Origin of the sequence: Acinetobacter sp. AC1-2 (assembly GCF_016124155.1) — a bacterium.
GTDB classification, from domain to species: domain Bacteria; phylum Pseudomonadota; class Gammaproteobacteria; order Pseudomonadales; family Moraxellaceae; genus Acinetobacter; species Acinetobacter calcoaceticus.
In genome coordinates, this window is the sequence record NZ_JABFFO010000001.1 from 230,686 (window position 1) to 461,371 (window position 230,686).

Here is a 230,686-nt window from a genome sequence, read left to right on the forward strand (position 1 = left end):
TGTAGTGCGAACTTGAGAGAAAGGTGGAAAAATTGCAGCAGTATGCTATTGGTCAACGTTGGCTATCAGACACAGAGACTGAGCTCGGTTTAGGTGTACTTATTGATGTAGATGAAAGATCTGTCAGCATTTTATTCCCCAAAAGTGATGAGACACGTGTATATGCACGTAATAACGCTCCACTATCTCGTATCATCTTTAACACAAATGATGAAGTTCAAGATCAAGAAGGCAAGAAGTGGATTGTTGAATCTGTTGAAGACCGACATGGCGTTTTGCGTTACAACGTTGTTCGTACATTAGAAAATGGTGAACAAGATCGTAAAGCGCTGAATGAAACACGTATCGGTGCGCAAATTCAGTTGTCGAAACCTCTAGATCGTTTGCTTGCAAGTCAGGTTGATTATAAAGAGTGGTATGACCTGCGTATTGAAGCGATGCTTATGCAAGCACAAATGCAGAATAGCCCTCTACGTGGCATGGTTGGAGCGCGTGTTGGTTTAATTCCACATCAGCTTTATATCGCACACGAAGTTGGTAAGCGTTTTGCACCTCGTGTTTTACTTGCCGATGAAGTGGGCTTGGGTAAAACAATTGAAGCTGGCTTAATTATCCACCAACAGCTTAAAACCGGTCGCTCAGAACGAATTCTTATTTTAGTCCCTGATTCTCTACAGTATCAGTGGATGATTGAAATGCGCCGTCGTTTTAACTTGCAATTCTCTCTGTTTGATTTAACACGTACCGCATCTATTAAAGAACATGATCCAGAACTTAACCCGTTCTTGACTGAGCAATGCATTATTGCCAGCGTTGATTTAATGGTTGACCATGATGATTTGCGTGAGCAAGCCATCGAAGCTGGGTTTGATTTGCTCGTGGTCGATGAAGCACATCATTTGATGTGGAGCGAAGAAGAAGGCGGTAATGATCGCTACGATTTAATTGAAGAGCTCGCTGAAAATACGGCTGGGGTATTGTTGCTTACTGCAACACCTGAACAGCTTGGTGTGGAAAGTCATTTCGCACGTTTACGTTTACTTGATCCGCAGCGTTTTAGCAGTTTAGAGCGCTTCTTAGATGAAGAAACTCAGTACCAGCAGACTGCAAAAATTGCTGAAGTGCTCATGTCTGATCAACCTTTAGCTCCTGAGCATTTATCTGCTTTAGAGGGCTTGTTAGGGCATAGTATTGAAGACCAGCCTGAACAGCGCTTTAGAGCAATTCACGAATTATTAGACCGTCACGGTACGGGTCGTATTTTATTCCGTAATACGCGTGAAGCAATTCAAGGCTTCCCAGGGCGTGATTGTCAGCCAGCACCATTACCAGCACCAGAAGATTGGTCAAAAGATGGAAAACTGCGTGAGCAGATGTGGCCTGAAGAAGCACATCTTGATGGTTCATGGATGCAAAATGACCCACGCGTGCTATGGGTAATGGAAGTTCTGCGCAAAGATCTTAAGCATAAAAAAGTGCTTTTAATTGCGCGTAGTGGGCCAGTTGTTGAAGCTTTAGAAAATGTGTTGCGTTTGCATGCAGGCATCCGTACTGCCATGTTCCATGAAGGCATGAGCTTACTTGAACGTGACCAAGCGGCTGCTTATTTTGCTGAAGAAAGCTATGGTGCACAAATTCTACTGTGTTCGGAAATTGGTTCGGAAGGCCGTAATTTCCAATTCGCCAGTGATCTAATTTTATTTGATCTACCAGCTAACCCTGATGTTTTAGAGCAACGTATCGGGCGTCTAGACCGTATTGGTCAAGAAAACCGTATTCAGATTCATGTGCCATATCTTGTGGGAACAGCTCAAGAGCGTATGTTCCGTTGGTACAACGAAGCACTTAATATTTTCAGCAATATTTCGCCAACAGCACAAACGTTGCAAGAAAACTTTATTGTTGAATTAAAAGACTGTTTGCTTGCAGACCAAGGTCAAACATTTGAAGATTTGCTTGAAGAAGTGAATGTTCAACGTCAAGCTTTAGAAGCGGAACTTCAAGCAGGCCGAGATCGTTTACTTGAATATAACTCATGTCGTCCAATCGTGGCGCAAGAGATTGTTCAGGCCTTAGAAGATTATGATGACAATACGACGCTCCCAATGTTTGTGAAGCGTTTCATGTCATCAACCAATATCGACTTTGATGAGCAAAGTAACGGTACTGTGATTATTCGTCCAACAGATCAGATGCAAGTGCAAGGTTTGGCGTTAGACGAAGAAGGCATGACGGCAACGTTCTATCGCGATCAAGCACAGCTTCGTGAAGATGCTCAATATTTAACTTTGGAACATCCATTCATTGAAAGTGTAATGGAAATGATCCGTACACAATCATTTGGTAGTACCAATGTTGCTGTACTCAAATCTAATGCGTTAAAGCAGGGTTCAGTATTAATTGAAGTGTGGTTTAAAGTCGATGTGGTGGCGCCTAAGGCGTTGAATCTACCATCGAGCTTACCTAAGCAATTAATTCGTGTGCTATTAAGCGAAAATGGTCAAGATTTGTCTGAGAAAATTGATCCGACTATCTTAAAACCATATTTACACCATTTAGATGGCAATAGCTGTCGTCAGGTGGTTAAAGCTCGCCGTGATATCATTGAGGAACGTTATAAACAAGCGTTAGATATCGCGAAAGTTGATTTGCCACAGCTTCAGCAGCAAGCAAAAGAACACTATGGTAATAAATGGCAATATGAAATTGACCGTTTAACTTATCTAAAACAGTTCAACCCAAGTATTCGTCAAGATGAAATTGAACGCTTACAAAAGTTGCAAAAAGAAGGCTTGAGCTTGCTTGATGGTTTAACTGTTACACCAGAAGCAATTCAAGTATTAGTTGTGGTTAAGCCATAATTAACTCAAAGTAAAAAAAGCGCCTAGAGGGCGCTTTTTTTATAGATCGATTTTGAATTAGATGAGACCAGCATCTTTTAGTTCTAATTTTAAATATGCATAAAAAATTGGAGCCGCGATTAAACCGCCTAAGCCAAAAATTGACTCAAATACCAGCATTGCCAATAAAATCTCCCATGCATTTGCATTGATTTTATGCCCAATAATTTTAGCATTAATAAAATATTCAAGTTTATGAACGAGAACGAGATAAAGTAATGCTGCACCTGCTAGTCCGAGTGAAACAGTAAGAGCGGCAATGAACGTTAATGTGTTGGAAATAAGATTACCTAAAATTGGAATCAGTCCAAACATGAAGGTCAAAATAGTAAGAGTTTTGGCAAAAGGAAGGTGGACTCCCCAAAGCGGTAACAAAATAAAAGCGAATAAAATAAAGAGCAGGGTATTAATTGCTGAAATTTTTATTTGTGCAAAAACAACGTTTTTAAATGAAATTGATAATTTTTGAATGCGTTGAATCAGAAGAGATTTAAAAACAGGCTGGGGCCTACGGTGGTGAAAACCATGTATAGCCACCAAAATACCGATAATGAGGCCCATAACCATAGTCACGAAGTTATGCAAAATATCGGAACTGGTATTTTTTAATATGGTCACGTTATCTTTCATAAACGCAAAGATTTCGTCTTTTAGTTCTGTCACGCTATCGGGAATATAGCCCGGAAGATATTTGCTAATTTCAGCTTGTAAATGTAGTAGAGTTTGATCGACTTTGCTGTTGATATTATGGATGCCAACACCTTTTAAATCATGAACTACAAAGCTAATCAGACTCGTAATGAAAAAACCAATAAGTGAAATAGTGACAATACTTAATAAAATACTAATAAAAATGCGGGCTCTTTGACCATCAATATAACGTTCTACAACGGAGCTTAAGCTAATAATAATTTCATAAATAAGAAAGCCTGCAAAAAAACTTGCTAATAGGTGTAATGGGATAACCGAAAGCAAAAAGATGCCCATAAGAATGTAGCTTGCAATCAGACTTTGACGATTATTCAAATTTTGCATGTTGATCCCTGAGATCGTTGGGAATATAGGAGAAAGAGCAAATGGAATAATTATTTATACTCTCGCAAGCTATTCGCTTCAATCGATGAATTATATTTTTATTGGAAAATAGAGGAGTTAGATGTAAAAATGGCCTGTTCATCAACAAGCCATTCTTTAGATAATTTTAACGAATTTTTGCTTCATCCAAATGACGTGCACCCTCTAAAATCATTCGAATCATGATCATGGTCTGTTCGGCAAGTTCTGACCTTTGCTCAATAGGAAGGTCAATCGCTTTTGCGCCCATGTGAAACACAAGTTGAGTAATTGCTTTTGCAACAAGTTCAGGATGGTAGAGGTGATTGTTATTTAAGCGCTCCAACCGAATTAAATCTTCTTGTAGCTCTTGTTGAAAGAAGTTTAATTGACGTTCAACTGCGGCTTTATAAGAGGCAGAGCCTGTAAAGCCTTCGCGTAGTAATAAACTTAAGTTACCCTCATCAGCATCGAGCTGCTGAAGAAAAATATCGACAGAACTACGAATAATACTTTCTTGTAAGGATGCGCGTAGGCGAGCGTGGCGAATAATTTTACGTAAGACAATACCAGCACGGTCAATTAAAGAAATCGCTAACTCATCAATATCTTTAAAATGGCGATAGAAACTATTTGGCGCAATGCCAGCTTCGCGTGCTACTTCACGTAAACTTAATGAAGCAATACTCTTTTGTGGGCCAATCAGATTTAGAGCAGCCTGAAAAAGTTCTTCTTTAGTAATTGTCGCTTTTCTTCCCACAGAACGCGTAGCTGTTTTAATTTCAATGACATCTTGTTGTCGAGGCGTGTCATTCAGGTTCTGAGAAAGTGAAGATTGGGTCATGCTGTTCAATATATTTGTAAACTGTCAGGATTATAGCCTTAAGAAGGTGAACTTGTGAAATTGTAATTAAAAGTACAGGTGTATATACAAATATATATACATGTGTATAATAATTAAAAAAGAGCGACAGAGCCTCCAGCTATGCAAGTAATCGAAAAGAGAAATTCTCTATTCAATTCATTGACACAAGCCATCTTTGATAGAGATACGGCTAACTTCTGGCTACAAAAAGTTAATCCTTTATGGTCTGTAAAACATGGGCTTGTTCAAATTGTAAAAAAAGAATTTGTCGCTCATGACATGGTGAGTCTTACACTAAAATGTAACCGTTTAGTGAAAATAGGTGTTGCTGGTCAACATCATCCTGTCATTGTTGAAATTGCTGGTCGTCGTTATGAACGTACGTATAGCTTGACGCAAATTGACGAACAACATTTACGTTTAACGATTAAAAAAGTGGCTGATGGTATCGTCAGTAACTGGTTTATGACTGAAAGCCAAATTGGTGATGTTTTTGAGCTTGGTCAACCTTATGGTGACATGCAACAAAATATCAAAACACCAAAATTAATTATGCTGGCTGCGGGTAGTGGTATTACCCCAATGTTGAGCTTAATCACTGCAATTAAACAGAGTCAGCAGTTAGATAAAGTTCAAGTACAACTTTTATATTGGGTAAAGCAACGCTCAGATGCAGCTTTTATTGAATATTTTGAACAAGTTGCACAGCAATTTCCAAATTTTAGTTATCAGATTTTTTATACACAAGAAACACCAAATGATGAGCGTTTAAATGCAGAGCATTTGGCATTAGTAGACGATTTAGAAAACAGCACCGTATATGCTTGTGGGCCTTCAGGTTTTGTTTCGACAGTGGAACAACTTTTTGAAAAAGCGCCCGCTGTATTAACAGAAGCTTTTAGCTTAACTCAAGATAGTACGGCTGAAGTTGGTTATGTAAATGTCACATTAACCCAGTCTAATAAGGTCATTGCAATTCCAAAAGGCCAATCAATTTTGGTCAGTCTTGAACATGAAGGCCTTAAGCCAACACATGGCTGCCGTATGGGAATTTGTAATAAGTGTGTTTGTAGCAAAGCTCAAGGTTTTACTCGTAACTTACTCAATGGTAGTGAAAATACAGAGCCAAGCCAATTACTCAAAATTTGTGTGAACTCAGCACAATCCGATCTAGTTATTGATCTTTAAGAGAGAACTCTTATGAATATGCCAGTGAAAGTCGAATATTTTAAAAATCCTAAAAATCGAGATTTGACGCCTGCAGAACTTGACGCATTTGCAAAAGAGCTCGATCAGATCAAACAAGAAGTATTGGATGATTTAGGTGAGAAAGATGCTAAATATATCCGCCGTGTCTATGCTGCAATTCGTTACAGTAGCTTTTTAGGCCGAGCATGTTTGTTTGCAGGTTGGTTCCCACCAGCATGGGTTTTAGGAACAGGTCTGTTAGGCTTTTCTAAAATTATGGAAAACATGGAACTTGGTCATAACGTTATGCATGGCCAATACGACTGGATGAACGATCCTAAATTTAATGGTCAAACTTACGAATGGGATACCGTTGGTACTTCTGATAACTGGCGTCAAACTCATAATTATAAACATCACACTTATACCAACATTAAAGGTATAGATGATGATATTGGTTATGGTTTGCTTCGCTTATTCCCAGAGCAACGTTGGAAACCAGGTTTCTTGCTTCAACCGGTTTATAGCATTCCATTTTGCTTATTGTTCCAATGGGGCGTAGCCATTCAGAACCTTGAAATTGGACGTGTCCTTTATAAACGTAAAAGCATGGCAAAATTCTTGGAAGAGTTAAAACCTGTTAATAAAAAGATTGGTACTCAGCTCTTCAAAGATTACGTTTTTTTCCCATTAATTGCAGGCCCAGCAGCTTTACCTGTATTTACGGGAAATCTGGTTGCGAATGGCCTTCGTAATATTTGGACATTTACGATTATTTTCTGTGGTCACTTTACTAAAGATGCAGAAGTATTTCCAAAGTCTGTTTTACAGGACGAAAGCCGTGGCCATTGGTATATGCGCCAGATTCGTGGTTCTTCAAACTTAAAAGGTTCAGAAGCACTACATATCTTAAGTGGACATTTGAGCCATCAGATTGAGCATCATTTATATCCTGATGTTCCGGCACGCCGTTATCGCCAAATGGCTCCAAAAGTTGAAGCTGTATGTAAAAAATATGGTCTGAACTATAACAACGCAAGTTTGACCAAACAGTTTGGTCAGGTGGTTGGTCGTATCTTGAAATATGCCTTACCATTTAAAAAATAAATAAAAAAGCCCTGATCTGTTCAGGGCTTTTTTTATTACTTCTTTTTAGAAATCCACATGGTAATCGTAGCTTGGAAGACTTTCTCTTTCTGAGAATCAAAGACTTCTACATTCACTAAATATTCTCCAGCTTTATCCCAGTCATAATTTTTTTCTACAGGCGTTGCAACTGCAATTAAGCCTGTTTCTGCCTTTTTTAAATATTCGACAGTCATACCTTTGGGAATCCAGCGATGTGTGGAAGGCACAGTAACTTCTGTCATTGTGCCACCTGCAAGCTCAGCCATATTACACATCGCAATCGCATGAACTGTTCCAATATGGTTGAGAACAGAACGCTTTTTCTTAATCGCTATTTCACAATAATTAGGTTTTAACTCGATAAAGAGCGGTGAAATACTGCCGAAATAAGGTGCTTTTAAACATAGCATGCGTGAGAAAGTCCATTTTCCCTTAGGAAAAGCAGAGACTTTGTTCCAAAGTTCTAAAGTAGTTGCCATGGTTTAAAGCTCCATATTAATAAAAACAGAATTTTGTTCTGTTAAAGAATATAATTCTGTTTACAAAAGCGAGTCAAGTCATTCAGAATATCTCCGATAACTGGTTAGGGAACAAACAATGCAATCTGCACAAGAGCTATTAGAACGGTTATATCCAAGCAGAAGGGCTGCTTTAAAAAGACAAATTTTATTAGATGCCTTGTCTTGTTTCTTGGAAAATGGAATTGAAACCACAAGCATTGAAATGATTCGTTCGAAATCTGACAGCAGTGTAGGGGGTATTTATCATCACTTTAAAAATAAAGAAGGGATTGTTGCGACTCTATTCTTTGCAGCTTTAGATGACCAAGCGGCAAGAAGAGATGACTATCTGGAGGGCACAGAATCCCTTCAAGAGGTTTTATATGCTTTTATTCATAGTTACATTGATTGGGTAAGTGAACAGCCAGAGTTTGCTAAATTTTTAATATCTGCTCGTTTTAATGTGATGCAAGGTGAAGACCAAGAACGTCTTGTTCAGAAAAATAAATTAAGAAATCAAAAGATCTTTAGCGAAATTTCAAATTATGCAGATTCTGAGTTTTTAAAATCTATACCTCATGAGCTATTACTCTCATTAGTGATTGGATCTACAGAAAATTACTGCCGTGCATGGTTATCACAACGTGTTTCTTCCAACCCTAAAATTTATAAAGATATTTTGGCGAAAGCTGCTTGGGATTCTTTGCAAAATTTGAGTTGAATATTTTGATCAGTAATAAAAAAAGCCGCATCTTTCATGCGGCTTTTTTAGATCAAGAAATTATTTAAATTGAATTGAACCGTTTGCATTTACAGTAATTTTAGATTCACCAGCCGCCATGTCTTGAGCAGGAGCCGCTTCGGCCATAGCAAACTTAGCCATGCTTGCACGCATTACAGGCTGCGGGAAATAGTTGTTAGTGTTTAAGTTTAAGTTAACGAGCGTGTATTGGCTTTTATTCCATGCTTGAGTCAACATTTGAGCACGTTGTTGAAAGTTTTTGGACGCTTCGACCATCAAATCATTTTCAACTTTTTTACGTTGCTCATCTGAAACCGTAAAATTAATGGATTGAGTTTGGAAGCTTTGCTGCAATTCATTGATTAACTGGCTTGCTGCTTTAAAGTCTTTACTTTCAAGACGAATTTCAGCGCGACCACGCCATTCTTTTAGCTTATTACTATCGTTATCGTAAATTGGGTAAGTGCTTTGAGCACCAGTTTCCACTTTTACTTGCTGATATTTACGAGAAACGGCAAGTGCCTGATTCATCAGTTGATTAATTTGATTTGAAAGCTCGGCTGGTTGTTTGTTACTTTTTTCAATATATAAAGTTGCATGCATTTCATCATTAGAAACTTGACGAGAAGCTTCAGCTTGTACATTCACAATATTATAGTTCAGAGCATTATCATCCTGAGCAAAAACCAAAGGGCTAAGGAGAGAACCTAAAAGAAGGGTTGAGACAGCTAAAGTACGCATAAATTTTTCCTTTAAAAATTAATATGAATTTAATTTTTTTCATTAAGAAATGTTAAACATAACTTGTGCATAACTTTTGCAGATTTTGTGGCGTATTTGTAATATTTAGATCAGGTTTTTTAAATTTTGGTAAATATAAATTCTTCTAAAAATAACCACTTAAAATTAAAGTGTTTCAATGTAACTTAAAAAATCAAAGTAATATAAAAAAAGAATATTTTCTTTAGGTTGTCACATAGTATGATGATAATTCATCTTAACTATTGGGATGATACATTTTTTCAATAAGATTAGATGAGTAAAGTACATAAAAGACGTTTTTTTTCTTGTAAAATTAGGTATCATCGCGCTCCTAGTTACAAGATATAAAATAAGTGTCTTTACTAGTTCTATAAAGCACCGAGTCAAAGGACCCATCGTCACCAGACTTATTTCTTTCTACCCCTATCAGAGATGGTAATCCGATATGAGCGTTACTTCCGTTAACCCTGCCACTAATGCTACTAACGAATATTATTTGACTCGCCAAAGTCAAATGGAATCAAATGTTCGTAGCTATCCACGTAAATTACCGTTAGCGATAGCGAAAGCACAAGGATGCTGGGTTACTGATGTTGAAGGTACACAGTACCTTGATTGTTTAGCTGGGGCAGGTACATTGGCTTTAGGTCATAATCATCCTGCGGTGATTCAAAGTATTCAAGATACATTGGCAAGTGGTTTGCCATTGCATACTTTAGACTTAACCACACCTTTAAAAGATGCATTCACTGAAGCATTGTTAGCATATTTACCTGGTGGTAAAGAAGAATATTGCTTGCAGTTCTGTGGTCCTGCTGGTGCAGACGCAACTGAAGCAGCAATTAAACTTGCTAAGACTTACACTGGCCGTAGTTCAGTGATCAGTTTCTCTGGCGGTTATCATGGTATGACCCATGGTGCACTCGCTATGACTGGTAATTTAAGTGCGAAAAATGCAGTTAACGGTTTAATGCCAGGCGTACAATTCATGCCATATCCGCATGAATACCGCTGCCCACTTGGTTTAGGTGGTGAAGCTGGTGTTGACGCTTTAACTTACTACTTCGAAAACTTTATTGAAGATGTTGAAAGCGGTGTAACAAAACCGGCTGCTGTTATTCTTGAAGCGATTCAAGGTGAAGGCGGCGTAGTTACAGCTCCAGTAAAATGGTTGCAAAAAATCCGTGAAGTGACTGAAAAGCACAACATCGTTTTGATTTTAGACGAAGTTCAAGCTGGCTTTGCACGTTCAGGCAAAATGTTTGCATTTGAACATGCAGGTATTGAACCTGATGTTGTTGTAATGTCTAAAGCAGTAGGTGGTGGTTTACCACTTGCAGTATTAGGTATTAAACGTAAATTTGATGCTTGGCAGCCTGCAGGTCACACGGGTACTTTCCGTGGTAACCAACTTGCTATGGGTACAGGCCTTGTCGTATTAAAAACGATTACTGAACAAAATCTTGCTCAAAATGCGCAAGAACGTGGTGACTATCTACAAGCTGAATTTAAAAAATTAGCTCAAGAATTCCCATGTATCGGTAACGTACGTGGTCGCGGTTTAATGATCGGTGTTGAGATTGTTGACGAGCGTAAACAAGCTGACCGTATTGGTTCGCTTCCTGCGGATTCACAATTAGCTGCTGCAATTCAAACTGCTTGTTTCAACAATAAACTATTGCTTGAAAAAGGTGGTCGTAACGGTACAGTAATTCGTTTACTTTGCCCGCTTATCATCACTCAAGAAGAGTGTGTTGAGGTAATTGCTCGCTTTAAGAAAGCAATTGCAGAAGCATTGGTTGCAGTACGAGGCGCATAAGTATGGTGGATTTTGCAGAACATCGTAAAGCGTTACTCTGCAATGATGCACAATCCATTGCTGACTATGAGTCAGCAATGGGCGAAGCGGTAAAAGCCGTTTCAGCATGGTTGCAAAACGAAAAAATGTACACAGGCGGTAGCATTAAAGAATTGCGTTCAGCAATTTCTTTCCAACCTTCAAAAGAAGGTATGGGTGTACAAGAATCACTTCAACGTATGATTGAGCTTTTCTTAAATAAAAGCTTAAAAGTACATCATCCGCATTCATTAGCACATTTACACTGTCCAACGATGGTAATGAGCCAGATTGCGGAAGTACTTATCAATGCAACTAACCAGTCTATGGACTCATGGGATCAAAGCCCAGCCGGTTCATTAATGGAAGTTCAGCTCATTGATTGGTTACGCCAAAAAGTAGGTTATGGTTCTGGTCAGGCGGGTGTTTTCACCTCTGGCGGTACTCAATCTAACTTAATGGGTGTATTGCTTGCTCGTGACTGGTGCATTTCGAAAAACTGGAAAGACGAAAACGGTAATCCGTGGTCTGTACAGCGCGATGGTATTCCAGCTGATGCAATGAAAAACGTCAAAGTCATTTGTTCTGAAAATGCGCATTTCTCTGTGCAAAAGAACATGGCAATGATGGGCATGGGCTTCCAGTCAGTTGTTACTGTTCCTGTGAATGAAAATGCACAGATGGATGTAGATGCGCTTGAAAAAACAATGGCACATTTGCAATCAGAAGGCAAAGTAGTTGCTTGTGTCGTTGCGACAGCAGGTACAACTGATGCTGGTGCAATTGATCCATTGAAGAAAATCCGTGAAATTACCAATAAATATGGTTCATGGATGCATATCGATGCGGCATGGGGCGGTGCACTAATTCTGTCAACAGACTATCGTGCAATGCTTGATGGTATTGAGTTGTCTGACTCGATTACCCTCGACTTCCATAAGCACTATTTCCAAAGCATTAGCTGTGGCGCATTCTTGTTAAAAGACGAAGCGAACTATCGCTTTATGCACTACGAAGCTGAATATTTGAACTCTGCTTATGACGAAGAACATGGTGTACCAAACCTTGTTTCTAAGTCATTACAAACGACTCGTCGTTTTGATGCATTGAAATTGTGGATGACAATCGAATCACTTGGTGAAGACCTATATGGTTCAATGATTGATCATGGTGTAAAACTTACTCGTGAAGTTGCAGATTACATCAAGGCAACTGAAGGCTTACAGCTTTTAGTTGAACCACAATTTGCTTCGGTATTGTTCCGTGTTGTACCACAAGGCTATCCAGCTGAGTTGATCGATAGCTTAAACCAAAACGTAGCAGATGAATTGTTTGCTCGTGGTGAAGCAAATATCGGTGTAACAAAAGTTGGTAATGTACAGTCATTGAAAATGACAACATTAAGCCCGGTTGTAACATTCGAAAACGTTAAAAACCTTTTAGGTCAAGTATTGGCTGAAGCTGACCGCATTAAAGATGCGATTGCTTCTGGTAACTATGTACCACCAATCGACTAATTGAGTTGATAACAAAAAAAGCCCGGTTTATTGCCGGGCTTTTTTATTACATATTATTTTTATTAAAATTGTGTATCAGAAGAGTTATATATGCACAAACCATGCATATTTTCAAAAAACAAAAATAATTATGCATGATTTATGGGGAGCAAATTTCTTATTGTATTGGTATGTTCCCGATATTTTGGTCGCATTGATATATCTATATCGTACTTACTTTAAATAATCCTGCTTTAACTGAAAATAAAGTAAGTGGCTGTAATTACAATTAAGACAAGGAAGAAGAAATGCAACAAGCAAATATGCTCAATGAATTTAAGCTCATTATTGGCGGTCAACTTTGTTCAGGTGAGCAAGGTGAACTAGAAATTATTAACCCTGCTACTGGCTTAACGGCTGCACATTGTGCAAAAGCATCGGTTGAGCAAGTGAATCAAGCAGTGAGTGCTGCTAAACAGGCATCTAAAGCATGGCAAATGGTGTCGCACGATGAACGTAAATCAATTTTAAACAAGATAGCTGACGGTATTGAAAAGCACGCTGAAATGCTCGCAGAGCTGGTTGTGCTTGAACAGGGTAAGCCATTGGCACTCGCGCAAATGGAAGTGCAGGGCGCAATTGGTTGGACTCGTTATGCAGCTGCTATGGATTTACCTGTTGAAATTATCGAAGACAGTGAAGCCAAACGTATTGAACGTCATCGTCAACCATTAGGTGTAGTGGCTTCAATTACCCCTTGGAACTGGCCACTCATGATTGCGGTCTGGCATATCATGCCTGCATTACGCGCCGGTAACGTTGTCATTAGCAAACCTTCTGAATACACACCACTATCAACTTTGCGTTTATGTGAAATCATTCAGCAAGAAGTTCCGGCTGGTGTTATTTCAATTGTGGTGGGTGCTGGTGAGATTGGCGAAGCACTATCTTCCCATCCTGATGTACAAAAAGTTGTGTTTACGGGTTCAACAAGAACTGGCCAGCACATCATGACAGGTGCAGCTCAACAACTAAAACATTTAACTTTAGAGCTGGGTGGTAATGATGCGGGTATTGTATTACCTGATGCAAATATAGATGAAATTGCAGCTAAGATTTTCAATACTGCATTTTTAAATGCGGGTCAAACGTGCGCCGCGTTAAAACGTTTATATGTGCATGAAAGTCAATACGATGCTTTGTCGCAAAAGTTAGCTGACATTGCCAACGCTCAAGTTGTGGGTGATGGTATGGAGTCTTCTACAACATTTGGTCCAGTACAAAACCAAATGCAATATAACAAGGTGAAAGCTCTTATTGCAGAAGCAATTGAACAAGGTGCAAAAGCACTTTCAGGTCAACAGCAATTACCAGAGCAGGGCTACTTTATTGCGCCAATTATTTTGACTGAAGTTTCTGAATCTTGCCGTGTGGTCCAAGAAGAGCAATTTGGCCCAGTGTTACCTATTTTAAAATATACAGATATCAACGATGCAATTGCTCGCGCCAATGATAGTGAATTTGGTTTAGGTGGATCCATTTGGTCTTCTGACATTAAAGCTGCTCAGGTTTATGCTACTCAGCTTCAATGCGGTACGGTTTGGGTCAATACACATGCGGAAGTTCTGCCTCATGCACCTTTCGGTGGCTGGAAAATGTCAGGCTTAGGTGCTGAGTTTGGTTTGGAAGGCTTGCTTGAAAACACGATTGGTCAAACACTACATATTAGTAAAGTCTAAATATTAATTTTAAGGCGGATGATAGATCCGCCTTTTTATTCTAAATTATTTTATTAAAAACTAATTTGCTTAAGTCGTGTGATGGTAGCCGTGACTTTTAGGTTTGATCAAAAAATGATTCTGTTCTTTGATTTTTTTGAGAACAATGTAAGACTTTATGTGGCCAATAAAATTATAAGAAAGCAATCTTTCAGTCACAAATTGAGAAAGCTGTTCTAAATTCTCTGCAACTACTTTTAAAATAAAATCAGCATCGCCACTAATTGAAAATGCATCTTGAATGTTGTCTTCAGCTTCAATTAACTCTTGAAAAGCCTGCTGCGATTTAGCTTCGTGTGTTCTTAAATTAATATGAATCATCGCTGTGACTTCCAGTCCTAGCGCTTGTTGCTGAATGCGGGCGGTGTAACCTAAAATTATGCCTTTTTGCTCAAGTAGCTGTCTTCTTCTAGAACATTGGGAAGCAGATAAACCGATTAAATCTCCAACTTCCTGATTGGTGAGCCGTCCATTCTTTTGTAATGCCTGAATGATTTGCCAGTCGAACTTATCCATTGCATAAAATCCTTTTATGATACACAAATCATGTATTTTTATTAAAATGCGTTTTCATTATGCACGAAATCTAAAAGGTAGATGAAATATTATTTTTCTATGGAATAAAAATTGGTCTCAAAGGATATAGAGCAATGTTCATAGAAATCGGTGACTTTTTAAATCTTCGTCTAAAACAAATGGGTATCCAACATCTCTTTGGTGTACCTGGTGATTTTAACCTCTCATATCTAGAACAAGTTGAAGCAGATCCAGAACTCGAATTTATTGGAAATTGTAATGAATTAAATGCTGCCTATGCAGCAGATGGTTATGCACGAATTAACGGTTTTTCTGCCTTGGCAACCACATATGGTGTAGGTGACTTAAGCGCGATTAATGGCATTGCAGGTGCATATGCAGAAAATGTACCTCTTATTCATATTTCAGGTATTCCGCCTTTACATGCAGTTCAAAAAGGTACTTTGATTCACCATACATTGGTTGATGGTAACTACGACAATATTATGAACTGTATGAAAGAGTTCACAGTTGCTCAAACACGTTTAACTCCGGCAAATGCAGCCTTTGAAATTGACCGTGTATTACGTCAGTGTTTTCTTGATCGCCGCCCTGTACACATTCAATTACCTGGAGATATTACTCACGTTAAAATTGAAGTGTCTGAGCGTCCGCTCGACCTAAGTTATCCAGCTGTTGAACCTGAATTATTGCAAACTGTGGTGAGCAAACTCTGTGACATTATTGCGAATGCTCAAAGCCCAGCGCTTCTTATTGATAATGAAGCTTCAGTTTTTGGTGTAACTTCACTTTTAAATGATTTATCTCAAAAGTGCTCAATTCCATTTGCCGGTATGAATACTGCAAAAAATATTATGGATGAGGGTTCACCGCGTTACATCGGTACTTATGTGGGTGGGGCAAGCCAGCCACATGTTAAAAATATCATTGAACAATCTGACTGCCTAATTGGTATTGGCGCACGTTTTACCGACGTAGGTTCAGCTGTGTTTACTCATCAAATTGCGACTAAGAACTATATCGAAATTAAATCTTATGGCCTGAATATTTTTGGTCAGGATTTTCCAGGCATTGAGATTGGACAATTACTTGTTGAGTTAAATAAAAAAGTTGCACCGCGTAAAGCAACTAAACCTGTTCTTGAAAAACAACCTCAAAAAGCCTTTGAAGCCCCAGCACAACAAAAGCTAAGCCAAGATGTACTTTGGAACTATATTGCAGGTTTCTTAAAAGAAGATGATGTGATTATTGGAGAGGTGGGAACTTCAAACTCAGCTTTGTCTGGTTTAAAACTTCCTGCTACAGCTAAATATATTGCTCAGCCACTTTGGGGTTCAATCGGTTATACCTTACCGGCTTTACTTGGTAGTTTGCTGGCTGCTCCCGAACGACGTCAAATTCTATTTATTGGTGATGGTTCATTCCAGCTTACGGTACAAGAGCTCTCTACAATTATTCGTCATGGTTTAAAACCCATTATTTTCTTGCTAAACAATGGCGGTTACACCATTGAGCGATTAATCATGGGCGAAAACGCTGCCTATAACGATGTACAAAACTGGAAATATACTGAAATTCCAGCCGTATTTAACGGTAAAAAAGGCCATACCACCTATGTGGTTGAAACTGCTGGACAGCTAAAGAGTGTTTTAGACAATGTTCATCAGAATGATCAATTAACATTTATTGAATTAAAACTACCAGCAATGGATGCGCCGGTGAGTTTGAAAAAATTTGCTTCTGTGATTGCCCGTTTTGACTACGGTGATCGCGGTTATGAAATTTTAAAGGAGCGTTCCCAGCCTATTAAATGTAAGGATGCAAGCTCGTTTTAAATAGAAGACAGGACAAGTCTTCTCAAAAATTAAATGGACTCATATTAAAGCAAACTTATGTCCGAAGGTCGGTTTCTGACCTTCGGATATGGTGCTGAATAAAGGTGTACAGGAAGTGACACCAACATTGGAGATAATGTTATGGATGCAAACAATAAGCACGAGTTAAAACAAGGCTTATCCAATCGGCATATTCAACTCATCGCACTCGGAGGGGCGATCGGAACAGGGTTATTCTTAGGTCTTTCTCAAACGATTAAACTGGCAGGTCCTTCAATTTTATTGGGATATGCAATTGCTGGAATTATCGCTTTCTTGATTATGCGTCATTTAGGTGAAATGGTTGTTGAAGAACCAGTAAGCGGTTCATTCAGTTATTTTGCCAATAAGTACTGGGGCAAAATGGCTGGTTTTATGTCTGGCTGGAACTACTGGGTGTTGTATGTACTGGTAAGCATGGCTGAACTCAGTGCAATTGGAACCTTCATTCAGTTTTGGTGGCCTGAAATTCCCACTTGGCTGACTGCTTTATTTTTCTTTATTTTAATTAATGGCATTAACTTGGTAAATGTCCGCTTTTTTGGGGAATCCGAATTCTTATTTTCCTGCATTAAGATTGTTGCAATTTTAAGCATGATCGGTTTTGGTACCTATCTCTTATTTACAGGTTCTGCTGGTCCGCAAGCAGGTATTGCAAATTTATGGCAACACGGTGGTTTCTTCCCGCACGGAATTCACGGTTTTGTCATGGCTTTGGCTGTCATTATGTTTGCATTTGGTGGCTTAGAATTAATTGGTATTGCTGCGGCTGAAACTAAAAAACCTGAAACGACTATTCCAAAAGCGGTGAACCAGATTGTTTACCGTATTTTAATTTTCTATATCGGTGCGATTGGGATTTTACTATGCCTTTACCCTTGGAATATGGTTGCAGAAGGCGGTAGCCCATTTGTAATGATTTTCCAGTCATTAAATAGTAATGGCGTTGCGAACGTTTTAAACTTTGTGGTCTTAATTGCTGCCATTTCAGTTTATAACAGCTGTATTTACTGTAATAGCCGCATGTTGCATGGTTTAGCAGAGCAGGGTAATGCCCCAGCTATCTTGAAAAAAGTAAACAGTCGAGGTATTCCAGTTCCAGCAGCAGTGGTATCTGCATCGATTACAGCAATATGTGTGGTCGTAAATTACCTAATTCCAGGTCAAGCTTTTCAGCTCTTTATGATGCTTGTTGTGGCTGCACTTGTCATTAACTGGCTCATGATTTCAGTGACTCATTTGAAATTCACTAAAGCAATGAAATTGCAAAAACGTCAAACCAAATTCCAAAGCATTCTTAGCCCATGGAGTAATTATTTAACCATTAGCTTTGTATGTTTTATTCTTATTATTATGGCAATGACGCCAGATATGAGACTTGCCGTTATTTTAGGTCCAATTTGGTTGGCTGTTTTAGCACTTACGTATTTCTTAAAATATCGTAAAAAAATGGTTGCGATGCCAGAAGTACAATCGAGTTGATCGTTTAAATTGACAATGATATTGCGGTTACCTGACGTAAAACAGGTAACCCTTTATCTTTTGTCATATTATTTTCATGTTACAAAGAAATTATTATTTTTAGAAATATTTTAATAAAAACTTCCTTAATCAAAAAATATTTTAATCATTAAACTAAAGATAACTAAATTATCGTTTTTTAAAATATTTATAACATCTTTATTTTTTATATTTTATAAATACAAAAATCTTATATTTTTAACGAGTGTAATAATACAGACTAATATACAAGGTAAAATACATACTAGGATTGAATTAAATATTTGATAATAGATAAAAAATAATAATGTGACAATTAACAATATCGAAATCATTAAAGCGTCATCATACTGTAACTTAATTGTCATATTTTCTATTCACAATGCAGCTATCGAAGAGCGTACAAGCACTCAACAAAAAGTGACGTACAACCTATTGCATTAATGAGAGAGAACAGAATGCGCTTAAATCCACGTCAAATCGCAATTGCGTTAGCAGTAACTGGGGCAGCTGTAACAACGACTGCAAATGCAGCTCGTGATACGATTCAAATTGCTGGTTCTTCAACTGTATTACCATTTGCCAGCGTTGTAGCTGAAGAGTTTGGTAATACTTTCCCTCAATTTAAAACTCCTGTAGTTGGTTCTGGCGGTTCTTCTGCTGGTTTAAAACAATTCTGTCAAGGCGTTGGCGATAACACAATCGACGTTGCAAATGCTTCTCGTAAAATTAAAAGCACTGAAATCGAAGCTTGTAACAAAGCTGGTGTAAAACAAATTCAAGAAATCAAAATTGGTTACGACGGTATTGTATTCGCGTCTAACTCAAACAAAGCAGCTTATAAATTAAAACCTTACCATGTGTTTGCTGCTTTAGCTGCACAGTTACCTTCAAAAGGTAAATTGGTTCCAAACCCATATACAAACTGGAACCAGATTGATAAATCTCTTCCAAATGAACCAATTACACTTGTAATTCCTGCATCTAACCACGGTACTCGTGAAGTTTTCCAAGAGAAAATGGTTGAAGCTGGCTGTGAATCTTATGAATACTTCAAGAATCTAGATAAAGATGCTCAGAAGAAAGCATGTTCTACTTTCCGTAAAGATGGTCGTGTAATTGAAATTGCTGGTGACTACACAGAAACATTAGCTCGCTTAAAGACTTCTCCAAGTGCAGTAGGTGTGTTTGGTTTAAGTTTCTATGATATGAACCGTGACAAGTTACGTGTAGCGACAGTAAACAATGTTCTTCCATCTGAGAAAACTGTATTGAACGGTACATACCCTGTATCTCGTCCATTGTTCTTCTACGTAAAAGGCGAACATTTAAAATCAGTTAAAGGCTTACCACAATATGTAGAATATTTCGTAAGCAAAAAAGCAACAGGTAAAGGTTCTAAAGCTGAGCGTGATGGCTTAATCGCAATGTCTGATGCTGAACGTGCAAAAGTTTTGGCTGACTTTAAAGCAGGTAAAACTGTTAAATAAGTTAGTTTGAATGAGGGCTGGTGATCTTGAGAGTTCATCAGCCTTTTTGTCTAACTTGTTTTTTCCAAATTATGACAATTGAGAAAACAGTGGAGAGTACATGAATCTGCTACTTATCGGTGTGTTGTTAGCCCTTGTGGCAATCGCATATCAACTTGGGCTAAGAAAGAGCCGTAGCCTAGCAGGTAAGGGAAGCAACTCGGCGACGTTACATTCTCGTCCTGGTTATTATGGTGCACTGGTTGGACTTTGGTGCGGTATCCCTGCTTTTTTAATTCTGATCATTTGGAGCTTGGTTGAACCAAGTATTTTAAACCATATTATTTTTAATAATATTCCTGCGTCTATAAGTGCTTCACTTGATGAGGCTGGCAGAAGTGTATTAGTTGACCGTGTTCAAGCCATTGCTTCAGGTTTTGGGGTAAGTGATAAACCGGCAGCCTATGAATTAGCGGCTGCTCAACAGTTTGCAAAATTTCAAACCATTGGCTCTTTTGCCAAATTTGCTGTTGTCGTTTGTGCAGCTTTATTGGGATTAGTTTGGGCAAAGAAAAAAATTAATCAACAATATCGTGCGCGTAACCAAGTTGAACGCGCCATTAATGTTGCTTTGATTTTATGTTCTGGCGTTGCGATTTTAACAACCATCGGTATTGTGATGTCGATGTTTGGCGAAGCAATGCACTTCTTCCGTTTTGTAAGCCCACTTGATTTCTTCTTTGGGACAGAGTGGAACCCAGGCTTTAGTACTTCAGGTAATGTTGAAGGTAGTTATGGTTTACTGCCATTACTTTGGGGCACACTCATGGTCAGCGGCATCGCCTTATTGGTTGCTGTACCTGTAGGACTCATGATTGCTATTTATTTAGCTGAATATGCTTCGCCATGGTTACGCTCATGGGCAAAACCAACAATTGAAGTTTTAGCGGGTATTCCAACAATTGTTTATGGTGTTTTTGCCATGATGGTTATTGGACCATTTTTCAAGACAGCTGGTGCTTATGTGGGTCTTGAAATTAACGCGACCAGTGCTTTAACTGCTGGTTTCGTGATGGGGATTATGATTATTCCGTTTGTTTCTTCTTTATCAGACGACATTATTACCCAAGTACCTCGTGCATTACGTGACGGTTCTTTAGGGCTTGGAGCAACTAAGTCTGAAACAATTCGTCAAGTCGTTTTACCCGCTGCGTTACCAGGTATTACGGGCGCCTTTTTATTAGCTGTCTCTCGTGCCGTAGGGGAAACCATGATCGTGGTTTTGGCTGCAGGGAACAGTCCACTTTTACATGCAAATCCATTTGAAGCTGTTTCGACAGTGACCGTTACGATCGTAAAACAGTTAACTGGTGATACTGACTTTGCCAGCCCACAAGCTTTGGTTGCATTCGCGTTAGGTCTAACACTCTTTGTGATTACCTTATGTTTAAACATTGTTGCACTGTACATTGTGCGTAAATACCGTGAGCAATACGAATGAGTACATCAAATACATCGTCTCCTATGGATCAGAACGTATTTGATCCAAAAGTTGCTGCTGAATTAAGTGAACGACGTAAACAAGTCATCGAAAAATCTTTGGCTAAACGTCATCGTAAAGAAAAAGCTTTTCGTTATGCTGGGTTCTCGGCAGTCGTAATTGGACTTGCATTCGTTGCACTATTGTTTAGCAGTATTTTGGCAAAAGGTTTACCTGCTTTTTGGCAAACGAGTATGACTGTTCCAATTTACTTTGATCCGAAAGTGATTGATGCAGGTCCGGTACCTGTTCGTGGGCAGGGGGAAACACCTGCACATTATCAAGAGCGTTATATCGACTGGCAAACCAAAATGGGTATGGTCGATTGGGATGGCATTATTGTAAATGGCATGATTGCCAAAGACCCTGCGCTTGCTAGCCAGCGTGATTACTTAAGTAGTCTTTATGCAAGTTCAGAGGCTTATCGTTTACGTGATATGGTTTTTGCGGACCCATCACTCATTGGTAAAAAAGAAAATCTTAATTTCTTGGGCGATGCCAATGTCGATGTCTGGTTAAAAGGTAATATTGACCGTTCATTACCAGATGATCAGCAGCAGCTTGATCCGGAAGTGCGTAAACTTGCAGATGAGCTAAAAGCAAAAGGTGTTCTTGAAAATACGTTCAATTTGAACTTGTTTAAGAATCCAGACTCGCGTAGTTCACCAGCAATTAGTGGTCTTGCAGGTGCATTCATGGGTTCATTATTCATGATGCTGATTGTGATCATTATTGCAATTCCAATTGGTGTTGCCAGCGCAATCTATCTTGAAGAATTTGCTCCAAAGAATTTTATTACAGACATTATTGAAGTCAACATCAATAACCTTGCTGCTGTTCCTTCAATTGTGTTTGGTTTACTCGGTGCAGCAATTTTTATTGGCTGGATGCATTTGCCTTTATCTGCTCCGTTAGTGGGTGGTTTAGTTCTAAGTTTAATGACATTACCAACAGTCATTATTACTACTCGTGCTTCATTAAAAGCAGTACCACCTTCTATTCGACAAGCTGCACTTGGTTTGGGAGCTTCTAAATTTCAGACCATTTTCCACCACGTTTTACCATTAGCTTTGCCAGGCATTATGACCGGCGCAATTATTGGCGTTGCTCACGCACTTGGTGAAACAGCACCTTTACTTTTAATCGGAATGAGTGCATTCGTTGCAAGTATTCCAACAACCCCATTTGATCAAGCAACAGCGTTACCTGTCCAAGTTTACTTATGGCAAGGTAATGAGTTGCGTAACTTCTTCGAAGGCCGTACTGCCGCTGCGATTATCGTACTCCTTGCATTAATGATTGGTTTAAACAGTCTTGCAATTTGGTTACGTAAAAAGTTCGAAGTGCGTTGGTAATAGAGGATAAATCATGAATACTATTGATATTACGAATTCCTTAGAAAAGGATAAGTTAGTGAACACTGAACAATCTCAATTTACAGATAAATCGCAAAATCATGGCACTTCGTATGTTTCGCATTTTGAACCACATACTTCAAAAAAGCAGAACTCAACCGAAATCAAAATTAGTGCACAAGATGCCCATGTTTATTATGGTGATTTTGAAGCGATTAAGGGTATTGACCTCGATATTTACCAAAACGAAGTTATTGCCTTTATTGGACCGTCAGGTTGTGGTAAATCTACCTTTCTTCGTACGATAAACCGCATGAATGACACCATTGATGGTTGTCGTGTAACCGGTAAGATTACACTTGATAACCACAATATTTATGACCCAAACCTTGATGTCGTATTATTGCGTGCTCAGGTTGGTATGGTGTTCCAGAAGCCAAACCCGTTCCCTAAAACTATTTTTGATAACGTGGCTTATGGTCCTAAACTTCATGGTCTAGCACGTGATAAATATGATCTTGAAGAAATTGTTGAAAATAGCTTGCGTAAAGCGGGTTTATGGGACGAAGTAAAAGATCGTTTGAATCAACCGGGTACTGGTTTGTCAGGTGGTCAGCAGCAACGTTTATGTATTGCACGTACGATTGCAGTAAGTCCAGAAGTCATTTTAATGGATGAGCCATGTTCTGCGCTTGACCCAATTGCCACAGCAAAAATTGAAGAATTAATTTCTGAATTGTCGAATCAATATACAATTGTAATTGTGACTCACTCTATGCAACAAGCAGCACGTGTTTCAGATCGTACTGCCTATTTCCATTTAGGTGATTTGATTGAAGTCAACTCAACTGAAAAAGTCTTTACTCAACCTGACCATCAGTTGACGGAAGCCTATATTACTGGACGCTTCGGTTAATTAATAATTGATATAAGAAAAAGAGCCATGTGCTCTTTTTTTTATTTTATAAATGAAAATGACTCTATTTTGCAAAATCGCTATTGAATTTTAATCAAAAGGACCACATCTTAAGGCTATAAAAGATAACTTATGAGCTTAGAATTTTATGTTATTCCATTTGCCTAAACTCCCTGCAGAAATACGTGTTAGTCATTTAAATGCACGTGTAAATGAACAGAGAAAAAAAATTGCACAAACTACTGCAAGCCGTTTAGAACTTTTACAATTGGCTCAACAACTTGCTAAAGAAGCTAAAATCCGCCGTAAAAATAATCAGAAAATCTTTGTATTGGATTTTAAAGGTGATATTCAAGCTTCAGCAGTTGAAAACATACGAGAAGAAATTACTCTCATTTTAGCAACTGCTAAAGCAGGGCGTGACCGCGTTGTAGTTCGCCTTGAAAGTCCAGGAGGCATGGTACATGGTTATGGTCTAGCAGCAGCTCAATTGGTGCGCTTACGCGATGCAGGGTTCCATCTGACCATCTGTGTAGACAAAGTGGCAGCGAGTGGCGGCTATATGATGGCATGTATCGCAAATGAAATTATTACTGCACCATTTGCTATTGTGGGTTCAATTGGTGTTGTTGCTCAAGTTCCAAACTTTAATCGCCTTTTAAAACAACATAATGTTGATTTTGAGCTTTACACAGCAGGGCAATATAAGCGTACTGTGACTATGTTTGGCGAAAACACCCCAGAAGGTAAAGCAAAGTTTGAAGAAGAGCTTCAACAGACTCATGTGTTATTTAAGCACTTTGTAGAAAAGTATCGACCACAGCTTAATGTTGATAAAGTCGCTACAGGTGAACATTGGTATGGTGAAGATGCGCTTAATCTTAACCTTGTTGATAAATTACAAACATCTGATGAATATCTATTAGCTTTATTAGCACAGCATGATGTCTATGTGATTAACACTCGTAGAAAAGCGACCTTAGGTGAAAAGTTGGGTTTGCAAGCGGCACAAATGGCAGATAGTTTGATTCCAGCTGTAATGAATAAAGTGGTAGATAGCTTGGCGAAAGCTAATTCAACTTTAGTTCAACTACGCGATAGTAGATTTTAATTAAGCTAAATTTTTTGAAATAGAGAGTACCTGCATGGGTGCTCTTTTTTTTATGTGAGTGATGAAAGAAATTTGATTAATATTTGTTTAAGTTTCAATTGTAAAAGTTATAGTTAACTTTTCACTTTTGAGCTTTTGTGATGTCAAAAACATGGTCACACATTGATATTCTAATACGCATTTTACATATAATTATTATGCTTGGCTTTATTGGTGCTTATTTTACAGGAGATAATGAAGATCTACACCAAGTCCACATGATGTTTGGTTACATACTTCTGATTAGTATTACCGCACGAGTGATCTGGCATTTTGTGAGTCCACGTATTTCAAGTACCACACCGTTTGGTATTAAAAAGCGGAGTAATGTGGCAACGAATGCAATCAAAAAATCTTTGAGTCATGCAAATTTAAAGAGTATTTTTTCTAAAAATTCAATTCATTCAATCAGTGTTGCACTTTTTCAAGTTTCAATTGTACTTATTTTTCTTGTGATTCCCATTGTGGTAGGACTAGGGTATGCAACTGAGCATGTTAATTTTTCTTTGAAAGACCTACACGAATTTTTTGCAAACTTATTTTTAGCTCTGGTCTTGTTGCATGTTTCAACTCTTATTCTAAATAGCATTTTTGCAAAACGTTTTCAGGGCTGGAGTATGCTAAAAATGACCCTGTCTGATGCGAAAATAACTAAATTTGCCGCTTTGTGTATTTTGATTCTGATAGGCACTTTTAGCTTTTTTTACTTAAGAATGTAAGATAACGGTCTTAATATATATGAAATTTAGTAAATACGAGAACAGGTAGTATTTAAGGTTTATATGAATTTTATGAGAAATAGATATTTTAATTAAAAGTCAAAAATAATTATTGATAAATATACTTTTTGAATTGTGATAAACACATGGTTTTGATATTTTAAACAGCAATAAAATAGCTTTTAGATGAATCATTTAAAAAGTTAAACATTTAAAAAATATAACTGAAACTCAGGGTAGGAAATAATGACAAGAATAATTGTGGCATCCAAAGAGGGTTTGGACGTTCTGCAAGATGGTCAGTTCAATAAGGTAGTTTTAAGCAAACCTACTATTATTCAAATTGGTGTAAGTCAAAAAGATATAGCATCGATGGAAAAGCAAGGTGGGAGTCTTATCATCCATTTAAAAAATGGAGAGACCATTGTCTTAGAAAATTTCTTTAATGAAGCAACGAATACAACAGACCATTCACTTGTTTTTCCAACTGAACATGGAAAATTTGTTGAAGCACAATTTGATGCACAAGGTAAGGTTATAGATTATACCGGTCTAAACCATGTCACAGATTTAGCCTATACTAGTACTAGCCAGCCAGCCTCAACAATGGCGGTTGATGATTCTCCAACTTTTTCGATGGGTAATGTTCTTAAAGCAGGCTTAGCAGTTTTAGCTGCTGAAGGTTTATACCTTTGGGCTTTTGATAAAGATGACAAAGATGATTCTTCAGGACCTGTAGATATCTTGGCACCTGCTGCACCGACTGCTACTGTTGCCGATGATACCGTTACGGTTACTGGTAAAGCAGAAGCAAATGCAAAAATTTATATTAAAGATGCTGCTGGTAATACGGTCGCAACTGGTGTTGCAGATGCAAGTGGTAATTTTATAATTAAACTCGATAAGCCTTTAGCAAATGGAAATAAATTAAATATTTTAGCTGAGGATGCTGCGGGTAATATTTCTAAACCAGGTCTTGTAACTGGTACTAAAGACACAATTGCGCCAGATGCTCCTCAGGCTCAATTAAATGAAGATGGTTCGATCTTAGATGGTAAAACTGAAGCGAATGCTACTGTAAATGTTTATGATGCTAGCGGAAAATTATTAGGAACTGTAAAAGCAAATTCAGATGGAATCTTTTCTTTAAAGCTAACTCCACCTTTAACTAGTGAAGCTGGTGGTAAAGTGATTGCTCAGGATGCTGCTGAGAATAAATCTGAAGCCACTCTTATTTTTGCAGGTAAAGATACTATTCCTCCAGAGGCTCCTTTAGTTGAAGTAAACAAAGAAGGAACAGTGGTTGAAGGAAAAACAGAGGCTAATGCAAAAGTTCAGATAAAAGATGCTGATGGTAAGGTAATTGGAACTGGTACAGCAAATGCGCAAGGTGAATTTCAAATTACACTTTCTTCTGCCTTAAAAGAGTCACAAAAGGCGACAATAAGTGTTGAAGATGCAGCGGGTAATAAATCTAAGCCTTTAGAGGTTACCTCTGGCTATGACACCGTAGCCCCAGATAAACCTACAGCTCAAGTGAATGCAGAAGGAACTTCTGTTACGGGTACAGCTGAAGCTAATGCAAAAATAGAAATCAAAAACTCAGCAGATAAGGTTATTGGTACTGGAACAGCAGATGCGAATGGAAAATTTACAATCGCGATTTCTCCTGCTTTAACCGATAGCTTGAAAGGTTCTGTAGTAGCAACAGACAGTTCAGGAAATAAATCTGCTGCGCTGGAAATTGTTGGTAGTGATAAAGATACGATTCCACCAGCTAAGCCTGTTTTAAAAAGTTTAGATGATGATGTAGGGGCTTTAAAAGGAGCAATTACAGCTGGTTCTGAAACCGATGATGCTAAACCAAAATTTACTGTCCAAGTTGAACCCAACGCAACCTTAACTATTTATGATAACGGTGTAGCAATTGCGATTATGAAAGTTGGTCAAGTAGATGCAAATAAATATTGGTCATTTATGCTTGATAAAGATTTAGCCCTCGGAAAACATACAATTACTTTAATTCAAACAGATGTTGCAGGTCTTACGAGTGAAGTGAGTTCGCCATTTACCTTTTATGTCGTCGCGCCAAAAACGGCGAATGTAAGTGATACAGCAGTTGATACTGCTCATATAGAAACTGCATCTGTTGCTGATAGTGTTGGGTTAAATACATTAAAGTTAGTACAAAGCACAACGAATGAAACAGATAGTCAGCAGCAAAAATCTGTGCAATTAGATGAGTTGTTAAAAAGTTCTTCAACTAATGAATCAGACCCGATCGCAAAACTTTTATCTGCAACAGAGTCTAAACCAGTAGTGAATGAGCAGAGTGATGTAAATAACACAGCTAGTGATGTTACAACCAGTCTTGATCAACTTTTACCAAATACAGCTTCTTCAGTTTTACAAAATCTTTTAGATCAAACTTATCCAGTAGTCTAAATATTCTTAAAAAAAAGCGCTTATTAAGCGCTTTTTTTATTTATGAATTATTTATTTTAGGTGCTTTTATAAGAGCTGCAAGTCCATAAATTATTGCCCCAATAGTCGCTAATAGCATATCCTTATGGGCATCCCACATGTCGCCTTGTTGACCATTATAATTCTCAGCTTCTTCTGGAGATAAACCAATTGCAATCGCCCATTCAATGAGTTCATAAAAAACGCTAGATGCCATCACGAACTGGATCACAAGTAAAAACAGAGTAAAAGGCCTTGCTGTAGGCAACCAAGCTTGAAAAACTCGATAAATAAGAGGGTAGAGTAAAACACCATATGCAAGATGAACTAAACGATCATACATATTACGGGACCACCCCATGTATTGATCTAGATTAAAATGGAACACCTGTTGAATCCAGTCATTGTAAGGAACATATGAATATAGATAATGTGCACCGATAATGTGAATCAGTAAAAATAGTAAGTAGAGAGTAAAACTTAAAAAATCGAGACCAATCTTTTTAAAAATAATAAATAGTAGAACTAACATAAAAACAGTCCCTACCTGATGAAGTAAATAAGCTTCAAATTCAAGGGGGTGAATGCTTGATAGTAAGATGGCAATAAATATGAGGACTAGAGCAACATAGTGTTTAAGTTTGAATTGTTTTTCGATCATTTTATAAATAGGACTTTATTGTGCTTTATATCAGTGTAATAAAAAAGCGAAGCCGAAGCTTCGCTTTTTTTAACTTTTCAATTAGATTTTGCTAATTAAGTCATTGATCTGTTTTGCTTGTTCAGCAGCATTACCTGTGTAAGTTGCAGGAGTAAGCTCTGCTAAACGTGCACGCTCTTCGCTTGGCACTTGAAGAAGTTCCTCACCATTTACGAAATTAACCATCATGTCGCGAGTCATTGCTTGACCACGAGTTAATGCTTTTAACTTTTCATATGGTTTTTCAACGTTATAACGGCGCATAACAGTTTGAATTGGCTCTGCTAAAACTTCTTGAGCTTGGTCAAGATCTTCAAGTAAACGAGCTGCATTGAGCTCAAGTTTACCAACACCTTTTAAACACGCATCAAAAGCAATTAAACTTTGCGCAAAACCAACACCCATATTACGAAGTACAGTCGAGTCAGTTAAGTCACGCTGCCAGCGAGAAATTGGTAATTTTTCGCCTAAGTGCGCTAATACCGCATTCGCAATACCTAAGTTACCTTCAGAGTTTTCAAAGTCAATTGGGTTAACTTTGTGTGGCATAGTTGAAGAACCAACTTCACCATCTTTTAATCTTTGTTTGAAGTAACCTAAAGAGATGTAACCCCATACGTCACGGTTAAAGTCGATTAAAATCGTGTTGAAGCGACGTAACGCATCAAACAACTCTGCCATGTAGTCATGTGGCTCGATTTGTGTTGTGTACGGGTTGAATGCTAAACCTAAAGATTCCACAAAAGCTTGAGCATGCGCAGCCCAGTCAACATCTGGATAAGCAGAAAGGTGAGCATTGTAGTTACCTACAGCGCCGTTGATTTTGCCTAGTAGCTCAACATTTTCAAATTGTTTGATTTGGCGAGCTAAACGGTATGCAACGTTTGCCATTTCTTTACCCAAAGTTGTTGGGCTTGCAGTTTGACCGTGTGTACGAGACAACATTGGTTGTTCAGCGTGAGCTGTTGCTAAAGTAGAGATCGCATTTAAAATTTGCTTCATGCTTGATACTAAAACTTCGCGGCCGTTTTTAAGCATAAGTGCATGAGACAAGTTATTGATGTCTTCTGAAGTACATGCAAAGTGAATGAATTCACCTGCATTTTGTAATTCAGCGATACCTGCGATTTTCTCTTTTAAGAAATATTCAACAGCTTTTACATCATGGTTCGTTGTGCGCTCAATTTCTTTAATGCGGTTAGCATCTTCTTCAGAAAAGTTGCTAACAATTGCATCTAAAGCTGCATTTGTTTCATTTGAAAAAGGAGCAACTTCAACAATTTCTGGACGGTTAGAAAGCGCTTGTAACCAACGCACTTCTACAGTGACACGAGCATGAATTAAACCAAACTCAGAAAGAAAAGGGCGTAGCGCATCACATTTGCTGGCATAACGTCCATCTAATGGTGATAGTGCGGTTAAAGCGTTCATAACGATTCCTTAATGTTGGAATAAACATAAAACAAAAAATAATCTCTTTACAGCCTTAGATGACTTGGTACTGTAAACGAGCAAGTGCCTGAATATCCTGTAGCAATTTACGTTTGCTAAAAATCATGTTCCACGAACTACCACCGAGTTGTCGCCATAAATGGGCCATTTGCAAGCCAGTAAAAAGACAAGCACGGATGCGGTTAGTATGGTTGGTATCTTTAAATGCTTCTGCATTACCACGAACAAGAATGCGAGGGTTAATCTGCCCAGCAGTATCGACATAAGTTTGAGCCAAATTGGCTAAAATGCTTGGGTGTAAGTAGTTATTATCAAAAAAAGAAAGCTGTTTTAAAATCTTTTGCTGAGCTTTTTCAATGATTGCGACGTATTCAGGATTGCTATAGACCTTCTTTTCTAATTGCAAAAGGGACATCGCATATGACATTGGCAGCTTGGCAGTGCCCATTTTTGGAAGGCGAGATTTGGGCATATTTGTAAAAGGTTGAGTAATACAATTTTCGAGGGTTTTAAGCCCTAAAGAAATATCTGCCAACTGATTAAAAAAATCTAATGTTTGAACACCATTATTGACTGTAGGGCGAATATTTAAACTCGCTTTGATTAACAGCTCAAAATAGAAGTTACCACTTTCACCAATACTCTGCTGACCCGTTAGGGCTGTCATATGCGTGAGCTGGGTGGCCTGAAATACCCCAGCCAAGGCAAGGGCACGGTTTTGGCGAACATTCAAGGCTTGTGATTGTTGAAATGGTAACTCCACCATGCCATTCATTCCCTTAAATAAAATTTGGTGTAGGGGCATTTGTATGGTGAATGACACCCCCGCCTAAGCAAACTTCATCTGAATAAAATACAACGCTTTGACCCGGTGTAACAGCACGCTGAGGTTCATCAAACTCAACTCGTACACCGTGTTCACTATTTTCATCATTAAAAACTGTACATGCCTGATCAGGTTGGCGATAGCGTGTTTTAGCTGTACAGCGTAAACCTTCAGCTGGAATATTCTGTTCGCCCGCCACCCAGTCAATTGACTCACTCCAAAGCTGTGTGCTTTGCATGAGTGGGTGTTCATGTCCCTGACCAATAACTAGGCGGTTATTGGCAATATCTTTGTGTAGTACGAACCATGCACCTTCAGCTGCACCTTTCAAACCACCTAGACCAATTCCACCACGTTGACCGAGCGTATAGTACATCAGACCGTGATGTTCACCAACTTCTTTACCTGTATCAAGTACAATTTTTCCAGGTTGAGCGGGCAAATATTGTTTAAGAAAGTCATTAAATCGGCGTTCGCCAATAAAACAGATCCCAGTAGAGTCTTTTTTCTTGGCTGTAGCAAGATCAAGTTCTTCAGCAATTCTCCGGACTTCTGGCTTTTCTATCTCACCTACCGGAAATAGGGTTTTGTTAATTTCTTTACCATGAACAGCATGTAAGAAATAAGTTTGATCTTTGTTATTGTCTACACCACGTAATAGCGGTGCGTATGCTTCGCCTTTCGAGTTATATGCAGTTTCACCACGGCGAGCATAATGACCAGTTGCGATAAAGTCTGCACCTAAAGTCATGGCATGATCTAAAAATGCACGGAACTTAATTTCTTTATTACATAAAATATCTGGGTTCGGGGTGCGTCCAGCTGCATATTCAGCTAAGAAAAGTTCAAATACGCGGTCCCAATATTCCATAGCAAAGTTTGCTGTATGGAGCTTAATGCCTATTTTATCGGCTACTGCTTGAGCATCAGCTAAATCTTCCATTGCCGTACAGTATTCCGTGCCATCGTCTTCCTCCCAGTTCTTCATGAAAAGACCTTCAACTTGATATCCTTGTTGAAGTAAAAGTGCTGCAGAAACAGAAGAGTCTACACCACCAGACATACCGACGATGACACGTTGTTGCATAGGACTAGGCATCCAAATGAGAAGTTAATGAGGGAGAAAAAGGGTGCTCATAAATAAGCGATAGAGGATAATGGTGGCCTTTCATGGCATCTTCAACTGCTTTAAGTACGAGTGGACTACGAGCACGAGCAGATTCTTTGAGCTCATCTGGTGTCATCCACACAGCCGCTACAATATCTGTATCGAGTTGAGGATTGCTTTCAACCTGAGTCACATGCGCTAGAAAACAGAAGCGGTAATAGGTACGATCCGGAAACATGGGCGGGGTATAAGTATAAATACCGAGCAAGGCATCAATTTCAACATGATGACCCGTTTCTTCAAGTGTTTCACGAATGGCTGCTTGTGTTAATGACTCACCACATTCCACATGACCAGCAGGTTGGTTAAATACGGTGTGTACAAAACCTTCGCTATGCTCTTCAACAAATAGATAGCGTCCGTCTTTTTCTACGACTGTAGCAACAGTGACATGAGGAGTCCATGCGGCCATAAAAAAGCACCATGATTTAAAAGACGTATAATACGAAATTTAGGGGTTTTTGGCTACGGTGATCTGCTAAACGATATGAGCAATACTACAAAACCATATCGTTTAAAAAATCAGAATTTTATTACTCACAAACAAGATAGATAATTAATCTTGATTCGCTTGTGCAGCTTTATGATTATTTTGTACTTTTACATAATGTCTTGCCGAATAAGGAAGGAACGCTAATTCTTTTTCGGTAAGAGGGCGCACTTGTTGTACAGGGCTTCCTACATATAGATAACCACTTTTTAAGACTTTACGCGGTGGAACCAAACTTCCCGCGCCAATCATCACATCATCCTCAATAATCACATCATCTAGAACAACGGTATTAATCCCGATTAAAACACGGTTACCGATGGTGCAGCCATGCAAAGTGACATGATGTCCAACAGTCACATCTTCACCAATAATAAGAGGTGAGCCATTAGGTTTTGCATCATTTTTGTGGCTAACGTGCAACATACAATGGTCTTGTACGTTACTATTTTTACCAATTTGAATACTATTTACGTCGCCGCGAATCACTGCAAAAGGCCAGACAGAAACATTTTCAGCTAAGCTCACTTCACCGACTACAACAGCCATGTCATCGATATAGCATGTTGTATCAACTTGAGGGCGGTGTTCAAGATAAGGACGGATGTTCTTTGCCATGAGAGGTATCAACATAGAATTTAGACGAATTATAAAATAAAAAAGCACTCAGGCTAAATAGCATGAGTGCTTAATTCAACTATTCAAAAATTAAAATAAGTTGCTGAAGAACTGTTTAACATGGTCGATTAAGCGTGCAAAGAAACCTGCTTCTTCAACGGGCTTTAATGCAACTAATGGCTTTTCAGCAATTACTTTGCCGTCTAGGCTGGCAACGAGTTTACCCACAACTTGGCCCTTTTGAAGTGGCGCATTTAAGTTAGGTTGAACCACTAACTGAGTTTTAATGCCGTCAGCTTTACCTTTAGGCATAGTCACACTAAAGTTTTCAGCTAAACCTACTTGAACTTCATCTTCTTTACCAAACCAGACTTTCGCTTTTGCAAGAACTTGATTTGCTGGCTGAACATTTGCAGTTTCAAAGTTTGCAAAGCCCCAAGCCAATAATGTACGAGTTTGGTCTGCACGTTCAGACATGCTTGGAGTGCCAAAGATTACTGAAATTAAGCGCATTGGGCCGCGTTTACTTGAAGTAGTTAAGCAGTAACCAGCTTCATCTGTGTGGCCTGTTTTTAAACCATCTACACTTGGGTCTGTGTAAAGTAAGGCATTACGGTTGCCTTGTTTAATACCATTAAAGGTAAATTCTTTTTCAGAGTAGATTGGGTAATATTTTGAGCTATCTTTAATAATATGCTGCGCTAAAACTGCCATATCTTTTGCAGTTGAATAGTGGCCTTCAGCTGGCATACCAGTCGAGTTAACAAACTGGGTATTTACCATGCCGATACGTTTTGCTTCCTGATTCATCATATGAGCAAAAGTGCCTTCATTTCCGGCAATATGTTCAGCCATTGCTTTTGATGCATCATTACCCGACTGGATAATAATACCGCGAAGCATTTCTAGAACAGTTGCTGTACCATTTAAAGGGACATACATACATGATTCAGAGCTACTTCCTTTACACCATGCAGACTCGTTCATACGAACCTGCTCATTTTCAGTCAGATCACCTTTTAATAATTTTTGTTCAATGATGTAACTAGTCATCATTTTAGTCATAGAAGCAGGTGCAAGCTTTTCGTTTTCATTTTTAGAAGCAAGAATTTGTCCTGTCTCGTAATCCATTAATACATAAGACTTATTATTTAATTCTGGCGGAGCTGATAAGACAGTTGCTGCATAAGAAAAGCTTGGCAAGAGGAGTAGTGCAGCAATAGCGCTTTTTCGAGTCATTCTATGTAATTCCAATATCTTGTATGAAGCAGAAGAGCCTAGCATTTTAGGATAAAGCAAAGCCGACTTCTATGGGGGAAATCGGCTTTTTCAAACAGTATTGTAACTCAAGAGTTTTTTGCTAATTTAGTTTTGCGATTGATACGCTTTCACGTCTTGGCAAACTAATGTGTTTTGCTCATCGCCTGCGGCTTTCGCATCTTTACGCGCTTCTTTTAAGTATTTTTTGAAGCCTTTGTCTTTGCTACGTTTTTCTAACGCAGAGACAGCATCAGTTTCATTTGGTAGATAATCTTTAACTAAACGTTCATAACCTTGAGCAAAATCAGCATCTTTTTTGCCAATAAGGTCTGGGCAAATTTCAGAAAGTACTTGAATCGCAGCTAATTCTTCAGGGGTTATACCTTGTTGTGGAGTGACTTCAACAACATTTTCATTTTCGGTTTTCTTTTCAGTTGTTTTCTTCTTATCAGCAGCAAAACCAACTGTTGCCATGCTCATAAGTAAAACCAAAGAGAGCGATTGAACTAAGCTTTTCTTCATAAACATCGATAACCCGAAATAAAAATTTTAAATATCTCGATAGCTTAACCAATTTGTAGATTAAGAAAATGGAAAAAATGTATTGTTATGTTGGTTTTCTGCTTAATGCCAAACAGAAAACCAAAATTAATAAATCTCTATTCTAAAAAGATTAAGATCTATTCCTTATAATTAACCATCTCTTCACAGAGCTCATGCTGTTCATGATGGTCCATTTGTTTTGCAGCCTGACGTGCTTCATTTAATAAAGTTTTAAATTCTGTGTCATTTTGCAGATTTGCTAAGGACATTGATTTATTTGAATAACCGTTTAGATACATCGCAATAATTTTTTGAGTATTTGACTCAAGTTTTTTATTTGTTCCCACAAAAGCTGGGCAGATTTCCTGCAAAACTTGCGTTGCGGCAATGTCATCTTTAATTAAGCTATCAGCTTCTTGTGTTGAGATATCCTCATCTGCAAAAACTGCTTGCGTACACAATGTGATACTGATCCCCAATACTTGAAAAAAAGGAGCGAAAGTTTTCATTTTTTCACAATTTTATAATGCTATGGAGGCATAAATATATATAATTCAACAAATAATTCAATTGTGAAAACCTTTAGGTTTATTTGTCGAGAAAGATTTTAGTGAATATTTTAATTGCGAATGATGACGGTGTTTTTGCGCCAGGTATACAGGCTTTAGCTGAAGCATTAAGACCACTTGGACGCGTGGTTGTAGTTGCACCAGAAAGCGAAAGAAGTGGTTTTTCAAGTGCATTGACATTGGATCGACCATTACGCCCAATTCAAATTGCCGAAGATGTTTGGGCAGTGAATGGTACGCCAGCAGATTGTGTTTATTTATCAATGAATGGTTTGTTCGATTTTGAATTTGACTTGGTCGTGAGTGGAATCAATAGCGGAGCAAACTTAGGTGATGATGTTTTATATTCTGGAACAGTAGGCGCAGCATTTGAAGGCCGTTTGATGAAGCAACCCGCAATTGCTGTGTCTTTAGCTGGTTCTGATGTACGCGCTTATAACAATAAAGAAGATTATGCTCAGGCTGCTCAGTGGGTTCATGATTTTATTGCAAGTGGACTGCCATCTTTGCCTCCAAGACATATCTTGAATATTAATATTCCAGACGTGCCACAATTAAAAGGAGCACAAATTACTTATCAGGGACGCCGTGCCCAATCTAAGCCAATTACCAGTCATGTCGACCCACGAGGGCGTCAAGTTTACTGGATTGGACTAGCAGGTGAGGCTGTGACAGATCCGCAGCGTGATCTAAGCCAGATTCAGTCTGACTTTTTTGCAGTGGCCAATGGATATGTAAGTGTTACCCCAATTCAGATGGACGCAACAAATTATGCTGTTTTAGAAGACCTGCAGCTAAGTTTGAGCCAATAATTTGCCTCGAATGTTATAACTTTGTGAATAAAGAAAAAGAGGAACGTGTTTCCTCTTACTTTTTTGGTACTCTTAGCCGAAATGATTTGTAGCATTTAGTGAGGGAGATCAATGCATTTAATTGGGCAACAAAGCAGAGTGAATATCCAAAAAGACAAAATAATGAAAATTATGCTGTTGTCTGTAGCTGTAGGTTTTACTGTGGCTATGGCTGGATGTGCTTCTAAACCGCAAATTAATAATAGTTCTCGCTATGCAATGGCTCCTAACTATTACACAGTTCGTTCAGGTGATACTTTAAGTGGTATCGCAATGCGTTATGGTCTGGATTATGTCAGTATTGCCGAAATGAATGATATTCCCGCACCATATCGTATTTATGTTAATCAATCGTTGCGTTTGAAGAAAGGTTCTTCACCAAGAACAGTTTCTACGCAAGTCATGGCGCAACCTGAACAAATTAAGCGTCAAACCATTGCTTTACCAACAACACAGCCTGTTACTCCAGTAACTCAGCCAGCAACTAGCGTACCATCAACAAATACGACAGTAGCTTCGGTTGCACCAAATTCGAGCTTACGTTGGATAAAACCGACCAATGGCCCAGTAATTCAAGGGTTTAATTTGGCAAATAATGTCAAGGGAATCCGTTATGGTGGAAATCAGGGTGACCCTATTTATGCCGCAGCCGATGGTCAAGTTGTCTATGCAGCCGATGGCTTAAAAGAATACGGAAATCTGGTTTTAGTTAAGCATATTGACGGTTACATCAGTGCGTATGCCCACAATAGCAAGATGTTGGTGAAAAGCGGTGATAATATAACTGCTGGACAAAAAATTGCCGAAATGGGATCTACTGGCGCATCTCAGGTCATGCTTGAGTTCCAGATTCGTTTGGATGGAAAACCGATTAATCCTATAAATCTTTTACCAAAATAGCTAATGCAAAAAACTTAGGTTTCCTCGTATAATGTAATTGGTTGCTTTCATTACAACAATAAGCATTTTTTATAAATTTAAAATTAGATTTGAGGAAACCTATGTTAGATCAGCTTCGTGCGATGGGTGTTTTTGCTTGTGTGGTCGAAAAAAGTTCATTCAGTGGTGCGGCACGTGAATTGGGAATTACAACAAGTGCGGTGAGCCAACAGATTCGCTCTCTTGAGAATGAAATGGATGTAATTTTATTACATCGCTCCACTCGTAAACTTAGTTTAACAGAAGCCGGACAGGCTTTTTTTTCAAGCTGTCAAGAGATGTTGGCGGCTGCTGAAAGGGGAAAAATCAGAATTAATGAATTGAGGGATGATTTAATCGGGGATTTGCGTATTGCAACAACTCCTGATTTAGCAGTTCAACACCTCATTCCTGCATTATCTCACTGGATGTCAGCTCATCGCGGTTTATCTGTGCATTTCGAAGTTGGGCATCGCTATATCGATTTAATTGAAGAGCGAATTGATATCGCAGTACGCATGAGTTCCACTCCGGTAGAAGAGAGTAGCTCTATCATTCCGATGGCTTTTGTAGATCAAATTTTGGTAGCTTCTCCCAGTTATCTGAACCAATCTAGTCCAATTGTGCATCCTAATGATTTAAGAGATCATGAATTGTTGTCGATTAATGTCATGAATGACTCGCGCCATTTCAATTTTCAACATGTAAAAACAGGTGAAACGCTTAATATTGAAATGCAAAGCCGTTTGCAGAGCAATAATTTACAAGTTGCAAAAGCGTTATGTCAGCAAGGGCATGGTATTGCACGAATTTTATATTTGGACGCTCAAAAAGAATTAAAAAATGGTTCTTTGATTGAACTCATGCCAGATTGGAAATTACCAACTTTTACATTGTATGCAGAGGTTGCCAAACATGATCAACAACCAATGAAAATTCAACGTTGTGTTGAAGCACTTAAACAATATTTTAGCCAGTTAGCAGGAGGACGAGCGATTCAGATCGTCCGCTAATCCTGTAAGTTTAAGCACTTTTAGTCTAAACAATAGAAAAGGGCCTGTATTTTACAGGCCCTTTTTTTATTACTTCTGTTTTAATGTGGCAACTTCTTCTGCATTTTCTTGTGGCAGATCGTTAGCAGTAAGTTCTTCATGCTTCTTAATTTTTTTCTTATTTTTCTTTTTCTTTTTTGGCTCTTCTTCAATTTCAGCACCATCTTCAATGGCTTGCCAATATTCAAGTTGTTCCATTACTGCTGCATAAATTGAATTTTTGCTGTATTTACCCTTTTTATCGAGTGCACCGACTGGACGAGCCATTAAAATTTCAAGTGCCTGATCAATCGTATCAATCGCATGGATATGGAATTGACCGCTGCGAACAGCATCAATAACATCCTGACGTATCATTAAATGCTGCATGTTTTGACGAGGAATAATGACACCTTGCTTACCTGTGAAACCTTGTAATTTACATGCATCATAAAAGCCTTCAATTTTTGCATTTACGCCACCAATTGGCTGGACTTGTCCTAATTGGTTCATAGAGCCAGTAATTGCCCATGATTGATCAATTGGTATTTGGCTAATAGCAGAAATTAATGCTGAAAGCTCAGCAACAGTGGCACTATCGCCATCGACTTGACCATAGCTCTGTTCAAATGCAAGCGCAGCGGAAAAATGTAAAATCTGTTCGCGACCAAAGTGAGCTTTCAAGAAGCTCGACATCAGCAACACGCCTTTGGCATGAAGTGAACCACCAAGTTCTACACTACGTTCAATATCAAGAATATCACCGCCACCTTGATAAACAGACGCTGTCAAACGTGAAGGCAAACCAAACTCAACATCTGCATAATGAATAACGGAAAGGGCATTGATCTGGCCTAAACGGTATCCCGATGTTTCGATTAATTGTGTACCACGTGAAAGATCTTGCCAGTAAAGCTCTCTTAAATAGCCTAAACGGTATTGTCGATGTTGTAGAGCTAAGTTGATATGCTGTTCAGTGACGATCTTGTCCTCAGCTTTAAACGCATGGTGGTGCGCTTCCCGAATGAGGTCACCTAAAGTCGACGCATGTAATGATAACGAGCTTTGATCTTCTGCTTGGCGGCTCGAATCAGTTAATAAAGCTGCTAAAGCGCTACGATCAAATGGTAGTAATTTATCGGCTTGTACATAGTCAGCAATGAGCTGCATATAAGCTTGTTCATTTGTTTCATTACGTTGCAGAGTATCGGTAAAATCTGCACGAATTTTAAAGACGCTGCCAAGCTCTGGTTCAATCTCTAAAATTTCATAATAAATTTCAGGCTCAGCCATTAAGATCACTTTAATGTCGAGCGGAATTGCAGCAGGTTCAATCGAAATGCTGCCAGTTAAAGTCAGCATATGTTCAAGTGAAGACAATTTAAGCTGCCCAGATTTAAGCGCGCGTTTTAAGCCTTGCCAAGCATATGGTTGTTCTAGTAACTGCTCAGCTTCAAGCATTAAAAAGCCACCATTGGCTTGATGCAATGAACCAGGACGAATTAAGGTGAAATCTGTGATAATTGTGCCGTTATGGGTGAGCTGTTCAACGTGACCAAGTAAATTATAGTGTGTTGGAAAGTCTTCAAAAATAACAGGAGCACCGCTATTTGGTTTGTTAGCCACAATAACATTAGCTTGATAACGTGCAGGAACACGGTTGAACATTGATGGAGCATAATCATCTTCATCTTGTTCTAAAATCAGTTCTACATTATCAATAATATCTTGGGCATATTGTTTTAAGTAATCTTCGAGACCTTTAACCTGACCATATTTATTTAAAATAAGGTCCATTCTTGGCATAACGACTTGCGTTGCAATATCTCGATTTAACACAGACACTTTGTCACGTGCATCATCTTCTAAATCACCTAAATGTAAACCAAGGCGATCCAGCTTTTTATCCATATAGCGAATATTGGCCGCAATTTCAGCGCGTTGTTTACTATTTAAAGCATCAATATCGTTTTGGGTAAGTTCTTGAACTTGATCATCTTTAACTTGTACTGGTACAAAACCATGTTTCTCATTACGAGAAATGAGTTTTAAGTCGAGTTCTTCACCTTCTTTGGTCAGTTCAACAAGTGCTTGCTGTTGTACATCGCCTGTTTCCTGACGGATGCGCTCAATACGGTTATGATAAGTCTCTGCACTAAAACGGCGTTCAAGTTGTTTTAAAATTATTTGCCAAGTTTGTTCATGTGCTTGTTGAAACTTAGTGCCTTGACCTGCTGGGAAACGTAGGGCAATAGGTTGACGTGCTTGTTTGAAATTATAGACATACACCCAGTCATCAGGCGTTGGCATTGTTTTGGCGTGCTGCTGTAACAAACGTTTAATCATGGTACGTTTGCCTAAACCAGCAGTTCCTACAGCAAAAATGTTGTAGCCTGAGTAGGGCAAAGAAATTCCTGCCTCTACAGATGCTTTGGCACGATCTTGACCTAAAAAGTTATTAAGCGGTTTGATGCGTTTGGTTGAAGCTGGAATTTTTTCAAAATCTGGGATATGTGTAAGTTGTTCAGGTTTTAAAACGGTCTTGTCTAAGGTCATTTTTATATCAGGTTGCTCAAAAGCTGAAGGAAATGCATTTACTGTGACGTTTGTGGTGGTTGTTTTAGCGAGTGATAAAGTTGAAATAGTCACTTGATCAAGTTTTTGTGTCACTGTTGATATCCAGCAAAAGAAAACGAAGGTTGAAGGCTAAAGGTATACAGGTTTAGCATAAAATATCAAGCAAACTTGCGGTTTTTATCGCCAAATCCAAAATGTTTGCATAAAGAATCTTGAAAGCAATTGTAAGAAGGGTTTGAATAGGCACATTTATAATTTATGGAAAATAAAAAACGAATGACCACACAAGCTTCGGGTTGGGTCTCGGCTTTTAAAGCATTTTTAGATCGCCGTGCATTAATTATGCTGTTTCTTGGTTTTTCTGCCGGAATTCCAATTTTATTAATTTTCTCTAGTCTCTCTTTATGGCTTGGAGAGGCAGGCATTGATAAAAGTGCAGTCACTTTTTTTAGTTGGGCGGCTCTAGGTTACTCTTTTAAGTTTGTTTGGGCTCCTCTCATTGATGAGTTACCTGTACCTGTTTTAACCAAAATGTTAGGCCGAAGACGTGCTTGGTTGTTAATTGCACAGTGTTTGATTGTCCTTGCTATTTGTATTATGGCTTTTTCTGATCCTGCTTTAGGTCCGAGTTATCTTGTTCAAATGGCAGTAGGTGCGGTGTTGCTTGGTTTTTCAGCAGCAACACAAGATATTGTGATTGATGCCTACCGTATTGAATTAGCAGAAACAGAAATGCAAACAGTGTTGGCATCTACTTATAATGCTGGTTATCGAATCGGAATGATTGTGGCTGGAGCGGGGGCATTATTTCTAGCTGCATATTTGGGAACTGCTAAAGGTAATTACATTTACGAAGCTTGGAAAATGACTTACTTAACCATGGCAGCGGTTATGTTGGTCGGCATTGTAACGACTTTGCTCGTTCGTGAACCTCAGGTAAATCGTGTTTATAAAAACTACAAGAGTAGTGATTATTACCGTTTGGTGTTCGTGTTTTTTGTTGCCGTTATTTCATTTGTAGTCACCTATATTTATTCTGGACAGATAACAGAAGCAATCTCGCAAGCTGGAAGTATAAAAGACAACGCAGCATTATTTGGTTTAGAAGCTTTAAGATTTTTAACGGCGACAGCTTGTGCCATTTTTGTGGGCTATTTACTGGTTAAATTTGGTGTAGTTAACCAACAAATGGCTAAAGAGACATGGATTGCACCAATCTTAGATTTCTTTAAACGTTATGGTGTCAAACTTGCATTAGTCTTATTACTCCTCATTGGTTTCTTCCGTATTTCAGACATTATTGCGGGTGTTATTTCCAATGTTTTTTATCAGGATCTCAACTTTAGCAAAGAACAAATTGCCGAAGCAGTCAAAATCTATGGGGTGATATTTAGTTTAATAGGTGGCTTCTTAGGTGGCCTTTTAGCACAGCGTATAAACATTATGAAGCTTATGTTTGTCGGTGCAGTTTTGGCAAGTTCTACCAATTTAATTTTTATTGGACTGGTAAAATCTGGACAGCCATTAGATGTAGTTGATGTAAAAGTTGGTGAGCAAAACTATAAAGTTCAGCCCGATGAAGTAGGTTTGTGGAAGCTAGCGGTACCAAGTTCTAGCTTTAATGGAGTGAAACAAATTGAGGTGAAAGCTGCTTATGCCACACAAAATGGTGTAGCACCTGTGACTCGTACTCAGCCATTACTCACTACTGAATTAGCCAAATCACCTCTACAAATTTTACCAATCATGGGTAATGATCAAATCTATTTGAAAGAGGGAGAAAGGAGTATTGTGATTCGAGGGCAATACTTCGGGCAAGCTTTAACCCCTACGCAAAAAATCATAATTAGTCTTGATGGACAAAATTTTGATGCAAAAATGTCAGATGAAAAAGGTATTTTTAGTGCAGCAATTGATGCGAAAAAATTAGCTTCATCGGCAAGTAAAGAACTCAATGTAGCTGTAGTAGACGGTGAACGGAAAATACTTTCTGCATCTCATCCATATGCTGTTAGCTCAAATCTAAAAGCAGCAAGTGAATTAGATGTAAATATTGAACCCTTAGCTTACGTTGACCCGCTTTCAGGTCAATCAGTTGAAATCAGCGGTAAGGTGATTAAACCGTATAGTTCTTTATGGCTTTATTTTGCCATTATTGTCGACAACTTGGCTTCTGGCTTGGCTGGTGCAGCATTTATCGCCTTCCTTTCAAGTTTAACGAGTGTGTCGTTCACAGCTGTTCAATATGCGATCTTTAGTTCACTCATGACGCTTACACCAAAACTTTTGGGTGGATATTCAGGTACCATTGTCAGTAATATTGGATATCCAAAATTCTTTTTGATGACCACTCTTATTGGTATTCCAATCTTGATTTTAGTGGTTTGGGTTGGAAAACTGCTAAAAGATCATCAAACACATGAATCAGAAAAGGCAGGTGAATAAACATGCGAATGCTTCATACAATGTTGCGAGTAGGCAATTTAGAACAATCTTTAAAGTTCTATACCGAAGTATTAGGAATGAAGTTACTTCGTAAGCGTGATTATGAAGAAGGGCGCTTTACACTGGCATTTGTTGGTTATGGTGATGAAGAAACCAATACTGTGCTTGAACTCACTCATAACTGGGATACTTCAAGTTATGATTTAGGCAATGCATACGGCCATATTGCCATTGGCGTTGATGATGCTTATAAAGCATGTGAAGAAATTAAAGCACGTGGTGGTAAAGTCGTGCGTGAAGCTGGCCCAATGAAAGGCGGCGTAACGGTTATTGCATTTGTTGAAGATCCAGATGGTTATAAAATCGAGTTGATTCAACAAGATGCTGATGCCAGAAATAACTAAATAAATGACTTAGGTGATTTAAGATTTAGGTCTTAAAAGTCTAGCTTTATTTTTAGAGCCCAGTATGATGAATATCCGACCGAATGGTCAATTTATCAACTGGGTTTTTTATTTATCTAAAATAATCATAGGATGTGGCTATGTTGAAGTTATTGGCACTTGATCGATTTACAATTTTGTTGGTTGGAATGGTACTACTAGCAACATTTTTTCCAGTCAGTGGTCAAGCAGCGCAATATTTCAATACACTCACCACAGTCGCGATTGCAATATTATTTTTTTTGCATGGTGCGAAGCTGTCTCGTGAGGCTGTAATTGAAGGCATTTTGCATTGGAAAATGCATTTACTTGTATTCGCATTTACTTTTTTTGTTTTCCCAGTGATTGGTTTGTTGGCTAAGCCGATTCTGTTACCTCTACTAGGTCAGCAGCTGTACTGGGGTTTTTTGTTTATGTGCTTTTTACCCTCTACGGTTCAATCTTCTATTGCATTTACATCAGTTGCAAAAGGGAATGTGGCGGGAGCGGTCTGTAGTGCATCTTTTTCAAATTTGATTGGTATGTTTATTACACCAGTGTTGGTTAGCTTTTTTATTTTAGGCCAAAGCCAACATGGGTTCGATCCGACTGCTTCAATTATACAAATTACATTGTTACTGTTAGTGCCATTTATTCTAGGACAAATATTACGTCCTTATATTTTTCCCTATATGGCAAAAGTTCCAAGTATTGTTAAAGCTTTCGATCAAGGCTCAATTTTGATGGTGGTCTATGGTGCATTCAGTGGGGCAGTGGTCGCAGGGCTTTGGCATCAGGTGAGTTGGAAAACCTTACTTATTCTAACGGTTGCTTGTTCAGTTCTTTTAACCATCATTATGCTATTAGCACTTTATCTACCACGTGCTTTTGGATTTAACCGAGCAGATCAAGTCACGGTTTTCTTTTGTAGCTCAAAAAAGACGCTGGCAAGTGGTGTGCCAATGGCGCAAATCTTATTTATTGGTCAGCCTTTAGGCATGATTGTGTTACCTATTATGATCTTTCACCAAATCCAATTAATGGTTTGTGGGGTAATTGCAAATTACTGGGCTAAATCTAAAGATTAATTCGCAAATAAAAATTATTTGACGTATAATCTTGTCCACTTGTTGTGCTTAGCTCTAACCCTAGAGGTTTCGGTGGGCCAAAAGAATGGTCTGTTGTGGTGTTGATCTGCTCATTTGAGCCTGTCCTCAACTTAGTTGAGAGTGATCAATTGCGATGGCAGCTTAAGCCTTTCTAAATTAGGAGTAATCGACGATGCGCGCCGATATTCACCCAAAATATGCAACATTAGTAGCAACTTGTTCTTGCGGTAACGTAATCGAAACTCGTTCTGCTTTAGGTAAAGACACTATCTACCTTGACGTATGTTCAGCTTGCCACCCATTCTATACTGGTAAGCAAAAGAATGTAGACACTGGTGGTCGTATCGACAAATTCAAACAACGTTTTTCTGGTATGTCTCGCTCTATCAAGCGTTAATACTGCAAAACGAAACAAAAAACGGGCTTTATGCCCGTTTTTTGTTTATGGACGACAAGACCATTATTGGTCTTGTACGTCTGTTAATCGATCAAGTTTTTTCTGGAAATAACGACCTTGTAAGAAACGTGCTTCCACATTCCAAGCGTTAGCAAATAAGTTCATATCATCAAGATCGGCAAGTAAAATCCCTACAGGTTTTACAGTCAAATAGTTCAAAACCTTTTCTTGTAATTGCGCTAAACCAGCATCTGAGTTTAATAGCTCGGTCTTCTTCGATTGCAATTTTAAATATTGAACATCAAGTTGTTGCAATATCGATTCACTATAAATAGAAGATGTGAAATCCCGAATTGAAATTTCTGCGCCGTGTTGACGTAGGCGAGCTATTTGTTGCTGCACAATTGTAAGATGTGGCTGAATCGCTTGTTCTGAAAATTGTAGAACCAATGGGCTTTCTTGCTTACTACCAATAATGGTGAGTAATTTCGAAATCAGCTCAGGGAATGATTTATCTTTGAGTAAGATATCAATATTCAAGTTAATAATCAGTTTAGCTTTCGGATACTGCGCAATAAAATTATGTAGCTGCTTGCTAGCCTCAACCAAGATCCAACGGTCTAATTGAATAGAAAGTTCGCTATCATCTCTTAATGTGGCTAAATCGTTTAAGTCGTGCCACTGTTCATCTGCAATAAAACCGCTAGTAACTTCATAGTTATGGGTTTCTTGATCATGCTTATCATAAATCTGCTGATATTTTAAATGGATTTCACCCCGTGCTAACTGTTGCTTTAATTGTTGCAATAGAGAGGATTGCACAGGAGCATCAACATTCTGAAGGTTTAGATCAAGTGAGATAGAAGAACTCGTAGGCTCAGGAGAGATAATATCGATAGTTGGCACTAACTCAATTTCTGACTTCGCTTTAGGTAGCTCTTGCTGATTGGTTTGATCGAGTAGCTTTGCAAAATTAGCTTCATCTAAAGGTTCAGTAATTTGCGCATAACTCAGCTTAAACTGGATCGAGTAGTTAAGCTCATTAATCGGTAATAAATGCTCTTTTTGCAAACTTTGCAGACTAGCCAATTGGGAGTTAAGGACTGTACTGTTTTCGGTTTGCAAAACGCCAAGATATGCCCCAAGTTCAAGATTGAAAATCGGCATTTGTGCTTGTTCTTTCAGAAAACTTTGCAGCTGATTAAAATATTGTCCAGGAGTTTGCCAATCGAGTTGAAATACACGTTCTGGGCACTGACTTAATTTAAATAAAACCAATGCATTCGCTTGAGCAGGGTGGGTTGATAGCTGTCGATTAATCTGTTGCCAAGGCGTAATTAACCCATAGCTCTTTTCAGAAAAGACTGTATTTGCGGGTGTTTGTAAATCCAGTTGATAGTCAATGGTTAACTGTACGGCGTCTTCTTCCTGACTGGGAATAAATTCAAGTTTTAAAGCATTATTGCCTGAAATTGCTGCATGTTGACTCTGGATTTCAAAACGCGCCTGATCAAATTGACCTAATGAAATCTTCTTAAATCTTTGTTTAAAAATATTTAAATCATTGGGTTGTAAAACATCTAATATCGGCAGGCCAATAATCTCTTCTTCTTGCTTAAAGCCAAAAAGGTTGAGGTATTCTGTATTTGCTTTAACGTGCATGCCTTCTTGAAAAAGGGCAACTGCTTTATGGCTGTTATTGACCAATGTTTGTGTATGAGAGTGAATAGTCTCTAGTTCACTCGTCAGGCGTTGCTCAGTTTGCAATAAATGGCTATACGACAAGGTTCGAATAAGCGTGATATAAAAATAATCTAATGGTTCTAATGGAACTACATCATAAATACCTTTATGAATATAAGCCTGATATTGCTGAGGTTGATAGTCTTCAGGTTGCAATAACAAAACAGGTAAATGTGGCTGCTCAGATGCTTGAATAAGGGAGAGGGTTTGTTCAATTTTTAGGTCATAAGCACGACCAAAAATAATAGCATCCCAAGGCGTATTTAACTGTTTTTCAAAACTTTTTAGGTCATCAAGCAATAATGCCTGAACTTGATAATCATTCCCCAATAATAAATTTAAAATCTGGTTATAACGTAGCTGGTTGTCATCAATAATGAGTAAACGTGTTTCAATACGTTTTAACTTTTTAGATAATAAAGAGTTTCTCACTTTAGTGCTTCCCATAAATCTTGACTGCTAGAGTTGCTATTCTTTTTCATCATGAACTGATCAAGCAGATTTTGTTGCTGCTCATTCAGAAGTTCGAAATGAAATTGAATAAAACTTTGAGTAATGAGTTGTGCTTTGAGTAGATACACTTTGATTTCTTCTGTCCCCAATCGTAAATGAATTGTTTGTTGCTCTCTAAAAATTTGTGACCCCGGTAAAATCAGCGTATTTTGTATTTCTTCTAGGTTTTGTGTTTGTAGTAATAGTGCAGGATGATAATTGCGCGTATGACGCTCAGCTTGAATATGCACTGCACAAGGGAACATGGCCTGTGACAAAATCTCTAAACCTAACTCTAGGCTTTTTTCTGTCGACTGCTTAATCCAGCGGATTACTCCGCCACGCCATTGCCCATGCAAGGTTTCTTTAACTAAAATATATTCACCGGTTCTTAGATTTTTCGGTGCTTCCCCAGACCATTTAATACGATATCCATTGACACTAATATCGAGAACAGTGGTTTGATAAATGGTTTTGCTTTCACGACTTAAGCGTTGATAGGATGTCGTTTGTTGTTCTTTTTTCTCTAAATTGGATAGAACTTTAGATTCACTTTGTAAGTTGTAGTTATTGTTCAGTTGTAGCGTTTCTTCGAAGTTTTTTGCTTTCGAGAGATAGAAATGAGCCGTGCTTAAACCAAAACAAATTTGTAGCTCTGCATTGTATTCATAACGTTCATGACGACGTTGAGCCGTAGTACCTAAAATAGTTTGAACATGAAACTTTAAAGCTGGGCTTAAATAAAACTTTTCATTTTTGGAAATATATTGCGCATTTTTATGCATGGTTGCAGTGACATGCTCAAGTAAAGCCTGTGTGCCTATAAAAATGTTTGGGCTAAAGTTAGAGCTGCGTTTGGTGTTATAAACCGGCGGATGATCTTTATTTGGGTCGACCACATATTTCGTTAATGCTGTGTCTTTCGGCAAAATATGAATCATTCTTGCCCAGTCAAAGCTACATTGAAATAATGCCTGAATTTCTGACTGACGAATTTGGTTCGTATTTAAAATATCGAGCAAAATCAGCTGAGCATAAGCTTGAGTAATATTTGCTAGAGGGTGATGTACACCCTGAATATGGTTAATATTTACCAGATGATATTTATGCTGAACAGCAGTTTCATAAAGTTGATGTGCAATTAACCATTGTCCTTTGACCGGCTCACTATAGAGCATATGCTGCTGATATAAGAGACTGGTTAATTGTTGCAGCGCATGGAAAGTCGATAAAGTACGTGCCGTTTGCAAATTCTTTTTTTGTTTATAGGCAAACAGTGAAAATTTTTGATGTTGTAATTGCTCATGGCTATTTTTAGCAATATTTAAATAAATACTGGCAAAATAGCAACGTAGCAACATCGCTAATTCAATAATGTGTTCATTACGGTCTGTGCTAATAACGCCTTGGTTAAAAAAGTTTTTTTCTAGGCTTGCAAGAACGTTATTAATGGTGGGATGAAGCGTTTGTATGAGATCGAAACGTAAGGTCTCACTACATTTTAATTCATTGAGCTCTAAAATAGCGGTGAATAATGCCTTTGACGTATCGCCGAGTTGCATAATAGAAAGGGTAGTGACCCATTCATTAAGATCTTTAATATTGGCTTCACAAAAGCTTAACCGCTCACGAGTGAGTGCGGTTTGATTGTGAAAAATGTCCGATAGTGCATTATTCATCATCACTTATTATATAACTCAAAATGTTGTAGCCCCAAAAAGCGGTGTTTTATTCTTTTCGCCCGCAATTTCCCTGACGAGTTTAGGAACCAAATACCCCGGTAGGTTCGCTAACACATCACGATATATATCATCTATCTCAGATGGTATTAAATCAAAATGTTGTGCACCTTTTACTTTATCTAAAACATGTAAGTAATAAGGCATAACGCGAGCTTCAAATAAACGATAACTTAAATCAATTAATGTCTGTGCAGAATCATTAACGCCTTTAAGCAATACTGCCTGATTAAGTACAGTAATGTGCTCGGCAGATAACTGCAACAATTTTGAACAGGTAAAGTCATCGAGTTCAGAAGCGTGGTTTGAGTGTACCACCAGAATAATACGCAGCCTACTGTTTTTTAATAAAGAAATAAGCTCTTCGTCGATACGGTTTGGAATAACAATTGGAACCCGTGAATGAATTCTCAGAATCTTAATTTGTTTGAGAGATGATAAGCGTTCTAGCCAAAGTGCTAATTTACGATTAGAAAGCGTAAGGGGGTCTCCACCACTCAAAATGATTTCATTAATGTGCGGATTCGCTTCAATATAGTTTTTTATATTTGGCCAATCGTCATTTTTCGGTAAATTTTCTTGATAGGGGAAATGACGACGGAAACAATAACGGCAATGTACCGCACAAGCACCCGTCAAAGTCAGTAAAAAACGTGATTGATATTTATGTAATACACCGGGTAATTGATTTGCTGCTTCTTCGCCTAAAGGGTCAGTTACAAATTCAGGATGTTCCTCAAGTTCTAAATGATGAGGTAAAACCTGTAGTAAAAGCGGGTCAAAAGGGTTTTTAACGTTCATTTTTCCGACGAACGCGCGAGGAACCCGTAATTTAAACTGTTCAGAAGCCAGAATCGCACCTGATAATAGCTGATCGGTGGATAACTCGAGTAGGTTTAGCAACTCCAAAGGATCTGTAATAAGGTCACTCAGTTGCGATTGCCAGTTTTGCTCTTGGTATAAATAGTTTATCATTTGACACGATTAAGATAATGCAACAACGCATTATATCGCATAGTTGACTTGTTAAGTTTGGAGTGTGCCAGTCATGGCCAATTATTCTACAAATGATTTCAAGCCGGGCCTTAAGGTCATGCTTGACAGTAACCCATGTTCAATCATGGAAAATGAATACGTAAAACCAGGTAAAGGTCAAGCGTTCAACCGCGTAAAATTACGTAACCTTAGAACTGGTAAAGTTTTAGAAAAAACTTTTAAGTCTGGCGATACTGTAGAAGCGGCTGACATCGTAGAAGTAGAAATGGACTACTTATACAATGATGGCGAGCTTTGGAACTTCATGGATCCTGTAACTTTTGAGCAAATCGCTGCAGACAAAACTGCAATGGGCGATGCAGCTAAATGGTTAAAAGACGATTCAAATGAAAAATGTACTATTATGTTGTTCAACGGTGTGCCTTTAACTGTAAGTGCGCCGAACTTCGTAGTATTAAAAATTGTTGAAACTGATCCAGGTGTACGCGGTGATACATCTGGCGGTGGCGGTAAACCAGCTAAGCTTGAAACAGGTGCGGTTGTTCGTGTTCCGTTATTTGTTCAGCAAGAAGATAGCGTTCGTGTAGATACTCGTACTGGCGATTATTTAGAGCGTGCATAATAGTTAAAAAATAAACTATTATCGAAGGGATGATGTAAATCATCCCTTTTTTTATGCGAAAGTATAAGAGGAAAAAAATTAAAGGAGGAGTACAGTCACAAGGATTTGATAGAACAGTACATAACAATATAAAAATGCTGTAGTTATTTATTGAGAGGTTAAGAATGGACACAATGCAAGCGAAATCTACGCTTCCCTCCAAGCTGGTCTGGAGCCTAGTGGCAATTATAGGTGCAATTTCTTTTGGGATGCTGGCACTCAGTCGTGGTGAACATGTCAATGCGGTTTGGCTTGTACTTGCTGCAGCATGTGTATATAGCATCGCATATCGATTTTATAGTCTATTTATTGCAACTAAAGTATTTGAATTAAACCCAAGACGTTTAACCCCAGCACATCGTTTAGCCGATGGTCTGGATTATGTTCCAACCAATAAATACGTACTTTTTGGTCATCACTTTGCGGCAATTGCCGGAGCGGGACCATTAGTCGGGCCAATTTTGGCTGCACAAATGGGTTTTTTACCAGGGACAATCTGGCTACTGGTCGGTGTGGTTGTCGCGGGTGCAGTACAAGACTTCTTAGTTTTATTTATTTCAACGCGTCGAGACGGTCGTTCGCTTGGTGAAATGGCAAAACAGGAACTAGGTTCTTTTGCTGGTATCGTTGTAATGCTTGGCGCGCTTGGGGTAATGATTATTATCCTTGCGGTATTGGCCTTAGTTGTGGTTAAAGCACTTGCCCATAGTCCATGGGGTGTTTTTACTATTGCAGCAACTATTCCCATTGCATTATTTATGGGCGTTTACATGCGATTTATTCGCCCGGGACGTATTGCTGAAGTTTCTATTATTGGCTTCGTGTTAATGATGCTTGCCATTGTTTATGGTGGGCATGTTGCAGCAGATCCATACTGGGGTGAGTTTTTCACTTTAACTGGAACACAGCTCACATGGTGCTTAATCATTTATGGCTTTATTGCTTCAGTATTACCTGTCTGGTTATTACTAGCGCCACGTGATTATCTATCAACTTTCCTTAAAATTGGTGTCATTCTCGGTTTAGCAGTCGGTATTATCATTGCATTACCTGAATTGAAAATGCCAGCAGTAACCCATTTTATTGACGGTACTGGTCCTGTTTTCTCAGGTAGTTTATTTCCATTCCTATTTATTACTATTGCCTGTGGTGCCATTTCTGGTTTCCATGCGCTTGTATCAAGTGGTACTACACCAAAACTCATTGATAACGAAGCAGATATTCGCGTGATTGGTTATGGCGGCATGCTCATGGAGTCTTTCGTCGGTATTATGGCGATGATCTGTGCAACTGTCTTAGACCCAGGCGTGTACTTTGCAATTAATGCACCCGCGGCTGTACTTGGTACAACTGTAGAATCAGCGGCAGAAGCGGTTCGTAATTTAGGATTTGTTGTTACTCCTGAAATGTTAACAGTGTTGGCACAGGAAGTAGGTGAAAGCTCGATTCTTTCACGTACAGGTGGCGCCCCTACCTTTGCAATTGGTATGGCACATATCATTTCGGAAATTTTCAATAGCCGTTCAATGATGGCATTTTGGTACCACTTTGCCATTTTGTTTGAAGCATTATTCATTTTAACTGCTGTAGATGCCGGAACTCGTGCTTGTCGTTTTATGGTGCAAGATACAGTGGGTATTGTTATTCCTGCGGTTAAATCTTCTGGTTCATTCGTGGGTAACTTAGTGGGTACAGCAGTTGCAGTAGGTGGATGGGGATTCTTCGTCTATCAAGGTGTGATTGACCCATTAGGTGGCGTTAACTCCTTATGGCCTCTGTTTGGTGTTGGTAACCAAATGCTGGCTTCAATGGCACTCATTTTGGGTACAGTCATTCTGTTTAAAATGAAAAAAGAAAAATATGTATGGGTGACGATCATTCCAACAATTTTCTTATTCGTGACCTGTATGACTGCGGGTTGGCAAAAGATTTTCCACGAAAATCCAAAAATTGGTTTCTTAGCGCAAGCAAATAGATTTTCAGATGCAATCGCTCGTGGTGAAATTCTTAAACCAGCCAAAACTATTGCTGAGATGCAAAACATTGTGATGTCTAATCAGATTAATGCTGCGCTTTGTGGCTTCTTTATGATTGTATCGATTGTCATGATTATTGCTTCAATTGGTATTGTACGCCGTGCTTTAGCAAGCCCAACACCGACTGTAAATGAATCCCCAGCTGTATATGCTGATCCTGAAGTGGTCACCACACGAGGAGAGTAATGATGAATTTTAAATTTGCAAAGAATGGAACTGTCATTATTGCGAAAATCATCAAAATGACGGTGCTCTCACAAAAAGAGCTGTTGCTTTCTCCAAAGAACTGGTCACGCATTGCAACACTGTGGCAGCGTTTGCAGCAAAGCTTTCGCTTGATGGTTGGAGTGCCAGATTATCAAACTTATCTGGAACACATGAAGCTTCATCATTCTGATTTAACACCAATGGATGCTAAAACTTTCTATCGCTATTGTGTCGATGCGCGTTATCCATCGGCTGGCGGTACTTTAAAGAAATGTCCATGTTAAGTTGAGAGTTAAATTCAGCTAAACAAAACGGTATGTGGTTAAACCATGTACCGTTTTTCTTTTTGGGAAATGAAAAAGAGTTTGCTTAAAGTCTGCTCATTTGTATTTTTTTCAATTGAAAATCACTTGTTTTGCTTTTGAAAAATGAATATTATGCTTTCCATCTTAGGTGTATAGCTCAGTTGGTTAGAGCGCTACGTTGACATCGTAGAGGTCTCCAGTTCGAGTCTGGATATACCTACCAAGACATTACGTCATATAAACTCGAATAGCTTTATATGACTTAGAAAAGCCCTAAACTATAATGGTTTAGGGCTTTTTTATTGGTTTGTATAATTTAATTTCACTTATCTATAATAAAGCTTCTATTCAACGTGCAATTTTTTTCAATATTCTAATAGCCAAAATTAAATTATCTTAGATATGAAAAAATTAGATAAACAAGCAAGGAATAAAGCCTAAGGGCTGGTGATTAAGCATGATTCATGAGAAGCTAAAAAGCGCATCAATAGTAGATTTATTGACGATTATTACTCCTTTCATAATTATTATGGGGCTAATGCACAAAATAGGTATATACACGTCAGAACAGATCAATGCTAGTTGGTTTATTTCTATATTTACTCCACTAGATTTTATGATTTCAGATCTAACAATCTATTTTTATTTTGCTACTTCTATTATGTATTTAGAAAAAGTAATTTTTACTTCTGAAAGAGCACCAAAAGTAGAGCTATTTTGGGCAAACTTAATGTTGATATCTGGTTATGCTGGTATATTTTTAATGCTTTTCCTGACGCATAAGCCATATGATTCAATTTTGAAATTTTACATATATATAGCATGTAGTTTAAATGGATTTGGTTTATTACTTTTAAGTAAAAATGTAGGCAAGCTTTTAGGGGCTGGTCTTATTTTACTTGTTCCTTATCACTCTGGTCTTGAACATGCAAAAAAAATAGATGATAAAAGCTTACCTATAATTGAATTAAACGATAAAAAAACTTGGCATTTACTTGATAAGCATTCCGATCAAATAATTCTGATTAACAGTTCGAAGTCTAAAAATGAATTCAAAATTGTTGAAATGAAAGAAGTTAATTTGCTTAAATAAATACTGAAATTTCACTTATATTAATTGATGGTATCCGATTAAGAAGAGAACAATATATAGATACCGTTCTCTTTTTTTTATTATTCTATTTTTGAGATTTCATCTTTTCCTTCAGGTGGAATATAGCATTTCACCTTATGTGGAAGCTCTCCACCTAGATCATTTTTTGAATCATATAATATAGATACAACAATATTGCCATTACCTTGTGCTTTAAGTGTATCAATATTTCCATATTTAATTGATAAGGGATGCGTTTCATTAACTCTAATTAGTTGTTTACATCGGCTTATAGCTTCATCTACATCTACTGATTTCTGCGCCTGAGACAGTATCTGTTTATCTTCTTTTAATTCCTTTTCTGAGACATAAAAACGTTCACCATTTGCACAATTAACATAAATAACAATTTCTTTTTTAGGTATACTTCGCGTTGTAGAGATACCGGCTTCTTCAATTGAATCACAAGTATTTTCGCTATTAGCGACTTTTTGTACTACTGCTTTTTCTACGTTAGTAATTTTCTTAACCCATTTACTTCCCCATTCAGCATAAAGCTTAGGGAATTGATCTTTTGTATAGTCATTATATGCATATTCACTAATAGCTTTTGCTGAAGATATATTGCTTTTATCTCCGATTTTATTATTTGAGTTTGTCTCTGAGCCAATATTAGCGAAGAGCACTATTGGAATACCTAAGATGATAACCCATAGTAAAAGATTAAAAAGTTTAGTACGTACCTTTGAGTTTTGAGACGAAGATATTTCTTGTGAGCTGCTGGAAAGGTTGTTCTTATTACTTAACATATCAGGCAAAGGCGGAGGCGTTGTTCTTGCTGCATTTGTTTTAAGAAATGGGTTTCTAAGATTTTCTATAGGAAAACCGCAGTGAGGACAACTTTTAGCTTGATCACTAATTTCTTTCTTACATTCTGGGCATGATATTAAAGCCATTTTTCCCCCTTTAATAAATTAAATATAAATTTGTTTTTGATGTTTAATATTTAAAACTTAAGCACACTAGTTGATGGAGTGGACAAATATTTAAACCTATAATACCTAAGAACTATATATAAAACACAAAAAAGATCAGATGCTGAAAGACGAAATCACATTTCAACCTTTTCATAATCCCCCCTTTATAAACCCCTCTTTAATAATCACTTATTCATTATTTATCCTTACTTTTTAATGATCTAATTTAAAACAAATGTCATTTTGTGTGCTTGACTGCAATAAATGTGAAGCTTATCCTTTGCCTGCTGGCCACATTGCCAGCCGGCTTTGACAGGCTGTTTCACTCACACATCAGAGCTATTCCATCTGAGGAACAGTTTTGTGTGTACTCTCGTTCCCTCCCGTAGCGGTAGGACGGGAGAGGGACACCTATGGTGTGCTAGTTGAGTGACTAGTCTGTCAACCCTCTTTCGTTCTGCCACCATAATTCTTAATTAATGCTCTGGCAGAACTCCCAATAAAAAGGAGTTGGCTTTGCACATTCTTAATTTCTTGGCAGCCTTTGCCAAAAGCTATAACGACACGACTTAAATCATATTTATCAGCTTGATTACCTTTAGGGTTTTCAGGCTTTAAATCATTTCGTCTAAAAACTTAATCAACAATAAAACTTGAGATGTGCCACGCACAGTCTTTACAGGCTTTGCTATGTATTTTTTTCTCCCAAGAAGAGCAGTGGCTTTTATATCTCATTTATATACAACAAAAATTTAATTTATAACGGTAAAACTATGCCACATTCAGATCTCTCATTTCGTGCTTTAAGCGTGCTTCATACCTCTCGCTATCTTTTTAATAAATATGGTTTTCATAAAGTCGGGGTGGACCGAATTATTGAATCTTCAAAAACACCTAAAGCAACTTTTTATAATTATTTTCACTCAAAAGAACGCCTCATTGAAATGAGTCTCACTTTTCAAAAAGATGGACTTAAACATGAGGTGCTTTCCATTATTAATGTTCAAAAAGATTTAACCGTAATTGAAAAATTTCGCAAAATTTATTACTTACACGCCGACTTAGATGGACTCTACCATTTACCTTTCAAAGCTATTTTTGAAATTGCGAAAACACATCCAAAGGCGTATCAGGTGGTCGTTGAATATCGAAACTGGCTTATTAATGAAATCTATCATTTGCTTTTAACCACCAATGCCAATGCTGCAAAACAAGATGCACACATGTTCTTATTTGTGATTGATGGGGCGATGGTTCAACTTTTAGACCCCAACAAACCAGATGAAAGGGATAGGTTACTTGAGTATTTTTTGCTGGGGTTTATTTAATCCAAATAAAAAGTTTATAGCCTGCATGGGTAGGCTATAAACGGCCTACATTGGGAAGGGATTATTCAAATGAGAAAAACTCATGGATGGAATACTTTTACTCACTTTTTATTAAAATATATTTATGAGATTTTATGGGCTTTACAGACAGGAACGTTAACCCTATATAGGTAGGCCCTATACATTAGGAAAAGTCATGGTTTATTTAATATTGCCATGTTCAAAAACTGAATTTCGTAGTAAATAGCTTGGTAAAAGAACTCGAATTGGAAAAGAGTTTCTACGGAAATGGGACAAATTAGGAGTGTCCATGAAGATTAAGCCATTACCCCCAATGAATAGCTTGATTGTGTTTGAGGCAGCCGCACGCCACCTTAGTTTTACACAAGCAGCAAATGAATTAAATGTTACTCAAGGAGCGATAAGTCGCCAAATTCGACAATTGGAAGAGTATCTTGGTAAAGAGTTATTTATTCGAGCAAATCGCAATATTTCTTTAACGCCCATGGGCTTGCAATATTACCAAACGATTTATAGTGCTTTATTAAATGTTGCACAAGCAACGGCTGAAATTAAGAAATGGCAAGGTGAACATCAAATAACTGTTGCTACGACTAATGCTATGGCTGCTCTTTGGTTATTACCTAAAGTGGCTACTTTTCAGCAAAATAATGAAGGTGTAGATCTAAGAATATTAACGACAGAAAATATCTTGGATTTACAGAAAATGGACTTTGATTTGGCACTTTTTTATTGCCGAACTCCTCCATTGGGAATGAAAGTCACCACATTATTCCCAGAAGAAGTATTTCCTGTTTGTAGTCCAAATTATCTTGCTCAATTTAAGGAGGGTACTCCTCCAGAGGAAATATTTGGTAAAGCATTACTTTATCTAGATGATTCTCAAAAGGATTGGATTACATGGGCCGAATGGTTTGAAGCGGTCAACTATCCTATGGTGAAACCTAAAAATAGAGTCAATATTAATAACTATCCAATGCTGCTCCAAGCTGCAATTAATGGTCAGGGAGTGGCATTAGCATGGGGGTCTTTAATTGATGATTATTTGGAAAATGGTTCTCTTGTTCGCCCAGTCGAAACTGTATTACGTACCGAAGCAAATTTTAGTATGTTGGAACCTTCAGATCGGGGAGTTATTCCATCGAGTGTAAAGCATTTCCGTAGCTGGTTATTAGAGCAATTGCCAGGGCAAGTAGGGCAAAAGGGATTAAATTAGTACTGTTAAAATAATAAAAAAGGGCTCAATTTAGAGCCCTTTTTTTGAATTAAGTTTAGTTATCTGTAATGAGTTGAGCCTTTGTCTCATCAACAGGCTTTTCAGATTTGGTTTTACAGAAATCTGGACGAACATGTTCAGGCATCATGACCCATGCTTGTGGATCTTGACGAAGGCTTTTCATTAAAGAAATACACATAATCGCAAGTAATATGGAGATTGGAAAACCCGCAATTACACAGGCTGTCTTAATAGCAGATAGACCACCAGCTAAAAGTAAGCCTCCACTAATAAGCGGAATAATTACAGCCCAGACCAGACGAATTCCTACTGATGGATTAGTGGAACCATTAGTATCTAGAAAACATAGGACCAAAGCACCTGAGTTCGCAATGGTGATGATATGGATGGATAACAATAAACATAAAAGTGCGCTTAAGAAAATCGTAACAGTATGATTTTCTGAAATATGATCGAAGAACACAAACACAGCACGGGCAGGGTCTTCTTTAGTCGCTTCAGCGATTGTAACTTCATGAGGTTTGACTTTCTCTGCTTGAACAATCGCAGTATTACTCAAAACAACTTGATGAGTTGGTGGTTGATGGTTCGCTTTTTCAATTTTAAGAGCAGCGCCACCAAAAGCTGCAATCCAAATAAAGGTGAGTAAAGTAGGTGCGGCAAGTGAGCCTAGAATAACTTCACGAATCGTACGTCCGCGTGAAATGCGAGCAATAAATAAACCTACAAAAGGTGCCCAAGTCATCCACCACGGCCAGTAGTAAGCAGTCCACCAACTTTGCCAACCTGAATCTTTTTGAGCATCACTCCATAAACTCATCCCTACAATATTTTGTAAGTAATCCCCAAGTCCTTCAAAAAAAGTATTAAAAATATAACGAGTTGAACCAATCACGATGACTGCAATGACAAGAACATACGATAAAATCATGTTCCCTTCAGCAATAATTTTAAAGCCTTTACCAATTGCGGATAATAAAGATAGGGTTGCTAAAACACCTAGAACAAGAACGAGAACCAACTGAATTTTAACGTCAATATTGATACCAAATGTATGATTTAGACCAACATTCAGTTCAAGAATTCCCATGCTAATGGCTTGAGAAACCCCAAATGCTGTTAAAACGATCGTGACAATATCAACGAAGTTACCGATAGGACCATAAATTTTGTCACCAATTAAAGGATGTAATACTGATCGGCATGCCAAAGGTAAACCTTTACGATAAGAAAAATATCCTAGAGCAACAGCTGATAAGCAAAATAGGCCCCATGGGTGAAGTCCCCAATGAAAAAAGGTGAGTTGCATTGCCATTCGCGCTGATTCATCTGAAAGACCTTGCGTAAACGGATTACTTGCATAGTGAGTGATTGGTTCTGCAACAGACCAGAACATCAATCCAATTCCCATACCACAAGAGAAAAGCATGCAAATCCATGCAATATTACTATATTCGGGCTTTTCATCGTCTTTTCCGAGTCTAATATGTCCATATCGACTCATGCATAAATAAATCAAAAAACCTAATAAAAAAGTAGCTAAAAATAGGAGATACCATTTTGCATTTTGCAATAAAACATCTGAGATAATTTGAAAGTATTCACCAGCCTGTTTTTCTTTAAAAATACAAAACGCAATAAAAATAAAAAGTAATAACTTCGAGACAATCATCACTGTTGGGTTGAGTCCAGTATGGGCTCCTGATGTATTGCGCATAAATCCTCCTTGGATGCGTAGCAGTTAACTACCTGTTAACCGTTGTATGCGAATAGCAAAAGAGTAGTGATGAGCATAAAGATTGCTCAACCGATTTATTCTCATCTATAGGTGAGTTTTAGTCATAGGTCATTCCTTGTACCTAATACATTTAAAAATTATCGAAGGGAAAGCAAGTTTTAGGATGCATGATAAAAACTCATCAATACCCCTCTAAAAAGTCGTTTGTCTGTCGCCATTAGGTTTTACACAATCTGTAAAGAAATCGCAGAGAGTGCAAATCATCTCAACGCAGGGAGTTCTGCGTTAGTTTTAAATATATGGAGATCATCAGATGAATAGTCGAGTTAGCCAGCAATTAATTACAGTTCAGCAAGTCGATAATGTTTTAAACCCAATTACTGAATCAAATGGTATGCCAAATTTAGCATACACCAGTAGCGAATATTTTAATTTTGAACGCGACAATATTTTAAGTAAAACTTGGGTGTGTGTTGGCTTTGCTTCTGATTTACCTAAAAAGAGCTATGTAAAGCCTGTTAATTTCATGGGCATGCCTTTGGTCATGATGCGCAACCGTGAAGGGGAAATCCAAGTTTTCCATAACGTTTGTAGTCATCGCGGTATGATTTTGGTGCAACAAGAAGGCACTATTGAAGGTGTGATTCGTTGCCAATACCACTCTTGGAGTTATGATTTAAACGGTAACTTAAAGGGTACTCCACATATTGGTGGAATTAACCAGCATAAAGATGAACGCTTTAAATGTGAAAAACATGGCTTAAAAGCACTTCGTTCAGAGATCTGGATGGATATGGTTTTCGTCAATATCTCTGGTGATGCGCCAACGTTTGAAGAGCACATTGCACCACTAGTTGAACGTTGGAAGCCTTTCTTGGGCGAAAACGGTCTAGAGCTTATTCGTAATAGCAAAGTAGGTTCAACTTTTGAGTTACCTGTAAATAGTAACTGGAAACTTACAGTTGAAAACTATTGCGAAGCCTATCACTTACCTTGGGTACATCCAGCGCTAAATACATATTCAAAACTTGAAGATCATTACAACATTATGTTCGAAGATCGCTTTGCTGGTCAGGGCAGTTATAAATATAACTTGTCAGCTACGGCGGGTACGCATTTACCAAAATTCCCAAGCTGGCCAGAAGATCAACTTCGTCATGCTGAATATGTTGCAGTGTTCCCGAACGTATTGTTAGGTATTCAAGCGGATCATGCATTTGCAATGATGATTGATCCAATCGCTCCAGAACAAACAATTGAAAAACTACGCTTGTATTACGTTGGTGATGAATCACTAGACGCTAAATATGATGCATGCCGTGAAGCGACTTTAGAATCATGGAAAGTTGTATTTGCTGAAGATGTATTTGCCGTTGAAACCATGCAAAAGGGTCGTCACTCACCTGGTTTTGGTGGAGGGGTTTTCTCACCAGAGATGGATTTACCAACTCACTTCTTCCAGAAATGGTTAGCAACCCAAGCTAAAACGGCATTGGAGGCATAATATGCAACATTACTTCAACTATGTTGATGGCCAATGGCGAGATGCTTCTCGCCAATTGGAAGTTATCAACCCGGCAACCGATAAAGCTTTTGCAACAGTTGCGCGTGCAAGCGTTGAAGATGCAGATGCCGCGATGGCAGCAGCTCGACGTTGTGTGAATAGCGGTGCTTTGACTGATGTGCGTCCTGCAAAACGTACAGCTTGGATGTTAAAAGCCGCAGAAGCAATTCGTAAAATTGCTGAAGAGGGTGCATTAATCCTGTGCCGTGAAAATGGCAAAAATGTTGATACAGCACGTGAAGAGTTTGATGAAGCGGCTCGCTATTTTGAATACTACGCGGGTATGGCAGATAAAATTGAAGGCATTTCAGTACCTTTAGGTAAAGATTATGTGGATTTCACCTCATATATTCCAATGGGTGTATCGGTTCAAATCGTACCTTGGAACTTTCCTGTCTCGATCTGTGCACGCTCATTAGCGCCTGCTTTAGCGGCTGGTAATGCGGTTGTAATTAAGTCACCTGAAGTTTCACCTTTAGGAATGGTTTTACTCATCAAAGCTATTGAGAAAGCTGGTTTTCCTCAAGGTGCAGTGAACTTACTTTGTGGTAAAGGTTCAGAAGTTGGTACTCATCTGGTTAAACATCAAGATACGAACCAGATTGTATTTACCGGTTCAGTGTCAACAGGCCAACGCATTTTGAAAGATGCGGCTGAACGTGCAACACCTTCAGTAATGGAATTAGGTGGTAAGTCAGCGGCAATTGCTTTTGCTGATGTTGATCTTGAGCAATTACTACGTAGCGTTAAAGTTGGAATTTTCTATAACTCTGGTCAAGTTTGCTCAGCGATGTCTCGCTTATTGGTGCACTGCAGCCGCTATGAAGAAGTTAAAGCAGCTGTTGTGAATCTTGCAGAGAGCTTAACTGTAGGTATTGGCGAAAGTAATGCCGAACTTACCCCAGTTGTATCTAAAGATCAGCAACAACAGATTCTTGCCATGATTGATAAAGCACGTGAAGAAGGTGCCAACGTCTTAACAGGTGGGAAAGCTGCGGATCTAGAAGGTTACTTCGTCCTGCCAACAATTATTGAAGCAAAAGATGACATGTCGATTGCTCAAGAAGAAGTTTTTGGTCCTGTAATGGTGATCATGCCTTTTGATGACGAAGACCAAGCAGTTGCAATCGCAAATGGTACGGACTTTGGACTTGTTGCAGGTGTATTTGGTGAAAATCTGAATCAAACACTTCGAGTAGCAAACCGACTTATTGCTGGTCAAGTCTTTATTAACGAATGGTTTGCTGGCGGTATCGAAACACCATTTGGTGGTGTGGGCTTATCTGGTTTTGGTCGCGAAAAAGGGCAGGAAGCCATCTACAGTTATGTTCAAACTCGCAATATCGGTATCCGTTTGAAACATAACGTGTAATTTGTAAGAAATAAGGGAAATAGACAAGATGAGAAAGTGGTTATGTATTGTCTGTGGCTGGATCTATGATGAAGCTAAAGGCTGGCCTGATGACGGGATAGCTCCAGGAACAAAATGGGAAGATATTCCAGATGACTGGATGTGCCCAGAGTGTCAGGTTGGTAAAGCCGACTTCGAAATGCTCGATATTACTGATGTTGAAATCGAGGAAATTCCGGTAGTAGCTGCAGCTCCAGTGATTGAACCTGTCGTTATTATTGGCAGTGGCCATGCTGGCTACCAAGTGGCTTCAACTTTACGTGCACAATCTCCAGACTTGTCTATTACCGTATTTACTGCTGATGATGGTGCTTTATATAGCAAACCAGCTTTATCTAATGCTTTAGCCTTAGGTAAAGACGGCGATAGTTTAGTTCGTGAGTCTGCTCTTAGTTGGGAACAACGTTTAAATATCCGCGTTTATCCACATACGAAAGTAACTCATATTGACCGTGCCAATAAAAAGCTTCAAACCACTATTGGTGATTATCCTTACGGTAGACTCGTACTCGCTACTGGGGCAACACCAGTTGTCATTCCAATTGATGGTGATTCGACGGCAACACTAAGCGTAAATGATCTAGCGGATTATCGCCGTTTCCGTCAGCAATTATCTAATAAAAAGCATGTCACAATTCTTGGTGATGGTCTGATCGGCTGTGAATTTGCCAATGATTTAGCTGCACATGGTATCAACGTTACAGTTGTTGGTCTTGGCAAATGGGCAATGTCACGTCTTATTCCAGAACCTTTAGGTCATGCTCTACAAAATGCTCTAGGCCAGTTAGGCGTAGAGTGGAAATTACAAAATAGTATCCGTTCTATTCAATCTGAAAACGGCCGTTACCAGTTAACACTCCAAGATGGTCAATCATTTGAAACTGACTTGGTATTAAGTGCAGTTGGCCTGAGACCAAATATTGCACTTGCTCAAGCAGCTGGTCTAGAAACAGCACGCGGTATTTGTACTGGACTTGATCACCGTAGTAGTGATCCTGCAATTTTTGCTTTAGGTGATTGTGCAGAAGTGAATGGCCAGTGGGCACCTTATATCAATCCAATCACGCAAGCATTACCAGCTTTGGTTAATAACCTTTTAGGTCAGTCAACTGCTGCGGATTTGAAATCAACACCAGTTTTAGTAAAAACACCAATTTTGCCGCTTTCTGTCTTGCCAGCAACGGGAACAGGTGAGTGGAAAGTGGAACAACATGACGGCGAGTTAGCTGCTGGTTTTTACAATGAACAAGGCAAATTAACAGGCTTTGCCTTACTTGGTCGCCAATTACAGCACCATCGTAGCGAGTGGCTTGAAAAACTAAATTCGTGTCCATCCACAGTTTAAGTTAAGGGAATAACAAAATGATTGCTTTACCAAATGATGATAGTACCTGTGGTTGGTATGCGGCATTGCCTCCAGCGGGTCCTGTTAAAAAGTTAATCGGTCCACAAAAAGCTGACTATGCCATTATCGGAGCAGGCTTTGCAGGATTAGCAGCAGCTCGAAGATTAGCTGAACTTAAACCGAACGCGCGCATTATTTTAGTGGATGCACAGCGTGTAGCTGAAGGCGCTTCAGGGCGTAACTCAGGGTTTGTAATTGATTTACCGCATAAATTTGCTTTATCACATCCGGACCCTTCGCATAAACAAAAGTTATTGAGTCTGAACCGATCGGCAATTTCTCAATTACAAGGTTTGGTAGAACGCCATAACATTGATTGCCAATGGTCTGCGGCGGGTAAATATCAAGGTGCTGTAGGTGAGCGTGGTGAAGCGCATCTCAATCATTTTGAGCACCTAATGAAAGATTTAGGTGAACCATATCGTTGGGTCGAAAAAGCAGAACTTCAAAAAGTATTGGGTACAGATTTTTATAGCCGTGCGATTTTTACTCCTGGTTCATATTTGATGCAACCAGCAGCTTTAGTACGTGGTATGGGTGACCATTTACCAGACAGCGTTGAGTTATTAGAGCAATCTCCAATTCGTAGTTTGCAAAAAAGTAATAACCAATGGCTTTTACAAGGCGATGAAGGGTCAATCACAACTCCTAAAGTATTACTTGCGACGAGTATTTTTACGCGTGAATTTGGGTACTTGAAGAACCGTTTATTACCAGTCATGACTTTTGCGAGCTGGACACGTCCATTAACTGATCAGGAAATGAAAGTTTATCGTGGTGAGTTAGATTGGGGACTTACTCCAGCCGACCATGCGGGAACAACCTTAAGAATGACCGCTGATCGCCGTATCCTAATCCGTAATACTTATAAACATGTACCTAAATACGGTGCAAACATTAACGATGATAATCGTCGCTGGATACAAGAAGATCATCGCAAAGCATTTTTAGATCGTTATCCAGATTTGGCGAATGTTCCGTTTACCCATACATGGGGTGGTGTTTACGCTATTTCTCGTAACTTCACTAACTTCTTTGGTGAGTTAGAAGACGGCGTTTATGCGAGTGCTTGTGACAATGGTGTAGGAGCAGCATGGGGCACAATTTCTGGAACGCTATTGGCTGATCTCGTTGTCGGTTCAGATTCTCAAGCTTTAAAAGATATTCAGTATGTAACAGGTATGCCTAGCTTAAATCCACCAGAACCGTTCTTAGGTTTAGGTGTCAGAACACGTATTAGATTTGAAAAATGGCGCAGTCGTAGTGAATTGTAAGCGGGAGAAATAGATGAAAGAAGTAAAGTTAGTTGACAGCGCTCAACTTGATTTTAATTTACGTGGCGAAACACCAGACGGCACTGCTTATGTGGCAAGAGCATTAGGAGCTGATGTTTCCCCAAACATGGGTATTGGTTTTGCGCGTTGGGAAGGCGCGGAAGTAAGTTGGAAATTACTTTATGACGAAGTCATTTTTGTAATCGAAGGCTGTTTTGAACTCACTGCTAATGGTCATAAATATGAAGTTCGTCCGGGACAAATGTTGTGGATTCCTGAAGGCACCGAACTCATTTATGGTGGACATGCGGTATTTGGTTACGTAGTACATCCGGGTAACTGGAAAGAATTGCACGGGATTGCATAAAAGAAACGACCCATATTGTTCAGGAAAAGAATAATTTGGGTCTTTTTTATTCTTATGAGTACTAGCCCTTAATGAGGGCTAAGGCGAATTAACGAAAATTTTAAATTTCAGGAGCTTCTCCTGAACAGGGAAGTGTTGTCTGAAAAAAATAAGCAGAGAACAGGAAAGGTTTTCTGCAAATCTTCATTTGAACAAGGATTTGTAAATGAGCAAAGTCTATTTAACACTTGGGTTTGGGTTAATTTCAGTTGGAATGGCATTACCTGCTTTTGCCGGAGTAACTTTTGGAGATCCTAAAAGTGATACGGGTGCTTTAACAATTTCAGGTGCTTTACGTGGGAATTATCAAGATAAGGATTACGGCGAGTCTGCGTCAGACCAGAAAATAAAATTTGATGCAGCTATTTTAAGACTAGGTTACGAGTCACCCGACTGGTTTGGAAAAATCGAATATCGTTGTTATCAATACGATAAATTCTGTGATTTCTCTACTCTAGTTTATGGCTATGCGGGTTACCATTTAAATACAACTGATCATATTACTGTAGGTGTGCAACCCATTCCTTTTGGACCAGGTCGTTTTTGGGATAGCAGCTTTTATGCTGGTATTAACAACACTATGGGTTTGCAGGATGCTTCTAATTTAGGCGCAAACTATCACTTTGAATTACCGTCTGCTACTAAAGTGGATTTGGCTTATTTCGCAACTGATGGTGGTAACTATCACGGGACCAGCAAAGATTCAGCTCGTTATACGGCTAATGTTGTTACCTCATCTGATCCACTCAAAACCGACCTAAATGAAAAAAACATGTGGATGGCACGTGTAGATCAAGATCTTAAGTTTTTAAGTACAGATGATCTCAAGGTATCGTTGGGTGGAAGTTATTGGTATTCAGACATTGAAAATAAAAAAACGTCTGCTGATGGAAACCGAAATACATGGGCTCTATTTAACCGCATTAACTATAAAAATCTGAATGTCGTGCTTACTGGAGGGCGGCAGTCGATTAGTAATAAAGATTCATTGAGTCCAGCTAGCTCAACTTTTGGTTCTTTTGACGGCGAATACGACATTGCTAACAAGGGCTATTTCTATACTGTTGATACCAGCTATGTCTTTAAGAACGTTAAAGATTCGCTCAATGTTACGCCGTATGTCGTTTTTAGTGGATTTAACAAGAAAGAAAAGGGATTTGATGATTCACAGCGCAACATTGTTGGCGTGGCTTGGGACTATAAAAATGTTTCTTTATATACCGAATATGTGATGAGTAAAAACGATCCATTTGTTGGTGGAACGGGCAGCTCGCTTGCAGCAGGCGATGATGGGAAATGGAACAAACTCTTAAATCTCATGTTGATTTATAGCTTCTAAAAGTTTGCACAGCCTTTTTCATTTATCAATATTTTCAGGAAGTTTAAAAGCTTCCTGAAGTCGTTTAGGGATCATAAAAATGTCATCACCCTTTATTAGTACATTTATTTTGTTTTTCTCACTACTTAATCCATTCCTCATGAGTATCTATATGATCGGACTAATTCGTCATACAGATACTAAAGTATTTAATAAGGCTTTGATTCAAGGAGGTCTCATTGCATATGTGGTTTTTCTCTTATTTGCATGGGGTGGAGAAGCAATTTTTAATCGGTATTTAAATGTAAGATTTGAATCATTTCTGATTTTTGGTGGTCTGATTTTTCTAGTGATTGGATATCGATATGTATTTCAAGGAGCTGATACGATTGGTGAAATGCGAGGAGCACCTGAACATTTGGCTGGGACGGTCGCTATGCCTTTTATGATTGGTCCAGGAACAATTAGTGCAGCTGTAGTGACAGGCATGAGCATGTCTCTTGTAGAGGCTGCTATAGTGATTGCCTTAGTACTATTTCTGACTTGTAGTGTTTTGATAGCAATGAAGTTTTCTCATGATCACTTACGCTATAAACATGCCAAATATATTGATCGTTATTTTGATATTGTAGGGCGGTTAGCGGCACTATTAATTGGAACAATTGCAGTTGATATGATCGTAAATGGCGTTACACGGTTGATTGATAAAGTTTGAGAAAATAACAAGTCACAGCCAAAGTATTTTTTGGCTGTGACTAATAAATCTAAGAAGCTAATTTTGCTTGATTCTGTGGGATATGATTTTTTCGAATTGAGAACCAGCAGATCAATGATCCGAAGGTAACCGTTAATGCACCATACCAAAAATTGATTGTTAAATCGGAGTTCAAAACAAAAGCTGAAAATGCCGATGAGAAAATTGGAGAAAAATAAGAAAGCATAATTAAAACGGGCATATTGCCTTTGATAATACCAATATTCCACGCTAGATAACCCATCGAGAAAAAAACAGCATTGATAAAGACAAACAGGTAGCCGTTAATTCCATGTACATGAGGTAGGTGGAAACCTTGAGTAGAGAGAGTAAGGATCCATAAGGCTATAGCAGTTAAGATAAAATAAAGCGAAACAGCGTTAGTTCCATTACTTTGCTTTTTGGTGTAGATACAATAGACCGCCCAAAGAATAGATGCTAAAAAAATGAGTAGGTAACTAATCGGATTTTTTAAAAAGTTATCAATAAAGTTTAGGTTTGGATGATAGTTAATTATAACTATGCCTGCAAAACTTATGATCACTCCTAATATTGTCATTAAATTTACTTTTTCTTCTTTTAATACTGCCAACATAATAATAATTAGAGTTGGCCACATATTAAAAATAATATTCATCTCAATCGATTTCTCTGATGAATTTGCTAGAGTAATTGAAAAGGCAAAACATAATTCAAAAACAACGAAAAGCAAGCTAGATAGAATAAGAAACTTCTTTGAAACCTTTTTTAAATCGGGTAGGCCATATGTTAAGAACAAAATAATAGCACTGATGGTGTATACGTAAGTCACTGTATAGATAGGACCAAAACTTTCTGTAGAAAGCCTGAGTAAGCCAACTAAAGTGGACCAAAGTAACAAAGCAGAAACACCGATTAAGGTTGAGATTTGGCGGCTCATACGATAGACCCGATTAAAAAATTAATCATAATTTTTAAATGGGCACTTTAATAGTTAGTCGAGCACGATAAATAATCATGAGTTAATGACTTTTTATCATCATTAAAAATAGATAATAAAAATACTTAAAATATATTTTTTATAATTTAATTATTAGTTTTATTTTCTTTTAAGTGTAATAAGCATCACACCAAAAATATTAAGAAAACAACCTAGCCATTGGATTGTATTTAAATGCTCGCCTAAAAGGAAGACTGAAAACAGAATAGTAACAATGGGGCTAATGGATGAAATAATAGCGGACTGTGTTGCTCCTACGTATTCTATACTCAATATCAATAGGAGCGTAGGTAGAACAGTAACGAATAAACCTAAACAGATTCCGTACCAAATAACTTGTATAGGTAAAGCTGTAAGTAGTTGTATAGGATGACTAGTTACAACCAGAAAATGTATTAGAGTACCTATACAAGCTGCTGATAAAGATAGTCCCGTTAAGTTCCACGAACCAAATTTTTTAATTAATGGTGGTGTAAGCAAGAGATAGCAAGCAAAAGATAGCAAGCAAAAGCAACAGCACTGGCAAACACTAAGCTTGCTCCAAACCAGAAGTTATGTTGGTCTGGAAGCATTTTCTGCTCTTGGAGCATAACTATGACTGTTCCACCGTAACTTAAGATCAGTGCAAATATTGTTTTTGAACTTAGTTTTTGCTTGAGGATAAAACTCGATGCTAAAACGGCCATAGTCGGATATAAGAATAAAATTATTCGCTCTAGTGACGCCGTAATAAACATGAGGCCATAGAAATCGAGCCAACTAGAAATGTAATAGCCTAATAAGCCGACAGAAAGTAAATATAGAATATCTCTTAGCCTGATATTGCGATTTTGATGGCGACAAAACCAACAGATTACTAAAAAGAAGGGTAGAGCAATTCCCATACGGATAGCCATTAGAGTAATGGCATCTAATGACGAAGTAAGGCTATATGCCTGTTTAATAAAAATGGCTTTACTGCTAAATAGAAATGCAGAGATAAATGCAAACAAGGAACCAAGTTGAATTAAAGAAATATTGAGCTTCATGGAACCTTGCTGCATGAATAAAGAGTATTTTTGGAGAGGGTTTAAGCTTCTGAATTTTCTTTTGATGTTGAGATTTTATAGTAAGCAACATCATAGACAGCTTGTTTGTAAGCTTCATAAGACGCTTTGCTAATAACAACTGCGGATTCTCGGCCTCTGCGAGTAATTTCTACAGGATGCCCAGCGATAGCTTGCTCCATAATCATGGTAAGTTGTGCTCTGGCATTTGAATAATTCCACTGATTCATTTGTAGTTCTCCCTGACTAAATCATTTTCACGATAGGGGAAATGTACAACTCTCTTCAACGGATTTATTCTCAAGGATGAATGAATTTTTATCATGGGTGGATGTGGCTTTATGAAGTGTTTCTCGATATAGATTTAAGTTTTTTATGAAATTGATTTGTAACCTCAGAAATCTGTAACCTTTTTACTTTTTTAAAAGGTTACGCCCTGAAAGCCTTGCCCCCATAAGGCTGTAACCTCAGTAACCTTTGTAACCTCTAAAATTTAGCTGTTTCTTAAATTAAAGTGAGAAGATAGGTATTGATATAAAGCTATAGAAAAAACAGTAGAAGTATTTTTGTATCATGGCTTGTATCATTAGTATGACTTATTTTTTAAAATATTTAATTATCAATATTTTATGAATTTGTTTGGTATTGGATATACCTACCAAGACATTAAAGTCATATAAACTCGAATAGCTTTATATGACTTAAAAAGCCCTAAACTATAATGGTTTAGGGCTTTTTTTATTGCTTTACATAAATTCATACAGCTGATTAATACTTAAGCAGAAAATAATTAAAAATTTCTTTTGAAGACCAAGATAGGAGCGGCTCAAAACAATGATGTCTAAGCGTTTGGATATAATTTTTATTTGAATACATTGAAATAAAGCTTAATAAAATAGTTTAAACAAAAGATGTTTAGATAAGTTTGTGAATAATAATTACGTGAATAGTGTTTTATTTTTTTTATGCTATGAAATTTTAAAAATACCAATTGGTAAATGTAACATATCAATTTTAATCAATAAATTTACTTATTTTTTTAATTGTTATATTATACTCCCTCATTTTGGTAAGCCAAAATGGCTTATTAGAGTGATTTTTTAAATTTATAAAATTGGAAACTTCATGTTAAATATAACTAAATATATAATAGCTTTAGCTTCAGTATTCATAGTAACAACTAGCCATGCTGCTAGTGCTTTGGATGTATCACCAATTTGTAAAAAAGTTGGAAAAGATCTAGATAGCTATATAAACAGAGGGGCGCATTGTTTAGAGTCCGAACCATTTGAAATTCCATTGACTGATGCAAAAGGATTAAATGTAGGTACTGCGAAAGTGGTTGCATATGTTTATTCTGATAATCCAAAAAATGCATTAACTTGGACTTTTAAATATAAACTGCGCACACAAATTATAGGGCAACTTGGCGATTCTCTAAAAGTACGACCTGAGTTGTACTGTTATAATTGCACAGCAAAGACTGTCTATGGCAATCCAATTAATTTAGTAAATGGGTTATCTTTAGAATCTACAACAACTTTCACGCCGTCTAATACAGAGTTAGCTTCTTCAAACCCATTATCATTATCTCCTAGTGTGTCTTTTCAAGTCGTTAAAGCAAACGCGTCATTTAATGATGCTGCAAGTTATGATCCAGGTATTTATAGTCCTGGTGTACGTTGTGATATAGGTAAAGCTAAGGCAAATACGAAAGGATGTGTATATTCAGATGTACCACCTGTCCTTACTACAATTAAAGTCACTAATCCCGATGTAGATGAATCTGCAAAGCACATTAAAGAAGCATTTGCAGCTGGACAACCTGGTAAGTTTATAGCTGGAGCACCTAACTCAGTTTTTCCGAGTTCAAGTGCAAGTCCTTTAACTCGTTTACGCGATGCTCAAACTCGTAAAGATAATCGAGCTGAATCTGTGAAAATGTGCAAAGTTAAATATGGTCCAACTGTTGGTTCAAAATGCTTCTTTACTGGCGATTCAGATGAAGTCGCGACTGACTGTGATTGTGATGAATTTCCATTTGCAGCTACCCACCAAGGTGGTACAGGGGCTTCGGTGAAAAAAATTGATGCTTCTGACAACCGTAGAGCAGGTAGTTTTTTAGGATCTTTCTTCAATGCTGAACGCGTTTTAGATGGCGATAAGTTCTTTATTAATGTTGATTAATAATTAAAATTAGCGAAGTACCTCCTATTTGAGGTACTTCCAGGAATTATATTTATGCAAAAAAAACTTCCAGTACCAGATAACTTACCAAATCATTTAACGGACATTTTTTATCACATCAATATAAATTTGCCAAAAGGCGATTTAAAAGAAACTGTAGAGCTGGATGACGCAATAAATCAAGTTAATGCAAGTGATGTGTATGCTTTACAGGACTATCCTCTACATAATTTATCAGGATATGCAGGATGGGCTATTAATTCAGAAATAACTCAAACTGCAAGTAAAGAAAGCCCTTTATTAATTACTCATTGGTACTATTGGGGACAACAGCTTTATAGATCAATTAATCCCTATAAATTAGACCTAAAAGCTCCAAGTTTGTTAGAGATTCCTGCCTATACAAAATTACCAGAGTCTTTAGATGCAGTCATTGCTGAACAAGATGAAAGATTAGATCTTTCTGATACCGATGCTAAAAAGATTACTGGTTCTATTCTAGCCATGCATGGTGTTATTCCGAAGGGCAGTATATTTAAACAAGGCGATGTGATTTTAAAACAAGATGAGAAAATTACTCCTGAAAAATTAATTGCCTTAAGACGGGCTGGAATCAAAGAATTATCTATATATAAGAATCCCAAAATTCTCATTGTAAGTATGCATTCTTTTGATGAAGATGAAATGAGCGAGGAAAGTCTCTATGTTAAAGATGTCTTGAAAACATGGGGATATGAACACGTAGAAATAAAATTACTTAAACCTGAACGTTTCGATGCAGCATTTAATAATCTTAAAAAAGATAATGACCCAGCTTTAGATGACTCATTAACGACAAGCAGAGACGAATATATAAAGTTCTTTGAAGAACACACCTCAAATTTTGATGTCATTATTTGCTGCACATATCAAAATAACCGTTCTTCTTTATTTCAGCTTGAAAAACTTCCAATCTTTGATCAAAGCAGCATGTCATCGGCCTTAAATACACGTTGTATACCAGCGAATGAAATTAAAATTCTAAAAGGCAAAGATAGGACTCCACCTAGTCGTGAGACAGTGCAGATATATGATGAAAGCGGTAATCATAAAGGTATGCGAGTAGTTGTTACAGAAGATAAAGCGACTATTATTAATTTACCGGGTGATATCCAAGATATTGCAATTCTGATGCATGCTTTTGTGAAATATATTTTGAATAAGCATATCTCAGACTTTTTTGATCATGCTTACTTTAAAGGTAAAGCTGACATAGAGATTGTTCCTGATACGACAAACAGAAAATTGTTATGGGGAAGTTATAAGGCTCAAGAAAATGGTGAATATTTATTAGAAATTATTGAGCAACAACAGCCATATCAAATTGAACCGTTTTTTAAAGCGAACTGTATTGTGATGGTTCCGTTTCAAGAGCAGGTCATTGCAAAAGGCACCGATTTATATTTTATGAAAATAGATTAAGTCTAATTTCTATTTATAACTTAATTGGGCGGTGTAACCTCAGAATTTTGCAACCTTTGTACTTTCTAAAAAGGTTACACCCTCAAAACTTTGCTCTATAAAGCTGTAACTCTCAAAACTCCCCACCTTTATAAACCCCACTTAAACAATCACTTATTCATTATTTATCCTTACTTTTTAATGATCTAATTTAAAGCAAATGTCATTTGCTTGACTGCAAAAGGGTAGAGCACAGTCCTTTGCCTGCCCGCATTGAGCGCAAATCCCTTATAAACACTCAGAATCCAGAACTTCAACTTTTTATAAATAAAATAAATATATATATTAGAAAACTTGATTAATTTTATTTTTCGTATACAATGAACATAACTAGAAAAAGTCATGTTTGGTAAATCTTCTCTAAGTACCGCAGTATTAGTCATAATCCTTCGTTTTTTTCAGATTTTCAGCTCCATTCTTTATTATTTCGATGTTACTCATAACCAATAAAATGGTTTAAATTTTTAAAAAAACTAGGATGTATTATGTCTAATTCAAATATCATGAAAGGTACTGTTAAGTGGTTTAACGAAGCTAAAGGTTTCGGTTTTATCCAACCAGAATCAGGACCAGACGTTTTTGCTCATTTTAGCGAAATCGCTAACTCAGGTTTCAGAACTCTTGCTGAAGGCCAACGTGTTGAATTCAGTGTTGCACAAGGCCAAAAAGGCCCAAATGCTGTAAATATTGTTGCTCTATAAATAATTATAAGCAGTCATAAATGAAAAGCACTAATGAGTGCTTTTCACTTTAAATTAATTTTAAAATTATTTTAAGATTATAAGTAAATTTTAATTTAGGATATAAATTGTTAAAAATAAATGATTTAATTGCAAAATCTAAAAATGGTACAGAAATTTTAGTGTCTTTAATTCCTCTAAATAGAATACAAAATACACGTGAAGGTTTTAAAACTGTTGAAGTTGGTAAAAGAGTTCTTCTTTCCTCTGGAATTGAAGTTGATTTAAATTTAGATGGTCGCACCTTTTATGCGTCTATAAATCAACTATTTAAATTAGATTATAGAGTTAGTTAAAACTCAGTTTGCTATTGGATATTTAGGCGGGTCCATTATTTCTGCCATAATTTTATTAGGATATCGTTATGCTTAAACAAAATATCAGTGTCAAAGACCAGTTTGGAATTAAATACGTCATTCAGGCAACAGTAGATAATTATTTCGCTAATACTCAATGTTTTTCTAATTTAAAATACATTACAGTTGAAGGTGAAGATATACGACCGGGTTTTGAAATGTTTTTTCAAAGTACCCTAAGTGGTAAAATTTTTAAAATTGATAAAATAAATTAATCTATCAACGTAGTACATTTAACGTTGCAGGATAGAGTTCTTAAAAATAGAAAACCTCATAGCTTTAGGGCACATTGCAAATACTCAATTACACAATAACTTTAATAATAAAGCGCAGGTGGCGGAAGCCGCACTAGCGCATTTCTAGTTTCCTAAACCCCTATATCTCAAAATTCCGCAACTTTATAAACCCTAATTTAACAATAACTTATTTATTATTTAACCTTACTTTTTAATGATCTAATTTAAAGCAAATGTCATTTTGTGTGCTTGACTGCAACAAATGTGAAGCTTATCCTTTGCCTGCTGGCCACATTGCCAGTCGGCTTTGACAGGCTGAATAATAACTCCCGCATCAGAGCTTTTCCTTCTGAGGAATAGCCTTGTGTGGTGTACCACTCGTTCCCTCCCGTAGCGGTAGGACGGGAGAGGGACACTTTCGGGTGTGCTAGTTTGAGTTATTACTAGTCTGTCAACCTTCTTCCGTTCTGCCACCATAATTCTTATTAATGTCTGGCAGAACTCCCAATAAAAAGGAGTTGGCTTTGCACATTCTTAATTTCTTGGCAGCCTTTGCCAAAAGCTATAACGACACCACTTAATTCATCTTTAAACAGTTTGAAGGCTCATCGGCTTTTCAGACTTTAAGTCATTACGGCTAAAAACTTATTTCAACAATAAAACTTGAGATGTGCCAAGCACAGTCTTTATGGCTTTGCTATGCCTTTTTTTCTCCCAAAAAAGGTGGCGGATTTTGTATCTCATTTATATACAACAAAAATTTAATTTATAACGGTAAAAATATGCCACATTCAGATCTTCCATTTCGTGCTTTAAGCGTGCTTCATACCTCTCGATATCTTTTTAATAAATATGGCTTTCATAAAGTCGGGGTGGATCGAATTATTGAATCGTCGAAAACTCCGAAAGCAACTTTTTATAATTACTTCCACTCAAAAGAACGTCTCATTGAAATGAGCCTAAATTTTCAAAAAGATGGGCTGAAACAAGAGGTGATTTCAATTATTTATGTTCAAAAAGACTTAACCCTGCTTGAAAAATTTCGCAAAATTTATTTCTTACATGCGAACTTAGATGGCCTTTATCATTTGCCCTTTAAAGCCATTTTTGAAATTGCGAAAACACATCCCAAGGCGTATCAGGTGGTAATTGACTATCGAAGCTGGCTTATTAATGAAATTTATAATTTGCTTTTAACAACCAATGCAAATGCTTCAAAGCAAGATGCACACATGTTCTTGTTTGTGATTGATGGGGCAATGGTTCAACTTTTAGACCCAAATAAGGCTGGGGAAAGGGAACGCTTGTTGGATTATTTTTTAATGCAGTTTATTTAATGCAAATGAAAAGAAATACCTTATCATTTAACTGCATCAGCCTGAATGATGCAGTTAAATGATAAATATTAAGAAATTTCTAAAATTTTTTGGGCGATATATAAATCTTGTATAGATAACCCTGAACTATCATAAATTGTGATTTGTTCCTGAGATTGCCTTCCTTGAGCGTTTGCTGAAAGTACATCACCGATATTGATTAAAATTGCAGATTCAGACGCATGTTGGAATTCACCAATAACTTTAGACTGGGAATTCAGATCACAAAATAAACCACTCTGTGAAAATAATTCTGGTGGAAGTTCTTGTTTACCTTTTTTATCGGAACCCATCGATGAAATATGAGTACCGGCTTTTATCCATTCTGCTTTAAAAAGCGGAATCTTCGAAGAAGTCGCTGTCACAATAATATCCGCTTGCTCACAAGCTTCTTTTGCCTTGGTAATTTTAATCTCAATCCCTAACTTTTTTAGGTCTTCTGCCATTTTTTCAGCTTTACTTTGGTCGCGTCCTACTATCAAAATCTGATCGAAGTTTCTAATTCTCGCTAATGCCTCGCATTCATATTTGGCCTGATTTCCTGTACCAAATATGGCTAATACTTTTGAATCTTTTCTTGCCAGTACATGGGTTGCAACTGCATTAGAAGCTGCTGTACGGAATGCATTCACTTTGCCTGCTTCGATGGCTGCCGCCATTTTTCCATTCGCTTGATTAAATAATAAAATGAGCGCGTTATGGCGAGGTAAACCATTTTTAGGATTATCTTCCCAAAACGAACCGACTTTAAGACCAGCTAAGTGCTGATTAGCAGACGATTTAATACTAAACGTATTTTTTGTATCGGATGCTTGACCATGAACCACAGGAAAACTTTTAGTGTCGGGTTGAGTTGCAGCAATTAAAGCTTCGTAAATGGCATCGTAAGCGAGGTCATGATTGATTAGAGCAGAAGATTCAGACTCAGAAATAAATCTCATAGCCATCTCCAAAAGTGAATATTTAAATTAAGACGCGACCAAGTCGAGAGGCATGTGCATATTGAATGTCTATCTATGATGCTTTAACTGACATCATAGATAGACATCGACTTTTATTAAGCTGATAAAAACTCTACATATTTAGAAATATCGACATTCCCACCACTAATAATGATGCCTATACGTTTGCCTTTTAACTCATGTTTCAAATTACGGGCAGCTGCAAATCCAAGGCATCCTGTCGGTTCAACCACCATCTTCATTCTTTCAGCAAGAAACTTCATAACGGTAACGAGTTCTTCGTCTGTTACAGTCAAAATGTCATCTACATTCTGTTGAATAATAGGAAATGTTAATTTGCCTAAACTTTGAATTTGAGCACCATCGGCAATTGTTTTAGGTATATCAATATGAACAATTTCTCCTTTTCTAAAGGACATTTGCCCATCATTTCCTAGGGCAGGTTCAACACCATATATTTTACAGTTGGGAGAGAGTTGACGGGCAGATAAGGAAGACCCCGCCAATAAACCACCGCCACCTAAACCTACAAAGAGGTAATCCAACTCACCAACCTCTTCAAATAGCTCTTTTGCAGCGGTTCCTTGACCTGCAATAACATGCGGATGATCATAGGATGGAATTAATGTTAGACCATTTTTTTCGGCGATCTCTTTTCCAATTTGTTCCCGATTTTCTGTATAGCGGTCATATTCAACAATATTGCCTCCGTATTCTCGCGTCGCTGCCATTTTTGCAGCAGGAGCATCTTTGGGCATGATAATTGTTGCTGGAATACCAAGGATTTTTGCTGACAGCGCAATCGCTTGAGCATGATTTCCCGAAGAGAAAGCAACCACACCAGCTTTTTTTTGAGCCTCATCGAACTGTGAAAGCGCATTCATTGCACCACGAAATTTGAAAGCGCCAACACGCTGAAAATTCTCACATTTAAAGAATACTTCTGCTTCAAATTCATTGTTAACAGTACGTGAAGTTAAAACAGGGGTTTTATTTGCAAAACCTTTAATACGTTCAGCAGCGGCTGCGACATCTTCATAAGTTGGAAGGGTTAAATTTTTCATAATTAAACCTAATTCTATTCAATGTTTTCGGATGCAAGATTTCGTATTGCGAAAGCAACGCACAATATATTGACCTTGTTTAGATAAAATATATATATTTAGATAAAATGTCTAATTTTATTTTCTGATGTGATAACAATGAGATATAAGATTTTGATTTACATTAAGTTTAAAATTAGATAAAAAGTCTAAATTACTATTACATACTTCACGCTAGGGTTTTAAATAGTAAGCAAGTCATTTGGAGGAAATACATTGGGAAATCGTGATAAACATTTACTCACTCAACTAGATACAATCGCGAAAGGGTTAAGTGAAACTCTATTCCCATTTTGCGAAGTTGTTGTCCATGACTTAACAAATCCTGAGCATGCCATACTCTCAATACACAATAATTTATCTGGTCGAAAAATTGGAGATCCTGCAACAGAGTTAGGGCTGGCAAGAATTATGTCTCCAGAATTTCCAAATATTATTTCAAACTATGCAAACCAGTTTGCTGATGGTCGTTCCGCAAAAAGTACTTCTATTGGTATTAAAGATGAAGAGGGCGAATATGTGGCCGCTTTATGTATGAATATTGATTTAACCCTGTTTAGGGGCATGCAAAGCGCTTTAGAGCAGTTTACTAAAATTGAAACTGACAACATTATTGAAAATTTGGAACCGAATGGGTCTGAAGCAATTCGAAGATATATCGATCAATTTGCATCAAAACATGCGACTACACCGCGTATGTTAAAACTCAATGAGCGAAAACAATTAATACATGAGTTAAAGAATAATGGTTTATTAGACATTAAAAAGGCTGTAGAGACGGTTGCACAACATTTAGGTATATCAAGAGCGAGTGCCTATTTGTATGTGAAAGAAACTTAAAATAGTTTATTTTAATGTGTATTTAGCTTGATCAAGGAGGTCGTTATTTGAAGTTATTTATTATTGTATTTATTGCAATTTTTTCCAGTATTGGTCTGATTTGTTTAATTGCACTGCTTAGAAATTTAAAAAAATCTTCGTCATCTGGCGAGCATGATCATTCATCTTCTTCAACCCATCATTTTCACGATAATAGCCCTAGTCATCATAGTTCTAGTTATTCAAATGACTGTTCATCATCATCTTCAGATTCAGGAGGATGTGATGGGGGCGGTGGTGGTGGAGATTAAAAAAGCCCTTTTGTTCAAAGGGCTTTTGATTAACTTAAGGTAAATCGAACCAGATAAATTGACTATCTTCATTTGCCTGAATCGTCGCTTTATCCTCAAACACGAAAGCATCACCTGCTTTAACTTCTTGATCACCGATACGAATTACGCCTGAAATAACGTGGATATAATTCACTTTTTTAACCGGATCAACACTTAGCTCATGTCCTTTTTCCAATACGGCAGATTTTATCTCTGCATTTTGACGAATATGCATCGGTGCATTTGCATCAGGTCCTGCAATTAAATGCCATTTGTTTGGATCATTACGTGGGTCAAGACTAATTTGCTGGTAATTTGGCTCTGCATCTCTTACATCTGGAATAATCCAGATCTGTAATAAATGTACAGGCGTATCAGTGTTGTTAACTTCACTGTGGGCAACACCTGTACCAGCGCTCATTAACTGCCATTCGCCTGCTTTAATTTGGCCTTCATTTCCCATCGTGTCACGGTGCGAAATTGCACCATCTAACACACAGGTTAAGATTTCCATATTGTCATGCGAGTGCGTACCGAAACCATTATGCGCATCAATTCTGTCGTCATTAATGACTCGTAAAGCACTGACACCCATATATTTAGGGTTGTACCAGCTACCAAATGAGAAGCTATGATATGACTCTAACCAACCCGCTTTAACGTGTCCACGATCTTCACCACGATGTACGTAAGCATTCATGATCTAATCTCCCAAATTTTTATTTATCTATTGAGAAATATATTAATGCTATATCGGGAGTGAAAAAATAGAATAACTGCAACATGTCGTTTCATAATTGATATGATGTTGAGTTTTTTGTCTTTTTGTTGCATTTTTTTGCAATAAAAAACCTGCCATAAAGACAGGTTTTTTTATGAAAATATTTAATTATTCGAGGAACTTAACAGTTACGCCAGAGCGTACTTTACTTCCTAAATCGTTTGCATCCCAGTTAGTCAAACGGATACAACCGTGCGATGCTGTTTTAGAAATTAAAGATGGATTTGGTGTTCCATGAATACCAAAAGATTTTTTACTTAAACCAATCCAGATATTACCAACAGGGGCATTTGGGCCAGGTGGTAAAGAAAGAGGTTTTAAGTTTTTACCTTGTACGAAGTTCGAAGGTGAATAGCTGTACCATGGGTTACGAGCCACACCAACTACCTTGTAAGTACCGGCCGGAGAAGGCGTATCAGTACTGCCAATTGTTGCAGGAAATGAGGCAATCATTTGGTTCCGGCTATTGAAGAGATACAATTGTTTTGCGCCTTTATGGGCAATAATCAAATGAATATCTTCTGGTAAATCATTGCGCACGTTTGGAACAATGATTTTTTCACCCGCTTTTTTGAATGTCGCAGTTGGGTTTAATTTCTTTAAGAAACCTTCATCAATATGAAACTTCTCGCCCAACATTTCGGTCACACGAGTGTAGTACAAACCTTTCATTTTGGCTTGTAATGCGTAGTCAGAAGGAATCGACTCAGCATATGGGCCTTTTAAGTCAGCATCAGAAATGGTGTATTCAATAAATGCTGGCTTGTTTTGTTTCGCAACCAATGCATCCCAAGTTTCTTTGGTAAGTTCACCAGTAGGCGATAAACCATTCATTTGCTGGAATGAAGAAATTGCTTTTAAGGTATTTTTACCGCTCATGCCGTCAATTGCACCTGGTGATGCATGTGCATTATTAAGCATCACATGGGCACGTGCATAAACTGGAAGTTGACCCTTACCAATATTTTCAGACCATTCTGCCGAATTTAAGCCATCTAATGTCCATGAAGCAGCTGACACTGGTGCAGCCTTAGACGCTGTTGTGCTTTTAGCTACTGCTGGTGTAGATGCAGCAATACCAGACTCAGCATTTGGGTCTTCTGTTTTCTGCAAGTTTTGTAATGTTGTTGACGCTCGATTTAAGTCATTTTGTTCTTGAGCAGTAATTTGTGTTGGAGCTTGAGCTTGTACAGTTGAAGCTGCATCTACTGCTAAAGGATCAATCGGATCTTCTACAGGAGCTGATACCTTTTTAGGGTTCAGGGGTTGCTCAGTTGTTGAAGCAGCAAAAGCAACATTAGCAATAATACAACTTAAACTCATAGCGAGTAATGAGCGAACAAACATGTAATTCAACCTTAAGAATTTTCATATAAGCAATAGGAGGATTGATGTGATCTTAAAGTGCATAAAATTACCAATAACTCATTTCTATGAGCCCAAGATTGGCAATTTAGTGATTAAAAGAATATCAATGACCCCAATGTAACATGTTGCAAGTATTGCAGAAAACCCCACAGCTTGCAGTAGAGTTTTGTGTAAATATGCATTTTTTAGTAGATTGACGAGTTTTTTGTGTGAAATTGAAATTATAAAAATGTCTCTGTTTTTGATATGATGCTGCCACATAAAGAAGATAGAGATTGGTAATGACGACTTTGAAAAATGATCGTTTCCTCCGTGCTTTGTTACGCGAACCTGTAGATACCACTCCGGTATGGATGATGCGTCAAGCAGGGCGTTATTTGCCTGAATATCGTGAAACACGTTCAAAAGCAGGTGACTTTCTATCCTTATGTAAAAATACAGATTTTGCCTGTGAAGTGACTTTACAACCTTTGCGTCGCTATGATTTAGATGCAGCAATTTTATTTTCAGATATTTTAACAATTCCAGATGCACTGGGTTTAGGTCTTTATTTTGAAACAGGTGAAGGACCAAAGTTCCATAAAACAGTGCGTACTGAACAAGATGTGGCGAATTTACCAAAGCTGAATGCAAAATCAGACCTTGATTATGTCATGAACGCTGTAAGCACCATTCGCTCTGCTTTGGGTGGTCAAGTTCCACTGATTGGTTTTTCGGGTAGCCCTTGGACTTTAGCAACTTATATGGTTGAAGGTGGTTCAAGTAAAGAATTCCGTTTTACCAAGCAAATGATGTATGCCCAACCAGAAGTTTTGCATGCTTTGCTTGATCATTTAGCAGACTCTGTAATTGACTATTTAAATGCTCAAATTGATGCAGGTGCTCAGGCGATCCAGATTTTTGATAGCTGGGGCGGGGCATTGGCACATCGTGAATATGTCGAATTTTCTTTAAACTACATGAATAAAATCATTGCTGGTTTGCAACGTGAAAAAGACGGTCGACGTATTCCTATCATTGTGTTCACTAAAGGTGGTGGCCAATGGTTGGAACCAATGATTAGCACAGGTGCAGATGCATTAGGTTTAGATTGGACTACGCGATTAGATACAGCTCGAACTACGGTGGCTGGACGCGTAGCTTTACAAGGAAATCTTGATCCGGCTGTTTTATATGGTTCGGCTGCTTCAATTGAAAAAGCAGTGAAAGCCATGTTGGATGATGCCTACGCAAATGGTGAAAAGACGGGTTACATCGCTAATTTAGGCCATGGGATTACCCAGTGGGTGGACCCTGCACAACCAAAAATCTTTGTAGATACAGTGCATGAGTATAGTGCTAAATATCTAGGATAGTTTTTGTGCAATATCTAACTTTACCGTTTCAATTTATCGGCAAGGCTGTTTCGGCAGCCTTGTTTGGTATTTTGCTTTTAATTGCTTTTGCTTTAACAGCACCGATGGGAAGCCATGAATATATGGGTTTTTATCGTTATGATTATTTACTCATCTATGCTGTGCTGATCCAGATCTGTTTACTCTATTTAAAACTGGAGTCATGGGCAGAGGCTAAAGTCATTGCTTTATTTCACGTCATGGCGATGGTCATGGAAATATTCCTAACGCATCCTGCAATTGCTTCATGGCAATATCCGCAGCCCGCCGTATTTAAAATTTTAACAGTGCCTCTATTTGCAGGCTTCATGTATTCGGCTGTAGGTAGTTTCTTTGCACGGTCAATACGACTGTTTCAGGTTTCTTTTGAAAAGCTTCCAAGTTTTGGAACTATGCTTTTACTGGCATTTTTCTCATATATAAATTTTATGAGTAAATTTTTTGTTCCTGATATTCGCTATATTTTATTTGCGATTAGTATTTTTATTTTCTGGAAAACGAAACTTTATTTTCAAATAAATGAACATAAATTTAAAATCCCGATGTTACCGATATTATTAACGCTCGCGTTTATCATCTGGGTTGCTGAAAATATAAGTACATTTTATAAAATTTGGCTCTATCCAAGTCAGGTCGATGCTTGGCATATGGTGGGATGGGGCAAGCTAGGATCGTGGTATTTATTATTAATTTTAAGTCTAGTACTTGTGCTTAAAATATTAGGCAATCGAGATAATCAAGGTAACTGGAATTTAAGGTAAATTTTTCTTTAGCACTTTTCATCATATTGTTTATTTTTTAATTGCTAAATCGTAGCCTTCTCGCTATCTTTAATATCGTGTAATAAAAATTACACATAACAATACAAGACATAAGAAACAATCAATAATGATTTTTGGAGATATACATCTATGTTAAAAAAAATAGCTTTAGCTGCATTGTTAGCAGCTGGTTCAAGTGTTGCAATGGCTGACAACGATGTGGGTTGTGGTGCGGGTACACAAGTATGGGCTGGCAAAAAAGGAGTAGCGCCTAAAATTCTTGCTGCAACAACAAACGGTATTTTTACTAACCAATTATTAGGGATCACTTTCGGTACTTTAGGCTGCCGTCAAGGCGGGACAGTAACAGCGCAAGTTGTAACATTCACAAATGAAAATGCAGAAGCTTTAGCACGTGATATGGCAGTAGGCCAAGGTGAAAGCCTGAACGTACTTGCTGAGTTAATGCAAATTAAACCTCAAGATAAAGACCGTTTCTTTAAAGTTTCAAAAGCAAACTTTGGTGAAATCTATTCAGCAAATAATCAAAATACCCTTCAAGTTTTAGCATCATTACAAACTGTAATGGCTAAAGACGACGTTTTAAAAGCTTACGTATAAGTTTGAAATTGAAAACCCTGTCGTATGGCAGGGTTTTTCTTATATTTAATGATAAAAATTGATGAGCTTAATGAAGTCAGTTGTTTTGGTTTTTGCCTCTTTGGCAGTTAATATTGCGTATTCAGCAGAAATAAATCCATCTATTCAAAAATATTGGTCCTTTGCAGAACAACAAAATCTAGATCAAGACATTACATGGCAAAGGCTCATGTATGCAAATAAAAACCATAAAAGTGACGTCACTTATTCTGGTTATTTCATGTCAGAAAATGGGAAAAATAATTTAAAAGAAGAACTGAAAGCTGACATCTCGGCATTATTTATGCCTGCTCAAGATAATCAGTCGATTCGCTGTAAATTTCCGGCTCGAAGCCAATGGCTCATGCAAAAAGTAGGTATTCAAGAAAATGAATTGCCTCAAATAAAATGTTCAGAATTTGAAAACTGGATTGGACAGATTAAGCCTTATAAAGCCACATTAATTTATGCGACAGATTTTATGGGCAATCCTAGCTCGATGTTTGGTCATACTTTATTGCGTTTAGACCCCAAAGATCAGCAGCAATTAAATTTAGTCTCTTACGCCGTAAATTATGCAGCAACTGTGGCGGGGAACGACAACTGGTCATATGCATGGAAAGGTTTAACAGGGCAATATCCGGGTGAATATTCACTCATGCCTTATTATCGTAAGGTAAAAGAGTATGGTGATTTCGAAAGCCGTGATTTATGGGAATATGAGCTGAAACTTTCCCCTGAAGAAACGCGGTTTTTAGTAAGCCATATTTGGGAAATGCAGCATGTAAGTTTCCCTTATTATTTCGTGAGTGATAACTGCGCCTATAGGTTATTAGGCTTGGTCGATTTAGTAAAACCTGAGTCTAACTTACAAGAAAAGTTTACTTATGCATCTATTCCGATGGAAACCATTAAATCGATGCAACAGCAAGGGTTCACCAAAGCTCCTGTATATCGGCCTGCTTTAGAAACTCAGCTATTGGCCCAAGCTCATCAGCATGGTGCTTCTTTAGCGAAGGTTGCACATCAAATTGCGATGATGCCAATTAAGCAGTCTTCTGAGGTTTTAAAATCCTTTAGTGAGCAAGATCAGGCCAAAATTCTAGAGATGGCTTACGATGATTTATATCTTCAATTTACCAGCCGTCAAATAGAAGAAAGCGTTGCTCAGCCACAGTTACGTCAGCTTTTGGCTTTAAGAAGCCAGATTGATTTAGACAAACAGCGTCAAGAACCTAAACGACCAGAAAAAGAGCCAACTCAAGGCCATAATGCACGTAATATTTCAGTGAAAGCTGGTGAAGTCCAAGGTGATAAGTTTATCGAAATTGGTCATCGACAAGCCTATCACGACTTAATAGATCCTCAAGGGGGATACCGCGCGGGGACTCAATTACTATTTTTAAATGGTAATGCACAGTGGCGAGACGATCATTTAAAACTAGAACGTCTTGATCTGTTAGAAGTAAATTCCTATAACCCGATTCAACCTTTTAAAGCACCTCTGAGTTGGGGATTTAACTTAGGCTGGCGTCAAGAAGCAATTCATGATGGAAACTTTAGTGAAGAAAAACAGCACGGTGTAGCGAATTTTAACGCTCAGGTTGGTTACAGTCTTGCAGACTATGAGCGCAAACATATTTGCTATGGGCAACTACAAACCTATGTTCAAACAGGCTCAAATCTAGATAAAGGGTGGCGTGTGGGAATGGGCCCAACTTTAGGTTGTATGAACCAATGGTTTGATCGATTTAACTCTGTGGTGCAAATTGAATTGCCATATTGGGAAGACCAAAATCAATGGAATTTGAGAGTAAATACCCAATGGCAATATGTGATTAATAGTAATAATGCCGTTCGATTAAACTGGGATTATGAACAACGAAATCATCAAGACTGGATGAAATCTAGTTTAGGCTACGTTTGGTTCTTTTAAGCAGTATTACCAAGAAAAAAGAGAAATGAGATTATTCATTTCTCTTTTTTGTTTTTCAGAAAAGACAATTATTTCTTAATCGCGTTTAGTACAGCATAAGCCGCTTTAATACGTTCTTCATTTGGAATGCGTTTATTGGTTAACATGACTAAACCAATATTTTCTTTGGGAATAAACACGACATAGGTTCCAAATCCGTTAGTTGAACCAGTTTTATGGAACATCTTGATTGAAGGTTCTTTGGAAATAGCAGTCACTTTATTAGGTTTCATCACGATTCGTTCAGAATTACTGTCTAATAAAGTCTGTAAAGGAGCTGGATAAGAAAACTCTTCCCAACCAAGCGCCTGATACATCGTACCGACTTGATAGAAACCTTTATGAGTCTCGTCAATTGCGCGTCGAATATCTGCCGGATATTTTTGTGGATTTAGATTGGCATCAATAAAGCTAAGCATGTCTGGTAATGTAGATTTAACCCCGTAGGCAGGGGCATCTAGTGGGCCTGGGGTCACACGAATCGGCTGATTTTCTTGGTTATAGCCAAATGCATAGTTTTGCATCTGAGTTTTAGGAACATTCACATAGCTATGTTTTAAGTGAAGAGACGGAAAAATTGTCTTTTCTAAAACCTGACTAAAAGGTTGGTTCATCGATAAGCCTACAACTTTTCCAAATAGGCCAATACTAGGGTTTGAATATTGTCTATATTCACCAATTTGGTTTTTAGGTTTCCAGCCTTTGAAAAAAGTTAAAACTTGTTGGTCTGTTTGTACTTCATCTGGGAATTGTAAGCCAAGGTTGCCACTCGTATACGTCGCAAGTTGAAGTAGGTTCACTCGGTCAATCGGTGTATTTTTTAGCTCTTTCCAGTATTTTCCTGGGGTGTCGTCAAAAGAGATTTTCCCTTTCGTTTTGGCATATCCACCTGCCGTGGCAGTAAATAATTTACTGACTGAACCTAGCTCAAAAATGGTATTGCTATTTACGGATTTTTTATCTTGAACCGATTGTAGGCCATAATACATTTCGTACTTTTTATTGTTTTGGATGACACCAACCGCCATACCGGGAACATTGTATTTTTCTAATAATGGTTTAAAGTTCTGATCAACAACCTTCTTGATATCTTGTTCTTTTGATGTGTTACCTGCATAAATTGAGGTATTAAAAATAAAAAGAGAAGGTAGAATTAAGTAAGAAATTTTTTTGAATCGCATTATCAACTCATCAAACATTTTAAAGTGAAGGGACGTACTTTTATAACAAAAATCACATAATTTAATTGTTATGTTTTATAGAATAAACGCTGTATTTAGATATAAAAAAACCCAACTAAGTTGGGCTTTTAAATTTATCACTAAAAAGAATTTAGTAACTTTCTGGTACTGCACTCAAGAACTCACGTCGTGATTCTTTATCGGTTTTAAAGTCTCCGATAAATGAAACTGTACGAGTGGTTGACTCTTGTTTGCCTACACCACGCATCATCATGCACATATGTGCTGAATCGATGACGACAGCAACACCTCGAGCCCCAGTCACTTCAGCCACAGCTTCAGCGATTTGCTGAGTCAAGTTTTCCTGAATTTGCAAACGGCGTGCAAACATTTCAGTAATACGTGCAAATTTAGATAAGCCAAGAACCTTGCCTTCCGGTAGATAGGCAATATGAACACGGCCATAGAACGGGAGGAGATGATGTTCGCAAAGCGAATAGAATTCAATATTCTTCACCAATACCATTTCATGGTTATCTGATGGGAAAACAGCATTATTGGTGACTTCTTCTAAAGTTTTACTATAGCCAGAAGTTAAATATGAAAAAGCTTTAGCCGCACGCACAGGCGTATCTTTAAGGCCGGGACGATTAAGATCTTCACCGACGGCAGTCAGAATATTTGCGTACGATTGCTGCATTGACATAAGACGTATAAATTTACTCTATTAGACAAGCTCGGCATTGTATCAGAAACATAACCAGATGTTCATAACTCGACGCACTATATTTATTTTGGTTTTGCGCGCGTTTAATAAAAGATGAATAAATTTCATGTTTTTTATCGTTAATAGTCAAGAGTTTGAACATGAAATATGCATTTAATATTGGTAAGTTCTAAATGATCGCCTAGTGGCATCATATTTGCACAGATGCAGTGTTATAGAGCATAAGGATAAAACATGTCAGAACGTCCAATCACCTTTTTTTTCCGTGGTGGTCAGCAGCAAGTGGAAAATGTATTACCTACCATGACGGTTTTACAATTTCTGCGAGAATATACCCAAACTGGTAAGACTAGGCAGACCGGTACAAAAGAGGGCTGTGCTGAGGGCGATTGTGGTGCATGTACAGTCGTGATTGGTGAGTTGGTCAATGACAGCTTGCAATTGCGGAGTGTGAATGCCTGTATTCAGTTTTTACCGACTTTAGATGGTAAGGCCTTATTTACAGTAGAAGATCTTCATAAGTTATTGCCTACTCAGGATGGAACGCTTCATCCGGTACAACAGGCGATGGTCGATTTGCACGGTTCACAATGCGGTTTTTGTACACCCGGTTTTATCATGTCGTTATGGTCAATGTATGAAAATGAACAACATTCACCAAGCAAAGATCAAATCAGTGATTATCTTTCTGGAAACTTGTGTCGATGTACAGGCTATCGACCTATTTTAGATGCAGCACAAAAAGCTTATGACTATCCACGTGTTGTATTAGAACGCCAAAAGGTACTTGATGTATTAAAAGAGATCAAAGCATTACCTGCATTGCATTTGAATGATCATGGTCAGCAATTTTTTGCACCAAAGACTTTGCAGGATTTTGCCGCTTTACGTTTGCAATTGCCGCAAGCACGTATTGTCGCTGGTAGCACAGATGTCGGTTTGTGGGTAACCAAGCAAGGCCGTGATTTAGGCGATATGCTTTATATCGGTCAGGTTGAAGAGCTGAAAAAGATTGTAGTTACCGACCACGCTTTAACGATTGGGGCAAATGTAAGTTTGAGTGATGCACTCATAAAAATTTCAGATTTTTATCCTGACTTTCAAGAATTACAGCGCCGTTTTGCTTCCATGCCCATTAAAAATGCTGGAACCCTAGGTGGAAATATTGCCAATGGTTCGCCTATTGGTGACTCAATGCCGGCATTAATTACGCTAGGTACACGATTGATTTTGCGTGTAGGTGAACAGACCCGTGCAATCGCCTTGGAAGACTTTTATCAAGATTATCAAAAAACAGCATTACAGCTTGGTGAGTTTGTTGAAGCGATTGTTATTCCACTTCGTGAAGGGCAGACGCGCTTTAAATTTGCCAGCTATAAAATTGCCAAACGTTTTGAGCAAGATATTTCTGCGGTATGTGCGGCTATTTCATGCGAGTTAGATACTCATTATGTTGCTCACAATGTGAGAATTGCTTTTGGTGGCATGGCTGCTATTCCCAAACGTGCAAAATATGCAGAAGCCATATTGGAAGGTCGGCAACTTTCAGCGGAATTGATGGTTCAGGCACAGCAAGTGTTGTCGCAAGACTATCAACCTCTAGATGATGGACGGGCTAGCTCGGCATATCGTTTACAAGTCGCGAAAAACTGTTTACAGCGGTTTTATGTAGAAAAAATCCTGTCTCAAACGATCACTCGTGTGAATGACTTGATTGCTATGGTGGAGATCTAACATGAACCAAACCATTGACTTAAGTGTTTCTAAAAAATCTGCTAAAGCAGGCGACTCCATTCCACACGAAAGTGCACATTTACATGTGACTGGGCAGGCAACTTATATTGACGATTTACCCGAGCTTGAAAATACATTACATCTAGCAGTCGGATTATCGAGTTGTGCCAAAGGTAAAATCAGTAAGTTTGATTTGGATGCAGTACGTCAGGCCAATGGCGTCCATGCAGTTTTTTCAGCAAAAGATATTGAGGTTGAAAACAATTGGGGACCAATTGTTAAAGATGACCCGATTTTTGCCGAGGAGCAGGTCGAATTTTATGGACAAGCCTTGTTTGTGGTTGTTGCCGAGAGTTATCAGCAAGCCCGTCAGGCAGTTCGTTTGGCAAAAATTGAGTATGTGCCCGAGACTCCGATTTTAACGATTCAAGATGCGATTGAAAAAGAATCTTGGGTATTGCCACCTGTTGAATTTAGCCATGGTGAAGTTGAACAGGCATTTCAAAATGCAGCACATCAACTTTCAGGTGCTATTGAGCTAGGTGGGCAAGAGCATTTTTATCTTGAAGGACAGATTTCCTATGCTATCCCACAAGAAAATCAAGGCCTAAAAGTCTATTGCTCAACACAACATCCAACAGAAATGCAGCTACTGATTTGTCATGCATTAGGCATGAATATGCATCAGGTGAGTGTGGAAAGCCGCCGTATGGGTGGTGGTTTTGGTGGCAAAGAGTCGCAGTCTGCACAATGGGCATGCATTGCATCTTTGGCAGCACAAAAAACAGGCCGTCCGTGTAAATTACGTTTAGACCGTGATGATGATATGAGCGCCACAGGCAAACGTCACGGTTTTGCTTATGAATGGTCTGTGGCTTTTGATGACCGTGGTGTTCTGCAAGGCTTAAAAGTGCAGTTGGCTTCAAACTGCGGTTTTTCAGCTGATCTTTCTGGGCCAGTGAATGAACGCGCTATTTGTCATATTGGCAATGCCTATTATTTAAATACGGTTCAGTTGCGTAACTTACGCTGTAAAACCAATACTGTTTCCAATACTGCATATCGTGGTTTTGGCGGACCGCAAGGCATGTTTGTCATTGAAAATATTATTGATGATATTGCTCGTTATTTAGGTTGTGATCCAGTTGAAATTCGTCAGCGTAATTTCTTTGCCGAGCAGCCCGGTGCCGGACGTGATCGTATGCATTATGGGGCAGAAGTCCGTGATAATGTTGCTCCTCGACTGGTGGCCGAATTGTTGCAAAGTAGTGATTATGCGAAACGTAAACAAACCATTTATACCTTTAATCAGAACAATGACATCATTAAGCGTGGTATTGCATTAACACCATTAATGTTCGGTATTTCATTTAATGCAGTGCATTACAATCAGGCAGGTGCATTGGTCTATGTGTATATGGATGGTACTGTCTCTATTACGCATGGCGGTACAGAAATGGGACAGGGGCTATATACCAAAGTACGGCAGGTTGCTGCGCATGAGTTGGGTTTACCAATCGATAGTGTTCGCTTAATTGCAACCGATACTTCTCGTGTGCCAAATACATCGGCAACCGCAGCATCGAGTGGAGCGGATCTAAATGGTAAAGCTGTGCAAAATGCCTGTATTAAAATTCGTGAGCGTCTGGCAAAACTTGCAGCAGAAATAAGTCAAAGTGATGCTGAGCAAATCCAGTTTGAAGATAGTATGGTTTCAACAGTGAATGGACATTCATGGACATTTCCTGACTTAGTTCAACGGGCATATATGGCACGTGTGCAACTATGGGACAGTGGTTTTTATAAAACACCAGAAATTCACTACGATCAGGTCAACCATTTAGGGCGTCCATTTTTCTATTATGCCTATGGTGCAGCAGTCAGTGAGGTCGCAATAGATACCTTAACTGGGGAAATGAAAGTATTACGTGCTGACATTTTGCATGACGTCGGGAGGTCCATTAACCCTGCAATTGATATTGGGCAAATTGAAGGTGGTTTTGTTCAAGGGATGGGGTGGCTAACGACAGAAGAGCTGTATTGGCAGCCTCAAGGACCACACGCAGGACGCTTGTTTACGCATGCACCTTCAACTTATAAAATCCCGACTAGTTTTGATATTCCTCATATTTTTAACGTCAAACTATTTAATAACCAAAATCAGGCAGACACCATCTATCGCTCCAAAGCGGTAGGTGAACCTCCATTTATGTTGGCATTATCTGTTTTCTCTGCAATTCGTCAGGCGGTACAGGCGGCTATTCCAGAAAATGCACCGCTCGTACTTAATGCTCCGGCAACTGCCGAAGAAATTTTACGTGCAATTGCTATTGGGCGTGGACAAGCTTTGGCTGACCGCCCACAAGCTAAAATATAGAAGATTATGCAACATTTACAATGGTGGACTGATTTTGTGGCGTGGCAAACCGATGCTCTGCCTATGGTATTGGTAACAGTAGTGCGCGCTGATGGTTCAACACCACGAGAAGTTGGTGCAACAATGTTATTGCGGCTTAATTTGCAACAACAATGGCAGCAGTCGGATACGATCGGGGGCGGGCATCTAGAGTTTCAGGCTATTGATATTGCGAAAGCAATGTTAAGAGAAACGGAAGCTTGTGTGAGGCGTGTTGAGCGATTTAACCTCAGTGCTCGGTTGGGACAGTGTTGTGGCGGAGTGATGTGGTTATTGTTTGAAAAAATATCACCCGCTGTAATTACCTCAGATTTATCCCATTATTTGCAAGCATGGCGAGCCGGACAGCGTATATGGCGTACAGTCTCACATCAACATACATCTACTTGGCAAACTGTGGGTATGAATATGAAACAGCAACCATGTTTCGATGTTCAGCCTGCCAGCAGTGACCAATGGCAATTTGACCAGCAGATTCAACCTTATGCCATGCGAGTGCTGGTTTGTGGCGCGGGGCATGTGGGTGAAGCAATTGTCCGTTGTTTATTGCCTATTGGTGTTAGTGTGAAATGGATTGATCCGCGTGATGATATTTTCCCATCGGATTTACTAGAACAGGTGCAATGTTTAACGACAGATACGCCAGAAGTTGAGATTGAACATTTTGATCGTTCAGGTGCAATTTTAATTTTGACCCATGATCATCAACTAGATCTGCAACTGTGTTTTGCAGCCTTAAAACCTGCGCCCAATCCATTTGCTTATGTTGGGATGATTGGCTCAAAAAGTAAAAGGGCTATTTTTGAGAAACGTATGCTGACGCGTGGTTATACTTCAGAAGCATTACAACGTTTGGTTTGCCCGATCGGGATAGAAGGGATTTCATCGAAACAACCTGCAACGATTGCCGTTGCAGTGGTTGCTCAATTATTGCAGGTGTTTGATGTGAAGAAATGATCTTTTGGGATCATTTCTTTTGTTCGAACTTTGGATTTTTTTCTGCACGTTTAAGTAGTACGAGAACGGCACCTGTGCCGCCTTGATTTTCAGGTGCACTTACAAAAGCTAAAACATCGCGGTGCTGACGTAGCCATCCGTTGACATAGGTTTTTAAAACAGCTTCAGGGCCTTTACCATGTACAATCTTGACAACATTTTGATTTTCATCTTTTGCCATCTGGATAACTTGTAAAACTGCGTCACGTGCTTGCTCAATCGTACATCCGTGTAAATCTACAGCTTCAAACCAGCGCATTCTTCCAGCTTTTAAGTCTTCGAAAACTTTATGCTGAAGTGTGGCAATGCGATAGCTTAGCGTTGCTTGACTTGCTACAGGGTTTAGAGCGGCTTGAGTGTCTGATAACTCGGCATGTTCAGTTTCACGACCACCTTCGGCAGCTGCACGTTTAGCGAGTGTTTGAGCATCAATTTTTTTTGTGCGAGGCGTTCTTACATCAGCAATATTACTATTGTTGATGGGCTTAACACCTGCTAGAGCACTTTGAAACAGGTTTGCATCTTCCAATTCTTCAGACTCAGCCTGAGGTTTTGGGGCCTCAGACTGACTTGCGATTTTGCTTGAATGAGGATTGGAGATTTGCTTTTTAAATTGCTTCAGTAACTTTTGTTGCTCTTTAGAAAGCGATGAATCTTTATTACTCATATATCTTCTATTAAACCGTTTGGGGTTGTCCAAAAAGGGCTGTAAAGGCTTGATCTGGTCTTGGTTGTTTCATAAAACTTTCGCCAACCAAGAAGGTGTGAATATCATTTTCTTGCATCATACGAACATCATCTGGAGTGGCAATACCACTTTCAGTCACAAGTAAACGTGATGATGGAAGCAAGTTCTTCAAACGAATTGAGGTATTTAAATCTACATCAAAAGTTTTTAAATTACGGTTATTCACACCTAATAAACATTGCTCAGACAACTTTAAAGCACGTTCCAGTTCTTCTTCGTCATGAACTTCAACCAATACATCAAGCTGATGTTCAAACGCAGTTTTAGACATTTCTTCAAGTTGTTGATCTGACAAAGATGCAACAATCAATAAAATACAGTCAGCATGTAATGCACGTGCTTCAACTACATTATATGGATCAATCAGAAAGTCTTTACGTAAAGCAGGTAAAGCACAGTGGCTTCGTGCAATGGCAATATTCTCATCCGCACCCTGAAAAAAATCAACATCAGTTAAAACGGATAAACATGCTGCTCCAGCTTGTTCGTACTGCTTAGCAATTTCAGCAGGATTAAAATCTACACGAATAATGCCTTTTGACGGAGAAGCTTTTTTAATTTCAGCAATTACGGCAGGGCGTTTGTGCTGTAAAGCTTTTGCAAAGCCTCGTACCGGAGTTGCAGCTTTTGCTAGTTCTTCAACATCTTGCAAATTACGTTGTTTTAAACGTGCAGCAAGTTCCTCATGTTTACGGTCAACAATTTTACCTAAAATGGTATTTTGAATATTAATCATGAGAAGTCCTTAATCTGCCTGACATTGTTTTAATGTTTTGGTAAATTCAGCCAAAACACTCATTTTCTCTAATGCTTGTCCGCCATAGATAATATCTTGAGCGAATGAAACAGCTTGAGCATAGGTTTTGGTAATGCCTGAGACATAAATACCTGCACCTGCATTAAGCGCAATCATATTTGCTGCTTTTTCACCAATGTCAGATTTATTTTTACCTAATGCATCTTTAATCAGCTTTAAGCTTGCTGCGGCATCTGCTACCACTAAACCATTTAAGGTTTGTGATTCAATCCCGACATCTTCTGGATTAAGCGTCCATTCGGTAATTTCGCCATCTTTAAGTTCAGCAATAGCGGTAGGAGCAGCAAGGCTAATTTCATCAAGTCCATCTCTTGAATGAACCACCATGACATGCTCAGCGCCAAGTTGCTTCATAACCTCGGCAATCGGACGGCAAAGTTCATCTGAAAATACACCAATTACAAAGCGTTTTACGCCGGCTGGATTCGTAAGCGGGCCGAGTAAATTGAAAATGCTGCGAACACCAAGCTCACGACGTGGGCCAACAGCATACTTCATTGCTTTGTGATGATTTGGAGCGAATAAAAAGCCTACACCCATCTCACGAATGCAGCGCTCAGTTTGTTCCATATCTAAATCAAGGTTAATACCTGCTTGTTCAAGTAGATCAGACGAACCTGATTTACTTGAAACACCTCGGTTACCATGCTTTGCAATGGTTGCACCAGCTGCTGCAATCACAAAGCTTGAGGCTGTAGAGACGTTAAATAAGTTTTGTCCATCACCACCAGTACCGACAATATCAACTAAATATTTGATATCGCTGACATCAATTTTAATAGCGAATTCACGCATAACACGTGCGGCAGCAGTAATTTCGTCAATACTTTCACCTTTCATGCGAAGGCCCATCATCAAAGCACCAATTTGTGCTTCGGTTGCCTCACCTTGCATGATGCTGCGCATAATGTCTTCCATTTGAGGCTGAGTCAGGTGAATATTTTTTGTAATATGGTTAAGTGCTTGTTGAATGTTCATAAATATCACTTATGCATAAATATCTAAAAAGTTTTTAAAGATTTGATGACCATGTTGGCTCAAGATTGATTCTGGATGGAACTGCACACCTTCAACAGGCAATGTCTTATGTTTAACACCCATGATTTCTTCCATTGAGCCATCTGCTTCATTGGTCCAGCACGTTACTTCAAGGCAATCAGGCAGTGTTTGCTGATCGATCACCAATGAGTGATAACGGGTTGCTGAGAATGGGCTAGGGAGATTACTGAAAATACCTTTATTGCTATGGTACATATCAGATAAACGTCCGTGCATCACCGTTTTGGCTCTTACAATGTTTCCGCCAAAAGCTTGCCCAATACTTTGATGCCCTAAACACACGCCAAGCAAAGGAATTTTTCCGGCAAAGTGGTTAATTGCCGGAATTGAAATACCTGCTTCACTTGGAGAGCATGGGCCAGGACCAATAACCAGATATTTAGGTTGCCATCGTTCAATATCCTCTAATGTGACTTGATCATTGCGAACAACTTTTACTTCCTGATCCAACTCGCCAAAGTACTGGACGATGTTGTAGGTAAAAGAGTCGTAATTGTCGATCATTAGAAGCATTTTGAGTCTAACCTCTTGATATATGATATTTATTTAAATAGCTATTTAAATTTTTACCTGTTTAATTACCCGTTTTGATTATCACACCAAAATCGTAGGCAAAAATAAAGCCGCTATCTAAGCGGCTAATATAACAAAAAATGAAGTGACCAGTTTAACTATTTCATTCGTTAGAAATTTGCTAAAAAAGTCAGCTTTAAATTGATATTAGATCTGTTAAGAAACAGAGATATGTGCAACTAGGGCAGAATCGGCTTTTTCATTAGAACTAAAAAGTATTCTGCCTTAGTTAGAAAAGCAGATTAAATCGCACGAGTGTTGTAAATCAGCCAGTCTAAAACCTCTCCAGATAAATGTTCAGCTAGTCTTTCTTGAACCATTTGGTGATAGGTATTTAGCCAGTCTTTCTCTTCATTGTTAAGCATATCAACAACGATACAATCTAAATGGATTGGACAAAGCGTAAGTGTTTCAAACTCCAAAAATTCCCCATAAGTTTTGTCAAACCCAGAGTGAAGACGGTTTGCAACCAGATTTTCAATGCGAATACCGTATTGTCCCTCATGGTATAAGCCCGGTTCATTGGAAAGGATCATTCCCGCGCGTAGTTTGCTGTAAGCATGCACAGGAGCATAATAAGAAAGTACTTGCGGTCCTTCATGAACGTTAAGAGCAAAGCCTACACCGTGACCTGTTCCGTGGCGATAATCTAAACCATGTTGCCATAAGGTATGGCGACAAATTGAATCAAGTAGCGGTGCAGCTAAACCTTCTGGATAAATCGTTTTTGCCAAAGCAATATGACACTTTAAAACCAAGGTATAGTCACGTTTTTGTGGTTGCGTTGGCGTGCCTACAGGCACTACACGAGTAATATCCGTTGTTCCATTTACATATTGCCCACCTGAGTCAATCAGCAATAATCCATCGCCTTCAATAAATGAATAGTGCTCCTCAGTTGCGCGGTAGTGAGGTAAAGCACCATTGGCATTAAAGCCAGCAATCGTTGAAAAACTTGGCCCTATAAATCCATCTTGCTGCGCACGGAAAGCTGTAATCTTTTCATCAATAGTGAGTTCTGAAATGCTTTCACCATGATGAAGGGCTTTCTCTAACCAGTGGAAAAAGTGGCAAAGCGCGACTCCATCTTTAACCATTGCATGGCGAATATGAACTATCTCACTTTCATGTTTACGCGATTTAAAAAGTGTACTTGGATTGATGTCGTAGACAACCCGAATATCTTTTGCTATGGCTTGTTCATGAAAAATCGAGACTTTGGCTGGATCTAAAAGTACTGAGGCATCAGAAATATTTGCTAAAAACTGAGCTGTATCTTGGTAGTTACGAATTTCAATACCATCGGCTGCCAAAGCTTGTTGAATGGTTACATCAACTTTTTCAGCATCAATAAAAAGAATAGTTTGTTTTGCACTGACATATAAATGTGAAAGGAACACAGGGTTATATTCTACATCTTGTCCACGTGCATTTAGGACCCAGGCAATATCGTCTAAAGATGAAATGAAATGACCCGCAATATTCTTGCTAGCTAATGTCTCACGAATAGCCTGAATTTTTTCTTTACGAGATAGGGCATTTAGCCCTTCAGGCATGAAATGAATTTTCTTTGATGGAAGTTCTGGGCGGTTTAACCAAATCTCTCCGACTAAATCTTGCTGGGTTTCGAGTTTATAATTATTAACTCGTGCAGTATGTTCGAGTGCCTTAAATTGCTGAATTGATAAAGTATGTCCATTTACCACAATGACTGATTCTGGTTGTAGATTTTTTTCAATCCAAGCGAGATGTGTTGAAGATTCATCACTTGTTAATTTTTGAAGTTCAAATCCAGTTCCGAAAAGCTGTTGCTCGGCTTGTACCCAATAGCGTCCATCTGCCCATAGTCCTGCAAAGTTTTGAGTGACTACAAGTGTTCCAACAGAACCGCTAAAGCCACTAAGCCATTGTCTTGCTTTCCAGTAATCTGGTAAATATTCTGACATATGCGGATCGGCACTCATCACAATCAAGGCATCAACATGCTGGTTAAGCATGAGTTCACGAAGTTTCTCTAGCTTTTCTTGAACAGTTAAATTGGTCATATGGTTTCCAAGTCAGGTTGAACTTTACTAGTACTTTTATTCATTAATCTATAAATAGGTTTCTTTAATAAAAATAACACGATTGCACCAATTACTAGTGCCAAAACACATCTCATAAAGAGGGTAGGCAAGTGATTAATGCCATCTGCCGATACATGTCCTCCAATCAACCCTGCTATGAGATTACCTAAAGCTGAGCCAGTAAACCACAGACCCATAATTTGACCGCGTATAACATCGGGGGCAAGTTTAGTCATGGTAGATAAACCAATTGGGCTTAAGCAAAGTTCGCCTAGGGTAAGCAGAAATATAGTACCTACTAACCAAAATGGCGAAACTAATCCACCAGCAATGGCGAAACGGCTTGCAAATGACATTAATAAGAAACCACCTGCTGCTAGTAAAAGTGCAATAATAAATTTAGTGATATAACTTGGGTCTTTATTTGACTTACCTAGTCTCGCCCAAAGCCATGCTGCAATTGGGGCAAAAATAATAATAAAAAGCGCATTAATTGATTGAAACCATACTCCCGGAATTTCAAATCCGAAAACATTACGGTCCGTATAATCTTGAGCAAACAGATTAAAAGATGTTGGTTTTTGCTCAAAGGCAGACCAAAATAGAGCAGAGGTTGCTAATAAGACAAAACAGATAATAATTTTAAATTTTTCATGTTGTTCTAAACCAAGGAAAAATAACAAATATGCAAAATAAGCGATAATGCCAATACCTATTCCCACTGTTAAGTAAGTTGCTACCGCAACTGGGTTGATATGAATTACGCCAAAGAAGGTAAGAGCAATAACCACTGCAACGCTTAATAAAAATGAGAAAGCAATTTTTGGGGCATTTTTATTTTCTATTACAGGTTTATTCCAATTATCAGCTTGTTGGCGCAATTGATTGAAAGACTGTAGCTGTGGAATCGCTAATGCACGGAAAATGAGTAAAGCAACCAACATTCCGAGACCGCCAATCCCAAAACCCAAATGCCAGCCATGATCACGAGCCAATATACCTGTAATAAGTGGGGCAATAAACGACCCCATATTAATTCCCATATAAAAAATGGAGAAGCCGGCATCACGTCTATTATCTTGGGCTTTATATAATGTTCCGACAATTACTGAAATACAGGTTTTAAATAACCCCGACCCAATAACAATAAGGACTAAACCGAAATAAAAAAAGAATTGATCAAAGATAGGAGTAAGTGCAATCGATAAATGACCTAATGCAATAATGATGGAACCATACCAGACAGATCTTGCTTGGCCTAACCAGTTATCGGCAATCCAACCGCCTAAAACGGTCATTAAATACATAGAGCCGGCAAATAACCCTACAATTGCAGCTGCGGTAGGGCGATCAAGCCCTAAACCACCATCATTGACCATCGCAACCATGTAAAGAACCAATAAGGGCCGAATGCCATAATAAGAAAACCTTTCCCACAGTTCAGTAAAAAATAAAGTTTTTAAGGGTTTTGGATGGCCGAAAAAAGCTGTGTCGCATTGTTTGAGTTCATGCTTCATTTCAAATCCTTTGAACATATTTGTAGTTAAATAAACCAAACTTTTAGTTTGTTTAATTATAAAAAAAAGTTATGTTTTATTTTTTAGTTTTTTTTAAATTGAAAAGCAAGTTGGTCATGTATAAAAAAGGTATATAACAAATGGTAAAAAATGAAAAAGTGAAAATTATATTGTGAAAAGCTAAGCTATCAGATTATTACGCACCAAAGCTGATCAAAACTTGCGTCACAGCAGAGAACTCTATAAGGAAAATAAGGATTAAGCTGTTTTTAACGAGTCTTAAAATAGAAGTGCTGTAAAAAAGAAAAATAATTTCAGAAAACCTCAGTATTTTAATGGGTGAGTTATAACGCAAAAGAGGACTTTTTAAATTTTTTTGAAAATTACTTTTCAAGGCAATATTTACATTAAAACCTTTTTGGCAAAGGCATGAGTAGATGTAGAGTTCTCATCTAAGAGTTAGAATTTCATAAGTCATCGTTTATTATTTTTTTATTCATTGTAATAAGAATGCCAGCTTGCTATATAAGAAAGTATTATGATCATGAATTACTGTTAGATATTGATACGATGATTCATATTAGCGCAACAATTTTGCACTAAATTAGGGCGATTGTGAGCTATTCTTGTATGCCATAATTTGAAAATGTCTGAATATGGTGCATTTCACTATGCAAACAGTATAATGGGTTCAGGACAAGGGGCCTAAATCATGGATAGTTATAAGCAATTCAATGTTTTAGGTAAGTCTTATAAAGTTGGTATGAGATTTGCTTTATAAATACCAGCAATTAACACGCACTTAACAAGTGCAACAAAATTTCATTGGAGCAAAATGAGCATGGCGAACAAGGTCCTTCAACTCATACAAGAAAGTGGCGCAAAATGGGTCGATTTTCGCTTTACTGATACTAAGGGTAAAGAACAGCACGTAACTTACCCAGCTGATTCTATTGATGAAGATACTTTTGAAGACGGTAAAATGTTTGATGGTTCTTCAATCGCTGGTTGGAAAGGCATTGAAGCATCTGACATGATTTTACGTCCAGATGCAGAAACTGGTTTTGTTGACCCGTTCTTTGCTGAACCAACTGTAGTTGTGACTTGTGACGTTATTGAACCTTCAACTGGTCAAGGTTATGAGCGTGACCCACGTTCGATTGCTCGCCGTGCAGAAGAATACTTAAAATCTACAGGTATCGGTGATACTGCATTCTTTGGTCCAGAACCAGAATTCTTTGTATTTGATGAAGTGAAGTGGGACATCGATATGTCTGGCGCTCGTCATACATTGATCGCTGAAGAAGCTGCTTGGTCTACTGGTAAAGATTACGAGTCTGGTAACTCAGGTCACCGTCCACGTGTTAAAGGCGGTTACTTCCCAGTTCCTCCAGTTGATTCTTCACAAGATATGCGTGCAGAAATGTGTGCGAAAATCGAAGACATCATGGGCCCTGGTCGTGTAGAAGTACACCACCACGAAGTTGCTTCTTGCCAATTAGAAATTGGTGTGAGCTTCAATACACTTGTACGTAAAGCTGACGAAGTTCAACAATTCAAATATGCTGTTTGGAACGTTGCGCACCAATATGCAAAAACTGCAACCTTTATGCCTAAACCAATGGTAGGTGATAATGGTTCAGGTATGCACGTTCATATGTCTATCTCTAAAGATGGCAAGAACTTGTTTGCTGGTGATGAATATGCAGGTCTTTCTGAAATGGCATTGTACTTCATCGGTGGTGTTATCAAGCACGCTCGTGCATTGAATGCAATCACAAACCCATCTACAAACTCATACAAGCGTTTGGTTCCTCACTTCGAAGCACCAATCATGCTTGCTTACTCAGCGCGTAACCGCTCTGCGTCTATCCGTATTCCATACGTTTCTAGCCCTAAAGGTAAGCGTATCGAAGCTCGTTTCCCAGATCCAATGATGAACCCGTACTTAGGTTTCGCTGCATTGTTAATGGCTGGTATCGACGGTATCCAAAACAAGATCCATCCGGGCGAAGCTGCTGATAAGAACTTGTATGATCTTCCTCCAGAAGAAGAAGCAAAAATCCCAACAGTTGCTCATAGCTTAGATATGGCTCTTGAAGCACTTCAAGCAGATCACGAATTCTTGTTAAAAGGCGGCGTGTTCACTAAAGAAATGCTTGATGCATACATCGAACTTAAAACTGAAGATGTACGTCGTCTTAACACGACTACTCACCCAGTTGAGTTTGATATGTACTACAGCTTGTAATACGTATTTTTATAAAAAAGCCTGCTTATGCAGGCTTTTTTATTGCTTGGAATGTTGATTGAATTCTCTACGTTTTTTATCAAAAAATTGGGTTAAACTAAGTGCGAGTTTTCATGTGAGCAGATTATGCGTAAACGGCAACCAGTACTTAAACAGGACAAGACTTTAAATCCTGAGTTGAAAAAATGGTTGTATGCGTCCGGTTCTCTGACTCAACAATTGACTGATCTTGGTGGTGGTCAGTTCAGTGTAAAACCTTTTAAAGAACACTTTCAGCGTTTAACTTTTGCAGATAGCCAATGGATGAATATGCCTCATACTCACACCTCATGGGTGCGTGAGACTTATTTATATGGCAGTGAAGCAGAGCCATGGGTTAAAGCAAAAAGTATTTTTCCTATTTTAAGCCTACAAAAAAAAGCCCGCATATTTCAGCATATTGGTTCTACACCGATTGGATTTTTTCTATTTCAAAGAACGACACCACTTTGTGACCGCCGTGTCATTCGTTTGCCAGAAGGGTGGACGCGACAAAGTTGCTATACTTGGCATGGGTGTAAATTTATAGTCCAAGAAACATTCTTACCAGCTTTTGAAGCTTTTCTACATCAGCAGCACGACAAGGAACTACTATGACGACTGTAACAGATACCACATGGCGTCAGCGTTTAGAAGCATACTATTATCTATGTCGATTTGATAAGCCAGTTGGAACAGAACTGGTTTTTTGGCCAACCATGTGGGCACTTTGGGTTGCGGCAGAAGGAAGGCCACCATTGCATATTCTTTTGGCAATGGTCTTAGGCACAATTTTTATGCGTGCTGCTGGTTGTGCCATTAATGACTTTGCGGACCGTAAAGTAGATGCACATGTTGAACGCACTAAAACACGTCCATTAGCAACTGGGATAATTCGTCCGAGAGAAGCAATATATGTATTTTTAGCGCTAGTATTTGCTAGCGCTTGTACTTTGTTCTTTTTACCTATAGCGACATTTTATTGTGCACTAGCTGGATTAGTTTTAGCATTTATATATCCCTTCATGAAAAGATATACCCATTTACCACAAGTGGTTTTAGGTATGGCATTTTCTTGGGGAATTCCAATGTCATTTACTGCGATGGGTAAGCCTTTAGATATAACTTGCTGGCTTCTTTATTTTGGTAATCTAGCTTGGACAGTCGCTTATGACACTCAATATGCGATTACTGACCGTGAATATGATTTAAAGATTGGTGTGAAATCTACCGCTATTCTTTTTGGTCGATATGACATCCAGATTATTGCGCTTTTACAAGCGACCAGTCTTGTTTTGATTGGTGCTGCACTGTATTTAGAAAATATTTTATTTCCATGGGCGATCATTGCTTTGATTGTTGTTGCATTCGATTTTGTATATCAAACAATTAAAACCAAAGACCGCAACCCTCAAGTCTGTTTTTGGGCATTCCGTCACAATCGCTGGGTTGGATTAATCATTTTTCTGGGAATATTTTTAAATTTCATATAGTAAAAATGACCGTAAGGTTGAAAAGTGTTCTATGCAGAGCACTTTTTTTATGTCTTAATATTTGTGCATAAAAATATGCGGAATAAATAACACATAACATAAAAAGGATATTTTATGAAACGGTCAAAAATTGCTTTAGCTATAACATTATCGGTTTCAGCATTATTTCTTACAGCATGTAATGACGATGATGACTATATTAGTGTGAACCCTGATAAAACCTATCTATCTGAAAGTAATTACGCTATAGATCAAGTTGATAATGCTTCAACGATTAAAGTAATGACTTATAACATGGCAAATGTTCAAGGAAAAACAGCAACTGCCACAGCAATGGTATTGTTCCCCAAAGCAACACAACCAAAAGATGGTTATCGCGTGGTCGTGTGGGAGCATGGAACTGTTGGGGTAGGTGATGGTTGTGCGCCAAGTAAGAATACAATTAATCCACGATTTAAAATCCTAGCTGAGACTTTATTGGCGGCTGGTTATGTGATTGTGGCACCAGATTATGAGGGTTTAGGTACACCAGGGGTACATCCGTACTTAAACTTATCTAGCGAAGCAAAATCAGCGCTAGCTGCAGTAAAAGCAGTAAAAGAACATTATGGTGCCCAGTTAAAAGGTGATTGGATGTCGATTGGCCAGTCACAAGGTGGACATGCGTCATTGGGTACTGCCGAATTTGCCAATACAGATGTAAGTTATAAAGGTGCTGTAGCAGGAGCACCTGCATCAAGCTTAGGGACAATCATTCAAATTTATATTGACCCTGCAATGAATCAAGACAGTGGTTATAAGCTTAGTAAATTAGATCAGGCAATTACAGCACGTAGACAGATTGATGCAGCGATTGCTGCAGGTCAAATGTCTCCAAATGATCCACTAGCACTTGCTGTACCTACAATTGATAAAACAGCAGAGGGTTATGCTGAGTTGTTAGCATATGCAGCATTCGCAAGTGCAGGGATTAAAGCACAGCAACCAAACTATGATTTTAAGACAATTTTTACATCAGGAGCGGCTGACATTGCAGAATTGGCTTATGGACGTACAGGTGATGATGGCGCATGTTTAAGTTATCCTGCACCTGATAGTGCAAATGGCTTGCAAGAGAAATTTAAAGCAGGAATTTTAACTTTCTTAGCTGATCCTACACATCAAATTACACAGTATGGTATTGATCTGAATAAATTCAAGGCGGATCAAGTTGTTCAAAGCTTCTTGACAGCAACCCAACCTGCGACTAATGCCACGGTCGAGAAAGTCATTAAAACGCCTGTATTTATTATTCAAGGCGAAAAAGATCAAGCTGTGTTGCCTGTAGTAACACAAGGCTTATTCGCAAATATGAAAGCGAATGCTGTGAAGTACTTCCCACAAGCAGCCTACGATAAAGGCTATAAGCTAACTATTGTACCGAATGCAACTCATACACAAGCAATCATATGTCAAAATGCAAATGCTGTAGATTTTATTCAAACTAATATGACAGCTGGTACAGGTATTGTTCTAACTGATGCACAGAAGGATGCTAGCCAAAGTCCTCACTGCACAGGTAAGTTCTAAGATTTATTTATTTAATTAGAAATTAGCTTAAAAAAAGAGCCACTTTATAGCGGCTCTTTTTTGTTATATTGTTACACATCTTAGAATTAATACCGTTTGAGTTTGAAGTAGTTATGAGCCAGCAATCTGTTGAAAAAAAATCTGTTCCTTGGTTATTAATGGGATTAGGTTTGCTTATTCCTTTCCTGATTATTGGAATACTTTTCTTGGCTGCAAAGAGTGATGCTAAGACTAAAAAACAATATGAGCAGCAACGTTTAGAAATGGAAAAAAGAATAGCTGAAAAAGAAGCAGCAAGTTCTGAAAAGAAATAACAGCGGTTTTTTAATGAATATCTTTTTGTAGCTGTCGTACACTTGGGATGTTTGTATAACGTTTTACTATATAACCTGCTTCTGTGAGCATTTGATCACGCATACGATCTTCTTCCGCTTTTTCAAGATGAGAAGGGTCATCTAATTCAATAATGGCAATTACGTCCATCTTGTCGTTAAGCACAACAAAGTCGGTAACTTTTCGGTTGAACTGACTACGAATTTTATAGTCCTTACTGGTAATTAAAGCGCTAAAAGCCACTTGTGCGAAAACATGATAACTTGGAAAACTTTGTTTTAAACGGATAAACATTTGAGTTTCAAAGTTGGTAATAACAGGGCGAGCAAAGAATTTTTGTTTTGGAAATAAATATGGGCGTAAACAAACAGCAAGAAAAATGCAGGTGCTGATGCAACCTAAAACAATAAAAAATAAGTGACTCGATTCGAACATGTGAAGGCATCATACAAATAAAAACCCACTCATGATGAGTGGGTTTTTAAGAATCTTGGCTCTCCAACCTGGGCTCGAACCAGGGACCTGCGGATTAACAGTCCGTCGCTCTACCGACTGAGCTATTGGAGAATCTGGAAAAGGATTTTAGGCAGGAAAGGGGGCGGGGTCAAGTCTTAATAACGGAATTAGTGAGAATATCTAATCGTTTGGTTTAAAAATATTCGAAACATTGATTTTATTAACAATAATAGAAAATTATTAAATGATTGGATAAGAAAAAGCCCGCAATAAATGCGGGCTTTTAGAATCTTGGCTCTCCCACCTGGGCTCGAACCAGGGACCTGCGGATTAACAGTCCGTCGCTCTACCGACTGAGCTATGGGAGATTAGTAGATGGCTCTCCAACCTGGGCTCGAACCAGGGACCTGCGGATTAACAGTCCGTCGCTCTACCGACTGAGCTATTGGAGAATCTGATGCGCATTTTATGGATGAAATCTAAAAGCGTCAATAAGAATATTAAAGAAAATGAATCGTTTGCTTGATTAATATGCTTTTAAGGTACTAAAAATAAAAAAACCACCCAAAATAGGGTGGTTTTTTATAAAGAAATAAAATTATTTCTCTACACCAGCTGGTTGACCTGCAAGTTTTGCATTCGCATAGTCCCAGTTCACAAGGCTTTCTAAGAAAGTTGCGATGTATTTAGGACGTAAGTTACGGAAATCGATATAGTAAGCATGTTCCCATACGTCAATTGTTAATACAGCAATTTGACCATGTGCAAGTGGAGTGTCTGCATTAGAAGTTTTAGTAATAGATAATTTACCGTTTACTTCATCAGCAACTAACCAAGCCCAGCCTGAGCCGAATTGAGTTGTTGCAGCAGCAGCAAATTCTTCTGCAAATTTTTCGTAGCTACCAAAAGCTTCTTCAATTTTAGCAGCGATTGCACCAGTAGGCTTACCACCACCATTTGGCTTCATAGAATTCCAATAGAATGTATGGTTCCAAACTTGAGCAGCGTTATTGAAAATACCAGCTTTAGATGCATCACCAGCAGTTGCTTTGATGATTTCTTCTAAAGTTTTACCTTCAAGGTCAGTCCCTTTGATTAAGTTGTTTAAGTTAACAACATAGGTATTGTGGTGTTTATCGTGATGGTATTCTAAAGTTTCTTTACTAATATGTGGCGCTAAATCATCATAGCCATATGGAAGTGCAGGTAAAGTAATGGTTGTCATGTTCCTATTCCTTGCATTTGCTGGGTTATACAATTAAGTGGCTCTATTGTAAATGATTCTGTTCACAATAGGGCATCGTTTTAAAGAACTATACACAATAAAGATCTAATTAATACGCATAACACAGATTGAAAAAAAGACTTAATTAAATCGGATTATTCAATTCAAAATATTCGGCTTCAATCGCAAACTGCTTTGAAATTGCTTGGGCTAAACGTTGAACTCCATAACGTTCGGTTGCATGATGACCACACGCAAAATAGTGAACGCCTAATTCTTTTGCTTCATAGAAAGTTCGTTCACTGACTTCGCCTGAAATATAAGCATCGCAATTTTGCAAAGCCGCTTTAGCAATAAAATCTTGAGCACCGCCAGTACAGAAACCTACTTTTTGAATAGTTTTTTTCTCGGCTGGTAAGTGAATTACTTTAAAATCAAAGCTATCTTGTAATTTTGCTTTAAACTCTTCAACAGAAACAGCTTGCTCTAAATAACCAATATTTCCAATTGGATGTTTTTCGGCTAAATCGAGTGGTTCTAAATGGTGTAAGCCCAATTTTTCTGCAATGGCTACATTGTTACCCAAACTTGGATGTGCATCTAAAGGTAGGTGGTAAGCCACGAGTGAAATATTATTTTGAATTAATTTTTTAATTCGGTTACCGCGCATTCCTGTAATTGGGTACGGTTCGCCTTTCCAAAAATAACCATGATGTACGAGTAATAGATCGGCATCCTGAGCAATAGCTGCATCAATCGCATCTTCGGAAGCAGTAACGGCACAAACGATACGTTTTACTTCAGTTGAACCTTCAATTTGCAGGCCATTTGGTGCGTAATCTTTAAATTCTGCTGCTTTTAAGGTTTGGTCGCACCACTGAATAATTTCATGCAAATTCGCCATGATATTTCCTGAATTGAGTAGTAAATAATTGCTAAAGCTATAGAAACATATTTTGTTGTGTAACTAAAGCTAGACAAATCTTTTTTGAGTTTTTTATGTATATCGACATATTTAATTTAAAATGCTTAACTGAAAACTCTTTTTGTTCAATATATTAATTTAATTAAAAGCTTCTTTGCGTAGAGGATATGAACGTGCGCCGCACCTTTACATGGTTACCTTGGGTGTTACTTATTATTGTAATTGCCAGTTTTATTGCATGGCAAAAATACCATCAGCCGAAACCAACTGTTGCAGTTGATGGGGTGCAAATGCCTGCCGAAAAAGTTGAACCACTGGTTGATACTTCACGAGCGGGCGGGGTGGTGTCTTATAGTGCTGCGGTAAAAGTTGCAGCGCCGGCAGTTGTTAATATTTTTACGACCCAGAAAGTTAAACAAAATCATCCATTGTTAAGTGATCCAGTATTCCGCGAATTTTTTGGAAATCAGGTTCCTGAACAACAACAGCAAAATGAAAATAGTTTAGGCTCTGGGGTTATTGTTCGTGCTGATGGTTATATTCTTACGAATAATCATGTGATTGCTCAGGCCGACCAAATTGTAGTTGCATTACGTGACGGACGTCGTGCAGAGGCAACTATTGTTGGAACAGATCCTGATACGGATTTAGCCGTAATTAAAATCGATTTAGATAAATTACCCGTGTTGCCATTTAAGCTCAGCGGTAATGAAGTGGGTGATGTTGTCTTAGCGATTGGTAATCCATTTGGCGTAGGGCAAACGGTAACTCAAGGTATTATTTCTGCCACTGAGCGTTCTGATTTAGGCATCAATACCTATGAAGACTTTATTCAAACAGATGCTGCAATTAACCCAGGTAACTCAGGTGGAGCTTTAATTGATGTCGCTGGTAACCTAATTGGGGTAAATACCGCTATTTTCTCGCAGTCGGGCGGCTCTTTAGGCATTGGTTTCGCAATTCCAGCTAAAATTTGCCAACAAGTATTAAACTCGATTTTGAAAGATGGTCGCGTTGTACGTGGATGGTTAGGCATTAGTTTAGTGCCGCCTACACAAGACGATGTATTGGCGCCGAAACAACAAATTGGTGTTGTTGTTGCTGACGTTCTGAAAAATGGGCCAGCAGCTTCAGCCGGTATTAAAGTTGGTGATAAGATTGTTCAGGTAAATAATGAACCAATTACCTCAGCTTCTCATTTAATTAATTATGTGGCATTACAAGCGCCTAATAGTGAAATTAATGTGGTGGTTGAGCGAGCTGGGAAGCAAGAAAACTTTGTGGTAACAGTTGGAGAAAGAAAAAACCAAAATACTCAATCTCAATATATACCACTACCTAAACAGTAAAATAAAAAAGCCTCGTAAAGAGGCTTTTTTATTGGCTTAAATTAAGAATGTGTGGGTGTTTGATGTTGATGTTTGAACTCAGTTAATGCATCAATGCGACATTGAATTAACATTTCACCAATTTCAGCACCCTTAATGTTCTCGGGTAAATCCTGAACTTTAATAGAGCGAACCACTTGCATTGCATCTAACATATACTGAGCTTGAGGATAGGGGCGATCTTCTAAACCTAGTCTTCCTCTAGCATCACACTCACACGCCTGTACAAAAGCTTCCACTCTCTCAGGACGACGTAATACATCTAAACGCTGTAATAAGCGCCATACCGTTCCGGGTTTTAACGACATAATCTGATGGCATTTTAAATGCTCTTTACACACCGATAATGCTAACTGTCGAGTTTGAGTCGGAACTTTTAAACGTTCGCATAATTCGGTAACGGGTTTCACTCCGCGTTCTTCATGCATGATATGGCGAGGGAGCTCGTTAACAGGCGTTAATGCTTTACCCAAATCATGTACTAAAACAGCAAACCGAACATCAAGCGAGTAGTTTGACTTACATGCTTGCTGTAAAGACATTAGGGTATGTATGCCGCAGTCTACTTCTGGGTGATATTCTGGACGCTGTGGTACACCAAACAATGCGTCAATTTCAGGAAAAAGATGTTTTAAGGCACCGCAATCACGTAGTGTCTGAAAATAAATATCTGCATGGTCTTCTAAAAGCGCACGCGAAGTCTCTTTCCACACACGTTCTGGTGTTAATGCATCGAGTTCACCTGATTCAGCCATTGTTTGCATCAATTGTAAGGTTTCAGATGCAATATGAAAGCCATATGAAGAATATCGAGCTGCAAAGCGTGCCACACGTAAAACACGTAAAGGATCTTCAGCAAAAGCTTCTGAAACATGTCGTAAGGTTTTATTTTCTAAATCAGTCTGACCACCATAGGGGTCATATATTTTGCCATCTTGATCCATTGCTATGGCATTGATGGTTAAATCACGGCGAATTAAATCTTCTTCTAAACTTACTGTGGTATCAGTAAAAAACTGAAAACCGTGATAACCCTTACCGGACTTTCGCTCAGTACGTGCAAGTGCATATTCTTCTTTAGTTTTAGGATGAAGAAACACAGGAAAATCTTTGCCTACAGGTTGAAAACCTTGGGCGAGCATATGTTCAGGCGTTGCTCCGACCACAACATAATCTTTTTCTTGATAGGGATGCCCAAGTAGAGAATCTCGGACGGCACCGCCTACTAAATACACTTGCATGAAAAAACCTCTATTCTTCAAGCAATCATGCTACAGAATAGAGGTTTTCTCAAGTCATTAGACAGGCTTTTCGTAAAAAGCTCTTTCTAAATTACTTTTCTTGTTGTTGGATTTCCGCAACAGTTAAAGCAGTCATATTGATAAGACGACGAGTCGTTGCTGTCGGTGTCAAAATATGAACAGGTTTTGCTGCGCCAAGCAAAATTGGACCAATAGTAACGTTGTTACCAGAAGTCGCTTTCAACAAGTTAAATGAAATATTTGCTGCATCTAGGTTTGGCATAATGAGCAAGTTTGCAGAACCTTTAAAACGTGAACCAGGGAATGCAAATTGACGAATATTTTCGTCTAATGCTGCATCACCATGCATTTCACCTTCAACTTCAAGCTCAGGAGCTTGTTCAGATAAAATACGATAAACTTCACGCATTTTTTGAGCACTTGAATCAGTTTGGTCGCTACCAAAGCTTGAATGAGAAAGCAGTGCTACACGTGGAGTAATACCAAAACGACGTACTTCTTCAGCTGCCAAAATAGTCATTTCAGCAAGTTGTTCAGCAGTCGGATTCGTGTTTACATAGGTATCTGCGATAAACAAGTTGCGATCTTCAAGCATTAATGCATTTAACGTGAAGAAGTTATTCATGCCTTCTTTAAGACCGATAACATTGCGTACAAAGTCAAGGTGAATGTTATAGCTACTGTAAGTACCACATAACATACCGTCTGCTTTACCAAATTTAACCAGTAGAGATGCAATTAAAGTTGAACGGCGACGAGCTTCACGTTGAGCATATTCAACAGTGATGCCTTTGCGTTGCATTGTTTGATAGTAATCTTTCCAAAACTCTTCATACATCGGGTTTTGTTCTTGATCTACAATCTCAATATTTACGCCATGTTGTAAACGTAGGCCTAATTTTTTGATATTTGCTTCAATTACAGCAGTACGACCTACTAAAATTGGTTTAGCTAAGTCTTCATCAACAGCAATTTGTACTGCACGTAATACGCGCTCGTCTTCACCTTCCGCATATGCAATGCGCTTTGGATCAGCTTTTGCTTGAGCAAAAATTGGTTTCATCAAGAATGCAGAGTTATATACAAACTCAGACAATTTTTGACGATACACAGCGAAATCTTCGATAGGACGAGTTGCTACACCTGAGTCCATTGCAGCTTTAGCCACAGCTGGTGCAATTTCTAAAATTAAACGTTGATCAAGTGGGCGTGGAATTAAATAGTCACGACCAAATGAAGCAGATTTTTCACCATAAGTTGCTGCATCAGCTTCTACATGAGCCATACGCGCAATTGCATGTACACATGCAATTTTCATGTCTTCATTAATCGTAGTTGCACCAACATCAAGCGCACCACGGAAAATGTATGGGAAACATAATGCGTTGTTTACTTGGTTTGGATAGTCAGAACGACCAGTTGCCATAATGACGTCAGAGCGTACTTCATGTGCATGTTCAGGTAAAATTTCTGGATCTGGGTTTGCCAAAGCAAAAATAATAGGGTTCTCAGCCATCTGTTTCACCATTTCTTTGGTGAGAATACCAGCAGCAGAAAGACCCAAGAACATATCAGCGCCAGTCATTACTTCATGAAGCTGAGATGCTGTAATATCTTGAACATAACGTTTTTTAGATTCGTCTAAGCCTTCGCGAGAAGTCGTTAATAGACCACGAGAATCGGCAACAATAATATTTTCTTTTTTAGCACCAAGCGCACAAAGCAAGTCTAAACATGAAAGTGCTGCTGCACCTGCACCTGAAGCTACGATTTTGATTTCATCAATTTTCTTATTTACAAGTTGCAATGCATTGAGCAAAGCTGAACCTACAATAATACTTGTACCATGTTGATCGTCATGGAATACAGGAATTTTCATGCGTTCACGAAGTTTCTTTTCGATATAGAAACATTCTGGCGCTTTAATGTCTTCGAGGTTGATACCACCGAAAGTTGGCTCAAGAGAGGCAACAATATCTACGATTTTATCTGGATCGTTTTCTGCAATTTCGATGTCAAATACGTCAACACCAGCAAACTTCTTGAAGAGAACGCCTTTACCTTCCATTACAGGTTTAGAAGCCAATGGGCCAATATTACCTAAACCAAGAACAGCAGTACCGTTAGTGACTACAGCAACCAAGTTTCCGCGCGCTGTATATTTAGCAGCAGTTGAAGGATCACGTTCAATCTCTAAACATGGCGCAGCAACTCCGGGTGAGTAGGCTAGAGCCAAATCTCGTTGGTTGACAAGTTGCTTACTTGGGGTGACGCTGATTTTCCCTGGGTTTGGATATTCATGGTAATTTAAAGCGGCCTGTTTTAAAGATTGATCGTCCATCTGAGTCTCTATTTGATACAAAAAAGCAAACTAGTCAAATCACTCATTCAGGGGAAGGCAACTCGGTTCTTTTACTATGCTTTAATTTTTATCAATTAAGAGAATAGTAGACGAATTGCCAATAGCCCTGTAGTGAGCTAAATGCTAAAGAATATAACACTACTTCTTTATTTCTCACAGTCAAAAACGCTCATTTTTGGAAAAAGCAGCATATGTAAAAATAGTCTGTGAGAACCATTAAGAAATAGGCGGATCTGTTTGTAGATAAGGGATAATCTGCTCAGCTGGGATAGGACGACTAAAGAAATAGCCTTGTAAAAAATCACATTGCTGTTTTTGTAGATAGGCAACTTGTTCCTCTGTTTCTACACCTTCGGCAACCAGTTTAAGCCCCATACTTTTACCCATCGCAATCATGGCATTTACAATGGCTTCTTGTTTGTGATCACCAATTTTAGAAATAAATGCACGGTCAATTTTTAATACATCAATTGGGTATTCTGTCAGATACGCTAAAGATGAATAGCCTGTACCAAAGTCATCTAGAGCAATTGAAATATCTCGTTGTTTTATTGCATGTAATAACGTTTTTACGTTATCGGTATTGTCCAAGAGGGCTGACTCAGTAATCTCAAGTTCAAGATCTGAACCTTGTATATTATATTTCTGCAAAATTTCATCAATATCATTGAGTAATAAGCCTCGATGTATTTGCTGAGCAACAATATTTACAGAGACTTGAATGTTTGTGTAGCCTTGGCTTTTCCATTCTTGTAATTGTTTTCCAACTTTATCTAAAACGACTTTGCCAATATCTGAAATCAGGCTACTACGCTCAGCAAAAGGTATAAACATATTTGGCATGACTAATCCTTTTTCGGGATGTTGCCAGCGAATTAATGCTTCAAAACCTATAATTGATTGATCTTGTAGATTAATTTTTGGCTGGTAATAAATGACAAATTCATCATTTTGAATGGCTTTACGTAACTCTTGTTCTAAGTCAGCAGTTTTATATGGATGCTCTGCTTTATTGCAATAGTAAGAAATGGTATTGCCTCCTAAGCGTTTTGCTTCTGAAAGTGCTTGTTCTGCATGGTTGTTAAGATGATCAATTTGTCGGCCATGCTCAGGAAAGCATGCCACACCGATAGATGCCGTAATAAAATATTCGTGATTATCAATATAAAAAGGTGCGTTGAGCGCTTGCAAGATGTTTTGGCAATATTGCTCAATATTTGGATGAATTGGAGAAATTTCATAAATGATTGCAAAATCGTCACTATTTAAATAAGCAACCAAAATTGCATTAATATTGATTAAGCGTAATCGTTGTGCAAACTGTTTAAGAAGTTCATCACCACTATCATTATTTAAAAATTCATTAAAAGCGCGAAAACGGTCAATATTTACTCGTATCAATGCTAAGTTTTTAATGTTATATGAAGGGTTTACAAGATATTGATGTAGTTGATTGTAATAGTAAAGGCGATTAGGCAAGTGGGTGAGACTATCGTAATTTTTTAAATAGGATAGATGCTGTTCCTGACGTTTTTGCTCAGTGAGATCACGTGCAAAGCCAATATAATTTGTGATTTGATTGAACTCATCTTTGACCACATTGATGTGTAACCACAAATATACGCTTTTGCCAGAACTAAACTTTTCGTCAAATTGGCCCATATATTCTCCAGTTTCGAGGAGCTGTTGGGTAATTGAGCTATGAAATTGTTGTTGTAGTTCTTTTTGATTAATCGTAATGCTAAATAATTCTTTATTTAGGAGTTCTGATTTAGAAAATCCGGTTAATTTTTCGTAGTAAGGGTTAATATCAATATAGTTCAGGTGTTCATCTAAAATAAATATGCCTTCTGCAGCTTGCTCAAGCACAATTGCCGATAGTCTTAAGTGTTCTTGATCTTTTTTCTCTTGATGTATATCTCGCGTCATACCGACCATACGAAGCGCTTTTTTTGTTTTAGGATCTCTTGTAATGACACGGCCTACATCATGAATCCATCGCCAAGAACCATCACGGCGTAAAATTCGAAAATTGACATTAAAATGATCTGTAATTCCTTCCAAATGTTGTTTCAAACGTTCGTCAAAAAGCTTTTTATCACTTGGATGTAAACGATCTAAAATGGTATTGAGATGAATAACGGTCGTCTGAGTTTGTTTTTGTTGATCGAAAAATGTAATTTCTAATTTTTGATTTTCAATATCCCAGTCCCATGGCCGAATGCCAGCCGTTTCATGTGCAAAAGCTAAATTGTAATGATGGCTTTCGAGTTGCTCATTCATTTTGGTGAGATCATAAGTTCGTTCACGTACCTTTTGCTCAAGTAAATGGTTATTAAATTGGAGCTGGGCTTCAATATCTTTCGATTTATTCACTTCTTGTTGAAGTTGCACACATAATTCTTCAGCCCACTGAGTGTGTTGATCTGAAATTTGAACAAGCTGTTTATTTTTTAATAATAGTTTAGAAATTTTTTGATAGTTACGTTGAGTTGCGTATGCGCAGAGTACTGTAGCCACGAAAGCTATATTGTAGGCGAAATAAAAAGGTAGCTGAGTAATGGGTGTATGTGTAAATTGAGCGATTAATAGGGGGAGTGTGCTGGGAATGAATAAAAGATAAAAGTATCGAGGTTGTTGTGTTAAAAAAGTCAGGCCAATGATATGTGCCGAAGTGATAAACAAAGCAATTAAAATATGAGCATCTGGTAGCGAAACTAACTCTTGAGGAAGATAGAAGTGAATAACTGTAACGGTTATCCCTAATAAAATTCCTGAAATAAAACAAATACTTTGTAATATAAGGTCAGTTTTTTTAATAAAATTAATAGTACGATAGTGGGTTAAAATATTTGGAACAAATAATAGGCAAGTAAAAGATGCAATAGTGAGGCCGATAGACCAGTTAAATATGGTTATTGAAGATGAAAAATAATAAGAAAAAATAGCATATGAGATCAGACATAACAGTATTAAGCTAATCAAATACCAGCGTATATATTGAATTGAAAGTTTTAGCTGCTCAATTTTTGTTTGATGCTGTAAATATTCTTCCTGAAGCCCGGACATAAGATTTTTCTATCCTATTTTTTTTACATATATACAGAAAGAATCTGATTTATCAGTGATAAAGAATTTGAAATTTTATTCATACAATAAAAGTAAATTAACTTTAAATAACGATTTAATCAATGTTCAATGAACTTAGGTTGATAAAAATCGATAATTTAAAATAGATAAGGCAACGACAGGCGCAGTTTCTGTGCGTAGGACACGGTCACCAATACACCAATTCATAAAACCAGCTTGATTGGCTTGAGTAATTTCATTTTCACTTAAACCGCCTTCTGGGCCAATCAATAAGGCAAGTTCAGGTTGTATGCCTGCTAATACATCTTTTTGTTCTTTTTCTGGTGCTAAAACAAATTTTGAAGCGGGAAGCTGAGTAGAGCTAAACCATTCACTTAGAGAAATGGGCGCTAACACTTCTGGAACGATATTAAGACCACATTGTTCACAAGCAGCAATTGCAACAGCTTGCCAGTGATCTAATTTTTTGTGATCTCGGTCGTATTTTAAGCGCATTTCACAGCGCTCACTTGTAAGCAACTGAATTTGACTTACTCCAAGTTCAGTGGCTTTCTGAATGGCATAATCCATTCGGTCACCTTTACTCATGACCTGACCCAGAACAGCTTTAAATGGGGCACTACGGTTAGTAGGGTTAAAACTCTCAATCGTGACAAATGCATTTTTTTTATTAATTTCGGTCAGTGTCGCGAGATATTCGCCACCTTGACCATTAAAGAGAGTAGCTTGTTCTTGTAATTGTGCACGTAAAACACGCACCCAATGATGAAATACTGTTTCTGTCAGTTGAATTGTTGAGCCAACTGTAAGTTCAGTTTCGATAAAAAAACGATTCATTGGGTACGCCTTACAAAATTAATTTAAACCAAGATCAACGACGAGTTGACGAGTTGGTTCGACTTGATTCATTGAATAAAAATGTAAGCTTGGTGCACCACCTGCGATCAAGCGTTCACATAGCTTAACAACAACTTCATGACCAAAAGCTTTAATACTCTCACTGTCATCGCCATAGGCTTGTAATTGCTTACGGATCCAGCGAGGAATTTCTGCACCAGTACCATCAGCAAAGCGAATTAAGTTGCTGGCATTGGTAATCGGCATGATGCCAGGAGCTACCGGAATATTAACTCCAGCTTTTTCTAAGCGCTCAATAAAATAAAAGTATGAGTCTGGATTAAAGAAGAATTGAGTAATTCCTGCATTAGCACCAGCTTGTACTTTTTCGATAAAACGTTGGATATCTGAATCAAGGTTCTCAGCTTGAGGGTGCATTTCTGGATAAGCTGCAACTTCAATATGAAAATGATCACCTGAATGCTGACGAATGAAACGTACTAAATCTTGAGCATAAGGAAGTTCGCCAAGTCCGACTTGACCAGACGGTAAATCACCCCGTAAAGCGACAATACGGTTAATGCCTTGAGCTTTATATAAATCTAGTAACTCAGCAATACGCGCTTTATCATCACCAATACAAGAAAGGTGAGGTGCAACTGGTGTACCTTTGCCATTGAAATCATCAATAGCAGCAAGAGTACGTTCGCGAGTAGAACCACCAGCGCCATAAGTAATCGAGAAGAAATCTGGATTTAATGGTTGTAATTCTTGATGAACAATACGAAGTTTTTCAGCACCAGCATCAGTTTTTGGTGGGAAAAATTCAAAAGAAATGGGTATACGTTTAGTCATGTCAAATCCTTGTAAACAGCGAAACAATATTTTTAGAAAAAAGGGCAGTCGGTTCACAGTCTGCCCTTAAGTTCTTAGTATTTGTAAGCGTCAGACTTGAATGGTCCCTCAACAGCAACACCTAAATAGCCAGCTTGCTCTTGAGTTAATTGAGTAAGTACACCACCGAAACCTGCAACCATTGCCGCAGCAACTTCTTCGTCAAGTTTCTTAGGAAGAACTTCTACACGAATTTTTGCAGTTTTTTCGTTTGCAGGAAGGTCAGCAAATTTCTCTTGGAATAAGTGAATTTGACCTAACACTTGGTTAGCAAAAGAACCGTCCATCACACGTGATGGGTGACCAGTTGCATTACCAAGGTTTACAAGGCGACCTTCAGAAAGAAGAATGAGGTAGTTATTTTCATCTTCAGAACGATAAACTTGGTGAACTTGTGGCTTAACTTCTACCCACTTGTAACCACGTAAATAAGCAGTATCAATTTCTGTGTCGAAGTGACCGATGTTACATACAACTGCACCAGCTTTTAAGCTATCTAACATTGCAGCATCACATACGTGGTAGTTACCAGTAGTAGTTACAACAAGGTCAGTGTTGCCAAGTAAGTCTTGGTTAATATCTTCTTTTTTGCCTGTTTGTACGCCGTTTTTGTATGGAGATACAACTTCATAGCCGTCCATACATGCTTGCATTGCACAAATTGGGTCAACTTCAGTTACACGAACGATCATGCCTTCTTGACGTAAAGATTGAGCTGAACCTTTACCAACGTCACCATAACCGATCACAAGCGCACGGCGGCCAGACAAAAGCATGTCAGTTGCGCGTTTGATTGCATCATTTAATGAGTGACGGCAACCATATTTGTTGTCGTTTTTAGACTTAGTAACAGAGTCATTTACGTTGATTGCAGGTACTTTCAAAGAACCGTCTTTCCACATTTCGATAAGACGTTGAACACCTGTTGTGGTTTCTTCGGTAATACCGTGAATACGTTCTAAAAGAGCAGGGTATTTGTCATGAACAAGAGCAGTTAAGTCACCGCCATCATCCAAGATCATGTTGGCATCCCAAGGTTGACCATTAACATTAACTTGTTGTTCTAAACACCAAACATATTCTTCTTCAGTTTCACCTTTCCAAGCGAAAACTGGAATGCCACGAGCAGCAATTGCAGCAGCAGCATGGTCTTGAGTCGAGAAAATGTTACATGATGTCCAACGAACTTCAGCACCTAATTCAACAAGCGTTTCAATAAGAACCGCTGTTTGAATGGTCATGTGGATACAACCAAGAATTTTTGCGCCAGCAAGTGGTTTAGAAGTTGCATAACGTTTACGTAAACCAATTAGAGCTGGCATTTCTGCTTCAGCAAGTTTGATTTCTTTACGACCGTAGTCAGCAAGTGAGATGTCAGCAACTTTATAATCTGTAAATGAAGCATTAACCGCGTTCATCAGGATCTCCTAGGGAAAAAATAGTATGGATCGTTCTGTTCGCGGATGCCGTTGTTGGTTAAAAACGAGCGTTTAACCGATTGTCGAGCCTGGCAAATTGATCTTTAGTGCCGATCACTTGTCGCAGCATCCCTCGACTAGCGAAACATTGTACTTGGAAAAGCTTTTAGTGCCAATCCAGTTTTGTTTATTATCTGCTTAATTACGACTTTAGATTTAAATTATGGCCTTAAATATTCCCGAATCTTTGGCAAACCTCGAAGCGAATAGCGGTGTTTTTGCGGTTTGGATGGTACTTCGGCATCATGGGGTTCAAATTGATATTTCCGAGCTGATTCAAATTTGTCGATATGATGAAGACGGCACCTATACAATTGCCTTGGCTGTTGCTTTAAAGAAATTTGGGTTTGAGGTGTCATTTCATTCGGATAAAGACCCAAATATTAGCCCAAGCGAACGCATGAGTTATAAAGAAGCAAATGTATTAAAAATACCAACGGGCCCAGCGTTAAGCTATCAGGATATTCAAGCTGTAATTCAAAATGGAAAAATGGCGATTGTGTATTACGACACTTTAGAGGGTATCGGAAATCAGTCACTCATTTATTCTATAGATCAAAATGAAATCTGCTTCTTTGATAGTTTTGAACCGATGTCAGCGGCAGTCTTTGAAAAGCAACGTCAAGTAGAAGGGATTTGTAGTCAGGCTATCGTGATTGATGATCGTAATTTTCAAATGCATTCAATCAAATTGAATTAGATAAAAAAGAGCCAGTAGAGTGCTGGCTCATATTAAAGTTATTTTTGTTGATATTCTTGAATCACTTCTAAAGCCGCTCGAAAGGCTTCTTGTGTAGCAGGCGCACCGCAATATGGCAGACTATGCAATAACGTTTCTTGAATTTCTTCAACTGTACAACCATTGTTGAGAGCACCACGAACATGGCCTTTGAGTTCCGTTGGTGACTTAAGTGCAGTTAACATTGCCAAAGTAATTAATGAACGATATTTGCGCGGCAGCACACCTTCACGCTGCCAAGTAGATCCCCATGCATGTTCATTAATCCAGTCTTGCAATGGCTGAGTAAATGGTACGGTATTCTCTTGGGCACGTTTTACAAAAGCTTCTCCCATCACTTCTGTGCGAACTTTTAATCCATTTTCGTAATCTTGCTTAGACATTAATTTCTCCTAAAAATAAAAGCGTCGATTGACGCTTTTATGGCTGTTTATTAATTAATGCGAATCAAAAGTGATTGCAATAGTGAATTAGTGGAGGCATCAGTCACTAAATTTGATGAGGGTTCGATAAAGGAAGATCTTTATTTAAGTGTTCATCAAAAATATCTGTAAGCATGCTGTCGAATCGAATTGCGTTGTATTGCAATAATTGTTGAGCTTCGCTTTCAGAAATAAAACCTTCTTTTGTAGCATGTTCGATATTCTCTTCGAAAGTCAGTCCTTTAAATTTCCCTTTAGATTCAGCCTTTTTAAACTTATCCCAAAGTGGTTCAAGAGTTCGTAAAATTTGGAATGTATGTTCTAAACGACCAGTCACATCATCGGCTTTAGTTGAATAAAATACATGATGTTTAAGCTGCTCTCTGAAAGGATGCTCTTGCATCATAAGTTCAGCGACTTGTTGTTTTAACTCATCATCGGGTTTCGAAATGACGCGACCAAGGGGGAAACAGATCCATTTTACAAATGCTGCTGGAAGTTTAGCTGGAAAGTTTTCAAATAATCCCCAAAACGCTTCCTGAATATTCAAGAAAGCTTTTTGTAGAGCTAATTTAGCGTGAAGTTGTTCGGCTTCAGTTTTTTGTCCAGCTTCATAAAATTTTAAAATCGCAGTAGAAATAAAGAGGTGCGCATGAATATCTGCCAAGCGTCCTGATAACATTTCTTTGCGTTTCAAGTCTCCTGCAAGTAAGCCAAGCGCCATATCTGCAACTAAAGCAAAGTTGGCACTAAAACGGTTAATCGTCTTATAGTAACTGGCAGTAAATTGATCTACTGATTGAGGAGCATCGCTTGAACCACCTGTCCAACCGTAAGCAAAGGATTTTGCTCCGCGGTTAAAGGTATAGGCTAAATGTTTAAATAACAGATCATCGAATTTTTTGACTGAAGTGCTTTTATCTTCAGACTGAAGTAGTTGCAACTCTTCAAAAAGGTAAGGGTGACAACGCATTGAACCTTGTCCAAAAATCATCAATGAACGAGTTAAAATATTTGCGCCTTCGACTGTAATTGCAATTGGAATTGCTTGATAGGTGAGTGCAAGAAAGTTGCGTGGCCCAAGTTGAATTGCACGTCCTCCGGCAATATCCATTCCGTGATTAACCACTTTGCGCATCGTTTCAGTGGCATAGTATTTTGCCATGGCGGTCATCACGGCGGGTGTTCCACCTTGATTTAGACCACACGTAACTAAATAACGGAATGCTTCAAGCATGTAGGCATCGCTGGCAATTTCACTGGTTGCCTCTTGTACGCCTTCAAATTTACCTACTGAAATATTAAATTGCTGGCGAATTTTTGCAAAAGCACCAACGGTTAAATAGCTCATTTCACCGGCAGCGGTTGCTAGGGCTGGAAGTGAAATACCACGACCAACTCCTAAGCATTCCATCAGCATGCGCCAGCCTTTACCGGCATTTTCTTGCCCACCAATAATCCAGTCAATTGGAATAAAAACATCTTCTCCTTCTACTGTTCCATTCATAAATGGAGAACCTGGAAAATGACGTGCTCCTATTTTTACGCCTGCATGACTTGCAGGAATTAATGCACAGGTAATACCGTATTCTGTTTTATTTTTATCGCCAAGTAGACCTTCTGGATCATAAAGTTTAAATGCGAGGCCAACAACGGTGGCAATCGGAGCAAGTGTAATCCAGCGTTTAGAGAAATTCATGCGAAGGCCAAGTACTTGAGAACCTTCATATTCGCCGTAACAGACAACCCCTGAATCTGGAATTGCACCTGCATCTGATCCAGCTTCTGGACTGGTTAAACCAAAACATGGAATCTCTTCACCTTTGGCAAGACCGGGTAAGTATTGTTGTTTTTGAGCATCGGTACCGTAGTGCATGAGTAGCTCACCCGGTCCTAATGAGTTTGGAACCATACAACTCACCGCGGTGGTGAGTGAGCGTGAAGCAATTTTGCTCATAATACGACTTTGTGCGAATGAGCTAAATTCTTTACCACCAAAAGACTTTGGAATAATGAGGCCTAAAAAACCTTTATCTTTAATAAATTGCCAAACTTCAGGAGGAAGATCTTTTAAGTGATGATGAATTTCCCATTCATTGAGCATGCTACAAAGTAGTTCAACTTCATTGTCTATAAAGCTTTGCTCTTCTTCTGACAACGTTGGGTAGGGATACTTTTCAAATTGAGACCAATCAGGTGCTCCCATGAATAACTCTTTTTCCCACCAACTGGTACCAGCCTCTAAAGCCTCTTGTTCTGTGGTACTAATGCTCGGCATTGAATTCGCTAAAGTCTTATAGGCTGGCTTGGTAATCAGGTTAAATCGTAATGGCTCAACTAAAATAATGATGCTGAGCGCAATAATTGGAATACCTAAAAGCAGAGACCATGGTGTTAGCAAGAATGCCGAAAGTATGGCAATAATAATGGCCACACCGCTACCAAGAACTTTATTTAAGTTAAAAAAGAAAATTGCCCATACTGCAATAAGCTGAATAATAATACTTAATATAAAGAGTAGGAAAATCATACTTGCTCCTTTCTAGCTAAGCCCTCAAGTGGGTGAAGTTACAAAAGCGAGGAGATATTTAAGGCTTAACTAGCTATTTTGTTGCTGTTTAAATTTGAGTTTTTATGTCGCAAATATTGATGTATATGCTAGAGCAGGGATATATCGTACTTTTAGGTATAAGATATTTTTGAGTGAAAGTGTAAGGGGTTATTTTATTGATTTGTCAAGAAATGTTATTGATTTTCTTATACAAATAAAAAGCCCTCTAATACAGAGGGCCTTTTATAGATATTTAATTTATTAAGCTTCGACGACCTGAACAGCAATTTTCTTAGCAGGGTCTACTTTACGACGAACTTCTGGTACTGGTTCACCATGGTATTGACGATCAGCAAAGTAACTTGAACGAACCATTGGTGCAGACCAAATATTTCTAAAACCAAGTTTGCGGCCATGCTCTGCATAACGTTCAAACTCTTCTGGTGTTACAAAGCGGTCAATTGGTGCGTGTTGTTTAGAAGGCTGTAAATATTGACCAATAGTGACATAGTCAACATCGTGAGCGCGTAAGTCATCAAGTAATGCAATGACTTCTTCTTCAGTTTCACCAATACCCACCATCAAACCACATTTTGTTGGGATGTCAGGGCAATATTCTTTAAACATTTTGAGTAAGGTTAAAGAATGTTGATAATCTGAACCTGGACGCATTGCTTTATATAGACGAGGTACAGTCTCAATGTTGTGGTTAAATACGTCTGGCGGACATTCAGTCATAATGCGTAAAGCAATATCCATACGTCCACGGAAGTCAGGTACTAAAATCTCAAGCAATGTAGTTGGACTAAGCGCACGAGCTTCTTTAATACAGTCCACAAAGTGTTGTGCACCGCCGTCAAGCAAGTCATCACGGTCAACAGAAGTAATTACTGCGTACTTGAGTTTCAGATTGGAAATGGTTTCTGCCATGTGACGAGGTTCGTCAGCATCTAACGCATTTGGACGACCATGTGCAACATCACAGAAAGGGCAACGGCGTGTACAAATATCACCCATGATCATGAATGTTGCCGTACCGCCACCAAAACATTCTGGGAGGTTAGGACAAGCTGCTTCTTCACAAACGGTATGGAGTTTTTGAGCACGTAAAGTCGTTTTAATACGCTGAACTTCTTCTGGTGCCGTCATCTTGACACGAATCCAGTCAGGTTTACGCGGCACTTCAACCGTAGGTACAACTTTTACAGGAATTCTTGCGACTTTTTCTGCGCCACGAAGTTTTACACCCTGTTCAGGTTTACGGTGTTCTGACATATTTAACTTTTCCACTCGTTTATAGAGACATTGACATTGTATTATAGCGAAGTTCTTCAGTTAATAGCGGAAAATAACTATTCATATAATAAATGTGGTTATTCAGAAATATAGGGTTGAGAAATACATAAATTCACCGCATATTAGTCATAATCTATTATAAAATATGGTCATTCAAGAGAGGAAGGAGCTTTCAATGCCACGTAAAAAAGAGGTCGTTAGTGGGAATTTCGTTAAATACGATGCGGTAGTTCTCGGTTCTGGACCTGCAGGTGAAGGCGCGGCAATGAAGCTTGCAAAAGCTGGTAAGCGTGTTGCAATTGTAGATGTGCGTGATCAACTCGGTGGTAACTGTGCACATGTAGGAACAATTCCAAGTAAAGCATTACGTCAAACAGTTTCTAGTATTATCCGCTATCAGCGTGATCCAATGTTTCAAAAAGTAGGTGAATGGAAACAGTTCACCATGAAACAGGTTTTGCGTAATGCACATAAAGTGATTCAACAACAGGTTGATACACATACACGTTTTTATGATCGTAACAAGATCGGTGTATTCCACGGGCGTGCATATATTCAAGATAAAAATACAGTTTTAGTTTTTAGCCATGAAGGCATTAAAGAAACAATTATTTGTAAACAAGTTGTGATTGCTACAGGTAGTCGTCCTTATCATCCGCAAGGTCTCGACTTTGATCATCCTCGCGTATTTGATTCAGATAAAATTCTTGATCTTGATTACTCAATTCAAAAGATCATTATTTACGGCGCAGGTGTTATTGGCTGTGAATATGCCTCAATCTTTATTGGTTTAGACCATAAAGTTGACTTGATTAACACTCAGCAAAAACTACTAAGCTATTTAGATGATGAAATTGCTGATGCTTTGTCTTATCACTTGCGTGAACAAGGTGTATTGATTCGTCACAATGAACAAATGGATCATCTTGAAACGTTTGATGACCACGTTGTTCTACATTTACAAAGTGGTAAAAAGATTAAAGCCGATGCCATTCTTTGGTGTAATGGCCGTTCAGGTAATACAGAAGGCTTAGGCCTTGAGAATGTTGGGTTAGTACCAAATAGCCGTGGTCAACTTTCAGTAAATGATCAGTACCAAACTGAAGTTGAAAATATCTATGCTGCTGGTGACGTGATTGGTTGGCCTTCATTAGCTTCGGCTGCTTATGACCAAGGGCGCTGTGCTGGCGCAAACATGAGTGGTGAAGATGCTAAACCGGTACGAGACATCCCAACTGGTATCTATACCATTCCGGAAATCTCATCAATTGGTAAAAATGAGCAGGAATTAACGGAAGAAAAAATTCCGTATGAAGTGGGCCAAGCATCTTTCCGTCATTTAGCTCGTGCACAAATTACGGGTGATACAGTGGGTGAGTTAAAAATTCTTTTCCACCGCGACACTATGGAAATTTTAGGTATTCACTGTTTCGGTAATAACGCTGCTGAAATTATCCACATTGGGCAAGCAGTTATGCACAGCCCAAATAATACCTTGAAATATTTTGTTGAAACGACATTTAACTATCCAACAATGGCTGAAGCATATCGCGTAGCTGCGCTCAATGGTATGAATCGCTTGTTTTGATTTTAAATAGGTTTTCAATAAAAAAGCCCGCAAATCTGCGGGCTTTTTTATTTGCATTAGATCATACGATTTTTATATTTTTATGACAGTTCTGAAAAGTGATTTACGTGCTTTATATTTTAGTGGGCACAAAACGCTTGGTTAAAATATTCAAATAAATCTGGTGTTTGTTTCCATAAAATTATAGAAAGCACCAAAAGCGCAGCTATGATTAAAGTCATAATTGTTTTCAAAAGTAAGGCATTATGCGTCATGAATAACTGCCTCCTCATTAACAAAGAAGTGTACGATTACCCCTAGTATACTTAAGGCTATAGAACATAGCCAAATCGCATTGTAATTACCTGTTAAGTCATGGTTAACGCCGCCAAGCCATCCACCAAAGAAAGAACCGACTTGGTGGGTGAAAAACACAATACCACTCAGCATCGATAGATATTTTACCCCAAACATATTTGCCACAATGCCATTTGTGAGCGGAACTGTAGAGAGCCATAAAAGGCCCATAATGACGCCAAAAGCATATACTGTATAAGTGCTTAAAGGTAATAGTAAAAAGGCAATGATCGCGATGCCACGGCTGCCGTAAAGTGCCATTAATAATTTAGGCTTTGAGAAACGATCTCCTAACCAACCGGCACCGTAAGTTCCTACTACGTTAAATAGCCCCACCAATGCCAGAAATACAGTGCCAGTAGCCGCGTCAAATCCGTGATCGATTAAATAACCTGGCAAGTGAACGCCTAAGAAGACAACTTGGAATCCACAAACTAAAAAGCCTAAAGCTAACCACCAGAAGGGCTTATGTTTTCTGGCAATGTTAAGCACTTGTTTAAATGTGAGTTGAGGCTGAGCAATTGCTTTTGGTGTTTGATTGCTTGACCCTTTTAACATAAGCGCTAGCGGAATAATAAAAGCAATTAATAGCGCACTCACCATTAGGGCTGCTGACCATCCCACTGTTTTAAGTAAGAGCAGGGTAGATGGCAACATAATGAACTGACCAAAAGATCCGGCAGCACTCGCAATACCCATTGCCATGCTTCTTTTTTCTGGTGGAGCAGCTCGACCTACTGCACTGAGTAAAACCGTAAATGAGGTTGCTGATAAAGCTAAACCAATGATAAGACCTAGACTTAAATTTAAGATTAATACGCTTGAACTAAAAGCCATTAAGAGTAAGCCGAGGGTATAAAGTAGCCCACCAATAGCGACCACAATTTTACTACCATATTTGTCTGCGATTGCGCCGGTAAAAGGTTGAACGACTCCCCAGATCAGGTTTTGCATAGCAATAGCAAGGCTAAAAACATGTTGCCCCCAACCAAACTCATGACTCATCGGTACTAGATAGAGTCCGAAACCATGTCTGACTCCTAGAGAAAGAGCTAGAATAATTGCACTGCCAATCAACATATAGATGAGGGGCTGAGAAAATTGATTGCCAGTTTTAGTCATGATTAATGGAAAATTATAATAATGTGATGATTTATTGTAGAAGATATATCGAGTAATATCGATATGTTTAGAGAGAATATTTAAGGTGGGCTAAAGAGCTAGTAAGGTTGTATTGCTTTGTGAAAAAAAGAGAAGAAGCAGAGCCTATTTGATCTCTGCTTCTTATAAACAATAAAATTAAGCTGCGGAATTGCGTTCAAGTAATGCTTGTTCAAAAAGAACTTGTTCTTTTTCTTTATGTTCGGTGGTGAAGCGAATTAAAATTACGCTACAGCCTGCGACCATAACCAGACCACCTAAAATAAACAGGCAAGTTTGAACATCAAGCAATCCTTTGAGTAAGAAACCAGCTGCGACAGCACCCACGTTACCACCTGCACCAATAATTCCTGCAACGCCGCCTAATGCATTACGGTCAATAAATGGTACGAGTGCATAAGTTGCACCACAAGCCATATGCGTAAACAGTGCAAAAATGGTCATAGAAATGATTGCGAGAGCAACAGCATTCATTTGTGAGAAGAGTATTAAGAATAAACCTTCACCTAAGATCATGAGTACGAGCACTTTTGTACGACCATCTAATCCTTTTTTGAGCGCTACTTTATCGGAGATGATCCCGCCAAGTGCACGAGCAAATAATGCCAGCAAACCAAAGATTCCTGCAGTTAAACCTGCGGTTTTCAAATCCATTTTGAACTGATCAACATAGTACATTGCTGCAACGTTATGAATAAAAATCTCAATACCGAAACTTGCGCCATACGCTAAAAATAAAATCCAGACACGATAGTTACGAGCGGCTTGCATTAAAATTGCCGTACCACCTTTTTTACCACTACCCACCTCAATACCTTGTGCGCGGACTTCTTTAAAGTTTCCTTGAGGACAATCTTGAGTTAATTTCCAGTAAAGGATGCCAACAATAACCATCATTACGCCAGGTACAATTAATGCCACACGCCATCCCATGGCTTGCTCAACACCAAACATCACAATTGCACCGAGCAATAAAGGCATTAAGGCTTGCGTTGCACCACCGCCAGCATTTCCCCAACCAGCCGCCGCTGCATTTGCTGTGCCTACAATGTTAGGAGCAAACATAATGCTTGTATGGTATTGGGTAATTACGAAGCTTGCGCCAATTGCGCCAATGAGTAAGCGAAAGAACAGAAAAGATTCATAACTATTGGCAGCAGCTACACCAAATACTGGAATACTGCCAACTAATAGGAGGGTGGTGTACGTAATGCGTGGACCATATTTATCGCAGAGTGGTCCGACAATAAGCCGAACTAAAATCGTAATGGCAACAGCAGCAATATTAATATTGGCAATTTGGTCTTTTGTTAATCCAAACTCACCTTTAATAACGGGCATTAATGGTGCACACGCAAACCATGCGAAGAAACATACAAAGAAAGCGAGCCATGTCATGTGGAAGGCACGCATTGCTGGAGTTGAAAAACTGAATAATTTAATCTCAGTTGCTTTTTTTGCATCTAGATTTACATTTGAAGACATACGCCGTCCCCCTGAACTGAACGAAATTTAATTTGCATGGCAATAAGTTGCCTATCTGCAGACCGATCAGAGCGGACATCGTTGGCCGTCTTGGTTTATTCATTGAATCAGCGTTGATTCATCATGCAGTGAATAAAGCAAAGGGCGTGCCAAAAAATGAATTTTACTAAAAAGGAAAAATTACTTTCTAATTTTATTAAGTTAGTTTGTGAAGATAAAAATAATTAAAAAAAGAAGATCGAAACGAGGGGAGGGCTATAAGAGTATAGGGAGTTAGTTTTATCTGTTGTGTTTATAAAAAATGCTCATTTTTTTAGCATTTTGATTTAAAAAGAAGCAATTTTTAGGCGGAATAGATTGAAAGAAAGCTATAAAAACGTGCGTAAGTTTTTATAGCTTTACATAAAACAAAAGTTAGAAGCGGTAACCAATACCGGCATAACCTAAAATCGGGTTAATTTCGATATCTGCTTTTGCATTAATTAATTCACCATATTTGGCGTCGCTCACTGTAATGGTCGTATCTGTTTTTAAGTGAGCATAAGAGACAGAACCTACAGCGTACCATTTGTCATTAAAGTCATAAGTAAAGCCTGCGGTTGCAACAGGTGCAATTGCATCAGAAGCTTCAAGCTTTACTTCAGGGTTACCAGAGCTTTTTAAATGATCAAGAGCTGCACCTGCTTTACCATCTTTAATATTGACAATCATATGACCAGCATTGACTAAATCTTTCTCAATCTCCGGGTTCATTTCTAATTCGCTAAAATAGGCATACATCACACCTAGACCTACATAAGGTCTAAATTTATTTACGCCAGTTTTGCCGAAATGGTATTGAAACTCAAAGGCTGGTGTCCAAGCGCGTGCTGAAGCGGCGCTGCCATGTCCTTCAAGGTCTGTAATAAAAATTTGTTTTTCTAAATCAATTGAAGGTAAGCCAATTCCTCCAATTACAGGAAGTTCAATTGATGGATGAGCTTGAGCTTTTAGTGGAGCATAAATTTTACCTTTACCCTGTAAGTCTACTTTTGGAGGTACTCCTGCCTTTATTTCTAATGAAAAATTATCTGTAAAGAAATAATTGGTCATAATCCCTAAAGTTGTAACATCATCCGCTTCCAAGCCCGTACCTGGATTATCCCATTGGTCTAAACCATAAATATTCGCATTACCACTTAATTCAGCAGGTAATGTTTTTTTTCCAAGTTTATCTAAAAAGTCTATAAAGAATGTAGATAGGTTTGGATCCATATCCTTAGACATACTGTCTTTAACAGTTTTAATTGAAACATCGCCAACTTTTGCTTGTTCACCTTTTTTAACTGAGGTATTAACAAAAAAAGGTTGAGCTTTTCCTGTAGGCTTGACATATAAGGGACCAGCAGAGACTGAAAAACGTTTGAAGCCATCACCATCTTTTAAACTAAAATATGGAGAAGCGGCTGAGGTGACTGTTGGCAGAGCAAAAAAGGCAGCTGTCATACAAAATAATGACTTTTTCATCATAAAAGGACTCCATGTCCGGCATTTGTTTACTGATTTTTATTGAGCCAACCATACCGTGTTTTATAAAAATGATTGTTTATTAAAAATTAATAATTGTAATTTTATTGAAATAATTGTTTATATTTAGCAATATTTATTAATTAAAAATACATAATAAATAATAAAAGGCTACATAAAGTAGCCTTTTATTAAATGTAGTTAAATGATTAGTTGAAGCGAGATAAGTCTTCTTCAGGGCGTGCAGTTAAAACTTCAATGCCCGTTTGAGTCACTAAAATAGTATGTTCATATTGAGCTGAAAGTTTATGGTCTTTCGTTACAACAGTCCATTTGTCGCCTAACAGTTTAGTTTGCCATACGCCTGCATTTACCATAGGTTCAATGGTAAAAGTCATACCTGCTTCCAGACGCATACCGGTACCGGCTTGACCATAATGTAATACTTGAGGTTCATCATGGAAAACAGTTCCAATACCGTGACCACAATATTCACGCACTACACTAAAACGTTCTGATTCGACATATTTCTGGATTGCATGGCCAATATCACCTAAATATGAACCATCTTTAACAGTTGCCATACCTCGGTACATGGCTTCTTGAGCAACCTTGCATAGACGGTTAGCTAAAATAGAAGTTTCGCCACCAATGACATACATCATATTGGTATCACCGTGATAGCCATCTTTAATAACAGTTACGTCAATATTCAGGATGTCACCATTTTTTAAGATTTTATTTTCAGAGGGAATACCATGGCAGACAATATGGTTAACCGAAGTACAAATAGAGTGCTGAAAAGCAGGGCGTCCAGGAGCGCCACCATAGCCGACACAGGCAGGAATAGCATGCTGTACATTTTCAATGTGGTTACGGCAAATGGTATCAAGTTCAAGTGTACTTACACCTGCCTTAATATAGGGCTTGATCATCTCTAGAACTTCAGCCGCCAGTCGTCCTGCAATGCGCATTTTTTCAATTTCATCTGGAGTTTTAATTAATCGACGTGGAGCTGTATAAGTACTGTTCATGATCTCTAAAAACTTTTGGTAATTTACAAGTGTCTATGGTATAAATAGCCGCCCATTTTATCAAATGCTTTTCGTGAATATCTTTTACGAACAATTTTGATAGATGGGGTAAAAAATCCGCACATATATCGTCACATTACTCTGGGTGCCTGTAAAAGGGTGGAGAATGCGGATATATGGAGGCCTAACCCAAAATTTAAGGTAAAGAAAATGGCAGATTACAACGTAAGCATGCGCGACCTTCTTCAAGCAGGCGCGCACTTTGGTCACCAAACTCGTTTCTGGAACCCAAAAATGCGTCAATACATTTTTGGCGCGCGCAACAAAATTCACATCATCAACCTTGAGCACACAGTTCCTGCGTTAAATGATGCTTTGAACTTCGCTAACCAATTAGCAAGCAAAAAGAACAAAGTTTTGTTCGTTGGTACAAAACGTGCTGCTTCTAACATCATCCGTGAACAAGCGCAACGTGCGGGTCAACCATATGTTGATCACCGTTGGTTAGGTGGTATGTTGACGAACTGGAAAACTCTTCGCCAATCTATCAACCGTTTAAAAGATCTTCAAACTCAATCTCAAGATGGTACTTTTGCTAAGCTTACTAAACGTGAAGCTTTAGAGCGTACTCGTGAGATGGAAAAACTTGAACGTGCTTTAGGCGGCGTTAAAAACATGGGTGGTTTACCTGACGCATTATTCGTAATTGACGTAGATCACGAATCAATTGCGATTAAAGAAGCTAAAAACCTTGGTATTCCAGTAATCGGTATCGTTGATACAAACTCTAACCCAGACAACGTAGACTACGTTATTCCTGGTAATGACGATGCAATCCGTGCGGTTACACTTTATGCTTCTGCTATGGCTGATGCGATTCTTGCTGGTAAAGAATATGCTCAATCACAAGCAAATGCACAAGCTAAAGGCGAAGAAGCTGCTAAAGAAGCTCCAGAGGCTTAATGCGTTTTGACGCAGGCTTGTCATTTTTGCGACATGTAATGGTGGCAAATTAAGCGTCGAGAGTGCAAACGGCCCAGAGTTTCTTTGGGCCGTTTTTGTTGAAAAGATTTATTTTTCTACCGTATTTAGGAGAACAACATGACTGCAGTTACTGCGAGCATGGTAAAAGAATTACGTGACCGTACTGGTCTTGCAATGATGGAATGCAAAAAAGCATTAACAGAATCTAATGGTGATGTTGAATTAGCGATTGATAACCTTCGTAAATCAGGTCAAGCAAAAGCTGCTAAAAAAGCAGGTAACATTGCTGCTGACGGTGCAATCACAATCGTTCAAGAAGGCAATAAAGCGATTCTTTTAGAAGTAAACTGTCAAACTGACTTCGTTGCTAAAGACGAAAACTTTGCTGGTTTCTCTGCTAAAGTTGCTGCTGCTGCACTTGCTGCAAATGAAACTGATGCGACTAAAATTGCTGAATTGAAACTTGAAGATGGTGCTACTGTTGAAGAAGCACGTATTGCTCTTGTTCAAAAAATCGGTGAAAACATCCAAGTTCGTCGCGCGAAAATCGTTGAAGGCGAAAGCTTGGCTATCTACAAACACGGTTTAAAAATCGGTGTTGTAGTTTCTTATACAGGTGATGCTGATACTGGTAAAGGTATTGCAATGCACGTTGCTGCATTCAACCCAGTTGCTGTAAATGCTGAAGCTGTTCCTGCTGACCTTATCGCTAAAGAAAAAGAAATTGCTGAAGCGAAAGCGTTAGAATCTGGCAAACCAGCTAATATCGTTGAAAAAATGGTAACTGGTTCTGTTGATAAATATTTGAACGAAGTTGCTCTTGATCGTCAAATGTATGTAATCGACAACGACAAAAAAGTTGCTGATGTATTAAAAGCAACTGGTACTACTGTTGCTAACTTCGTACGTTTCGAAGTTGGTGAAGGTATCGAGAAGAAAGTAGAACTTAGCTTTGCTGAAGAAGTTGCTGCTGCTCAAGCTGCTGCGAAGTAATTCGTATCACGATAAAAAAAGCCCCTTTGGGGCTTTTTTTATCTCGACTAAAATGAGGGCTTAGAATGATAAATAAAAAAAATCTTAGTATTGGCAGTGTCATTATTTTATTGGTTGCTGGATATTTTGGTCTGGATTTATCTGGGCATAAGCAAAATCAATCGCCATCATCAACCATACCCGAAGCTCGGCATACAGAAACTACATTACCAAGTAATGGAGTCGATAACATAAAAGCTGCTCATGAGCAGAGACAAAGTAATGTTCAAGTGCAGGGAAGTGGTCGGGTCAAAGCAATTTTAAGAGATGATAATGATGGGTCGAGACACCAGAAATTTATTCTTGTTTTAAAAAATGGCCTTTCAATTTTGGTCGCACATAATATTGATTTAGCCCCTAAAATTCCTAATTTAAAAAAAGGTGATGTGATAGAGTTTTATGGCGAATATGAATACAACCCTAAAGGTGGTGTATTACACTGGACTCATCGTGATCCACAAAGTCGTCATGAAAGCGGTTGGCTCAAACATGATGGGCAAATCTATCAATAAAGCCGAATAAACAAATAAAGAGATTGTTTTTATAGAGCAATTTTATTCTATTCAGTTTCTTAAAACATGCTATGGTTTTTTTATTGAATAGATGAGACGTATTTATGCAGCGGGAGCAAGCCGATTATCTGCATGTGCGAGAGCTGGGCGGTTTAGAGTTATTAAAAGCACATTATCACCAAACGCAATTTTCGAAGCATACTCATGAAGGGTATTGTATTGGTGTGATTGAAGAGGGCGCACAGTCTTTTTTTAGGACAGGTCAGCTACATGTAGCTCCCAAAGGCGATATTATTTTAGTAAATGCTGACGAAATTCATACGGGTTCATCTGCTGTTGAGTCGGGTTGGCGATATCGGGCGATTTATCCCACACCTGAAATGTTGGCAGAAGTCAGTCAAGATTTTTTTGAAAATCCGCATGGTGCTCCATGGTTTCCTCAAGCTGTGATTCGTGACCTAGGTTTAGCGCAACAACTTTGTTTACTCTTTGATTTATTAGAACAAAAAGATAATTTCTTACTCAAAGAAACGATGTATTTATCGACTTTAGCCTGTCTAATGAAGCGACATAGTAAATCAAATCAGACTTTTTGTGAGTTGCCAGAGGCATATTCAAAAATATTAAGAGTTAAAGAGTTGTTGGTAGAAATGCCTGAAACGAATTTTTCTTTGCAAGATCTGGCTGACATGGTGGGCTTGAGTGCATGGCATTTCTTAAGACAATTTAAAAAATATGTGGGCTTGCCACCTCATGCTTGGCTTGTTCAAGCGCGCTTACAAAAAGCAAGACAATTATTAAAACAGGGTGACCAAATTGCGATGGTGGCACAGCAGTGTGGCTTTTCTGATCAAAGCCATTTTAATCGCCACTTTAAAAAAGCAATGGGAGTGACACCAACTCAATATGTAGCTAGTCTAAATAACTAAATTATTAAAAATTTATTTACAGCAATTTTATTCAATATAAGTCGGCTCTCATCAAGCATTTTATAGAGATGCTTCTTATATTGGATTCTATATATGAATATTCAGCTTAATCAGTCGGTTGAGTTTCCAAAAAATAAGCCATCCTATCTTTTTTTGCGCGGTGCAATGGATATTTTACCGTTGTCAATTTCTGTTATTCCATGGGCAATTTTAGCAGGCTCTATGGCAATTCATGCAGGTTTATCTTTTTATAAGGCGCTTGCGATGTCAGGAATTGTCTTTGCTGGAGCAGCGCAATTAGTTAGCTTAAGCATGGTAATGGAAGGTGCATCCACTTTTACAATTTATGTGACGATTTTCTTTTTAACAGCTCAGCATTTTATTTATGCATTAACTTTAAGAAATAACATTTCTATTTTGCCTCTTTCGAAACGATTAAGTTTGGGTTTTTTATTAACAGATGAATTATTTGCGGTGTGTGCATCCGGTGAAAAAAGGCAGCCAGAATATCTGTTGGGTGCAGGCCTATCTTTTTATTTATTCTGGGTAGTGTTTAGCTTGGTAGGAATACTTTTAGCAACAGTGATTCCTGATTTATTAAATTATCATTTAGATTTTTCAATTGTGGCTATTTTTGTTGCCATGATAGTGCCGTTATGTAAGGGGTTGCCTGTACTTGCTGGTGTACTAATGACTTGTTTTAGTGGATTTTTCTTTAAATTTTATCAAGTTGAAGGGGCGATTTTACTTTCAGGATTACTAGGGATGTTGGTTGCTGTATTAACTGAAAAAATAGAGAAGGAGCGATAATATGTCTTGGTTCATGATTTTAGGCTTGGCAGCAATCGTCTTTTTTAATCGTTATTATTTTTTAGAGCCTAACGTTAAAATTAAATTGCCTCTTATTATGAATAAGATGCTTAATTATTCTGCTCCCTGTTTATTAACAGCAATTTGTATTCCGGTTGTTTTTTTTGATGGCGATAATTTAAAAGGAGTTTTAGATAATTCTTATATTTATGCAGCAATCTTTTGTATTGTAATTTCCATTTATCTAAAAAGAGTACTTTTAAGTGTTATCGCTAGTTTAGTTTTTTTCTATTTTATAAATTTTCTAATAAATCAGTAAAATGTAAAAAGCTGAATCGAGATGATCCAGCTTTAATTTAATCATTAGGAAAGAGCGTGTTTTTGTCTGCTTTTCCATTTAGGAAAGATTTTTCCTAGATAGGCATCCATGCACCAAACTGGTCCAATCAGTAGAAATTGTAAATCTTTAAAGAAAGATGGCTTTTTGCCCTCGATTTTATGGCCATAAAACTGTCCGACCCAAGCAACTACAAAAATAGCTATATAAAATCCTACTCCTACAGGTAGGGTGTAAATAAGCCACGCCATAACCACCAGTAAAGCAGCCATTGCAACAGCAAGTACGAGATCTAAACGTGCATAAAATACGAGAGTCAGTACAAGTAATAGAGCTGTGAGTAAAGCGCTGAAATGGGCAATGATTCCAATAATAGAAAATAAAATGGCAGGAACGCAGAGCCAGTGAATTTGTTTGTTTGTTGGGTTTTGATGGCTTTCGCTATATTCATCAAACCATTCTGTAATGGATTTCATTAATGGCACACTCCTTGTTTTAGCTTTGATTTATTTTTTCTGAGTATATTTTATCCTGTTCTTAAGGTGAGCGACAAGAAACCGGTATTATTCAACTATAGGAACTTGGCAATAAAGATTTAAAAAAGAACATGAGAAAAACGTAATGTCTGGGTGATAGAAAAAGTACTCAATGTAACGTTGGGAATGATGCAATATTTCAGAATATTTTTTATAGGTTGCTAGATGATGAAATCATCAAAAAAAGTGTGATTTTGAGATAGGTGGGAAAATTACATGAAAAAGCTCTACTTATCTACTCTAAAAACGCCATAATTAGCCTTAATTTTATAAAAATGGTACTAGGGTAGCGGAAATTTAATAAAGTCGCTCTAAACGCAATTTAGAAGCAAAATAAGCTTGGGTAAGATAAGTATACTTTTTTGTGTAAAAAATATTCAAATTTAAGGGTGGAGAAGGGCTAAAAAAGATAATTTTTTAAACCTAAGTTAGAAATTATTTTTATAGTTTAAAACATAAAAAAGCCGCAGAAAAAATTGCGGCTTTTTACATGAACTCTAGAGGCTATAACTTATGAAGTTGGACCATCAACACGTTCAATATTTACTTTTGCAGTTCCAGCATTGGTAATGCCAAGACGTTTAGCTGCACCGTATGATAGGTCAAGTACACGATTGCCATGGAAAGGACCACGGTCATTTACTTTTACAACCACGCTTTTACCATTGTCTTTGTTGGTTACTCGGATGTAACAGTTCAATGGTAGGCTACGGTGAGCAGCAGTGAGAGCATTCATATCGAATGTTTCACCATTTGCTGTTTTACGACCATGGAATTGACGACCATACCATGAAGCCATGCCAGTTTGGCTAAACTTACGAACAGTGTTTGAAGCTACTGTGTTAAGTTTTTCAATCACTGAAGGCTCATCTTCAGGGATTTCAATTTTTGCTGCGATAGCTTGACGACGAATTTGGTCGCCAGAACGTTCAGTGATTGAAAGACTGTTAATGTTAGAAAAACGAGAATTAAAATTTTGAGTATCTTTACTCAATACACGAGCTGCTAAATTAGAGCCATCTACATCATTATTTAATGATGAAGATTGCACCATTTCAGCGTGCAATGGGGCTATGCTTAAACTAGCCGTCAGTGCAAGAACGTATTTCAGCGATAACTGCATTTGTATAAACTCCTGAGAACATGTACTTTTTTCTTTCAGCGATTGACTGAAATTTAAAGTGAACATGTCTGATTATTCACTTTTGCAATTGCTACATTGGGGTGGATAATATTCATCGCTTACGGAGAGTGTCTAGTCTTTAACGAGAAATCGTTACAAAAAGGGCAAAAACTTACAGTTCTGGGTTAAAAAATAATCAAAATTGTAACAAAATATTAAATTTGTGCGTATTGTGATCTATTTAATAAAAATATTTATTGACTTTTACATAGCTCATAAAAAAGCTAGCCTATCGGCTAGCCACTTCAGTGCCTAATAACCATACAGCAGTCGCATACATACGGCTCTTATTATAGGTCGTAATCACTTGAAAATTCGGGTAAGTTAAATAGTAAATCGGACCATTATAGTCTTGTAATTGAATAACATTCACCATATCTAGATCATCAATTTTAACTAAAGGATTTAATGGTGAGATACCTAGTGTCTTTAATGCACCATATGGAAAAGGCTGAGTTAAATCTTTAGCAATAATACTTTCCGGATTTGACCCCGTGTAACGCGCCATAAACCCGATAGGTTGATCGCGTTGCCATCCTTGTTTTGCTAAGTAGTTTGCGATTGAACCGATTGCATCTTCTGCAGAGTTTCTTAAATCGATATGTCCATTACCGTCATAATCGACACCATATTTACTAATATTGCTCGGCATAAATTGTGGATAGCCAATTGCACCTGCGTAGGAACCTACAATACTATTTGTTGGGTAACCTTCTTTATAAGTCCATGCAATAAGAGCTGCTAACTCATCGCCAAAATATTCAGCACGGCGAGGGTAGCCAAAAGCAAGTGTGGCTAAGGCATCACGTGTAATAAAAGAACCTTTATTAGCACCATAACCTGTCTCAACACCCAAAATGCCCAAAATGACAGCTTGAGATACACCATATTGTTGTTCAGCACGATTTAAAGCATCTGCATATTGGTTTTTGAAACGGACGCCACGTTGAATTGTCCCTTCAACCAAAAACATAGAACGATAGTCATACCAAGGTTTGCTTTCCCCTGGACGAGTCATAATATTTAGAATGTTTGGTAAATTTTTTGCACCACTCATGGCTGCATCAACTTGATCGCCACTTAACCCATAAGCGCTCATCGTTTTTTGTTTAAAATTTACATAATCAGGATGTGTTGCAAAATCGTTGGCCTGAGCGAAGTGACTTGTACTGATTAAACCAGTACACAAAGCAAGCATTTTTAAAGTTTTATTTAAGTGTTGAGACAACATATCGTTTTAAAATTCCAGATTATCGATGTGTATGAATGGACATGACTAAACCAAAGGTGGCCATTAAAGTAATAATAGCTGTTCCACCATAACTCATAAAAGGTAAAGGAACACCTACTACAGGTAAAATACCACTGACCATTCCCGCATTTACAAATACATAAACAAAAAAAGACAAACCAAAGGCGCCAGCAACTAAACGTCCATAGTTATGGAAGCTTTGTAAGCCGATTTGGAATGTTCTAAAAATAATAGCAAAATAAAGAATAACTAAAATAAGTACACCGATGAGCCCAAATTCTTCGGAATACGCGGCAATAATAAAGTCGGTATGACCTTCGGGTAAAAAGTGCAAATGTGATTGGGTACCTTCAAGAAATCCTTTACCTGAAAAACCACCAGAACCAATCGCAGTTTTAGATTGAATAATATTCCAACCTGTACCGAGTGCATCCGCCTCTGGGTCAAGCAACGTTAAAACCCTTTGACGTTGATAGTCGTGTAAAAGAAATTCCCACGCAATCGGAATGATGACCGCAGCGCACGCTCCTGCGGCACCGATCATACGCCATGATAGTCCACTTAAAAATAAAACAAATATGCCACTTGCTAGCACTAACACTGATGTCCCTAAATCGGGTTGTTCTGCAATTAGTAAAAAAGGAATACCAATTAACATTAAGGATAAAATAACTTGTGAAAAGCTAGGGGGAAGGGGTTTACGTGCTAAAAACCATGCAACCATCATGGGCATGCCGATTTTCATGAACTCACTGGGTTGGACACTTCCGAAACCGGGAATATCAATCCAGCGCTGAGCACCCATTCGGACTTCGCCAAACACCATGACTGCCACAAGTGAAAATAAGCCAAACAAATAAAAATATGGAGAAAAAGCTTGATAGACCTTGGGCGGAATTTGGGCTAGACCAAACATAACTATAAAGCCAATACCAAAACTCATGGCTTGTTTACTTACTAACCCCACATCCTGTGCAGAAGCACTATATAGTACGGTTAAACCTAATAAAGCATTTAAGAGCAGAAATAGGCATAACCAAGGGTCAACATGGAGCTGTTGCCACTTTGACGGTTGCATAGCGGTGCTAAGACCATCTCGAGGAGCTTGGCGTAAAAATTTATATTGTGGGCTAGGAGACATGCGGTGTTAACTAAGGTCAATCAGTGCTTGGCGCATGCTAACATAAACGTGGTGAATGGCAATGTATATCAATATTTTGCAATAAAAAAACCTAGCTCTCGCTAGGTTTCCGATAGTCTATTTTTTATTAGTTAAAGAATAAACCATCATGATATTCAGCCATCGCTTTAAGTTCAGTGCGATTTAAGCTTGGAATCAGTTTGTCGATTGCAATGTGAACAGCTTTTGTTACGGCTGCTGCACCAATATCTGCTGCTTTACGTTTGATCATACCGAGGTCTAATGTTTTATTAAAATCAGACATGAAGTGTTTGATCATCGTATCGCCGAACTGTTTATATAACTCAGCTAAAGCAGCTTTATTAATGTCATTTCCTGCTTCAAGCTCAGTAAAGTTATGCTTAAGGTTAGTCACTAAACCTGCATCTAAATTTACGCCTACTTTGTATTGACCTTGTGGGTCTTTAAATAAGCTTTTTTCAGAGAACTCAACTGATTGTTTAACTACATCGTTAGGTGCTTTGCTTAACAGTTGCTTTAAAAGGACAGCAACGGTTGATTTGACATAACCTGCTAGTTTTTCGGCAGTATCGCGCTTTTCACTTGCAGGAAAATGCTGAACTAACTGAATCAAGACATTATCAATAATTTCTTCATTAAGTTGTAAAGCAATCTTATCGCGAAGTGGATATAAAGGTTCACTAGAATTTTTATTCGCAATTCCAGTCTGCATATCGTTCAATAAGCCTTCAGAAGGGGTAAAACCAAAAAACGGCATGGTATATCCTCAAATTATTCGTTTTATTGTCGTGCCAATCGAATCGGTTTTGGCATCCATGAAAGATCCGATACTCGGCAAGGGTTAATATCAAGTCCGCCGCGACGAGTATAAGTTGCATAAACCATCAGCTTTTCAGGCTGTAGATTTTGCCAAATATCAGCAAAGATCTGCTCAACACACTGTTCGTGAAAGCCGTTATGCTGACGGTACGAGATAATATAAGCTAAAACACTACGATAACAAGGTTTTTTGCCTTTAAAACGAATAAAAACTGTACCCCAATCCGGTTGTCCGGTGACTGGGCAGTTACTTCTTAAAAGATGAGAATACAATTCAACTTCGACTTCTTCACCAGAATCATCGAGTTTTAAAAGAGTGGCATCAGGATGCTGCTCTAAACGCTCTGGAGTGAGGTCATCAACACAAATACCTTGAGGCTTAGAAATCTCTAAATCATCTACTTGAAATAGGGTTAACTCAACTTTTGCACCAGCCGCAGCAGAGAGATCTTTTTCAACAGTTTCAATAAATGATTGTTTAGACTCAAACTGAGTGAAGTTAAGACTATTGAAGTAAAGTTTTAATGACTTAGATTCAATCAAATTCGGTGAAGATGCAGGCAGTGTAATTCTGCCAATAGCAACTTGCGGAATAGCATGAGCGTTTAACCATGAAATTTCAAAAACATGCCACCAATCTTTACCTTGTGTGATGCCTTCAATATGCGAGTAGGCTTCACGAGACTGAGCACGAGCAATTGGAAATAAAACATCAGGTTGATAATTAGTTGGATATTGGGTTTCTTTACCCAACAAAGACTGTTCGACACTCATTCACGCATTCCTGAACCACGAGCAAGTAAATAGTAAGCAATTCCGTAAAGTACAACACAGCATGATGTCACAATGATTAAAGAGAATGAAACATTCACATCGCTATGACCTAAAATGCCGAAACGGAAAGCATTAACCATATAAACAATAGGGTTAATTAAAGAAAGTTTTTGCCAAAAAGGACCAAGGGAACTAATGGCATAAAACACACCACCTAAATAAGTTAAGGGTGTAAGAACAAAGGTTGGAATAATAGAAATATCATCAAATGATTTTGCATAGACTGCATTAATAAAACCACCTAATGAGAAAAGAACCGAAGTAATTAAGACTGTATATATAGTTACGAACCAGTTGTGTATGAAAAGGTCAGTAAAGAACATGCTCATTGCAGTTACAATTGTGCCAACTAATACACCACGGCAAATACCACCAATCACATAGCCCCACAAAATAATATGTAGTGGCACAGGACTCATGATGAGTTCTTCAATGCTTTTTTGGAATTTTACGCTAAAGAAACTGGAAGACACGTTGGCATAACTATTAGTAATGACCGCCATCATAATTAAGCCAGGCACAATAAATTGCATATAGCTCACGCCACCCATTTGTCCAATGCGTGAACCCACCAAATTACCAAAAATGACAAAGTACAAACTCATTGTAATTGCTGGTGGTAATAAGGTTTGTGGCCAAATGCGTAGAAAACGGCGTACTTCTTTACGAACGATGGTCCAGAGAGCAATTTGCAGTTGGCTAAAATTCATTTTGCCTCTCCTTCAAGATTTTTCTCGACCATTTTGACAAATAACTCTTCTAAACGGTTCGATTTATTACGCATGCTGTGAACACGAATACCTTGAGATTCTAATAACTGGAATAGGTCATTCAATGTATGCGCTCTATCCATCGTTACTTCTAAAGTATTACTATCAATTAAGTTGAACTTGACACCAATAATGTTTAACTGGAGCGGTCCAATCGGCTCAGCTAAATCGAAGATAAATGATTCTTCATTGAGCTGATTAAGGAAGCTCTTCATGCTGGTATCTTCTTTAATTACACCGCGGTCAATAATCGCAATACGACGACACAACATTTCTGCTTCTTCTAAATAGTGGGTCGTTAAAATAATAGAAGTACCGCTTTCGTTCATTTCAGTCAGAAAGTCCCACATAGAACGGCGTAATTCAATATCTACACCCGCAGTAGGTTCATCTAGAATAAGAAGTTTAGGCTCATGCATCATGGCACGGGCAATCATCAGACGACGCTTCATACCGCCAGACAACATACGTGCTTGTATATTGCGTTTTTCCCACAGACCGAGTTTTTCTAAATAATGTTCGGCACGTTTTTCTGCAATCTTTTTATGGATGCCGTAATAGCCAGCTTGAGTGACTAAAATATCGAATGTTTTTTCAAACTGCCCGAAGTTGAATTCTTGAGGAACGACACCAAGCTGCTGTTTTGCCAGAGATGGATGGGTATCAAGATTGTGCCCAAAAATCTCAACTGTTCCTGCGGTTTTTTTCGTGAGGGAGCTGATAATACCAATGGTTGTTGATTTGCCGGCACCATTTGGGCCTAACAACGCATAAAATTCACCTTCAGGCACAGTGAGGTTAATACCTTTTAACGCCTGAAAACCATTACGATATGTTTTGGACAAATCTCTTAAAACCAAAGCATCAGTCATGAAATTCTCACATTATGAAAGAGGGGTATATTTTGAGCGATAATGATTAATAAACCAAGTAAAATAGTCGGAATTTTATAAAATTAAGATAAATTGAAAAATTATTATATAAAAGCTGGTGCGCCCGGCGGGGATCGAACCCACGACCCCAGGTTTCGGAAACCTGTACTCTATCCAACTGAGCTACGAGCGCATGTGTGGGGCACATCATAGGAAAAAAACACTTGCAGGTAAAGCACGAAATACGTGCCAAGTGATTTTAATGCTTAATTAAACAGCAAGTTGTTCAATATTTTATATGCTTTGTGAAAGAAGCTGAATTGAATAGTTAATTGTACGTAAAGCTCTTGCAAGTTCTTGAGGGGGAATGCGTGATTCTTGCAAACTTGTAATCCATTGTACCTGATATAATTTAAGCTCTTGTATTGTTGCAGTTTTTTCTATTTTTTGAACAAGTGGTTTAGTCATCAGTCCACAATAACTGCTAAGTGTTTTTATCATTAACTGTTGTATTTCTTCGAAAGAAAGAGCTTCAGAAGATATTACTGGTTGAAAATATGTAGTACTGGACTGATCTAAAGTTTTTTGCTCGGAAAGCTGGATTTCTCCAACAAGATGCGGAGAATGCGGTATAGAGCTATCAACAGATTCTTTTTGATTTTCTTCTACTTTATTTATGGCTGATGTTTTTAGAATAATTTCTTCATTAGTAGATGTATTGGTAGAGGCAATTGGGGCAATAAGTTCTAAGTCGATAAGCTGTTGAATCAGCTCTGGAGAAGCAATACGTTTTTTAAATTCACCATTTAAGTTCTGAAAATCTTCATGGTCTATTAACAGTAATAAACGTCTTTGTTTTGCATTTAAAACAATATTGCGTTGTTGAAGCGCAACTCTTCCCAAATTGGTTCTATAAAAACCAGCCATTACTTTTCCCCAATATAAAAAATAAATCAGACTGTCCAATCTTCTGAGTCGAACAGTACTGTTTTTAATAAAATATAAATGGGGTTAACAATAAAACTTAAAAATGACAATATGATGAATAATCCATAAATATCATTTGGTTAAAATCTTAAAAGGCACTTTCTAATGCTTTGCGAAGATAGACATCAAGCTCATCTTGGCGTAATAGCCATTGAATATAGTCTTTAGGAAGTTCAGCAATTGCTGTGCCTTTATGCTTACCAAAGTTAACAGTAGTGGGGATACGTGCTTCTTCAGAAACTCGGTAGAGCTCTTCAATATCTTGAATATTTAAATGATAGACAATATGCATCAAAATATTAGCAGTCAAAATAATATCTGCATCGGCACGGTGTGCACCTTTGAGCATTTCCCTAGCTTTACTGCTGCCTTGAGAAATCATATAGATCAGTGCTGAGATATTATGAGCCTCTGCATCTGCCCAAACTTTACGAGCTAAAGCCAAAGTACAAATCGGTTTAATATTCGATACATCAACACCACAGCGAGCAATCGCGGCAATATCGTAATCAATATTGTGACCAATAATATAAGTTGTAGTCTCGGGCAATTTAAAGGTTTTATAGTGAGGCTGGTTTTCTAAATCTGTTTCTAATATGTGGTGTACTGCCATCGCAGCATAAGAGATAGGTGCACCCACTTGATATAACTGATCAAACAATTTGCTTTTATCTAAGGTGAGTTTGCCTTCATTAAGTTCGATCGGGGCATACGCAATTTCAATAGGCAAACCATTTAGTGTGTGTGTTTCTGTATCTAAAATAATGGCTTGCATATTTGGCCCTTTAAAAAATCACGAGTAGCTATGAATGGTAACAGTTGGCTATTCACTTTAAAACATGAAGTGCAACTAGAAAGTAGTTATAACGACAATTTCTATTAAAAAATGAGAGTATTTCAGAGATTCGTTTCATCAAATAGAACTTGCGAAAAATAAAGATTAGGCGTAATTGTTTTTAAGACATTAGAAAATGTTGATTAAAAAAACTAAAGCACAACAAAAATGGAATTTAAGGGAAGATATACCAATGAAAATGAAACTATTAATGACGAGCGTTCTTAGTACGAGTTTATTTTTAGTCGCCTGTGGAGGAGGGAGTAGTGACGATGACTCAGTCGTTGTGGATCCATCAGGTACTCCTGCCAACAACATACAAAATCCAGTTGTTAAAGTTGATGCTTACACCAGTACTAACTTAGGATCAGTTGCTGCAGAAAGTAGTATTTTGACTTATAAAATGTTGGGCCAAAGTGGGCAAGAGGTGCAGGCAACCAGTTTGGTATTCACACCAAATACACCACTACCAGCAGGCGGTTGGCCAATTGTGGTTTGGGCACATGGCACTACGGGTGTGGCAGATGCCTGTGCGCCAAGTAAGGCAGCTTTAACAGACAGTACAAAAGATTTAATTAGTAAGTTACTTGCAGCTGGTTATGTTGTTGTCGCACCTGACTATGAAGGTTTAGGTACTCCAGGCATACATCCATTTTTAAATGTTAAAAGTGAGGCTTTCTCAATTACGGATGCTGTAGTTGCAACACGTAATTATTTATTACAGCGTAATTTATTAACTTCAAAAAAATGGCTTACAGTCGGACATTCCCAAGGGGGGAATGCTGCGTTAGGTGCTGCACAATATGCGAGTCGTGCGCAGCTAGACTATAAAGGTACGGTAGCGGTAGCACCTGCTTCTAATTTAGGGAATATTTTAGTAGCTGGAGAGGCACAAGTTGCGAATGCACCGATAGACATTAAAATTGGAACCTATGCACAGCTTGATACATATACAGCTCTGGTTGCAGCTGGTATTCGCAACACACAACCGAGCTTTGATTATGGACAAGTATTTACTTCACAAATCTCAGGTACTGCCGCACAAGCAGAAACAATTTGTGCTGGGCCTTTGGAGGATGCTTTTATAAAAGCTATGGATGATTATAAAAAAGCTAATGGTGGGACACTTGATGGTTACACACGTACACAACCTAACTTTATGGCAGTACCATTGGTTAAAACATTCTTAGATAAAGATTCGCAGCCGCTACAAGCAAAAGTATCTACACCAATCATCATTTATCAGGGGCTAGCAGATACAACAGTTCCTAAATTAGCAACTGATCTATTGATATTTAATGCTACTACCGTAGGCACTAAAATTAATAGTTATGTGACTGGTAACTGGGACCATAATACAGCGATGACTAGTAATGTAGACAACATTGTTGGAAATGTTCAGACTTTGCTAACAGCTCAATAGAGTTATTGATATTTAAAGTATTTTTAACATTATTTTAATCTAGGGTTAACGATGAAAAAATTTAAAATATAAGCTTTAAACCAGCTTTTTTATTGATTTATAAACAATGGCTCATTTTTTATAAAACTTGAGCCATTTTTATTTAAAACTGAGCTAACTTCATTCTGTTTAATTATAAAGTTCATGCTACAATATGTCGCAATCTTAGCACGGCTTAAAAGCCCTAATTTTATAGGACCCCCGCTAATGTTTGCCAATATTTCCATTTCTGAATTTGATCCAGAATTAGCTCAAGCAATTGCTTCTGAAGGTGAGCGTCAAGAAGCACATATCGAGTTAATTGCTTCTGAAAACTATTGCTCTCCTGCTGTGATGGAAGCGCAAGGATCAAAACTTACGAATAAATATGCAGAAGGTTATCCAGGTAAACGCTATTATGGCGGTTGCGAATATGTGGATATCATTGAGCAAATGGCGATTGATCGTGCTAAAGAACTTTTTGGTGCAGATTACGCAAACGTTCAACCACACGCTGGCTCACAAGCTAACTCTGCTGTTTATCTAGCGCTTCTTAACCCAGGCGATACTGTTTTAGGTATGAGCTTGGCTCACGGTGGTCACTTGACTCACGGTGCAAAAGTAAGCTTCTCTGGTAAAACTTATAACGCGATTCAGTATGGTCTAAACTCTGAAACTGGCGAGATCGATTACGAAGAAGTTGAACGTTTAGCATTAGAGCACAAGCCACGTATGATCGTTGCTGGTTTCTCTGCTTACAGCCGTGTTGTAGATTGGCAACGTTTCCGTGACATCGCGGACAAAGTTGGCGCTTACCTTTTTGTTGATATGGCTCACGTTGCAGGTTTAGTTGCTGCGGGTGTATATCCAAACCCAGTTCAAATTGCTGACGTAACAACAACTACGACTCACAAAACACTTCGTGGTCCACGTTCAGGTTTAATCCTTGCGAAAGCGAATGAAGAAATCGAGAAAAAACTTCAATCAGCTGTATTCCCTGGTAACCAAGGTGGTCCATTGATGCATGCGATTGCTGCTAAAGCAATCTGCTTCAAAGAAGCAATGTCTGATGACTTCAAAGCTTACCAACAACAAGTTGTGAAAAATGCTCAAGCTATGGCTGAAGTATTAATCGCTCGTGGTTATGACGTTGTTTCTGGCGGTACTGACAACCACTTATTCTTGTTATCTTTAATTAAACAAGACGTAACTGGTAAAGAGGCAGATGCTTGGTTAGGTGCTGCTCACATTACTGTTAACAAAAACTCAGTTCCAAATGATCCACGCTCTCCATTTGTGACTTCTGGTATCCGTATCGGTACTCCAGCAGTAACAACTCGTGGTTTCGGTGAAGCTGAAGTACGTGAACTTGCTGGTTGGATCGCTGATGTGATTGACAGCAAAGGTGACGAAAAAGTTATTGCTGACGTAAAAGCGAAAGTTGAAACTGTTTGTGCAAAATTCCCTGTATACGCACAATAAGTTGTAGATATAAAAAAGCGCCATAGGGCGCTTTTTTTATATCTAGTTAATTACGTAAGAATTAACTTTTAGTTTTTACCGATGAATCTGCATCATGCCATCCACCACCTAATGCCCGAATTAAATCTACACTAGCCATCATTCTGCTGCCGTTAAGCTGAGCAGAAAGTTGCTCTTGTTGCAAAATAGTACGGTCAGAGTCAATTACATCAAGATAGCTAATAGCACCTTCTCGATAACGTAGATGAGAAAGCTGATTTGCGTGACGAGAAGAAGAGAGTGCTTGGTTTTGAGCTTGTATTTGCTGATCGAGAATTCTTTGATCAGATAAACCATTTTCAACTTCACGGAATGCATTCAGCACTGTTTGGCGATAGTTTGCGACGCTTTCTTCATAGGCGGCTCGTGCTTGAGCAACTCCAGCTTTACGTTGCCCACCATCAAACAAGGGTAAAGATAAAATAGTGCCTGCGACTGGCCCAAGCAAGAATGTGCGGCTCGACCATTTACCTAAATCACCTAAAGTTGATGATTCATAACCGAGCGCACCTGTCAGGTCTAGTTTTGGGAAGAAAGCAGCACGCGCAATTCCAATACGCGCATTATCTGCTGCCATAGCACGTTCAGCAGCAGCAATGTCAGGCCGTCTTTCAAGCAAAGTTGAAGGTAACCCTGCCGGAAGGCGAATGCTGTTTGTTGCTAAGGGTTGAGCTGCTAGATTGAAGTCAGCTGGCGTTTTTCCAAGTAAAACAGCAAGTGCATGTTCTGCACTGGCCCGATTGCGGGCAATCGTTAGTGCATTGGTTTGGGCTGTAGCCAGTTCAGTCTGTGCGCGAGAAACATCTAATTCGCTGACTAAACCATTACGAAAACGAGTTTGAACTAGATCTCGAGTCTCACCAAGTAACTTAATAGTGCGATTATAAATTACTTGTTCAGCATCAAGCTGGCGAATTAGAAAATAGCCTTGTGCAACATCTGCTTGTAACGCTAAAAGTGCCGACTGGTATAGCGCTTCTTGTTGCTGTACATCAGCTGTTGCTGCATTGACATTACTAGTAATACGGCCAAATAAATCGAGCTCATATGAAACACTAGCTTGAGCACGCCATAAGGTTTGTGCAGATGTATGCGCGTTGTCATCTAAACCCAATGAAGCTGGAGAGGGTTTTTGACGAGTTGGGCCAAAGCCAGCATTAATACTTGGTAAACGTTCTGCTTGCGCTGCTGAACGTAACGCACGTGAAGCCTTAATATTGGCAGCAGCAGCTTTAAGGTTTTGATTACCAGCAATTGCTTGTTGCTCTAGTTCGTTTAACAGTGGGTCATTAAAAACACGCCACCATTCGCCACGTGATTGTGCATCGGCAGGTTGAGCAATTTTCCAGTTATTGTCCTCAAATTTAGGGTCAGACTCTTTAAATTTGACTGGAACTATCACCTTTGCCGGTTGATATTCTGGAGCTAATGAGCAGCCTGCAAGGAGCAGGCTTCCCATGAGTGAGGACACTAACCATTTTTGTTTTGATGATGTCATCAAATGCCCTCCTTAGTGATCATGTGGGTTAGCTAATGGCGCTTCATGAACGGCTGCCGAATGCAGTTTATGTTTGCTGTTCAGTGTACGAATCAGGACATAAAAGGCAGGGGTGAGGAATAAACCAAACAACGTTACACCGATCATGCCGAAGAACACTGCAATACCCATGGCATGACGCATTTCAGAACCTGCACCTGTTGAGGTGACCAGTGGTACTACACCCATAATAAATGCAATTGATGTCATTAAAATTGGGCGTAAACGCAGACGACTCGCTTCAACTGCGGCATTAAATGCAGTTGCACCTTGCATTTCAAGTTCCCTTGCAAATTCGACAATTAAAATGGCATTTTTACAGGCCAGCCCGACCAGTACCATCAGACCAATTTGCGTAAAGATGTTGTTATCTCCACCCGTAAGCCAAACACCAGTTAGAGCCGCTAAGATTCCCATTGGCACAATGAGGATCACAGCTAAAGGCAGAGTTAAGCTTTCGTATTGTGCTGCCAATACCAAGAACACGAGTAATACGCTAATTGGGAAAACCCACAGTCCTGCATTACCAGCCAAGATTTTTTGGTAGGTTAAATCAGTCCATTCAAACTTAATGCCGCGAGGTAAGGTTTGAGCAGCAATACGTTCAACCGCAGCTTCAGCTTGGCTAGATGAATAGCCCGGTGCAGGACCGCCATTAATATCTGCTGAGGTATAGCCGTTATAGCGCACCACCATTTCAGGACCATAGGTTTGAGTCACATTCACCAAGGAAGATAAAGGCACCATTTGTCCGGCACTGTTGCGGGTTTTAAGCTGCAAAATATCTTCAGGGTTCGCACGGAAAGGAGCATCGGCTTGAGCACGAACCTGATAAACACGACCAAAGCGGTTAAAGTCATTGACGTACTGAGAGCCTAAATAAATCTGCATGGTGTTGAAAACATCTGTTACAGCGACACCTTGCTGTTTGGCTTTTACACGGTCCAGATCTACGTTCAGTTGAGGTACATTAATTTGATAACTTGAGAACATTGGACCAAGTTCAGGGGCTGATTGTGCTGCTTTCATAAAGTTTTGTGCAGCATCATTCAAGGCTGAATAGCCTAAGGCACCTCGGTCTTCAAGTTGGAGTTTAAAGCCGCCCATCGTACCTAAGCCCATCACTGGTGGAGGTGGGAAAACTGCAATATAGGCATCTTGAATTGCTGAATATTTCTGGTTTAGAGCACCTGCAATTGCATTGGCAGATAAGTCTTTGGCCTTACGTTCATCGAATGGCTTTAACGTCACAAAGACAATACCGGCGCTTGAGCTGTTGGTAAAACCGTTAATGGATAGGCCAGGGAACGCAACAGCACTTTCTACACCAGGTTGCTTAAGTGCTGTATCGCTCATTTTACGAATGACTGCTTCGGTACGATCTAATGAAGCGCCATTTGGTAATTGAGCAAAGCTAATTAAATATTGTTTGTCTTGGGCAGGAACGAAGCCACCTGGAACAATATAAGAAATACCAACGGTTAAGCCGAGAAGTGCTGCATAGACACCCATTGCCGATGCTTTATGAGATATGACACGACTTACGCCTTTACCATAGTTGTCTGACGCACGTGTAAATACGCGGTTAAACAGCGCAAAGAAACGTCCAAATATGCGGTTCATAATGCGTGTTAATGCATCAGGTTTAGCATCGTGCCCTTTCAGTAACATGGCTGCCAAAGCAGGAGAGAGCGTAAGGGAGTTAAATGCCGAAATGACAGTTGAAATGGCAATCGTCATGGCAAATTGTTTATAAAATTGCCCTGTTAAACCCGTCATAAAGGCTAGCGGTACGAATACTGCAACGAGGGTTAAGGCAATCGCAATAATTGGACCACTTACTTCTCGCATAGCGCGATAAGTTGCATCTCTTGGACTTAAACCTGCTTCAATATTCCTCTCGACATTTTCGACGACGACAATCGCGTCATCGACCACAATGCCGATGGCAAGTACCATCCCGAACAGTGAAAGTGCATTGATGGAATATCCAAAGGCAAGCATAAGGGCAAATGTACCAATAATAGAAACCGGTACTGCAAGCAATGGAATAATCGACGCACGCCATGTTTGTAAGAATAAAATAACAACCACAACAACCAGTGCAATTGCTTCAAGTAAGGTATGAACGACTGCTTTAATACTAGAGCGTACGAATTGAGTTGGGTCGTAAACAATGTCGTATTTAATTGAAGATGGGAAATCTTTTGAAAGCTCCTTCATTGTGCTACGCACTTGATCGGAAACTTGCAAAGCATTGGCACCCGGAGCTTGGAAAATTGGAATGGCAACTGCTTGTTTATTATCAAGCAATGAACGCAAGCCATATTGTGAGGCTGCAAGTTCAACACGAGCAACATCGCCCAATCGGGTGACTGCGCCATCGGGTGCAGTTTTTAAAATAATGTCTGCAAATTCTTGCTCAGTCGTTAAACGACCTTGAGCATTCACTGAAAGTTGTACAGGTGAATTGGTTGGTGACGCACCAATTGTACCTGCCGCAACCTGAATATTTTGTTCACGGATTGCATTCACAATTTCAGTGGCTGTGAGATTACGTTGCGCTACTTTTTGTGGGTCGAGCCACACACGCATAGCGTAGTCGCCAGAACCAAATAAACCAACTTCACCTACACCTTGTAAACGTGCTAACCGATCTTTTACGTTCAGTACAGCGTAGTTACGTAAGTAAGTCATGTCGTAGCGGTTATCTGGAGAGGTTAGATGTACCACCATGGTTAAAGTGGGAGAACTTTTTAAGGTGGTGACACCTAAACGCTGTACATCTTCAGGTAAACGAGGCATTGCCTGAGACACGCGGTTTTGAACCAATTGTTGAGCTTTATCTGGGTCAATACCGAGTTTGAAGTTCACTGTAATGGTTAAGTTACCATCGCTGTTTGCTTGAGATTGCATATACAGCATGTCTTCTACGCCGTTGATTGATTCTTCAAGCGGAGAGGCAACAGTTTCAGCAATTACTTTTGGGTTTGCACCCGGATATTGAGCACGTACCACCACAGATGGCGGTACAACTTCTGGATATTCGGAAATCGGTAATTTAAATACGGAAAGTAAACCAGCAAGTAGAATCAGTACTGATAACACACCAGCAAAGATCGGCCGATCAATAAAAAATTTAGAAATATTCATATGTGATTAACCTTTTGCCGGAGTTGATGTTTTTTCTGTTGGCTGAGGTTGAGGTGTGTTAGTACTTGCAGTGATTTGTGCATTCGGCATAGGGACGAGGTGCGGTGTAACAGGGTCACCCGGACGAATGCGCTGTAAACCATTCACCACAATACGGTCGCCCGCTTGTAATCCGCTATTTACGATTTGCAAGCCATCTTGTTGCACCCCGATTTTTATTTCGCGGTAAGCAGTCTGATTTTTAGCATCGACAACAACGACAAAACGCTTATCTTGATCGACCCCAATGGCTGTTGGGCTAATGAGAATGGCTGAACGTGGTTGGCCGCCACCAAGACGAATTCGAGCATATAAACCCGGTAATAAAACTCCGTTTGGATTGTCGAAAGTCGCACGAACACGAATCGTGCCTGAGGTTGTATCTAGGTTATTGTCGATTGAGTTGATAGTCCCTTCACGCGAGAAACCAGTTTCATTGGCAAGTCCCATATAGACAGGAACCTGTGCTGAATTGCGCTGATTACTGATGTATTTGAGATAAGTTTGTTCATCAACATCGAAAGATGCATAGAGACGCGATACAGACACTAAACTTGTTAAAACTTGTGCTCCGTTGCCCGCAGAAACCACATTACCCACGGTTACTTCGGCACGCGAAATTCGACCGCTAACCGGTGCAGTAATACGGGTATATTCCAGATTTAAGCGTGCAGATTGAACGGCTGCTCTGGCTGCTTGTAGGTTGGCACTGGCTGAGCGTGCATCATTTTCTGCCAGATCAAGCTCTTGGCGTGATACAGCATTACTTTGAATTAGACGTTGAATACGGGAAAGATTGGTTGCTGTATAGGTGACTTGCGCTTCGGCTGAAGCAAGTTGTGCTTGTGCACGATTGAGTTCTGCTTCAAATGGACGAGGGTCAATTGTAAAAAGTAACTCGCCTTTTCTAACCAGACTCCCATCTTTAAAATGAACGGCAATGAGTTTGCCCGAAACTTGAGGCCGAATATCAACTTGATCAATGGCTTCTAAGCGACCGGAATATTCTTGCCAATCGGTAATGGTTTTACTGATGACATTAGAAATATCAACAGTAGCAGCTTGTTGGGCTTGGGTCGGTGCAGCTTTTGCATCGGCATTTTCATGTAGAAATATAAAACTGCCTCCTGTTGCTAAAAGGGCAACAAAGATGGCAGACAGTGCGAACTGTTTGCGGGAAAATGACATGAGGTGCTCCTACTTATTTGGATACCTGTTTTCAGACTTTTAATTATGGTCCGTATGGGAGAAACAGGGTTTGGGGGATGGACGGAGCATAAAAGTTTGTCAATCACGAATAAATATATTAAATTCGATAACACTATTCGTATTTTTATAACAATTGATGTATTTGAATTAAAAAATGCATTGATAGGAGTGTGCGTGTGGATCTATTTCATGCCATGAAAGTATTTAACAAAGTTGTCGAAACAAATAGTTTCAGTTTAGCGGCTGACAGTTTAGGCCTACCGCGTGCTTCTGTGACCACAACCATTCAGGGTTTAGAGAAACATTTACAAGTTCGCTTATTGAACCGAACCACTCGTAAACTCAGTTTGACACCGGATGGTGCGGTTTATTATGAACGTACTTCGCGAATTTTAGCCGATGTTGAAGATGTCGAATCGAATTTTCATGACTCGGAACGTGGGCCACGAGGCCGACTACGTATTGATGTTAAAGCCTCGATTGGGCGGCTGATCCTGATTCCGATGCTTTGTGATTTTCATGCCAAGTATCCCGATATTGATTTGGTGATTGGAATGAGTGATCGTCCAGTCGATTTGGTACAAGATGCGGTGGACTGTGTCATTCGTATTGGTCAGTTGAAAGATTCAAGTTTGGTTGCACGTCGTATCGGAACAATTCAGTGTGTGACTGTTGCTGCACCTAGTTATTTGGCTGAACATGGTGAACCGCAAACCATTGATGATCTACAAAAACATCAGGTCGTGCATTACTTTAATAGTCGTACCGGACGTAATATCGATTGGGATTTTATGGTTGATGGTGAGATTCATAGCGTTGGCGTGAAAGGGCGCGTTTCTGTTAACGATGGTGATTCATATGTTGATTTGGCTGTACAGGGTTTTGGCTTAATTCAATGCCCATATTATATGGTGGCGAAACATCTGGAAGATGGCACACTCAAGGAAGTGCTGACTGAATGGTTGCCAGCACCCATGCCAATATCAGTCGTTTATCTACAAAACCGTCATTTATCGCCTAAAGTTCGAGTATTTGTTGATTGGGTGGCCGAATTATTTGCAGGTTGTCCATTGTTGAGTGGTTGCTCAATGGTATGGGATCAGAAATGTGAATTTGCCAGTGCCAAAGAACATAACCATGAATATACCATTCGGACATTGGTTGAAAATGAAAATATGGCAGAGGCTTATACACTCAAAAATTAACCTCGCAGTTTGAGTGATTTTTCAACATTTAATCAGTTGGTACAATCCATTGCTTAGACATCTTCATAAATCCTTAACTTATGGTATAGAAATTGCAATTATTTCGGCAGAAGAGTAATTTAGAAATACTCAAGTTTTTATCACCTTATTTGGATTTTAAGGAGAAGCTTCAAGATGGCAAGCTTTATGAAAAAAATGTTCGTTTCAACAACCTTAGTTTTGGCTGCTGTTGCGACGAATGTTCAAGCAAAGGATTGGAAGGTGATTCGTTTTGGTACTGAGTCCTCTTATGCGCCGTTTGAATATAAAACACCGGATGGTAAGTTAACTGGTTTTGATGTTGATTTGGGTAATGCCATTTGTGCAAAACTCAAAGCCAAATGTGTTTGGGTTGAAAACTCTTTTGATGGGATGATTCCAGCACTTAAAGCGAAAAAATTTGACGGCATTCTTTCATCAATGACGGTGACTGATGAACGCGCAAAACAAATTTTGTTTAGTAGCAAAATCTACAATACGCCAACGCGCATGGTTGCAAAAAAAGGCTCGCCGTTATTACCGACAGCTGCCTCTTTGAAAGGTAAACGTGTAGGTGTACAACAGGGCACAATTCAAGAAACTTATGCTAAAACCTATTGGGCAACAAAAGGTGTAACCGTTGTACCTTATCCAGTCCAAGATTTGATTTATCAAGACATGATGTCAGGTCGTTTAGATGCAACTTTACAAGATGCGATCATGGTTGATGGTGCTTTCTTAAAACAACCAAAAGGCAAAAACTTTGCATTTGTCGGTGGCAATGTAGTTGATGCAAAAACACTGGGTGTAGGCGCAGCGATTGGTTTACGCAAAGAAGATGCAGATTTGAAAGCGAATATTGATAAAGCACTCGCAGCAATCATTGCGGATGGTACATACAAGAAACTCGAGAAAAAATATTTCTCCTTTAACATTTACTAATGATGTGAAAAATGTCGGCTTAGTGCCGACATTTTTAAATCTATTCTCATCTCATCAATATTAGATATTGTTTTTAAGGAGAAGATGAGTCATGTTTTTATCTGGCTATGGGCCACTCCTTCTCAGCGGGACATGGATGACCCTCCAGCTTGCGCTGTTGTCACTTTTGCTTTCTGTCATTATTGGCTTAATTGGTGCGAGCTCAAAACTCTCTAGTTTTAAAGCCTTACGCTATATTGCGACCGCCTATACCACACTCATCCGTAGTGTGCCTGACTTGGTCATTATGCTGTTGTTATTTTATAGCTTGCAGTTGGGTCTAAACCAAATTACTGAATCACTGCAAATGGATCAAATTGATATCAATCCTTTTGTGGCGGGTGTGATTACTTTAGCGTTCATTTATGGTGCATATTTTACCGAGACCTTTCGTGGTGCATTTCAATCGGTTCCAACGGGTCAAATTGAAGCAGCAATGGCCTATGGTATGACCCCTTGGCAGGTTTTTCGACGTGTATTATTCCCTCAAATGATGCGTTTTGCATTGCCAGGCATTGGTAATAACTGGCAAGTTTTGATTAAGGCAACGGCACTGGTTTCTATTATTGGCCTGACTGATATTGTAAAAATTACGCAAGATGCGGGCAGAAGTACCATGCAACTGTTCTTTTTCAGCATCGTGGCTGCCGCGATTTATTTGGCAATTACCACGGTGTCGAACCTCATTTTAATGTGGCTTGAGCGTCGTTATTCTGCTGGTGTGAGGAAGGGACAATTATGATTGAAATCCTTCAACAATATTGGCAGGCATACCTTTGGACCGATGGCCTACAAATGACCGGTGTCGCGATGACTGCTTGGTTATTGGTGCTTTCAATTGGTATTGGCTTTGTGCTTGCTGTGCCTTTATCACTTGCACGAGTATCAGAAAATCTTTGGTTGCGTGGTCCAGTTTGGTTGTATACATATGTTTTTCGTGGCACACCACTTTACATTCAATTGCTGATTATTTACTCAGGCATTTACAGCTTTGATTACATCCATGAACATCAGACGCTCGATGCATTTTTTCGAGAGGGCATAAATTGCACCATTTTGGCATTCGCGCTCAATACTGGTGCATATACGACTGAAATCTTTGCTGGAGCGATCCGTTCTATTCCACATGGCGAGATTGAAGCTGCACAAGCTTTCGGTATGTCCAAATGGAAACGCTATACCCGCATTATCATTCCGTCGATGTTGCGCCGTGCTTTACCATTTTATAGCAATGAAGTCATTTTGATGTTGCACGCGACAACCATTGCATTTACAGCAACTGTTCCTGACATTTTAAAAATTGCGCGTGATGTGAATGCGGCAACCTATGACACCTTCAATGCTTTTGGAATTGCCGCAGTGTTGTATGCGATGCTGGCATTTATTTTGATTTGGCTATTTCGTAAGTTGGAAAAACGTTGGTTGGCATTTTTAAAGCCATCGAATCATTAGGAGACATAAATAATGGAACAAGTTGCAAAACTAGTGATTCGTGATTTACATAAGACATTTGGCGATCATGAAGTACTGAAAGGGATATCACTTGATGCAAATGCTGGTGATGTCATTAGTATCATCGGTTCATCTGGTTCAGGTAAAAGTACCTTGCTACGTTGTATTAACTTTTTAGAACAACCAAGCAATGGCACTATTAAACTTAATGGTGAAAAACTACGCACAGTCTTTGATAAAAAAGGCAATTTAAAAGTGGTTGACCCAAAGCAACTACAAAAAATGCGTACCCAGCTCATGATGGTATTTCAGCATTTTAATTTATGGTCACACATGACGGTGCTAGAAAATGTTATTGAAGGACCGATTCATGTACTTGGGGTAAAACGTGCTGAGGCAGAAGAGCGTGCGCGGAAATATCTACGCAAAGTTGGTTTGCCTGAAAGTGTTGAAAGTAAATATCCTGCATTTTTATCTGGTGGTCAGCAGCAACGTGTAGCGATTGCTCGTGCTTTGGCTATGGAACCAGAAGTTATGTTGTTTGATGAACCAACCAGCGCGCTTGATCCAGAGTTGGTGGGTGAAGTACTAAAAGTAATGCAGGGTTTGGCTGAAGAAGGGCGCACCATGATTGTGGTGACACATGAAATGGGCTTTGCGCGTCATGTGTCTAATCAAGTAATTTTTTTGCATCAAGGGAAGATTGAAGAACAGGGTCATCCTGATGAAGTACTCAATAACCCGAAAAGTGAACGCTTAAAGCAGTTTCTAACGGGCAGTTTAAAATAAGCTGTTCATACCGAGTATGGTGAAATTTTTTATAAAAGATTCTCACCGTACTCGGTTGTTTTTTTTAATTCTATTTTATAGATGAGTATTTTTAGAAAACACATTAATAATGATAATGCCTGCGATCATTAAAGTAAGACCAATGCAGGCTGCCAAGTCTAAATGCTGTTTGTAAAATATCCAGCCAATTGCAGAAATTAAAATAATACCTGCACCAGACCAAATGGCATATGCAATTCCGATCGGAATTGTTTTTAGCGTCAGAGACAATAAATAAAAAGCAATTGCATAACCCACAACAGTAATAATCGAAGGAATTGGAACAGTAAAACCTTGAGATGCTTTTAAAGCTGAAGTTGCAATGACTTCACAAGCAATCGCAATTGCTAAATAAAGATAAGACATGGGGAGCTACGCCAGAATGAGTTTTAATCAATCTATATGAAATGTTGAAATGGTTAGATCAGTTTTAACGATTGTTCAATTTTTTTGGTACACAAATACAAGTAAATTAAACTGAACTGATCATTTGATTTTATCACTTGCAAAGTGGTCTCAGCTATTTATTCGTTTATTTAATCATTGATCCGTGCAGTCATTTAGAGGATCAGCGCCTTTAGCTTGATCCTCTATAAACTTTTTAAAAGATAGATTAGCCGAGCAAATTTAATCCCTTAAATTTCTCTAATAGTTGATCTTGGGTTTCAATATGTGCTGGATCTTGTTTTATACAATCGATTGGACAAACCGCCTTACATGTTGGCGCATCGTAAAAGCCTACACACTCGGTACAACGAAGTGGATCAATTTCATAAACTTTGCTCCCTTCAAAAATGGCGATGTTGGGGCATTCAGGTAAGCACATATCACAATTGATACATTCACTTGTAATTAAAAGTGTCATTTTTAACTCGCTGAATAAGCTAATGTCGATGCAGTAATACTTTCCTTCGCATGTGGTAAGTTGCGTACGAGTAGTGCATAACTGATATCAACATCTTGGGAGAGTGGAATCTCAACAAAATGGCCTGAACCTTTGGCATCTATAATTGGGTTACCTTTTAAATCGCGCATCTCGGTTAAGCTAAAGGTAATATTGCCTTGCGGTGTCATGAGTTCAAGTGAGTCGCCCACTACAAAACGGTTTTTAACCTCAATGCGAATATAGTCGCCGTGACGTTCTAAAACCTCTCCACAAAATTGTTGATAGTCAAAATGTGATGAGCCATCGGCATAGTTTTGATATTCACTGTGCACATGACGTCTTAAAAAGCCTTCGGTATAACCACGGTTTGCCAAACCTTCAAGCTGAGACATTAAGCTTGGGTCAAATGGTTTTCCTGCTAATGCATCATCAATCGCTTTTCGATAAATTTGAGCAGTACGGGCACAGTAAAAATAGGATTTAGTACGGCCTTCAATTTTAAGCGAGGCGATGCCCATTTTTGTTAAAAGATCTACATGTTGTACAGCACGTAAATCTTTCGAGTTCATAAAATAAGTACCGTGTTCATCTTCTTCGGCAGCAAACATTTCTTCATCATTACGTTGTACTAATAGGGTTTGAGCCGAGGCTGTTTCTGATTGTGCTGATGAGCAGCAAGACTTTTCTGACTCATTGAGCTGAGTGACTGGAATCACATCGCCGTTTGCATCTTCTTGTGCTTCATGCAGCTTATAGTCCCAACGGCAAGCATTTGTACAAGCACCTTGATTGGCATCACGTTTGTTCATGTATCCAGAAAGTAAGCAGCGACCTGAGTAGGCCATGCATAGTGCGCCATGCACAAAAACTTCAAGTTCAATATCTGGCACATGTTGCTGGATTTCTTCTATCTCTTCTAAAGATAACTCACGTGACAAAATGACTCGGCTTAAACCGTAATCTTTCCAGAATTTAACAGTTGCCCAGTTAATGGCGTTGGCTTGAACTGATAGATGAATTTGTACATCAGGAAAATGTTCACGCACCATCATAATTAAGCCCGGATCAGACATAATGAGTGCGTCTGGTTGCATAGCCACAATTGGTTCAAGATCACGAATAAAGTTTTTTAATTTGCTGTTATGTGGCTGAATATTCACCACAACATAAAACTTTTTACCTAAAGCATGAGCTTCATCAATTCCGATTTTTAAGTTGTCATGATCAAAAGCATTATTACGCACACGTAAACTGTAACGTGGTTGCCCTGCATATACGGCATCTGCACCATAGGCAAATGCATAGCGCATGTTTTTAAGTGAACCTGCGGGAGAGAGAAGTTCAGTATTCATAAAATAAAAGGCATAGAAAATATATGGTTTTATTTTATTAACTCCATATTTTAGATTCAACCTACTGAATTAGTAGGAATTTGGCCTATATCTTTTTGTACGGGTAGCATATTTTTTGCCAACTCTCCTAAACGCATCAAAGCATTTAACATTTTGGGATTTAACTCAAAACACGCTGCTATTCTTAAACAATGACTAAAACGTTTATCAGCCGAACATAAAATTCCCGGCATGCATAAGATTTTTTCATCCATTGCCTGATGAAACAGTTCCAGCGTATCAATAGATTCGGGGAGTTCTAACCATAAAATAAATCCAGCTTGTGGGCGACTGACTCGAGTACCGAGTGGGAAATAACGACAAATATAAGATTTGATAGTGTCAATTTGTTGTTGATAGCGTTTTTTTAACTGACGTAAATGCAGGTCATAACCACCATTTTCTAAGAAAAGTCCTAAGGTTTCAGTGAGTAAAGCAGGCTCGGCCACTGTTGTTGTAAATTTTAGTTGCTGCACAATATTACGGAAGCGCCCAGCTTCTAACCAACCGATTCGATAGTCGGGTGCTACAGTCTTGGTGTAGCTACTACATACCAACACCCATCCATTTTGATCAAATGCCTTAATGTTGGGTAAGAGAGGTTCGGCTAGTTGCAATTCGGCATACATCGCATCTTCAATAATAGGAACTTGAAAATGATTGGCTAGCTCTGCCAAGCGACGGCGGCTGCTTTCAGGCATACTGAAACCGAGGGGATTGTGTCCTGTTGGAATCGTTAATATGGCTTGTACACTTTGAGATTTTAAGAGTTCTTCAAGTGTATCTAGACACATGCCTGTATGTGGCGAAGTGGGAACTTCTACAATTTTTCGGCCTAAATTATGCAGGAGCGGGTACAAATTATGAAAAGTCGGGATCTCAAGGGCGATGGTGTCACCCGCTTGAGTTGTTGCCATAATCGCGAGACTTAAAGCCTCCATGGTGCCATGAGTCAGCACAATATCATCTGCTGAAAGAAACATACCGAGTTGCAAGCTTCGTCTAGCAATTTGTGTGCGTAGTCGTGTTGACCCCGGTGGTAAGGTATAGCTTTTAAAAATATCTGGTTGTGTACGTAAAACTTGAGCAGTTAAGCGTTTTAAACGTTCAATCGGGTAGAAATTTTCTCCTGAGGGGCAAGCTAGAGCCAAATTAATATAGGCTGGGTCCATTTGCTTTTTAACGATTTGAGCGAGGAAGCAGCTGATACCTGAAAGTGGCACTTTTTCTTCACTGACATAACGTTCTTCGAGTTCTAGCGAGTTTGAAGGTGCATGACAAACATAGTAACCAGATTGAGGACGAACAGAAATCAAACCTTGATCTTCAAGTTGACGATACGCTTCTTTTACGGTGTTAATGCTGACCTGATAATGGTTTGCACAGTCTCGTATTGAAGGTAGACGCGAACCAATAGGCTGCCTTCCATTATGGATTTGAAGTGTTAAGTCATCACTCACTTTTTTATATTTGTACATATCAATTCATTAAAAAGCCAAAGCAATGGGTACACTTTATAGTGATCTGTTATTTATCTCAAATATTGTGATGACTTTAGGTTGGTCCATTCAATCGAGTTCTGAACTTAAAAACTGTGTCTATTATTTTTAATAAAAACTGATACTGTAACCATTAAAGATATCTCAGTAAGATCAAAAGCATGGTGAGGATTTAAAACCATAATTTTTAATATCAAAATGAGTAGGAGTGGGTCTATGTCCGTTGTAGCATTTAAACAAGTTGATGTTTTTACTTCACAAGCATTTAAAGGAAATCCTGTCGCGGTGATTATGGACGCTAGTACCTTAACATCTGAGCAAATGCAGGCGATTGCCAATTGGACCAATCTCTCTGAAACTACATTTGTACTGCCTGCCACAGATTCGCAAGCCGATTATCAGGTTCGAATTTTTACTCCGCAAAATGAATTACCATTTGCAGGCCATCCTACAATCGGCACAGCCCATGCTTTACTTGAAGCTGGTCTAATTACTGCTAAAGAAGGAAAATTGGTACAGCAATGTGGTGCAGGTTTAGTTGCTCTTACGGTAAGTGAATTGAATCATATTTCCTTTGAACTACCACAACCTAAAATTACGCCATTAGATACTAAACAGACTCAAAAATTGGCAGAGATTTTAAAATGTCAGATTGACACTCAATGGAATGCTGCATTGGTTGATGTTGGGGCGCGTTGGGTTGTATTACAAGCGGTTAATGCCGAAGCTGTTTTAGCGACTCAACCGGACTTCGCTGCTTTAAAACAACATGATTTAGAAATGAAAGTTGGTGGAGCGACGGTTTATGGTTTTTATGAAAATAATGATGAGCAAAAACATATAGAAGTTCGCTCATTTGCCCCTTCAATTGGAATCAATGAAGATCCAGTTTGTGGTAGTGGTAATGGTAGCGTAGCGTCTTTTATTCGTTACCATGGTATTTTGCCCGCACAAAATGATCAGGTACTTTCTTCACAAGGTCGCGTTTTAGGACGTGACGGACAGCTTCAACTAAATTTATATCAAGATAAAATTTTAGTGGGTGGAAGCGCTGTTACCTGTATCGATGGCACAATCAAGTTATAAAACAAATATAAAAAAACCGAGGACTTGGCCTCGGTTTTTTTAATTAGAAAAACTTATTTTTCTACGAACGCACGTTCAATTACGTAGTCGCCCATTACACCCATACGAGGTGATTCAACTAAACCGTGTTGGTCAAGTAACGCAGCAACATCTTTCAAGAAAGCAGGGCTACCGCAAAGCATTGCGCGGTCAGTTTCACGGTTAAATCGTGGTAAACCAACTTTTTCGAATAAAGCACCAGTTTCAATTGCAGTTGTTACACGGCCTTGAGTGTGGAAAGGTTCACGAGTTACAGTAGGGTAGTAAACAAGTTTGTCTTTAATACCTAACTCTTCAAAGAACTCATGGTTTGGTAATTCGTTCAAGATAAGGTCTTGATAAGCTAATTCAGAAATATAACGTGTACCATGAACAACGATTACTTTTTCAAAACGTTCGTAAGTTTCTGGGTCACGAATAATTGATAAGAATGGTGCAAGGCCAGTACCAGAAGATAAAAGGTACAAGTTTTTACCCGGTAAAAGGTCATCATGAACCAATGTACCTGTCGGTTTTTTAGAAATTAAAATTTCATCGCCAACTTGTACTTTTTGCAAAATCGAAGTTAAAGGACCTTCTTGTACTTTAATTGAGAAGAATTCTAACTCTTCTTCGTAATTTGCACTTGCAATCGAATACGCACGCATTAACGGTTTGCCATTCACTTCAAGTCCGATCATTACGAACTGACCATTTTTAAAACGTAAGCTAGTGTCGCGTGTAGTTTTAAAACTGAAAAGGGTGTCATTCCAGTGGTGAACATGAGTAATGCGTTCGACGTTAAAAGCAGCCATTAAAGGTCTCGATCACGATTAAAAGAAAACAGATTGCTATTCTAATCTAAATTCATTCCCGATAAACTGAATATATTTAATTGTGTTTATAAGAAAAAGTGATGATCAATTCTGTCACCTTCCCGATAATCGGCCACATGTGCTCTCCATATCGAGAAAAATTCGGTATTCCACGCCAGCCAAATTTGGTAAATATCGAGTCATATATCGACATGGTAGAACCTTATAACGACTTGTTGGCTTTTGAGGGAATTGAACAATTTAGTCATCTCTGGCTAGTTTGGCAGTTTCATGACAATAAAAATCAGGGTAGTGCAGATAAATTCCGTCCGCAAGTTCGTCCCCCACGTTTAGGGGGTAATGAAAAAATTGGCGTATTTGCTACACGTAGCATGTATCGCCCAGCACCGGTGGGCTTGTCTGTAGTGCGTTTAAAGAAAATTGAAAAAGTTGGAAAGTCAGTCCGAGTGTACGTCACTGGCAGCGATTTATTAGATGGAACTCCAATTCTAGATATCAAACCCTATATTCAATATTCTGATGCGATTGCTGATGCACAAAGTGGTTATGCACATGCAGAACCAGAGCGTAAATCGGTCATTTGGTCTGAACCTGCTTTAAATGCTCAAAAATATTTTTTACAAAATAAAGAAATGAATTCACAGTACATTGATGAGCTTGAGCAAGTCTTATCTTTAGATCCTCGGCCTGCCTATCAAGAAGATCCAGACAGAATTTATAAAATGAAATTTTCAAGTTTCGATATTCATTTTAAAGTCGGTCAGATTGAAGTTACTGTAGTGGATATGGTCAAAGCTTCTGCTGTGCAATAAATTCTACTTTAGAACCAATGGATGTTGAGCCAAAGTAAAGTAATGAATATAGCCATATGAATCAGCTGGGCGGGAACGAAAGCAAGTGCATAGGGCAGCCCGCCCGAAATTGCAGAGTTTATACTTTTGGCAATGGCATGCACTGCAAAGCCTCCCATAAAAGCAATTAATAAAGGGGACATATGAGCACTATCAGGTTCACCTTGTACAATTACCGCGATAATAGCCGCATGTATTTCAAATAAAGATGCGAGTAGGGTTCCCGCAATTAATCCGGCATCCCCTAAATATAAATTTAAGCCATAGACCCCCGACTGAATGATAGCGAGTGTTGATGCAATAATAATGGCTTCTTTAAGGCTAAACATTCTTGAATCTAATTCTGGAGTCGAAGTACTAGGTTCGGCTTTTCGTAATAAAATGAAGGCCCAGACAGCTAAAACAACTAATGCAATAAGTGTAGGAAATATAATTAGCTTAAACCAAGCAAAGCTAATACCGATCACAATAATTAAAGTTTGAATAAGCGTTGAAACGCAAGACATCAGGGCTGCACCCGCGTTTGTTGTTGCATTTGCTCGACCAGAGCGTACTTCTAAACCTAAAGTGGCAATTGCCACTGTACTGGAAACAAAGCCTGAAGCCAAAGACGAAAGTAATAGCGCATTTTTAGAAGATAATAATCGTTTAGCAATATGAGCTAGTGCCTGTACAAATAAAATTAAAGTGAGCAATTTTAAAATAACATGAGGATTTAAAACTGGTCCCCAAAACGGCTTATTCGGGACTAAAGGTAAAGCAATTAAAAGTAGGGCGAGTAGAAAAATTCCATCGCGCAATTCTGCTTCGGTAATCCACTGACTGGCGATACCATGCATAGACTGCTTAGCTATTAAGATAGCGGTCATGATGACTGCTAAACTTGCTGCCAATGAAATATTCCAAATACAGAGTGCTCCAATGAAATAAGTCATGATAAATGCAAGTTCGGTAGTAACGCCCGGATCATTTGGCTGGTTTTTGAGGGAAACGATGCTGATTGCACCGATGATTAAAGCTCCAACAATCCCAATTGAAATGCCGAATAAAAAACAGATCGCGCCTAATAAAGCACTAATTGCAAAAGATCTGAAACCAGCGAAAGTTTTATATTCGTGTTTGAGTTTACTGCGCTCTCGTTCTAAACCAATTAATAAGCCACAGCCAAGGGCAGCAGCAATTATAGTAATGAATTCCTCAAAGGATGCAGTTTGTAATGACATTGTCATTGGAAGTTCCATATTACTTCCTCTTATGTTTATCGTTATATGTGGATTTTAATCATTTTAAAAATCATGTGTTCGTTTCCAGTTTATGCTTTTTATTATAGTCAGCATAGTATCTTTTTTAGGCATAGCAACATACAAAATATTTTTATAAACATGACCTATGACGCAAAAAAATATCAAGTTGAGAATTGGTTTAATTATTTGAAGTTGAAGGATATTTAAATAATGGATTTAACGATTTTGGGGTGAGCTAAATCTAAAACATCTCTGCTATATTATAAAAATATATTGGGGATAACGCATGAATGCACATGTAGAAATAGATACCTATTGGTGTCTAGAACAATTATTACAAGAAGGCCGTATCACAGAACGAGATAAATTACTGGTACAGTCAAGCCACCGCCAAAAAGATCAGTTGAAATGGCATCCATTACAGTGGATTGCACATTTTAATTTAAAAGATCAGCAGCACACGCAGGCCCATTTAAGTTTAAACCGTTTGTGTTTATGGTTTGCAGATCGGGTTCAGCTACCTTTATTTGTGATTGATCCTTTAAAGGCAGATGTGAGTGCTTTAACTCAGGTAATGTCGCAAGAATTTGCCATTCGTAATCATATTTTAGCTGTTGAAATCCATGCCGATCGAATTGTGATTGGAACAGACCAGCCATTTCAAACAGATTGGCTCAATAATCTTGAACGAAGTCTAGCTCCTAAAAAAATTGAGCGGGTATTACTTAATCCCGAACAGTTGCAACGTTATTTACGAGAATATTATCAGGTCAGTCGAGCGGTAAACTCAGCTCAAAAAGATGCAGCTCATGATCGTGATAATAAAAATGTTGAGGCTCTTTTACAACTTGGGGATAGTCAAAATCCTGATGCCAATGATCAGCATATTGTGAAATTAGTCGACTGGATTTTACAGTTCGCGTTTGAGCAGAGTGCCAGTGACATTCATATGGAGCCACGCAAAGATAACGGCAAAGTCAGGTTCCGTATCGATGGTGTTTTGCACACCATTTACAACATGCCTTCAAATACGCTAACCGCAGTGATTGCTCGTATTAAAATTTTAGGACGTTTAAATGTCGCCGAAAAGCGTAAACCACAAGATGGTCGATTAAAAACTCGGACGCCAAAGGGCCAAGAAACAGAGCTACGTTTATCAACCTTGCCCACTGCATTTGGTGAAAAACTGGTTATGCGTATTTTCGACCCAGATGTACTGGTACGTTCTTTTCATCAACTGGGTTTTGAAGAGAGTTTATTACAACAGTGGCAACAGTTAACAAAAAATAGCCATGGCATTATTTTAGTCACTGGTCCTACAGGTTCAGGTAAAACGACCACGCTATATTCTTCTTTAAAGCAGCTCGCAACAGATCAGGTTAATGTATGTACCATTGAAGATCCAATTGAAATGTTAGAGCCTAGTTTTAACCAGATGCAGGTCAACAATGCAATTGAACTAGGCTTTGCAGATGGTGTTCGTGCGCTCATGCGTCAAGACCCCGATATTATTATGATTGGGGAAATTCGTGATCAAGATACAGCGAATATGGCCATTCAGGCTGCATTAACAGGTCATTTGGTATTATCAACTTTACATACCAATGATGCGCCGTCTAGTTTGACTCGCTTGCATGATTTAGGCGTGCAACCATTCTTGACAGCAGCAACTATTTTAGGTGTATTGGCACAGCGTTTAGTACGACAGCTTTGTCCGCACTGCAAACAGCAAACTCATATTAATGAGGACGAGTGGCAACACCTAACCTTTGACTACATTATGGAAATGCCAGAAAAAGTTTATCATGCAGTAGGGTGTGAACAATGTCGTCATACAGGCTATAAAGGGCGAGTTGGTATTTATGAATTTATGCCGGTCAGTCTTGAGCTTAAGCATCTTATTAGTAGCCATATGACCTTAAATGATTTGAGAACACAAACTAAAAAAGAAGGTATAGAACCCTTGAGAATTGCGGGTGCACGTAAAGTCATTGATGGTCTTACGACATTAGAAGAGGTATTACGGGTTGTGCCATTAAATTAACTTTTTCTTAAGATTCACCTCATTTATGCATGATGTACTTATGTTATTCCAAGATGTGATTAAAAAGGTAATCTTATGAAAATGCTTAAAGCAATACTAATGACTACAGGTCTAACAGCTGCTAGTGTCGCTATGGCGAATACACCTGTGAATCAGGCAGCAATTGCTCCAGTAGCTGTAACAACTGTTAAGCATGCATTAACGGCTAAAGATAATACACCGGTCAAAGTACATGGTCAGGTTGTAAAATCTTTAGGCGATGAAAAATACCAATTTCGTGACAAGACAGGTAGCATTACGGTTGATGTAGATGATGAACTTTGGCAAGGTCGTCCTATTTCACCAAATACAAATGTAACTTTAATTGGTGAAGTAGACATCGACTATAAGCCTTTAAAACGTGTAGAAATTGAAGTGGATCAAGTTCAGTTCTAATGAGTTGATCTCTAGATCTACTGCTTTCAGCCGCATTTAAATGATGCGGCTTTGCTTTTTTTATAAAGGCTTGGCAAGATCAAATCAGGATATAACAGGAAAAATAGATGAGAATTTTGCTTGCAGAAGATGATCGCTCTCAAGCTGAAAGTATTCAATCGTGGTTAGAGTTAGACGGTTATCAGGTCGATTGGGTTGAAAGAGGTGATTATGCGCTTACGGCAATTGAACAGCATGATTATGACTGTATTTTGCTTGATCGGGGGTTGCCTCAACTGGCTGGTGAAAAAGTTTTAACAACGATCCGCCATAAACAAAAAAATGTTCCTGTTATTTTCATTACAGCACGTGACAGTATTCATGACCGAGTGGAAGGACTAGATTTAGGTGCAAATGATTATTTGGTTAAGCCTTTTAGCTTAGAAGAGCTATCTGCTCGAATCCGCGCTCAATTACGCAAACAAACGTTGAGTCAGCAATCGGTTTTAACATGGGGCGATCTGCAACTTGATACACAAGCGAAAGTTGTATCATGTGCTGGAAAGTCTATTGATTTAACAGCTAAAGAGTTCCAAATATTACGTAAGCTTATGGTTCATCCTGAGCATATTATTACGCGTGATCAATTAGAAGAAGCGCTCTATGCATGGGGTGAAGAAATTGAAAGTAACGCGATAGAAGTATTTATTTATCAGCTCCGAAAAAAAATCGGAAGTAGCAGCATTAAAACCATACGGGGGTTAGGCTACCGTATGGGAGATTTAAAATGAAATCTAATCGCTCATCCTTGCAGTCGCAACTGGTTAAAACCACGATGTGGAGTAGTGTCGTGGTGGGCTTGCTGGCTTTAAGCTTACTCACCATATTTTCTGTTTATCACAACATGTCAGTGCAAGACGAAATCATGGATGAAATTTCAGATACTTTGCTGGTTTCTGATCTTTCTCAACACTCTATGAAACAGTTTGATGAGCTCAGTGACGAATTTGATATTCAGTATGAATTATTAAGTTCTGGGCAATTACTTACTCACTCTCATAGCTATCAGCACGAGCTTTTTGAACAAGGTAATTTATCAGAAGGTTTTTCATATTTTTGGTTTGATGGTCAATTATGGCGTAGTCTGGCTGCACAACAAGAAGACTCTCAACTACAGGTTGAAGTCTTTCAGCCAATGAGTACACGTGTTGAAGAAGTACTCAAAGCACTTGCAGGTTATAGTGGCCTTATGGTGTTGTTCTGGCTACTACAATGGGTCATTGTAAGTTGGCGTACGGAGCAACAATTGGCTGCGCTAAATTTACTTTCTAAACGTATTGCTCAAAAAACAGCATCAAATTTAGAACCTATTCAAGACCCAGATGTCATTACAGAAATTCAACCTGTGATTGATGCTTTAAATCAATTACTCGCAAGGCTGCAAAGGGCATTAGTCGCAGAACAGCGTTTTACCGCAGATGCTTCTCATGAGCTGCGTTCGCCATTATCTGCTATAAAAATGCGCCTTCAGGTTTTACAGCGTAAATATCAACATGTTCCAGAGCTGCATCAAGACTTTGAACGTATACAAGAAGACGTTTCTAGAAGTACCAAAATACTTGAAAATTTACTCCTTCTCGCTCGATTGGAACCCAATGAAGCAGAGCAGCCACAACTTCCTAAGACAGTTATCGATTTAAATTATTTATTGGCTAGAGTTATTGAAACTGTAAATTTAGATGCGAAAGCTAAACAAATGTTGATAGAAACAAATACCTTATCGACAGAAACTAAAACATATGCAAATGAAGAATTGCTATTTATTGCTTTTAGAAATTTATTTGATAACGCCATTCGTTATAGCCCGACTTTAGGCTCTATTCATGTTGAGATTAGTCAGGATGAACAGCAAATTAAGGTGTCTATAGAAGATACGGGAAATGGGGTAGATGACGAAGTGCTATTACGTTTAGGGCAGCGTTTTTTTCGAGTATTAGGTACTCAGCAGCAAGGTTCAGGGTTGGGAATTTCGATTACACGAAAAATTATTGAATTGCATAATGGTGAATTACATTTTATGCATGCTGAACAAGGTGGTCTAAGAGCAGAGATTATTCTTCCGTCATAAAAATAGCATGGTTACCCATGCTATCCATTTTTTGTTTTCCCACGAATATTATTGAAACGCGAGTGTATTTTTTATTTAGTTAAAATTAGACGGTTGTTGCGAGTGAGGCGTAAACGATATTCCTCGCCAGCATGCATAATGCGGATTTCACGGCCTAATGCAAAGAGGTTATTAGAATGTAACATTGGTAAGGCGTGAGCTGTGTCATTGTTACGGGTAAATAAGCTAAAAGGTGCGTTCATTTGTTGTGCTCCGTGGTATATTCTTGAACGATTTAAATGATAATCATTATCGAATAGGTCTGTCAATGAGATTTTTAAAATTTTATAAAATGATAAAATTTGCTTACACTTGAGAAAAGTTTTAGAGAGTAAAAAGATGCCCAAACCAATAGTCGATGTCGCTATAGCAATCTTGATCCATCGTGGAAAAATATTAGTAGGATGGCGCGAAGAGCAGCAGCATCAAGGTGGAAAGCATGAGTTTCCAGGAGGAAAGGTTGAGCAGGGTGAAACACCAGAAGAAGCCTGCCGCCGTGAAATCTATGAAGAAGTGGGTATTGGTTTAAAAGATTGGCATCAATTTGATTATATTCACCATGAATATGATGACATTATTGTCAATTTACATTTGTTCCATAGTTATGTGCCTGATGAACTATTAAATCTTATTCATCAACCATGGGCATGGTACTCAAGGGAACAGTTACTTCATTTAAACTTTCCAAAAGCCAATAAAGACATCATAAAACGACTTTATTGGCCCCATCTCATCAAAATCAGCAATATGCTTACACCTGTAGAAGGCAGTGATGCTTTATTGTATTGGCGTATAGAAAAAGCCGATGCTGATCAGAGATATTTAGAGCAATTAAGTGCTTTAGATGAAAATCAGTTATCAAACTTAATTATTAATACAGATCTTTGGCAGCAGTTGAGCCCTGAGTTAAAGAAACAGATTAAGACCGTTCATTTAAAACAATCTCAGCTCATGAATTTGCATAAGGGCGATTTAACAGTAGGCTTACGTTATATTGCAGCTTGTCATGATGCGGTTTCTTTAAAGCAGGCTGAGCAGATTGGTTGTGATGCTGTTTTTATTAGTCCTGTAAAACCGACAACCACCCATCCAGAAGCCTTGGCATTAGGTTGGGAACGTTTTGCTGATCTCGCCCAAAATAGCCAGATTCCGGTTTTTGCATTGGGAGGAGTGCATCCTGATGATTTAGCTACTGCACAACAGCATGGTGCCTATGGCTTAGCAGGTATTCGTAATTTCTAATAAGAAAATAGAAAAGCATTAAAAGCTAGAGGGCTTTTAATGCTTGTTGCGCTTCTTGAACAGTTTTTTGATTATTGCGTTGTTGTCCAGCTTTTAAGATGGTCAACCAAAGTTGCTTTTTCATGGCCTGACTTTGAGCAAAACTTAAACCACGTCGTGCTAGAGACTCGGCATTAGAATATTGCTGTTTATGATTTGCCGTAAGCGCAAGGAATAGATATGTTTCTGCGGCTTGTGGGGCTAAACGCTGTGCTTGGAGTGCATAGCGTTCAGCTTCTGACCATTGCTGATTTTTGTAAGCCTGTTGGGTTTTTTGCATTAAGACTTTAAATGCAGGTAATTGGCTTCCATCATCATTAAAGCGTTGCGGCTTTTTCTGCTGAGGAACAATAACCTGCAAGTTCTTGCGGTGAATTTCCGGATGATCATAAGGCGTAATTTTTACACCCGATGGAGTTTCCGTGCTCTTTTTCGCTGGTGGAGCAGGTGCTTTGTCTTTGGAGCCAGATTGATCAGGCAAAGTTGTACAGCCGACCATAAGTACAGCACCAATATAAAAAACACCTTTCTTCAACATATCCTACTTTCCTGTTAACGCTTAGTTGTTATAACTACCACTTGAAATTACACGAGAGTTATTTGACAGATCTTGTTCCATCTGGCTTTCACTTTCACGAATATAACTGTCGGTATTATCATCTTGAGAGTCAGGAATTGTGTTATCACTTTGTGGCGTATATGTTGGATCAACTTGATAATAAGGTGCTCCACATGGCGTAGCACGGTGCGGAACCGTATGCGTTAACATCGGAATATACATAGCACCATCACAAGCCTGTGCTGATAAATCACCAGATGCACGGTCAATCCATTGCCACTGTACAGTGTCTGGTTGACGTATATTTACAGGAGTTTGACGTAATTGCTTCATCACATTAATCCATACTGGCAATGCACCAGATGAACCTGTTAAACCAGTCACTTTGTTGTCATCTAAACCTAACCAAACTACAGCAACGTGATTACCTGAGTAACCCGCAAACCATGAGTCACGTGTATCGTTAGTCGTACCTGATTTACCTGCCAATTTTAAAGCTGGAGATAAGCTGCTATAAGCTGCACGACCAGTACCCGAAGACATCACCTGTTGTAAGCCATAATTCATGATATAGCCGACAGAAGGATCAATCGTTTGTTGAACATTAAGGCCATAACGGTCAAGCAGACGACCATTCGCGTCTACGACAGATCGAATCGCACGAGTTGGATATTTAAAACCGCCTGTAGCGAAGTTCTCATAAATTCCAAGTACTTCCATTGGTGACATATTGACTGCCCCAAGGAAAATAGAAGGGTAGGCAGGAATCGTTGATTCAACACCAAATTTTCTTAAATTATTAGTAAAAGTAGATAAACCAAACTCTTGACCCATGCGTACAGCAGAAAGGTTGTATGAGTTTGCTAAAGCTTCACTCAGGCTGACTACACCATGTCCGCCACCACTATAGTTTTTAGGAGTCCAGCTTTTACCACCGTCTACAGGAACACTGATTGGAGCATCTTCAATTTGGCTTGCCCAGTTATAACGTCCAGATTCAATAGCACTTAAATAAATTACAGGTTTCAATAAAGAACCGACTTGACGTTTCGCATCTAAAGCACGGTTAAAACCAGTAAAGTCTTGTGTAGAACCAACCGCTGCAACGAGCTCGCCATTTTCAGGGTGTGCAATCAGCACAGCGCCTTGTAAGTTTTTCAAACGTGCTGGATTACTGTTAGCCAAACGGTCTACTGAAGCTTTAAAAGCATTTTGAACTTGAGTTTGAGTAATTGGGTCTAAGGTCGTAAAAATACGTAATCCCTGATTGGTTAAATCACTTTCTTGATACTCTGTACGTAATTGACGACGTACAATATCTAAAAAGTCTGGGAATTTTGCAGGGCCTAAACTTGGTTTACTTAACACATTTAAAGGACGTGCAATTTCATCTTCATATTCGGCTTGAGTTAAATAACCCATCACACGCATGTTATTTAACACGGTATCGCGGCGTTTTTTTGCACCTTCAGGGTTTTTCCAAGGGTTATATAAAGAAGGGCCTTGTACCAAACCTACTAAATAAGCTTGTTGTGCAACGCTAAGCTCACGTAATGGTAAACCAAAATAAAATTGTGAAGCCAAACCATAACCATTAATTGAATAGCTACCATTTTGGCCCAGATTCACTTCATTTAAATACGCTTCTAAAATTTCATCTTTGCTGTAATGCAGTTCGATGAGTAAAGCCATTAATGCTTCATTGACTTTACGTTTTAGTGTGCGTTCAGGGGTGAGATAGAAGTTTTTAACTAATTGTTGAGTCAGGGTTGAGCCACCTTGACGTTTTCCACCAGTGACATTACTGACCAATGCACGAGCCGTACCACGAATTGAAATACCATGATGATGATAAAAATTACGGTCTTCTGTAGAAATTAAAGCTTCAATGAGTGGTTTAGGGACATTATTCAGTTTAATGAGTACACGGTCTTCATTGTGTTGAGGATAAATTCCTCCAATGAGTAACGGTTCCAAGCGTGCAACGCCGGTTGAAGAGGGTTTAGTACTTCTAACTTCAACAACTTGATCATTTGCAAAACTTAATTCTAAGACTTGTTCTGGTTCAACGCTGTCACCGTAGTCAAAACCACGTGTGTGGATATACATATTGCTGCCTTGAGCAACATAGCTTCCAGACTTGTCATAATTACTTGAAGTTTTGTAACCCAATAGCTTTAATTCTTGAGTGAAATTTGCTTGAGAAATAGGCGCGTTGTTATAAATTTCCAAAGGTCGTGCAAACACTTTGGCAGGAATATCCCACCGCTGTCCTTCAAATTTTTCACGGATAATATTATCTAAACGAATCAGATAGATACTAAGAGCAATAAAAGCACCAATGACCAAAATGGAAAAGATTAGTGCAAAGAAACCGATACCACGTTCAAACTTCATAAAAATGAGATAAAACCCTAACAATGCCTGTAATGATGCGATAGCTTGTCATCAATTTGCAATGATAAAACTGTGAATAATTGGAAAACTTAGATTGAATTTTACAGCATCTTGTAGTTATGTTTTTTTAAATTAATCGGGTTAATGTTATTATAGCCGAGTATCGCAGCGGAGCTTACTCATTCGTGCAAATTTCACATAAGTCCTTCAGAAACGTCGGGTTAATCGGTCGACCAGATAAATCATCAGTTGTAGAAACACTATGTTTAATTCATGATCATTTATTGAACTTAGGTTTGAACCCCATTTTTGATCAGGAAACAGCCGAATTAGTGCCTTATGATCATGCACAGATAGTAAGCCGTCATCTATTAGGTGAAGTTGCTGATTTAGTTATTGTGGTTGGAGGCGATGGTTCTCTACTCCATGCAGCAAGAGCATTGGTCCGTTACAATACCCCTGTTATTGGCATTAACCGTGGGCGATTAGGTTTTTTAACTGATATCAAACCTTCAGAAGCGATTTTTAAACTTGACCAAGTGCTTCAAGGTCATTTCCAGCTTGATCGCCGTTTCTTACTTGAAATGGAAGTACGAACAAATGGCGAAGTTATTTATGATGCAATCGCTTTAAATGATGTCGTTTTGCATTCGGGTAAGTCCGTCCATATGATTGACTTTGAACTCAACATTGATGGTCAATATGTTTATCGTCAGCATAGTGATGGTTTAATTGTTTCTACTCCAACAGGATCAACGGCTTATGCGTTGTCAGGTGGTGGACCAATTTTACATCCAAGTATGGATGCGATTGCATTAGTTCCAATGCATCCCCATACATTGTCATCACGTCCCATCGTAGTCGGCGGGCAAAGCGAAATTAAAATTGTTATTCGCGAAAATCGAGTTTTGCCGATGGTGAGTGCTGATGGACAACATAGTATATCGCTGAATGTCGGAGATAGTTTACACATCCGCAAACATCCATTTAAACTAAGTTTATTGCATCCACCAGGTTATGATTTTTATATGGCCTGCCGTACCAAACTTGGTTGGAACCAAGATTTTGAATCTTTTCAAAGAGATGAATCATGAATATTGAACAAATGCTATCTGTTTTAAACCCTGAAATTGTAGAGCGTTTAAAAACAGCAGTAGAAATTGGTAAATGGCCAAATGGCGTTGTTTTAACAAAAGAGCAGCGTGAGACTTGTATGCAAGCTGTCATTGCTTGGGAGTTGAAAAACTTACCAGAAGAACAGCGTAGCGGCTATATTGACCGTGGTACGAAAGAGGAAGGTGAAGAGTGTGATGATGATCATCACAAGCATGAGCCAGAATTTAAGCCAATTCGTTTTGTTTAATTTAAGAAGCTCAGTGATTACTGGGCTTTTTTTATGTTTATCAAAATATAATAAAGAATCCTATGAAACGTTTAAAACCTATTTACGTACTATTATTTCTAATATTGTTTAGTGGTGCTGCATTAGCCAAACAGCCGATTGAATGTTTACTCAACGTGAAGGTTGTTGCGAGTCGGAAATACACTTCACCTCAAGCTAAATATACAAGTATAAAGAACGACGGTTATCCCATGTTATTGATTGGGATTCAGGTGCTGGAGTCGCAAACAATACGGAGCTCCCAAAAGATCAAAGCGCATCATTTATATTGTAAGACACTTATTGGTCAACAACGAGATGCTTATCTTTCGGGTTCCTACGATTCTAATAAGATTACAATCAAAATAGGTGATCACTTGAAACTAAGAAATATTCATTCTTCAGGTCTGGAATATCCATTTTGGCCAGATTTTTATTATGTTGAACCTTAAAACCAAGGCTATCCAATATAACCTTGGTCATTCATATATTAGAAACGACTATTCCATAACGCTTTTGCTTTCTGCATAGCCTCTTCGAAATTAGTAACAACTCCCATGGTATATAACGCGATTCCGATGGTTTCTGTTACTGCCATTTCTCCATATTCATGATGCTGCTGACCTAACCATACTGCTTTAAAAGTTGCTAAATCTAATTCTTCTTCGGTTGGACTACGTTCAGGTGTGAGCTTTGGTAACTCATGTTCATAGAGTTCACCATTTTTAATACCGCAAATTAATGTTTTTGCATCTGGATTTCGCTCAAATTCACCGCCTTCACCCTTAATGACTGCACTATTTTGATAGCCTAAGCGCAGTGCACTATGTTGATGGGAAGTTCTATAAGCTGGATGAAATATGGCTTGTAAGGTGGCTTTCGCATTAAAAGGATTTATTAAGCGGGCTAAAGTATGAATAGGCGAGCGTAATCCCATCACATTTCTTAAAGAAATCAGTTCACTTAAAACAGGTGAAATCACGTCTAAAGGTAAGTAAGCGAAATTTTGCTCTGCTAACTGAGTACGCACTTCTTGTTCTGAATGACAAATTGGATAACCAAGATATTCTAAAACCTGCTCGGTATAGACGCGGTTAAGGGTATGGCCTGATGCACCATGCATAACAATTTTATAACCGTGTTGAGCAAGGGTGAGGGCCGCTAACAAGAACCATGGATAATGTTTACGTTTACCTGCATAAGATGACCAGTCTAAATCAACTTCTAAAGGCTGGAAATTAAGCTGGTCTCTAGTCGCTTGAACAAATCCTGCGAGTTCATCAATAGATTCTTCTTTAACCCGAAGCAGCATTAAAAAAGCGCCTAACTGCACATCAAGCACTTCACCTTTTAAAATCATGGTAAACGCTTGATACGCTTCTTCATAGCTTAAAGAGCGTGAACCACTTTTTCCTTTACCTAAAATACGGACATATTGAGCAAAGGGATGTTCAGCATCTTTATAGATATTACGTTTAGTATTCATCGTAGTTCAAAAACAATAAAAATGATGGGATGCAGGCAGCTCAAAATGAAATGTCCACAAGTATTTAATCAATATGACATAAAAAACTGTCGAAAAAATATCAAAAGTGTTTCTTATACTAAAGTCTTAGGGCCACATGAGTGTTTTTTGCGCGTATTAGCCAAAAATTTAATCGAATCATTATTTAATTCGAGTACACTTTCTCGTGCTTTTTTGAGCACTCATATCATAATTTTCTGTGATTCTCCTATATCTTCAGCTTTTTATTAAAAAGTAAGAGGTTATTTCTAACTACTCAAAGTGGTTAGGAACTTCAGGTATTCTCCTGTTTTAGAAAACAACTTTTTTTTGTTTTCATTGAGGTAGTAGGAAGGTTTTTTGTTTACAAAGAACCGTTTCCCTTTTGCGGTGTTCATGTGAAAGGTTAGGGCTGTGTATTCGTAAAGAATAGACGTTTCATTTTGGTATTTCCAACGGACTTGGAAATATAGATTGAAGTAAAGTTATGGCTAAAAAACCGATTTATAAATCACTTTATTTTCAAGTGATTATTGCGATTATTGCGGGTGTTCTGGTAGGGCATTTTTCCCCAAGCACAACGCAAATTGTCAATGGTGTCGAACAACATATCCCAGGTTTAGGTGAGCAACTCAAGCCATTAGGTGATGCCTTTATTCGTTTGATCAAGATGATCATCGCTCCAGTTATTTTCTGTACCGTGGTCAGCGGTATTGCTGGCATGGAAAGCATGAAGTCAGTCGGAAAAACTGGCGGCGTTGCGTTGTTATACTTTGAAGTTGTTTCAACAATTGCACTTCTAATTGGCCTTGTTGTAATTAACATCGCTAAACCGGGTGTAGGGATGAATATTGACCCTACCACTCTAGACACCTCGGGCATTCAAAAATACGTCAGTTCTGGTGAGTCACAATCTACCATTGATTTCTTAATGCACATCATCCCGGATACGGTTGTTGGCGCATTTGCAAATGGTGAAATCTTACAAGTCCTTCTTTTTGCAATTCTCTTTGGTTTTGCTTTACATAAGTTAGGTGATGCAGGACGTCCAGTTTTAAAATTTATTGATCAAGTTGCACATGTGTTCTTTAACATTGTGAACATGGTGATGAAACTGGCTCCGATTGGTGCATTCGGTGCAATGGCATTCACCATTGGTAAATATGGCGTTGGTTCACTTGTACAATTAGGCCAATTAATTCTCTGCTTCTATATTACGTGTCTACTCTTTATCTTCTTGATTTTGGGTACAATCAGCCGTATGAGTGGATTCAGTATCCTCAAAATGATTCGCATGATTCGTGAAGAATTATTAATTGTACTTGGTACATCTTCTTCTGAATCTGTTTTACCTCGCATGTTGCGTAAACTCGAAATTGCAGGTTGTGAAAAGTCTGTAGTCGGTTTGGTTATTCCAACGGGTTATTCATTTAACCTTGATGGAACGTCAATTTATTTGACTATGGCTGCAATCTTTATTGCTCAGGCAACGAATACTCAGCTTGATATTCAACATCAGATCACTTTGTTATTAGTACTCTTAATTTCATCTAAGGGTGCGGCGGGTGTAACTGGCTCTGGCTTTATTGTTATGGCAGCAACGTTGTCTGCTGTTGGACATATTCCAGTTGCAGGTTTGGCATTGATTCTTGGTATTGACCGTTTCATGTCAGAAGCACGTGCTTTAACCAACCTTGTTGGTAACTCTTTAGCGACGATTGTTGTTGCTAAATGGGTCGGTGCTTTAGATAAAGATAAGCTCAATGATGCTTTAAATAATCCAGATGAAGTCGACAGAAAAATGATGGAACCAAAAAGTCCTCAAGTCGCTGAAGGTCTAGATTAATTTAAATAAACCTATATAAAAAAGGAAGCTAAAGCTTCCTTTTTTATTGGCTGACTGAAAAGTACAGTTTTAATGAGCAGCTATGCCATGACAGTTGCTAAAAAAATGATTAGCATGCACAGCAATGAGATTCGATAAAACAATAAAGCTGAAGGAAAATATTATGTTGGCATACGATGCAGATTTAGAATTATTCCGTGATAATTTTAAACGTTTTATGAGTGAGCATATTGCGCCTCACTACGACCAATGGGAACGCGAAGGAATCATGCCTCGTTCAGTTTGGAATCAACTGGGTGAAAATGGCTATCTATGTGTGGATGTTCCAGAAGAATATGGTGGTTATGGGGTTCCAACTTACTATTCATTAATGTTAGTTGAAGAATCTGCACGTGCTGGCTTTTGTGCATTATCGACAGCTATTTCTTGTCATTCTGAAATTGCTGCACCATATATTTTACATATCGGGACAGAAGAGCAAAAACAATATTGGTTGCCGAAAATGGTAACAGGTGAAGTGGTTGGTGCAATTGGTATGACTGAACCAGGAGCAGGTTCGGATTTACAATCAATGCGTACTAGCGCGATCTTGCAAGACGATTACTATTTATTAAATGGTTCAAAAACATTTATTTCAAATGGACAACATGCTGATCTTGTTGTACTCGCAGTAAAAACAGATCCTCAAGCCCGTGCAAAAGGTGTGTCATTATTATTGGCAGATACTCACTTAGAAGGCTTTAAAAAAGGAACCAACCTCGACAAAATCGGCCTGCATTCTCAAGACACATCTGAGCTGTTTTTTGACAATGTGAAAGTGCCTAAAAACCAGTTACTTGGTCAAGCTGGGCAAGGTTTTGCTTATTTAATGCAAGAATTACCACGTGAACGTACTGCAATTGCATCTACTGCAATTGGTGCAATCCGCGGCGCAATTGATTTGACAACGGCTTATGTAAAAGAACGCCAAGCATTTGGTCAACCCATTTCACAATTCCAAAATACGCGTTTTGTTTTGGCGCAAGCGAAAATTGATGAACTTGCTACAGCGGCTTTTTATGAAAGAAATATTGCTCTATATCAAGAAGGTAAACTAGATGTAGAAACGGCTGCAGCATTGAAAAGTTTCAGTAGCGATATGCAAATGAAAGTTGCAGATAACTTGCTTCAGCTTTTTGGTGGTTATGGTTATATGACCGAATATCCAATTTCACGTTTCTTTGTAGATGCCCGTATTCAGCGTATTTACGGTGGTACAAATGAAATTATGAAAGAAATCGTAGCGCGTGGATTAATTGGCAAAGCCTAATTAAGCAGAGTAAAAACAGCCTGTCCTAGAACAGGCTGTTTTGTTTTTAACTATTTGTTCTTCTGTTGAATGACAGGGTAGTCTTGTTGTTTCGGTAATTGCTGTAATGCATGATTGATCTTTCTTAAAAACTCATCTGCTTCATCTTGATGAAATGAATCTTCGGTGTATGCACTACGTTCTTGGATATTGATACTACAACCTCTTATTTTCATATTTTTAGGATTAAATGACCAGTCATTTGGATCCTTTAAAGTAATGTCCAAATCACTTTCACAGCTTTTCCATAAACGTAAAAAATCATTTGATAACTCTGTTTTAAATCCTTGTGCGGGATAGACTGAAAATCCTTTCATTTCGGGATTAGAAAACTGTATAAACATGTTTACTGGCATTCCACCCCAAATGATTGCTGTATCTGTTGGTAAAGTGATTCCTGATAAATTTTTCTCTTTCAAAGCATGTGTTTGCTCAAATTTTTGCTTGAAGTGTTGAGACTGATAGGTCAGCTTGGTTTGGGCTGGCACGGGAATGCCCCGAACTTGATTACTGGTAGTAGTTATATAGTACGGGGACGGATCAGTACCATTGCATCCCGCGATTAGGGGACAGCCGCCACAAGCCGTTAGACTGACACTAATTAAACTCAGTAGACCTAAAACAATAATTTTATTCATTCTATTTTACTGTTGTAATGACATCTTCAGACAGTATAACTAATTCTCTCGATTAAGAGCTTTGTCTTTAAGAGGAGTGGAATGCTGCTCTTAAAATTTAAGTGCGTTTTACTCAGCTGTTTGCTGTGTAGGTTCATCAAATAAAGGTTTACAGCTTTCTAAGTTTTGGCATGCAGCAAACATAAGTGCTTTCGGCAAACTCGCATACAAATTGGTAATATGTTGTTCAGCAGGGTTATAAAAATGCCAATAAGCAAATTGGGCTGAGCGGCGGTTTTCCAAAGCTTTAAAGAAATCTTTTTCATTAAAGTTATGAGCAGATTGAGTACGAGGTCCGCCTTGTTCATGGGTGCCGACTGTGGTCAAAAGCATAGGAGGATTACTTTGTTTTTGACTCTGCCAAAAGTTTAATTTTTGAAATAGCATGCCTTGATCAAACCAGAGAGAAGGGCTAGCTGCGATGTAACGTTGGAATGCATTAGGTTTTTGAAAAAATTGATAAAGCACAAATAACCCTCCAAATGAGTGGCCATAAATACTTTGCTCTTGGTTATTAATTGGAAACTGTTTGGCTATTTCTGGTTTGAGTTCGTTATTTAAAAATGCAATAAACTGATCAGCACCACCATATTTATATTTACCTTGAGCCTGAAATTCAGCAGAAGGTTTAGGGGTGTAGTCATAAGCACGTTTTTGTACATCAAAAGTTTTTTGTTTGGGGTAACCGACCGCGACGATCATGAGCGGGTCTAGGCCTAATTTTGTAGAACCTGCCCCAATAGATTGAGCGATATTGACTGCACTTGGAAAGGTTGCATTTCCGTCTAATATATAAAGTATTGGATAACCATGTTGCGGTGGAGCAACTGGTGGTTTATAGACCTGAATCAAATAATCATGGCCTGTATTTTTAGAGTTAATTTGAAATTGTGCCTGATTGTTTTGAAAAACGATTTTTGATTGATTTTGTGTAGAAGTTTGAGCCAAAACAGAGCCACTTACTAATGAGCTCAAAAGAAAACTGCAAGATAAAAAGAAAAATGAGTTATGCATAATGAACAAGAATAAAATTTATTACGCAAATGATAAATGAAAATCATTATCAAATAAAGCGATCTGAGGAATCCTGCCAAGACGGTTTAATGAAAAAAGCCAATACAGCCATATTGCCTAACAAATCAAAGCAGACTATTGTTATACTCTCGTTTAAAAGATGATTTTGCTGAGGCTGCATTCCAATGATCAACGATGATCAAAACAAAACGACTTCTCTTAGTTTAGAACAAATTCGCGAAGATATTGATAGCGTGGATCAACAGATTCAAGAATTATTAAATCGACGCGCAAGCCTTGCTGAAGCAGTTGCGAAAGCGAAATTTGCTTCCGAAGAGAATCCTTTGTTTTATCGTCCTGAACGTGAAGCACAAGTCTTACGTAAAGTCATGGAGCGCAATCAAGGTCCTTTGTCTGATGTAACCATGGCGCGTTTGTTCCGTGAAATTATGTCTGCTTGCCTTGCTTTAGAAGCGCCGCAAAGTATTGCGTTTTTAGGGCCAGAAGGTACTTTTACTCAATCTGCTGTGCTTAAGCATTTTGGTAAAGATGCGGTTGTACGCCCACTTCCAACAATTGATGAAGTCTTCCGTGAAGTGGAAGCGGGTAGTGCACATTACGGTGTAGTTCCAGTTGAGAACTCATCTGAAGGTGTTGTAAACCATACCTTAGATTGCTTTAAAACATCGAATTTAAACGTGATTGGTGAAGTTGAATTACGTATTCATCATCAATTCCTTGTTTCTGAAAATACACGTAAAGACAGTATTAAGCAGATTTATGCGCATCAACAAACTTTGGCTCAATGTCGCCAATGGTTAGATGCACATTATCCGGGTGTTGAGCGCGTTGCTTTAAACTCAAATGCAGAAGCTGCACGTCGTATTCGTAATGAATGGCATTCGGCAGCGATTGCATCTGATATTGCAGCAGGCATGTATAACCTTGAAATCTTACATAGCAATATTGAAGATAATCCGGAAAATACCACACGGTTCTTAGTAATCGGTCGTGAAAAAATTCCACAAAGTGGCAATGATAAAACATCATTATTGATTTCAGCGCATGACCGTGCGGGTGCTTTATTAGAAATTTTAGCACCATTTGCAAAACATAATATTAGCTTAACAAGTATTGAGACTCGTCCAGCATTACCTGAAAAATGGGCCTATGTATTCTTTATCGATTTAGAAGGTCATATCGAACAAGAGAATGTTGCTGCTGCGATTAATGATATTCGCCCAATGGTGAAAGAGATTCGTATTTTAGGTTCTTATCCTGCCGCTGTTCTGTAATCACTTATGTTGGAATAATGACATGTATTTAAGATAAGCATGTCATTATGCTTAAAAACAAATTGCTCAATGGTTTAAATATCTTTGAGCAAAAGCAAAGTTGAAGTTATGTCACAACCCCTATTTAAAAAAGTTGCATTTATTGGTTTAGGACTCATCGGGTCGAGTTTAGCTCGTGTTATTGTTGCAGACAAGTTGGCGACAACTATTGTGGCATCTACACGCTCACATAAAACTTTAGAAGATGCAAAATCACTTGGCTTAATACACGAAGGATTTTCTGATCCAGTTGAAGCCGTGAAAGGAGCAGATTTAGTCGTTTTAGCCTTGCCAGTGCGTGCTACGCAAAAAGTGCTTGAGCAAATTAAACCTTATTTGTCAGAAACCACAATTTTAACCGATGTGGGAAGTACAAAAGGTAATGTCGTTGATGCAGCAAAAGCTGTATTTGGTGAAGATTTACCAGCAGGTTTTGTGCCAGGGCATCCTATAGCGGGTAGTGAACATACAGGTGTCCACGCGGGTAAAGTTGACTTATTTGCAAATCATAAAGTGATTTTAACGCCGTTACCAACAAGTGCAGAATGGGCGGTTGATAAACTGATTCAACTTTGGTCGGCAGCAAAAGCTGAAGTCATTTGTATGGATGTTGCTAAGCATGATGAAGTGCTGGCACATACGAGTCACTTACCACATTTAATGGCATTTAATCTGGTCGAGCAACTTGCGAATCGTGAAGATAATCTTGATATTTTCCGTTATGCAGCAGGTGGTTTTCGTGACTTTTCGCGAATTGCGGCTAGTGATCCCCAAATGTGGCATGACATTTTCTTTGCCAATAAAACAGCTATATTAAATGCTGTAGATGGCTTCGAAAAGCAGCTTACTGTACTTAGAAAATTGATTGAAAACGAAGACTCTCATGCATTAATGGGTTTGCTTGGCCATGCTCAGGCAGCCCGTCAGCATTTCAATCATATGTTAGCCAAAAAACCTTTAATGGAGAAAAATAAGGTGACACAGCAATTCAGTATCTTACCGGGAAATAAAACTTTTAAAGGTAAATTTACCGTACCGGGTGACAAATCTGTGTCACATCGCTCCATTATGTTTGGTGCTATTGCCGAAGGCACTACCCATGTCACTGGCTTCCTTGAAGGTGAAGACGCGTTAGCAACTTTGCAAGCTTTCCGTGATATGGGTGTAAGCATTGAAGGCCCTAAAAATGGTGAAGTGACCATTCATGGCGTGGGTATGCATGGCTTAAAAGCACCTGCAAGTGCATTGTATATGGGTAACTCTGGAACAAGCATGCGTTTGCTTTCAGGTATGCTCTCTGCACAGAAATTTGATTCAGTCATGACAGGTGATGCTTCACTTTCTAAACGTCCAATGGAGCGTATTGCTAAACCATTGCGTTTAATGGGCGCGCAAATTCAAACGACAGGTGAAAAAGGTACACCACCTGTAAGTATTACTGGTGCTCAGCAATTAAAAGGTATTCAATACGATTTACCTATGGCGTCGGCTCAAGTGAAGTCTGGTATTTTACTTGCAGGCTTATGGGCTGAAGGTGAAACTTCGGTAACTGAACCAGAGCCAACCCGTGATCATACTGAACGCATGCTTCGTGCATTTGGTTATGATGTTAAGACTGAAGGCAACAAAATTTCCCTTGTTGGTGGCGGTAAATTAGTGGGTACTGACATTCAAGTACCATCTGATATCTCATCTGCTGCTTTCTTTATGGTGGGTGCTGCAATTACTGAAGGCGCCGACGTTGTGCTTGAAGCTGTAGGTATTAACCCAACACGTACTGGTGTGATTGAAATTTTAAAACAAATGGGTGCTGACCTCACTGTTGAAAATGAACGTATTGCTGGTGGCGAACCTATTGCTGATATTCATATTAAAGGTTCACGCACGCTTAAAGGCATTCATATGCCAGAAGACCAAGTGCCTTTAGCAATTGATGAATTCCCAGCTTTATTTATTGCAGCAGCTTGTGCAGAAGGACAGACCGTATTAACTGGCGCAGCAGAGCTTCGCGTGAAAGAGTCTGACCGTATTCAAGTGATGGCAGATGGCTTAAAAATCATGGGTATTGACTGCACACCAACTGAAGATGGCATCATTATTGAAGGTAAGGGTAAGTCTGGCGATTGGTCACCAATTTTTACTGGTGGTCAAGTTGAATCACATCATGACCACCGTATTGCCATGAGCTTTAGTATGGCAGGCCTTCGTAATTCTGGTCCGATTACGATTCAAGGTACGGAAACAGTTGCTACCAGCTTCCCAACTTTTACTGAGTTGGCGAATCGTGCAGGCTTAACGATTGAAGTTAGCCAATAACTTTTTACCTAACACATTTTATAATTGCTAACACAATAGCAACGGCAGCAGCGGGCTAAATGCTTGGCTGCTGTTTGTTTATTGCTTATGCTAAGTGCAGATAATGATAATAGTGTTAGGACAAAGGATGAAAAAATTACAATTTATTGCCAGTTGCCCACAACATGGGGTGCTTGATCATCCACCAAATGAATGCCATATCACCCAAGAATATGTAGCGGCTTTATTATTTAAACAATTGGGGCATTATGGTTTTGATGCGCAACATATTGTGCATGAACATGAAAAAGTAGAAGTGAGTATTGATAATCATCTTTTACCCTTGTCTATTACTTGCCAAAAAACAGACCATGATGGGCATTTGATGTGTGAAATCTCTGCCAATCCAGATGAAGAACAAGACTGGTTTGAGAAAATTGAAACACAAAGCATTATTCGTCAGCTCGCGCAGGCTGTTGAAAATAGTTTGAAAGCCGATCAAAGCTTTTCAGCATTTGAATGGAAAAATTAAATAAAACAATTCTTAAGACTCTTTCATTAAGTACGACTTTTAGAAAAGTCGTACTCTCTTTAGATTAAAGATAAAAATACAAAATCTTTACTCAAATCTCTACCTATCTTTAATGCGTTGTGTATATTGAAATTATTACGATATTTACATAATTAGAGTGTGGTTTTCATGACACAAGTTGATATTGCAGCGTTATCTCCTCAAGTCGTTTGGCAGCATTTCCAAACACTTTGCACCATTCCTCGTCCATCAAAGCATGAACAGCAGCTTCGTGAGTTTTTGCAAAACTGGGCACAAAGTCGAAATTTAGAAACTTACGTAGATGAAGTAGGAAATTTGATTATTCGCAAGAATGCGACTGCGGGTAAAGAAGATGTATCAGGAGTCATTCTTCAAGGCCATTTAGATATGGTCACACAAGCCAACACTGGCACAGTACATGACTTCTTTAAAGACCCGATTCGCCCAATACTCGAAGATGGCTGGTTAATTGCCAAAGACACCACTTTGGGTGCAGACAATGGCATTGGGGTAGCCTTAGCTTTAGCTGTATTAGATTCAAATGATATTGCTCATGGGCCAATTGAAGTTCTTTTAACAGTTGATGAAGAAGCAGGTATGAGCGGTGCACGGCTTTTACAAGCAGGCGTGTTAAAAGGCAGATGGTTATTCAATATTGATACAGAAGAGTGGGGTGAGTTATATCTCGGATGTGCTGGTAGTATTGATGTCGAAGTCGAGCAGTCGCTTACTTATGAGACAATCCCTGAAAACTTGACCATTGTAAACATTCAGGTTGCTGGCCTTAAAGGTGGTCACTCTGGTGTAGATATTCATTTAGGACGTGGCAATGCCAATGTTATTCTGGCCCGCTTTTTAAATGAGTATTTAGCAAAGCTTGGTGGAAGACTTGTTGAGTTTAGTGGTGGTTCAGCTCGTAATGCACTACCTCGAGAAGCAGTTGCAACCATTGCGATTTCGCCTAACCAATTACCTGAATTAGAAAAATTACTCGCTGAATATCAAACGACATGGAAAAAACAGCTACAGGGTATTGATGACAACCTGCGATTAACTATTCAAGCTACTAGCGTTGAAACGAATCAAGTGATTATTCAACAACAGCAAAATGAATGGTTACAAGCTTTGGCAACAAGTCCATACGGCGTTGCAAGTATGAGTCAAGCTCTTCCAGATGTGGTTGAGACTTCAAATAATATTGGGGTTGTAAAATTAAATCGAGAGGGTGGAAAAGCTGTCTTAATGGTCCGCTCAATGGTGAACCAAGAAGCTGAAGATTTTGCAAAGAAAATTCAGGCGCATTTTAGTCAATTTAATATCGCTTCTACACTCACGCCGTTGGTTTCGGGGTGGACGCCAAATCCTGACTCGGCTGCTTTAAAGTGCTTACAGCAAGCCTATCAAAAGGCTTTTAACATTGAGCCAAAGCTCAAAGTAATTCATGCAGGTTTAGAGTGCGGGATTATTGCCGAGCATTATCCACATTTACAGATGGTTTCTTTTGGACCAGATATTCAGGGAGCGCATGCACCGGGTGAGCGAGTCAAAGTAGATACTGTAGATAATTGCTGGAAGTTGTTGGTGACGGCTTTGGCATCTGTAGAGTAATTTTTTAGAAATTAGAAGCTCATTAGTGAGCTTCTTAAACGTTGACCTTTACATGAAAATGATCTGGACTTAACTCGACAAACTTGATTTCACAATCAATAAATTTTTCAATCATAGCTGCTTGAGTGCGAGTGTGTTCACTAATACATTGTGCGGTGAACTCACCACCTTGACCTAAGGCCAAAGGCAATAACAACTGATCTGCTAAATACTCATCCACAGCAGCATTAGATTCCGTATATTGCTTCACTTGTTCAGCCAAATGATTGGCAATTTGTTCTGCACTTTTTCGCATTTCGCCTAAAGAGGTAAATAGCTGGGTATGATGCTTATGTTCAAGTTTTACATACACCGTATTGCCTTGGCTGATTCCATTCAGCTGAAATTGCTTTTGTGTATCCAATTTCAGTCTTTTATTTAAAGTCGCTAATTCTCGTTGTGCAATTTGCGCTTCTTCTGAAAGATTTAATACTGCTGCAAACGCCTCAGTACATTGCAAAGCACCACGATCTAATAAATTTAAGCGGTTTCGATGTTGCCACGGCTGAATCGTAACTTGAATTTCACCCGCACCAATTGGAAAGAAGCCTGCTTTGTTTAATTTAAAATCGACGTGAATTCCAATTTTTGTTAGAGCAGGTAAAAAGCAGTGTTCAATAAAATCTGCTGTTGGTGCAAGCGGGTTATGTGTACCCCCTGAGATGGTGAGTTCACTAGCTTCATTCTGTAATAACAAAACAGGTAGAAGCGTTTGTAAAACCAGTGTTGTACTACCTGCGGAACCAATTTGAAATTGATATTTCCCACTTTGAACATGTTGAGGTGCGAAATATAACCGTGGGCTATGTAACTCAGTACCTTCAACATAAGCTTGGCTAATTTGTTGAGATGCCTGTACACAAACTAAATGTTGGCGCATTAAACCTGGTTTTTTACGTCCCGAGCGTATATTAATTAATTCAAATGCCTGACCTGTAATCATTGAAAGGGCAAGGGCGGTTCGTAAAATCTGTCCACCGCCTTCACCTTGTGAGCCATCAATTTGAATGGTTGTTGGCATATTTGCCAAAGCTTTATTCACTTCTATTTTCCTTATTTTCTAATTTAATGAACATACTGTCAGTACATGGTGGTGCGAAGTAACGTGTAACTTTGCTTTCGACAAAGGTTTGCTAGGTGCATAGTGCTGAGCCTGATAAGTGAATATCGATGCACGGCTCACATGCTGCCATAGCCGCCTGAATTATTTTCAATCCCTCAGATCGGAGTAACGCGGGATCTTGTACTCGCCCAGTATGCCCAAACTTTGATTGTGAAAATGATTCCACAAAATCTATTGTTTATTCGATTAAATCAATTTGCCAGTTGGCAGCTTGAATTTTGATGTTTAAGTCACGGAGTTTCGCACTGATATCATCAGCCTGCTTTTGTAAGCTAGAAACAGGAATGACTTTCTTCCACTTAATTTCACGTGAGCTATAACGATCAGGTTCTCGATGTGTATTGGCAATCGCATCCATTAAGATCTTATGCTGTTCAGCATAACTATCTCTTAAGCTCAGTAGTGATAATAACGTTTTTCCATCTTCTAACTTTGCTTGAGCATTGGTTAGATGAATACGATAAATCAACTGATTGCTTTCTTGGGTTAAAGCAAACACCTGTTTGATTAGTTCATTAGGGTCTTCACTTGGTTCATCGCCATCTTGTATCAATACATTGGCATTGATTCGTTGTTTTAACGAAGCGAGCTTTTTTTGTTGATCGCTTCGAAGTAAAAGTGCTTCTGCGAGTTTCATTTTATTTACCTTTTATTCAATATGCACAATCACTAAGTTCGAAATATCTTCTAATTGCATAGTAGTTTTTGCACATTCAGTAATGTCTTCTAAAGTTTCATCTTCATGCCAAGTTGTCATAAAGCAATGATCGGCTTGTGGTTGATAGTTATAAAGAACTAGATATGTTTCATCTAGGACATCATGCCAAACAGAACACTCATATCCTGTAACCATCGCTTGAATACAGAGTTTGGAATAGACAATCTGCTCACAAATCCAATTACGCCATTTAGGCAGAATTTGATCGGTTTCCACAACCAAAAGGATGTAATAGGGTTGTTCAGGCAGAATCAGATGCTTTTCTTCATTTGCCCTGATTCTATAGCTTCGAATATTTAAACAACCTTTTTCCATATTTAACCCTTAACACACACCACTTGTCTTAATGTATAAACCACTTCAACCAAATCGCTCTGAGCTTTCATTACATCTTCAATCGGTTTATATGCCGATGGAATTTCATCAATAACTGCAGCATCTTTACGGCATTCCACACCTTCAGTTTGTGCAATCTGATCTTCCACAGTAAAACGTCGTTTTGCTTCAGTACGACTTATAACACGGCCTGCACCATGCGAACATGAACAGAAAGATTCCTGATTTCCAAGCCCACGGACAATAAACGACTTCGCTCCCATTGAACCTGGAATAATTCCATATTCACCTAGACGTGCACGGACAGCACCTTTACGGGTGACCATTACTTCTTCACCGTAGTGTTCTTCCTTTTCCACATAGTTATGGTGACAGTTCACTGCTTCCAAACGTGCTTGAAAAGGCTTTGGTACAATCGTAGCCAAGGCTTTAATTGCAGATTGCATCATGATTTCTCGGTTCTTCATGGCAAAGCGCTGAGCCCAACCTACAGCAAACCAGTAATCATCAAAATGTTCAGTTCCTTCGACTAAATATGCTAAATCTTTATTTGGCAAGTTAATAAAATGCTTCTGCATATCTTTACGTGCAAGCTCAATAAAATGATTACCGATAGCATTTCCTACACCACGAGAACCTGAGTGCAACATAATCCATACATGTTCATGTTCATCTAAACAGATTTCGACAAAGTGGTTTCCTGTACCTAAAGTTCCCAAATGCTTGCGGTTATTGGTGTTTTTTAAACGTGGATGTTTGGCACAAATGTATTCAAAATCTGCAACAAGATCGGCCCAAGCTTGATCTACCATTTCTGGTGGAGTTTCCCATGAACCACGATCTCGCCCGCGTTTAGTCATTCCATGTGGAATTAAACGTTCAAGTTCAGTACGTAGAGCATGTAAGTTATCTGGTAAATCTGAAGCAGTTAAGCTTGTACGGGTTGCCATCATTCCACAACCAATATCTACACCCACAGCAGCAGGAATAATTGCCCCTTTGGTCGGAATCACACTACCAATAGTTGCGCCTAAACCGAAGTGTACATCTGGCATTACAGCCATCCATTTATAAATAAAAGGCATTTGAGCAGTTTGCAATAATTGTTGTTTTGAGTTGTCATCAACAAGCACACCTTTAGTCCACATTTTGACTGGCATAGTTTTTTCATTTTGCAGAACTTGGTAAGCACGTTCTTGCTGCTTTTGTTCAAATTGAGCTTGTTGGTTAATTTCTTCAATGACAGACATTTTCTTTTCCTTTTAAAAGCCTGCCTGCCAAGCGTTTGCAGGCAGGTGTTATTCACAATATCCCAATGATGTTGTGTGCTTTGTACTATTGCACTGAGTGTGCCAACTTTTTAAAAAGCACTTAATTAAAATATAAGTTATTGAAAATAATATATAAAAATAATTAACTTCTCTGTGTGGTTAATTTTTATTGGAGATTTTAATGTTTAAAATGTATCTAAAAATATATTTAAATATCTTTTTAGATATGTATTGTTAATGGGCTTTACGATTTTTATCGACTTTTAAAAGCTGTCCAGCTTCGTTTAAGGTAAAATCATCAAAATCATTTGCTAAATAAAAATGACCTTTATAAAACTGGCGAACTTCTTCAATAATAGCTTGCTGTCCAGTTCTATCCTGATGTCTAGGGCTAAAGTGCGTCAGAATTAAATTACTCAAAGATTGCTGTTCTGCAAATTCAGCCACCATTTTTGCTGAGCTATGCATTGGACCTTTGCCCACCTTATCTAAAACTGTTTGCAAGTATGTTGATTCGTGAATAAGTAGTTGGGCATCTTTGCAAGCGTCAGCTAACAGTTCAGGTTGGTCATTATCACCACCTATAATTGCATGAACTTGTTGATTTTGAATTTTGATAAAGTCTTGAGCTTTTAGAGTTTGTCCGTCAAATTCAACATTGTAGCCTCGTTTTAAATGGCCCCACATATCGCCTTGAGGTACGCCTAACTGAGTTAGAGCTTGGGTATCTAACTTCTTCTGAATAGATTTGATATAAATGCTAAAAGCAAAACTTGGAACACGATGGCTTAGTGGATGTGCTTGAACGATGAATTCATCGGTGATCTGCTGTGGCTGTGTTGCTTCATTCACATCAATAAAATGGAGTGAATAGGGTAAATGTAAATCTGTAAGTTGGGCAGTGATTTCAAACCATTGCTGAATTTCTTTCGGTGCAATCACGATTAATGGTTTGCTACGGGCATTCATGCCTGCACTTGCCAATAAACCAACTAGACCATAACAATGATCACCGTGAACATGTGTAATACAAATGGCAACTAGGTTTTGTAAGGAAAGTTTGGCTTGTTGAATGCGGTGCTGCGTCCCTTCTCCTGCATCAATTAAAATCCAGTCCTTATTTTTGCTGTTACGAACCGCTAATCCTGAAACATTACGTGTCAGGGTGGGTACACCTGAAGATGTACCTAGAAAAGTAAAATGAAGCATATTCTTGGAATTTTTTAGTCAAATGCGTATTGTATATTATAGACACTTATAAAATTTTATAGAAATTATGGCGGATGCAAAGAAAACAGTCGTTATTGGCTTTGTCGGTTCTACACTTGATCAGGGGAGGAAGCCCGATCGATGGCAACGTTGGCGTCCTACAATTAGTCTGTTAATGCATGAAGATTTACTTGTAGATGAATTGGTGTTGTTACATGACAGGCAGCATCATAATTTAGTTAAATCTATAGCAGCAGACGCGAAAGAAATTTCTCCACAAACACAGATTTCTGGACATAAAGTCAGTATTAAAGATCCTTGGGATTTTGCAGAGGTGTATGGGGCACTTTATGATTTTGTAAAAACATATCCGTTTGATGTCGAAAAAAATAACTATTTATTGCATATCACTACGGGAACACATGTTGCTCAAATTTGTTGGTATTTATTGGTCGATGCACATTATTTGCCAGCTCAACTTATTCAGAGTTCACCTAATCAACAAAAGACCTCAGAAGGTGAATATAGAATTATTGATCTGGATTTATCTCGATACGATGTTTTAAAACAGCGATTCGATGATGAACAAAAGCAAAATTGGCAACAACTTAAAGAAAATATTTCTACTCATAATAAAGCGTTTAATCAGCTTATTGAGGAAGTTGAATTAGTTGCAACCCGCTCTAGTGCGCCTATTTTAATTATGGGTGCAACAGGTGTTGGTAAGTCTCATTTGGCAAAACAGATTTTTCAGTTAAAGAAAGATAAATTTCAATTAAGCGGTCGTTTTATTGATGTTAACTGTGCGACCTTACGCGGTGATAGTGCCATGTCCACTTTATTTGGTCATATAAAAGGTGCATTCACAGGAGCAGCTGCTTCTCGTGCTGGTCTACTAAAAAGTGCTGACCAAGGCATTTTGTTTTTAGATGAAATTGGTGAGTTAGGGCTTGATGAACAAGCAATGCTTCTTAAAGCGCTTGAAGACAAAAGCTTCTTTCCAGTTGGAAGTGATAAGGAAATTCAGGCAGATTTTCAGCTGATTGCGGGTACTAACCGTGATTTACGTAATGAAGTTCAGGCTGGTCGTTTTCGTGAAGATTTATGGGCCCGTTTGAATACATGGACATTCTTTTTACCAAATTTAAAAGACCGTATAGAAGATATTGCCCCCAACATTGATTTTGAGCTACAACGTTTTGCAGCAATTCATCAAAGACAATTACGTTTTCAAAGTGATGCTTTAGAAATGTATTTAAAATTTGCTAAGTCAGCAGATGCATCATGGCAAGGAAATTTTAGAGATCTAGCCGCGAGCGTGACTCGTTTAGCAACTTTATCGCAAGGTGAGTTAATTCGCCGTGAAACTGTAGAAAAAGAAATTCAACGGTTAAAGCAACTTTGGTTTATTCAGACCGCATCTTGCAATGATGGAAATAGAGACGCAGACATTCTATTGAACTATTTGAGTTCTGAACAACTAGAGCAAATAGATGAGTTTGACCAGATTCAATTACGTGGTGTACTTAAAGTTTGTGAAAATTCAAAATCAATGGCAGAGGTGGGAAGACAACTCTTTTCGGTGTCTCGTCAACAACGTAATACAACAAATGATAGTGATCGAGTGAAAAAATATTTGGCCCGTTTTGGACTGAGTTGGAATAATTTTTAGTAGTTACAGGGCTTATGAAATGATGGACATAGACTCAATCTATGTCCATCAAACTTACTGCTTATTTCATAATAATAAAGCGTGTAATGATTTGGCGAAGCTGTTTTAAATAGCCTGTAAAGAAGTGGTTAGCGCCCGGTAAAATCGTAATTGGGTGCTTTTGAGGTTTCGCCCATGCAATCGCATCTGAAAGCAAGGTAATGTCATCTTGCTCACCATGAATGAGTAGAATATCACCTTGAATTTCTGGAGTTTTGTAGTGGCGCAAACCCACTACGGTAGCCGTTGGTAAACCACACAAAATTAACTGTACAGGTCGTAATTCAGGATTAAGCTGTGCAAAGCATTTTGCCAAAACATGTGAGCCGAAGCTAAAGCCGCCTGCATAAAATGGCAAGCCTTCATGTAGCTTACGAACATGTTCAATTACGGCTAAAATATCTTCGGTTTCGCCATGACCTTCATCATGAATACCTTCACTGCCGCCTAAGCCACGGAAACTAGGGCGATAAACAATACAGCCATATTCATTAAAGATTTGGGTTAAAAGGGCAGGGACTTTATGTTGAGGGGTTCCACCTTGCAATGGATGCGGATGGCAAACAACCGCAAAGCCTTTGATTTCACCTTCAGGGCGGTCAACGAAAAGTTCAATTTTACCTACTGGACCCTGGATGAAAGTTTGCTCAGACATATAAGAACCGCTAAATAACAATACGTGATGCTATTTTACCGATAGTCGTCATTGAAAACACGAGTTAGCATTAAAAAATATCTACTGTTATAGTTGGGATTAAGAATAATTTTTTCAGGTTGTCTATGCTTGCTTTAATTTCTCCTGCAAAAACTTTAGATTATGAAACAGCGTTACCTACAGATGAGTTTACTCAGCCTCGGTTGTTAGAACACTCAGCACAATTAATTGAGGTCTGCCGAAAACTCTCTGCTTCCGAAATTGCCAATTTAATGAGTGTCAGTGAAAAAATTGCCACGCTAAATGCAGACCGATTTAGAGATTGGAAGCCCGAATTTGATTTTTCAAATGCTCGTCAGGCGATTTATGCGTTTAAAGGTGACGTGTATACGGGTTTAGATGCCTATCATTTAAAAGATAAAGATATTGATTTTGCACAGCAGCATTTACGTATGCTATCTGGCTTATATGGTTTATTACGACCTTTAGATTTAATGATGCCTTATCGTCTTGAGATGGGCACTAAATTAAAAAATTTACGTGGTCATAATTTGTATGAGTTCTGGGGTGAAATTATCACGAACCAGATTAATGAAGACTTGGCGGCAATTAAATCTGAATTACTTGTAAATCTAGCTTCAGATGAGTATTACAAATCGGTCAACGAAAAGAAAATTAAGGCTGAAATTGTTAAGCCTGTTTTTCTTGACCAGAAAAATGGCAAATATAAAGTCATTAGTTTCTATGCGAAAAAAGCACGCGGTTTAATGGCTCGTTTTATGATTGAAAACCAATTAAATAAAGCTGAGGATATTAAAGCGTTCAATACCGATGGATACTACTTTGATGCTGAAAACTCATCAGCAAAAGAGCTAGTATTTAAACGCGATGAGCAATAATCCTGAGCGTGGTTAATATATGATGATGCAGCTTTACTTATTAAAACTGGAACATGTTTGGTTTGAGCTGCATCAGCATTATCATTTTTCTGACCCACAAAAAATCTTAAATATACTCATCGCTGCTTATAGTGAAAAGCAGCGGGCCTATCATACTGTTCAACATTTATATGAATGCTTAGCTTTGCTCGAATCAGTTCGATCTGATTTGAATGATGCCTATGCGGTTGCATTGGCTCTTTGGTTTCATGATGTTATCTATGATCCACAAGCTAAAGATAATGAACTTAAAAGTGCTGAACTCTTTGAGCAATGTATGGCTCAAGATTTACCAGTAAATACCGTTCAGAAAATAAAGCAGTGGATTTTTGCCACGCAAAAGCATATAGCGACTGATGAGTTAGATTTACAATTTTTATTGGATATCGATTTAGCTATTTTGGCAGCAACTCCAGAACGTTTTATGCAATATGAACAGCAAATCCAGCAGGAATATGCTTGGGTCGATCCAGAAGTATATTCAATCAAAAGAAAAGACGTTCTAGCGCATTTTTATCAGTCAGACCCACTTTATCAGACGACTTATTTTCAACAGAATTTTGAGTTAAGAGCAAAGCAAAATTTACAGAGGACATTAGGCATAGCCTAAGTAAATATAAGAATGTTTATCTATGGATTGGAGTGATATGTGTGTCGTGAGTGATACAGATATTCTTGGTCATTTTCTTTTGAAAGATAAATACCTATATAAGAGTCGAGAGGTCACTGAAAAACAATGACCTCCCAAATAAATTACTTAAAGAAATAACCTGTTTCTGGCGAGCTCGCATTTGCCATACGCTTACGTGGCATACGACCTGCTAAAAATGCTTCACGTCCAGCTTCAACAGCTTTTTTCATTGCAGAAGCCATCAAAATAGGATTTTGAGCGGCAGCAATCGCAGTATTCATTAATACGCCGTCACAACCAAGTTCCATTGCAATAGCTGCATCACTTGCTGTACCAACGCCTGCATCTACCAAAACTGGTACTTTTGCATTTTCTTTAATAATTGAAATAGTATGTGGGTTTAAAATACCTAAACCTGAACCAATAAGACTGCCTAAAGGCATAATTGCAACACAACCCATACTTTCAAGTTCTTGAGCAATGATTGGGTCATCAGAGGTGTAAACCATAATCTCAAAACCGTCATCAATCAAAGTACGTGCCGCTTTTAAAGTCTCGGTTACATTTGGATATAAGGTCTTTTCGTCACCCAAAACTTCAAGTTTTACCAAGTTGTGACCGTCTAGCAGTTCACGCGCTAACATGCAAGTACGAATTGCGCTGTCAGCATCAAAACAACCTGCGGTATTTGGTAAAATTGTATACTTTTCTGGCGGAATGACAGAGAGTAAATTTGGCTGATCTGGATGTTGTCCAATATTCACACGGCGGATTGCAACAGTAACGATTTCTGCACCACTCGCTTGAATGGCTAAATCTGTTTCATTTAAGTCTTTATATTTGCCAGTTCCTACCAATAAACGAGATTGAAAAGAACGTGAACCAATAATGAGAGGGGTGTCTTGCATGGATAACTCCGACTTAGCCGCCGCCAACAGCGTGAATAATTTCGATACGGTCATGTTGAGCGATAGAAATCTGCTCTAATTTGCTTTTTGGAATAATTTGCTGGTTGTATTCGACCGCAAATCTTTTTCCTTCAAGTGCCAAAGCCTGAATGAGCTGCATTAGGTTTTGACAAGGCGTGTCCGTTAATTCGCCATTTAAATAAATTTGCATGATCACATTCCAATTATTTTGCGTATTTGAGGGCATTCCAAGCCAAAACGAGCCATCCAGCTATCATAAATGCTCCACCAATTGGGGTAATTGCCCCTAAAATTCTCGGTAATCCAAGCGCCATGATATAGAGTGAACCACAGAAGAATAAAATACCAATCTGAATCAATATGAATGGCAATTTAATGGGGAACGTAAGGATAACTTTGCTTAAAATACCAAGTGCTAAGAGACCTAAAGCATGATAGAAAAAGTAGTCGGTTGCAGTATGCCACCAAACAAGTTGCTCAGGACTCGCGTGAGCTTTAAGACCATGTGCTCCAAAAGCACCCAACATGACTGCAAAGGCAAGATTAAGGGCTGAAATGGCAATCCACATAACAAAAAACGCAAATGAATAATGAAGGGCAACGTTATCATAGATTGGGTTGGCTAAACATAGCCAGATAAAACAAAAGGGCTAATCGCCCTTTTATTTTTAAACTTATTTTAGCTTGCAGACATGGCAATTTTAATTTTTTCCATTGCATTCTTTTCAAGCTGACGAATACGTTCTGCTGATACATTATATTCGGCCGCTAACTCGTGGAGAGTAGATTTGTCATCATCTAACCAACGACGTTGTAAAATATTACGCGAACGGTCATCTAACTGATCCATTGCATTATGTAGGGCAGATGTACTTTGCTCTTCCCAGTCCTCATTTTCGACTAAACGGGCTGGATCATAGCGATTATCTTCAAGATACAATGCCGGTGCAGTATGTGGGGTGTCATCGTCGTCGTCGCCTTGAGCTTCGAAAGCAGCATCATAAGCGGTTAAACGACCTTCCATCTCCAGAACTTGTTCTGCAGTTACATTTAAGTCATTCGCAATCGATTGAGCTTCTTCGAGCGTTAATTTTTTACTCGATTTTTTTAAACTACGTAAATTAAAAAATAATTTACGCTGTGCTTTGGTCGTTGCAATTTTGACAATACGCCAGTTACGGATAACGTATTCGTGAATTTCTGCCTTAATCCAGTGGACGGCAAAAGATACAAGACGCACGCCCATATTTGGGTCGAAACGCTTCACGGCTTTCATTAAGCCTAAATTACCTTCTTGAATAAGGTCGCCTTGTGGTAGGCCATAACCTGCATAGCTGCGCGCAATGTGAACGACGAAACGTAAATGCGACATTACCAGCATTTTTGCGGCATCAAGATCTTGGTCATAATAATAACGTTCAGCAAGTTCTTTTTCTTGCTCGGCCGTTAAAATAGGAATCTGATTGACAGTACTGATATATGCACCAAGGTTTACACCGGGCGCAGACAATGACAGGGGCATCAATTGATTGCTGCTGTCACTCATGATTTCTCCTTATAGGATCGGATGGGATAACCAATAAATTCATCTTAGTTTGAATCAGCTTCATAATTAAGGAAAATTGGGTAGAGAAATGTAAAATTTTATGCAATTTCTAATCTTTTAGTTTATCAAAGAATTATTGAGTTTCAATTAAATAGTGAAATTCTCTTTCGGATATATGTGTGGTTTGACACATAAAATGATGTAAACCACAGTAACGAGTTACATCTATTTCACTATGGGGGTCAGAAGATTTTAATAAAAATAGCTGTTTACCCGATTTACCCGATACTTTTTTGAGTTCGCGTTTAAGCATTAATAAAGGCATCGGACAAGGTTGGCCCAAGGCATTAATTTCAATAAGTGCTGTAGTAGAAGAAGTGTTGGTCATTCATCATCAAAACAACTAAAAAGATTATTCTAACAAATTTTTTTATAAACATCGCACATTTTATAAAAGAAGAAACAAGCAATTACCTATAAAAAATATTGTAATAAGCTGTTTAAAAAAAGGACTAAAAATAGGGGGAATAATTGAAAAAAATTCTATTAATTGTCATAAACCCGTGGTAAGCTCGAACCGTTTTAGGATTTACCACACACTTAAAATGGTTTAAAAATCCTATAACAAATGGATGTAACCGGAAATTGTTGATAGTTTCACAGAATGATTACAAGCTTTAAGATTATAAATATTTTAAAAACTTGTTTGCTCTGCTGTTTGCAACACCGGAAGGTCCTTTTTTCAACATCTGAGGATTGACTTATGACAGCTCGCGAACAAGGCGTAGTAAAGTGGTTTAACGACACTAAAGGTTTTGGCTTTATTCAACGTAACGGCGGTGACGACGTATTCGTTCATTTCCGTGCAATCGTTGGTGACGGTCACCGTTCTTTACGTGACGGCCAACGCGTAGAATTTAGTGTAGTACAAGGTCAAAAAGGTTTTCAAGCTGAGAACGTTCAGCCTTTAGACTAATTCATCTTTTGATGAATCACGGACGCTCCAATTTTTGAATTGGGGCGTTTTTGTTTATAATGATCTTCTCATTAGAGAGATTGTTTGTTAGAGCACGTATTTATGACATCTGGTTTTGAAACCTTGAATTTACATCCGCAACTTAAAAAGGCGATTGATGCTTTAGGGTTTAAGCAAATGACCCCGATTCAGCAAAAGGTTTTAAAATATACGTTGGGCGGGCATGATGCAATTGGTAGAGCGCAAACAGGAACAGGTAAAACTGCTGCTTTCCTGATTAGTGTAATTAATGACTTGTTACATAACCCGATTCAAGAGCAGCGTTTTCGTGGTGAGCCACGTGCCTTGATTTTGGCGCCTACTCGTGAATTGGCATTGCAAATTGAAAGCGATGCGAAGTTACTCACAAAATTTTCAGATTTACACGTCGTGACACTATTAGGTGGCGTAGATTTTGATAAGCAAAAGAAACAGCTAGATGCTAATTTTGTCGATATCATGGTTGCCACGCCTGGGCGTCTAATTGATTTTGTAGAACAAAAAGAAGTTTGGCTCGATCAAATTGAATTCCTAGTCATTGATGAAGCAGACCGCTTATTGGACATGGGTTTTATTCCTTCTGTAAAACGTATCGTGCGTTATTCCCCGCGTAAGGAAGAACGTCAAACCCTCATGTTCTCGGCTACTTTTAGTTATGACGTGCTTAATTTGGCCAGACAATGGTTGTTTGAGCCAATCACTGTTGAAATTGAGCCTGAGCAAAAAACCAATAACGATGTTGAGCAACGTGTTTATGTAGTAGCTAAACAAGATAAATATCGTTTGCTACAAGATATTTTGCGTGAAGAGCCTATCGATAAAGTCATGATTTTTGCTAATCGACGTGATCAAGTACGCCGTCTTTATGACCATTTAAAGAGAGATGGATATCGGGTCGGGATGCTTTCAGGTGAAATTGCTCAAGATAAACGTTTAAAAATGTTAGACCAGTTTAAGCAGGGTAAAAATAACATTATGATCGCAACTGATGTTGCTGGCCGTGGTATTCATGTTGATGGTGTATCTCATGTGGTTAACTATACCTTACCTGAGCAGTCAGACGATTATGTGCACCGTATTGGTCGTACAGGCCGTGCTGGGTCACAAGGTGTAAGTATTAGTTTTCTTTCAGAAGATGATGCTTTTTACTTGCCGGAAATTGAAAAAGCAATTGGTAAGAAATTGCCATTAACCCGTATAGAGGGTTATTGCTAATAAAAAAAATCCCAATCATTTGATTGGGATTTTTTTTTGATTAATTAATTTTGCAATAGAAGGTAAGTGTTGTTTGATAATCATCATCTTTTGCTAGAGATGCATTTTTACCAGTTAATGTACCAATCACACCAGCTGCTGCTTCGACCATTTGGCCTGTTTTCTCGCTTACTACATCTTTTAATACACCGTTGTATGTTGTTTTTTCATCTACAACAACGGGCGTAGTATTTTTTGAACAAGTTTTTTGAGCGGCAGTAATCGCATTATTTTTTGCAATTAGATTTGTTTTACCAATGCCTGTGACTTCAAATTGATTATTTTCTTTTTGAACCGCTAAGGTGTTTTTAGGGGTAGTGGCACAAGCTCCTAGTAATAAAACAACACTGCTCAACGCACTCGCTAAAATTATTTTTTTCATGTTTCACCTAATATCGTTAATCGTCAAAAGATCTCACTATTTGAACACAAGTTTTCTAATTGACTTTGAAGACGTTGTATTAGTTTTGATGTTTTGTCTTAAAAATATGTCAAAGCATGAGCTCGTTGTTTTTTATGTTCTAGATACAATGGTGGATTATCTGTAGATTATGCTAATCTATTTTGAATTTTTTGAGTTAGATCAATATTAATGACGGATTCAGCAACACAGATAATTCATCAGAATATTCACCAACGTCAATCTATTGGTCAATTGATTGAGCCTGCACCAAATGCAGATCAATTAGAGTTGGCCTTTCAAGCTGCTTTAACTGCTCCTGACCATCATAGGCTTAAACCAACACGTTTTGTCGTTATCGAGGCTGAACAACGTGCTGCATTTGGTGAGGTTTTAGCAAAAGCATTGGCTGATTTGGGTGAAACTGACTCAGCGCAACTTGAACGAGTTAAGCAACATCCTTTTCGCGCGCCTTTACTCATTTTAGCGCTTACGCAATTGCAAGACCATCCTAAGGTTCCGCATTTTGAACAGATTTTAAGTACTGGGGCTGCCGTACAGAACCTTTTATTGTCTTTACAAGTTCAAGGCTTTTCCACCATGTGGCGTAGTGGCGCGGTTGTTGAATCAAATTGGTTAAAGCAGCATTTAGGATTGCAACCACATGATTTAATTTCAGGTATTATTTATGTGGGCACAGCAGCTAAAGCGATTGCACCGCGTGCAGAGATTGAAAGTAAAGAATTTGTAAAGGTTTGGCAGGCTTAACGAGCCTCAAAAGTAAGAAATAGGATAATAAAGCATGGCTGAATTTAAGTTTACAGATTTAGTGGAACCTGTTGCGGTTGATAAAAAAACAGCATTACGTATTACTGTGTTAGGTGGAGGCAGCTTTGGTACGGCGATGGCCAATTTAGCTGCACGTAATGGTTGCGACACCATGATCTGGATTCGTGATGCCGAAACAGCAGAAGAAATCAATAAAACCCATATTAATAAACGTTATTTGCCAGACTTTGTTTTAGAGTCATCATTACGTGCTGTGTCTGACCTTGAACAAGCTGTGTGTGATCGAGATATTATTTTGGTGGCAATTCCTAGTCATTCATTTCGTGATGTATTAAAACAAATTGCGCCTTTTATTACTGCGCAAGCGGTTGTCTCTCTAACGAAGGGCGTCGAGGCTAAAACTTTTAGCTTCATGAGCGATATTATTCGTGAAGAATTGCCAGAAGTTCCTTATGGGGTGTTATCTGGTCCAAATCTCGCTAAGGAGATTATGGCAGGTATGCCATCTGGTACTGTTATTGCCAGTGATTCTGAATTAGTTCGTTATGCTGTGCAGCATGCTCTTCATAGTGCCTTATTCCGAGTTTTCGGTAGTGATGATGTGCATGGTGTTGAACTAGGGGGTGCACTTAAAAATATTTATGCAGTTGCAATGGGAATTGGTGCTGCTTACAAGATTGGTGAAAATACCAAGAGTATGATTTTAACGCGTGCCTTGGCCGAAATGAGTCGTTTTGCAGTCAAACAAGGGGCAAATCCGCTAACGTTCTTAGGTTTATCTGGTGTTGGTGATTTATTTGCAACCTGTAATAGTCCTTTAAGCCGTAATTATCAGATTGGTTATGCTTTGGGTTCAGGTAAAACACTTGACCAAGCGAGTAAAGAGTTGGGGCAAACAGCTGAAGGAATTAATACAATTGTTCAGGTGCGTGGTAAAGCAGAAGAACTAGACGTATATATGCCTATTACCAATGCCTTATATGAGGTTATTTTTGAGGGTGCGCCACCTTTAAATATTGCCTTATCTCTTATGAAAAATGGACACCGAAGTGATGTTGAGTTTGTTTTACCTCATCATGAAGTCTGAAGAAGAAATGTCATAAATTACGGTTATAATGCAAGAATTATTAACAAGGAATATTTATGCAACTGACATTGGTTCGTCATGGGGAAGCCGCTCCTCCAGTGAATGGTAATGACACTAAACGTCCACTTACCGCTCGTGGGCATGCTCAAGCTGAGCAAACAGCAACATTCTTAAAAGATATTGTTAAGCCTGATATTTTTGTAGTTAGTCCTTTATTGCGTGCTCAAGAGACATTGGCGCATATTCAAGCTTATTTTAAAGATGTTCCTGTGTTGTTATGCGATAAAATTAAACCAGATGATAATGCGAAAGAAGCAGTTGAGTGGTTGTCTCAGGTTCCTTATGAGTCAATTGTAGTCGTGTGTCATATGAACGTGGTAGGGCATATTGCTGAACTACTGACACATGAAAACTTTAATCCATTTGCACTTGCCGAAGCTCGAATTTATGATCAGGCTGTTATTGCAACTGGTTTATCAACACAAAAAAATAGTTTTATACCCACAATATAATTAAAAAGGTCATTTAGCCCATTATGCTGTATTTATGGATGCCTGAAACCAATGGAATATGGCATTGGTCTAACGGAGAAAACTGGTTGCAGGCAGCAAGTCTTGATCAATTAATACAAGACCTGCAATTACATCAAGGAAAAGAAGCTGTCATCTTTTTCCCTAGTCGCCATGCTCAGGTACTCCAGCAGCACATGGCAAAGTCTCATTACAAGCAACTAGGGGCAGATGGTGTTAAATATTTGCTTGAAGAATTTGTAACTTTGCCTATTGATCATATGAAAGTAGTGCATCATTTTCATGCTGATCAATTAACCGTATTGGGAGTGGCAAAAACAACAGTTGAAACATGGCAGCATGCAATGGCTTTACTGCCTATTAAACTCGTTGCTTTATTGCCAGACTTTCTGATTTTACCTGAACCTCAAGAGCAGCAAGTGGTCTTATGTAATATTGACCAGAAATTACTTGTACGTGAAAGTAAATGGGTGGGTAATTCGCTAGATGATTTAGCATTATTTTTAGAGTTTCAATCAGTCGAAACTCATTATCAATATAGTGGTTTAACAACAGAGCAACTCGAAAGTTTGGTGGCAGCATCGGATGCCGAGCATCATTCTGAATTTATCTATCAATTTCAGGGTTTAGATAAACCTAAACAGCATCCTTTTAATGTTTTACCGAAAGCCAAAGGGCAAGAGCACACTGTTTCTGGGTACTGGAAAGCATGTGCTGTTATTGTTTTAGCAATTATTGTGGTTCAGTTTAGCTATGATTTATTGCGTTGGGTAAAATTAAGAAATGTAGCGAATCAAACAGCTGAGCAGACTATAGAGCAATATAAATATTGGTTTGGTCCATCTGGTCGAGTAACTGAACAAAATATAAGAAGTAGTTTTAAAAGTCATTTAGAAATGAGTAAGCAAGGTGATACACAAGCACTTTCTTTATTGAGCCGTGTTGGTCCTATTTTAATGCAAAGGCAAATTTTAGCTCAGCAGTTAGCTTATGATGCCTCAACACTGACCATGGCATTAAAAGCAAAGTCGGCAGATGATTTGCAAGCTTTAACACAGCAACTTAACCAGCAGGGATTCAAAGCGGAGCTAGGTAATGTTCAAGCCGATGGTGGTGGGGCAATTGGGGTGGTGAAAATACAATAATGAAAATGATAACTCAATTGCAAAACCGCTTTGACCAGTGGATTGAACAAGTCACTCAATATTTAGATCGTTTAACTGTACGTGAGCGGGTTATGGTAGTCTTTACTACAATTTTTGTTGTGGTTGCCATTGTGGGTGCTTCACTTTGGAAAATGCATTCCTTGGCAGAACAACAGCAAAAACGGTTAAATGATTTAAAAGATTTAATGGTATGGATGCAGAGTAATGCAGTTACCATGAAACCAGCGAATGAACTCGAATTAGGCCAATCGGAAAAAATACAACGAGTAGCTCAGCAACAAGGCTTAACAGTCACTTCTCAACAAAATGGTGAGCAGTTACAAATTATTGTTACTCATCAGAATTATGCAATTTTAGCGAACTTTTTAACCCAACTTGCTCAAATGGGCTTAAGTATTGAAAAAATGGAAATGGTTTCAAGTGATGGACAGATTAAATTAACAGCGACGGTTCAATAACATATTAAAATATGCTGTTCTTAAGCATGGTGTTTTGTGCTACCTGTGCCTATAATATGCCTACCTAAAATCAGTAGACTGTGATTGGTATGTTATATTCACTTGCTCGCCCGATGTTGTTTAGTTTAGCACCAGAGCGTGCCCATGAATTAACATTATTTATGCTTGATAAAGCACATAAGTTCGGCCTGCTGCGCCAGAGCGTAGAATCAAAACCGACAACCTGTATGGGAATTGAATTTCCAAATCCGGTAGGTTTAGCGGCTGGACTTGATAAGAATGGTGCACATATTGATTCTTTAGCCGGACTGGGTTTCGGTTTTATTGAAATTGGAACAATTACACCTCGTCCTCAGTCGGGTAATCCACAACCACGATTGTTCCGTATTCCTGAAGCGAAAGCCATTATTAACCGCATGGGTTTTAATAATGATGGTGTTGATAAACTTGTTGAGAATGTCAAAGCTTCAAAATTTAAAGGAATTCTAGGTATCAATATTGGTAAGAATGCAGATACGCCTGTAGAAAAGGCTGTTGATGATTACCTGATTTGCCTTGAGAAAGTTTATAATTACGCTTCTTATATTACCGTTAATATCTCATCTCCAAATACTAAGAACTTAAGAAGTTTACAAAGTGGTGATGCATTAACTGAATTATTGCAAACATTAAAAGAAAGACAACTTGAGCTTGCCGAGCAATATAACCATTATGTTCCTTTAGTTTTAAAAGTTGCACCTGATTTAACAGCGGAAGATGTTGAGTTTATTGCAGCGCAATTATTGCAATTTAAAATTGATGGTTTAATCGTTACCAATACGACTTTATCTAGAGAGGGTGTAGAAAATCTTCCTTATGGTAATGAGTCGGGTGGCTTATCAGGTGCGCCTGTTTTTGAAAAAAGTACCGAATGCTTACGTTTATTTGCCCAAACGTTAAAAGGACAAATCCCGTTAATTGGCGTGGGTGGAATTTTGTCGGGTGAACAGGCAGCAGCCAAACAGCAAGCTGGGGCAACACTAGTACAGATCTATAGCGGATTGATTTATACCGGTCCTATATTAGTAAAACAATGTGTTGCAGCCATGACTTAAGTGAATATGAACACAATTGATATCATCATTCTGATACTTTTGCTCATTGGGGGGCTAAACGGTTTGCGACAAGGATTTATCAAAGCCTTTGCGAACTTGGTAGGATGGATCATTGCATTAATTATGGGTGCAAAATATGCTGTCCTTCTTGCGCCGTCCATGTCAGGTTTAAGTCATGATCCGGTTGTTCAAAAAATTGCAGCTTTCGCATTTATCGCACTTATGATCATTGTTTTAACATGGATCGTCACTGCATTTTTAAATGGCCTCTTGAAAAGTCTGAAATTGGGGCCATTAAATCGTTTAGCGGGTGGTGCTTTTGGTTCTTTAAAAGGCTTGTTGGTTGTGTTGATTACAATGCAGGGCGTAGGGCCTTGGGTTGAAAGTTCACCACACTGGAAACAGTCCAAACTTATACAATTTTTACTGCCTTATGCGCCTTTAGCTACCGAATTGTCTAAAGATGCAGCAAGTGAGGCATTTCATCAAATAACATCTGGAGGTAGTGCATCAAGCACCCCTTCAAAACCAATGGGCGAATCGGAGGATTTAGAAAACCGATCCGACCATTCGACAAAGAATCCTTTTTATTAATTCCTAGCTTGTCTGCGAGGTTGCTATGTGTGGAGTTGTTGGTATAGCCGGTAAATCGCCAGTGAACCAAATGTTGTTTGATGCTTTAACGATGTTGCAACATCGTGGGCAAGATGCAGCTGGAATAGTAACCTGCCATGAAGGCCGTCTTTTCCTTCGTAAGGATAACGGTATGGTGCGTGATGTTTTTCATACTCGTCATATGAGAGCATTACTTGGTAATTATGGTATTGGCCATGTACGTTACCCAACTGCTGGTTCTGCTAGCAGTGCTGAAGCACAACCATTTTATGTGAACTCACCTTACGGTATTACGCTTGCACATAATGGTAATTTAACCAATGCTGAAGATATTCATGATGACCTGTTTAAAACAGATTTACGTCATATGAATACAGATTCGGACTCAGAAGTTCTTTTGAACGTATTCGCGCATGAGTTGCAGAAGAACGGTACTTTAAACCCTACACCAGATGATATTTTCCATACAGTTACTCGTGTACACGAGCGCTGTCTAGGTGCATATGGCGTAGTGGCGATGATTACCGGTCATGGTTTGGTTGGTTTCCGCGATCCAAACGGTATCCGCCCACTCATTTATGGTTCACGTATGACTGAACAAGGTGAGATGGAATACATCATCGCTTCTGAATCAGTTGCTATTACAGCGCTTGGTTTTAAAATTGAGCGTGACATTGAACCTGGTGAAGCAATTTTTATCACTGCTGATGGTGAATTGTTCACAAGACAATGTGCAGCTAATCCAAAATATCGCCCATGTATTTTTGAATATGTTTATTTTGCACGCCCTGATGCCATCATTGACGGAATTTCAGTTTATAAAGCCCGTTTAAAAATGGGTGAAAAGCTTGCTCATAAAATTTTACGTGACTGGGGTGAAGACCATGATATTGATGTGGTTATTCCAATTCCAGATACGAGCCGTACTTCAGCATTAGAACTTGCAAATATTCTAGGTGTTAAGTTCCGTGAAGGTTTTATGAAAAACCGTTATATTGGTCGTACCTTCATTATGCCAGGTCAGCAACAGCGTAAAAAATCTGTACGTCAGAAATTAAACCCTGTTGAGTTGGAATTTAAAGGCAAGAACGTTTTATTAGTTGATGACTCAATTGTTCGTGGTACTACCTGTAACGAAATCATCCAGATGGCGCGTGATTCTGGTGCAAAAAAAGTATACTTTGCATCAGCTGCACCTCAGGTTATGTATCCAAACGTTTACGGTATTGATATGCCTGCTAAAACTGAGCTGATTGCTTCAGAACGCAGCGTAGAAGAGATCCAAGAAATTATTGGTGCGGATCGTTTGGTTTTCCAAGAATTGGAAGACTTGAAAAATGCTGTACGTACTAGCAAAGTGCCTGATCTAACTGAGTTTGATTGCTCTGTATTTGATGGAATCTATGTAACAGGTGATATTGATGGTGCTTATCTAAATAATTTGGAGCAGAAGCGTAATGATTCTGCTAAAAAGAAAAAAGATGGTTACATTGATGTGAATGTTGACGCAGCTTCTGTAGATTTAACAGGTATTAAAGAAGAATAGGAATAGCTGAAAAAAGCGGGTGTTTCCCGCTTTTTTCTTTTATGATGAAACCTAACAATGTAATTGGGATTATTTACATTGAAAGAAGTAAGCCACTATCTAATCGAAAATAAGAATATGGCATGGTCCATCACTATGTGTTTGGTTGCTGTGCTGCTTACTATTTTTATTTTAAATTTAATTTTAGGTTTGCTCGTTCATTTTTTTGATTATAGTCAGCCAATTTGGTGGCACACTTTAAGTCCTTATTTTGTCGCACTATTACTTTTTATTATGGTTTGGTCGGTAGTTACCGAACTTTATATTCTACGTAAAGGCGGACATTCTTTAGCGAAACAACTTAAAGCACGCCGTTTGGTGAAAGAAGAAAGTACCCCAGAAGAACTTGCGGCATTAAAAATTACAGAAAATTTGGCGCAGAATTTCTCACTAAAAGTTCCAACCTTGTATGTTTTACCTGATGAGGTCGGAGTCAATGCACTCACAGCAGGTTTTCACCCTAAAGATATTGTGATTATTTTGACGTGGGGAGCCTTGCAGAATCTGGATAAACTTGAGCTATATGGCTTATTAGGTCATGAGTTTAATCAGATTTTATCGGGTGAAGCAGTTGAAAACACTAAATTAAAGATTCTATATAGTGGATTAACAACCTTTAGTCAGTGGGGTAGTAAATTAGCGAAACAGGGTTTTAAACGCTATAGCCCTGGTTATAAACATAAATTTGAAACAGTCTTTGTTGCGGTGGGTGGGGTAATTTGGTTGGCGGGTAGCCTTGGGGTATTGATCACTCGATTCATTAAGTATTTAACTTTGAGTGGTCGCACATTTCGTAATGACCAAAAAACAGTACGATTATTAAAAAATAGTGCGAATACCCAGACTTTATTGCGTATTTATGTTCATCATTCCGGTTCTCAAATTCATAGTGCTTATTCCGAATCAATCGCGCATATGTGTTTTGCAAACTCACTGAGCCCTCAAAGCTGGATGAATATTCATCCGAGTATTCGTGAACGCATTTATGAATTAAACCCGACTTTGCTACAAGATTTACAATTAGAAAATTTGAAAAAACTACGTAACCGTCCGTTATTTAGCTTATTTCATTTTTTAGAAGAATCTGAAAAAGAGATTTATATTCCGTGGTCATCTCCACAGCCCTTGCCTTTACTAAGATTGTCACCTATTAGTTTTGCACTAAATGATGCGATTAAGCCTCTTAGTAGTGATGTGCGTCGCAATAAAAAGCGCCCTGAGTTAATTCAGCGTGCGCTACAAACAGCTACAGGGTCACGTGAAGTAATGGTGGCTATTTTGATGATTCGTCAATATCGAGAATTCATCCCTAAAGATGCGCCAGTTAGCCATGCCATTATCGATGCTTTATTAAATCTGGATGGTCGTATTCATATTCAGATATTCCATGATGCCTGTAAAAACATTGGACATATGCCAGCAAGTATTGCGCGGCAATTTCTCACAAAACTGGCGCTCATTATTCAAGAAGATGGCGAGATTGGGTTGCTGGATGCACTTTTGTTAGAACGGGTTAAATATGAACTGAATTTGATGCCGCTGCATTTACCAACTGCATTTGAAGAAGTAAAACCCCAAATTGTTCGCTTGGTTGATGCTTTACTTCATGTTCAACAAATTAATAGCCCAAATCAGTTAGAAGTCCGTGATCGTATTTTACGTTCTTTGCTCAATCCTGATGAAATGAATATTTATGATGAAATTTCGGATGAGCCTTTAGATCTTGCTGAAATTTTAAATGATATTGCGGGTTTATTGTTACGTGACCGTCTGAGTATTTTAGCGATTGCGGAAATGTGCTTGTGGAGCGATCGCATTATTACTCAAGATGAGTTGGATGTACTTGAATTGCTTTATTGGCGTTTCGGCTTTGAGACAGAAGAAATTGTTGAGCAAATGCAAAAAAGAAATAGTGTTATGATTATTTAAAAGACATCTACGATTATAAAAACAGCTGAACGAAATAAAACACTGAAAAAAAAACTGAAGCCCGTTAGAATGTAGATTGAGTAGAGGTATTGATTCAAACATGATTGGGCAGCAAAGAAATATACTGGCAACTTTAGGAATTGATTTATGGATTCCTAAGACACAGGTGTGCCAAAAAAATAATGCTCAAAGCCTTTGGCGAGATCATGTTGTTGAAGAACCTGAACCGATTATATTGCCTTCTGTAGAACCAGTCTTTCTTGAGCAGCCTACAAAGCCACAAATCAACGAGATTCCAAAAGTTGAACCTGAAATTGTGGCGCCAGTTTCAATAGATATTCAGCCCGTTATAGCACCTCACAATGAGGTGCAAGCGCCTGTAGTTAAGATTGCATCATTTGAGTTGCAGGCTTTTTCTCTTGAAAAATGTGTAATTTTTTTAGATGTTACGAATTTAAGCGAAGAAGAAAAACAGCTTTGGAGCAACATACAAAAAGCAAAAATAGGGCAATATGCTGAATTGAAATGGCCTTTCCCTTTAGCGACTTATCAAGATCAGCGGGGTGCCAGTTCATATATACAAGGCTTTTTAGATGCTGTCGCATCAGAGAAAAAGATATTGTGTCTTGGTGACTGTTCTTATATTCAACACGCGGATATTATTTATTTAGCAAGTTTAAAAGAAATGCTGGAGAAACCACTCCTTAAAAAAAGGTTATGGAAATTAATGCAAGATAACAACGAGTAGCAGGGATTTACATGAAAAAAGTTGTAGTATTTAGCCAAATTGATGAAGAAATTTTGTCTCGATTACAACAGAATTATCATGTTGTAGTTCTTAACCCAAAACTGGGTGATATTAATGAACAAATACGACAACACGTTGTAGATGCTGACGGGATGATTGGTGCAGGACGGTTACTGAATGAAAATAACCTTGCACCAGCCCAAAAACTAAAAATTATTTCATCTGTAACGGTCGGCTATGACAATTATGATGTGGCTTATTTAAATCAAAGAAAAATCTGGTTATCAAATACGCCTCATGTTTTAACAGAAACAACAGCTGATCTTGCTTTTACATTATTACTAAGCGCTGCTAGAAAAGTTCCTTTTCTTGATCATTGGACAAAGCAAGGTGAATGGAAAAGAACTGTAGGGCCTCAGCAATTCGGTTTAGATGTTTTTGGAAAAACACTAGGAATTATTGGACTTGGCAATATTGGGGCTGCAATTGCTCGACGTGGTTTTTATGGATTTAACATGAATATTGTTTACCATAATCGTCGTGAAAAGCCTGAATTAGCTGAGCCATTAAACGCACAATATCTTGGTTTGGATCAATTACTACAACAGTCTGATTTTGTAGTAACCGCAGTTGATTTAAATAACGAATCGAAAGCTTTAATGGGCAAAGCTCAATTTGAGCTTATGCAAAAACACGCTATTTTTATTAATATTGCGCGCGGTTCGGTAGTTGATGAGCAAGCTTTGATTGAGGCTTTGCAGCAAAATCAGATCTTTGCTGCTGGTTTAGATGTGTATGAAAAAGAACCTTTACAAGATTCAGCACTTTTTAAATTGCCGAACGTAGTCACTTTACCTCATGTGGGTTCAGCTACTGCTGAAACCCGTAAAAAAATGGCAAATCTTGCCTATAAAAATCTGGTTGAGGCTTTAGAGGATAAAACACCTAGATATCTGGTAAACCCAAACTTTATATAAGTGATGAATAACACTTCATTGCAAAACTAGTCGATTTCCAGTGATATAGTAAAAGTCTATTGATTGAACATCATTTTTTATGGTTCACATCAGTAGACTTTTTTATGGTTTAATTTTAATAGAGAAAAACTTTTGAGATTTTTGCCAGTTATTTTAAGTGCGACTTTTATAGCAAATGCTGCGTATGCACAGTCTTTCGACCCTCGGTCATCTGCGAATCAGGTGGAAATTCCAAATATTGGAAGTGGGATAGGTTTGCTTGATCAGCAAAAAGAAAAATTTATTGGTGAAAAAGTATTCCGTGAAGTTCATAAACAAATGCCAGTTCTCCAAGATATCTGGCTCGAAGATCAATTTTTCCAAGTATTTTCAAGTATTTTGAGTGAGACTCAACTTGGTCAGCCTATTGGTCTAGTTGTAATTAAAGATCCACAAATCAATGCATTTGCTGTTCCGGGTGGCTTATTCGCGCTTAATACTGGCCTTATTGCTTCAGCTCGCAATATTGATGAAATTGCTGGGGTTATGGCGCATGAAATTGCACACGTATCCCAAAGACATTTTAGTCGTTCAGAGGAAGCCTTTAAGGGGCAAACTTTATTAAGTTTGGCTGGGCTTTTGGCAGGTGTGGCAATCGCTGCACAGGGCGGTGGAGATGCTGGGGCAGCAGTGATGTTGGGAACACAAGCTGCACTAATGGATAGCCAGTTAACATATAGTCGAAATCAGGAGCGTGAAGCAGACCGTATTGGCATGCAATATATGTATGCAGCGGGTTACAACCCTCAAAGTATGGCAGACTATTTTGAAACAATGCACCGTGCGACGAGTCGGGTAAGTTTTTTACCAGATTTCTGGTTGACTCATCCATTGACGACTGAGCGCATGAGTGAAGCTCGACTTCGTGCGAACCAGATGCCTAAAGTCAAAAATCGTATATATGATGCCGATTTTGAAATTTTAAAATGGTACACAATGGTGGTTTCAAATCAGGCTACTGAAAATCAACTACAGAGTTTGGCCTCTCAAAAAAATATTGCTGGTCTTATTGCTTTGGCGGCTTTTTACGTAAAACAAGGTGATTATGCACAGGCACAGTCTACCTTAGATCAAGCCAAATCTAGCGGGAAACCTCTTGTTGCGCTATTGCAGACAGATATTTATCTAGGGCAAAACAAGCTGGATCAAGCCTATACTTCAATTGCTTCTACACAAATGACTATGCCTGAAAATAGAGCTTTTAGCTATAAATTGGCTGAAGTGCTATTACGTCAAGGAAAATTTGCACAAGTTCAAACGCTTGTTCAGCGATTTATTAATAAAAACCCAAGAGATATACAAGGTTGGCAATTTTTACAGCAAGCTGCGAATTTGGATAAAGCAGGAAAGTTGAGAGCAGTTAATGTTTTACGCTATCGGGCGGAAGCTGAATATTGGTCGGGGAGTGAAGAGAATGCAATTAAATCGATGTTGCATGCTCAGCGATTGGCAAAAGACAATCAAGCAATGTCGGCTAGAATAGACAGCAGATTAAAACAAATGCAAGATGAGCGACGAATGAAAATCTAAAAATATATCTTTTAAATTTTTCAGATATGCAAATATGCACAAACTAAAAGGAATTTTGGTTTGAAGGAATATAAAATTTTAAGAGAAGAGATTAAGCTAATTTAGCTTTAATTTTTGCTGAAACGATAGAAGGATCGGCACGCCCGGCTATGATCGGACGTAGAGAATTCATCACCTTACCCATATCTTTCATGCTAGTTGCTTCTTGAGCAGAAATCGTTTGCTCAATGAGAGAATCAAGCTCTTCCTCAGTCATAGCTTCTGGTAGAAACTGAGATAAAATCTCAGCTTCGGCTTGTTCTTTACTAGCTAAATCATCACGACCAGCACCTTCAAAGGCTTTGATCGATTCTTTACGTTGTTTAATTTGCTTTTCAATGACCGCAAGAACCTGAGCGTCGCCAAGCTCTATGCGCTCATCGACTTCGATTTGCTTAATTGCTGCTTGTAGACTACGCAAAACCGTCACTGTTGCCATATCTTTGGCACGCATAGAAGTTTTTAATGCATCAGTAATTTGGTTTTTTAAAGTAGTCATAATTCAGCAGTCAATCACAAATTAATTAGTAAAGGCGAGTAGTACGTACAGATTCGCGAGCCAATTTCTTTTGGTAGCGTTTAACTGCAGCAGCTTTTTTACGCTTACGTTCTTGAGTTGGTTTTTCGTAGAATTCGCGTTTACGAACGTCAGCTAAAACACCAGCTTTTTCGCATGAACGTTTGAAACGACGGATAGCTACGTCAACTGGTTCGCCTTCTTTCAACTTAACTTGTGGCATGTAAAATCCTCTAGATTATGGATAAGATCAAGCACACTATTGTGCCGGATCACAAGTGAAGGTCAGTATTTTACTCATTTACAACTCATATCACAAGTCTATAATAGCGATTGCAATATTTTGACTCATATAAAAGGCAGTTTTGATGATTGTTTTAGGCTTGGAAACTTCTTGTGATGAAACAGGGTTGGCACTTTATGATAGCGAACTCGGCTTGCGGGGACAGGTTCTTTATAGCCAGATTAAACTTCATGCCGAATATGGTGGAGTAGTACCTGAGCTTGCTTCTCGTGACCATGTTCGTAAATTAATTCCTTTAATGAATCAACTGCTTGAACAAAGTGGAATAAAAAAACAAGAGATTGATGCAGTTGCTTATACGCGTGGTCCTGGCTTAATGGGAGCCTTAATGACAGGGGCTTTATTTGGAAGAACTTTAGCTTTTTCTTTAAATAAACCTGCAATTGGTGTTCATCATATGGAGGGGCACATGTTGGCACCTCTACTTTCAAGTCAGCCACCCGAATTTCCATTTGTGGCTTTATTAGTTTCAGGTGGACATACACAATTAATGGCAGCTCACGGCATTGGTCAATATGAACTCTTGGGTGAGTCTATTGATGATGCAGCTGGAGAAGCTTTTGATAAAGTTGCAAAAATGATGAGCTTGCCATACCCAGGCGGTCCCAATATTGCAAAATTAGCTTTAAGTGGTAATCCGTCAGCATTTGAATTTCCGCGACCAATGCTTCACCAAGGTTTAGATTTTTCTTTTAGTGGTTTAAAAACAGCAGTTTCTGTGCAATTGAAAAAATTGAATGGTGAAAACCGAGATGCGGATATTGCAGCTTCATTCCAAGAAGCAATTGTAGATACCTTGGTAAAAAAATCAGTAAAAGCTCTAAAGCAAACTGGACTGAAACGTTTAGTTATCGCAGGTGGCGTAAGCGCAAATTTACGATTACGTGAACAGTTGGAAACTTCATTGGGTAAAATTAAGGCACAAGTTTACTATGCTGAACCTGCTTTATGTACTGATAATGGTGCAATGATTGCTTTTGCTGGTTATCAACGGTTAAAAGCAGGCCAACATGATGGTTTGGCTGTAACCACGACACCACGTTGGCCAATGACGGAACTCACTATTCCTGAGTAAAAGTATTCCTATTTAAAAGCTTCTTGGTCTTCGATATCAATGTATTCGATATAACCACGGCCTTGAACTTCATTGCCGAAGTAATTACCAGTAAATTTATAGCCACTAGCATAACCACGCCCATGACCATAGCGGAATGGGCAGTCAATTTCTGCCTGAATATTCAAAATAATTTGTTTATTCTCATTTCGAACAATCCACGAAAAGTATTTCGGAAGTCGCATTTTTTCTCCAGTCGGTGAGATGTAGTCATCGACTTGATGAGAAATAACGTCAAAGCTAACATCTGTATAAATTTCAGCTGGCTGATCAAGATATCTAATATGGAGGGTGTAAGCGACCGTCTGTCCTGCAATATCTGCTTTAGTAAGAAGAAGTTGAGTGGTCTCGTTTAAATTAATAATTTGATAAGTAAAAAAATCAAGCGGCAGTTTATAAGCGTCAGGAAGAAGTTTGTTTATGAGACTATGTGGACCAGCTGCTCGTGCATATTCATACGTACAGAGTCCTTCACTTTCAATGCGTTCTGCTTGATAACTTAAAAAGCCTTTAAACTTTGCCAATAAACTAAAATGATCATAAATTGGTGTTTTTATAAACCATGAAACATGTGTTGTAACATCAATATCAAAGTCGAAATCAAGCCCATCATAATGTCCATGGATATGAAATTGCGGGAATTTTCCTTGAATTGAAATCTCTTTGCCTAGTTCTATTAAGTTTCCATCTTTATTAATTTGTGTCTCTGTTGGAATGATATACGCCTTAAGCAAAGCTTGCTCAACCGCGGCAGTACTTGAAAAGAGCGTGGCTGTTTTTCTGGGGTCTTCATTAATTATGTCGTCATGATCAAAGGCTAGCGCACCGGGCGTACCTAATAAAATCATAATGTTTAGATAACGATGCGGTTCGGGTAAAAGGGGAAAAAAGATACCGTAATGTGTCCAGCTATAATATTTTTCGTCAACTCGAGGTTGGATGATATGAGACTGAGTAAAAGGAAGAGTTGAGTATTTTTCTGCTTGATCCAAGGCACCTTGCGCGAGCAATAAGCTTTTACCGAGGACTTTGCTGCCTATAGAAATTTTTGGCAATTGTTTTTTCATATATAAACCTAAATAAGGATAGGACTATCTTTGTTTTAGGTTATGGAAAACAACTGCCAAATCTAAGCGGTTTTCAGGCCAAAGCTAAGGCTTTGCGGGACATTCGTCGTTTAATTGTTAGACAACTGTTTTAACCCATTTAAACCAATCCAATGCTTTGAGAACTGGTAAGCAGCACGGCCAGAGCGCTGACCACGCATTTGGCACCAACGTAAACTCTCGGCACGAACTTCATCATTAAAAGGCATATTTGCCTTTTGAATATAATGTTCTACGATTTCTAAATATAAATTCTGATCCATTGGATAAAAAGATAACCACAAACCAAAACGATCTGACAAAGAGATCTTTTCTTCAATCGCTTCTTGAGGGTGTAGTTCAGTATATTGAGGAACATCTACCTTGGTTACAGGTGTATTTTCATGCATGAATTCGGGTAACAAATGGCGACGGTTACTGGTCGCATAAATAATAAAATTACTCGCACCAGATTGTAATGAGCCATCCAATACACTTTTTAAACTACGATAGTTTTCATCTTCAGCATTAAAAGCCAAGTCATCGCAATATACGATGTATTTTTCAGGTCGATTTTGAATGAGTTTTTGAATTTTAGGTAAATCTGCCAAGTCATCACGTTCAATTTCAATTAAACGTAACCCTTGAGGGGCATATTCAGTCAATAAAGCACGAACAATAGATGATTTTCCTGTACCACGTGAGCCAGTTAGAAGAACATCATTTGCTGGTAAGCCATTTAAAAATTGCAAAGTATTTTGAATGATTTTTTCTTTTTGGCGCTGAATGCCTTTTAAGTCATCTAAATAAATATTCTTTGGGGTATGGATGGCTTTAAGTTGCTGATTTTCCCATCTAAAGGCAGGGGCAGTAAAATCTGTTTCTTGTTTAGGTTCAGGTAAGACCTGCTGTAACTGATTTAATACAAGTGATAATGTCTGAACTAAATTGTCTGGTAAATCAATGGTAGCCATGGTAAGTCAATCATGTTAAACAGTAATTTACTAGGATACTAACACCGAAATTAACAGGCTGACAAAAAAGTTGTTGCTATACAGTTTATCGGTTTTGCAATTGATTGAAATGTTCAGACCGCGCATAGTGTGGTCATGTCTATTCAGTAAAATCATCTGTGAAGATGAGGACGAAATATGTTTGAAAAAATACGAAGTGATATGAATCCGCATCAGGCTTACCGTATCAAAAAATTACAACGTCAATTAGACATGGCTGAATCTTATGAAGAGTGGAAGTCTTTTGCATTAAAACTAGATGAAGAAACAGGGGTGCAAGAGTGGAAATTCGATAATAGTTCACCTTATTTCGATGCAGAGCTCATTTCTTATCGATATACCTTACTGAAAAGATACCGCCAGCAACATCGAACGCTAGACCTCATTTATTTACTCAAAGAAGGCCTAACCTATGATATTGCAAACATTGGTCACCCAATGCTTTTTGCCGCAACGCATGTCGGCACAAAAAAACTAATTGAAGACTATATTGAAGAAGTTAGCCAAAGCTTGGCCTATATAGCTTCAAGTGAATGTATTACTTTCCAACGCAAAGAAAAAATTGAGTTTTTTGAAAATTGTGAAAAAGCATATGGACAACCGGCTCTTATGTTCTCGGGTGGAGCGACTTTAGGTCTTTTTCACACAGGGGTGTGTAAAGCTTTAATTGAACAGGATTTAATGCCTAAAGTGTTGTCTGGCTCAAGTGCAGGGGCAATTATGACAGGTATGCTTGGAACTTCTGCCAGTGAAGATGTTCAAAATTTATTAAATGGAGAACAATTCTTTAGTGATGCTTTTCATTTTAGAAAACTTCGTGAACTCATTAAAGGAAATGGTGGGATTGCCGATGTGCACTATTTGAAAAAATTCCTTGTTGAAAACTTAGGTGATCTTACTTTTGAGGAAGCTTTCAAAAAATCTGGTTTAAATATTAATGTTGCGGTTGCGCCCTATGATGCAACAGAAAACCCGCGAATTATGAATGCCATTATGACCCCTAACGTTTTGGTATGGAGTGCTGTGTTGGCTTCATGTGCTGTACCTGTATTATTTCCACCAGTGCGTTTAACCAGTAAACGTTATGACGGTGAACATACACCTTATATGGCAAATACAAAATGGGTTGATGGCAGTGTAAGAAATGATTTTCCGCAAGAAAGAATGGCGCGTCTATATAATTTGAACTACACCATCGCCAGTCAGGTTAACCCGCATATTGTGCCCTTTATGCAAAATGATGCTGACCGTTTTCGTAAGGATGTTTTAAGCTGGCCAGAACGTATTTTAAGACGTCAAGGTAAAGTGCTGTCGATGGGAATTATGGATTTTACCCGTCAAAGACTTGGCTCTATATCTCCGATTAGGAGATTACTCGATCATGGATATGGCGTAATGGGGCAGCGTTATTATGGTGATGTTAATATTATTGCTAAATATGGCTTGAGTCACTATACCTATACTTTGCAAAACCCACGTCCACATTTGTTTAAACGTTTGCAACGAGAAGGGGAACGCGCGACTTGGCCAAAAATTTCTTCGATTGAGACCCATGCTCGTATTGGCAAGACGATTCAGCATTGTTTAGAAGTTTTGCGTTTTGAAGAAAAGCAACAACAGCCAGAGTCGTACTATGCTGAAGCATGATTTTGCTTCTCATATAGAAAACTTAACATATGTTACAAAGCCCAGAAGTTCAGCTTTAGGACGGCATCTATGGACATGTTCTGTAGATGCTAGAAACTACTGGTTAAAATATCATTTGCCTGAAACGTATGTTCAAAGTGAGCAAGATTTCATACATGAACAATTGTTTTACGAAGAAATTAATCACAAGAAACCTGCGTGGCTTTTACCCTATAAATTAATCGAAGTTAGTACCATTCCTCAATTAAACCATTCTTTAGGTGAGGTTTTAATTTTACCTGATACTGATTTGTGGTTTGGTTCGTTGCCTTATGAAACTCATTTAACAGATGTGTACCATACGATTTGGTTCGCGCTAGATAAGCTCGCTGAACTTCATAGATTGGGTTGGATTCATGGAGATATTAAAAGAGAACACTTTCGAAAGTTTGATCAAAAAACTTACTTGATTGATTTTGAGAAAGCCCGACTTTTGATGAGTTCAGATTCAGTGATGGATGCAACACCACGTTATATGGCACCTGAACTCTATCAAGGTCATGGCAAGAGTGTACAAAGCGATTTATATGCACTTGGAATTGTTTTGTATGAATGGTTAGCCCAAACTCGCTTAGAAGCAGGGAATTACTATGATTGGGCAGTATTGCATTGCCAAAATTTAACCATTCAATTACCAACACAGTTTATGAATTTTTATCCATTCCTTTCAGGTTTATTGCAAAAACAACAAAAAAATAGGTTCGCAAACGCGTTTGAAGCGCTGAATTGTTTAAAAGCACATTCAAACTTATAAAAATCATTGATCTAGTATCTGTATACAATTTACACGGTCAGTTTTTTTTAGAAAAAAAACACTTGTCACTGTTAGATCTTATCGCTAATATACACAGCCATCGGGGGCGTGGCGAAATTGGTAGACGCACTGGATTTAGGTTCCAGCGCCGCAAGGTGTAAGAGTTCGAGTCTCTTCGCCCCCACCACTTTAAGTTAAGTCTTAAAGTTGATTTGGATGTTAAGTCATCTAAATCTTGGAAGAGGATTGGTGTAATGGTAGCATGACGGTCTCCAAAACCGTTCGTCAAGGTTCGAGTCCTTGATCCTCTGCCACATTTATTTTAAATAAATGTCCCAGATGGGGGCGTGGCGAAATTGGTAGACGCACTGGATTTAGGTTCCAGCGCCGCAAGGTGTAAGAGTTCGAGTCTCTTCGCCCCCACCATTAAAGGAAGCAAGACGATGTTCTTGCTTTTTTTATGATTAAATCATTAGTTATTTAATCATAAACATAGAGGATTGGTGTAATGGTAGCATGACGGTCTCCAAAACCGTTCGTCAAGGTTCGAGTCCTTGATCCTCTGCCAATGATTTAAAAATGAAGCTCCTTTTTAGGAGTTTTTTTATTGCCTGAATTTTTTAAAGGTTAAATTATTTCAAGTTTTCGTTCATATTTTCATCGGCCACTTGATAAGTTATAAACAGTTATCTTTCTGTTCTTCGATATTTTATCTAATCAGACGTAAGGTGTTGGTTAAGTAGGGAATATACTAATTTTTTAGCTACTCTGTTAAGTTATTGTTTTTCTGTTTTTTATTATAATTTATAAAATTTTTTTCATAAAAAGCTTGAATAGAAAATTATTTCATGTATCATGCTCTTAACTAGAAAAAAGTCTTGTTAGTAAATCTTCTTTAAAGTATCGTAGTTTTAGTCATAATCCTTCGTTTTTTAAGATCTTAACTCAATTTGTTATTCTTTTTTCAAAGTTATGTTAGTGTCATTATTAAATGATACTAAAATATTAGAAATCAGTAGGATATATCATGTCTAATACAGTAAGTGGTACAGTAAAATGGTTTAACGAAACTAAAGGTTTCGGTTTCATTCAACAAGATAATGGTCCAGATGTGTTTGCTCACTTCAAAGAAATTTCTGGTTCAGGTTTCAAAACTTTGCACGAAGGTCAACGTGTAACGTTTACTGTTACTCAAGGGCAAAAAGGCCCAAATGCTGTAAATATTATTCCACAATAATATTTCAGTAAGAAAAAAAGCACTTTTTAGTGCTTTTTTTTATTTTAGTCGTTTAAAAGAAATTCTGTTGTTCTTTTAAATGCTATAAAAGCCCTCTATAAGAGGGCTTTTTATTTTCTATCCAGTATGTAAGTCTAATCACTAATCACTAATCACTAATCACTAATCACTAATCACTAATCACTAATCACTAATCACTAATCACTAATCACTAATCACTAATCACTAATCACTAATCACTAATCACTAATCACTAATCACTAATCACTAATCAGTCATTTGTTAATGCTTAGCGTATGAAGAAATATAAATTATCAGGAATAGATATGTTAGATTGGAAAATCTTTAGATAAAGAAATTTTATATTTCACGGAATTGTTAATGAACGTTCGACTGTGTTATGCCAGCCAACGAAACGAAAAAAATGAAGATTTACTGCAAGATTTACGTGATATCCTAACAGAAGCTCGAAATTTCAATGACTTGAATCAAATTTGTGGTGTGCTCTATTATGCCGATAATGCTTTCTTTCAATGCCTAGAGGGTGAACAAGAATTAGTGGAAAGATTATTTGAAAAAATTAAAAATGATCAGAGACACTACAATGTTAAATGGCTATGTACATATTCCATTGAGAAGAATTCTTTTCAGCGTTGGTCAATGAAATATGTACAGCGTAATACAAATATTGAATCTTTCTTTTTAAGTATGGGAGAAACTAGTTTTAATCCCATTCGTCTTGATGAGCAGAATTTAAAAAATTTCTTAAATGAATTATTAATTGCTGAGCAAATCAAAATTAATACAGTTAGGAAAGTAGGTATGATTAAGCGTGGGGTGAACCCTTTCTAGCTATTTGGCTATCACCCCAATATGGATAGTCTTGAGTTTAGGAATGATTTTAGTCATAACAAGATAGACAATAACTGAACTTGTGAGCATCCATATCACTTCTAAACTTTGGCTAATAACAAACATCGCCCAGTAAAAAAAGCTAAATAAGGCGAGACATAGTCCACTACCTTTGAAATACCAAGTAATAAATATTCCAAAAAGTGTAGAAGAGAGTAGAAGGTTGGTTGTTTCGTTCATTCCTAGGTAGTTAAAGAAAATAATCAGTAAGCATAAAGCTAACATTGATAGTAAATATACAAATATATTTTTTGCAATAAACATTTTCTATATCCTATCTGATGATTAAAAAGTTATCTTTCCTCTGTTTTCAGAGGAAAGATAGTACATATTAAATTTTTGAGATTCTTTTTCTATTATTAGGAGTTTTTATATTAATAAAGATAATGTTACCGATTCTCCAGATCTCTTCATTAATATTCAGCTTTCTATTTAATAGTAAAGAGTGCTTATATGTACTGAAATTAATTATAGGAAAAACAATTGCTTATGATGTAGGTTTTGGCTTACATGGTTGTGAGAAATTACCTACATTTGTTCAAAAAATAGACAAAATTTACAGAATAATATTTAATATAAATTTATATTTAACAATGATTTATTTGGTTTTGTTGTTAGGTTGAGTTTTACATAAATAACAAAAAGTAACATGTGTTTTAGAGAGCATGTTCCTCAAAATAAAAAATATTAGGTCATTAAATGAGTAGTCATTAAAAAGTTATTTTATGAAATTATAAGAATAAGTAGTTTTTAATATAGAAAATTAATAATAAAAATTTATATGACCTAATTTATATATTAAAAAGTAGATATCCTTATCCTGTTTCGATGATTTTTTATTATTAAAATGTAGATAGGACGGGCAACCATACAGAGATGAGTAGTGTTAGCGCCATCATTTTATTAAAAATGTTCATATGCTTTGTTTGTGAAAATAATCGATTGCTTAGCCTACCCGCTAAGGCCCACATGTAAAGGCAAGGAATAGCTATAACGAAAAAAATGAAGGATAAAATTGAGACATTTATCCAGATATCTTGCCCTTGTTTTGTGTAGACGCTAATCACTGCAAAAGCCATCATCCATGTTTTAGGATTAATTGCTTGCATAAAAAAGCCAGTAATGAAACCAATCGGACCTTTTTCTTTGTCTTGTTCGAAATGAATAATAGGATTGTAGTTATATAATTTCCAAGCCAACGAGGTGAGCCAGATTAAACCAATGAGTGTCATTATTTTTTGAATAATTGGGTAAGCCAGAAGGATTGAACCCAGCCCAATGCCAACGATGAGCACAAGTAGGGCAGCCCCGATGCAAGAACCTAAAATGACAGGAAACGTTTTAGAAATTTTATAACGGCTACTTAAATTTAAAATTATAAAATTAGTTGGACCGGGAGTAATTGAGGCAACAATAGCAAATAATGAAAATGCAGTGAGGTTTTCCATCTTGTCTACTTGAGTTAATAGGGAGAGATAAGATGAAATAATTAAGATTTTTAATCTTGAAGATTTGTGCAGATTTTTCTATAGGCAGCAGGTGTTAAACCATAGCAGCGTTTAAACCAGCGACTTAAATGACTTTGGTCAGCAAAGCATAAATCTGAAGCAACTTGTGCAGGTGATATGCTTCTGGCGAGTAAATCACGCGCTCGTGTAAGTCTGAGTTGAATGAGATATTGATGAGGTGCTAAATGAAAAGTTGCTTTAAAAATGCGGTGAATATGGTATCGGTCTAGGCCGATCATGCGAGCGATGTCTTCAAGCCCTATATCTTCAAATAGATGATCATGCAAAATATCTCGGATTTGGTGTGCGATTCGAGGTGTGTGAGTAGAAGACGAATGGTGAGCTTTTTTTAACCATTTCCCTTGTGCGATATGATGAATAAGTAGGTCTAGACTATTATCTTTGACAATATTCATTTCTTTATAGTGCAGATGCTGGAATGCTTGAGAAGTAATAATAGCGAGCTGTTCATCTGACTTTAATGGTGCATCAATCACTAACTCGTAGTGATCAGGGCTATTATGAAATAAACCTTGGATACGTTGCTTTAACCAGTCTGGATGTAGGTAGAGCATTTGGTAGGTAAAGCCATCAGATGCAGGAGCATGTCCATCATGGATTTCTTCTGGTTCAAGCATAAAGACTTGTCCCGCATGACTATTGATTTGCTTTTTACGACAGTGAAATTGTTGAATGCCGGATTCAGTTACACCAATTAAATAGCTCGAATGCCAGTGGGGATCATAAGCATGACCAGTAAAATGGGCACGGATTGTTTCAATACCTGTATTGGTATCTTTTGAAATATCCACCCAGTTACCCATAACAATCCACCCATAAATTTTTAAGTTTTGCCCTTAGAACGGTACAAAAGAGGTGAGTGTAGTTCTAGAAGATTTGTGCAAAATCTTTAAGAAAGTTGAGCAATTTTATCTATGAATAAAATTTGCCAAGCAGGACACCAAACCAAATATCAAAGCACTCAGGCCAATAACTTGAAAGAAAGTTGATAAACTTGCATCAAAATATAGAACAGCGATACTTCCGAGAACAGCTGCAATAATCATTCTGATGGTACCAGCTAAGATGGGGCCTAATAATCGTTTTGAACCTTGGCCTGCAAAATAAAGAGCCATACCTATACCTATTGCTCCGTAAAAAGGCGCAACATGCTGCAAGTAATTTGTTCCAGTCTGAAGGACAGATGGATCATGACTGAAAAAACCAAGCCAAATGGAAGGGAAAATACTAAAGAAAAGTCCTATTGAGCCAGTGATAAGGAACGTAATAAAAACCCCGATCCATGTGATACGACGTGCTCTTTGAAATTGCCCAGCTCCATAATTAATACCTACCATGGTCATGATTGCTGAGCCAATGCCGAACATAAGCGGAACTTGCACGTAGTCTAGTCGGGAAGCAATACCGTACCCAGCGATTGCATCAGAACCAAATTGACCAACTAAGGTTGTTACGATGACAACAGTTAAATTGAGTTGAATTATTCCAATAGCAGACAGTGAACCAATACCAAGAATATCTTTGAAGAACTGAAAATTGATAGGCTTGATCGATAATTTGATAATGCTATGCGTTGTTCGCATGTGCCTAATTAAGCATATGATGGCAAAAATATAATAACTTAAGACAGCGAGCCCAGCTCCAGCTACACCCAATGAGGGAATGAATCCCCAACCAAAAATGAAAATAGGTGATAGGGGTAAAAGTAGTACTCCACCTAGAAGCGTTATGCGGGCCGGAGTTTTTGTATCACCTGCACCACGTAATGCGGCTGAGAGTAGGGCTACAGCCCATATAAGGGGTGAACCTATAAAAATAATATTGGAATATTTTAGGGCAGCATCTAAAGCTAAGCCAGTAACGCCCATTAAGTGATATATCATCTGGGCTGAGGTGAGCATAACAATACTAAAAACTCCTCCCAAAATGCCAGCAAGAATTACACCATGCCAGACAAGGGATTGGGCATCTTCTGATCGACCTGCTCCAGAAGCTCGAGCAATTGCTGAAGCTAGTCCTCCACCAAATCCACCATTCGCTAGCATTTGCATGAGCATAAGAATTGGGAACACTACGGCTACGCCAGCTATTACATCCGTTCCTAGAGAGCTAACAAAATATGTTTCTAGTAATCCAATCAGAGTTTGTACAAGCAAAACAGCTATGGTTGGTAACGCCAGTTTTAGCATTACTTGGGGAATGGGTCCGTTTAAGATCGCATGATTTAAATCATGTGTATTTAACGGCTGGCGTACTGATTGTTCCCGCATAATAATTCTCGCTTTATAAACTGCTACAGCAGTAAGGACTGAATCAGTTTGTACCTGTACTTTTCTATCCGTGAATTGCAAAGCATTAGCTTATATTGGTAAGACAACGAGAGTTTTAGACAATATATTTATCCAATGTTTTGAATAATTATTAATTGTGACTATATTATAATATGGTCACTATTTGTCAATAATAAATAGGTCGAGTTAAACTGTCATTTTCAAAAAAGGGCCAAATAAAAATATGAATCGGGAAAAGAGTAGTTATCTTCTCCCGACGGGAGGACCAGAAGATTATGAGGTAAGAGATCAAATCCTAAGTGCTGCTACAGAGCACTTCAGTCGCTATGATTATAAGAAAGCTACAGTTTCTAGTTTTGCAAAATCTATAGATTTTTCTGAGCTTATTTATATAATTTAATTAATTTATTATTTGTAATCAGTAGCTTATTGTAAGATAAGAAGACAAAAAATTATTACACGAAATGATGCAAAAACGATGTGGTTTTGTTTATTGTAAAAGAAAGAATTGAGTTTCTAAGGCAGTCAAAGCGATTTTCCTAGTGATCAACTTATTTATATCCATTATTTTGTAATAGAGAATTAATCATCAATACGAATGTATTAAGGCTACTTTTTGATCTTATATTAAGAAATTTATTGCCTTAATCGGTTTGTGACTTATGATTGATTTGGTTATTTTTAAATAGTTTCTTAAAAATTTTACAGGACGTTGGTTCTCATATGCTTTAGTGCTTTATTCCGTTTACTGCAATATATTTAATTCCATTATTTTCGTTAAGTTGTGCTGATAATACTAAACAATACACAAATGACCCATGAGCTTTCACTGATAAGATATACGTAGGATTGGAGAGTCTTAAATACTTAAATCTAAATATTTCTAAGGTCAAGAATTAAAGTAATTAATAAACAGGACAAAACCGTGAAAGAACAAAGAATAAATTTAATAGACTGAGACCCGTACGTTACAGAACTCAGTCTAAAAGCCTTTAAATCAAGTCAACTAACTTTTGGGCTCAGGTCATCTAAATGTTTTTTTAATATCAATCATTAGAACTTATAGCCCATTTTTAATCCATATGCGATGGCATGATTATCTTTAAACTCCGCAACATAATTTGGTGTATTAAATTGCGCACTAGTTTGTAAGTTGGCATCACCTAACCAGAAATATTTTACCCCACCTGAAATAAACGTTTGTGGTGTTGGGCTGAATTGAGCACCTAAGCCAAGATTCCAATATCCTTCTGTCGGCCCTAATGCAGTCACAAGGTTACCTGCCCCAGAATCCCAACCTACAGAAATATTTCCTGTCCATTGGTCATTTAATTTACGGCCTATACCAATATTTGCTGACCATTGGTCATCACTATAGGCAGCTAGATCAAATCCATTTGGTTTGCCAACAGAGGGGCCTGCGATTTCTGAAGCTACACCGAATGCATAAGGGCGGATTGTGAAATCTTTCCAGTTCACCCAGCGCGCATTTGCAAATGCAACTGTATTCGCCATGATACCTGTTTGAAAATCTAGATTAACAGATTGAGGCGTAGTAATTTTTGTTTGCTCCAAGCCATTATTCATATTAATAAAAGTGCCAATATTTTGCCCTAACGTTGCAATAGAACTCTCATTAATTGTCATTTCATGATCAATTTCAGAGCGATAAGTAACAGATGCTTTTAATGCAATTTCTGGAATTTGATATGCAATACCAACCAACCAGCCAACACCGTCAGTTTCTTTAATGTTGAGATTATATCCACCAAAGCTGTTATTCCCGCCAAATGCTAAGCCACGAAATTGAGCATCACCTTCAATTGTTTGGTAAACGGGACCTGCATAAAAATTAAAATTTTCATTTGGTTGGTAGCCAAGCAACATTGAAATACTTTGGGTTTTTACTTCAACTTCCAGTGACTCTGTACCATTGTGAAATAGTCCTAAGCCACCTGCAGCAGCTGATGCTGGGTCAGAGAGCGAGTAAGTAACATCTGCGCCAAATGGTCGGTCATAAATTAGACCAAAAGAGAAGTTGTCTGTTACTTGTAGCTTTAGCGCAGCGCTAGGGGAGTAATAATCATCCCCCATGTCACTAATATTTGTATTTTGTAAACCAATCACGTTTGGTGGAGTTGCATTTGGTGAATATTCATTACGCACTTTACCTGAAACGTTTGGATCTAATATAGAAATACCCGCTTCAAAGTAATTACCTGGTTGCAAGAATGCAGAGATAGACTGACCTGAGCGGTCTAGAGATGCAGCCAAGGTCCCCGTCATTGGTAAAGTTACTAAAATAATTACTGTACCGAATGTTTTAAATTTCATTTGTGTCTTTCCTTGAAGTGAAAATGTTTGTTGGACATTTTGTGTTTATGTTTCCTAGAGAATTTGGTTAATCGAAATGAAATCATTGCTCCTGTAGGTATGAGGTAATCCACCATCTCATTCAGTGATTTTAAATTT

207 protein-coding genes, 9 tRNA genes and 3 pseudogenes are annotated in these 230,686 nt (G+C 38.4%); 116 read left to right on the plus strand and 103 right to left on the minus strand.

Annotation, left to right across the window (positions count from 1 at the left end; all coding sequences use genetic code 11):
- The first annotated feature begins 23 nt into the window (after window positions 1-23).
- On the plus strand, window positions 24-2,861 hold the full coding sequence (rapA, locus tag HL290_RS01045) for an RNA polymerase-associated protein RapA (protein WP_003650420.1): 2,838 nt from the start codon (window positions 24-26) through the stop codon (window positions 2,859-2,861).
- A gap of 57 nt (window positions 2,862-2,918) precedes the next feature.
- Here rapA and HL290_RS01050 read toward each other — a convergent pair whose 3' ends face one another.
- Window positions 2,919-3,935, minus strand: coding sequence for an AI-2E family transporter (locus HL290_RS01050; protein ID WP_045125815.1), 1,017 nt, complete (start codon window positions 3,933-3,935; stop codon window positions 2,919-2,921).
- A gap of 166 nt (window positions 3,936-4,101) precedes the next feature.
- Window positions 4,102-4,797: an HTH-type transcriptional repressor FabR gene (gene fabR / locus HL290_RS01055; RefSeq protein WP_003650423.1), complete on the minus strand. Its 696-nt coding sequence runs from the start codon at window positions 4,795-4,797 to the stop codon at window positions 4,102-4,104.
- Window positions 4,798-4,938: 141 nt separating this feature from the next.
- On the opposite strand from fabR, the gene HL290_RS01060 reads away from it, so the two are divergent.
- Both HL290_RS01060 and HL290_RS01065 read left to right on the plus strand, forming a co-directional pair.
- Window positions 4,939-6,006, plus strand: coding sequence for a ferredoxin reductase (locus tag HL290_RS01060; protein WP_198495350.1), 1,068 nt, complete (start codon window positions 4,939-4,941; stop codon window positions 6,004-6,006).
- A 12-nt stretch (window positions 6,007-6,018) separates the two neighbouring features.
- Window positions 6,019-7,113 (plus strand): fatty acid desaturase family protein, encoded by a 1,095-nt coding sequence (locus tag HL290_RS01065; protein ID WP_005307332.1) that lies wholly within the window; start codon window positions 6,019-6,021, stop codon window positions 7,111-7,113.
- Between the two features lie 35 nt (window positions 7,114-7,148).
- Here the strand turns inward: HL290_RS01065 and HL290_RS01070 are convergent, their stop codons facing one another.
- Window positions 7,149-7,613, minus strand: coding sequence for a hotdog fold domain-containing protein (locus tag HL290_RS01070; RefSeq protein ID WP_198495351.1), 465 nt, complete (start codon window positions 7,611-7,613; stop codon window positions 7,149-7,151).
- Between the two features lie 118 nt (window positions 7,614-7,731).
- Between HL290_RS01070 and HL290_RS01075 the strand changes: the two genes are divergently transcribed.
- Window positions 7,732-8,355 (plus strand): TetR/AcrR family transcriptional regulator, encoded by a 624-nt coding sequence (locus HL290_RS01075; RefSeq protein ID WP_198495352.1) that lies wholly within the window; start codon window positions 7,732-7,734, stop codon window positions 8,353-8,355.
- Between the two features lie 60 nt (window positions 8,356-8,415).
- Here HL290_RS01075 and HL290_RS01080 read toward each other — a convergent pair whose 3' ends face one another.
- On the minus strand, window positions 8,416-9,117 hold the full coding sequence (locus HL290_RS01080) for an SIMPL domain-containing protein (RefSeq protein ID WP_151744655.1): 702 nt from the start codon (window positions 9,115-9,117) through the stop codon (window positions 8,416-8,418).
- Window positions 9,118-9,583: 466 nt separating this feature from the next.
- Between HL290_RS01080 and HL290_RS01085 the strand changes: the two genes are divergently transcribed.
- The 3 genes from HL290_RS01085 (at window position 9,584) to HL290_RS01095 (ending at window position 14,210) form a co-directional block, all read left to right on the plus strand.
- Window positions 9,584-10,957, plus strand: a complete 1,374-nt coding sequence (locus HL290_RS01085; protein ID WP_017391890.1) for a diaminobutyrate--2-oxoglutarate transaminase — start codon at window positions 9,584-9,586, stop codon at window positions 10,955-10,957.
- A gap of 2 nt (window positions 10,958-10,959) precedes the next feature.
- Complete coding sequence (locus HL290_RS01090; protein ID WP_198495353.1) at window positions 10,960-12,492, plus strand: pyridoxal phosphate-dependent decarboxylase family protein; 1,533 nt, start codon at window positions 10,960-10,962, stop codon at window positions 12,490-12,492.
- A gap of 287 nt (window positions 12,493-12,779) precedes the next feature.
- Window positions 12,780-14,210 carry an aldehyde dehydrogenase family protein gene (locus tag HL290_RS01095; RefSeq protein ID WP_198495354.1) on the plus strand — a complete coding sequence of 477 codons (1,431 nt, stop codon included), beginning with the start codon at window positions 12,780-12,782 and terminating at the stop codon, window positions 14,208-14,210.
- Window positions 14,211-14,279: 69 nt separating this feature from the next.
- Here the strand turns inward: HL290_RS01095 and HL290_RS01100 are convergent, their stop codons facing one another.
- Window positions 14,280-14,765 carry an Lrp/AsnC family transcriptional regulator gene (locus tag HL290_RS01100; RefSeq protein WP_017387914.1) on the minus strand — a complete coding sequence of 162 codons (486 nt, stop codon included), beginning with the start codon at window positions 14,763-14,765 and terminating at the stop codon, window positions 14,280-14,282.
- Window positions 14,766-14,899: 134 nt separating this feature from the next.
- Here HL290_RS01100 and HL290_RS01105 point away from each other — a divergent pair, with 134 nt between their 5' ends.
- From HL290_RS01105 to blp2, 9 genes are all read left to right on the plus strand, one after another.
- On the plus strand, window positions 14,900-16,621 hold the full coding sequence (locus HL290_RS01105) for an alpha-keto acid decarboxylase family protein (protein ID WP_005045955.1): 1,722 nt from the start codon (window positions 14,900-14,902) through the stop codon (window positions 16,619-16,621).
- A gap of 141 nt (window positions 16,622-16,762) precedes the next feature.
- Window positions 16,763-18,142 (plus strand): amino acid permease, encoded by a 1,380-nt coding sequence (locus tag HL290_RS01110; RefSeq protein ID WP_004643586.1) that lies wholly within the window; start codon window positions 16,763-16,765, stop codon window positions 18,140-18,142.
- A gap of 476 nt (window positions 18,143-18,618) precedes the next feature.
- Window positions 18,619-19,650 (plus strand): substrate-binding domain-containing protein, encoded by a 1,032-nt coding sequence (locus HL290_RS01115; protein ID WP_045125810.1) that lies wholly within the window; start codon window positions 18,619-18,621, stop codon window positions 19,648-19,650.
- Window positions 19,651-19,750: 100 nt separating this feature from the next.
- Window positions 19,751-21,130 (plus strand): phosphate ABC transporter permease subunit PstC, encoded by a 1,380-nt coding sequence (gene pstC, locus HL290_RS01120; protein ID WP_003650448.1) that lies wholly within the window; start codon window positions 19,751-19,753, stop codon window positions 21,128-21,130.
- Window positions 21,127-22,524: a phosphate ABC transporter permease PstA gene (pstA, locus tag HL290_RS01125; protein ID WP_045429775.1), complete on the plus strand. Its 1,398-nt coding sequence runs from the start codon at window positions 21,127-21,129 to the stop codon at window positions 22,522-22,524. The genes pstC and pstA overlap by 4 nt, the downstream gene beginning before the upstream one ends.
- A gap of 13 nt (window positions 22,525-22,537) precedes the next feature.
- A complete protein-coding gene (gene pstB / locus HL290_RS01130) occupies window positions 22,538-23,440 on the plus strand; it encodes a phosphate ABC transporter ATP-binding protein PstB (protein WP_003650451.1) in 903 nt (300 codons plus the stop codon).
- Between the two features lie 148 nt (window positions 23,441-23,588).
- Entirely contained in the window at window positions 23,589-24,551 is a 963-nt protein-coding gene (gene sohB, locus HL290_RS01135) for a protease SohB (RefSeq protein ID WP_045429778.1), read from the plus strand.
- Between the two features lie 140 nt (window positions 24,552-24,691).
- The gene (locus HL290_RS01140; protein WP_198495355.1) at window positions 24,692-25,309 is read left to right on the plus strand and encodes a cytochrome b/b6 domain-containing protein; all 618 of its coding nucleotides are present in this window, start codon (window positions 24,692-24,694) and stop codon (window positions 25,307-25,309) included.
- Between the two features lie 246 nt (window positions 25,310-25,555).
- Entirely contained in the window at window positions 25,556-27,754 is a 2,199-nt protein-coding gene (blp2, locus tag HL290_RS01145; RefSeq protein WP_198495356.1) for an Ig-like repeat protein Blp2, read from the plus strand.
- Window positions 27,755-27,794: 40 nt separating this feature from the next.
- On the opposite strand, the gene HL290_RS01150 is transcribed toward blp2, so the two are convergent.
- The 9 genes from HL290_RS01150 to HL290_RS01190 all read right to left on the minus strand — a co-directional run bounded on the left by HL290_RS01150 (window position 27,795) and on the right by HL290_RS01190 (window position 35,338).
- Window positions 27,795-28,433: a DUF2238 domain-containing protein gene (locus HL290_RS01150; protein ID WP_198495357.1), complete on the minus strand. Its 639-nt coding sequence runs from the start codon at window positions 28,431-28,433 to the stop codon at window positions 27,795-27,797.
- Window positions 28,434-28,514: 81 nt separating this feature from the next.
- Complete coding sequence (purB, locus tag HL290_RS01155; RefSeq protein ID WP_198495358.1) at window positions 28,515-29,903, minus strand: adenylosuccinate lyase; 1,389 nt, start codon at window positions 29,901-29,903, stop codon at window positions 28,515-28,517.
- Between the two features lie 55 nt (window positions 29,904-29,958).
- A complete protein-coding gene (gene hflD, locus HL290_RS01160) occupies window positions 29,959-30,690 on the minus strand; it encodes a high frequency lysogenization protein HflD (protein ID WP_004643577.1) in 732 nt (243 codons plus the stop codon).
- Between the two features lie 13 nt (window positions 30,691-30,703).
- Entirely contained in the window at window positions 30,704-31,837 is a 1,134-nt protein-coding gene (mnmA, locus tag HL290_RS01165) for a tRNA 2-thiouridine(34) synthase MnmA (protein WP_056481309.1), read from the minus strand.
- Window positions 31,838-31,841: 4 nt separating this feature from the next.
- Entirely contained in the window at window positions 31,842-32,330 is a 489-nt protein-coding gene (locus HL290_RS01170; protein ID WP_003650461.1) for an NUDIX hydrolase, read from the minus strand.
- 144 nt (window positions 32,331-32,474) lie between these two features.
- Entirely contained in the window at window positions 32,475-33,026 is a 552-nt protein-coding gene (locus HL290_RS01175; protein WP_198495359.1) for a gamma carbonic anhydrase family protein, read from the minus strand.
- A gap of 90 nt (window positions 33,027-33,116) precedes the next feature.
- Entirely contained in the window at window positions 33,117-34,265 is a 1,149-nt protein-coding gene (gene dacC, locus HL290_RS01180; RefSeq protein WP_004643572.1) for a D-alanyl-D-alanine carboxypeptidase PBP5/6, read from the minus strand.
- Window positions 34,266-34,391: 126 nt separating this feature from the next.
- Complete coding sequence (locus tag HL290_RS01185; RefSeq protein WP_004643570.1) at window positions 34,392-34,814, minus strand: MCR_0457 family protein; 423 nt, start codon at window positions 34,812-34,814, stop codon at window positions 34,392-34,394.
- Window positions 34,815-34,966: 152 nt separating this feature from the next.
- A complete protein-coding gene (locus HL290_RS01190; RefSeq protein WP_005045976.1) occupies window positions 34,967-35,338 on the minus strand; it encodes an MCR_0457 family protein in 372 nt (123 codons plus the stop codon).
- A 101-nt stretch (window positions 35,339-35,439) separates the two neighbouring features.
- Between HL290_RS01190 and surE the strand changes: the two genes are divergently transcribed.
- The 3 genes from surE (at window position 35,440) to HL290_RS01205 (ending at window position 38,180) form a co-directional block, all read left to right on the plus strand.
- Window positions 35,440-36,210 carry a 5'/3'-nucleotidase SurE gene (surE, locus tag HL290_RS01195; protein ID WP_004643567.1) on the plus strand — a complete coding sequence of 257 codons (771 nt, stop codon included), beginning with the start codon at window positions 35,440-35,442 and terminating at the stop codon, window positions 36,208-36,210.
- Window positions 36,211-36,321: 111 nt separating this feature from the next.
- Entirely contained in the window at window positions 36,322-37,149 is an 828-nt protein-coding gene (locus HL290_RS01200) for a peptidoglycan DD-metalloendopeptidase family protein (protein ID WP_003650467.1), read from the plus strand.
- A 101-nt stretch (window positions 37,150-37,250) separates the two neighbouring features.
- The gene (locus HL290_RS01205; protein WP_017387924.1) at window positions 37,251-38,180 is read left to right on the plus strand and encodes a LysR family transcriptional regulator; all 930 of its coding nucleotides are present in this window, start codon (window positions 37,251-37,253) and stop codon (window positions 38,178-38,180) included.
- Window positions 38,181-38,249: 69 nt separating this feature from the next.
- Here the strand turns inward: HL290_RS01205 and HL290_RS01210 are convergent, their stop codons facing one another.
- Window positions 38,250-40,868, minus strand: a complete 2,619-nt coding sequence (locus HL290_RS01210; protein WP_198495360.1) for a Lon protease family protein — start codon at window positions 40,866-40,868, stop codon at window positions 38,250-38,252.
- Between the two features lie 165 nt (window positions 40,869-41,033).
- On the opposite strand from HL290_RS01210, the gene HL290_RS01215 reads away from it, so the two are divergent.
- The 4 genes from HL290_RS01215 to rpmE all read left to right on the plus strand — a co-directional run bounded on the left by HL290_RS01215 (window position 41,034) and on the right by rpmE (window position 45,148).
- A complete protein-coding gene (locus HL290_RS01215; RefSeq protein ID WP_198495361.1) occupies window positions 41,034-43,220 on the plus strand; it encodes an AmpG family muropeptide MFS transporter in 2,187 nt (728 codons plus the stop codon).
- A 2-nt stretch (window positions 43,221-43,222) separates the two neighbouring features.
- Window positions 43,223-43,624 carry a lactoylglutathione lyase gene (gene gloA, locus HL290_RS01220; RefSeq protein WP_003650472.1) on the plus strand — a complete coding sequence of 134 codons (402 nt, stop codon included), beginning with the start codon at window positions 43,223-43,225 and terminating at the stop codon, window positions 43,622-43,624.
- Window positions 43,625-43,758: 134 nt separating this feature from the next.
- Entirely contained in the window at window positions 43,759-44,730 is a 972-nt protein-coding gene (locus tag HL290_RS01225) for a bile acid:sodium symporter family protein (protein WP_170834038.1), read from the plus strand.
- 193 nt (window positions 44,731-44,923) lie between these two features.
- Window positions 44,924-45,148, plus strand: coding sequence for a 50S ribosomal protein L31 (rpmE, locus tag HL290_RS01230; RefSeq protein WP_003650476.1), 225 nt, complete (start codon window positions 44,924-44,926; stop codon window positions 45,146-45,148).
- 63 nt (window positions 45,149-45,211) lie between these two features.
- On the opposite strand, the gene HL290_RS01235 is transcribed toward rpmE, so the two are convergent.
- From HL290_RS01235 to epmB, 3 genes are read right to left on the minus strand one after another with little or no spacing between them, the layout of a single operon-like run.
- Window positions 45,212-47,323: an EAL domain-containing protein gene (locus HL290_RS01235; RefSeq protein ID WP_198495362.1), complete on the minus strand. Its 2,112-nt coding sequence runs from the start codon at window positions 47,321-47,323 to the stop codon at window positions 45,212-45,214.
- The gene (locus HL290_RS01240; protein WP_004643559.1) at window positions 47,320-49,065 is read right to left on the minus strand and encodes a hypothetical protein; all 1,746 of its coding nucleotides are present in this window, start codon (window positions 49,063-49,065) and stop codon (window positions 47,320-47,322) included. The genes HL290_RS01235 and HL290_RS01240 overlap by 4 nt, the downstream gene beginning before the upstream one ends.
- 15 nt (window positions 49,066-49,080) lie before the next feature.
- Window positions 49,081-50,097: an EF-P beta-lysylation protein EpmB gene (gene epmB, locus HL290_RS01245; RefSeq protein WP_017387929.1), complete on the minus strand. Its 1,017-nt coding sequence runs from the start codon at window positions 50,095-50,097 to the stop codon at window positions 49,081-49,083.
- Window positions 50,098-50,170: 73 nt separating this feature from the next.
- Between epmB and efp the strand changes: the two genes are divergently transcribed.
- The 5 genes from efp to HL290_RS01270 all read left to right on the plus strand — a co-directional run bounded on the left by efp (window position 50,171) and on the right by HL290_RS01270 (window position 54,420).
- Complete coding sequence (gene efp / locus HL290_RS01250; RefSeq protein WP_004643557.1) at window positions 50,171-50,740, plus strand: elongation factor P; 570 nt, start codon at window positions 50,171-50,173, stop codon at window positions 50,738-50,740.
- 164 nt (window positions 50,741-50,904) lie between these two features.
- Window positions 50,905-53,001 carry a carbon starvation CstA family protein gene (locus tag HL290_RS01255; protein WP_005039046.1) on the plus strand — a complete coding sequence of 699 codons (2,097 nt, stop codon included), beginning with the start codon at window positions 50,905-50,907 and terminating at the stop codon, window positions 52,999-53,001.
- The gene (locus tag HL290_RS01260; RefSeq protein WP_004643555.1) at window positions 53,001-53,306 is read left to right on the plus strand and encodes a YbdD/YjiX family protein; all 306 of its coding nucleotides are present in this window, start codon (window positions 53,001-53,003) and stop codon (window positions 53,304-53,306) included. The genes HL290_RS01255 and HL290_RS01260 overlap by 1 nt, the downstream gene beginning before the upstream one ends.
- Window positions 53,307-53,473: 167 nt before the next feature.
- Window positions 53,474-53,550: transfer RNA gene (locus tag HL290_RS01265), tRNA-Val, on the plus strand.
- A gap of 234 nt (window positions 53,551-53,784) precedes the next feature.
- Window positions 53,785-54,420: a hypothetical protein gene (locus HL290_RS01270; protein WP_198495363.1), complete on the plus strand. Its 636-nt coding sequence runs from the start codon at window positions 53,785-53,787 to the stop codon at window positions 54,418-54,420.
- An 80-nt stretch (window positions 54,421-54,500) separates the two neighbouring features.
- On the opposite strand, the gene HL290_RS01275 is transcribed toward HL290_RS01270, so the two are convergent.
- Entirely contained in the window at window positions 54,501-55,376 is an 876-nt protein-coding gene (locus HL290_RS01275) for a zinc ribbon domain-containing protein (RefSeq protein WP_198495364.1), read from the minus strand.
- Between the two features lie 794 nt (window positions 55,377-56,170).
- Here HL290_RS01275 and HL290_RS01280 point away from each other — a divergent pair.
- Together HL290_RS01280 and HL290_RS01285 are read left to right on the plus strand one after the other, a co-directional pair.
- Window positions 56,171-56,725 carry a TetR/AcrR family transcriptional regulator gene (locus tag HL290_RS01280; protein ID WP_198495365.1) on the plus strand — a complete coding sequence of 185 codons (555 nt, stop codon included), beginning with the start codon at window positions 56,171-56,173 and terminating at the stop codon, window positions 56,723-56,725.
- Between the two features lie 310 nt (window positions 56,726-57,035).
- A complete protein-coding gene (locus HL290_RS01285; protein ID WP_198495366.1) occupies window positions 57,036-57,962 on the plus strand; it encodes a LysR substrate-binding domain-containing protein in 927 nt (308 codons plus the stop codon).
- Between the two features lie 55 nt (window positions 57,963-58,017).
- Here HL290_RS01285 and HL290_RS01290 read toward each other — a convergent pair whose 3' ends face one another.
- On the minus strand, window positions 58,018-59,700 hold the full coding sequence (locus tag HL290_RS01290; RefSeq protein WP_151768492.1) for a BCCT family transporter: 1,683 nt from the start codon (window positions 59,698-59,700) through the stop codon (window positions 58,018-58,020).
- A 334-nt stretch (window positions 59,701-60,034) separates the two neighbouring features.
- Here HL290_RS01290 and HL290_RS01295 point away from each other — a divergent pair, with 334 nt between their 5' ends.
- From HL290_RS01295 to HL290_RS01325, 8 genes and pseudogenes are all read left to right on the plus strand, one after another.
- Window positions 60,035-61,225, plus strand: a complete 1,191-nt coding sequence (locus tag HL290_RS01295) for an aromatic ring-hydroxylating oxygenase subunit alpha (RefSeq protein ID WP_003650492.1) — start codon at window positions 60,035-60,037, stop codon at window positions 61,223-61,225.
- Window position 61,226: 1 nt separating this feature from the next.
- A complete protein-coding gene (locus tag HL290_RS01300; RefSeq protein WP_198495367.1) occupies window positions 61,227-62,657 on the plus strand; it encodes an aldehyde dehydrogenase family protein in 1,431 nt (476 codons plus the stop codon).
- 28 nt (window positions 62,658-62,685) lie between these two features.
- Window positions 62,686-62,847 (plus strand): annotated as a pseudogene (locus HL290_RS18550) (rubredoxin); the annotation flags it as partial.
- A complete protein-coding gene (locus HL290_RS01305; RefSeq protein ID WP_227602227.1) occupies window positions 62,836-64,041 on the plus strand; it encodes an FAD-dependent oxidoreductase in 1,206 nt (401 codons plus the stop codon). The pseudogene HL290_RS18550 and the gene HL290_RS01305, both read left to right, overlap by 12 nt.
- A 17-nt stretch (window positions 64,042-64,058) precedes the next feature.
- Complete coding sequence (locus HL290_RS01310) at window positions 64,059-65,375, plus strand: NAD(P)/FAD-dependent oxidoreductase (protein WP_198495369.1); 1,317 nt, start codon at window positions 64,059-64,061, stop codon at window positions 65,373-65,375.
- A gap of 13 nt (window positions 65,376-65,388) precedes the next feature.
- Window positions 65,389-65,742 (plus strand): ethanolamine utilization protein EutQ, encoded by a 354-nt coding sequence (locus HL290_RS01315; RefSeq protein WP_003650499.1) that lies wholly within the window; start codon window positions 65,389-65,391, stop codon window positions 65,740-65,742.
- Between the two features lie 205 nt (window positions 65,743-65,947).
- Window positions 65,948-67,120 carry a hypothetical protein gene (locus tag HL290_RS01320; RefSeq protein ID WP_198495370.1) on the plus strand — a complete coding sequence of 391 codons (1,173 nt, stop codon included), beginning with the start codon at window positions 65,948-65,950 and terminating at the stop codon, window positions 67,118-67,120.
- 79 nt (window positions 67,121-67,199) lie between these two features.
- Window positions 67,200-67,814, plus strand: a complete 615-nt coding sequence (locus HL290_RS01325) for a MarC family protein (RefSeq protein ID WP_198495371.1) — start codon at window positions 67,200-67,202, stop codon at window positions 67,812-67,814.
- Window positions 67,815-67,863: 49 nt separating this feature from the next.
- Here the strand turns inward: HL290_RS01325 and yddG are convergent, their stop codons facing one another.
- The 3 genes and pseudogenes from yddG to HL290_RS01340 form a co-directional block, all read right to left on the minus strand.
- Entirely contained in the window at window positions 67,864-68,772 is a 909-nt protein-coding gene (gene yddG, locus HL290_RS01330; protein ID WP_198495372.1) for an aromatic amino acid DMT transporter YddG, read from the minus strand.
- A gap of 159 nt (window positions 68,773-68,931) precedes the next feature.
- Window positions 68,932-69,860 (minus strand): annotated as a pseudogene (locus tag HL290_RS01335) (DMT family transporter).
- Window positions 69,861-69,901: 41 nt separating this feature from the next.
- The gene (locus HL290_RS01340) at window positions 69,902-70,108 is read right to left on the minus strand and encodes a type II toxin-antitoxin system Phd/YefM family antitoxin (protein ID WP_045429906.1); all 207 of its coding nucleotides are present in this window, start codon (window positions 70,106-70,108) and stop codon (window positions 69,902-69,904) included.
- A gap of 895 nt (window positions 70,109-71,003) precedes the next feature.
- Between HL290_RS01340 and HL290_RS01345 the strand changes: the two genes are divergently transcribed.
- From HL290_RS01345 to HL290_RS01370, 6 genes are all read left to right on the plus strand, one after another.
- On the plus strand, window positions 71,004-72,065 hold the full coding sequence (locus HL290_RS01345) for a NucA/NucB deoxyribonuclease domain-containing protein (RefSeq protein WP_003650526.1): 1,062 nt from the start codon (window positions 71,004-71,006) through the stop codon (window positions 72,063-72,065).
- A gap of 54 nt (window positions 72,066-72,119) precedes the next feature.
- Window positions 72,120-73,526, plus strand: a complete 1,407-nt coding sequence (locus tag HL290_RS01350) for a molybdenum cofactor biosysnthesis protein MoeA (protein WP_198495373.1) — start codon at window positions 72,120-72,122, stop codon at window positions 73,524-73,526.
- Between the two features lie 524 nt (window positions 73,527-74,050).
- A complete protein-coding gene (locus tag HL290_RS01355; protein ID WP_003650532.1) occupies window positions 74,051-74,266 on the plus strand; it encodes a cold-shock protein in 216 nt (71 codons plus the stop codon).
- Window positions 74,267-74,373: 107 nt separating this feature from the next.
- Entirely contained in the window at window positions 74,374-74,601 is a 228-nt protein-coding gene (locus HL290_RS01360; RefSeq protein ID WP_003650533.1) for a hypothetical protein, read from the plus strand.
- Window positions 74,602-74,669: 68 nt separating this feature from the next.
- The gene (locus HL290_RS01365; protein ID WP_004643550.1) at window positions 74,670-74,876 is read left to right on the plus strand and encodes a hypothetical protein; all 207 of its coding nucleotides are present in this window, start codon (window positions 74,670-74,672) and stop codon (window positions 74,874-74,876) included.
- An 803-nt stretch (window positions 74,877-75,679) separates the two neighbouring features.
- Window positions 75,680-76,234, plus strand: a complete 555-nt coding sequence (locus tag HL290_RS01370) for a TetR/AcrR family transcriptional regulator (RefSeq protein WP_198495374.1) — start codon at window positions 75,680-75,682, stop codon at window positions 76,232-76,234.
- A 68-nt stretch (window positions 76,235-76,302) separates the two neighbouring features.
- Here the strand turns inward: HL290_RS01370 and HL290_RS01375 are convergent, their stop codons facing one another.
- Window positions 76,303-77,214 carry an ornithine cyclodeaminase family protein gene (locus tag HL290_RS01375; protein WP_198495375.1) on the minus strand — a complete coding sequence of 304 codons (912 nt, stop codon included), beginning with the start codon at window positions 77,212-77,214 and terminating at the stop codon, window positions 76,303-76,305.
- 116 nt (window positions 77,215-77,330) lie between these two features.
- A complete protein-coding gene (locus HL290_RS01380) occupies window positions 77,331-78,299 on the minus strand; it encodes a threo-3-hydroxy-L-aspartate ammonia-lyase (RefSeq protein WP_198495376.1) in 969 nt (322 codons plus the stop codon).
- Window positions 78,300-78,554: 255 nt separating this feature from the next.
- On the opposite strand from HL290_RS01380, the gene HL290_RS01385 reads away from it, so the two are divergent.
- Window positions 78,555-79,178: a transcriptional regulator gene (locus HL290_RS01385; protein ID WP_198495377.1), complete on the plus strand. Its 624-nt coding sequence runs from the start codon at window positions 78,555-78,557 to the stop codon at window positions 79,176-79,178.
- Window positions 79,179-79,225: 47 nt separating this feature from the next.
- On the plus strand, window positions 79,226-79,468 hold the full coding sequence (locus tag HL290_RS01390) for a hypothetical protein (RefSeq protein ID WP_080758357.1): 243 nt from the start codon (window positions 79,226-79,228) through the stop codon (window positions 79,466-79,468).
- A 34-nt stretch (window positions 79,469-79,502) separates the two neighbouring features.
- Here the strand turns inward: HL290_RS01390 and HL290_RS01395 are convergent, their stop codons facing one another.
- Window positions 79,503-80,189 (minus strand): pirin family protein, encoded by a 687-nt coding sequence (locus HL290_RS01395; protein ID WP_198495378.1) that lies wholly within the window; start codon window positions 80,187-80,189, stop codon window positions 79,503-79,505.
- Between the two features lie 189 nt (window positions 80,190-80,378).
- Window positions 80,379-81,617 carry a L,D-transpeptidase family protein gene (locus HL290_RS01400; protein ID WP_045429942.1) on the minus strand — a complete coding sequence of 413 codons (1,239 nt, stop codon included), beginning with the start codon at window positions 81,615-81,617 and terminating at the stop codon, window positions 80,379-80,381.
- A gap of 302 nt (window positions 81,618-81,919) precedes the next feature.
- On the opposite strand from HL290_RS01400, the gene hemE reads away from it, so the two are divergent.
- The 4 genes from hemE to HL290_RS01420 all read left to right on the plus strand — a co-directional run bounded on the left by hemE (window position 81,920) and on the right by HL290_RS01420 (window position 86,368).
- Complete coding sequence (gene hemE, locus HL290_RS01405) at window positions 81,920-82,993, plus strand: uroporphyrinogen decarboxylase (RefSeq protein WP_003650543.1); 1,074 nt, start codon at window positions 81,920-81,922, stop codon at window positions 82,991-82,993.
- A 5-nt stretch (window positions 82,994-82,998) separates the two neighbouring features.
- Window positions 82,999-83,793: a DUF817 family protein gene (locus HL290_RS01410; RefSeq protein ID WP_198495379.1), complete on the plus strand. Its 795-nt coding sequence runs from the start codon at window positions 82,999-83,001 to the stop codon at window positions 83,791-83,793.
- A 150-nt stretch (window positions 83,794-83,943) separates the two neighbouring features.
- The gene (locus HL290_RS01415; RefSeq protein ID WP_092706332.1) at window positions 83,944-84,414 is read left to right on the plus strand and encodes a DUF3015 family protein; all 471 of its coding nucleotides are present in this window, start codon (window positions 83,944-83,946) and stop codon (window positions 84,412-84,414) included.
- Window positions 84,415-84,475: 61 nt separating this feature from the next.
- A complete protein-coding gene (locus HL290_RS01420; protein ID WP_198495380.1) occupies window positions 84,476-86,368 on the plus strand; it encodes a DUF4105 domain-containing protein in 1,893 nt (630 codons plus the stop codon).
- A 68-nt stretch (window positions 86,369-86,436) separates the two neighbouring features.
- Here HL290_RS01420 and blaADC read toward each other — a convergent pair whose 3' ends face one another.
- Both blaADC and folE read right to left on the minus strand, forming a co-directional pair.
- Window positions 86,437-87,588, minus strand: coding sequence for an ADC family extended-spectrum class C beta-lactamase (blaADC, locus tag HL290_RS01425; RefSeq protein WP_198495381.1), 1,152 nt, complete (start codon window positions 87,586-87,588; stop codon window positions 86,437-86,439).
- A gap of 151 nt (window positions 87,589-87,739) precedes the next feature.
- Window positions 87,740-88,288, minus strand: coding sequence for a GTP cyclohydrolase I FolE (gene folE / locus HL290_RS01430; protein ID WP_005039113.1), 549 nt, complete (start codon window positions 88,286-88,288; stop codon window positions 87,740-87,742).
- A gap of 261 nt (window positions 88,289-88,549) precedes the next feature.
- Between folE and xdhA the strand changes: the two genes are divergently transcribed.
- The 3 genes from xdhA to xdhC are packed head-to-tail and all read left to right on the plus strand — an operon-like array spanning window position 88,550 to window position 93,422.
- A complete protein-coding gene (xdhA, locus tag HL290_RS01435; RefSeq protein ID WP_198495382.1) occupies window positions 88,550-90,049 on the plus strand; it encodes a xanthine dehydrogenase small subunit in 1,500 nt (499 codons plus the stop codon).
- 1 nt (window position 90,050) lies between these two features.
- Complete coding sequence (gene xdhB, locus HL290_RS01440; protein ID WP_198495383.1) at window positions 90,051-92,426, plus strand: xanthine dehydrogenase molybdopterin binding subunit; 2,376 nt, start codon at window positions 90,051-90,053, stop codon at window positions 92,424-92,426.
- Window positions 92,427-92,432: 6 nt separating this feature from the next.
- Window positions 92,433-93,422 carry a xanthine dehydrogenase accessory protein XdhC gene (gene xdhC, locus HL290_RS01445; protein WP_198495384.1) on the plus strand — a complete coding sequence of 330 codons (990 nt, stop codon included), beginning with the start codon at window positions 92,433-92,435 and terminating at the stop codon, window positions 93,420-93,422.
- A 10-nt stretch (window positions 93,423-93,432) separates the two neighbouring features.
- Here xdhC and HL290_RS01450 read toward each other — a convergent pair whose 3' ends face one another.
- From HL290_RS01450 to HL290_RS01475, 6 genes are all read right to left on the minus strand, one after another.
- Window positions 93,433-94,128: a Smr/MutS family protein gene (locus HL290_RS01450; protein WP_003650560.1), complete on the minus strand. Its 696-nt coding sequence runs from the start codon at window positions 94,126-94,128 to the stop codon at window positions 93,433-93,435.
- Window positions 94,129-94,138: 10 nt separating this feature from the next.
- On the minus strand, window positions 94,139-94,945 hold the full coding sequence (gene trpC / locus HL290_RS01455; RefSeq protein ID WP_198495385.1) for an indole-3-glycerol phosphate synthase TrpC: 807 nt from the start codon (window positions 94,943-94,945) through the stop codon (window positions 94,139-94,141).
- Window positions 94,946-94,954: 9 nt separating this feature from the next.
- A complete protein-coding gene (trpD, locus tag HL290_RS01460; protein WP_004643529.1) occupies window positions 94,955-96,004 on the minus strand; it encodes an anthranilate phosphoribosyltransferase in 1,050 nt (349 codons plus the stop codon).
- A gap of 9 nt (window positions 96,005-96,013) precedes the next feature.
- Window positions 96,014-96,598 carry an anthranilate synthase component II gene (locus HL290_RS01465; RefSeq protein WP_003650566.1) on the minus strand — a complete coding sequence of 195 codons (585 nt, stop codon included), beginning with the start codon at window positions 96,596-96,598 and terminating at the stop codon, window positions 96,014-96,016.
- Between the two features lie 302 nt (window positions 96,599-96,900).
- Window positions 96,901-98,703: an aminopeptidase P family protein gene (locus HL290_RS01470; protein WP_198495386.1), complete on the minus strand. Its 1,803-nt coding sequence runs from the start codon at window positions 98,701-98,703 to the stop codon at window positions 96,901-96,903.
- Window positions 98,700-100,259 (minus strand): peptide MFS transporter, encoded by a 1,560-nt coding sequence (locus HL290_RS01475; RefSeq protein ID WP_198495387.1) that lies wholly within the window; start codon window positions 100,257-100,259, stop codon window positions 98,700-98,702. The genes HL290_RS01470 and HL290_RS01475 overlap by 4 nt, the downstream gene beginning before the upstream one ends.
- A gap of 817 nt (window positions 100,260-101,076) precedes the next feature.
- Between HL290_RS01475 and glnA the strand changes: the two genes are divergently transcribed.
- The 5 genes from glnA to HL290_RS01500 all read left to right on the plus strand — a co-directional run bounded on the left by glnA (window position 101,077) and on the right by HL290_RS01500 (window position 105,886).
- Complete coding sequence (gene glnA / locus HL290_RS01480; RefSeq protein WP_003650573.1) at window positions 101,077-102,492, plus strand: type I glutamate--ammonia ligase; 1,416 nt, start codon at window positions 101,077-101,079, stop codon at window positions 102,490-102,492.
- A 126-nt stretch (window positions 102,493-102,618) separates the two neighbouring features.
- A complete protein-coding gene (locus tag HL290_RS01485; protein WP_005039136.1) occupies window positions 102,619-103,128 on the plus strand; it encodes a chorismate--pyruvate lyase family protein in 510 nt (169 codons plus the stop codon).
- The gene (gene ubiA, locus HL290_RS01490; protein WP_198495388.1) at window positions 103,125-104,003 is read left to right on the plus strand and encodes a 4-hydroxybenzoate octaprenyltransferase; all 879 of its coding nucleotides are present in this window, start codon (window positions 103,125-103,127) and stop codon (window positions 104,001-104,003) included. Before HL290_RS01485 ends, ubiA begins: the two co-directional genes overlap by 4 nt.
- A gap of 114 nt (window positions 104,004-104,117) precedes the next feature.
- On the plus strand, window positions 104,118-105,572 hold the full coding sequence (locus HL290_RS01495; RefSeq protein ID WP_198495389.1) for an alpha/beta hydrolase family protein: 1,455 nt from the start codon (window positions 104,118-104,120) through the stop codon (window positions 105,570-105,572).
- Between the two features lie 113 nt (window positions 105,573-105,685).
- Window positions 105,686-105,886: a hypothetical protein gene (locus HL290_RS01500; RefSeq protein WP_151743304.1), complete on the plus strand. Its 201-nt coding sequence runs from the start codon at window positions 105,686-105,688 to the stop codon at window positions 105,884-105,886.
- A gap of 10 nt (window positions 105,887-105,896) precedes the next feature.
- Here HL290_RS01500 and HL290_RS01505 read toward each other — a convergent pair whose 3' ends face one another.
- The 6 genes from HL290_RS01505 to HL290_RS01530 all read right to left on the minus strand — a co-directional run bounded on the left by HL290_RS01505 (window position 105,897) and on the right by HL290_RS01530 (window position 108,490).
- The gene (locus HL290_RS01505; protein WP_198495390.1) at window positions 105,897-106,340 is read right to left on the minus strand and encodes a DUF2726 domain-containing protein; all 444 of its coding nucleotides are present in this window, start codon (window positions 106,338-106,340) and stop codon (window positions 105,897-105,899) included.
- A gap of 56 nt (window positions 106,341-106,396) precedes the next feature.
- A tRNA-Asn gene (locus HL290_RS01510) sits at window positions 106,397-106,472 on the minus strand.
- 181 nt (window positions 106,473-106,653) lie between these two features.
- Window positions 106,654-106,729: transfer RNA gene (locus tag HL290_RS01515), tRNA-Asn, on the minus strand.
- A gap of 8 nt (window positions 106,730-106,737) precedes the next feature.
- Window positions 106,738-106,813 (minus strand) — tRNA-Asn (locus HL290_RS01520).
- A gap of 146 nt (window positions 106,814-106,959) precedes the next feature.
- Complete coding sequence (locus tag HL290_RS01525) at window positions 106,960-107,586, minus strand: superoxide dismutase (RefSeq protein ID WP_003650584.1); 627 nt, start codon at window positions 107,584-107,586, stop codon at window positions 106,960-106,962.
- A gap of 145 nt (window positions 107,587-107,731) precedes the next feature.
- Window positions 107,732-108,490, minus strand: coding sequence for a Nif3-like dinuclear metal center hexameric protein (locus HL290_RS01530; RefSeq protein ID WP_198495391.1), 759 nt, complete (start codon window positions 108,488-108,490; stop codon window positions 107,732-107,734).
- A 194-nt stretch (window positions 108,491-108,684) separates the two neighbouring features.
- On the opposite strand from HL290_RS01530, the gene HL290_RS01535 reads away from it, so the two are divergent.
- Window positions 108,685-109,860, plus strand: a complete 1,176-nt coding sequence (locus HL290_RS01535; protein WP_151743302.1) for a S1C family serine protease — start codon at window positions 108,685-108,687, stop codon at window positions 109,858-109,860.
- Window positions 109,861-109,901: 41 nt separating this feature from the next.
- Here the strand turns inward: HL290_RS01535 and HL290_RS01540 are convergent, their stop codons facing one another.
- The 6 genes from HL290_RS01540 to ahcY all read right to left on the minus strand — a co-directional run bounded on the left by HL290_RS01540 (window position 109,902) and on the right by ahcY (window position 119,762).
- On the minus strand, window positions 109,902-111,140 hold the full coding sequence (locus HL290_RS01540) for a multifunctional CCA addition/repair protein (RefSeq protein ID WP_045430015.1): 1,239 nt from the start codon (window positions 111,138-111,140) through the stop codon (window positions 109,902-109,904).
- Between the two features lie 91 nt (window positions 111,141-111,231).
- Window positions 111,232-113,502: an NADP-dependent malic enzyme gene (locus HL290_RS01545; protein WP_003650593.1), complete on the minus strand. Its 2,271-nt coding sequence runs from the start codon at window positions 113,500-113,502 to the stop codon at window positions 111,232-111,234.
- A 237-nt stretch (window positions 113,503-113,739) separates the two neighbouring features.
- Window positions 113,740-116,592, minus strand: a complete 2,853-nt coding sequence (locus HL290_RS01550; protein WP_198495392.1) for a putative bifunctional diguanylate cyclase/phosphodiesterase — start codon at window positions 116,590-116,592, stop codon at window positions 113,740-113,742.
- A 135-nt stretch (window positions 116,593-116,727) separates the two neighbouring features.
- Complete coding sequence (locus HL290_RS01555) at window positions 116,728-117,450, minus strand: 16S rRNA (uracil(1498)-N(3))-methyltransferase (RefSeq protein ID WP_198495393.1); 723 nt, start codon at window positions 117,448-117,450, stop codon at window positions 116,728-116,730.
- An 18-nt stretch (window positions 117,451-117,468) separates the two neighbouring features.
- Window positions 117,469-118,305, minus strand: coding sequence for a methylenetetrahydrofolate reductase [NAD(P)H] (metF, locus tag HL290_RS01560; protein WP_004643512.1), 837 nt, complete (start codon window positions 118,303-118,305; stop codon window positions 117,469-117,471).
- A gap of 74 nt (window positions 118,306-118,379) precedes the next feature.
- Window positions 118,380-119,762, minus strand: coding sequence for an adenosylhomocysteinase (ahcY, locus tag HL290_RS01565; RefSeq protein WP_198495394.1), 1,383 nt, complete (start codon window positions 119,760-119,762; stop codon window positions 118,380-118,382).
- 223 nt (window positions 119,763-119,985) lie between these two features.
- Here ahcY and HL290_RS01570 point away from each other — a divergent pair, with 223 nt between their 5' ends.
- Window positions 119,986-120,522: a cysteine peptidase family C39 domain-containing protein gene (locus HL290_RS01570; protein ID WP_198495395.1), complete on the plus strand. Its 537-nt coding sequence runs from the start codon at window positions 119,986-119,988 to the stop codon at window positions 120,520-120,522.
- Between the two features lie 38 nt (window positions 120,523-120,560).
- Here HL290_RS01570 and HL290_RS01575 read toward each other — a convergent pair whose 3' ends face one another.
- The 3 genes from HL290_RS01575 to lipA form a co-directional block, all read right to left on the minus strand.
- A complete protein-coding gene (locus tag HL290_RS01575; RefSeq protein ID WP_000043120.1) occupies window positions 120,561-120,944 on the minus strand; it encodes a carboxymuconolactone decarboxylase family protein in 384 nt (127 codons plus the stop codon).
- A gap of 106 nt (window positions 120,945-121,050) precedes the next feature.
- Complete coding sequence (locus HL290_RS01580) at window positions 121,051-123,513, minus strand: acyl-CoA dehydrogenase (RefSeq protein WP_198495396.1); 2,463 nt, start codon at window positions 123,511-123,513, stop codon at window positions 121,051-121,053.
- A gap of 282 nt (window positions 123,514-123,795) precedes the next feature.
- Window positions 123,796-124,809: a lipoyl synthase gene (gene lipA, locus HL290_RS01585; protein ID WP_003650609.1), complete on the minus strand. Its 1,014-nt coding sequence runs from the start codon at window positions 124,807-124,809 to the stop codon at window positions 123,796-123,798.
- A gap of 196 nt (window positions 124,810-125,005) precedes the next feature.
- On the opposite strand from lipA, the gene sthA reads away from it, so the two are divergent.
- Window positions 125,006-126,418 (plus strand): Si-specific NAD(P)(+) transhydrogenase, encoded by a 1,413-nt coding sequence (gene sthA, locus HL290_RS01590; protein ID WP_003650611.1) that lies wholly within the window; start codon window positions 125,006-125,008, stop codon window positions 126,416-126,418.
- 119 nt (window positions 126,419-126,537) lie between these two features.
- Here sthA and HL290_RS18755 read toward each other — a convergent pair whose 3' ends face one another.
- The 5 genes from HL290_RS18755 to map all read right to left on the minus strand — a co-directional run bounded on the left by HL290_RS18755 (window position 126,538) and on the right by map (window position 131,940).
- A complete protein-coding gene (locus HL290_RS18755; protein WP_265091534.1) occupies window positions 126,538-126,672 on the minus strand; it encodes a hypothetical protein in 135 nt (44 codons plus the stop codon).
- Complete coding sequence (locus HL290_RS01595; protein WP_198495397.1) at window positions 126,662-127,876, minus strand: MFS transporter; 1,215 nt, start codon at window positions 127,874-127,876, stop codon at window positions 126,662-126,664. Before HL290_RS01595 ends, HL290_RS18755 begins: the two co-directional genes overlap by 11 nt.
- Before the next feature lie 177 nt (window positions 127,877-128,053).
- Window positions 128,054-129,400: an MFS transporter gene (locus HL290_RS01600; protein ID WP_198495398.1), complete on the minus strand. Its 1,347-nt coding sequence runs from the start codon at window positions 129,398-129,400 to the stop codon at window positions 128,054-128,056.
- Between the two features lie 414 nt (window positions 129,401-129,814).
- Window positions 129,815-130,909: an OmpW/AlkL family protein gene (locus tag HL290_RS01605; RefSeq protein WP_198495399.1), complete on the minus strand. Its 1,095-nt coding sequence runs from the start codon at window positions 130,907-130,909 to the stop codon at window positions 129,815-129,817.
- A gap of 206 nt (window positions 130,910-131,115) precedes the next feature.
- Entirely contained in the window at window positions 131,116-131,940 is an 825-nt protein-coding gene (gene map, locus HL290_RS01610) for a type I methionyl aminopeptidase (protein WP_198495400.1), read from the minus strand.
- A gap of 210 nt (window positions 131,941-132,150) precedes the next feature.
- Here map and rpsB point away from each other — a divergent pair, with 210 nt between their 5' ends.
- The 6 genes from rpsB to HL290_RS01640 all read left to right on the plus strand — a co-directional run bounded on the left by rpsB (window position 132,151) and on the right by HL290_RS01640 (window position 136,526).
- Window positions 132,151-132,903, plus strand: a complete 753-nt coding sequence (rpsB, locus tag HL290_RS01615; protein ID WP_003650626.1) for a 30S ribosomal protein S2 — start codon at window positions 132,151-132,153, stop codon at window positions 132,901-132,903.
- Between the two features lie 138 nt (window positions 132,904-133,041).
- Window positions 133,042-133,917, plus strand: a complete 876-nt coding sequence (gene tsf, locus HL290_RS01620) for a translation elongation factor Ts (protein WP_003650628.1) — start codon at window positions 133,042-133,044, stop codon at window positions 133,915-133,917.
- A 65-nt stretch (window positions 133,918-133,982) separates the two neighbouring features.
- Window positions 133,983-134,468 carry a DUF3465 domain-containing protein gene (locus HL290_RS01625; protein ID WP_198495401.1) on the plus strand — a complete coding sequence of 162 codons (486 nt, stop codon included), beginning with the start codon at window positions 133,983-133,985 and terminating at the stop codon, window positions 134,466-134,468.
- A gap of 104 nt (window positions 134,469-134,572) precedes the next feature.
- Window positions 134,573-135,397, plus strand: a complete 825-nt coding sequence (locus HL290_RS01630) for a helix-turn-helix transcriptional regulator (RefSeq protein ID WP_198495402.1) — start codon at window positions 134,573-134,575, stop codon at window positions 135,395-135,397.
- A 93-nt stretch (window positions 135,398-135,490) separates the two neighbouring features.
- Window positions 135,491-136,207: an AzlC family ABC transporter permease gene (locus HL290_RS01635; protein WP_198495403.1), complete on the plus strand. Its 717-nt coding sequence runs from the start codon at window positions 135,491-135,493 to the stop codon at window positions 136,205-136,207.
- 1 nt (window position 136,208) lies between these two features.
- A complete protein-coding gene (locus HL290_RS01640; RefSeq protein WP_005046064.1) occupies window positions 136,209-136,526 on the plus strand; it encodes an AzlD domain-containing protein in 318 nt (105 codons plus the stop codon).
- 44 nt (window positions 136,527-136,570) lie between these two features.
- Here HL290_RS01640 and HL290_RS01645 read toward each other — a convergent pair whose 3' ends face one another.
- The 11 genes from HL290_RS01645 to HL290_RS01695 all read right to left on the minus strand — a co-directional run bounded on the left by HL290_RS01645 (window position 136,571) and on the right by HL290_RS01695 (window position 145,734).
- Window positions 136,571-137,020, minus strand: a complete 450-nt coding sequence (locus tag HL290_RS01645; RefSeq protein WP_198495404.1) for a DUF962 domain-containing protein — start codon at window positions 137,018-137,020, stop codon at window positions 136,571-136,573.
- A gap of 571 nt (window positions 137,021-137,591) precedes the next feature.
- A complete protein-coding gene (locus tag HL290_RS01650; protein ID WP_198495405.1) occupies window positions 137,592-138,203 on the minus strand; it encodes a septal ring lytic transglycosylase RlpA family protein in 612 nt (203 codons plus the stop codon).
- Window positions 138,204-138,492: 289 nt separating this feature from the next.
- The gene (gene mltB, locus HL290_RS01655) at window positions 138,493-139,494 is read right to left on the minus strand and encodes a lytic murein transglycosylase B (protein WP_092706268.1); all 1,002 of its coding nucleotides are present in this window, start codon (window positions 139,492-139,494) and stop codon (window positions 138,493-138,495) included.
- A 19-nt stretch (window positions 139,495-139,513) separates the two neighbouring features.
- The gene (gene rodA, locus HL290_RS01660) at window positions 139,514-140,656 is read right to left on the minus strand and encodes a rod shape-determining protein RodA (RefSeq protein WP_198495406.1); all 1,143 of its coding nucleotides are present in this window, start codon (window positions 140,654-140,656) and stop codon (window positions 139,514-139,516) included.
- A 127-nt stretch (window positions 140,657-140,783) separates the two neighbouring features.
- Window positions 140,784-141,434, minus strand: a complete 651-nt coding sequence (locus HL290_RS01665) for a hypothetical protein (protein WP_005039200.1) — start codon at window positions 141,432-141,434, stop codon at window positions 140,784-140,786.
- Between the two features lie 23 nt (window positions 141,435-141,457).
- A complete protein-coding gene (gene queF / locus HL290_RS01670) occupies window positions 141,458-142,270 on the minus strand; it encodes an NADPH-dependent 7-cyano-7-deazaguanine reductase QueF (protein ID WP_004643495.1) in 813 nt (270 codons plus the stop codon).
- The gene (locus tag HL290_RS01675) at window positions 142,267-143,040 is read right to left on the minus strand and encodes an ABC transporter permease (RefSeq protein WP_016137528.1); all 774 of its coding nucleotides are present in this window, start codon (window positions 143,038-143,040) and stop codon (window positions 142,267-142,269) included. The genes queF and HL290_RS01675 overlap by 4 nt, the downstream gene beginning before the upstream one ends.
- Complete coding sequence (locus HL290_RS01680) at window positions 143,037-143,972, minus strand: ABC transporter ATP-binding protein (protein ID WP_198495407.1); 936 nt, start codon at window positions 143,970-143,972, stop codon at window positions 143,037-143,039. The genes HL290_RS01675 and HL290_RS01680 overlap by 4 nt, the downstream gene beginning before the upstream one ends.
- A 116-nt stretch (window positions 143,973-144,088) precedes the next feature.
- A tRNA-Arg gene (locus HL290_RS01685) sits at window positions 144,089-144,165 on the minus strand.
- Window positions 144,166-144,266: 101 nt separating this feature from the next.
- On the minus strand, window positions 144,267-144,899 hold the full coding sequence (locus HL290_RS01690; RefSeq protein ID WP_198495408.1) for a hypothetical protein: 633 nt from the start codon (window positions 144,897-144,899) through the stop codon (window positions 144,267-144,269).
- A 148-nt stretch (window positions 144,900-145,047) separates the two neighbouring features.
- Window positions 145,048-145,734 carry a 3'-5' exonuclease gene (locus HL290_RS01695; RefSeq protein ID WP_004643492.1) on the minus strand — a complete coding sequence of 229 codons (687 nt, stop codon included), beginning with the start codon at window positions 145,732-145,734 and terminating at the stop codon, window positions 145,048-145,050.
- Window positions 145,735-145,987: 253 nt separating this feature from the next.
- Between HL290_RS01695 and HL290_RS01700 the strand changes: the two genes are divergently transcribed.
- The gene (locus tag HL290_RS01700; RefSeq protein WP_198495409.1) at window positions 145,988-147,217 is read left to right on the plus strand and encodes an alpha/beta hydrolase; all 1,230 of its coding nucleotides are present in this window, start codon (window positions 145,988-145,990) and stop codon (window positions 147,215-147,217) included.
- A gap of 92 nt (window positions 147,218-147,309) precedes the next feature.
- Here the strand turns inward: HL290_RS01700 and HL290_RS18555 are convergent.
- A pseudogene (locus tag HL290_RS18555) lies at window positions 147,310-147,402 on the minus strand (hypothetical protein); the annotation flags it as partial.
- 61 nt (window positions 147,403-147,463) lie between these two features.
- On the opposite strand from HL290_RS18555, the gene glyA reads away from it, so the two are divergent.
- On the plus strand, window positions 147,464-148,717 hold the full coding sequence (glyA, locus tag HL290_RS01705) for a serine hydroxymethyltransferase (protein ID WP_198495410.1): 1,254 nt from the start codon (window positions 147,464-147,466) through the stop codon (window positions 148,715-148,717).
- A gap of 61 nt (window positions 148,718-148,778) precedes the next feature.
- On the opposite strand, the gene HL290_RS01710 is transcribed toward glyA, so the two are convergent.
- The 3 genes from HL290_RS01710 to HL290_RS01720 are packed head-to-tail and all read right to left on the minus strand — an operon-like array spanning window position 148,779 to window position 154,673.
- Window positions 148,779-150,254, minus strand: coding sequence for an efflux transporter outer membrane subunit (locus HL290_RS01710; protein ID WP_198495411.1), 1,476 nt, complete (start codon window positions 150,252-150,254; stop codon window positions 148,779-148,781).
- A gap of 12 nt (window positions 150,255-150,266) precedes the next feature.
- Window positions 150,267-153,446, minus strand: a complete 3,180-nt coding sequence (gene adeG / locus HL290_RS01715) for a multidrug efflux RND transporter permease subunit AdeG (RefSeq protein ID WP_198495412.1) — start codon at window positions 153,444-153,446, stop codon at window positions 150,267-150,269.
- A gap of 6 nt (window positions 153,447-153,452) precedes the next feature.
- Window positions 153,453-154,673: an efflux RND transporter periplasmic adaptor subunit gene (locus tag HL290_RS01720; RefSeq protein ID WP_198495413.1), complete on the minus strand. Its 1,221-nt coding sequence runs from the start codon at window positions 154,671-154,673 to the stop codon at window positions 153,453-153,455.
- 197 nt (window positions 154,674-154,870) lie between these two features.
- Between HL290_RS01720 and HL290_RS01725 the strand changes: the two genes are divergently transcribed.
- From HL290_RS01725 to HL290_RS01745, 5 genes are all read left to right on the plus strand, one after another.
- Window positions 154,871-155,899, plus strand: a complete 1,029-nt coding sequence (locus tag HL290_RS01725; protein ID WP_198495414.1) for a LysR family transcriptional regulator — start codon at window positions 154,871-154,873, stop codon at window positions 155,897-155,899.
- A 174-nt stretch (window positions 155,900-156,073) separates the two neighbouring features.
- Window positions 156,074-156,859: an ABC transporter substrate-binding protein gene (locus HL290_RS01730; protein ID WP_005046083.1), complete on the plus strand. Its 786-nt coding sequence runs from the start codon at window positions 156,074-156,076 to the stop codon at window positions 156,857-156,859.
- 91 nt (window positions 156,860-156,950) lie between these two features.
- Window positions 156,951-157,640 carry an ABC transporter permease gene (locus tag HL290_RS01735; RefSeq protein ID WP_005039343.1) on the plus strand — a complete coding sequence of 230 codons (690 nt, stop codon included), beginning with the start codon at window positions 156,951-156,953 and terminating at the stop codon, window positions 157,638-157,640.
- Window positions 157,637-158,350, plus strand: coding sequence for an ABC transporter permease (locus HL290_RS01740; protein WP_198495415.1), 714 nt, complete (start codon window positions 157,637-157,639; stop codon window positions 158,348-158,350). Before HL290_RS01735 ends, HL290_RS01740 begins: the two co-directional genes overlap by 4 nt.
- Window positions 158,351-158,362: 12 nt before the next feature.
- Window positions 158,363-159,139, plus strand: coding sequence for an ABC transporter ATP-binding protein (locus HL290_RS01745; protein WP_017387976.1), 777 nt, complete (start codon window positions 158,363-158,365; stop codon window positions 159,137-159,139).
- A 75-nt stretch (window positions 159,140-159,214) separates the two neighbouring features.
- On the opposite strand, the gene abeS is transcribed toward HL290_RS01745, so the two are convergent.
- The 4 genes from abeS to HL290_RS01765 all read right to left on the minus strand — a co-directional run bounded on the left by abeS (window position 159,215) and on the right by HL290_RS01765 (window position 162,939).
- Window positions 159,215-159,544, minus strand: coding sequence for a multidrug efflux SMR transporter AbeS (gene abeS, locus HL290_RS01750; RefSeq protein WP_003650669.1), 330 nt, complete (start codon window positions 159,542-159,544; stop codon window positions 159,215-159,217).
- Between the two features lie 247 nt (window positions 159,545-159,791).
- Window positions 159,792-160,043, minus strand: coding sequence for a YfhL family 4Fe-4S dicluster ferredoxin (locus HL290_RS01755; RefSeq protein ID WP_198495416.1), 252 nt, complete (start codon window positions 160,041-160,043; stop codon window positions 159,792-159,794).
- Between the two features lie 2 nt (window positions 160,044-160,045).
- Window positions 160,046-161,416 (minus strand): tRNA 5-hydroxyuridine modification protein YegQ, encoded by a 1,371-nt coding sequence (gene yegQ / locus HL290_RS01760; RefSeq protein WP_198495417.1) that lies wholly within the window; start codon window positions 161,414-161,416, stop codon window positions 160,046-160,048.
- A gap of 56 nt (window positions 161,417-161,472) precedes the next feature.
- Window positions 161,473-162,939, minus strand: a complete 1,467-nt coding sequence (locus HL290_RS01765; protein WP_198496369.1) for a PLP-dependent aminotransferase family protein — start codon at window positions 162,937-162,939, stop codon at window positions 161,473-161,475.
- 231 nt (window positions 162,940-163,170) lie between these two features.
- Here HL290_RS01765 and HL290_RS01770 point away from each other — a divergent pair, with 231 nt between their 5' ends.
- Window positions 163,171-164,040, plus strand: coding sequence for a PhzF family phenazine biosynthesis protein (locus HL290_RS01770; RefSeq protein ID WP_198495418.1), 870 nt, complete (start codon window positions 163,171-163,173; stop codon window positions 164,038-164,040).
- A 53-nt stretch (window positions 164,041-164,093) separates the two neighbouring features.
- Here the strand turns inward: HL290_RS01770 and HL290_RS01775 are convergent, their stop codons facing one another.
- Window positions 164,094-164,873, minus strand: a complete 780-nt coding sequence (locus HL290_RS01775) for a ferredoxin--NADP reductase (RefSeq protein ID WP_016137545.1) — start codon at window positions 164,871-164,873, stop codon at window positions 164,094-164,096.
- A 101-nt stretch (window positions 164,874-164,974) separates the two neighbouring features.
- Here HL290_RS01775 and tsaA point away from each other — a divergent pair, with 101 nt between their 5' ends.
- Complete coding sequence (gene tsaA, locus HL290_RS01780; protein ID WP_198495419.1) at window positions 164,975-165,706, plus strand: tRNA (N6-threonylcarbamoyladenosine(37)-N6)-methyltransferase TrmO; 732 nt, start codon at window positions 164,975-164,977, stop codon at window positions 165,704-165,706.
- A gap of 8 nt (window positions 165,707-165,714) precedes the next feature.
- Here the strand turns inward: tsaA and HL290_RS01785 are convergent, their stop codons facing one another.
- Window positions 165,715-166,986 carry an MgtC/SapB family protein gene (locus HL290_RS01785; protein WP_151743276.1) on the minus strand — a complete coding sequence of 424 codons (1,272 nt, stop codon included), beginning with the start codon at window positions 166,984-166,986 and terminating at the stop codon, window positions 165,715-165,717.
- Window positions 166,987-167,275: 289 nt separating this feature from the next.
- Between HL290_RS01785 and HL290_RS01790 the strand changes: the two genes are divergently transcribed.
- From HL290_RS01790 to HL290_RS01805, 4 genes are all read left to right on the plus strand, one after another.
- Window positions 167,276-169,033 carry a GspE/PulE family protein gene (locus tag HL290_RS01790; RefSeq protein WP_198495420.1) on the plus strand — a complete coding sequence of 586 codons (1,758 nt, stop codon included), beginning with the start codon at window positions 167,276-167,278 and terminating at the stop codon, window positions 169,031-169,033.
- 75 nt (window positions 169,034-169,108) lie between these two features.
- Window positions 169,109-169,468 carry a NirD/YgiW/YdeI family stress tolerance protein gene (locus tag HL290_RS01795; RefSeq protein WP_198495421.1) on the plus strand — a complete coding sequence of 120 codons (360 nt, stop codon included), beginning with the start codon at window positions 169,109-169,111 and terminating at the stop codon, window positions 169,466-169,468.
- A 107-nt stretch (window positions 169,469-169,575) separates the two neighbouring features.
- On the plus strand, window positions 169,576-170,238 hold the full coding sequence (locus tag HL290_RS01800) for a response regulator transcription factor (protein ID WP_004643474.1): 663 nt from the start codon (window positions 169,576-169,578) through the stop codon (window positions 170,236-170,238).
- On the plus strand, window positions 170,235-171,575 hold the full coding sequence (locus HL290_RS01805; protein WP_198495422.1) for a sensor histidine kinase: 1,341 nt from the start codon (window positions 170,235-170,237) through the stop codon (window positions 171,573-171,575). The genes HL290_RS01800 and HL290_RS01805 overlap by 4 nt, the downstream gene beginning before the upstream one ends.
- 71 nt (window positions 171,576-171,646) lie before the next feature.
- Here the strand turns inward: HL290_RS01805 and hemP are convergent, their stop codons facing one another.
- Window positions 171,647-171,817, minus strand: coding sequence for a hemin uptake protein HemP (gene hemP / locus HL290_RS01810; protein ID WP_002118129.1), 171 nt, complete (start codon window positions 171,815-171,817; stop codon window positions 171,647-171,649).
- Between the two features lie 136 nt (window positions 171,818-171,953).
- Between hemP and HL290_RS01815 the strand changes: the two genes are divergently transcribed.
- Window positions 171,954-172,856, plus strand: a complete 903-nt coding sequence (locus HL290_RS01815; protein WP_198495423.1) for an NUDIX domain-containing protein — start codon at window positions 171,954-171,956, stop codon at window positions 172,854-172,856.
- Between the two features lie 25 nt (window positions 172,857-172,881).
- Here HL290_RS01815 and HL290_RS01820 read toward each other — a convergent pair whose 3' ends face one another.
- Entirely contained in the window at window positions 172,882-173,433 is a 552-nt protein-coding gene (locus HL290_RS01820) for a tetratricopeptide repeat protein (RefSeq protein WP_003650683.1), read from the minus strand.
- Window positions 173,434-173,454: 21 nt separating this feature from the next.
- Window positions 173,455-175,851 carry a penicillin-binding protein 1B gene (gene mrcB / locus HL290_RS01825; protein WP_198495424.1) on the minus strand — a complete coding sequence of 799 codons (2,397 nt, stop codon included), beginning with the start codon at window positions 175,849-175,851 and terminating at the stop codon, window positions 173,455-173,457.
- A 185-nt stretch (window positions 175,852-176,036) separates the two neighbouring features.
- On the opposite strand from mrcB, the gene HL290_RS01830 reads away from it, so the two are divergent.
- The 3 genes from HL290_RS01830 to HL290_RS01840 all read left to right on the plus strand — a co-directional run bounded on the left by HL290_RS01830 (window position 176,037) and on the right by HL290_RS01840 (window position 177,684).
- Window positions 176,037-176,945 (plus strand): NAD(+) kinase, encoded by a 909-nt coding sequence (locus HL290_RS01830; protein ID WP_003650688.1) that lies wholly within the window; start codon window positions 176,037-176,039, stop codon window positions 176,943-176,945.
- The gene (locus HL290_RS01835) at window positions 176,942-177,214 is read left to right on the plus strand and encodes a YeaC family protein (protein ID WP_004643467.1); all 273 of its coding nucleotides are present in this window, start codon (window positions 176,942-176,944) and stop codon (window positions 177,212-177,214) included. Before HL290_RS01830 ends, HL290_RS01835 begins: the two co-directional genes overlap by 4 nt.
- 62 nt (window positions 177,215-177,276) lie before the next feature.
- Window positions 177,277-177,684 (plus strand): hypothetical protein, encoded by a 408-nt coding sequence (locus tag HL290_RS01840; protein WP_198495425.1) that lies wholly within the window; start codon window positions 177,277-177,279, stop codon window positions 177,682-177,684.
- Window positions 177,685-177,722: 38 nt separating this feature from the next.
- Here the strand turns inward: HL290_RS01840 and HL290_RS01845 are convergent, their stop codons facing one another.
- Window positions 177,723-178,718 (minus strand): glycosyl transferase family protein, encoded by a 996-nt coding sequence (locus tag HL290_RS01845; RefSeq protein WP_198495426.1) that lies wholly within the window; start codon window positions 178,716-178,718, stop codon window positions 177,723-177,725.
- 505 nt (window positions 178,719-179,223) lie between these two features.
- Here HL290_RS01845 and HL290_RS01850 point away from each other — a divergent pair.
- Both HL290_RS01850 and HL290_RS01855 read left to right on the plus strand, forming a co-directional pair.
- The gene (locus HL290_RS01850; protein WP_045430172.1) at window positions 179,224-180,582 is read left to right on the plus strand and encodes a dicarboxylate/amino acid:cation symporter; all 1,359 of its coding nucleotides are present in this window, start codon (window positions 179,224-179,226) and stop codon (window positions 180,580-180,582) included.
- 163 nt (window positions 180,583-180,745) lie between these two features.
- Window positions 180,746-181,891: an acyl-CoA dehydrogenase family protein gene (locus tag HL290_RS01855; protein ID WP_198495427.1), complete on the plus strand. Its 1,146-nt coding sequence runs from the start codon at window positions 180,746-180,748 to the stop codon at window positions 181,889-181,891.
- Between the two features lie 50 nt (window positions 181,892-181,941).
- Here HL290_RS01855 and HL290_RS01860 read toward each other — a convergent pair whose 3' ends face one another.
- Together HL290_RS01860 and HL290_RS01865 are read right to left on the minus strand one after the other, a co-directional pair.
- On the minus strand, window positions 181,942-182,568 hold the full coding sequence (locus HL290_RS01860) for a hypothetical protein (protein WP_198495428.1): 627 nt from the start codon (window positions 182,566-182,568) through the stop codon (window positions 181,942-181,944).
- A gap of 108 nt (window positions 182,569-182,676) precedes the next feature.
- Window positions 182,677-183,621, minus strand: coding sequence for an alpha/beta hydrolase (locus HL290_RS01865; RefSeq protein WP_198495429.1), 945 nt, complete (start codon window positions 183,619-183,621; stop codon window positions 182,677-182,679).
- 185 nt (window positions 183,622-183,806) lie between these two features.
- On the opposite strand from HL290_RS01865, the gene pheA reads away from it, so the two are divergent.
- From pheA to HL290_RS01885, 4 genes are all read left to right on the plus strand, one after another.
- Entirely contained in the window at window positions 183,807-184,916 is a 1,110-nt protein-coding gene (gene pheA / locus HL290_RS01870) for a prephenate dehydratase (RefSeq protein WP_003650703.1), read from the plus strand.
- 108 nt (window positions 184,917-185,024) lie between these two features.
- Window positions 185,025-187,271 carry a bifunctional prephenate dehydrogenase/3-phosphoshikimate 1-carboxyvinyltransferase gene (locus HL290_RS01875; protein ID WP_198495430.1) on the plus strand — a complete coding sequence of 749 codons (2,247 nt, stop codon included), beginning with the start codon at window positions 185,025-185,027 and terminating at the stop codon, window positions 187,269-187,271.
- Between the two features lie 127 nt (window positions 187,272-187,398).
- Window positions 187,399-187,782, plus strand: a complete 384-nt coding sequence (locus tag HL290_RS01880; RefSeq protein WP_004643460.1) for a hypothetical protein — start codon at window positions 187,399-187,401, stop codon at window positions 187,780-187,782.
- A 168-nt stretch (window positions 187,783-187,950) separates the two neighbouring features.
- Complete coding sequence (locus HL290_RS01885) at window positions 187,951-189,411, plus strand: aminoacyl-histidine dipeptidase (protein WP_198495431.1); 1,461 nt, start codon at window positions 187,951-187,953, stop codon at window positions 189,409-189,411.
- A 34-nt stretch (window positions 189,412-189,445) separates the two neighbouring features.
- Here HL290_RS01885 and rtcA read toward each other — a convergent pair whose 3' ends face one another.
- From rtcA to HL290_RS01910, 5 genes are all read right to left on the minus strand, one after another.
- The gene (rtcA, locus tag HL290_RS01890; protein WP_198495432.1) at window positions 189,446-190,492 is read right to left on the minus strand and encodes an RNA 3'-terminal phosphate cyclase; all 1,047 of its coding nucleotides are present in this window, start codon (window positions 190,490-190,492) and stop codon (window positions 189,446-189,448) included.
- 259 nt (window positions 190,493-190,751) lie between these two features.
- Window positions 190,752-191,210, minus strand: coding sequence for a DIP1984 family protein (locus tag HL290_RS01895; RefSeq protein ID WP_198495433.1), 459 nt, complete (start codon window positions 191,208-191,210; stop codon window positions 190,752-190,754).
- Window positions 191,211-191,222: 12 nt separating this feature from the next.
- On the minus strand, window positions 191,223-191,606 hold the full coding sequence (locus HL290_RS01900; RefSeq protein ID WP_198495434.1) for a hypothetical protein: 384 nt from the start codon (window positions 191,604-191,606) through the stop codon (window positions 191,223-191,225).
- Between the two features lie 2 nt (window positions 191,607-191,608).
- Window positions 191,609-192,877, minus strand: a complete 1,269-nt coding sequence (locus tag HL290_RS01905; RefSeq protein WP_198495435.1) for an RtcB family protein — start codon at window positions 192,875-192,877, stop codon at window positions 191,609-191,611.
- Between the two features lie 255 nt (window positions 192,878-193,132).
- Window positions 193,133-194,107, minus strand: a complete 975-nt coding sequence (locus tag HL290_RS01910) for a ribonuclease Z (RefSeq protein ID WP_198495436.1) — start codon at window positions 194,105-194,107, stop codon at window positions 193,133-193,135.
- 67 nt (window positions 194,108-194,174) lie between these two features.
- On the opposite strand from HL290_RS01910, the gene rtcR reads away from it, so the two are divergent.
- Entirely contained in the window at window positions 194,175-195,779 is a 1,605-nt protein-coding gene (rtcR, locus tag HL290_RS01915; protein WP_198495437.1) for an RNA repair transcriptional activator RtcR, read from the plus strand.
- Window positions 195,780-195,840: 61 nt separating this feature from the next.
- Here the strand turns inward: rtcR and HL290_RS01920 are convergent, their stop codons facing one another.
- A complete protein-coding gene (locus HL290_RS01920) occupies window positions 195,841-196,473 on the minus strand; it encodes an alpha/beta hydrolase (protein ID WP_004643457.1) in 633 nt (210 codons plus the stop codon).
- Window positions 196,474-196,598: 125 nt separating this feature from the next.
- Here HL290_RS01920 and yaaA point away from each other — a divergent pair, with 125 nt between their 5' ends.
- Both yaaA and HL290_RS01930 read left to right on the plus strand, forming a co-directional pair.
- Window positions 196,599-197,372 carry a peroxide stress protein YaaA gene (gene yaaA, locus HL290_RS01925; RefSeq protein WP_056481132.1) on the plus strand — a complete coding sequence of 258 codons (774 nt, stop codon included), beginning with the start codon at window positions 196,599-196,601 and terminating at the stop codon, window positions 197,370-197,372.
- A gap of 19 nt (window positions 197,373-197,391) precedes the next feature.
- Window positions 197,392-198,021: a metal-dependent hydrolase gene (locus HL290_RS01930; RefSeq protein ID WP_198495438.1), complete on the plus strand. Its 630-nt coding sequence runs from the start codon at window positions 197,392-197,394 to the stop codon at window positions 198,019-198,021.
- A gap of 143 nt (window positions 198,022-198,164) precedes the next feature.
- Here HL290_RS01930 and HL290_RS01935 read toward each other — a convergent pair whose 3' ends face one another.
- The 5 genes from HL290_RS01935 to HL290_RS01955 form a co-directional block, all read right to left on the minus strand.
- Window positions 198,165-198,950, minus strand: a complete 786-nt coding sequence (locus HL290_RS01935; RefSeq protein WP_003650728.1) for a thiazole synthase — start codon at window positions 198,948-198,950, stop codon at window positions 198,165-198,167.
- Between the two features lie 13 nt (window positions 198,951-198,963).
- Complete coding sequence (gene thiS / locus HL290_RS01940; protein ID WP_003650729.1) at window positions 198,964-199,161, minus strand: sulfur carrier protein ThiS; 198 nt, start codon at window positions 199,159-199,161, stop codon at window positions 198,964-198,966.
- 13 nt (window positions 199,162-199,174) lie between these two features.
- Window positions 199,175-199,540: a DUF423 domain-containing protein gene (locus tag HL290_RS01945; protein ID WP_004643452.1), complete on the minus strand. Its 366-nt coding sequence runs from the start codon at window positions 199,538-199,540 to the stop codon at window positions 199,175-199,177.
- Between the two features lie 110 nt (window positions 199,541-199,650).
- Entirely contained in the window at window positions 199,651-200,517 is an 867-nt protein-coding gene (rpoH, locus tag HL290_RS01950; protein ID WP_003650733.1) for an RNA polymerase sigma factor RpoH, read from the minus strand.
- Window positions 200,518-200,650: 133 nt separating this feature from the next.
- Complete coding sequence (locus HL290_RS01955) at window positions 200,651-200,905, minus strand: sulfurtransferase TusA family protein (protein WP_198495439.1); 255 nt, start codon at window positions 200,903-200,905, stop codon at window positions 200,651-200,653.
- A gap of 375 nt (window positions 200,906-201,280) precedes the next feature.
- On the opposite strand from HL290_RS01955, the gene HL290_RS01960 reads away from it, so the two are divergent.
- On the plus strand, window positions 201,281-201,493 hold the full coding sequence (locus HL290_RS01960; protein ID WP_000126912.1) for a cold-shock protein: 213 nt from the start codon (window positions 201,281-201,283) through the stop codon (window positions 201,491-201,493).
- 102 nt (window positions 201,494-201,595) lie between these two features.
- Window positions 201,596-202,747 carry an ATP-dependent RNA helicase RhlB gene (gene rhlB, locus HL290_RS01965; protein WP_003650737.1) on the plus strand — a complete coding sequence of 384 codons (1,152 nt, stop codon included), beginning with the start codon at window positions 201,596-201,598 and terminating at the stop codon, window positions 202,745-202,747.
- A 40-nt stretch (window positions 202,748-202,787) separates the two neighbouring features.
- Here the strand turns inward: rhlB and HL290_RS01970 are convergent, their stop codons facing one another.
- A complete protein-coding gene (locus tag HL290_RS01970; protein ID WP_005046134.1) occupies window positions 202,788-203,168 on the minus strand; it encodes a hypothetical protein in 381 nt (126 codons plus the stop codon).
- Between the two features lie 210 nt (window positions 203,169-203,378).
- Between HL290_RS01970 and HL290_RS01975 the strand changes: the two genes are divergently transcribed.
- The 12 genes from HL290_RS01975 (at window position 203,379) to HL290_RS02030 (ending at window position 215,733) form a co-directional block, all read left to right on the plus strand.
- Window positions 203,379-203,954, plus strand: coding sequence for a nitroreductase (locus HL290_RS01975; protein ID WP_003650741.1), 576 nt, complete (start codon window positions 203,379-203,381; stop codon window positions 203,952-203,954).
- A gap of 34 nt (window positions 203,955-203,988) precedes the next feature.
- A complete protein-coding gene (locus HL290_RS01980) occupies window positions 203,989-205,062 on the plus strand; it encodes an NAD(P)H-dependent glycerol-3-phosphate dehydrogenase (RefSeq protein ID WP_003650743.1) in 1,074 nt (357 codons plus the stop codon).
- A gap of 56 nt (window positions 205,063-205,118) precedes the next feature.
- The gene (locus tag HL290_RS01985) at window positions 205,119-205,574 is read left to right on the plus strand and encodes a SixA phosphatase family protein (RefSeq protein ID WP_003650745.1); all 456 of its coding nucleotides are present in this window, start codon (window positions 205,119-205,121) and stop codon (window positions 205,572-205,574) included.
- A gap of 23 nt (window positions 205,575-205,597) precedes the next feature.
- Window positions 205,598-206,737: a type II secretion system protein GspL gene (gene gspL, locus HL290_RS01990; protein WP_198495440.1), complete on the plus strand. Its 1,140-nt coding sequence runs from the start codon at window positions 205,598-205,600 to the stop codon at window positions 206,735-206,737.
- Entirely contained in the window at window positions 206,737-207,216 is a 480-nt protein-coding gene (gene gspM, locus HL290_RS01995) for a type II secretion system protein GspM (RefSeq protein ID WP_017388004.1), read from the plus strand. The genes gspL and gspM overlap by 1 nt, the downstream gene beginning before the upstream one ends.
- Window positions 207,217-207,305: 89 nt before the next feature.
- Window positions 207,306-208,310 carry a quinone-dependent dihydroorotate dehydrogenase gene (locus HL290_RS02000; protein ID WP_198495441.1) on the plus strand — a complete coding sequence of 335 codons (1,005 nt, stop codon included), beginning with the start codon at window positions 207,306-207,308 and terminating at the stop codon, window positions 208,308-208,310.
- A gap of 6 nt (window positions 208,311-208,316) precedes the next feature.
- Window positions 208,317-208,904 (plus strand): CvpA family protein, encoded by a 588-nt coding sequence (locus HL290_RS02005; protein WP_004643443.1) that lies wholly within the window; start codon window positions 208,317-208,319, stop codon window positions 208,902-208,904.
- A 25-nt stretch (window positions 208,905-208,929) separates the two neighbouring features.
- A complete protein-coding gene (purF, locus tag HL290_RS02010; RefSeq protein WP_003650754.1) occupies window positions 208,930-210,471 on the plus strand; it encodes an amidophosphoribosyltransferase in 1,542 nt (513 codons plus the stop codon).
- Window positions 210,472-210,549: 78 nt separating this feature from the next.
- Complete coding sequence (locus HL290_RS02015; RefSeq protein ID WP_004643441.1) at window positions 210,550-212,439, plus strand: M48 family metalloprotease; 1,890 nt, start codon at window positions 210,550-210,552, stop codon at window positions 212,437-212,439.
- 100 nt (window positions 212,440-212,539) lie between these two features.
- Window positions 212,540-213,187: a hypothetical protein gene (locus tag HL290_RS02020; protein ID WP_198495442.1), complete on the plus strand. Its 648-nt coding sequence runs from the start codon at window positions 212,540-212,542 to the stop codon at window positions 213,185-213,187.
- Window positions 213,188-213,198: 11 nt separating this feature from the next.
- Window positions 213,199-214,164: a 2-hydroxyacid dehydrogenase gene (locus tag HL290_RS02025; RefSeq protein ID WP_151743248.1), complete on the plus strand. Its 966-nt coding sequence runs from the start codon at window positions 213,199-213,201 to the stop codon at window positions 214,162-214,164.
- 141 nt (window positions 214,165-214,305) lie between these two features.
- Window positions 214,306-215,733, plus strand: a complete 1,428-nt coding sequence (locus HL290_RS02030; RefSeq protein WP_080632212.1) for a M48 family metalloprotease — start codon at window positions 214,306-214,308, stop codon at window positions 215,731-215,733.
- 91 nt (window positions 215,734-215,824) lie between these two features.
- Here HL290_RS02030 and HL290_RS02035 read toward each other — a convergent pair whose 3' ends face one another.
- Together HL290_RS02035 and rpsU are read right to left on the minus strand one after the other, a co-directional pair.
- Window positions 215,825-216,271, minus strand: coding sequence for a GatB/YqeY domain-containing protein (locus HL290_RS02035; RefSeq protein WP_003650763.1), 447 nt, complete (start codon window positions 216,269-216,271; stop codon window positions 215,825-215,827).
- A gap of 25 nt (window positions 216,272-216,296) precedes the next feature.
- Window positions 216,297-216,512, minus strand: a complete 216-nt coding sequence (gene rpsU, locus HL290_RS02040; protein WP_001136722.1) for a 30S ribosomal protein S21 — start codon at window positions 216,510-216,512, stop codon at window positions 216,297-216,299.
- 145 nt (window positions 216,513-216,657) lie between these two features.
- Between rpsU and tsaD the strand changes: the two genes are divergently transcribed.
- Window positions 216,658-217,668 carry a tRNA (adenosine(37)-N6)-threonylcarbamoyltransferase complex transferase subunit TsaD gene (tsaD, locus tag HL290_RS02045; protein ID WP_003650765.1) on the plus strand — a complete coding sequence of 337 codons (1,011 nt, stop codon included), beginning with the start codon at window positions 216,658-216,660 and terminating at the stop codon, window positions 217,666-217,668.
- An 8-nt stretch (window positions 217,669-217,676) separates the two neighbouring features.
- On the opposite strand, the gene HL290_RS02050 is transcribed toward tsaD, so the two are convergent.
- Window positions 217,677-218,774 (minus strand): DUF6670 family protein, encoded by a 1,098-nt coding sequence (locus HL290_RS02050; protein ID WP_198495443.1) that lies wholly within the window; start codon window positions 218,772-218,774, stop codon window positions 217,677-217,679.
- Window positions 218,775-218,884: 110 nt separating this feature from the next.
- Complete coding sequence (locus HL290_RS02055) at window positions 218,885-219,766, minus strand: ATP-binding protein (protein WP_004643432.1); 882 nt, start codon at window positions 219,764-219,766, stop codon at window positions 218,885-218,887.
- Between the two features lie 177 nt (window positions 219,767-219,943).
- On the opposite strand from HL290_RS02055, the gene HL290_RS02060 reads away from it, so the two are divergent.
- The 8 genes from HL290_RS02060 to HL290_RS02095 all read left to right on the plus strand — a co-directional run bounded on the left by HL290_RS02060 (window position 219,944) and on the right by HL290_RS02095 (window position 224,334).
- Window positions 219,944-221,452, plus strand: a complete 1,509-nt coding sequence (locus tag HL290_RS02060) for a DUF3336 domain-containing protein (protein WP_004643431.1) — start codon at window positions 219,944-219,946, stop codon at window positions 221,450-221,452.
- Window positions 221,439-222,245, plus strand: coding sequence for a protein kinase domain-containing protein (locus HL290_RS02065; RefSeq protein WP_198495444.1), 807 nt, complete (start codon window positions 221,439-221,441; stop codon window positions 222,243-222,245). The genes HL290_RS02060 and HL290_RS02065 overlap by 14 nt, the downstream gene beginning before the upstream one ends.
- Before the next feature lie 102 nt (window positions 222,246-222,347).
- Window positions 222,348-222,432, plus strand: a tRNA-Leu gene (locus HL290_RS02070).
- Between the two features lie 53 nt (window positions 222,433-222,485).
- Window positions 222,486-222,559 (plus strand) — tRNA-Trp (locus HL290_RS02075).
- Between the two features lie 27 nt (window positions 222,560-222,586).
- Window positions 222,587-222,671, plus strand: a tRNA-Leu gene (locus HL290_RS02080).
- A gap of 68 nt (window positions 222,672-222,739) precedes the next feature.
- A tRNA-Trp gene (locus HL290_RS02085) sits at window positions 222,740-222,813 on the plus strand.
- Window positions 222,814-223,272: 459 nt separating this feature from the next.
- Window positions 223,273-223,482, plus strand: a complete 210-nt coding sequence (locus tag HL290_RS02090; RefSeq protein WP_003650775.1) for a cold-shock protein — start codon at window positions 223,273-223,275, stop codon at window positions 223,480-223,482.
- Between the two features lie 381 nt (window positions 223,483-223,863).
- On the plus strand, window positions 223,864-224,334 hold the full coding sequence (locus HL290_RS02095; RefSeq protein WP_198495445.1) for an AnBLUF65 family BLUF photoreceptors: 471 nt from the start codon (window positions 223,864-223,866) through the stop codon (window positions 224,332-224,334).
- Here HL290_RS02095 and HL290_RS02100 read toward each other — a convergent pair whose 3' ends face one another.
- The 5 genes from HL290_RS02100 to HL290_RS02120 all read right to left on the minus strand — a co-directional run bounded on the left by HL290_RS02100 (window position 224,335) and on the right by HL290_RS02120 (window position 230,548).
- Window positions 224,335-224,658 (minus strand): hypothetical protein, encoded by a 324-nt coding sequence (locus tag HL290_RS02100; RefSeq protein ID WP_198495446.1) that lies wholly within the window; start codon window positions 224,656-224,658, stop codon window positions 224,335-224,337.
- 578 nt (window positions 224,659-225,236) lie between these two features.
- The gene (locus HL290_RS02105; RefSeq protein WP_198495447.1) at window positions 225,237-225,842 is read right to left on the minus strand and encodes a LysE family translocator; all 606 of its coding nucleotides are present in this window, start codon (window positions 225,840-225,842) and stop codon (window positions 225,237-225,239) included.
- 50 nt (window positions 225,843-225,892) lie between these two features.
- Window positions 225,893-226,726: an AraC family transcriptional regulator gene (locus tag HL290_RS02110; protein ID WP_198495448.1), complete on the minus strand. Its 834-nt coding sequence runs from the start codon at window positions 226,724-226,726 to the stop codon at window positions 225,893-225,895.
- A gap of 105 nt (window positions 226,727-226,831) precedes the next feature.
- Complete coding sequence (locus HL290_RS02115) at window positions 226,832-228,193, minus strand: MATE family efflux transporter (RefSeq protein ID WP_003650782.1); 1,362 nt, start codon at window positions 228,191-228,193, stop codon at window positions 226,832-226,834.
- A 1,074-nt stretch (window positions 228,194-229,267) separates the two neighbouring features.
- Window positions 229,268-230,548 (minus strand): OmpP1/FadL family transporter, encoded by a 1,281-nt coding sequence (locus HL290_RS02120; protein WP_198495449.1) that lies wholly within the window; start codon window positions 230,546-230,548, stop codon window positions 229,268-229,270.
- Window positions 230,549-230,686: the final 138 nt, after the last annotated feature.

What these genes read in the sequence shown, in the direction of transcription:
- HL290_RS01050 (WP_045125815.1), bottom strand. Translation starts at nt 3,935, where the DNA reads ATGCAAAATTTGAATAATCGTCAAAGTCTGATTGCAAGCTACATTCTT.
- fabR (WP_003650423.1), bottom strand. Translation starts at nt 4,797, where the DNA reads ATGACCCAATCTTCACTTTCTCAGAACCTGAATGACACGCCTCGACAA.
- HL290_RS01060 (WP_198495350.1), top strand. Translation starts at nt 4,939, where the DNA reads ATGCAAGTAATCGAAAAGAGAAATTCTCTATTCAATTCATTGACACAA.
- HL290_RS01065 (WP_005307332.1), top strand. Translation starts at nt 6,019, where the DNA reads ATGAATATGCCAGTGAAAGTCGAATATTTTAAAAATCCTAAAAATCGA.
- HL290_RS01070 (WP_198495351.1), bottom strand. Translation starts at nt 7,613, where the DNA reads ATGGCAACTACTTTAGAACTTTGGAACAAAGTCTCTGCTTTTCCTAAG.
- HL290_RS01075 (WP_198495352.1), top strand. Translation starts at nt 7,732, where the DNA reads ATGCAATCTGCACAAGAGCTATTAGAACGGTTATATCCAAGCAGAAGG.
- HL290_RS01080 (WP_151744655.1), bottom strand. Translation starts at nt 9,117, where the DNA reads ATGCGTACTTTAGCTGTCTCAACCCTTCTTTTAGGTTCTCTCCTTAGC.
- HL290_RS01085 (WP_017391890.1), top strand. Translation starts at nt 9,584, where the DNA reads ATGAGCGTTACTTCCGTTAACCCTGCCACTAATGCTACTAACGAATAT.
- HL290_RS01090 (WP_198495353.1), top strand. Translation starts at nt 10,960, where the DNA reads ATGGTGGATTTTGCAGAACATCGTAAAGCGTTACTCTGCAATGATGCA.
- HL290_RS01095 (WP_198495354.1), top strand. Translation starts at nt 12,780, where the DNA reads ATGCAACAAGCAAATATGCTCAATGAATTTAAGCTCATTATTGGCGGT.
- HL290_RS01100 (WP_017387914.1), bottom strand. Translation starts at nt 14,765, where the DNA reads ATGGATAAGTTCGACTGGCAAATCATTCAGGCATTACAAAAGAATGGA.
- HL290_RS01105 (WP_005045955.1), top strand. Translation starts at nt 14,900, where the DNA reads ATGTTCATAGAAATCGGTGACTTTTTAAATCTTCGTCTAAAACAAATG.
- HL290_RS01110 (WP_004643586.1), top strand. Translation starts at nt 16,763, where the DNA reads ATGGATGCAAACAATAAGCACGAGTTAAAACAAGGCTTATCCAATCGG.
- HL290_RS01115 (WP_045125810.1), top strand. Translation starts at nt 18,619, where the DNA reads ATGCGCTTAAATCCACGTCAAATCGCAATTGCGTTAGCAGTAACTGGG.
- pstC (WP_003650448.1), top strand. Translation starts at nt 19,751, where the DNA reads ATGAATCTGCTACTTATCGGTGTGTTGTTAGCCCTTGTGGCAATCGCA.
- pstA (WP_045429775.1), top strand. Translation starts at nt 21,127, where the DNA reads ATGAGTACATCAAATACATCGTCTCCTATGGATCAGAACGTATTTGAT.
- pstB (WP_003650451.1), top strand. Translation starts at nt 22,538, where the DNA reads ATGAATACTATTGATATTACGAATTCCTTAGAAAAGGATAAGTTAGTG.
- sohB (WP_045429778.1), top strand. Translation starts at nt 23,589, where the DNA reads ATGTTATTCCATTTGCCTAAACTCCCTGCAGAAATACGTGTTAGTCAT.
- HL290_RS01140 (WP_198495355.1), top strand. Translation starts at nt 24,692, where the DNA reads ATGTCAAAAACATGGTCACACATTGATATTCTAATACGCATTTTACAT.
- blp2 (WP_198495356.1), top strand. Translation starts at nt 25,556, where the DNA reads ATGACAAGAATAATTGTGGCATCCAAAGAGGGTTTGGACGTTCTGCAA.
- HL290_RS01150 (WP_198495357.1), bottom strand. Translation starts at nt 28,433, where the DNA reads ATGATCGAAAAACAATTCAAACTTAAACACTATGTTGCTCTAGTCCTC.
- purB (WP_198495358.1), bottom strand. Translation starts at nt 29,903, where the DNA reads ATGAACGCTTTAACCGCACTATCACCATTAGATGGACGTTATGCCAGC.
- hflD (WP_004643577.1), bottom strand. Translation starts at nt 30,690, where the DNA reads ATGGTGGAGTTACCATTTCAACAATCACAAGCCTTGAATGTTCGCCAA.
- mnmA (WP_056481309.1), bottom strand. Translation starts at nt 31,837, where the DNA reads ATGCAACAACGTGTCATCGTCGGTATGTCTGGTGGTGTAGACTCTTCT.
- HL290_RS01170 (WP_003650461.1), bottom strand. Translation starts at nt 32,330, where the DNA reads ATGGCCGCATGGACTCCTCATGTCACTGTTGCTACAGTCGTAGAAAAA.
- HL290_RS01175 (WP_198495359.1), bottom strand. Translation starts at nt 33,026, where the DNA reads ATGGCAAAGAACATCCGTCCTTATCTTGAACACCGCCCTCAAGTTGAT.
- dacC (WP_004643572.1), bottom strand. Translation starts at nt 34,265, where the DNA reads ATGACTCGAAAAAGCGCTATTGCTGCACTACTCCTCTTGCCAAGCTTT.
- HL290_RS01185 (WP_004643570.1), bottom strand. Translation starts at nt 34,814, where the DNA reads ATGTTTATGAAGAAAAGCTTAGTTCAATCGCTCTCTTTGGTTTTACTT.
- HL290_RS01190 (WP_005045976.1), bottom strand. Translation starts at nt 35,338, where the DNA reads ATGAAAACTTTCGCTCCTTTTTTTCAAGTATTGGGGATCAGTATCACA.
- HL290_RS01200 (WP_003650467.1), top strand. Translation starts at nt 36,322, where the DNA reads ATGCATTTAATTGGGCAACAAAGCAGAGTGAATATCCAAAAAGACAAA.
- HL290_RS01205 (WP_017387924.1), top strand. Translation starts at nt 37,251, where the DNA reads ATGTTAGATCAGCTTCGTGCGATGGGTGTTTTTGCTTGTGTGGTCGAA.
- HL290_RS01215 (WP_198495361.1), top strand. Translation starts at nt 41,034, where the DNA reads ATGGAAAATAAAAAACGAATGACCACACAAGCTTCGGGTTGGGTCTCG.
- gloA (WP_003650472.1), top strand. Translation starts at nt 43,223, where the DNA reads ATGCGAATGCTTCATACAATGTTGCGAGTAGGCAATTTAGAACAATCT.
- rpmE (WP_003650476.1), top strand. Translation starts at nt 44,924, where the DNA reads ATGCGCGCCGATATTCACCCAAAATATGCAACATTAGTAGCAACTTGT.
- HL290_RS01240 (WP_004643559.1), bottom strand. Translation starts at nt 49,065, where the DNA reads ATGATGAATAATGCACTATCGGACATTTTTCACAATCAAACCGCACTC.
- epmB (WP_017387929.1), bottom strand. Translation starts at nt 50,097, where the DNA reads ATGATAAACTATTTATACCAAGAGCAAAACTGGCAATCGCAACTGAGT.
- efp (WP_004643557.1), top strand. Translation starts at nt 50,171, where the DNA reads ATGGCCAATTATTCTACAAATGATTTCAAGCCGGGCCTTAAGGTCATG.
- HL290_RS01255 (WP_005039046.1), top strand. Translation starts at nt 50,905, where the DNA reads ATGGACACAATGCAAGCGAAATCTACGCTTCCCTCCAAGCTGGTCTGG.
- HL290_RS01260 (WP_004643555.1), top strand. Translation starts at nt 53,001, where the DNA reads ATGATGAATTTTAAATTTGCAAAGAATGGAACTGTCATTATTGCGAAA.
- HL290_RS01270 (WP_198495363.1), top strand. Translation starts at nt 53,785, where the DNA reads ATGATTCATGAGAAGCTAAAAAGCGCATCAATAGTAGATTTATTGACG.
- HL290_RS01275 (WP_198495364.1), bottom strand. Translation starts at nt 55,376, where the DNA reads ATGGCTTTAATATCATGCCCAGAATGTAAGAAAGAAATTAGTGATCAA.
- HL290_RS01280 (WP_198495365.1), top strand. Translation starts at nt 56,171, where the DNA reads ATGCCACATTCAGATCTCTCATTTCGTGCTTTAAGCGTGCTTCATACC.
- HL290_RS01285 (WP_198495366.1), top strand. Translation starts at nt 57,036, where the DNA reads ATGAAGATTAAGCCATTACCCCCAATGAATAGCTTGATTGTGTTTGAG.
- HL290_RS01290 (WP_151768492.1), bottom strand. Translation starts at nt 59,700, where the DNA reads ATGCGCAATACATCAGGAGCCCATACTGGACTCAACCCAACAGTGATG.
- HL290_RS01295 (WP_003650492.1), top strand. Translation starts at nt 60,035, where the DNA reads ATGAATAGTCGAGTTAGCCAGCAATTAATTACAGTTCAGCAAGTCGAT.
- HL290_RS01300 (WP_198495367.1), top strand. Translation starts at nt 61,227, where the DNA reads ATGCAACATTACTTCAACTATGTTGATGGCCAATGGCGAGATGCTTCT.
- HL290_RS01305 (WP_227602227.1), top strand. Translation starts at nt 62,836, where the DNA reads ATGCTCGATATTACTGATGTTGAAATCGAGGAAATTCCGGTAGTAGCT.
- HL290_RS01310 (WP_198495369.1), top strand. Translation starts at nt 64,059, where the DNA reads ATGATTGCTTTACCAAATGATGATAGTACCTGTGGTTGGTATGCGGCA.
- HL290_RS01315 (WP_003650499.1), top strand. Translation starts at nt 65,389, where the DNA reads ATGAAAGAAGTAAAGTTAGTTGACAGCGCTCAACTTGATTTTAATTTA.
- HL290_RS01320 (WP_198495370.1), top strand. Translation starts at nt 65,948, where the DNA reads ATGAGCAAAGTCTATTTAACACTTGGGTTTGGGTTAATTTCAGTTGGA.
- HL290_RS01325 (WP_198495371.1), top strand. Translation starts at nt 67,200, where the DNA reads ATGTCATCACCCTTTATTAGTACATTTATTTTGTTTTTCTCACTACTT.
- yddG (WP_198495372.1), bottom strand. Translation starts at nt 68,772, where the DNA reads ATGAGCCGCCAAATCTCAACCTTAATCGGTGTTTCTGCTTTGTTACTT.
- HL290_RS01340 (WP_045429906.1), bottom strand. Translation starts at nt 70,108, where the DNA reads ATGAATCAGTGGAATTATTCAAATGCCAGAGCACAACTTACCATGATT.
- HL290_RS01345 (WP_003650526.1), top strand. Translation starts at nt 71,004, where the DNA reads ATGTTAAATATAACTAAATATATAATAGCTTTAGCTTCAGTATTCATA.
- HL290_RS01350 (WP_198495373.1), top strand. Translation starts at nt 72,120, where the DNA reads ATGCAAAAAAAACTTCCAGTACCAGATAACTTACCAAATCATTTAACG.
- HL290_RS01355 (WP_003650532.1), top strand. Translation starts at nt 74,051, where the DNA reads ATGTCTAATTCAAATATCATGAAAGGTACTGTTAAGTGGTTTAACGAA.
- HL290_RS01365 (WP_004643550.1), top strand. Translation starts at nt 74,670, where the DNA reads ATGCTTAAACAAAATATCAGTGTCAAAGACCAGTTTGGAATTAAATAC.
- HL290_RS01370 (WP_198495374.1), top strand. Translation starts at nt 75,680, where the DNA reads ATGCCACATTCAGATCTTCCATTTCGTGCTTTAAGCGTGCTTCATACC.
- HL290_RS01375 (WP_198495375.1), bottom strand. Translation starts at nt 77,214, where the DNA reads ATGAGATTTATTTCTGAGTCTGAATCTTCTGCTCTAATCAATCATGAC.
- HL290_RS01380 (WP_198495376.1), bottom strand. Translation starts at nt 78,299, where the DNA reads ATGAAAAATTTAACCCTTCCAACTTATGAAGATGTCGCAGCCGCTGCT.
- HL290_RS01395 (WP_198495378.1), bottom strand. Translation starts at nt 80,189, where the DNA reads ATGAATGCTTACGTACATCGTGGTGAAGATCGTGGACACGTTAAAGCG.
- HL290_RS01400 (WP_045429942.1), bottom strand. Translation starts at nt 81,617, where the DNA reads ATGTTTGTTCGCTCATTACTCGCTATGAGTTTAAGTTGTATTATTGCT.
- hemE (WP_003650543.1), top strand. Translation starts at nt 81,920, where the DNA reads ATGACGACTTTGAAAAATGATCGTTTCCTCCGTGCTTTGTTACGCGAA.
- HL290_RS01415 (WP_092706332.1), top strand. Translation starts at nt 83,944, where the DNA reads ATGTTAAAAAAAATAGCTTTAGCTGCATTGTTAGCAGCTGGTTCAAGT.
- HL290_RS01420 (WP_198495380.1), top strand. Translation starts at nt 84,476, where the DNA reads ATGAGCTTAATGAAGTCAGTTGTTTTGGTTTTTGCCTCTTTGGCAGTT.
- blaADC (WP_198495381.1), bottom strand. Translation starts at nt 87,588, where the DNA reads ATGCGATTCAAAAAAATTTCTTACTTAATTCTACCTTCTCTTTTTATT.
- folE (WP_005039113.1), bottom strand. Translation starts at nt 88,288, where the DNA reads ATGCAGCAATCGTACGCAAATATTCTGACTGCCGTCGGTGAAGATCTT.
- xdhA (WP_198495382.1), top strand. Translation starts at nt 88,550, where the DNA reads ATGTCAGAACGTCCAATCACCTTTTTTTTCCGTGGTGGTCAGCAGCAA.
- xdhB (WP_198495383.1), top strand. Translation starts at nt 90,051, where the DNA reads ATGAACCAAACCATTGACTTAAGTGTTTCTAAAAAATCTGCTAAAGCA.
- xdhC (WP_198495384.1), top strand. Translation starts at nt 92,433, where the DNA reads ATGCAACATTTACAATGGTGGACTGATTTTGTGGCGTGGCAAACCGAT.
- HL290_RS01450 (WP_003650560.1), bottom strand. Translation starts at nt 94,128, where the DNA reads ATGAGTAATAAAGATTCATCGCTTTCTAAAGAGCAACAAAAGTTACTG.
- trpC (WP_198495385.1), bottom strand. Translation starts at nt 94,945, where the DNA reads ATGATTAATATTCAAAATACCATTTTAGGTAAAATTGTTGACCGTAAA.
- trpD (WP_004643529.1), bottom strand. Translation starts at nt 96,004, where the DNA reads ATGAACATTCAACAAGCACTTAACCATATTACAAAAAATATTCACCTG.
- HL290_RS01465 (WP_003650566.1), bottom strand. Translation starts at nt 96,598, where the DNA reads ATGCTTCTAATGATCGACAATTACGACTCTTTTACCTACAACATCGTC.
- HL290_RS01470 (WP_198495386.1), bottom strand. Translation starts at nt 98,703, where the DNA reads ATGACCAATTTAACTGTTCAAGAAAAGCTAGAGAAACTTCGTGAACTC.
- HL290_RS01475 (WP_198495387.1), bottom strand. Translation starts at nt 100,259, where the DNA reads ATGTTCAAAGGATTTGAAATGAAGCATGAACTCAAACAATGCGACACA.
- glnA (WP_003650573.1), top strand. Translation starts at nt 101,077, where the DNA reads ATGAGCATGGCGAACAAGGTCCTTCAACTCATACAAGAAAGTGGCGCA.
- HL290_RS01485 (WP_005039136.1), top strand. Translation starts at nt 102,619, where the DNA reads ATGCGTAAACGGCAACCAGTACTTAAACAGGACAAGACTTTAAATCCT.
- ubiA (WP_198495388.1), top strand. Translation starts at nt 103,125, where the DNA reads ATGACGACTGTAACAGATACCACATGGCGTCAGCGTTTAGAAGCATAC.
- HL290_RS01495 (WP_198495389.1), top strand. Translation starts at nt 104,118, where the DNA reads ATGAAACGGTCAAAAATTGCTTTAGCTATAACATTATCGGTTTCAGCA.
- HL290_RS01500 (WP_151743304.1), top strand. Translation starts at nt 105,686, where the DNA reads ATGAGCCAGCAATCTGTTGAAAAAAAATCTGTTCCTTGGTTATTAATG.
- HL290_RS01505 (WP_198495390.1), bottom strand. Translation starts at nt 106,340, where the DNA reads ATGTTCGAATCGAGTCACTTATTTTTTATTGTTTTAGGTTGCATCAGC.
- HL290_RS01525 (WP_003650584.1), bottom strand. Translation starts at nt 107,586, where the DNA reads ATGACAACCATTACTTTACCTGCACTTCCATATGGCTATGATGATTTA.
- HL290_RS01530 (WP_198495391.1), bottom strand. Translation starts at nt 108,490, where the DNA reads ATGGCGAATTTGCATGAAATTATTCAGTGGTGCGACCAAACCTTAAAA.
- HL290_RS01540 (WP_045430015.1), bottom strand. Translation starts at nt 111,140, where the DNA reads ATGCAAGTGTATTTAGTAGGCGGTGCCGTCCGAGATTCTCTACTTGGG.
- HL290_RS01545 (WP_003650593.1), bottom strand. Translation starts at nt 113,502, where the DNA reads ATGGACGATCAATCTTTAAAACAGGCCGCTTTAAATTACCATGAATAT.
- HL290_RS01550 (WP_198495392.1), bottom strand. Translation starts at nt 116,592, where the DNA reads ATGTCCGGGCTTCAGGAAGAATATTTACAGCATCAAACAAAAATTGAG.
- HL290_RS01555 (WP_198495393.1), bottom strand. Translation starts at nt 117,450, where the DNA reads ATGAATCGTTTTTTTATCGAAACTGAACTTACAGTTGGCTCAACAATT.
- metF (WP_004643512.1), bottom strand. Translation starts at nt 118,305, where the DNA reads ATGACTAAACGTATACCCATTTCTTTTGAATTTTTCCCACCAAAAACT.
- ahcY (WP_198495394.1), bottom strand. Translation starts at nt 119,762, where the DNA reads ATGAACGCGGTTAATGCTTCATTTACAGATTATAAAGTTGCTGACATC.
- HL290_RS01570 (WP_198495395.1), top strand. Translation starts at nt 119,986, where the DNA reads ATGGCCTTAAATATTCCCGAATCTTTGGCAAACCTCGAAGCGAATAGC.
- HL290_RS01575 (WP_000043120.1), bottom strand. Translation starts at nt 120,944, where the DNA reads ATGTCTAAGCAAGATTACGAAAATGGATTAAAAGTTCGCACAGAAGTG.
- HL290_RS01580 (WP_198495396.1), bottom strand. Translation starts at nt 123,513, where the DNA reads ATGATTTTCCTACTCTTTATATTAAGTATTATTATTCAGCTTATTGCA.
- lipA (WP_003650609.1), bottom strand. Translation starts at nt 124,809, where the DNA reads ATGTCAGAACACCGTAAACCTGAACAGGGTGTAAAACTTCGTGGCGCA.
- sthA (WP_003650611.1), top strand. Translation starts at nt 125,006, where the DNA reads ATGCCACGTAAAAAAGAGGTCGTTAGTGGGAATTTCGTTAAATACGAT.
- HL290_RS18755 (WP_265091534.1), bottom strand. Translation starts at nt 126,672, where the DNA reads ATGACGCATAATGCCTTACTTTTGAAAACAATTATGACTTTAATCATA.
- HL290_RS01595 (WP_198495397.1), bottom strand. Translation starts at nt 127,876, where the DNA reads ATGACTAAAACTGGCAATCAATTTTCTCAGCCCCTCATCTATATGTTG.
- HL290_RS01600 (WP_198495398.1), bottom strand. Translation starts at nt 129,400, where the DNA reads ATGTCTTCAAATGTAAATCTAGATGCAAAAAAAGCAACTGAGATTAAA.
- HL290_RS01605 (WP_198495399.1), bottom strand. Translation starts at nt 130,909, where the DNA reads ATGATGAAAAAGTCATTATTTTGTATGACAGCTGCCTTTTTTGCTCTG.
- map (WP_198495400.1), bottom strand. Translation starts at nt 131,940, where the DNA reads ATGAACAGTACTTATACAGCTCCACGTCGATTAATTAAAACTCCAGAT.
- rpsB (WP_003650626.1), top strand. Translation starts at nt 132,151, where the DNA reads ATGGCAGATTACAACGTAAGCATGCGCGACCTTCTTCAAGCAGGCGCG.
- tsf (WP_003650628.1), top strand. Translation starts at nt 133,042, where the DNA reads ATGACTGCAGTTACTGCGAGCATGGTAAAAGAATTACGTGACCGTACT.
- HL290_RS01625 (WP_198495401.1), top strand. Translation starts at nt 133,983, where the DNA reads ATGATAAATAAAAAAAATCTTAGTATTGGCAGTGTCATTATTTTATTG.
- HL290_RS01630 (WP_198495402.1), top strand. Translation starts at nt 134,573, where the DNA reads ATGCAGCGGGAGCAAGCCGATTATCTGCATGTGCGAGAGCTGGGCGGT.
- HL290_RS01635 (WP_198495403.1), top strand. Translation starts at nt 135,491, where the DNA reads ATGAATATTCAGCTTAATCAGTCGGTTGAGTTTCCAAAAAATAAGCCA.
- HL290_RS01640 (WP_005046064.1), top strand. Translation starts at nt 136,209, where the DNA reads ATGTCTTGGTTCATGATTTTAGGCTTGGCAGCAATCGTCTTTTTTAAT.
- HL290_RS01645 (WP_198495404.1), bottom strand. Translation starts at nt 137,020, where the DNA reads ATGAAATCCATTACAGAATGGTTTGATGAATATAGCGAAAGCCATCAA.
- HL290_RS01650 (WP_198495405.1), bottom strand. Translation starts at nt 138,203, where the DNA reads ATGCAGTTATCGCTGAAATACGTTCTTGCACTGACGGCTAGTTTAAGC.
- mltB (WP_092706268.1), bottom strand. Translation starts at nt 139,494, where the DNA reads ATGTTGTCTCAACACTTAAATAAAACTTTAAAAATGCTTGCTTTGTGT.
- rodA (WP_198495406.1), bottom strand. Translation starts at nt 140,656, where the DNA reads ATGTCTCCTAGCCCACAATATAAATTTTTACGCCAAGCTCCTCGAGAT.
- HL290_RS01665 (WP_005039200.1), bottom strand. Translation starts at nt 141,434, where the DNA reads ATGCCGTTTTTTGGTTTTACCCCTTCTGAAGGCTTATTGAACGATATG.
- queF (WP_004643495.1), bottom strand. Translation starts at nt 142,270, where the DNA reads ATGAGTGTCGAACAGTCTTTGTTGGGTAAAGAAACCCAATATCCAACT.
- HL290_RS01675 (WP_016137528.1), bottom strand. Translation starts at nt 143,040, where the DNA reads ATGAATTTTAGCCAACTGCAAATTGCTCTCTGGACCATCGTTCGTAAA.
- HL290_RS01680 (WP_198495407.1), bottom strand. Translation starts at nt 143,972, where the DNA reads ATGACTGATGCTTTGGTTTTAAGAGATTTGTCCAAAACATATCGTAAT.
- HL290_RS01690 (WP_198495408.1), bottom strand. Translation starts at nt 144,899, where the DNA reads ATGGCTGGTTTTTATAGAACCAATTTGGGAAGAGTTGCGCTTCAACAA.
- HL290_RS01695 (WP_004643492.1), bottom strand. Translation starts at nt 145,734, where the DNA reads ATGCAAGCCATTATTTTAGATACAGAAACACACACACTAAATGGTTTG.
- HL290_RS01700 (WP_198495409.1), top strand. Translation starts at nt 145,988, where the DNA reads ATGAAAATGAAACTATTAATGACGAGCGTTCTTAGTACGAGTTTATTT.
- glyA (WP_198495410.1), top strand. Translation starts at nt 147,464, where the DNA reads ATGTTTGCCAATATTTCCATTTCTGAATTTGATCCAGAATTAGCTCAA.
- HL290_RS01710 (WP_198495411.1), bottom strand. Translation starts at nt 150,254, where the DNA reads ATGACATCATCAAAACAAAAATGGTTAGTGTCCTCACTCATGGGAAGC.
- adeG (WP_198495412.1), bottom strand. Translation starts at nt 153,446, where the DNA reads ATGAATATTTCTAAATTTTTTATTGATCGGCCGATCTTTGCTGGTGTG.
- HL290_RS01720 (WP_198495413.1), bottom strand. Translation starts at nt 154,673, where the DNA reads ATGTCATTTTCCCGCAAACAGTTCGCACTGTCTGCCATCTTTGTTGCC.
- HL290_RS01730 (WP_005046083.1), top strand. Translation starts at nt 156,074, where the DNA reads ATGGCAAGCTTTATGAAAAAAATGTTCGTTTCAACAACCTTAGTTTTG.
- HL290_RS01735 (WP_005039343.1), top strand. Translation starts at nt 156,951, where the DNA reads ATGTTTTTATCTGGCTATGGGCCACTCCTTCTCAGCGGGACATGGATG.
- HL290_RS01740 (WP_198495415.1), top strand. Translation starts at nt 157,637, where the DNA reads ATGATTGAAATCCTTCAACAATATTGGCAGGCATACCTTTGGACCGAT.
- HL290_RS01745 (WP_017387976.1), top strand. Translation starts at nt 158,363, where the DNA reads ATGGAACAAGTTGCAAAACTAGTGATTCGTGATTTACATAAGACATTT.
- abeS (WP_003650669.1), bottom strand. Translation starts at nt 159,544, where the DNA reads ATGTCTTATCTTTATTTAGCAATTGCGATTGCTTGTGAAGTCATTGCA.
- HL290_RS01755 (WP_198495416.1), bottom strand. Translation starts at nt 160,043, where the DNA reads ATGACACTTTTAATTACAAGTGAATGTATCAATTGTGATATGTGCTTA.
- yegQ (WP_198495417.1), bottom strand. Translation starts at nt 161,416, where the DNA reads ATGAATACTGAACTTCTCTCTCCCGCAGGTTCACTTAAAAACATGCGC.
- HL290_RS01770 (WP_198495418.1), top strand. Translation starts at nt 163,171, where the DNA reads ATGTCCGTTGTAGCATTTAAACAAGTTGATGTTTTTACTTCACAAGCA.
- HL290_RS01775 (WP_016137545.1), bottom strand. Translation starts at nt 164,873, where the DNA reads ATGGCTGCTTTTAACGTCGAACGCATTACTCATGTTCACCACTGGAAT.
- tsaA (WP_198495419.1), top strand. Translation starts at nt 164,975, where the DNA reads ATGATCAATTCTGTCACCTTCCCGATAATCGGCCACATGTGCTCTCCA.
- HL290_RS01785 (WP_151743276.1), bottom strand. Translation starts at nt 166,986, where the DNA reads ATGGAACTTCCAATGACAATGTCATTACAAACTGCATCCTTTGAGGAA.
- HL290_RS01790 (WP_198495420.1), top strand. Translation starts at nt 167,276, where the DNA reads ATGAATGCACATGTAGAAATAGATACCTATTGGTGTCTAGAACAATTA.
- HL290_RS01795 (WP_198495421.1), top strand. Translation starts at nt 169,109, where the DNA reads ATGAAAATGCTTAAAGCAATACTAATGACTACAGGTCTAACAGCTGCT.
- HL290_RS01800 (WP_004643474.1), top strand. Translation starts at nt 169,576, where the DNA reads ATGAGAATTTTGCTTGCAGAAGATGATCGCTCTCAAGCTGAAAGTATT.
- HL290_RS01805 (WP_198495422.1), top strand. Translation starts at nt 170,235, where the DNA reads ATGAAATCTAATCGCTCATCCTTGCAGTCGCAACTGGTTAAAACCACG.
- hemP (WP_002118129.1), bottom strand. Translation starts at nt 171,817, where the DNA reads ATGAACGCACCTTTTAGCTTATTTACCCGTAACAATGACACAGCTCAC.
- HL290_RS01815 (WP_198495423.1), top strand. Translation starts at nt 171,954, where the DNA reads ATGCCCAAACCAATAGTCGATGTCGCTATAGCAATCTTGATCCATCGT.
- HL290_RS01820 (WP_003650683.1), bottom strand. Translation starts at nt 173,433, where the DNA reads ATGTTGAAGAAAGGTGTTTTTTATATTGGTGCTGTACTTATGGTCGGC.
- mrcB (WP_198495424.1), bottom strand. Translation starts at nt 175,851, where the DNA reads ATGAAGTTTGAACGTGGTATCGGTTTCTTTGCACTAATCTTTTCCATT.
- HL290_RS01835 (WP_004643467.1), top strand. Translation starts at nt 176,942, where the DNA reads ATGAATATTGAACAAATGCTATCTGTTTTAAACCCTGAAATTGTAGAG.
- HL290_RS01840 (WP_198495425.1), top strand. Translation starts at nt 177,277, where the DNA reads ATGAAACGTTTAAAACCTATTTACGTACTATTATTTCTAATATTGTTT.
- HL290_RS01845 (WP_198495426.1), bottom strand. Translation starts at nt 178,718, where the DNA reads ATGAATACTAAACGTAATATCTATAAAGATGCTGAACATCCCTTTGCT.
- HL290_RS01850 (WP_045430172.1), top strand. Translation starts at nt 179,224, where the DNA reads ATGGCTAAAAAACCGATTTATAAATCACTTTATTTTCAAGTGATTATT.
- HL290_RS01855 (WP_198495427.1), top strand. Translation starts at nt 180,746, where the DNA reads ATGTTGGCATACGATGCAGATTTAGAATTATTCCGTGATAATTTTAAA.
- HL290_RS01860 (WP_198495428.1), bottom strand. Translation starts at nt 182,568, where the DNA reads ATGAATAAAATTATTGTTTTAGGTCTACTGAGTTTAATTAGTGTCAGT.
- HL290_RS01865 (WP_198495429.1), bottom strand. Translation starts at nt 183,621, where the DNA reads ATGCATAACTCATTTTTCTTTTTATCTTGCAGTTTTCTTTTGAGCTCA.
- pheA (WP_003650703.1), top strand. Translation starts at nt 183,807, where the DNA reads ATGATCAACGATGATCAAAACAAAACGACTTCTCTTAGTTTAGAACAA.
- HL290_RS01875 (WP_198495430.1), top strand. Translation starts at nt 185,025, where the DNA reads ATGTCACAACCCCTATTTAAAAAAGTTGCATTTATTGGTTTAGGACTC.
- HL290_RS01880 (WP_004643460.1), top strand. Translation starts at nt 187,399, where the DNA reads ATGAAAAAATTACAATTTATTGCCAGTTGCCCACAACATGGGGTGCTT.
- HL290_RS01885 (WP_198495431.1), top strand. Translation starts at nt 187,951, where the DNA reads ATGACACAAGTTGATATTGCAGCGTTATCTCCTCAAGTCGTTTGGCAG.
- HL290_RS01895 (WP_198495433.1), bottom strand. Translation starts at nt 191,210, where the DNA reads ATGAAACTCGCAGAAGCACTTTTACTTCGAAGCGATCAACAAAAAAAG.
- HL290_RS01900 (WP_198495434.1), bottom strand. Translation starts at nt 191,606, where the DNA reads ATGGAAAAAGGTTGTTTAAATATTCGAAGCTATAGAATCAGGGCAAAT.
- HL290_RS01905 (WP_198495435.1), bottom strand. Translation starts at nt 192,877, where the DNA reads ATGTCTGTCATTGAAGAAATTAACCAACAAGCTCAATTTGAACAAAAG.
- HL290_RS01910 (WP_198495436.1), bottom strand. Translation starts at nt 194,107, where the DNA reads ATGCTTCATTTTACTTTTCTAGGTACATCTTCAGGTGTACCCACCCTG.
- rtcR (WP_198495437.1), top strand. Translation starts at nt 194,175, where the DNA reads ATGGCGGATGCAAAGAAAACAGTCGTTATTGGCTTTGTCGGTTCTACA.
- HL290_RS01920 (WP_004643457.1), bottom strand. Translation starts at nt 196,473, where the DNA reads ATGTCTGAGCAAACTTTCATCCAGGGTCCAGTAGGTAAAATTGAACTT.
- yaaA (WP_056481132.1), top strand. Translation starts at nt 196,599, where the DNA reads ATGCTTGCTTTAATTTCTCCTGCAAAAACTTTAGATTATGAAACAGCG.
- HL290_RS01930 (WP_198495438.1), top strand. Translation starts at nt 197,392, where the DNA reads ATGATGATGCAGCTTTACTTATTAAAACTGGAACATGTTTGGTTTGAG.
- HL290_RS01935 (WP_003650728.1), bottom strand. Translation starts at nt 198,950, where the DNA reads ATGCAAGACACCCCTCTCATTATTGGTTCACGTTCTTTTCAATCTCGT.
- thiS (WP_003650729.1), bottom strand. Translation starts at nt 199,161, where the DNA reads ATGCAAATTTATTTAAATGGCGAATTAACGGACACGCCTTGTCAAAAC.
- HL290_RS01945 (WP_004643452.1), bottom strand. Translation starts at nt 199,540, where the DNA reads ATGTGGATTGCCATTTCAGCCCTTAATCTTGCCTTTGCAGTCATGTTG.
- rpoH (WP_003650733.1), bottom strand. Translation starts at nt 200,517, where the DNA reads ATGAGTGACAGCAGCAATCAATTGATGCCCCTGTCATTGTCTGCGCCC.
- HL290_RS01955 (WP_198495439.1), bottom strand. Translation starts at nt 200,905, where the DNA reads ATGACCAACACTTCTTCTACTACAGCACTTATTGAAATTAATGCCTTG.
- HL290_RS01960 (WP_000126912.1), top strand. Translation starts at nt 201,281, where the DNA reads ATGACAGCTCGCGAACAAGGCGTAGTAAAGTGGTTTAACGACACTAAA.
- rhlB (WP_003650737.1), top strand. Translation starts at nt 201,596, where the DNA reads ATGACATCTGGTTTTGAAACCTTGAATTTACATCCGCAACTTAAAAAG.
- HL290_RS01970 (WP_005046134.1), bottom strand. Translation starts at nt 203,168, where the DNA reads ATGAAAAAAATAATTTTAGCGAGTGCGTTGAGCAGTGTTGTTTTATTA.
- HL290_RS01975 (WP_003650741.1), top strand. Translation starts at nt 203,379, where the DNA reads ATGACGGATTCAGCAACACAGATAATTCATCAGAATATTCACCAACGT.
- HL290_RS01980 (WP_003650743.1), top strand. Translation starts at nt 203,989, where the DNA reads ATGGCTGAATTTAAGTTTACAGATTTAGTGGAACCTGTTGCGGTTGAT.
- HL290_RS01985 (WP_003650745.1), top strand. Translation starts at nt 205,119, where the DNA reads ATGCAACTGACATTGGTTCGTCATGGGGAAGCCGCTCCTCCAGTGAAT.
- gspL (WP_198495440.1), top strand. Translation starts at nt 205,598, where the DNA reads ATGCTGTATTTATGGATGCCTGAAACCAATGGAATATGGCATTGGTCT.
- gspM (WP_017388004.1), top strand. Translation starts at nt 206,737, where the DNA reads ATGAAAATGATAACTCAATTGCAAAACCGCTTTGACCAGTGGATTGAA.
- HL290_RS02000 (WP_198495441.1), top strand. Translation starts at nt 207,306, where the DNA reads ATGTTATATTCACTTGCTCGCCCGATGTTGTTTAGTTTAGCACCAGAG.
- HL290_RS02005 (WP_004643443.1), top strand. Translation starts at nt 208,317, where the DNA reads ATGAACACAATTGATATCATCATTCTGATACTTTTGCTCATTGGGGGG.
- purF (WP_003650754.1), top strand. Translation starts at nt 208,930, where the DNA reads ATGTGTGGAGTTGTTGGTATAGCCGGTAAATCGCCAGTGAACCAAATG.
- HL290_RS02020 (WP_198495442.1), top strand. Translation starts at nt 212,540, where the DNA reads ATGATTGGGCAGCAAAGAAATATACTGGCAACTTTAGGAATTGATTTA.
- HL290_RS02025 (WP_151743248.1), top strand. Translation starts at nt 213,199, where the DNA reads ATGAAAAAAGTTGTAGTATTTAGCCAAATTGATGAAGAAATTTTGTCT.
- HL290_RS02035 (WP_003650763.1), bottom strand. Translation starts at nt 216,271, where the DNA reads ATGACTACTTTAAAAAACCAAATTACTGATGCATTAAAAACTTCTATG.
- rpsU (WP_001136722.1), bottom strand. Translation starts at nt 216,512, where the DNA reads ATGCCACAAGTTAAGTTGAAAGAAGGCGAACCAGTTGACGTAGCTATC.
- tsaD (WP_003650765.1), top strand. Translation starts at nt 216,658, where the DNA reads ATGATTGTTTTAGGCTTGGAAACTTCTTGTGATGAAACAGGGTTGGCA.
- HL290_RS02050 (WP_198495443.1), bottom strand. Translation starts at nt 218,774, where the DNA reads ATGAAAAAACAATTGCCAAAAATTTCTATAGGCAGCAAAGTCCTCGGT.
- HL290_RS02055 (WP_004643432.1), bottom strand. Translation starts at nt 219,766, where the DNA reads ATGGCTACCATTGATTTACCAGACAATTTAGTTCAGACATTATCACTT.
- HL290_RS02060 (WP_004643431.1), top strand. Translation starts at nt 219,944, where the DNA reads ATGTTTGAAAAAATACGAAGTGATATGAATCCGCATCAGGCTTACCGT.
- HL290_RS02065 (WP_198495444.1), top strand. Translation starts at nt 221,439, where the DNA reads ATGCTGAAGCATGATTTTGCTTCTCATATAGAAAACTTAACATATGTT.
- HL290_RS02090 (WP_003650775.1), top strand. Translation starts at nt 223,273, where the DNA reads ATGTCTAATACAGTAAGTGGTACAGTAAAATGGTTTAACGAAACTAAA.
- HL290_RS02095 (WP_198495445.1), top strand. Translation starts at nt 223,864, where the DNA reads ATGAACGTTCGACTGTGTTATGCCAGCCAACGAAACGAAAAAAATGAA.
- HL290_RS02100 (WP_198495446.1), bottom strand. Translation starts at nt 224,658, where the DNA reads ATGTTTATTGCAAAAAATATATTTGTATATTTACTATCAATGTTAGCT.
- HL290_RS02105 (WP_198495447.1), bottom strand. Translation starts at nt 225,842, where the DNA reads ATGGAAAACCTCACTGCATTTTCATTATTTGCTATTGTTGCCTCAATT.
- HL290_RS02110 (WP_198495448.1), bottom strand. Translation starts at nt 226,726, where the DNA reads ATGGGTAACTGGGTGGATATTTCAAAAGATACCAATACAGGTATTGAA.
- HL290_RS02115 (WP_003650782.1), bottom strand. Translation starts at nt 228,193, where the DNA reads ATGCGGGAACAATCAGTACGCCAGCCGTTAAATACACATGATTTAAAT.
- HL290_RS02120 (WP_198495449.1), bottom strand. Translation starts at nt 230,548, where the DNA reads ATGAAATTTAAAACATTCGGTACAGTAATTATTTTAGTAACTTTACCA.